Origin of the sequence: Oxalicibacterium flavum, assembly GCF_014635065.1 — a bacterium.
GTDB lineage: Bacteria > Pseudomonadota > Gammaproteobacteria > Burkholderiales > Burkholderiaceae_D > Oxalicibacterium > Oxalicibacterium flavum.
Genome location: NZ_BMCG01000001.1, coordinates 112,624 through 343,309 on the forward strand (window position 1 = coordinate 112,624; position 230,686 = coordinate 343,309).

A 230,686-nucleotide genomic window follows, 5' to 3' on the forward strand; every position below is an offset into this window, starting at 1 on the left:
GTGACGTTCCGTGCGTGGACCGGTCTTGAGGGGATAACCGACATCGATGCGCCCGCTCACGTGTTCACCGAGGCGGAAGCTGGTACCGAGACCGAGCGATGCCAGCGAAAATGTATGCTCCTGATCCGGCAACGGGTCGCGCAATTTCAGCCTGCCCGCGTCGGCAAAGGCATAGACACGCCAGTTGTCCACCCATGGCGCCAGAATGGTCAACGGTTTGCTGCGCATCTCGATCGAACCGACCGTACCGTAGTCTCCGGTGGCTTCGGCCGACAGGTAACCGCGCACCGAATTCATCCCGCCGGCGGCAATCTGCTCGCCCGAGACCAACGGCGAATCCGTCATCTGCACCGACAGACGGAAACCGAACTGAGCATCGTTGGCAAAGTTATAGGCGCCGTTCAGGTCGCCCTTGACGAGCGTAAAACTGGGTTTGGCGAAGGCGCGCTTGTAGTGGAAATCGGCCTCGTCGCTGCTGTAGCCAAACAGGCTGCGGGTGCCGGTTGTCACCGAAAGACCAACGCTGTAGTAGCTCTTTTCGTTCTGCACGAAGCCGGCATAGCCCAGCGTAATAGGCGCATAACGCAATGGCACCTCATCGCTGCTCCCACCAAGCTGCAGGGCTTCGTCGTTCTGTTTGAAGTCCACGCCCAAACTGATCGCATGCCACCAATTGCCGGTGTCGGGAACCGTATAGGTTGCCTTTACGCCAACCGCATGGCCCTTACCCAGCACAGTCGTGCCGCCTACCGTGGACACCGTGCTGTCGGACTTGTAACCCGAGCCTTCAATGCTCCAGTTGGTACCGCGCAGAGGGGCAGTGTAGGAAGCCGACCAGACCTTGGTCTGGTCCAGATCCTGGGGCGTGCCGAAGAAACTGAGCGACGCGCTATGGCCGAGCTGCCACAGGTTGTCGTGTCCGATCGACAGCGTGGCGCGCAAACGTTCGGTATCGGCGCTGTAATCGTTGTTCAGGCCAGCGCTGGCACGCCACGGACTGCTGTCCTCCACCTTGAGATCGACGTCCATGGTGCCCGGCAGCGCACCTTGCTTGACCAGCGGCAGCACCTGTCGCTTGCCGGTGCGATTGAGCGCGGTCAGTTCGGCCTGAGCCTTCGTGAAGTCCGGTACCGATCCTTCCTTCAGCGAAGGTACCTGATCACGCACCTCGACCGGCGAGTTGTACCGGGAACCGACTACACGCACACGGCCGACACGTGTTTCATTTACCGCCAGATAGACCACCCCGCCCGTTACCTGTTGCTCGGGCAGATCGACATAGACGGATTGGTAGCCGCGTGCCGCATAAGCCGACAGCAAGGCCTCGCGCGCACTCTCTACATCCTTGAGCGTGCGGTCGGGTCCAAGGTAGGGCTCCAATGCCAGCTCGATGGTTTTCGCATCGAGCACTGTATTACCGCGAACGATGTATTCGTTGATCTCTACCCGCTTCTCGACTACCGCCTCTCCGCTCGGAGCGTCAGTCGGTGATTCCTGGGCATTCGCCGTCACCACCGCACAGAGGGCCAATGCCGCCATCGAAATCGCCTTCAGTTTGAACCGCCGGTTGTCAAACCCATTTTTTACTTCGCGCATGAATTGAACTCATCTCAAGGAATCAAAATCCGTCTTCGCAACTCGAACTTCACCTGCTTGGCCAGTTGATCGTTCAATGTTGCGTACAGATTCCTAGACGTTTTGAATGGGCAACAACCGTCATTTGTCATCAAACTTTCATATTTCTTTTTTCTGCATATGGCCCGCGTCATGTTCAATAAAAAAACCGGACTCGGCTTTCACCAGAGTCCGGTCCATTGGCATGAGCTTTTTGCATTCGTGACAAGTCGCCACCTGCAGCGTCCCAAGCTCCCTTTGTCAGCGTAACAATCGTTCACGTTCCGCTGGTGTCAGGGCCTGTACGTCCGACGGCTTTAGCGCACCGGCACCGATCACCTGCACCACGCCGCGTCGTTCATGGGCAGGCGCACTCGAGCTCGGTTCTCGGCTCGAGGAATCCTCGCCAAATCCAAGCACGCGCACCGTGAAGACAGACGGCAGGTTCTGACGCGCCGCATCGCGACCACGCTGCAGCATGTCTTGCGCCGCCATCGCCGCGGAACCGGCTGCTGCACTTGCATCCGTTAGTGCGCCGATATTGACCGACGCCACCATCGGAATGCCCTTGCTTTCACCCTGCACCTTGATGTTCTCGGCATTGACCACCCGCAACGCTGCCAGGTTGACGTTGCCGGAAACCCGGATACCGGCCTCGCCCGCATCGATCGTTCCCAGCGGCGCGATCAGGTCGATGTCGCCCGGCAGAATCTCTGGAATCGGGTTCAGCGTGGCGATGCCGGCGCCGGTGTTGGGCGTGTTGGGAGACAGCGTCACGTTGCCGATGTCGTCGTAGACGCGCCGCTGCGGCGTGTACACCACGGTGGTCTTGCTGCCGCGGCCGGCGTTGATGTCGCCTGCCGCCGACCAGCCGAGGATATTGCCGCCGAAGGTGGTGAAGATGCGGCTCTGGCCCATCAGGATGTCGCCGCGGGCATAGATGTTGATGTCGCCTTCGCCCTGGGTCATCACGCCCGAACCGCCGCCCGGATTGAAGCCGCCGTCGATGCCGACCAGCGTGCGCCCGCCCGGCGTGAGGATGCTGATGTCGCCGCCGAAGTTGGTGTGGATGCCGGCATCCAGCACGTCGTAGAACGACACGTTGTAACCGGGCGAACCCAGCGCTTCCCACTCGGCCTTGGTGATGTACTCCACGCCCGGCTTCGGACGTGCCTGACCGACAGTGTTGTTCACGTAGTCGGCGTTGTAGTACAGCGCGCTGCTGAACATGGTCAGGTCGCCTTCGTAGCTCAGCTTGTTGCCCTGTGCATCCTGCTCGGGGAACAAGGTGGCGATCGCCTCGCGGCCGCGCAGGTAGCTGCCGAACCGCTTGCCGTCCGCATCGTTGTACTCGCGGCCGGATGCCTTGAGTTCGGCATGATAGACATTGCGCAGGTAGGCGCGCTGCTGTTCCTGCGGCAGCGCGTCGAAGAAGGCGCGCGCGTCCATCGCTGCCGCATCGAAATGCAGTCCCAGACCATTGCGGGCACCGAAGCGCTCGCTCAGCCAGTTGACCAGATGCAGCTGGCTTTCCAGCCGGTACTCGCGCGCCAGCGAACGGTTGGAGGCGTTACGGCCTTCGGCCAGCGCGGCACTGCGCGCCGCATCCAGTTCCGCCTGCTTCCGCGCGAGGAAGGTTTCAGCCGCGGCCTCGTCGCCTTCGTAGCCGAACTCGCGCTGCAGCCATTGCGCCATCGTCAGCGCGCCGCTGTAGATGGTCAAGGCCTTGCCCGGCTGGTCGGCGAACGGCAGCGCCGCATCGGCCTGATTGTCCGGGTCCAGGTAGCGCTCGGCGAACGCATCCCAATGCGCACCCTTGCCCATGCCGGCCGACACCGAGATGCCGGCACCGCCGTTGCGATCGCCCGACGCCGCGTTGGCGCCGATCGGGCCCAGGCTCTTGATCTCGCCCTTGTTGCCCAGATAGACGTGACGGCCGGCAGAGACGTCGAGCAGCCCCGGTCCAAGGACGTAGAAGCTGCTGTTGCGCAGATCACGGCCGGCTTCCACCACCGAGATGTCGTCGGCATAGGCATGCGCGATCAGATTGCCGCGGGTCGAAGCGGTCGAGGACAGGGCTCCCGCCGTCGGGTCCTTCTGGCCCAGCGGCGTGCCGGAATCGGTGATGTCGCGGCCGGCGCGTATCGCCACCGGCCCCGATGCCTCGTAGCGCGACCCTGCCGAACCGGCCGGATAGCCGAGCAGTACTTCCTGCCCGACGCGCAGGCCGACGATATCGCCTTCCACCGCGTAGTAACGCGACGGTTCCCGTCCGACCACCGCATCGGCGACGCTCGCCGTACTGCCGAAGGTGAACAACGCGGCGGTATTCGAGCGCCCGATGATGTCGTACTCCGTCAGCCAGCCGTGATAGCGCACTGCTTCGGATGCCGTGTTATGCACCAGCAACGGACTGTTGCCATACTGACCGCCGCCGGTATCGGCCACCCTGCCGACAAAGCCGGGACGGAACGGACTGGCCATCGCCAGCGGGTCGGCGGTGGAAGTCGAGAACACATAACCTGCGCCGAGAATCGAATCCTGCGCCAGCAACTGCAACTCGCCCTTGCCGGTGACGTTGACGAACTGCTCGCCGACCGGCGAAGGCGCCAGCACCGTGCCATGCGCATAGCGCGTGATGCCGACGCCGCTGATACTTGCATTGCTGGCGCTGGCACCATAGTACAGGCTGCCATTGGCGGCCGCCGCACGCAGAACGGACGGATAGAAGTAGCCGTCGCCGCCGGCCGACTGGTTGCGGCCCCTGCCGCCGCCGCGCACGGTCTCGTTGGCATCTCGTTCGTCCCAGGTCGTGGTCGGCGTCAGGTTGCCGCCCGCGCTGAGCAGGTCGATGGCGGTTGCCGGCGTCCACAGCGAGAACCAGGTCCAGCCGTTGCCGTCGTAATGCGTGCCCTGGTAGGTAAAGGGCGTCGCATTGAGCAGCAGCGTGCGGCCCGGATCGGCGGTGCCGCCCAGCACCAGATCGCCGCGCGTCTCGATGCGGACGGCGGAATCGCCCAGCACCAGGATCGGCCCGCCGGTAGCGGTGCCGCCGCCGGCTACATAGACGTCGCCACGGCGCGAATCCATCTGGTCCAGGCCGCCATAACCCTGCCTGATGCCGCCGATGGCGCCGGCGTCGATGGCGGTGGCGCCGCGCAGGTTGACGAAGGTGCTGTTGAGGTCGTGCTCGTTGACCCGCAGCTGCGGATTCGGATTCAGGGCGCCGCCCAGGCGCAGATCGAGATCGCCGCCGCCGGTCTGCACCAGCTTGCCATCCGACGTGATGCGGCCGGTGCCGGCCACGGCCAGATGCAGGCCCTGACTGCGCGGCGTATGGATGGTCTGGTTCCAGCTCGCCTGCATGCCGCGCGCATCGATCATGCCGGCATCGCCGCCGGCTTCCACCGTCAGGTTGCCGCCGCCCAGGGTGCCGATGCCGGTGAAGCCGACCAGGAAGGGATCGTTGCTGAACAAGCGCTGCCCGTAAGGATCGAGAGTGCCGGTGGCATCGCCGGCGACATAGGTGCCGAAGTTGATCCACCATGCCGTCGGCACCGCGTCCGCGCCGCTCTCGACACTGCCGGTGCCCTGCCGCCACAGCCAGTTGCCGACCGCGGCGGTCGCGATCTGCTGGCGCGTGTTGTAGAAGGTATAGCCGCTGCTATCGCTGCGATTCTCGTTGTTGCCGACCAGATCGCCCTTCAGGTCGCCGCCCGCGCGCAGCAGCACGTTGCCGCCCTGCTCGGGGTACCAGGCCGCATACAGGCTGTCGGCGCCGCCATCGACCAGCTTTTCGAAGGCCGCACCTTCCGGCCGCAGCACCGTGCCGTCGGTCAGGCGGCCGCGCGCCTGATCGTAACCGGTGCCCAACGACGCCGAAGACGTGCCGGCGGTGTAGACGCCGTAAAGCGAGGTCATCTCGAAATCGCCGCCGGAGATCAGGTCCAGATCGCCGGTACCGGTACGCAGGACGCTGAACAGTTGCTGACGCGCCGGGTGCCAGGTCGTGACCATCTCGGGCGGCCCGCCGGCCGAATCGACCATGTCTCCCATGCCGAAGCCGTTGAGCTCGTCGGGGCTCACCCCGATCATTCCCCACATCATCAACTCGTCGATCTGCGTCTGTGTCACGGGTTCGCCGGACACCGGCGTGAAAGTGAGGAGATCGGTCAATCCCATCATGTCCATCAAGGTCGTGTACTGGCTCAGGTCGCCCCACACGAAACCTGCCTTGGCGACATTGACCATGTCTCCCATGCCAAAGCCGTTGAGTTCATCCGGACTCGCCCCGATCATCCCCCACATCATCAACTCGTCGATTTGCGCCTGCGTCACGGGCTCGCCGGACACCGGCGTGAAGCTGAGGAGATCGGTCAATCCCATCATGTCCATCAAGGCCTTGTACTGGCTCAGGTCGCCCCACACGAAACCCGTACCGGAACCCGGTGCGGCGGCGATCTTGGCGCCCATGCCGAAGTGCGTATCGGACAGGCGCAGGCGCGCCGTACTGTGCACTTGCGTCAGGCGCGGGTCTGCCGCCTCGAGATCCGCGCCGGCCACCAAACGAATGTCCCATGACTGCGCCCCCGGTGCCAGCATCGGCGCCAGCGCCAGAGTGCGGCCCTGGGTGCCGTCGGTTCCGACCGGCCGCAGATCGACCATCTCGGCGCCGCCCGGCAACACCACGTCGGTTTCCGACGGCACGATGGCGCCCTTGGCCAGCGTCAGCGGCTGCGACAGCGTCATCACCACCGGCAGCGCGGCCCCCCTGGGCCACGAGGTGGCCGCGATCTGCGCCTGCTGCATCAGACGGAAACCGGCGCCGAGCTGCATGCCGGCATCGAGCGTCAGCGGTGCCTGCAACACGGTGCCGGCCGCATGTATCACGTTGCCGCCGGCATCGAGTACCGCGGCACCCAGCACGCTGCCGGCAGGCAGCGTCAGGCTCTGCGCCAGCGGCATGGCAGCAGGCAGTACCGTACCGGCAGGCAACGTCAGCCCCGCGACCGGCAGGTCGTAGTTCAAGGTGCGGCCGATGGCGAATCTGGTGCCGGCATCCAGCGTCGCCACGCCGCCGTGCGGAATGACGAGGTCGCCGCCGAATGGCATGCGGCCGGCGGGCAGTACCCAACCCGTGTCGTCGACGGTCACGCCGAGCTTCGAGGTATCGAAACCGTCCGTGATGCTGCCGAAGATCGTCAGATCGCCCTGTGCGCGCAACACCAGCGCGCCGGCTTCGCCGGAACCGTATGCGCCGGTTTTCTGCGTATGCGGGTTGACGCTGGCGTAGCGATAGCCGGACAGGTCGATGTCGCCGTCCACATGCAGGTCGCCGTCGGGATTGATCGCCGCATTGCTGACGATCTCCACGCCCGGACGCAGATGGAACTGCTCGGCGTAGGCGCGCAAGCCCTTGAGCTTGCCGTTCATCAGCGTGCCGTTGGCGAGTGCATTGCCGATGAAGATTTCGCTGTCGTCGTGCTTCCGGTTCAGGTACTCCTGATCGATGGTCTGGTAGCTGCGGCCGTCGACCGTGGCGTCGGTGCCGGCAGCGGCATCGTCGTAGGTGTGGAAGGCATTGACGGCGATCGATTTGGCACCAGTGATCGTCACCTTGCCGCCGGCATCGATATCGACGTCGTTGCCGGTGGCGCCGCCCAGGCGCGGCGCATTGAGCGCCACCGTGCCGAAATTCCTGCCGGTTCCCGCCACCTCGAGCTTCATGGTGGCGCCATCGGCCAATGTCAGGCGGCTCTTGCCCGAATCGATCTCGATGACGGCGCGGTTGGGCGCATCGATGATCTGGCCGTAGCTGTCGCGGCGCAGCACGCTGGCGCTGGCGTCGAGCACGGCACCACTGCCGAGGATGACGCCGGCATTGGCGGCAAGGCGGATGCTGCCGGCCTGTTCGCCGCCGGCATCGATGGTGCCGTTGACGGTCAGGCTGCCCTTGTCCACCGAGACGTTGATTTCGCGCGCCTTCAATTCGTCGCCGATGACGAGATCGCCTTCCTTCAACTGGAAGCTGCGACCGCCGAACACTTCGCCCTCGGTCAGGCGCGCGTTCAGGCCGGCGAAGTCGGCGATGCGCCGACCGCGCACGTCGAAGTAACCGGAAGCGAACGGCACCTGCGTGCCGCCTGCATCGTAGTGTCCGCTGCTGCCGCCCTCGATGCCGCCGCGCAGGTCCGCCGTGCCTGCCAGTGCCAGCACCGTCAGCTTGCCGCCGCGATTGTTGGCAGCGGAGAGATCGATCGACGATGCCGCATGCTGCACGACATTTCCCTGCCGGCTGTCGAGCGTCACGTTGCCGCCCCAGCTGTATTTGCTGACGTCGAAGAAGGTGATCCTGCGGCCGGCCAGATCGAGTTGCGCGCCGTCCTCCAGCGTGACGTCGTTCTGCGCCGACAGCGTCAGCTTGCCGCTGGGCAGCAGCACCGCGGTATCCAGCGTCAGGCTTCGGCCGGCGTCGAGCGACAGTTCCGCGCCGAGCGCATCGGCCAGCGTCGCATTGTCCGGCAGCGGCGAGCGCGCTCCTTGCGGTGCGATCACCGCAATGGTGCCGCCCGCCTTGATGCCGTTCACCGAACCGGCCTGCCCGGTCAGCAGCGGCGTGCTGATGTTCAGGTCGCCGCCGCTGTAGGTCCATGTTTTGGCGGCGGCATCCCAGCCGCCGCGCGACTCATACACCGCCAGCGAACCCTTGTGATTGGCAGTGATGCGTTCGCTCGCATGGAGATCGACGCCGGCAAACCCGAGTGCCAGGCGATCATGGGTACCGACGCTATCGGGCTGGCTCTTGGGCCCGTAGCCGAATTCGATCTGGCGCGCATCGATCTGCAGACGGCCGCTGCCGGTACCGGCGCCGTCGGCGATGACGCTGGCCGCCGGCGTGGTGGCGCCATTCCAGACCAGGACGTCGGTTTCGATACGGGCGACGTCGCCCGCATCGCCGTGACCGTAGATGGCCGGCGTGCCGAGCACCAGGCGTTCCAGCGGCGACTTGCCGGTGACCGGATCGAGCGTGCTCAGGTTGACGCTGCCGTAGAAGTTGACCGAATCGCTGGCGGTCAGCATCAGGTTCTCCAGCGCCGGCGCGCCGGTGCTGGTGTCGCCGCGCAGCAGGCGGTCGAGCACGGTCTGGTTCAGCGTCAGGCCGACGGGCAGGATGCCCGCGGCTTCGGCCTGCGCCAGTTCCGCGGCGCTGCCGACATTGATGCCGCCCACCGCCAGCACCAGATTGCGGGTGCCGTAACGCACCGACTGGCCCAGCTCGAACGACTTGTTGGTGGCGGCGGTGATCGTGCCTTCCGAATACAGCACGCTTTCGCCCGTGCAGCTCGCGCCGGCCGCGCAGGTGCCGATGTGCAGATAACCCGAACCGCGCTTGCCATCCGCGTCGTCGGCGGAAGGCGAGGTCACGTCGAGCCAGCCGTTGGTCACGGCCAGCACGCCGGCCTGCCCCGGCTGCAGCACATAGCCGTCGGTCGCATCCCAGGGCGCCTTGCCCTGCCCCAGGGTATCGATGCCCGCCCCGCGTTCTATCGTCACGCCGCGCGTCTTGTCGTTCGTCGACAGAAACACCGATGCCGCTTCCAGCACGGCGCCCTGACGCAGGACGATCTCGCTGGTCGTGCTGCCCAGACCGACCCGCCACGCATTCTGGGTCGACCAGCCGCCGCTGGCTTCCTGCACGAACGAAGACGTCGGCGCACCGCCGATGCTGATGCCGGCCGCACCGAGTCCGTTGAGCGTGCCGGCATGCACCGAAGTGCCGTCGAAGCCGACAGTCGGCGCCGCGCCGTCGGCAAGGATTTCGATGCGGTCGCCGTTCAGCACCACGATGCCGCCGCGGCCGCCTTCGGCAGGCGCGAAGTTCGCGGTGCCAGCCGCGATGTCGAGGCGGCTGCCTGGCGACAGGTTCAGTTGACGCGCGTCGCGCTCGAGCTGCGGCCTTGGCACGTTGTCGCGCAGCGCCCAGTCGAGACCGAACTGCGCATAACCGGTCTCGTTGTATTGCGAGTAGCGACGCAACGTGTCGGCCGAAGTCAGCACCGCCTGCATGGTCTGCACGTCGGCGATGCCGGTATTGGCGATACCGAGCCGCGCGGCGGTCGTCCAGGAACCGTTGCGCATGGCGGTACTGCTGCCGAAGGCGGCCGCGCTGGCAGCCAGCCCGTTGAGTTCCACGCGGAAGGCGCCCGGCAGCAGGGCATAAGAGGAAGGCAGCAGCGTATAGGTGCCCTGGGCCAGTCCCGGCACGCCGTCGCCGATCGTGATCTGGCGGCCGATCATCGGATCGCCGGCGCCCTTCTCGGCCGCAATCGGCGTCACGCCGGCCTGCACACCGGGAACGATGGCATAGACCGGATTGGTCGCCAGTTCCGGCAGCACGAAGCCGCTGTCGGCGGCCATCTGCACCAGCGGATGCAGGCGCGCATCGGTGGAGCCGCCGCGGCCGGTCAGAAAACCGGCGCCGGTCAGCTTGCCGCCGCCGGACAGGTCGATCAGCGCATCCTTCTGTACGTCGATGCTGTCCGCTGTCAATTGCACGCGACCCATGCCGCCGCCCAGCCCCTGAAACATCACTTCCGTTCCGGCATGGTTGTAGGTCAAGCCGTCGACGGTGCCGCCATACGGCATGACCAGGCCGGCTGCGCTGACGGAAGTGATGCTGCCCGGACGCAGCACGATCGCGCCCGGTTCCTGGGTGTTGGTGGCGGGCACGCCGAACTCCAGCGTGCCAAGCGGCGCACGGATCACGCCGCCCTGGTCGATGCTGGCCGACAGCAGGCGCAAGGTGCCGAACACGGAATACGGCAGTGGCGGCACGGCCCCCTCGCCGCTGCGCTCGATGCGCAGCACGCGCTCGGGGTCGTAGCTGACCAGATGGTTACCCCACTGGTCGGTTGTTTGCTTGCGGCCCGCGATCACTTCGGCCAGCGCGCCGGTAGCCGGATAGATCTGGCTGCCGGCCAGTAGCAGATCGCCTTCGGTAGTCAGGGAAGTGCGGTCGCCGACCGTATGCCCGAGGAAGCGCAGATCGTTGCGGCTGCGCAGTTCCACCTGCTCGAAACCATGGCGCGAAACCAGGACATTGCCGCTCTGCATCGAGCGCCCGTAGGCGCCGAACGCCACCTTGTTGAGCACGTCCAGCACGCCAGCCTCGACGCGCAGTTGCGCGTCTTCCTGCAAGGCGACCATGCCGCCTTCGGCGCTGCCGGGCACTTTCAGGGCCGGCGTGGTGTATCTGTCCTTGCCCACGCGGGACGTGCCCGCCAGCCGCACGTAAGGCGCAGCCAGGTTCACGTCGGCACCGACTGGCGCGCCTTCCGCAAGTGCGATGACAGGCGATGCCAGATGCAGGCTCTGACCCAACGCGAGATCGACGCCATCGCCAATCGACAGCACGCCGTTGACCAGCAGCGACAGGCTGTCGAACGCGCCGGCCTCGATGCGATCCACACCGATGCGCCCATGCCCGTAGACCAGTCCCGCATCGGCCTGCCCCGGACGCAGATCGTCCGCCAGGTTTTCCGGCGCCTGTTTCTGCAGCAACTGCAACTCGCGGTGCGCCAGTACCCGGTCGCCCGGCTTGCCTGCGTCGCGGTAGGCCGGCGACTCGAGCACCAGCGACAAGGTGCCGCCGGCAGCATTGACGCCACCGGCCGCCGCATGCATGTCGCCATCGAGATAGAGGCCATTGAAGCTGGCCAGATGAATCACGCCGCCATCGGAAGCCAGCGTGGTGGCGCCGAGTCCCGGCAGGTCCAGCGTCGCGGCGGTGCCCGATGCCTCGAGGCGCGCGCCGGGACGGATGACGATGAAGTTGTCGATCGCGCCGGCGATGGTGGCAAACGTCTTGTACTCGCCGCCGATCTCGATGCGGCCGCCGTCCAGCACCGTGCCGTAGCGACGGCCCTGCGCATCGAGCGCGGTGCGGGCCAGGCCCGACGCGTCGAGCACGGCCTTCTCGCCTATCCATACCGAACCGTCGTGGCCCTGCAGGCGACCGGCATCCTCGGTACCGAAACCCAGCCCGAATACGCCGATACGGCCGCCGGCCGCATGCAGTTCGCCGTCGATGTTGATCTGGCCATTGCCCTGCAACACGATGCGGCGTCCCGCATCCACCTCGATACGCGCGCCCTCGCCGATGGCAAGCGTCGGCGTTTCGCCGCCTTCGACCTTGCTGCGCTCGGTACCGGCCGTCAGAACTAGATCGGCGCCGCCGCGCTGCGTCAGCCTGCCCTTCTTCGCATCCTCGGCGAACAGCGGCAGCAGTTTTTCCGTCAGCACCTCCTGCGGATCGGCGCCGGTCGCCACGTCGCGCGCAACGGACAGGTCCGCCTGCAGGATCGGCATCGTCGCCTGCAATTGCGCGCCCTCGGCCACCGCCAGACCATTGCCGCCGATCACTTCATAGCGCGAGAAACCTTGCTGGAAGCGCGCCGTATCCAGATGCAGCATCGGCGCGACCGCCACCGTCTGCGGCAGGCTCGCACCGGCACGGACCAGGGTGCCGACGGCATAGGTCACGTCGCTGGGGGCGACCGCGCCGGCCTTGATCACGGCGGTCGTCGGTGCGATCGACATGCCGTTCGGGAGGATGGCGGCATCCACCACATAATTGGTGGGGAAGTTCGCCGGATTGACGATCGAGGTGATGACGGTACCGGCCGGCAGCGTCGGCGCCGTACTCCAGCTATAGCCGTCGACCGTCAGGTACTGGCCGTTGGACAGCGTCACGCTGTAGCTGAGGTATTCGCCGGACGCCTTCGGCAGCGTCCAGGATGCGCCCAGAGTCAGCCAGCTCGACGTATCGCCGGCAACCACGCGCGGCGCGCCGCCGACCGCCTCGCCCGGGTGGGCGTGCGTGCGCATGTACCGATAGTCGAGCGGCAGCACCGCGCCCTCGGCCACGGTAAACGCCTCGGCGGTCAGCAGATCGACGGCCGAGGTCTGGCCCTGATGCAATTGACCGTCGCTGCCCGCGACCTGGCCGCCGATGACCACCACGTCACCGGTCTGCAGATGCAGAGTGCCGCCGCCCTTGACGCCATGACCGCGCAACTCGCCTTCCAGCTTCAATGCTCCCTTGGTGCCTGCGCTGCCTGCAGCGGAAAAACCGTCGGCCACCAGCGTGATGCTGCCGCCCTTGCCGCCGCGCAGACTGTCGTCGGCCATCAGGGCTGCACCCGATGAAACGTCGAGCAGGGCGCCCTTGCCCACTGTCACGTCGCCGCTGCTGCGCACGGCAATGCTGCCGCCGTTGACATGCGGCAGCCCGCCGATCTCGGCACCGTCCAGGGTCAGATTGCTCCAGAGGCCGCGCGCATCCAGCGTCACGTTCTCGCCGATGGTCGTGGCGGCCTCGTAGCCGGCCGGTGCCGAAGCCGCGACCGGACTGCTCTGCCAGCCGGTGCTGGAACCGGTGTGCCTGTCGACCAGATTGCCGAGCGCGATGGCGCCGCCCCGTGCCGTCAGATCGGCATGCACGTCCACCTGCGTCGCATGCAGTGCGATGGTGCCGCCCGGCGCAACCGACAGCGCGCCGTCCACCGTGATGCCGCCGCTGGCGTAGGCACGCAACGCGCCCAGTTCGAGTCCGTTCAGCCAGGCCGCATCGAGCGCGATGCCGTTGACCGCGGTCGACGCATCGCCGATGGCGACCTGCTCCACCACCGCACCGGGGCTGTAGCGCAGATTCTTCGAGTCACTGTCGTACACCGGCGTCCAGGTACCGACGATCAGTTCGGCCTTGCTGGCCATCGCGGTCTGCGCCTGACGATATCCGTCCAGCGCGGTTTCGCGCGCCTTGGTCTGGCGCTGCCCCTGGAAAGTCGCCGTTTCCACCTCGCCCTGCAGAGAGGCGGCGCCGGTCGCAATCACCAGCCGGCCGGCATCGCGTCCGACCGTGTAGCCGTTCTCCAGCCGCTGACGCGGTGCGATCAGCGGATTGTAGTAATACTGCTTTGCCGCATCGCCCCAGCGCGACGGGTCGGTTTCGTACCCGCGATAGAGGCCGGTGTAGAGCAGGTCGCCCGGCGCGGTCGAGGCATTGTAGAGATTGCCGTCGCTCCCCTTGAGCCAGGTCTGGTAGACGCGGCCGATCTGCACGTCGAGCGTGCCGCCGGCGAGATTGATGAGCGAACCCTGCCGCGTCGCCACCGCGCCGCCGCTGAACTGCACGGCGCCACCCTGCGCCGCCCACTCGCCGATACCGTGACCTTGCGTGCCCAGATAGCCGCCCACCTCAAGCAGGCCGCCTGCGGTGTACCAGCGGTCTGTTTCGTAGCCGTTGGTACCGGCCGGGACCAGCACCAGATCGCGCCGGTCGACCCAGATGTCGCTGTTGCGCAACTTGTCGCCGTCACGGTTGACAGAGGCATCGCGCTGCTCATTGCCCTGAACGTTGATCAGGACATTGTTGGCTTCCATTGCCACACGCACGCCTACCGCACCGGAGACATCAATGCGTGCGCCATCCCGTACTTCGCTTTCTCCTGCTGCATGCACGAACACCTGGCCGCCGGTGGCCAGCGTGAGGCTGTCGCCTTCGAAGGCGACATCACCACCGCTGGAAATCCGTACCAGCGACTGGTCACGACGGTGCTGGATGCCGTCACCGGCCTTATCCGACTCCTTGATCAGCGCTTCGCGCTGCACGTCGAGCGCGGTGGTGGCAGTTTCGTCGAGCAAGATGGCTGTGACGCTTCCTGCTGCCAGAGTGACCTTGCCTTCGGCGTCGCTTGCATCGTTGCTCAGATGTACGGTACCGCGGGTATGCACAGATGTCGTTGCCACCAACGTGCCGCCTTGGCGTACATCGTGGCCGACGAGGCTGATGTCGCCGGTCTCGGCACGTATCAGGCCGGTGTTTCCGACCGCGCCGCCTTCACTTCCAGGCAGACGCAAGGTGCTGACCACGTTGCCTCGCGTGGTAGAGGCTTGGTTGCTGTCGGTGCTCATCCCTTTCTTGATCACGAAGGCGTCGCCTGCCGCCATGACGGTCTGCCCGTTCGTGGTAGTGATCTGGCCGGCGTTACGCGCCTCGGCGCCAAGCAACAGGACATAGCCGCCGCCTTCGGTCACCGTCTTGGGAGCATGAGTGGTGATCAGCGCGCCTTTTTCGACGATGACCGCACCGGTTGCTCCGCCGTGACTGAAGCTGCTGGCCGTTGTCGAGAGATCGTTGGCGAACGTGGGAATGGAACCGTTACCCTGCACCTCGCTGTACAACCCCTTGTTGAACTGGCTGTCGCTCATTCCGACTGCAGCAGCGACGAGGTTACGGGTGTCAATCTGGCTGCTGCCGCTGAACACGATGCCGTTACGGTTGACGATCATGACCGTGCCGTCGCCCTTGATCTGTCCCTGGATCTGGGTCGGCCTTGCCTGCAGATCGTTGACGCGGTTCAGTACCGACCAGCTCGCCTGCTGCTTGAAATCCACCGTCGTGTTCTTGCCGACGTTGAACGTTTCCCAATTGAGTATCGCCTTGTCGGCAGTCTGTTCAATGCCGACGGTGGTCTTGCCATCCTTAACGCTTTGCTTCGGCGCATTGGCATTGAGCCAGCCCGCCGTCAGCGAATTGCTGTCGATCTTGAGGCCGCCTTCGCCCAGACCGTCGGGAACCGACGTGCCGTTGGCCAATGCCGCTTCGCGTGCAGCTTTCTGCGCTGCCTGCTGTGCCGCGATCGCACGCGCTGCTGCATTAAGATTGCCCAGCGAATGGGCCAGCTTGGCATTCGCAGCCTGTTGCTGCGCTGCAGGATTGATGAGAGATGAAACAGGCGTACCGTTAGGCAGTTTGCCAGTAGCAGTCGCGCTCGCTTGCGCAACACCTTTGGATGCAAACCACGCTTGGCTGAAAGCCTGCTGAGCATGAACATTGCCTGCCAATGCCCCCGTTGCAATCATCAAACCAATCGCCTGCGACAATGGCCGCCGTACCAGCCATCGATTGCATACTGCCGTGCCGATCGCCTTTGACGACGAATTCATGGTTTGATGGCTAGGCTTATTGGTCTGATAGCGCTGCATAGTGGATTCCTTATCAAATTCCATATTCCGGCATCGATAAGGGGATGGCATTTCCCCTTCGACGTATGCAGGCTATGACGACAAGGAACGATGACGACTGCAGCAAGTCATCAAATTGTCATAAACGGAGAGTCATCCAGTTTGTATCAGCTCACGCCTGCTGGAAGATCACGATTCCGCCAGGCAGGGATGTGGTACGTGCGCCATACACATCACGGATCAATGCGACAACATCTTCCAGACGATCCAAGGAAAAACTTGCCTGCACCTTCTGTTTGGCAAGGCGTTCTCCTCGCAGAATCAGTTTCCCGCTCCGATATCGATTGACCTCCTGGACCACCTCTGCAAGGGAAGCCTGACTGAAGATCAACATGCGTCTCTTCCACGCGGTAACGGAAGACGTATCCGCCAGCGCTGGCGTGCCCAGCATATTGTCGTTGAAGGTGAGTTGCTGCCCAGCGTAGATTGCTGTGCCGAGTGCTCCGAGCCTGACTTCCACACTTCCGCGGGTACAGGTAACGCAGACATCGCGATCGGTGTAGCGTATCTGGAATCGAGCATGACGGGCGTAGACAGCACCGGACGACGCCTGCACTACCACTTTTTCTACCGTCAGCCTGTCTGCGTCGAATTCGGCTTCGCCGTTGAGTAACCGCACCGCGGCAATCTCAGGAGCGACATCGTTAACATTGATCCGGGTTTGCGTATTCATTTCCACGTTCAAGCCTCCGGCTACAAATACGCTACGCTGTTCGCCGGTACCGGTCCGATAATCCGCTGCAAGATTTTCCGTTAACTCGCTCACCGAAGGCCACAAGTCGAGCGGCGGTCTTATTGCAAGATATGCGACAGATGCCGCCACCGCGCTACCGAGAAATGCACGGCGTCCAGATCTCGTTTCGCTGCGCTGTCCGTATGAATGGCGATGAGCAACTTCCTGACTCAAAACACCTCGGGCCGCCGGCTCCATTGCTGTCCAAATGGCCCTTGCCTGCGAGAAGACGCGTGCATGATCCCGGCTTTGCCTGCACCAAGCCGTAAAGGCACGCGCATCTTCTTCCGTTACCGCGCCGGAATCCAAACGTATGACCCAAGCCCGTGCTTCTTGCTGAAGTTTCATGTCGGCGTCTTTTTTCTGATGATCAATCATTCTTTTTTATAGACTGTTTTCCTGCCCCGGGACCGAAGCGCTGCACAAAATCTCTTCCCAGACGAGCGCAGCAATGCTCCAGGCCGGCGCGTAACTCCTTCTCCACGGTTCTGACCGAAATGCCGAACCTTTCTGCAATTTTCTGATGCGGCAGATCATCCACCCGCGCCGCCATCACGATCGCGCGTCGCCGCTTGGGTAGCTCGGCAAGCGCACGCTCAAGCGCGGCAAGTTCTGCTTTAGCCTCGTGGGCGCGTTCCGGTCCGGCAAGTTCATCGACCATCTCGTAAAGATCTTCGATTTCCGCCACGCTCAACAGTCTCGCGTGTGTTTTGCGCTGATCTTCCGCAATGTTCAACGCCATCCGGTACAAGTACGCTGAAGGATATTCGATTGCCGATGGAGCAGACATGCTCTCCACTTTCAGATAAGTTTCCTGCAGAACGTCGTTAGCAAGATCTTCCGACCCAAGTCGCATGTGCAAGTGTCTTTTGAAGTAGCTGTATTTTTGCAAAAGCAGCTCGCGTAATACATTTTTTAGCGATTCGCTCATCAGCTACTTCCTTCTTCCGAACCGATGAGGGCAATCCATCAAAGGTTCGTGACGAGGGACTAACAGAATAGTCAACGGCTGAGGCATATCTACCGGGGGCGGCATACCTGCCGAGAACTGCGCGAGCAGTATCGACAAATCGACATCAGGCCGTGAAGCTGTAGCGGATTCCACAAATTCCACCTTCTCCACGCCGCCGTCTTTATCCAGCCACATCTGGAACAACACACGATATCGCCCAAACCGTTCCGGCTGAACCTTGCAGAGATAAGCCGTAAGCTCTGATTGAAATAATTCTTGGTACTGATTCCATGCCGCTTGGGTTCTACCTGCACTTCGCATGGCGTCTTCATTTTGCATGGTCAGGGAAAAGGCATATTCGGTGGAATATCTGACTGTCAATCCTGTTCCCGTCAGCAGCTTTTCAAGCGCCTCTCGTGGAGCAAACTTGCCATGTACGGGATGAGCGCGCCGGTCTTCCATGACTTTCTCATCGACAAGGATGGAGTATCCGGTTTTTTCGCTGAAACTCGACAAAGCCGTATTCAATGCTTGTTCAGGCAGATTAAACACCATTGCCTCTGCAGGAGCATTTGCATGGGCGCACGAATACGCCATCCACAATGCAAGGATGAAGAAACTGACTATTCCAGAGGGCGAAATAACCGGCTTTCTCGATCGTCTCATTCATGTATCAAGACGTCGGGTCAGCGTCTTTGGAGGTCCACAAGTTGTGTTGAGGCGGATGCTAGAGAACAAATATGACGCGTATGTGACATCGAGAATTGCGATGTACAAGAGACAGGAACGACGTCGGTCCTATTGGAAAAAAAGGCACAAACCAATATAGTGAAGTGCACGACGAACCATTTGGAGGATTAAATGCGTAAACCATTGATGGTATTGATAGCCTCAATCGTTACATGTTCGTCGTTCGCCGATGAGCTCGCCCCTGACGTTGAAGACTCTTGCATGGAGGTCGAAGTAAATGGTGTCAGGACTCCCTCCTATGCTTGCCTGACCCACAGGCTTCAACCATCTACGCCGTCGAACGATTCCCCCGGACAACGACAGCTTTCATCTGAAGCGATCGTCGGCAAACCGTCCAATCAGCTTGGCTTATTCAACCGTGCGTCGACCAGTCATCGGATGGGAAATACGTTTGGCGTTTCGGTATATCCGCAAAGACCTGAGCCATCCAACTTTGGCTCTCCCTTTGCGCCGAACCAGAAATAATCACGGGGCTTGGTACTCCGCATCGGCGAAGGTCGTATGTATATGCATTTTCTCTTGCCAGAGTCCGCGAGCCTTGATGGATTTCAGTCCCCGCCAACCGGGTCGACTGCACAAAGCACCGCGAACACTTTCTGTCACATCAAAATGATGTGTATGGAGCATCCATTGAAGTTTCAAAGTGTGAGTTAAATCGTTTGGTCATCAGGACGGCCTGGCAAAGAGAACATCTGTAAGCAGAAGATTTCATTGCGACCTTGTTTCAATACCCGTTTTGAATAACTGCAGCATTCGGAGCACCGCAGTTTTACGCTCTTCAAAAGTTTCTCTTTTCGTCACGCTGACAATGACATCCAGCAGGCAATCGAGGTCGTGAGCTGTAATTTCTTCTCTTACCAGATTGCTTTCCTTGGCACGCTGTAGAAGCGGTTCCATTAATTTATTAACGCGCATTCTCATGTCCATCAATTGCGGATGCAGAGAACTATCGTTGCTCAAGACGTCCGCCATCCCGGCGTTATGGCAATGAGCGATCGCCATTTCCTCCAATACCAGGAACAGGCCATCCGGTTCTTCGCTGACGTTTTCCACGAAGATTTCGAAGTCGTCCAGCTGACTTTCGTAGATGGCGATGCCAAGCGCTTGCCGATCTTTAAAATTCCGATACAGCGTGGTTCGACTGACATTGGCAGCCTCAGCAATCTCTTCTAGCGGGATATGAAAACCTTTTTCGGCGAACAAGCGCTCAGCAGCGCGCAACAGCGCCTCGCGATTGTTTATTCCGTCTATGCGCTTCATGTCTTAGTCGAGACGTATTGAGGGTCTGACCAGCTTGTTAAGTTGGTCAACCGTCCACAGCGCACTTCCACGCCAGAAGCCATGCAAATTTGATTGATGACTGCGATAGAGCATAGCGTGACTTAGCTGCGCCAACTTCCCGCGAATGTATCCATCCTTGAACAAACCAAACTGTCCGAGCGACGCATAGGCATCATATTCGCCAAGGGAAACGAGTGCGCCAAGATTGCGATACCTGAATTCAGATACACGCTTGCCATCGAGCATCCTGGGCAAGTTATGAATCAAGTAGGTCGCCTGCTGATGCGCCACCTGCGCCGTGGGCGGCAGCGGACGCACCGCGTCGCCTAACGTCAACGATGCGCAGTCTCCGATTGCATAAATGGAAGGGTCGCCTATGGTTTGGAGATGAGGATTGATAATCAACTGATTATTTCTGGTGCACGCCAATCCATCAATTTCGGAAAGCACTTGAGGCGCTTTGACACCAGCTGCCCATACAAGCATGGTCGCGGCAATGCGTTCGCCACCCTGAATGCTCAAACCGTGTTCGTCAGCTGCCGTCACGCGTGTGTTGGTAAGGACTTTGACACGTAACAATTCCAGCTTTTGTTGCACTGCTTCGGAAATGGCCGGAGGAAAGGCATCCAGTAATCGCGGCCCGCTTTGAATCAAGGTAATGCTGATTTTGCTTCCCAAGCCTTGAGCACCGTAGCTTTCTGCAATCTCGGTCAGGCGGACCAGTTCGGCAGCCAACTCAACGCCTGTCGCGCCGCCACCGACGATAGCAATCGACAACTGCTGATCGAGTCCAAGACACTGAAACATTCTCAGACGTACTTCTCGATTGAAAGCATCCGCCTGTATCCGCGAATCAATCATGTAGCAATGTTCTTTGACACCTGGCGTTCCGAAGTCATTTGCCTCGCTACCTAGCGCCAATACGAGAGTGTCGTACGCAATAGTCCTCTCAGGAACAAGCCGGCGTCCATCTGGCGCGTTCAATTCTTTGACAAACACCTGTTTTAGCTGCCGTTCGACACCGTTCAATTCTCCAGGTTGATAGGAGAAGCCGCAGTCGCGGGCATGAGCAACATAGGTCGTCTGCTGCTGAGAAATATCACTGGTTCCTGCTGCGATGGTGTGCAGCATCGGTTTCCAGACATGCGCCGAGTCTCTATCTAGAACGGTAATGTCTAGAGGATTTTTCTTGTTGTATTTCCCTTGACGGCCTAACGCACTGGCCAGCCCCAATCCAGCGACGCCACCCCCTACGATTACTATCTTTTTTCGTGCCATTTTCTATCTCATGTATTGCCATTGAGATAAATAGTAACGTAAACGTACATTTATGTACGGATACTACGCACTGAAAAGCTTGTGCCTGCCATCAACATCCAGAAACACCCTTCCCTCTCGCGAAGCCCTGACATAAAAACCACCTGCAAGAGGTGGCCAGGATTTCCATGGGAAATGCGATTTCCCATCCATTGCGGCAGAAAATCCGGCGGAATCCTGAGCATTCCGGCTTCGATCGAAAAGATGACTTTCGACTGCCACGCCCGGCAATTGTCACCGAGGAACACGGATTGTCACATAGTATTTCACGCCTCCAAATACTGCCGTCGGTGCGGATAGCATAAGGCCCGCCACATGCCCGTGGATACGCATCCGGGCATCCAGCTGCACGTGGCAATCGATGAGGAACGCACTTCGTTCCTGCCCCGGAAACAAGCAATCAGGAACGTGGAACCGGCCTTGTGACATTCAAACGCCAAGGGTTGGTACGCCATGACCGCATAACCAGGAAAGCACGTATGAGCACAAGTCCAGCAATGGGTATTGAGGCAGGCGGGGAGTTTCTGTCGTTCAGGATCGGCCGCGAAGAATATGGCATCGACATTCTGAAGGTGCAGGAAATCCGTGGCTACGAAACGGTCACGAAGGTCGCCAATGCGCCCAAACATGTGCTGGGCGTCATCAATCTGCGCGGCGCCATCGTGCCCATCGTCGATTTGCGCATCAAGCTGCGCCAGACACTGGTGGATTACGCCTCCGCCACGGTCGTCATCATCGTGGAACTTGGCGATGCCAAGACCGGCATGGTCGTCGATGGCGTATCCGACGTGCTGACGCTGCCGCCGGCGAACATCAAGCCCGTGCCCGAGCTGTCCTTCGGCCCGCATACCGATTTCATCTGCGGGCTCGGCATGATCGACGAACGCATGCTGATTCTGATCGACATCGAAAAATTGCTGCAGGCGGAAACATCGACCGTGCTCGAAACGCAGGAACGCGTTTCGTCCCGGATCGCGGACGACGGACACGAAGCCACGCCCTGACTTCCCGCCCGATGCCGGACGTGCATCGCCCATCGTCCTGATCGTGCGTCGGCGGCCGGCCCTGGCCGTCGATACGCAACGCCGCGCTTCCTGCGCACGCCCCCATGACCCGATAGCTGCGCCCGCCACAAGCACCGTGTTGCCGGGCAGGCACACTGTTGCTTATCGTCACGCAGGCTTGCCGGATGGCAAGCCATTGCACCAGGAGATGCGGTAAACTACCGCTACCGTCCGACAAGCTGTCACTTCCCCGCCATGTCCCTTAGCCAGCGAACATGCTGCCCCGCATCGGTTCGCTGCCGCAGTTCGTCAGGCGCCTGTCTTCCGGCGAGGATTCGCAGCGGTTCGCGACGGCGATGTGCACCATCCATATATAAAAACGATTGATCTGTTCCACAACAAGACGTGTCGGGAGCGCTTGTAATGCATGCCGGGAAATCCATATTAATCGTCGATGACGATCCGCAGGCCCGCAAACTGCTGCAGACTTATCTGAGCAATGTCGGCTTCCTGGTCCGGGCCGCCGTCAACGGCAGCGATTTCCGTCGAATCCTGGAAGAAACGGGAGCGGACTTGGTGATTCTGGACGTCACGCTTCCCGACGAAAGCGGATTCAAGCTCTGCCAGTGGATGCACGAACACCCGGATTTTCTTCAGATCCCCATCATCATGCTGACCGGCCGGGTCGAGGAAGTGAACCGCGTCCTGGGACTCGAACTCGGCGCCGACGACTACCTGTGCAAGCCGTTCAGCCTGCGCGAACTGCTGGCGCGCATCAATGCGCTTCTGCGCCGCACGAGCATCAGTCCGAAATCGACGGCTATCGGCGGTCAGGTGCTGGCCTTCGACGAATGGCAGCTCGATACGGTGAGCCGCCGTCTGGTTCACCTCGACGGCGAGGAAGTGATTCTGACCGGCACCGATTTCACCCTGTTGAAACTCTTCCTCGATCATCCACAGCAGGTTCTCGACCGCGACACCATCGGCAATGCCACGCGCGGACGCGAGATGATGCCGCAGGAGCGCGGCGTCGATACCGCCGTATATCGCCTGCGCCAGCGTCTGCGCGACACTGCCAAGCCGCCGCGGCTGATTCTCACCGTGCGGGGTGGCGGCTATCTTCTGGCGGCGGAAGTGACCTTGCGCAACCGCGCCTAGGCGGCCTTCAACCCGTCCGGTTCCCGGTAGCGCTCTGCGATGCGCAGGATGTCGTCCAGGCTGGACAGGAACACATCGACGATCTCCGGATCGAAGTGTTTTCCCGATTGCTGCCGCATGAACGAGACGGCCTGTTCGATGCTCCATGCCGGCTTGTAGGGACGCACCGAAATCAGCGCATCGAACACGTCCGCCACTGTGGCGATCCTGGCCGATTGCGGGATGTCGGCGCCGGCCAGGCCGGACGGATAACCGCTGCCGTCCCATTTCTCGTGGTGGTGCAAGGCGATTTCCCGCGCCAGGCGCAACAAGGGAAAATCGTCGCCGGCCAGAAGTTCGGCGCCGATTGCCACGTGTCCTTTCATGATCCGCCACTCCTCGTCGTCCAGTTTTCCCGGCTTGAGCAGGATGGCATCGGGGATGCCGATCTTGCCGATGTCGTGCATCGGACTGGCGTGCAGCATCAGCTCGACATCGGCCGCGTCCCAGCCCAATCGCTCGGCAAGCAGCGCGGCCGTATGCGCCATGCGCAGGACGTGCAGGCCGGTTTCGTTGTCCCGGTATTCGGCGGCCCGGCCCAGGCGCTGGATGATCTGCAGGCGGGTCGCGACCACTTCCTCGGTGCGACGGCGGACCATCTCCTCGAGGACGACATTCTGTTCGTGGGTGATGCGATGCGCGCGGCGGCCATCGAGCAGATTGCGCACGCGCATCAACAATTCTGTGCGCTCGAAAGGCTTGCTCAGATAGTCGCGCGCGCCCAGGGCGAGCGCCTTGAGCAGGCTGCCGTGTCCGTACTCGGCCGTCAGGACCAGGATAGGCGGCAGCAGCGGATCGCCGAGCGCGCGCAACTGTTCCATGATCTGGTAGCCGTCGAGGTGCGGCATGTTGAGGTCGAGCAGGATCAGGTCGGGGCGCAGGCGCGCATACTCTGGCAGAACCTGACGCGGGTCGTCGAGACAGATGCGCCGGGTGTAACCCTGACCGTCCAGTATCTTGTCCAGCAACTTGAGGTTGGCCGGCTCGTCGTCGACGATCATGATCGTCGAATCGTCGTGCGTCGTCATGTGGATGCTCCTTGGAGACGGTGTGTGTCGATGCTTTCCAGAAAACGGCCAACGTCGATCGGCTTGGTCAGATAATCGGCAAAGCCGGCCGCGATGCCGCGCTCGATGTCCTTCGGCATGGCATTGGCCGAGACGGCAATGACCGGCACATGCCGCAGTCGAAGGTCGGCCTTGAGTACCTGCAGCACTTCGTAGCCGTCCATGCCCGGCATGTTGATGTCGAGCAGGATCAAACTCGGCTTGCGGCTGCGCGCCAATTCGATACCCAGTTCAGGCGTGTGCGCCGTCACCAGCAGGGTGTTGCGCAGCTTGCCGAGCATCTGCGTGACGAGTTTCAGATTGACGGGATTGTCATCGATATAGAGGATTTGTTCCTGATCGTATCCCTCGCTTTTCGCTCCGTGCCGCAGTACCTGTTCCTGAAGTCCTGCCATTTCCGGCTCCGCCTGCGGCAGCTCGATCCAGAAACGGCTTCCCGTGCCGGGCGTGCTGTCGACGGCGATCGTTCCGCCCATCGCCTCGATCAGGCGACGCGAAATCACCAGGCCGATGCCGGTGCCTTCGATCTTGCCGTGTTCCTCACCCAGGCGGTTGAAGGGCTGGAACAACCGTGCCAGATTCTCGGGCGCGATGCCATTGCCCGTATCGGCGACCGCAATGCGGAAGCGCGGGCCATCCGCCTCCACCGTCAGCCTGACCTCGCCCTGCTGACGGTTGTACTTGATGGCATTAGACAGCAGGTTGAGCAGGACCTGCTTGAGCCGCACCCTGTCGGCCAGCACCGCTGCCATCGGAGCGGTCGGCATGTGCAGGGAGATCTGGCGCTCGCTCGCCAGCGGCCGCAGCAGGTGATCGCATTCGTCGATCACCTGGTCCAGCAGAACGGTTTCGATGGACAGGCTCATGTGGCCGGACTCGATCTTGGAGAGGTCGAGCACCCCGTTGATCAATCCCAGCAGATGGCGTCCCGCCTTGAGGATTTCCTGCACGCTATCCTGCTGGTCCGCGTTCAGCCTTTCGTCGAATTCGAGTATCTGGGCAAAGCCGAAGATGGCATTCATCGGCGTGCGCAATTCATGGCTCATGCTCGACAGGAATTCGGTTTTCGCCCGATTGGCGCGTTCGGCTTCCTGCTTCGCGGCCTGCACGGCGAGTTCGATCTCCTTCTGACGCGAAATATCGAGCACCGTCGTCAGGCGCAGTTCGCGGCCGCCGAACAGCAGATTGCGTCCGCGCACAATGGCCGGGAAAGTCGTGCCGTCGTGACGCAGCATCATCGACTCATACGGCTCTGCCCATTTCGACTCGATCAGTTGCAATGCCATCGGCACCACGCTGGCGGCAGTGAAAGACATCACCGGCCGACCGACGGCATCTTCGCGCCGGCAGCGGAACAGTTCGAACCAGCGGTCGCTGGCGTCGACGATGATGCCCCGGTCGCACACCACGATCCCCTCCTCGACGTTATCGACGAAGAACTTGTAGCGTTGCGTGCTCTCCTGCAATTCGAGTTCGATGGCCTTGAGGTCCGTGATATCCAGATGCGCGCCAACGATGCCGACGACCCGGCCTTCGGCATCGAGCTGAGGCATGATTCCGATCCGCAGCCAGCACTCGCCGCGCGACAGTTCCACGCGCGCCTCGAACGGCGGCAGCGGGCGGCCGCTTTCCAGCACCGCGCGGCTGGGTTCGCGGTAGATCGCGGCGATCTCCGGCGCAAGCAGTTCGGCGTCTTCCCTGCCCTCGAGCTGCGTCAGGCTCCCGATGCCGAAATCGTTGAGGAAGCGCCGATTGGCGCCCTGATAGCGCAGTTCGCGGTCTTTCCAGAAAATACCGGCCGGCAGCTTGTCGAAGACGCCGCGGACCTGCCGCGCATCATCCCTTGCCTTCTGCCTGCTGAGGAACAGTTCGTCCTGCGTCTGCTTGAGCAATGTGATATCGGTGCGGATAGAAACGTAGCGAAGCGGCTTTCCGGCCTCGTCCACGACCGGCATGATGGTCGCGCTGACCCAGTAGAGTTCGCCGTTCTTCTTGCGGTTGCAGAACTCGCCGCGCCATGTTCCGCCATGCGTGATGGTGCGCCACAGATCGGTATAGAACTCGTCGGAATGGCGGCCTGACCTGAGCTTACCGTGGGTCGCTCCGAGCAGTTCTTCGCGGCCGTATCCGCTCAATGCGCAAAACCTGTCGTTGGCATAGATGATGCGGCCGGCCGTGTCTGTCATGCTGATGATGGCGTGCTGGTCGGCTGCGCCATGCAGCGTATCCATTTTCTGGCGCTGCATCTCCAGTTGCCGACTATGCAGTTCCTCGCACCGCCTGCGTGCACGCGCCGCGCGCACGATGGGACGCAGCAACGCCGCAAGCTGGCCGGCGGCGGCCGGGCTGTCCAGCCAGAACTCGTCGTCCACGCCCGTTTCCGACGACGCTTGCCTGGACTCGGCCGATGCCAGGAAGAACAGCGGCAATCGCAGGCGGACGGCTGCCTTGCGCGCCGCGGCGACGAGGTCCGCATCGCGCGGCGCGATCTCAACGATCAATGCCGCACAGTCGGCCGCTTGCCGCAGATGCGACAGCTCGCCTGCATTCAGGATCAGCGGCGTGCAGCGCGCGGCTTCCACTTCCCGCGTACGCGCCGCCACTGCCTCCGGCGGACTGGCGACGAGTGCCACCGGCAACGGCCGGCCAAGCAGGTCGTCGCCTATCGCCGCCAGCAATTGCGCCAATGCCATGTCTTCCGCCGGTGCCCGCAGGACGCGACCGCATGGCAGCGGTTCGTCCTGCGTATCGGCATCTCCCAGCATCACCACCGCAGCCGCATGGGCGACACACCGGGAAAAGGCATGCCGCGCCGCGAGCGGTTGCCGTGCCAGCCAGGCGGAATCGGTCAGGACGACATCCAGAGCACCCACAGCATCGGGCATCGCGGCCAGCGACAGCACTTCCGAGAACAGGAAACGCTCACTGCCGAGCAGTTGTCGCAGCGCGGGCCACGGGGCGCATGCGAGACCGACCAGCAATACTCTTATCTTTTCCGAGGCCCCGTTGCCTGACATGTCGTGTTCCTTTTTTACCTGTAAATGAAGCGGTGCAGCAACCACGTTCACGCGAGCGCGGTTGCGCACGCGCGTTACGGATAACCGGCATCGATTCAGCGTCGTCGCTCCCGCCTCATCCTGTGCGGGAACGACGGAAAATGAAAAATGCCCGGCGTTCCGGGATAGAATTTTCCCTTGCAGCAACAGAATAACCGACGCAGAAAGAGTACCGTGCAAACCCATCGCCCTTTTCCCGAAGACCGTTTTTCCACCCTGCGCATCGGCAATGCGCGCATTCGCACGACGCGGTCTCTGCCGGTCGTCAATCCGGCCTTCGGCACGGCGTTCACCAGCGTCCCGCACGCCGCGCCGGAACATCTGGAAGGCGCTGTCGCGGCGGCGCAGGACGCCTTCGCGCAGTGGCGCGCCCTTCCGTGGGCGGAACGCCAGTCCCGCATCGAAGCCCTCGCCGATCGCATGGCGCAGGCGCGCGAAGAACTGGCCGAACTCATGACCCTGGAACAGGGCAAACCGCGCCATTCGGCGGCGATCGGCGAAGTCGATTACGCCGTGGACTGGCTCAGGGGAATCGCCAGGCAACGCCTGAACGCCAAGGTCCTCGAAGACAAACCGCATCATCATGTCGAACAATCCTATGTTCCGCTGGGCGTGGTCGGCCTGATCGTGCCCTGGAACTTCCCGCTGTGCCTGGCCATCTGGAAACTCGCGCCGGCCCTGATCACGGGCAATACCGTCATTCTCAAACCGTCGCCGTACACGCCACTGACCGCGCTGCGCCTGGCCGAGCTGGCCGAGGATGTCCTGCCGCCCGGCGTGTTCACGGTGCTGACCGGAGACGACATGCTGGGCCAATGGATGGTGGACCATCCGGGCATCGCCAAGATCAGTTTCACCGGTTCGAGCGCCACCGGCCGCAAGGTCATGGCCGGCGCCGCCGCGCATCTCAAGCGCGTGACGCTGGAACTGGGCGGCAACGACCCCGCCATCGTGCTGCCCGACGCCGATCTCGACGCCTGCGTTCCGCCATTGTTCTGGGGCGCCTTCGGCAATTCCGGCCAATGGTGCGTCGGCATCAAGCGGCTCTACGTGCACGACGACATCTACCCGCAACTGCGCGACGCGCTGATCGCCTATGCACGCAGCATACCGATGGGCGACGGCATGGACCCGGCCAACCTGCTCGGACCGCTGCAAAATGCCCGGCAGTACGCCAAGGTGCTGGACCTGCTCGACGATTGCAACCGGCAGGGCTTGCGCATCGCGCACGGCGGCGCGCATCCCGCGCCCGATCGGCAAGGCTACTTCGTGCCGGTCACGCTCGTCGACAATCCGCCCGACGACAGCCGCGTGGTCACCGAGGAAGCGTTCGGCCCCATCCTTCCCATCTTGCGCTACCGCGATATCGACGACGTGGTGCGGCGCGCCAACGACACCGGCTACGGTCTCGGCGCTTCGATCTGGAGCCGCGACACGGCATTGGCCCAGACCCTGGCCGATCGCCTCGAAGCCGGCACGGTCTGGATCAACGAGGTCTATGTCCACGGCGTGGATTTTCCCTTCGGCGGACACAAGCTGTCGGGCTTGGGCCTCGAGCACGGCGCCGAAGGACTGGCGGCTTACACCAACCTGAAAATTCGCATGACGGCACGCTAGGCTCCCCTTGCGTGCCCTTGTGCGCGAGCGTGGCGCTCGATGCCGGGCATCCACCGCCACCGGATCGCGCCATCCGGTCACGCACGGCTGAACTGCGGCAGTCGCGGACGCGCGCTTTCGCCGCCGATCAGGCCTCGACTCGGAGCACGCTCCTGCCGGAAGGCATTTTCGTCGGCAGAACGCTGCTGCTTGAACACCGCCACCGCCTGCGACAACCGTTCCGTCTTGTGCTGCAGACTGTCGGCAGCGGTCTGCGACTGTTCCGCCAACGCAGCGTTCTGCTGCGTCATGCTGTCGAGCTGGCCGATCGCCTGGTTCACGTCCTGAATACCCGCCGCCTGCTCTTCGGTTGCCGAGCTGATTTCGTTGATCAGCTTGGCCACGCGCTCGACCTGCTCGCGGATATCGGTCATGGCTTCGCCGCCGCGCTGCACGAGTTCGCCGCCAACCTCGACCTTCTCCATGCTGGCGCCGATCAGTCCCTTTACCTCCTGCGCGGCCTGCGCGCATCGCTGCGCCAGATTGCGGACTTCTCCCGCCACCACCGCAAAGCCCCGGCCCTGCTCGCCGGCGCGCGCGGCCTCGACTGCGGCATTCAGCGCCAGAATATTGATCTGGAAGGCGATGGAATCGATAACGCCGATGATGTCGCCGATCTTCTTGCTGGCAGCGGAAATGTCGGACATGGTATTGACCACGTCGTTGATCACCGAAGCGCCACGGAAGGCGGCGGCCGTCGCCGCGCCCGCCAGACCGGTCGCTTCGCGGGCGGCGTCGGCGTTGTGCGAGATGCTGGACGTCATCTGCTCCATCGCCGAGGCCGTTTGCTGCAGCCGACCGGTCGATTGCTCGGTGCGCGCATTCAGGTCGCGATTGCCCTGCGCGATCTCGGTGCTCGCCAGCCATACGCCGGAAGTCTGTTCGCTCACGTCGTCGACCAGCGAACGCAGGTTCAGCCCGGCCTGATTCACGCTGCGCAGCAGCATGCCGATGTCGTCCACGCGATTCAGCATCTCGCTCTCCGCAGGCTGGCCGGCCGCGACGTTCTGCGCCTGACGCAGCACGTAGGCGATGGGCCGCGTGATCTGATGCCGCAGCCACAACTGCGCGACGATGGTGCAGAAGAGTGTCCAGCCAGCGAACCCGGCCAGCATCGCTCCTTCCAGACCCAGCGCCCATGCTCCGCCGACCACCAGCGCGCCCAGTCCGTAGACGCCGCAACGCAACCGCCAGGCGGTGCTCATGGTTTGCAGCGTGGACATCCAGCGCCGCCAGCCGCTGCGCACGATCAGCCCCTGATGGAAGCGCAGGCCCTTGGCTCGGCCCTCGCGGAATTTGCGGTAGAGCGTTTCCGCTTGCGCGACTTCCTCGCGCGCCGGCCGCGTGCGCACCGACATGTAGCCGGTCAACTGGCCGTTGCGCACCACGGGCGTGGCATTGGCGCGCACCCAATAATGGTCGCCATTCTTGCGGCGGTTCTTGACGAGCGCCGACCACGACTTGCCTTCCTTGAGCGTTGCCCACATGTCGGCAAAGGCTTCGCGCGGCATGTCGGGGTGGCGCACGAGGTTGTGGGGCTGGCCTTCCAGGTCTTCGGCATCGAAGCCGCTGGCCTGCATGAAGGCCGCGTTGGTATAGGTAATGTGGCTCTGCGTGTCCGTGGTGGACATCAGGGTCGCATCCTGCGGAAATTCGAATTCACGCTGGGTGACGGGCAGATTGGTGCGCATGGGGACTTTCCTCTTTATCGGTTCGATCGCGACAAAATGCCCTCGTCCCGTTACCCGGCTGCATGGTGAAACGTGCAGACGCTCGAGAACGGCAATTGCCGAAAATGTTGTGACGCGAGCGATTTTCTCGCCGAGAGGAAGTGCGCCGAATACGGCGTGACACTACGTGACAATCCGTGTGCATGGGTGACAATACCGATACTTGACTGAACACGGCGGCATGACGCGCATTACAGTCCCCGCAGGAAATTCCGCCTGAACCGATACCGTTCAGGCGGGCGAAATTGCCGCCGTCACTGCGGGCATGTCCCGCTCTTCACCTGCATGCCGATCAGGGAATGGCCGTGGTCCGCGAACGATAGATGACGACCAGCGCGCGCGATTCGCCCTCGAGGCTGCGGCCGCGGTGCGGGGTGCGCGAATCGAAATAGACGCTGTCGCCGGGCGACAGCACCCAGGTCTTGTTGCGGCCGTCGATGACGGCCTCGAACTCCACTTCGCCATCGAGGATGAACATGAATTCCTCGCCGTCGTGCTCGAAGCGCACGTCGCGGTCCACCTGCGACGGGAAGATCATGATGAAGGGTTCCATCTGCTTGTGATGGCGCTTGTGCGCCAGCGCCGTGTAGTCGTAGCCGAACGATGATCCGCCGCGGATCACCGATTCGCGCTGCCATGAGCGCACCACGCAGACGGCGGACAGGTCTTCGGCCGCTTCCGGTTCCAGCAGGTCGGCAACGTCGGTATCGAGCACCTGCGCGATCTTGACGAGTGTGCCGATGGGCGGGATGACCTTGGAATTCTCTATCTTGGACAGATAGCCCTTGGTGAAGCCGGTGGTGGCGGCAAGCTGGTCCTGCGTGAATCCGCGCGCCGCGCGCAGCTTGGAGATGCGCTTTCCGAGATGCAGCTCGATGGCCGTCGCGGCGTCTTCCTTCTTATCTGCTTTCTTGCCTGCCATTCTGTCCATCTGAAATGATTGGGGGAAATGCGCGCCGGTTGGCGTCGCGCGCGACGGCGTATTCCATGATGCGCGCGGTCTCTGCCGCCGTCTCGGCGTCGAACAGCTTCTCGAGCAGGAACAGCGTGGTGTCGATGCACAGCGAGACGCCGCCGCCCGTCACCACCGCCCCGTTGTCCACCAGGACGCCCTCGCGCACATCGATCTCCGCGTAGCGCTCGCGCAGGATTCGAATGGGCGGATACTCGGGATCAACCACCTCGCGCTTGGTCGTGGCCGACTTGCCGTCCAGCACACCGCTGGCAGCGAGAATCATACCACCCGTGCATACCGAGGCCAGCACGCCATGCGCGGCACGCGCACGCAAGAAGGCCAGGAGCGCTTCGTTTTCCGCCTGCCTGCACCATCCGGGACCACCGGTAACGATCAGCGCGTCCGTTTGCGGTGCATCGTCGAGTCCGTAATCGGCCTGCACCACCAGTCCGTTCGACAACCGTACCGGACCGCGTTGCGGCGCGATGGTGCAGATCGCGATCTCCGGCCGGATCCTTCTGGCCATCGACAGCACGCCTACCGTCGCCAGATCGATGGGCTCCACGTCTTCGTAAATCAGCACGCCAAACAGCATTTTTCTTCCTTTCAGCAAAACCTCTGTCTATGAAACTTTTCAACATTTTGTTTCATGGCACGAAACATGCATCAACGAGCATGCCGACCGATATGACGTAGTTTCCATGCAAATATAGCGGTTATACGTGATTTTGCCATGTTTGGCGAGTTCAACGTAATTACCAAAAGTTTCCTGATATGATCATATTGCATGTCGGCTCGACTTCCTCCTCCTTCACCAGCTTTCAAGGAAATGAGCATGACATTCAGCGCAACCGCGACCGTCGCGGACAGCAAGACGGAAAAAAAGGGCATTCGATCCGTGGTATTCGCCAGCGCCATCGGCACCATCATCGAATGGTATGACTTTCTGATTTACGGAATGGCCGCTGCCTTGGTCTTCAACAAGCTCTTCTTCCCCAGCGTCGATCCGCTGCTGGGCACGCTGGCGGCGCTCGGCAGCTATGCCGTGGGCTTTCTGGCGCGTCCGCTGGGCGGCGCGATCTTCGGCCATTACGGCGACCGCATCGGACGCAAGTCGATCCTGATGATCACGCTGGCCATGATGGGCCTCGGCACCTTCCTGATCGGCCTGCTGCCGACCTACGAGCAGATCGGCATCTGGGCACCCATCCTGCTGGTGACACTGCGCTTTGTGCAGGGCATCGGCCTCGGCGGCGAATGGGGTGGCGCGGCGGTGATGGTGCTCGAACATTCGCCCAGGAATCGCCGCGGCTTCTACGGCAGCCTGGTGCAGGTCGGCTTTCCTCTGGGCCTGGTGATCGCGACGCTGGTGTTCTCGTTCGTTTCCAAGATGCCGGAAGAGGACATCATGAGCTGGGGTTGGCGCGTGCCGTTCCTGATCAGCGCGGTACTGATCGTGGTTGGCATGTTCATCCGCAAGAACGTGCATGAATCGCCCGTGTTCGAGGACATGAAGGCGCGCCGCGAGATCGTCAAGAGTCCGGTGATTGACGTCATCCTCAAGCATCCACGCACCTTCTTCGTGGCCATCGGCCTCAAGATTTCGGAAGTGTCGTGGGTCTATATGCTGACCGTCTTCATGGTGGTCTACGCGACCGGCACGCTGGGGCTGCCGAAGACGCTGATCCTCGACGCGATCCTGATCGCTGCCATCGTCGAGATCGTCACGATTCCGCTGTTCGGCTTCCTGTCCGACGTGATCGGCCGCCGCCCGCTCTACTTCATCGGCGCGCTGTTCACGATCGCATTCGCCTTTCCGCTGTTCTGGATCATGGAAATGCGCACCGCCGAAGCGGTGATCCTGACCATCGTGTTCGCCATGAGCATGGGCCACGGCCTGATGTTCGCACCGGAAGCGACCTACTTCCCCGAACTGTTCGGCGCCAATGTGCGCTACAGCGGCGCCTCCTTCGGCTTCCAGGTGGCGGCAGCCATCGGCGGCGGCCTGAGCCCGATCATCGCGACCGCGCTGGCCGGCTACCTGGGCGGCACCGCGGGTGTGTCCATCATGCTGATCCTGCTGGCATCGATCACGCTGTTCGCCGCCTTCTTCGCGCGCGAAACCAAACACGAGGCGCTTCTCAAATGATCCAGAGGGGCCGTGCCGTCACGCACGGAGCGGCCCTGTCCCCTTCCTCTTTTTTCACCCGACCTTCAGGAAAGAACATGAGCATCAAGAAAACCATCTCCACCCAGTCCGCACCACCGGCGGTCGGCCCCTATGCCCAAGGCACGCAGGCGCTTGGCCTGGCCTTCTGCTCCGGCCAGCTGCCGATCGATCCCGCCACCGGCGAAGTGCCGGCCGGCATCGAGGCGCAGACGCACCAGTCGCTTGCCAACGTGGCAGCCGTGCTGGCGGCTGCCGGCGCCAGCATGGGCAGCGTGCTGAAGACCACGGTATTCCTCAAGGACATGAAGGACTTTCCGGTCATGAACGGCATCTACGCAAGCTACTTTCCGGGCGAGCCGCCGGCGCGCTCCACCATCGAAGTGGCGCGCCTGCCGCGCGACGTGCTGGTTGAAGTCGAGGCCATCGCCCTGACCTGCGCCGACGGAGTCGCATCATGATCCAGTGGTCCGGAGGAAAACTGCTGCACATCCACATTGCGCCTTCGGCATCGTACGAGATGGAGGAATTGCAGCAGGCGGAACTGATCGCCGGCAAGGGCATCGTCGGCGACCGCTACTACAACGGTACCGGCACCTATTCGCCCAAGCCCGACGTGCGCGAGGTCACGCTGTTCGACATCGACGTGCTCGACGCCCTGGCGCGCAACGATCCGCCGCTGCAGAAGGAAGCCATCGTGCTGACGCCGGCCGACCACCGGCGCAACCTGACCGTGCAGGGCGTGCCGCTCAACCACCTGGTCGGCAAGCGCTTTCGCGTGGGCGAAGTCGTCCTGCGTGGCGGACGGCTCAACTTCCCGTGCAAATACCTCGAGGAACTGCTCGGCATGCCGCTCTACCTGCCGCTCTACAACCGCTCCGGCCTGAACTGCTGGATCGAGAGCGGCGGCATCATCCGTCCCGGCGACGCCGTCGAACCGCTGGACGACGCATAGGCAACACGCATAAAGGCTTCAAGAAATGACTGCACGCATCATCATGAAACTCGTCGTGGCCGACGTGACCATCGACACGCCCGGCACCCGCATCTATACGCTGCGCCACCCGATGCGCCCCACGCTGCCGCCACAGACACCGGGCGCGCACGTCGATGTGCGCCTGCCGGACGGCAAGGTGCGCCAATACTCGCTGTGCGGCGATCCGGGCGACAACACCAGCTACCGCATCGCGGTGCGTCGCGAAGACCAGGGACGCGGCGGCTCGCGCTGGCTGCACGAGAACGTGGCTGTCGGCACCGTGCTGCACGTCTCGGCACCGCGCAACAACTTCCCGCTGGCGGACAACGCCGAGCGACACATCTTCATCGCCGGCGGCATCGGCATCACGCCGTTTGCTTCCATGGTCATGACGGCACGGCGGACCGGTACGCCCTTCTCGCTCGAATACTGCGTGCGATCTGCAGCGGAAGCGCCGCTGCTTTCCACCTTGCGCCAGCTCTGCAACCCGGATGAACTGCGACTCTGGAGCAGCGAGGAAGGCTGCCGCTTCAGTGCCGCCGAACTCGGCCCGCCGATCGCCGGCAAGCACATCTACTGCTGCGGTCCCGGCCGGCTGGTTGACGCAGTGCGCGAGGCGACGGCATCGTGGCCCGAAGAACAGATCCACTTCGAAGTCTTTGCCGCCACGCTCGACGAGAACTTCAAGCCCGAACCGTTCGACATCCGCATCGCCTCCACCGGCGAAACCATCCGCGTGGCCGCCGACCAGTCGGCACTCGACGCGCTGCAGACGCATGGCTACAACATTGCCTCGTCCTGCCATCTGGGCGTATGCGGCTCCTGCGAATGCGGCTACAGCGACGGCCAGGTCATTCATCGCGACGCCGTGCTCGGCATCTCGGCGCGGCAGGACCGCATGATGCCGTGCGTTTCGCGCGCACGCGTTTCCGTCACGCTGGAACTGTAGGTCCCACGTCCGCCCGGCCTCGTCATCCTACGCCGGGCGGCGCACTTTCCTGGACGCCGGCATCGGCCCGTCGCATGACCGTCGAGGCATGCGACGGCGCCGCCGCCATCCACGCCCTCCATGCGGCGGCAATACAATCTCAATATGCAACAAAGTTGCGATTACGGTATAAGATAATGGTCCGCGCCGGCGGAATGCATGCCGGATTTGCACGGAACTCGGCACGCACATGCGGATCGGATACCTCGCAAGGATCGACGCTGCCGGATCGCCCGCGAGTCCTGTGCCATCCGGCGCATGCATGGCCCGCGCCGGCGGTTTCTTCCCCATACCAACGGACCAACGATGAACGCAGATTTCTTCTCTCCTTCCTTGCGCCGCCTGTCCCTTTCCATGGCACTGCTGTTTTCCGCTTCCTTCGCCGGCGCGCACGAGCAGCATACGCATACCCACGGACAGCTGACCATGGACGTGGCGATCGATGCAGGCACGATTGCGATTGCGGTGGAGTCGCCGCTCGACAACCTGCTCGGCTTCGAGCATGCGCCGCGCACGGCGGAAGAAAAGAAGAAGGTCGAGGAAGCACGCGCGGCGCTGAAGGCGGCCGATGCATTGTGGCTGCCGGACCCTGCCGCGCGCTGCACACTGCAGACCGTCGAGTTGCATTCGGACATCCTGGCGCCTGCCGCGCCATCGGACAAGGGCAAGAAAGCGGCACATCGTCATGCGCATGACCATGACGATGCACATGACCACGGTGCGCAGGACGGCCACGCCGACCTCGACGCCTCCATCGTCTTTGCGTGCGAGAAGCCGGAACTGGCGAAGTTCATCGACGTGAAGCTGTTCGAACGCTTCCCCAACATCCGCACGGTCCATGCGCAGATCGCGTCGCCGAGCGGCCAGTTCAAACGCGTGCTCGATCCGAAGTCCACGCGGCTGCGCTGGGGACGTTGAGCCATGTCCGGCGCCATCGTCCGTCTCGATCAGGTCCGCTTCGCATGGAGCAGGCAGGCCGAACCCCTGCTCGACATCGCCACGCTGCAGATCGATGCCGGCGAGTCGCTGTTCCTGCACGGCCCCAGCGGCTGCGGCAAGAGCACGCTGCTGTCGCTGATGGCGGGTGTGCTGACGGCAAGCTCGGGCAGCGTCACGGTCTGCGGCAAGGACTGGAAAGCCCTGGGTGAAGCCGCACGCGACCGTCACCGCGCAGACCATGTGGGTTACATCTTCCAGCAGTTCAACCTGTTGCCTTACCTGAGCGTGCTCGACAACGTGCTGCTGCCATGCCGGTTTTCCAAGCTGCGCCGCGCGCATGCGGAACGCGACAGCGGCGATATCCGTCACGATGCCGGACGCTGGCTGCGCGGCATGGGCCTGCCGGAGCCAATGTGGCAGCGCGCCGCGCGTGAATTATCGGTCGGCCAGCAGCAGCGCGTGGCCGCGGCACGCGCGCTGATCGGCAAACCCGCGCTGGTGATCGCGGACGAACCGACCTCGGCGCTCGACGAAGGCCGGCAGAACAGTTTTCTCGATCTGCTGCAGCAGGCCTGCCACGCCGCCGACAGCGCGCTGATCCTGGTCAGTCACGACCAGCGCATCGCCAGCCGCTTCGACCGCAACGCAAGCCTGCCGGAGCTCAATCACGCATACGTGCCGGCCGCGGATACCGCGCAGGCATGAGCGCCGTCGCGCCGCGATCTTCCATGAACCTTCTCTCTTTCTTGCACGCCGCCCCTTGAAAACCTTCCTGCTTTCCCTGGCCTGGCAGAGCGCGTGGAACCGCCGCTTCACGCTCGCGCTGACGATCTGCGCGATTGCCCTGTCGTCCTTCATGCTGCTCGGCGTGGAGCGCATACGCACCGATCTGCGCGACAGCTTCACCTCGGCCGTCTCGGGCGCGGACCTGGTGGTCGGCGCGCGCACCGGCTCGGTCCAGCTGCTGCTGTACTCGGTGTTCCACGTTGGCGCCGCCACCAACAACATCCGCTGGAGCAGCGTGCAGGAGATCGAACGCCAGCGCGGCGTGGCATGGGTGATCCCGCTGTCGCTGGGCGATTCGCATCGTGGCTTTCCGGTGCTCGGCACCTCGTCCGCCTACTTCGAGCATTTCCGCCACGGCGAACGCCAGGCCTTGAAGATCGCGCAGGGCAAGCCGTTCGACGATCTGTTCGATGCCGTCATCGGCGCCGACGTCGCGCAGCGCCTCGGCTACCGGCCCGGCGACCGCATCACGCTCGCGCACGGCAGCGGCGAGCTGAACCTGACCGAGCATGCGGACAAGCCGTTCACCATCAGCGGCGTACTGGCGCGTACCGGCACGCCGGTGGACCGCACCGTGCACATCAGCCTGGAAGCGATGGAAGCGCTGCACATCGACTGGCTCGGCGGCCTGCCGGTGCCCAACATGGGCGTCGATGCCGAGAAAGCGCGCCAGATGCAACTCGTGCCGCGCAACGTGACGGCGGCGCTGGTCGGCCTGGAAAATCGCGCTGCCGTGTTTTCGGTGCAGCGCGCAGTCAACCGCTTTTCCCAGGAACCGCTGATGGCGATCCTGCCGGGCGTCGCGCTCGACGAGCTGTGGGAAGTGATCGGTACCGGCGAGCGCGGCATGCTGTTGATGGCAGTGCTGACCAGCCTGGTCAGCATCGGCGGCCTGGTGTCCGTGATCCTGGCCGGCCTCAACGAGCGGCGGCGCGAATTGGCCGTGCTGCGCGCCATCGGCGCCACGCCGCGCCACATCGTCATGCTGCTGGCGTGGGAGGGATTCCTGATCGCGGCCGGCGGCGTGCTGCTCGGCGCGCTGGCGCTGGTCGCCGGCGGCCTGCTGCTGGGACCGTGGCTGCAGGCGACCTACGGCCTGACGCTGCACGTGCTGCAGCCGACCGCACTGCAGGCGATAATGGCGGCTGCCCTGCTGGCGACCGGCTGGCTGGCGAGCCTGCTGCCGGGCTGGCGCGCCTACCGGCTGTCGCTGGCGGACGGGCTTTCACCAAGGATCTGAACGATGTCGAACAACGATGTGAAATTTCCGCTGCGGCGGCGCCTGATGCTGGCCGGCCTGCTGGCGGCCGGCTCCGGCCTGGTCCATGCGCAGGAATACCCGGAAATCGACTGGGACGATCTGGTGCCCAAGGACTGGGATCCGTCCAAGCCGTTCAAGGGCATGGAGAAGGTCATGGAATTGCCGGACAGCGATCCCAAAGTGGCCGAGTTCTACGAGCGCATGCGCGAAGTCTGGGACAACGCACCGACGGTGGCCGCCATGAACGGCCGCCGCGTCAAGCTGCCGGGTTACCTGGTGCCGCTGGACCAGATCAAGGGCGGCGTGGTCGAATTCCTGCTGGTGCCGTACTTCGGCGCCTGCGTCCATCTGCCGCCGCCGCCTGCCAACCAGATCATCCAGGTCAAGACCCCCAAGCCAGTACCGCTGAACACCATGTCGGCGGTCTGGGTCAGCGGCACGCTGCAGGTGAAGCGCTCGGATTCGTCGATGGGCATCAGTGGCTACAGCATGGATGCGAAGAAGGTCGTCGAATACAAGATGCCCGCGGCTCGCTGACGCCCTTCCTTCACCCCCTTTCTCCCCTTCCTCCGGTGGCGGTCTGCCATGACCGCCTCGCCACCAATCCGCGCAATCGTTTCCTCATGGCAGCAGCCGGAGATGCCCTGCATCAATTCCGCTGCCGCATGCCTAGCTCGGCACCGCGCCTCTATCTGCTCCTCTCCTGCATTACCGGCGTCCTCCACACGAGGAAGCTGCCGGTTATGTACGCCGCCGAACTTAGCATTTCGCACCGACGCCTTAGCATCGATCCTCATCAAACCATTTTCAGGAGACGACCATGTATCCGATTCGCATGCACACCAAGATCGCCGTACTGGCCCTGCTGGCCGTCGGCACCATCGGCTTTGCCTGCGCCGCCGACAAGGCTGCCAAGGCATCGGCAACGTCCGCGGTCCACAACAACGACCGCAATCTCATGGAACAACTCGCCCAGGCCAACATCGCGGAGATCGAAGTCGCCAAGCTCGCACAAGACAAATCCACCGACCAGGACGTGAAGAACTTTGCACGCCAAATGCAGACCGACCATTCCAAGGCATTGCAGGAAGTCAATGCGCTCGCAAAGGCCAGGCAGGTCAAGCTACCCGTCACCGCCGATGACAAGCACAAGGCTGCGCTGACCAGACTCAAGGCGCTCGACGGCGCGCAGTTCGACAAGGAGTACATCGCGCAAGCGGGCGTGAGCGATCACAAGGAAGCCAAGGCGCTGGTCGGCAAGATCAGCAGCGAAGCCAGGGACCCGGACCTGAAGGCGCTGGCCGACAAGCTGGCTCCGACCATCCAGCACCATCTCGAGATGGCCGAGAAGCTGCACGCGCAGCGCTGATCTCCCTGCAGCCGGCCGGCTGCATCATTCAACACGGACAGGACAGGCATGACTGAACAGGAAGACATCATCACCCGGCTCGGCACGCAGAAGAACATTGACGTGGAGGCCGAGCGCGAACGCAGGATCCGTTTCCTGTGCGATCTGCTGATCGCGAACGGGCGCAGGAGTCTAGTACTGGGCATCAGCGGCGGCGTCGATTCGCTGGCCGCCGGCTATCTGTGCCAGCAGGCCGCACAGCGCGCGCGCAGCCAGGGCCACGACGCGCGCTTCATCGCCATGCGCCTGCCCTACGGCGTGCAGCGCGACGAAGCGGACGCGCAGCAGGCGCTCGCCTTCATCCGTCCCGACACCACGATGATGGTGGACATCCAACCCGCCAGCGACGGCATGCTGGCAGCGCTCAAGGCCGGCGGCACAAGCTTCCTCGACGCCGGCCACGAAGACTTCACCCTCGGCAACATCAAGGCGCGCCAGCGCATGATCGCGCAATACGCGGTCGCCGGCGCGACCTACGGACTGGTGATCGGCACCGATCAGGCGGCCGAAGCGCTGATGGGCTTCTTCACCAAGCATGGCGACGGCGCCTGCGATGCCGCGCCGCTGACCGGCCTCAACAAGCGCCAGGTGCGCGCCCTGGTCGCGGCCGCCGGCGCGCCGGACTCCCTCGTCTTCAAGGTGCCGACCGCCGACCTCGAAAGCCTGGTGCCGCTCAAGCCGGACGAACTGGCCTTTGGCGTGCGCTACGACGAGATCGACGATTTCCTGGAAGGCAAGCCGATCGATGTGGCGTCGCGCGACCGCATCCTCGCGCAGTACCGGCTGACGGCGCACAAGCGCGCACTGCCGGTGACGCCGCCACTGGTACCGGCGCCGATCGAAGTCCCTTCGTAACGCGTCATACGCTTTGCGATGATGCAGCAACGAACAACAGGAGTTACCGCAGGCGTCCGTTCGTAAAACGGCGCCGAAGACAATTGCACAGGAGGCCGGCATGAATCGGGACAGTCTGGACGGCGTAGTCAGCTATCTGGCGGAAGAAGGATTGAAGGTGGTGACGGCGGAATCCTGCACGGCGGGGCTGATCGCCTCCACTCTGGCCGAACCGCCGGGCTGCGGCGCGTGGCTGGACGCCGCCTTCGTCACCTATTCGGAAGAAGCGAAGATCGACTGCCTGGAAGTCGATGAAGCCATCATCGACACCTATGGACTGACCAGCGAAGAAGTCGCACGCGACATGGCGGAAGGCGCGCTGGCGCTCGCGCATGCCAACCTCGGCATCGCCACCACCGGCGTCGCCGGCCCCTCTGCCGGCAACGGCGAGGAGCCGGTCGGCACCGTGTGCATCGCCTGGTCCTTCAAGACCGCGGACGGCATCCACACCTTCACCGAAAAACTGAAATTCGATGGCTCGCGCAACGAAATCCGCGAGGAAGCCACGGTCTATGCGCTCGAAAACATCGAGCGCCAGCATCACAAGCTGCGTACCGTCGCCGGCCAGGAAGTGACGGAAGAATAAGGAGGCCATCATGCAGGATCTGTTTCGCCGCATTTCCACCGCGGCTGCCGATATGGTCGGTTCTTCGTGGACCTTCATCGTCGCCGTCGTCATCGTGCTCGCGTGGGCCGTCAGCGGTCCACTGTTCCATTTCTCCGACACCTGGCAACTGCTGATCAATACCGGCACCACCATCATCACCTTCCTCATGGTGTTCCTGATCCAGCATGCGCAGAACCGCGATGCCGAATGCACGCAACTGAAACTCGACGAGCTGATCCGCGCCGTCAAGGGTGCGCGCACCATGATGATCCGGCTCGAAGACCTGTCGGACGAAGACCTGAAGCGCCTGCGGCAGGAGTTCTCCGAATTGCACAAAGGGAATGACCTGATCGAAAAATCCTGAGCACAAGCCCACGCTTCTTGCGCGCTGTGCCATGGCTTACAGCGTGTGCGCTCCAATTTCGCCTGCCTTCCTTCGTTGTCTGACATGCATGCGCTCTGTTGTCCGATAGCGTGACCGAGCGCCCATCTCTAAAGTCGGTATCAGACAAAAAACCGACAAGGAGAAAGCATGCGCGCCCTCACCTATCAAGGCAGCAAGGATGTCCGTGTAGAAACCGTTCCCGATCCCGTCATCGAGCAGCCGGACGACATCATCCTGCGCGTCACCGCCACCGCGATCTGCGGCTCGGACCTGCACCTGTATCGCGGCAAGGTACCGACTGTCGAGGACGGCGACATCTTCGGACATGAATTCATGGGCATCGTTGAGGATGCGGGCAGCGCGGTGACGGCAGTCGCCAAGGGCGACCGCGTGGTCGTGCCTTTCGTCATCGCCTGCGGCAGTTGCTTCTTCTGTGCACTCGAGCAATATTCGGCATGCGAGACCACCAATCCCGGCCCCGGCGGCGCGCTCAACAAGAAAAAGATCAAACCGCCCGCCGCGCTGTTCGGCTTCAGCCGGCTTTACGGCGGCGTTCCCGGTGGACAGGCCGAATACGTGCGCGTGCCCAAGGCCAACGTCGGCCCGTTCAAGGTACCGACCTCGCTGGCCGACGAAAAGGTATTGTTCCTCAGCGACATCCTGCCGACCGGCTATCAGGCCGTGGTCAACGCCGGCGTCACGCGCGGCTCCACGGTGGCGATCTTCGGCGCCGGTCCGGTCGGCCTGATGAGTGCCGCCTGCGCACGCATGCTCGGTGCCGAAACCATCTTCATGGTTGACCACCATCCGTACCGTCTCGAGTTCGCGCGGCAGGCATACGGCGTGCACACCATCGACTTCGACGACGAAGACCCGGCCGAGATCATCATCGCCAACACCGGTTATCGCGGCGTGGATGCGGTGATCGACGCAGTCGGCTTCGAGGCCAAGGGCAGCGCGCTGGAAACGGTGCTGACCGACATCAAGCTCGAAGGCAGCAGCGGCGCAGCCCTGCGCCAATGCATCGCGGCCGTGCGGCGCGGCGGCGTCATCAGCGTGCCCGGCGTCTATACCGGCTTCATCCACGGCTTCCTGTTCGGCGACGCGTTCGACAAGGGCCTGACGATTCGCATGGGACAAACACACGTGCAGAAATTCATGCCCGAACTGCTGCAACTGATCGAGGAAGGCCGGCTGCATCCGGACGTCATCATCAGCCATCGCCTCAAGCTCGAGGATGCGGCCGAGGGCTATCGCATCTTCGACAAGAAGGAAGAGGATTGCCGCAAGGTAGTACTGACGCCCTGACACTTGACGCCTCATAGCGCACGAAAGCCCGCGCCGCGACACGGCCGCGGGCCATGGCATGAACCAGTGAAGCGGGTGAGGCGCACGGCCGCCGGTTTGACCTGCGCGCCACAATCGCCTACACTTCGGGCCATGCCAACGTTTGTTCCTTCCTTTGTCACGTCTGCCATCAAGCTGTCGCCTGCGACCGGCCTGTGCGCGCACGTGCGCAAATCGATGGGCATCCGCCATGCCCTCCAACCGGCAGCAGATTCCTGAGCCCGGCGATACTCCTCCCCTTTTTCATAGCGCACCACATCCATCGCCGGGCTTAAGCCAGGCGCGATAGCGGCCGGCCGTTCGCGGTTCCGGCTGCGCTTCGGGATACTTTCATGTTTTCGACCATCACTCGCGGCAGGCTTGCGCCTGTCCGGAGCGGGCACGTCCATCGGCCCGGCTCCACCGCCTTCTCCTATCGTCGTCTCTTCGATGCGCATGCCGCGTGCGCGGAGCGTGGCGAATCGCGCCACCCGTCCTCTACCGCGCACGCGGGCCTGCTTCCGGAACGCAGTGGCAAGGCCCTGGACATGATCTTCCCGACGGGAGCATCGCCATGGACCTGACCCGTAACTTCATCAAGAACAAGCGGCCGTGCGCCGAAGGCTTTCGCTGGTTCCTGCGCCATCACGCGCAGGGCAGCGACTACCAGCCGCTGCTCGACGCATTGGTCGAGGATGGTCGCATCGACGATGCCTGCTGGCTGCTCGACCAGTTCGGCCCGACCGATGCGGTGCTGCAGGTGGATGCCATCGATGCCGAGGCCATCGTCTTCGCCGGCACGCTGGAAGTGCGCGGCAGCATCGAGGTCGGCAGCGTGCTGCGCGCCGGACGTGCGATCCGCAGCGGCGGCGGCATACGCGCGGGCCGAGCGATCACGGCCGGCGAGGACATTCGCGCCGGCGACGGCATTCGTTCCGAAGGCACACTGACGGCCGGCGGCGACATCCGCTCCGGCTGGAGCATCGAGGTGCAGGACAAGCTGCGCTGCGACGGCGAATTGCGCGTCGAACGCGCGCTGTTCTGCGGCGATGCGCTGACCGTCGGCAACGGCATCACTGTCGGCCAGGACGTGATCGTCACCGGCGAACTGCGCTGCGAGCGCAGCCTGCGCGCGGGCGGCAGTGTGACCGGTCACGACAGCATCCGCATAGGCCAGGGTCTCGACACCGGTGCCGGGATCGCATGCGCGCGCCATCTGGAGGCCGGCTGGGGCATACGCTGTGGCGAATCGATAGATGCCGGCGGCAGCATCAAGGCCGGGGAAAGCCTGCTGGCGCACGAGGACATCGTGGCCGGAGAAGGCTATGGCATCTATGCAGGATTGATCGTTCAGTTCGAGGCCTGGGAAGCGAGCGCGCGAGTGTGCGCCCGTTCCAAACCCGCGCGCCTGATGAGCGGCTGGTGGGCCGGCAGCACGCCGGTCTGATGCGCACGCACGCATTCACACCCGTCTCTTCATCATCCGCCGAGGAATTCCCATGCACGCCCTGTCCGCCCCTTTTCCGTTTTTCTCCTTCGCGTTGCGCCCGCTCGCGCTGCGCATCGACGTCCTGCTGCCGCCGGCCGAAGTCGAGCGGGAGCTCGAGATGCTCTACCGCCGCCTCAAGCGTCCCGGCGACCTGCTGTACGATCTGCCGACTATCGAGATCGACGCGCCGTTTCCCGGACTCGTGTTCCGCTACCGCGAATCCGATGGCGAGTATTACGTCTATGCCGAAGACACACTGCGCGGCCGCCTGGCCGGCTACACCGTCTTCAAGCGCATGGTCGAACTCAACCGGCGCCAGGACCGCTACCTGCGTTCCACGCACTCGAAATACGCCACGGCCTACCAGCGCCGCGGCATCGCCAGTGCCGTCTATCGCTGGTGGCTGGATGCCGGGCGCTGCCTGATCTCGGGCGCGCGGCAATCGGCCGGTGCGCATGCGCTGTGGCGCAAGCTGGGCAACAGCTACGGCCTGATCTTCGTGGATTTGCGCGAAAAACGCCTGCGCCATCTTGGCAACGACGTCAGCGAGCGCGTATTCGGGGAACTGCAGACGCGCATGATCCTGACCGGCGCCACCTGGGACGTGGCGCGCCTGTGCAAGATGGTGGAGATGGAAACGGGACCGATGGAAGAACTCGTTGAAGCGCGCGCGATGCGCCGGCTCGGCTAGAACTTCCGGCGCTTACGCCGCCAGCCAAGGTCCTATCCACGCGCGCCATACGGCCACGATGATCGCGATCCAGATCGCCACGATCACCGCACCGCCGACCCAGCTGACGACCTTGTGCTTCTTGTCGCGTATCCACTGTTCGGCGCGCGTCCTGCATTCGTCGAGCACGCGCGACGGAATCAGCTTCAGCACGACCCAGATCAGCGCAGGCAGGATCACCAGGTCGTCCAGCATGCCCAGTATCGGGATGAAATCGGGAATCAGGTCGATCGGGCTCAGAGCATAGGCGACCGCCACGAAGCCGAGCGCCTTGGCATACCACGGCACGCCCGGATGACGTACCGCGAACCACAGCGTCAGGCCGTCGCGCCTGACGATCCTGGCCCAGCCGCCGATGCGTGCGAGTAATGCCATGGCTTTCCTTTCCGCTGCGGGAATGGCGCGTTGACGATGAAACGCGCGTTGAAAACCGCAGTATGCAGGAGCCGCGACAGAAACGCATCGCTTTCGCCACGCATAAAAAACGCCATGCACAGGCATGGCGTTCATGAGAGGAAAAACGAGACTACCGCGCCGACAAGGCACGCTGCCCGGCCAGCCGCTGCACCACCGCCACCAGCCGGTCGATCTCGTCGAAGGTGTTGTAGAACGCCAGTGAAGGCCGCACCGTGGTTTCGACGCCGAAGCGGCGCAGGATCGGCTGCGCGCAATGGTGGCCGGTACGTACCGCGATGCCTTCCTCGTTGAGCGCCTTGCCGACTTCTTCCGTCGAATAGCCGTCGAGCACGAAGGACATCACGCTGGCCTTGTCGGCGGCGGTGCCGATCAGGCGCACGCCCTTGATCGCGGCCAGGTGCTGCATGCCGTAAACCAACAGCTCGTGCTCGTAGCGCGCGATGTTCTCGATGCCGATGCGGTTGACGTAATCGATCGCGGCACCGAGGCCGACCGCGTCCGCAATATTGCCGGTACCGGCCTCGAACTTGTTCGGAATCGGCTGGAACACGGTTTTCTCGAAAGTCACGTCGGCGATCATGTTGCCGCCTCCCTGCCACGGAGGCATGTCTTCCAGCACCTCGCGCCTGCCCCACAACGCGCCGATGCCGGTCGGGCCGAACACCTTGTGGCCCGAGAACACGAAGAAGTCGGCGCCGATATCCTGCACATCGACGCGCATGTGCGAAACCGACTGCGCGCCATCGACCAATGCCTTTGCGCCTGCACGATGCGCAAGCTCGACGATCTCCTTGACCGGCACCACGGTGCCGAGCGCGTTCGACACCTGCGTGACGGACACGATCTTCGTACGGTCGTTGAGCAGCTTGCGGTATTCGTCGAGCAATACCTGCCCCGAATCGTCCACCGGGATCACGCGCAGCTTCGCGCCCTTGGCGGCCACGAGTTGCTGCCACGGCACGATGTTGGCGTGATGCTCGAGGTTGGAGACGATGATCTCGTCGCCCTCGCCCACGTGCTGCGCGCCCCAGCTTTTTGCGACCAGGTTGATCGCCTCGGTTGTGCCGCGCACGAAGATGACCTCGTTGACGTCCGGCGCATTGATGAAGTTCTTCACGCGCTGCCGCGCACCTTCGTAGGCATCGGTCGCGCGCGCTGCCAGTTCATGAGCGGCGCGGTGAATGTTCGAATTCTCGTGCTCGTAGAAAGCGCTGATGCGGTCGATCACCGCCTTCGGCTTGTGCGTGGTCGCGGCATTGTCGAACCAGACGAGCTGGCGGCCGTTGACGCGCTCGGCCAGCACCGGAAAGTCGCGCCGCACCGCATGTACATCGAATGCCGGATGGCGGCTGTGATCGGCCGGCGGCACCGCACCATGCGGATGCGGCTTGGCCGGCGTGACGGTGCCGCTGGGCAGCACCACCGAATCGACGAAGTAATACCTGGGCTCGCTCGATGGTGTCGCCGATGCCCTGGCAGCGGCCGTATCCGGCGAAGCACCCAGCAGTTCGCGCACGTCGCTGCCACCTGCCTGCGCAAACGGCTGACTCGCGAGCTGGTCGAGAATATCGCCGCCGGCCAGCGCACTGCCCGTGTCGTGGCGCGAGGGCGAGGATTGCGCATGCTGCAAAAAGTAGTACGGCGATGCGGCATGGGTGGCAGCGGAATCGGGTACCGCGACGGCCGACGGGCTTGGCACATGTGCCTGCGGCACGCCCTGTACCGCACTGCCGAAGCGCGGCTCGTAAGCCGGCAAGGCGGTGAGTACGGTATCCGGCACGCCATTGGGTGCCAGCGCGTGCGGCAGCAGCGACGGTGCGCTGTTGGCAAGCGATGGCAGCGGCGTCGGCGAAGCCGGTATCAGGTTGGTGCCGGGCAGCACGCCTTGCGGGATCGCCGTGCCGGGTACGGACGGGCCGAAGCCGGCCGGACTCGCAAGCGGCGAACCCGGCGGCGCGATGTTGACCGGCGACTGCACGCCGGGCAGCGGCGACACCTGGCCGATGCCGGGCACCGACGCCGGCGGCGTGTGCGGTACGCCGGCCGGGCTGGCCGCAGCTACCGCGCCGCCATCGCCGGGCAGGGCCGCGAACAGCGCATTGACCATCTGCGACAGCAGCTCCGGAGCGATGGGCGCGCCCTGCACCGGCGGCAGGTCGCCGTGCGAAGGATGAGGTGTGCTCATGGGCGCGGCCTATCGGTAGGTGTCCGGATAGTCGTGGTACTTGTTGACTTCGACATCGTCGAGCACGGCCAGCGCGTCGGGCGTCAGCACCGCGAGCGAGCAATACAGCGAGATCAGGTAGGAGGCGATCGCCTGGTTGTTGATGCCCATGAAGCGCACCGACAGGCCCGGACTCTGCTCGCCTGCCAGGCCCGGCTGGTAGAGGCCGACCACGCCCTGGCGCTTGTCGCCCACGCGCAGCAGGATGATCTTGCTCTTGCCGTCGGCCACCGGAACCTTGTTGGACGGGATCAGCGGAATGCCGCGCCAGGTGATGAACTGCGAACCGAACAGGCTGACCGTCGGCGGCGGCGTGCCGCGGCGCGTCGCTTCACGGCCGAAGGCGGCGATCGCGAGCGGATGCGCGAGGAAGAAGGCCGGCTCCTTCCAGACGCGAGTCAGCAGTTCGTCGAGATCGTCGGGTGTCGGCGCGCCGGTCAGCGGGAAGATGCGCTGCTCTTCGTCCACCTGCGCCAGCAGGCCGTAGTCCGGGTTGTTGATGAGTTCGCTTTCCTGGTTTTCCTTGATGGTCTCGATCGTCAGGCGCAGCTGTTCCTTGATCTGGTCGTGCGGGCTGCTGTAGAGATCGGAAATGCGCGTGTGCACGTCGAGCACGGTGGAGACCGCGTTCAGGTAGTGCTCGCGCGGATTTTCCTCGTAGTCTACGAAGGTGCGCGGCAGTTGATTCTCTTCTTCGCGCGATGTGCAGGTGACCTTGATCGACTCCGGATTGCGCACCTGGTTGACGCGATAAATGCCGGCTTCGACCGGCACCCATTGCAGCAGATGCGTAAGCCAGCGCGGCGTGATGATCGACAGCTGCGGGACGGTCTTGGTTGCGTTGGCTAGCTGGCGCGCTGCGTTGTCGCCGAGCGCCGATTGCGTGGGAGCGGTCTTTGCCATGGAATTTCCGTATCAATAAAGAAAATGAAAAGGACAACGAATCGGGTGGAGTGTGGTCGCCCGCGCCAGCGCTTTCAACAGGCTATAGCCGCCAAGTTGAGGTTATAGACAGCCTGCAGGCCGCGCAGCTTTTCGCAATGCACGAGCAGGTCGGATATCTTCAGTCCCATCGCCACCGCGATCTTTTCCAGCGTGACCAGCGACGGCACCGCATTGCCGCGCTCGACGTCGCCGACGTACGAGCGATTCAGATGCGCCTTTTCCGCCAGCACCTCCTGCGACCAGCCGCGCGCCTCGCGCAGCTGACGCACGGTCAGCCCGAAACTCGTGCACAGTTTCTCCATGGCCGACCTCAGAGCGAAGCGGCCGCAGGATCGCCGCGTCCCTGCTGCGAGGTTGCCTGCGTGACGTTGCTGCCGGGCGGCACGTCGGCCGTGATCCATGTGTTGCCGCCGATGACCGCACCGCGGCCGATGGTGACGCGGCCCAGCACCGTGGCGCCGGCATAGATGACGACGTCGTCCTCCACCAGCGGATGACGCGGCAAGCCCTTCTGCAAGGTGCCGTCGGCTTCGCGCGGGAAGCGCTTGGCACCGAGCGTGACGGCCTGGTAGATGCGCACGCGCTGGCCGATCACGCAGGTCTCGCCGATCACCGCGCCGGTGCCGTGGTCGATGAAGAAACCGGCGCCGATGGTGGCACCCGGATGGATGTCGATGCCGGTCTCGCCATGCGCGAGCTCGGCCACGATGCGCGCCAGCAGCGGCACGCCGAGCAGATAGAGGCGATGGGCGACGCGATGATGGATCATCGCCAGGATGCCCGGATAGCAGAGCAGCACTTCATCGACGCTGCGCGCGGCCGGATCGCCCTGGTAGGCAGCGGTGACGTCGCTGTCGAGCAGGCTGCGTATCGTCGGCAGCGAACGCGAGAAGTCGCGCACGATGCGCACCGCCAGTTCATCGACGCCGGTCAGCGCTGCGCGCTGCTGGCGCGCCGCGTAGTTCAGTTCGAGCCGCACCTGCGCCAGCAGCGAATGCAGCACCGAATCCAGCGTGTGGCCAACGTAGAAGTCCTCGCTTTCCTGGCGCAGCTCGAGCGGCCCGAGCCGCATCGGAAACAGCGCGCCACGCAGGTCGGCCATGATTGCCGACAGCGCCGCATGCGACGGCAGCTCGCGTCCGCCGGGTTCGGTGGAGCGATGCTGCGCCTCGCGCCAGCGTTGCCGCACTTCGGCCAGTTCGCGCACGACACGGTCGATCTCGAACAGACCGCCGGTGCGTGATTCGATGTCGATGGAGGGAGATGTTTCTGCGGGATGCGGCAAGACCTGGCTCATGCTGTTCTATCGTGGAAGCGGAGGGAGAAGTACAACGCGATGCGCGCTGCAATGTGCGCTGCGTCGTGCGATGTCGTTCAGTCCTGCACCCACGGCAGGTCGTGGTAGCGCCAGCCGTCGCGGCGGCCGCGATGCTGGCTGTCGTCGAGTTCGCCCTCGAAGCCTTCGAGCACATTGAACACTTCGGTGAAGCCAGCCTTGATCGCGGCTTCGGCAGCCAGCGTTGAGCGCTTGCCGCTGCGGCACAGCAGCAGGATGGTCTTGTCGCGGCCGACCTTGTTCTCGAGCTCGCGCACGAAGCGCGGGTTGCGCGTCAGGCTGGTGCCGGTTGCCCATGGCACGTGCACGCTGTCCGGCACGTAGCCGACGAAGGCACGTTCTTCCGCCGTGCGCACATCCACCAGTACCGCCTGACCGCTGGAGAAAAGAGACCACGCTTGCGACGGCGTCACGCCATCCTTGGACGGCGGCGGCAGCGTCGCTTCTGCCGAAACGGCCGGGCCGGGATTGCGAAATGGTGCGTTCATGTGCTGCTCCTTGATGTCGATAGCCGACGACGATGCGCCGTGGAATGAAAAAAAGAATATAAGAAAGCCCAAGCGCAAGAAACGAATAAAAACGAAGTTGAATATGCGAAAAACATTCTTCACGAGCAGATCGGGAAGATGCGAATGCGCCCCCCTGTCGCGCGAAAATCCGACGGACAAGAGCGAAACGTCGCGATATGGACCAACTGCAACATGCACGCGGGCATTGAGAACCGGCGATATGCCTGGGTACGTTAGCGCACCGAGCATGCGCATTTTTGCTCCTACCCTTGAGGCAACCTCACTACGGAAGGAGTCATCATGAAGACAAACAGAAACATGGCTGCAGCCGTCATCGCATCGGTCGCCGTTCTGGCGGGTTGCGCCTCTTCTCCCAGCTACAACGATCCGGGCGCGGCCCGCTATCCGGCGTCGCAACAACCGGCGTATAACGCGGCTTATGGCGTGATCGATTCGATCCAGATCGTGCAGCAGGAAGTCGATAGCCGCGGTGTCGGCGGCGCCATCATCGGCGGCGTGGTCGGCGGCGTGCTGGGCAACCAGGTCGGCAAGGGCAGCGGCCGCGCCGTCGCCACGACTGCCGGTGCAGTCGGCGGTGCCGTGGTGGGCAACAACATCCAGAAAAGCCGTCAGGGTGTGCGCGAGGCCTATCAGATCAACATTCGCGGCGACAATGGCGGTTACTTCAGTGTCGTGCAGGAAAGCGTAGCCGACCTGCGCGTGGGCGACCGCGTGCGTGTCGAGAACAATCGCGTCTATCGCTACTGATCGCCACCGGCAGGCACGTTCCGGGTGCCGGCCCATTAAAAAAGACCCCTCGGTCAAGCCCTACAGTCTTGCCCGGCCCCCCGAGGGAACGCTTTTATCTTGGGACGGCCCGGCGATAAAAAAGCCCGCATCGCTGCGGGCTTTTTTTGCATCTCGTTTCTTCCTACACGATCGCGATGTTCAGGGTACCAAGGCCCTCGATGCTGCATTCCATGCGATCGCCCTTTTGCACCGCGGAGACACCGGCCGGCGTACCGGTCAGGATCAGGTCACCAGGCTGCAGCGTGAAATACTCCGACAGATATTCGATCATTTCCTCGATGTTCCAGATCATCTTGTCGACCGTGCTGTGCTGCCGCGTTTCATTGTTGACGCGCAGCGTAATGCTGCGTGCGCCGGCTGCCCCGACTTCCGCCGCCGGATGCACCGGACCGACCGGTGCAGACTGTTCGAATGCCTTGCCGGTATCCCACGGACGACGCAGGTTCTTGGCCTCGCCCTGCAGGTCGCGGCGCGTCATGTCGAGACCGATCGCATAACCCCACACGTGGTCGAGCGCATCGGCGGCCTTGATGTTGCGTCCGCCCTTGCCGATCGCCACCACCAGTTCAAGTTCGAACTGGTAATCCTCCGTCTTGTCCGGATACGGCAGCTGTGCTTCCTCTCCATACTGGACGGGGAACACGGCATCGCCCGGCTTCATGAAAAAGAACGGCGGCTCGCGGCCGGTGGCGCCCATTTCGATGGCGTGATCGACATAATTGCGGCCCACGCAATAGATGCGATGGACGGGAAACTGCGCCTCGCTGCCGGCCACGGGGAGCGTTGGCTGCGGCACGGCTGGAATGACGAAAGACATGAAAGCTCCTCAGATGATCGTGACGGCCATTATGCCATTGCGGTACGCGTCGCAACTTTGCCGCGCGTGATTGGCATTTGAACAGGGAGCAACCGTATAATCCTTGCATACCGGCATGCAAAATGCTTGTCCTCGTCCCAGCACCCGTTGCATCACGATGACAGGCATATAAAACAGGTTGAGACAATGATCACGGAAGAACAAATCAAGGCGCTGCAGTCGGAAATGGCAGGCAATGGCGAGAATCAGGCGCAGATGGCCTATCGCATCCTGGAAGAAATGATCGTGACCCTGAAGCTGCCGCCCGGCAGCAAGATTTCGGAGAAGGCGCTGAACCGCTCGCTCGGCTTCGGCCGCACGCCGCTGCGCGAAGCGCTGCAGCGGCTGGCGATCGAGGGCAACGTCAAGATTCTGCCGCGCTCGGGCGTGATCGTTTCCGAGATCGATCTTGCCGATCAGCTCAACATGATCGAAGTGCGCCGCGAACTGGAAAAGATCATCGCCGGCCGCGCCGCCCGGCTCGCGATGGAAGATCAGCGCAAGGTGTTCCTGCAACTGGCCGACGGCTTCGAACGTGCCGCGCGCGAGAACGACGGCAACATCTTCATCGAAACCGATCGCGACTTCAACAGTCTGTGCATCGAAACCGCGCAGAACAAATACGTCTCATACGCCATCGGCCCGATCGAGGCGCAGACACGGCGTTTCTGGTACCTGCACTTCAAGCGCTTCGGCGACCTGACGCGCGTGTCGCAACTGCATGCGGCCATTGCGCGCGCGATTGCCGCCAACGACGAACCCGGCGCGCGCGAGGCGTCGGACAGTCTGATCGATTACGTCGAGGAATACACGCGCAAGACCTTGCAGTTCATGGGCGGTCTGTAGAATTGCGCAGCAGGCAGACGGCCATGCGGTCGCCTGCCCTGCCGCTGCACTATTGCCGGATCAGTATCCGGCCACCACGCCGTTGCTGCGCGGATCGGCACCGCCTTCGAACAGGCCGTCGGCAGAACGCACGATGGCGCCCGCGTGTCCGACCATTTCGTCGTAGGCTCCGATCACATCGACCTCATGGCCAAGCGCCTGCAGACCGGCCACGATCTCCGGCGAGAAGCGACTTTCGAGCTTGAGCGAATCCGAGCTCTGCCCCCAGGTGCGTCCCAGCAGCCAGCGCGGCGCGGTGACGGCCTGCTGCACCGGTTGCCCGAACACCGCATAACGTGTGAACACGGCCGCCTGCGTTTGCGGCTGACCGTCGCCCCCCATCGTGCCATAGACCATGGTGCGGCCATCCTTGAAGCGCGCCAGCGCCGGATTGAGCGTGTGGAACGGTTTCTTGCCCGGCAGCAGTGCATTGATGTGCGAGGCATCGAGCGAGAACGAGCAACCGCGGTTCTGCCAGTTGATGCCGGTGCGCGGCAGCACCACGCCGCTGCCGAACTCGTGATAGATGCTCTGGATGAAGGACACCGCGCGTCCTTCGTCGTCGATCACGCCCATCCAGATCGTGTCGCCCGGCCCCTTGCCCTGCCCCCATGGCAGCGCCTTGTCGAGACGAATGGCTTCCACATACGGCTTGAGGAAGGCATCCGTCAGGCATTCCTGCGGATCGATGGTCATGTGATCGGGATCGGTCACATAACGATCGCGCACGGCGAAGGCCTGCTTGGTCGCCTCCACCACCAGATGTACGTATTCGAGGCTGTCTTCCTCGTACTTGCCGATCTCCAGCCGGTCGAGAATGCCGAGGATGATCAGCGAGATCAGTCCCTGCGTCGGCGGCGCCATGTTGTAGAGGTCGCCGAGGCTGTGTTGCAGATGCACGGGCTGCACTGTGCGTGCGCGGTAATCGTTCAGATCCTGCAGCGTGATCAGGCTGCCGACATCCGCCAGATCGCGTGCGATCTCCTGTGCCAGTTCGCCGCGATAGAAGCTGTCGAGCCCCTGTTCGACCAGTGCGCGCAGAGTCTGCCCCATGCGTTTCTGGATGAAGCGGCTGCCAGCCTGCGGCGGCTTGCCGTCGACCAGGAAGGTATCGGCAAAACCGGGCTGTCCGACCAGTTCCGGCAGCTTGACCGAGGTGCTCGCGAACTGCGACGGCGTGACCGGAATACCGGCTTCGGCATAGTGAATCGCGTCACCGAGCAGACGCGACAAGGGTAGCGAACCGCCCCACGTCGCACTGATGTCCAGCGCCTGCTGCCAGCCGCCGACGGTCCCGGCCAGCGTGTTGGCTGCCAGCGGGCCGCGCATCGGAATCGCGTCGAGCTTGCGCTGTGCATAGAAATCGATGGACGCTGCCGCAGCCGCCACACCACACGCCTCGATCGCCTGCACCGGCTTGCCGGGCTCCGACACCACCCAGAAGCCGTCGCCGCCGATGCCGTTCATGTGCGGATAGACCACCGCGATGGTCGAAGCCGCTGCCAGCATGGCCTCGATCGCATTGCCGCCTTCACGCAGCACGGACAGTGCCGCCTGGGCAGCGAGGGAATGCGGCGCCACAGCCATGCCGCGCGTGGAGTAAATCGTATTGAGCATAAAACTTCTTTCCGGTTGTTGATCGAATGGGAAGGGCAGGCCTGCACTTCCCGTCATTTCAGGAGCGCGCGCCTCTTACGCTTGCGCCGCGGGCATTGCCGCCGTGCCCGACGCCAGAGCCTTGGTGTCCGACAGGAAGCGACGGCGCATCGGCTTGAGGATGATGATGGCGAGGAACGCGGTCAGGAAATCCATGCAGATGACGGTGACGAACACCGGTGTCCAGGAACCGGTCGCATCATGCATCATGGCTGCCAGCGGGCCACCGAGCACCGAACCGACACCCTGTGCCATGTACAGGAAACCGTAGTTGGTGGTGGCATGGCCGGTGCCGAAGGTATCGGTCAGGATCGACGGGAACAGCGAGAAGATCTCGCCCCAGCCGAAGAACACCACGCCCGACAGCAGCACGAACAGCACCGGGTTGTCCGAGGTCATCAGCCACAGCGTCATCGCCACGCCTTCCATGCCGAAGGCGATGAACATCGTGTTCTCGCGGCCGATGCGGTCGGACACCCAGCCGAAGAACGGACGTGTCAGGCCATTGGCGAAACGGTCGATGGTCAGCGCCAGCGGCAGCGCCGCCATGCCGAACACCATTGCGTCGTGCACGCCGAAGTCCTTGGCGAAGGCACCCATCTGCGAGATCACCATCAGGCCCGAGGTCGACATCATCGTCATCATGATGAACATCAGCCAGAACACCGGTTTCTTCAGCATCTGCTGCGGACGATAGCTGTAGGCCGACTCCGTGTTGGCACCCGACGATTTGTATTTTTCGACCAGTGTCGCCACCTCGTTCGACTTCGGACGGCGCATGCCCTGTGCAGCGAGGAAGCCGACCACGCCAAGAATCAGGCCGAAGGTCATCAACGTGCTCGGCACGCCCGAAGACTTGATGCTGGCCGAGATGGCAAACGTCGTCAGGATCGCGCCAAAGCCATAGCCCGCCGCCACCATGCCGACCGCGAAGCCGCGCTTGTCCGGAAACCACTGCACCATCAGGCCGACCACGCCGACATAGATGATGCCGGTGCCGACGCCGCCTAGCAGGCCGTAGGTCAGATACAGTCCCCACACGCCGGACACCTGCGCCGCAAGAATCCAGCTCAGCGCAGTCAGGATCGCACCGAGCGACAGCAGCAGGCGCGGCCCGAACTTATCGACGAGGAAACCCTGGAAGGGAGAAAGAAAGGTCTGCGCCACGATCAGGATCGCAAAAGTGACCTGCACTTCCGGCAAGGTAGCACTGAGAGAAGCGGTCAGTTCGGTGGTAAACAGGGCCCATACATATTGCGGGCTGGAGATGGCCATCATGGCGATCACCCCGAACAGGAGTTGCCACCATCTGGTCTTGCCGGACAGGCCGGGCGTTGCAGTATTGATCGTATTCATAGTTGTCTCCGGAATAATTATGGAATCCGCCTCCTCAAAACCGCATGCCTATCACTGACATGTCAGTTTTGAGCAAGTTAGACCTCATAACCGGGATTGTCAAGGTGCTTGCATCCTGCTGCTTGCGTTACTGCACGACAGCCAAGATCGGGATGAAAACCATATCTGACATGTCACACATCAACAACAGATCAGCAAATGGCGTGCCTGCTACTTTTTGCAGCGAGCTCCCACTCAGCGCTGCCAATGCACCATTAACGGGCAATCACGCACCACGATTGCACCCTCTTCCGGCGCATCTTCGTCCACGCATAAAAAATCCTCTCCGAAGAGAGGATTCTTGCTGGCTGATGGATACCGCGCAGACTAATTGCGCTGCTCGCCCAGCAGACGATAAATACCTGCCCCCAGCACCGCACCGACGATCGGCGCAAGCCAGAACAGCCACAGTTGCGCGACCGCCCAGTCGCCGACGAAGAGCGCCACGCCCGTGCTGCGCGCCGGATTGACCGAGGTGTTGGTAACGGGAATGGAAATCAGATGAATCAGCGTCAGCGCCAGACCGATGGCAATCGGCGCAAACCCGGCCGGCGCCCGCTTGTCGGTGGCACCAAGGATGATCAGCAGGAAGAAGGCCGTCATCACGATTTCGCACACCCATGCCGCCAGCAGCGAATAACCGCCGGGTGAATGTTCGCCGTAACCATTGGAGGCAAAACCGGCGCTGACATCGAAGCCGGGTGCACCGCTGGCAATCACATACAGCACGCCGCCGGCCGCGATACCGCCCAGCACTTGCGCCACGATATAAGACAGCAGATGCGCCGCCGGGAATCTGCCGCCGGCCCACAGGCCGATGGACACCGCCGGGTTCAGATGGCAGCCCGAAATGTGGCCGATGGCGAAGGCCATCGTCAGCACCGTCAAGCCAAAGGCGGCCGACACGCCGAGCAGGCCGATGCCCACTTCCGGAAAGGCTGCCGCCAGCACCGCGCTGCCGCAGCCACCGAGCACCAGCCAGAAGGTTCCAAAGAATTCCGCGCCTACTTGTTTCATTGTTCCATGCTCCCTGAAGATGAAAAATCGGAAAGCGCGGTCCTCCCCGCGCCATGGCGGCCGATTGAATCATATTCAGAAGAATGAAATTGCAATCAATTGAAAACACTTAGGCAGAAATAGCCGGCATGTAGGTGAATTCATTGTTAAACACATGAAAGATAGTTTGGCGCAATTTGGCGTGATGGCGGCGCGTTTCCGATAGCCCCGTCCTGCAGAGCGCAAGAAGAGCATGCCGCATCGTCAACGCGATGCTCGGGAATGAAACGCCAGAAAATGGAAGCTACGCAGCGGCGGTTTCGCCGCTCTACCCTTCGCCGAGATAAGCCTGCCGCACGCGCGGATCGTCGAGCATCGTATGCGCCTCGCCGCTCATGGTGACCAGGCCGGATTCCATCACGTAGCCGCGGTGCGCGGCCTGCAGCGCGAGGCGCGCATTCTGTTCGACCAGCAGGATGGTGATGCCCTGTGCCGAAACGCTGCGGATCACCTCGAAGATCTTCTCGACCATGATGGGCGCCAGGCCCATCGACGGCTCGTCGAGCAACAACAGCCTGGGATGGCTCATCAGCGCGCGCGCCATCGCCAGCATCTGCTGTTCGCCGCCCGACAGGGTGCCGGCCATCTGCGCCGACCTCTCCTTCAGGCGCGGAAAGACGCCGAACCACTTCTCGATGTCGTCCGCGATGCCGGCCTTGTCGTTACGCGTATAGGCGCCCATCAGCAGGTTCTCGTGGATGGACATGCGCGTGAAGACGCCGCGTCCTTCCGGCACCATCGCCAGGCCGCGCTGCACGAGTTCGAACGAATGCAGACCCTTGAGCGGCTTGCCGTCGTATTCGATATGCCCGTCAACGCGGCAGTTCGGCAGCGTGCCGGTAATCGCCTTGAGCGTGGTGGTCTTGCCGGCGCCGTTGGCGCCGATCAGGGTGATCAGTTCGCCTTCCCTGACTTCGAGCGTGATGCCCTTGACGGCCTGGATGCCGCCGTAGGCCACGCGCAGGTCATCGACCTTGAGTACGGTGCGGTTCGTCATCAGTGGCCGCTCCCCAGATAGGCTTCGATCACGGCCGGGTTGCTCTGCACCTCGGCCGGAATGCCTTCGGCGATCGGCTTGCCGTAATCGAGCACGGTGATGCGGTCGCACAAGCCCATCATGAGCTTGACGTCGTGCTCGATCAGCAGAATGGTCTTGCCGTCTTCCTTGATGCGCACCAGCAGTTCGCGCAGCGCGAGTTTCTCGGTCGCGTTCATGCCGGCTGCCGGTTCGTCGAGCGCGAGCAGCAGCGGATCGGTCGCCAGCGCGCGCGCAATCTCCAATCGCCGCTGATCGCCGTACGAGAGGTTGCGCGCGGTACGCGCGGCGAACGATGCAATGCCGACGAACTCGAGCAATTCCATTGCACGCTGGCGGATCGCCGCCTCTTCCTCGCGCGCCGCCTTGTGATGGAACACCGCGCCGAACAGTCCCTGATGCGTGCGCACATGACGCCCGACCATCACGTTCTCGAGCGCGGTCATGTCGCCGAACAGGCGGATGTTCTGGAAGGTGCGCGCGATGCCGGCCTTGGCAACCTCGTGCGGCGCCGACGGCGAATACGGCTTGCCGTCCAGGTGGAAGCTGCCGCTGTCCGGCTGGTACAAGCCGGTGATGACATTGAAGAAGGTGGTCTTGCCGGCGCCGTTCGGGCCGATCAGGCCGTAGATCTGTCCGCGCCGGATGCGTACGTTGACGTCCGACAGCGCCTGCAGTCCGCCGAAGCGTTTGCTGACGCCGGCGATCTCGAGCAGGATGTCGTCGCTGGCTGTTTGCATCATGCCCATGTCTATACCGCCACCACGTCGGTGGATTTCTTGCCGGCCTCGCCGTCGGCGGTCGGCCGGTCTTCGCTGCGCGGCGCCGGCCACAGGCCGGACGGACGCGTCAGCATGATCAATACCATCGCCAGGCCGTAGAGCAGTTGCCGCAACACCTCGGCATCAACGATCACGTGGCCGAACAGCGTGCGCTGCAGCGGCTCCACGCCGTGCCGCAGCACTTCTGGCAGCGCCGCCAGCAGCAGGCCGCCGAGCACCACGCCCGGAATGTGGCCCATGCCGCCCAGCACCACCATCGCCAGCACCGCGATCGATTCCGTCAGCGAGAACGATTCGGGCGAGACGAAGCCCTGGAAGGACGCGAACATCGATCCCGCCACGCCGCCGAAGGACGCGCCCATCGCGAACGCCAGCAGCTTGACGTTGCGCGTGTTGATGCCCATCGCCTTGGCCGCGATCTCGTCCTCGCGAATCGCGACGAAGGCACGCCCAAGGCGCGAGTTCTGCAACCGCACCGAGATGAAAATGATGGCAATGCACAGCAGCAGGAACAGGAAGTAATGCGCGTTGACCGACGGCATCGCATAGCTGCCGATCATCACGTGGCCGCCCGATTCGCCCGCCAGCGAGACGCCGAACACGCGGATCGGATCGATCATGTTGATGCCCTGCGGACCGTTGGTGATGTTGACCGGGCCGTTGAGGTTGTTCATGAAGATGCGGATGATCTCGCCGAAGCCGAGCGTGACGATCGCCAGATAATCGCCGCGCAGCTTCAACGTCGGCGCGCCGAGCAGCGCACCGAAGATGCCGGCCACCAGCGCCGCGATCGGCACGATGATCCAAAGCGACAGGTGGATGCCGTCCTGCGCGATCTCCGGCCCGAACAATGCGATCAATGATTCGCCAATCACCGGATACTGGTTGACGAAGGATTCGAGCACCACCGCGAACTGCGGCGAAGCCAGCAACGCCGTCAGGTAGGCGCCGATCGCATAGAAGGCGATGTAGCCGAGATCGAGCAGCCCGGCAAAGCCGACCACCACGTTCAGGCCGAGCGCCAGCATGATGTAGAGCAGCGCCAGGTCGAGGATGCGCACCCACGAATTGCCGAAGTGCTGGGCCACGAACGGGAACACGAGCGCGACGACCAGCAGCGCGATCAGGCTGCCGTAGGCCTTGCGCGGATTGGCGGCGGTGTCGAAGTAGTTGGCCATGCGCGTTCCTCCTGTGCCCCTATGCCCGATCCGGCACGCGTTCGCCCATGATGCCGGACGGCCGCAGCGTCAGCACGATGATCAGCACCACGAAGGCGAAGATGTCCTGGTAGTGGCTGCCGAGGAAGCCGCCGGTCAGGTCGCCGATGTAGCCGGCGCCCAGGCTTTCGATGATGCCGAGCAGGATGCCGCCGAGCATGGCGCCATAGATGTTGCCGATGCCGCCCAGCACCGCGGCCGAGAACGCCTTCAGGCCCGGCACGAAGCCCATCGCGAACTGCGCCGACGAATAGTTGGCGGCCCACATGACGCCGGCGATCGCGGCCAGCGTGGCACCGATGGCAAACGTCATGACGATCACGCGGTTCGAATCGACCCCCATCAGCCCCGCCACGCGCGGATTCTCGGCAGTGGCGCGCATCGCGCGGCCGAGCTTGGTCTTCTCGATCAGCAGCGCCAGCAGTCCCATCGCCGCGGCCGCCAGCACCAGCAGCATGATCTGCGTCGGCGAGATCAGCGCACCCGCCACCTCGACCGGCTCGGACGGCATCACCTGCGGAAACGGAATCGGGCTGCGGCCCCAGATCATCATCGCGATGGTCTGCAGCAGGATGGACACACCGATGGCCGTGATCAGCGGTGCCAGGCGCGGCGCATTGCGCAGGCGGCGATAGGCGACGCGCTCGATGAAGACGTTGACGATCACGCAGACCGGGATCGCGCCGAGGATGGCGATCACGAGCTTGACGATGCCCGGCAAGCCTGGCGCCACCGATTCCACCATGTTGAGAATCGTCAGGCCGGCCATGGCGCCGATCATCAGCACGTCGCCATGCGCGAAGTTGATCAGGTTCAGCACGCCATAGACCATGGTGTAGCCGAGCGCGACCAGCGCATACATGCTGCCGAGCACGAGGCCGTTGATGAGCTGCTGGACGAAGATATCCATGGTTCGTTTTCCTCAGGGATCGTTCCCGATGCGGAACCGGACCTGCGTTCTCGCAATATCCGTTCCACCCAACAAAAACGGCACCCTGACGTTGATCAAGGTGCCGCTGGCAATGAAACCGCTACACGCCGAAACCCGTGACGGCAACGGTGGTCGCGTCGATCCCGATTGCGATTCGGATTGTCCTCATGCCGGGTCTCTTCATTCTTGTCGTCTGGCGGTGATGGCGGTTGAAAGTGGCCCGGATTATACCCAGGCATCCCATGGGCGTCGCTAACTTGTCCGCATATGCTTATGCGCAGCGGATCGTGGAGTTCGACGATGCGCCCGCCTGAACGTTCCCGTCAGGTTCACGCTTCCTTCGCGCGCGTGCCCAGTCCCTTGGGCAGCGGGAACACCACGTTCTCTTCCACGCCTTCGAGCGGACGCACGCTCTTGGCGCCGCATTCCTTGAGGCGGTCGATCACCGCCTGCACCAGCACCTCGGGCGCCGAGGCACCGGCGGTCACGCCGATGCGCTGCTTACCTTCCAGCCATGCCGGATCGATCAGCGAGGCGTTGTCGACCATGTAGGCCGGCACCCCCTTCTTGCGTGCGACCTCGCGCAGGCGATTGGAGTTGGAGCTGTTGGGGCTGCCGACCACGATGACCACATCCACCTGCGGCGCCATGAACTTGACCGCTTCCTGGCGGTTGGTGGTGGCGTAGCAGATGTCGGCCTTCTTCGGCTCGGAGATGTTGGGGAATTTCGCCTTCAGCGCGGCGATCACGTCGGCCGTGTCGTCGATCGACAGCGTGGTCTGCGTCACGTAGGACACCAGGTCGGGGTTGGCGACCTGCAGGCGCTCGACGTCCTCGACCGTCTCGACCAGGTGCATGCCATCCTCGGTCTGCCCCATCGTGCCCTCGACCTCGGGATGTCCCTCATGGCCGATCATGATGATCTCGCGGCCATCGCGCCGCATCTTTTCGACCTCGATATGTACCTTGGTCACCAGCGGACAGGTGGCATCGAAGATGCGCAGGCCGCGCATCTTCGCTTCTTCCTGCACCGCCTTGGACACGCCGTGCGCGGAGAACACGACGGTGTTGCCGGCCGGCACGTCGGCCAGTTCCTCAATGAAGATCGCGCCCTTGTTGCGCAGGTCCGAGACCACGTAGGCGTTGTGCACGATCTCGTGACGCACGTAGATCGGCGCGCCGAACTCGACCAGCGCGCGCTCCACGATCTCGATCGCGCGGTCAACGCCGGCGCAGAAGCCGCGCGGCTGGGCCAGCAGAATTTCACTATCCATCAGTTTCCGTCCTTGTACGGCGCGCGTCGGCGCAGCCGGGTATTCCATGATCATGACCTTACAGTATGCCGATGATCTTCACTTCGAACTGCAGCGACTGTCCGGCCAGCGGATGATTGAAATCGAACAATGCACTGTCTTCGTCGATCTCGCGCAGCACGCCGGCAAACTGCCCGCCGCCGGGCGCGGCAAATTCGACCAGATCGCCAATCGCGTAATTCTCGCCCTGATTCGAATTCCGATCCAGCGTGTCGCGCGACAGGCGCCGCAGCAGCTCCGGATTGCGCGCGCCGAACGCCTGCTCCGGTGCCAACGCAAACGTGCGGTGCGTGCCTTCGTCCAGTCCCAGCAGGCATGCCTCCAGGAACGGCGCCAGCTGGCCGGTTCCCAGTTGCAGCGTGGCAGGGTTGTCGTCAAAGGTGCTGACGATGTCCTCGCCCTGCTCCGACGCCAACCGGTAATGCAGCGTCAGATGGGCGGATTCGGTGACAACGGGGTGTGGTAAATTCGACATTCGCTTTCCGGATGGCACGACAGGCCGTATTTTAAGCTACCTTGCCACCCCGGGCCTGCTGTGCATCGCGAAAGACAACGGCAATAAAAAGAATCAGCCGAAGGGAGGAAGATGGCAATCACCGACTGGCCCGAAGCGCAACGGCCACGCGAACGCCTGATCAGGCACGGCGCGGCCGCATTGTCGGACGCGGAACTGCTGGCTGTATTCCTGCGCGTGGGCGTGGCCGGCAAGAGCGCGGTCGATCTCGGACGCGACATGATGTCGCATTTCGGCTCGCTTCATGGCATGTTCTCCGCCTCGCTCGAGGAATTTTCCCGGATCAACGGCCTGGGATCGGCCAAATACGCGCAGTTGCAGGCGGTGCTGGAGCTCGCACGCCGTGCCCTTTCGGAAGAAATGCAACAAGGCATCACCCTGAGTTCGCCGCAGACGGTCAGACAGTATCTGCAACTGCTGCTCGGCGGCCACGCGCATGAATCGTTCGCCGTCTTGTTTCTCGACGTGAAGAATCGGCTGATCGCCTGCGAGGAACTGTTTCGCGGCACGCTGACCTCGGCCAGCGTCTATCCGCGCGAAGTCGTGAAAGCCGCGCTCACGCGCAACGCGGCCAGCGTCATCCTCGCGCACAACCATCCCTCCGGCACCCCCGAACCCAGCGCCGCCGATCACGCCCTGACGCAGGCGCTGAAGCAGGCGCTGGGCCTGATTGATGTACGCGTCCTCGATCATTTCGTGGTCGCCGGCTCGCGCGTGCATTCGTTTGCCGAACACGGTCATTTATAAGAGGAATGTCAGTGCCGCATGAGGCGGGGGATCGGCATATCCACCTTGTTACAGGACATCGGCCAAATTGTTAAATAAATTAAATACAACAAGACACAATTATTTTTCGCAAGTCATTGAATAATCGTATTTTTTTGGATATACTCTCGTTTTTCCAATTCTGGAATCTTTGAGGAGCGCAACATGGCACGTGTATGCCAAGTCACCGGGAAGGGGCCGATGGTCGGCAACAACGTTTCCCATGCAAACAACAAGACGAAACGTCGTTTCCTGCCCAACCTGCAGAACCGTCGCATCTTCGTTGAATCCGAAAATCGCTGGGTTTCCCTGCGTCTGTCCAACGCCGGCCTGCGCGTGATCGACAAGATCGGCATCGATGCCGTTCTGGCTGACATGCGCGCTCGCGGCGAAAAAGTCTAACTAGCAGAATAAAGAGGAACCATCATGGCGAAATCTGGCCGCGACAAAATCAAGCTGGAGTCGACCGCAGGTACGGGTCACTTCTACACCACCACCAAGAACAAGCGTACGACGCCGGAAAAAATGTCGATCATCAAGTTCGACCCTAAAGTCCGCAAGCACGTCGAGTACAAGGAAACCAAGATCAAGTAATCGATCTGATTCTGCTAAAAAGCCGCTCAATCGAGCGGCTTTTTTATCGCCGGGCCGTCCCAAGATAAAAAGCGTCCCCTTGGGGGAGCAGGCAAGACCGCAGGACTTGACCGAAGGGTCTTGTTTATTTGCAGCGGAAAGAAAATTCCTCCCTCCAAAAGAAAATGCCGTCCCGACAGGACGGCATGGGAAGACCGGCGCTGGCGCGCAGCCAAGCCTTATTCCTTGATGAAGTGCTCGCGGTAATAGCGCAGTTCCTCGATCGATTCGAGGATGTCGGCCAGCGCCGTGTGCTTCTGGTGCTTCTTGAAGCCGGCCGCCAGTTCGGGCTTCCAGCGCTTGCAGAGTTCCTTGAGCGTGGAGACATCGAGATTGCGGTAATGAAAGAAGGCTTCGAGCCTGGGCATGCCGCGCGCCATGAAGCGGCGATCCTGGCAGATGGTGTTGCCGCACATCGGCGATTTGCCGGCCGGCACGTACTTTTTCAGGAACGCGATCAGCGCCTCCTCGGCATCGGCCTCGGTCACGGTTGACGCCTTGACGCGCTCGATCAGGCCCGAACGGCCATGCGTGCCCTTGTTCCACGCATCCATCGCATCCAGCACTTCGTCGGGCTGATGGATCGCGAACACCGGGCCTTCGCCGATGATGTTGAGTTCGGAATCGGTGACGACCACGGCCACCTCGATGATGCGTTCCTTGTCGGGATCGAGGCCGGTCATTTCCATGTCCACCCACACCAGATTGAATTCGTTGGGGCGCAGCGGAGTGATGGATGCCGATTCGTTCGCTTGTGACATAATTGATTTCCGTAAGTCAGTATTTCGACCCATATCAGGGTCTGATCAGGTCGTTCCAAGCCGCCATTTTCTCACAGGAAAAGCATGTCATCACTTGCGTTTACCGTTTTGTTCGTCGGCTTCCTCGTTCTCAGCATCGTGATCCGCTTCTGGCTCGCCTCGCGTCACGTGCGTCACATCCTTGCGCATCGCAACGCCGTACCTGCCCAGTTCGCCGGCCGCATTCCACTCGAGGCACACCGGCGCGCGGCCGATTACACGATCGCCAAGACCAAGTTCGCGCTGTTCGTGATCCTGCTCAACAGCGCGGTGCTGATCGGTTTCACGCTGATGGGCGGTCTGCAATGGCTGGCCTCGACCTCGCTCGACATCTTCGGCCCCGGTATACGCTATCAACTGGCGCTGGTGCTGGCCTTCGCGCTGATCTCGGGCCTGATCGAACTGCCGTTCGATTACTTCCGCCAGTTCCGGCTCGAAGCCGCCTTCGGCTTCAACCGTATGACGCCGGCGCTGTTCTTCGTCGATCTGGTCAAGAGCACCGTCATCTCGCTCGCGCTCGGCCTGGGCCTGGTGTGGATCACGCTGCTGCTGATGGAACAGGCCGGCAACCTCTGGTGGCTCTATGCATGGTTCGTGTGGTGCGGCTTCCAGCTGCTGATGCTGGTGCTGGTGCCGCTGTTCATCGCGCCGCTGTTCAACAAGTTCGAACCGCTGCAGGACGAAAGCCTGAAGACGCGCATCGAGAACCTGATGAAGCGCACCGGCTTTTCCGCCAGCGGCCTGTTCGTGATGGATGGCTCGCGCCGCAGCGCGCATGGCAACGCCTATTTCTCCGGCTTCGGCGCGGCCAAGCGCATCGTCTTCTTCGACACCCTGCTCGAACGCCTCGCACCGCAGGAGATCGAAGCCGTGCTGGCGCACGAACTCGGCCACTTCAAGCTTAAGCACATCGTCAAGCGCATCGCCGTCATGTTCGCCGCCTCACTGGCCTTCCTGGCGCTGCTCGGCTACCTGAAGACGCAGACCTGGTTCTATACCGGCCTTGGCGTGGAGCCGATGATGGGCGCCAGCAACGACGCCATGGCGCTGCTGCTGTTCGTACTGGTTCTGCCGGTGTTCTCCTTCCTGCTGTCGCCGCTGACCTCGCTCGGCTCGCGCAAGCATGAATTCGAGGCCGATGCCTTCGCCGCGAAGTACACCAATTCACAGGACCTTGTGTCGGCGCTGGTCAAACTCTACGAGGACAATGCCTCGACGCTGACACCCGATCCGCTGCATTCGGCCTTCTACGATTCGCACCCGCCGGCCAGCGTGCGCATCAACCGCCTGCTGTCGGGCGGAGCCGCATGACCACTGCGGACGAACTGCGCGCGCGGCACTGCACGCCGCAGACGCAGGCGCTGCCGGAAGCACGCGTCGCCGCGCTGCTGGCGCTGCTCGACGGCTGGCAGCGCGAGGGCAAGGCCATCGTCCGCACCTTTTCCTTTCCCTACTACGCCGCCACGCTGGGCTTCGTCAATCGCATCGCACCCATGATCCACGAGCAGGACCACCATCCCGAACTGACCGTCACCTACAACCGCTGCACGGTGCGTTACTGGACGCACTCGGTTGACGGTGGTCAGGGCGGCCTGTCGGAAAACGATTTCATCTGCGCCGCCCGCATCGATGCGCTGTACCGCGAAGCACTCTGAACCATGAGCATGCAGGGAACCGTCATCGCGGCGCACGGCCGCCATTACCTGGTGCAGGTCGGCGCCGAAAAATTGCAGTGTGTCACGCGTGGCAAGAAGAGCGATGTCGCGGTCGGCGACCTGGTTGACCTGAAGCGCACCTCCGCCAATCAGGGAGTCATCGAGTCCATCGCGGAGCGGCGCACCCTGCTCTACCGCTCCGACCAGTACCGCTCCAAACTGCTGGCGGCCAACGTCGATCAGCTCTTCATCGTGGTGGCGACCGAACCCGGCTTTTCCGACGACCTGGTGTCGCGCGCGCTGGTGGCGGGCGAGGCCGCCGGCGTCGAGGTGCACCTGATCCTGAACAAGATCGACGTCGTCGCTTCGCTGGAAAAGACGCGCTCGCGCGTGGCCCTGTATGCAAACCTGGGCTACCCGGTACATGAAGTATCGGCGCAGGAACAACCGGAACAGACGCGCGCCGCCTTGCTGCCGCTGCTGCAGGGAAAATCAACGATCCTGATCGGCCAGTCCGGCATGGGCAAGTCGTCCATCATCAACCTGATCGTGCCGCACGCCGATATCGCGGTGCGCGAGATCTCGGCCGCGCTCGATACCGGCAAGCACACCACGACCTTCACGCGCCTGTACGCGATCGACGACCACACGTCGATCATCGATTCGCCGGGCTTCCAGGAATTCGGCCTTTACCATCTGACCGAAGGCATGCTGGAACGCGCCTTTCCGGAATTCCGCCCGCGCCTGGGCGGCTGCAAGTTCTACAACTGCCACCACGTCAGCGAACCCGATTGCGCGATCCGCCAGGGCGTGCAGGCCGGCGACATCCATCCGCAGCGCCATGCGCTGTACCTGCAGCTGTTGCACGAATCGTCACAGAAACTCTATTGACGCCGGGCTCCGCAAACCGGCCCGGCGGTGCGAAAAGTCCGCCTGCTGTCCGGTTTCGGGTGGCTTTCGATGCAAAATCCCTTATAATTTAAGCAGTTATCACAACCGGCGGCAGGCGCCAACCTAGCCGCCGTTTTTAATTATGGCAATCAAACACTTTCTGCAATTCTCCGACCTGACACTGGAGGAATTCGATTACCTGATCGAACGCACCCGTCTCATCAAGCGGAAATTCAAGAACTACGAACCCCATCACACGCTGGCCGACCGCACCCTGGTCATGGTCTTCGAAAAGAATTCCACGCGTACCCGCCTCTCGTTCGAGGCCGGCATGCACCAGATGGGCGGCGCCGCCATTTACCTGAACACGCGCGACAGCCAGCTCGGCCGCGGCGAACCGGTGGAAGACGCGGCGCAGGTCATGTCACGCATGTGCGACGTCATCATGATCCGCACCTTCGGCCAGGACATCATCGACCGCTTTGCCGCCAATTCACGGGTGCCGGTCATCAACGGCCTGACCAACGAACACCATCCGTGCCAGGTGCTGGCAGACGTCTTCACCTACATCGAGCATCGCGGCTCGATCAAGGGCAAGACCGTGGCCTGGGTCGGCGACGCCAACAACATGCTGTATTCGTGGCTGCAGGCGGCCGAGGTGCTCGACTTCCACGTCAAGGTCTCGACGCCGCGCGGCTACGACATCGATCCGTCGCTGGTCGCACCCGGCAACACGCACTACACCGTGCATGCAACGCCGACCGACGCCTGCACCGATGCCGACCTGGTCACCACCGACGTCTGGACCAGCATGGGCTTCGAGGAAGAAAATGCCGCGCGCCTGCAAGCCTTCGACGGCTGGATCGTCGATGCCGCCAAGATGCAGCGCGCCAAGCCGGATGCCGTCTTCATGCACTGCCTGCCGGCGCATCGCGGCGAGGAAGTTTCGGCCGAAGTCATCGACGGTCCGCAATCGGTCGTCTGGGACGAAGCCGAAAACCGCCTGCACGTGCAAAAGGCCCTGCTCGAATACCTGGTGCTCGGCAAGCTCGACTGAGCGCCGGCCCGACCCGATTCAATACACCCAAAATCACTCAGCTCACCCAGCCAGAAACCATGTCCACCATTCTTCAATCCGTTCCCGTCAACCAAAAAGTAGGCATCGCCTTTTCCGGCGGCCTGGACACCAGCGCCGCGCTGCACTGGATGCGCCAGAAAGGCGCGATCCCGTACGCCTACACGGCCAACCTCGGCCAGCCCGACGAATCGGATTACGATGCAATTCCGAAGAAAGCCAAGCAGTACGGTGCCGAGGACGCGCGCCTGATCGACTGCCGCGAACAGCTGGCGGCCGAAGGCATTGCCGCCCTGCAGAGCGGCGCCTTCCACGTGACCACCGCCGGCCAGACCTATTTCAACACCACGCCGCTGGGCCGCGCCGTGACCGGCACCATGCTGGTCGCCGCGATGAAGGAAGACAACGTCGATATCTGGGGCGACGGCTCGACCTACAAGGGCAACGACATCGAGCGCTTCTATCGCTACGGTCTCCTGATCAACCCGGCGCTGCGCATCTACAAGCCGTGGCTGGACGACGCCTTCATCAACGAACTCGGCGGCCGCAAGGAAATGTCCGAGTTCCTGATCAAGTCCGGCTTCGACTACAAGATGTCGGTCGAGAAAGCCTATTCGACCGACTCCAACATGCTGGGCGCGACGCACGAAGCCAAGGATCTGGAATTCCTGAACACCGGCATCAAGATCGTGCAGCCGATCATGGGCGTGGCCTTCTGGCGCGATGATGTCGAAATCAAGCGCGAGGAAGTCACCATCCGTTTTGAAGAAGGCCGTCCGGTCGCCCTCAACGGCGTGACCTTCGCCAGCCCGGTCGAACTGATCCTCGAAGCCAACCGCATCGGCGGCCGCCACGGCCTCGGCATGAGCGACCAGATCGAGAACCGCATCATCGAAGCCAAGAGCCGCGGCATTTACGAGGCGCCGGGCCTGGCGCTGCTGTTCATCGCCTACGAGCGCCTGATCACCGGCATCCACAACGAGGACACCATCGAGCAGTACCGCGAAAGCGGCCGCAAGCTGGGCCGCCTGCTGTACCAGGGCCGCTGGTTCGACCCGCAGGCCATCATGCTGCGCGAAGCCGCACAACGCTGGGTGGCGCGTGCCGTCACCGGCGAAGTCACGCTCGAGCTGCGCCGCGGCAACGACTACTCGATCCTCAATACCGAGTCGCCCAACCTGACCTACGCGCCGGAACGCCTGTCGATGGAAAAGGTCGAGGACGCGCCGTTCTCGCCGGCCGACCGCATCGGCCAGCTGACCATGCGCAACCTCGACATCGCCGACACGCGCCACAAGCTCGGCATCTACAGCGACGTCGGCCTGCTGACCGGCAATACTTCGGTCGCCCTGCCGCGCCTGGGCAAGGACAACAAATAACCAACCATTCCGGGATACCCATGAGCACCCAATTCGACAACGTTTCGGCCATCAAGAAAGCCAACATCTACTTCGACGGCAAGTGCGTCTCGCACAGCATCGTGTTCGCCGACGGCAGCAAGAAGACGCTCGGCGTGATCTTTCCATCCACGCTGAAGTTCAACACCGGCGCCGCCGAGATCATGGAACTCAACGCCGGCAAGTGCCGCATCCGCCTCGACGGCGAAAGCGACTGGAAAACCTACGAAGGCGGCCAGCAGTTCAACGTGCCGGCCAACTCGAGCTTCGACATCGAAACCATCGAGACGCTGGACTACGTCTGCCACTTCGTTTGATCGGTTTCCGTCCGGTTCCTCACAAAGCCCGGCCCCGTGCCGGGCTTTTTGCATGGACGCGCGTCTGCGCGCGGGCGGCGGATGCTATACTGCGCGCCATGCAAAGCGGAATCCCCTTCACTGCCGATCGTCATTGGTGGCGCGCCTGAAGCGCGCGGCCCGTTTTTGACACCAGTTTCACACCAGTTCCAAAACGTGATGCCGCCACTCCTGGCGGCATTGTTTTTGGATAGCGGACAGGACGGGCGGCGTTCCGAACCACACGGAGTAACCATGTCCCTGAATGCTTCATCGTCGAACCCAACGTCTCCTCCCATCGTCCTGACCGGCGACCGCCCGACCGGCCCGCTGCATCTGGGCCACTACATCGGCTCACTGAAGGCGCGCGTCGAACTGCAGAACACCGCGCGGCAGTTCATCCTGCTGGCCGACACCCAGGCCATGACCGACAACGTCGGCCGCCACCAGCGCGTGACCGAGAACGTGATGGAAGTCGCGCTCGACTATCTGGCCGTCGGCATCGACCCCGAGAAATCCACCATCTTCATCCAGTCGCAGATCCGCGAACTGTACGAACTGTCGATGGTGCTACTGAACCTGGTCACGGTATCGCGCCTCGAGCGCAACCCCACCATCAAGGAAGAAATCCGCCTGCGCGGCTTCGAGCGCGACATCCCGGCCGGCTTCCTGACCTATCCGGTCAGCCAGGCCGCCGACATCACCGCCTTCAAGGCGACGCTGGTGCCGGTCGGTCACGACCAATTGCCGATGATCGAGCAGACCAACGAACTGGTGCGCCGCTTCAACAACGTGGTCGGCCAGGACATCCTGGTCGAATGCAAGGAAATGCTGTCGGCCACCAGCCGCCTGCCCGGCATCGACGGCAAGGCCAAGATGAGCAAATCGCTCGGCAACTCGATCCAGCTCGGCGCCACGCCGGCCGAGATCAAGAAGGCCGTCAATGCCATGTACACCGACCCCAACCACCTGCGTGTCGAGGACCCGGGCCAGGTCGAGGGCAACGTGGTGTTCACCTTCCTCGATGCCTTCGATCCGAACAAGGAAGAAGTCGAGGAACTCAAGGCGCATTACCGCCGTGGCGGCCTTGGCGACAGCGTGGTCAAGCGCCGTCTCGAAGCGCAGTTGCAGGCCATGATCGAACCGATCCGCACGCGCCGCGAAGAGTTCGCAAAGGACAAGGGCGAAGTGCTGGCCATGCTCAAGCGCGGCACCGAACGCGCGCGCGCGGTTGCCGCGCAAACCCTGTCCGAGGTCAATGCGGCAATGGGACTCAACTACTTCGATTGAGTGCTGGCGGATCGAACGCAGGAGAAAAACGGCGGGTGATATTCACCCGCCGTTTTTCATTGGCCAACCGCTCGAATGCGTTCAACCTGCCGCGAACAGCGCGGCACGCACCGATGCGCCGTAGGAAGAGAACAGCCAGATCACGGCCGTCAGGTGCAGCAGCACGGTCACGCGATAGGCGATCTGGAACGACTGCTTGCCAGTCTTGTGGCGCAGGCGTTTTTGCGCCAGCAGACCGCCCGGCCAGCCGCCGAGCAGATCGATGAAATGCAGGCGCGCTTCCGGCGTGCGCCATCCATCGTTGCGCGCGGCGCGCTTGTCGAGCGCATAGGCGACGTAGCTCAGCGCATTCATCGCCGCCATGTATCCCAGCACGGTCCACGGCAGGCTGCCCATGACGACCGCCACCGTCAGCAAGGTGATGTAGAGCGAGGCGAGCCAGGCCCACAGCGAGCCGCTGCGTCCGGCCGCCAGCGACATGCGCGCCGCGCCGCCTACGCTGGCCGCATACTGGACATCGAGCGCGCATTCGCGGCCGTTCTGCATGCCGAGACGATAGGTGACGGCATCGCCCTCGACCGGACGACGACCACGCCTGGCAAAGTTGCGGACGTGCACGAACACCCGCCGGCCGTCGCCGTTCTGCGTGACGAAGCCGTAGCCCTGCTCGTCGCGCCACTCGGTGATCGTTCCCTGGAAGCGCATGGTCAGAGGAAAACGGGTTCGGGTTCCAGCGTGACGCCGAAACGATCGTGCACGTCGGATTGGATTGCCTGCGCCAGCGCCATGATGTCGGCACCGCTGGCACCGCCGCGATTGACCAGCACCAGCGCCTGATTCGCATGCACGCCGGCGGTACCGATCTGCCTGCCCTTCCAGCCGCAGCGGTCGATCAGCCAACCGGCCGCCAGCTTGTAGCTGCCGTCGGGTTGCGGATAGTTGACGAGGTCCGGATGACTTTCCAGCAGGGCCCGGCGTTCGTGCGAGGACACCACCGGGTTCTTGAAGAAGCTGCCGGCATTGCCGATCTGGCGCGGGTCCGGCAGCTTGCGCGAACGGATCGCGATGACGGCATCCGCCACCTGCTGCGGCGTGGCCGTCGCGGCCGGCGCATCGAGCAGCCTCTGCAGCTCGTCGGCCAGTTCGCGGTAGGCGACACTGGCATGCCATTGCTGCGGATGCGGAAGGCGGAAGGTGACCGACAGCACCAGCCAGCGGCCCGGATTGCGCTTGAACACGCTTTCGCGATAGGCAAACTGGCAGGCCTGCGCATCCAGCTGCTCCACCGTCCCCGCCTGCCAGTCCAGCACTTCCACCGATTCGATGCGTTCGCTGACCTCGAGACCGTAGGCGCCGATGTTCTGGATCGGCGCCGCACCCACGGTGCCCGGAATCAGGGCCAGGTTCTCCAGCCCCGGCACGCCCTGTTCCAGCAGCGACATGACGCTGGCGTGCCAGTTCTCGCCCGATGCCACCGTCACACGGATCGCGTCGGCCGCGCTGCGGTCGATCTCCATGCCGCGCAGATCGACCTTGACCGTCAGTCCCGGCAGGTCGCGCGTCAGCAGGATGTTGCTGCCGCCGCCTAGAAAGAAGGCACCGCCGTGCACGCGGCACTGTTCGATCAGGTCTGGAAGCTGGTCACGGGAATGCAGGACGGCGAAGCGCTCGGCCTGGACGGCGATGCCGAAGGTGTTGAGCGACGCCAGTGGCCTGGCGGCTTCGAGGGAAAGTTTCATAGCCCGTCATTATATGCCCGCGCCGCTCCCCCGGTCTGCCGCCGCGATACGATCCGCGCCATGGCAAGACTAGCCTCCATCCCCGCAATTCCTGCGGTTTTCCGGCCCATCGTCGCCGATGACAGGCTAAAATGCGCGCTGAACAAGACATCCGGGAGAACAAGCATGCCTTCATTTGATACCGTATCCGAAGCCAACATGGTCGAAGTCAAGAATGCCGTTGACCAGGCCGGCAAGGAAATCTCCACACGTTTCGACTTCAAGGGCAGCGACGCCCGCGTCGAACAGAAAGAACGCGAACTGACCGCCTATGCCGATTCCGAATTCCAGCTCGGCCAGGTGCGCGACGTGCTGACCGCCAAGCTGGTCAAGCGCAACGTCGATGTGCGTTTTCTCGACCAGGGCAAGATCGAGAAGATCGGCGGCGACAAGGTCAAGCAGGTCATCAAGATCAAGAACGGCATCGAAAGCGAAGCCGCCAAGAAGATCGTACGCATCATCAAGGACAGCAAAATGAAGGTACAGGCCAGCATCCAGGGCGATGCGGTGCGCGTGACCGGCGCCAAGCGCGATGACCTCCAGGCCACGATGGCGATGCTGCGCAAGGAAGTGTCGGACCTGCCGCTGGAATTCAACAACTTCCGCGACTGATCCACGCCCATCCATTCTTCCACGGCCGCCTGCTGCAACCTGCACACGCGGCCGTTTTCCTGAGTCGATCCTTGCCGGAGCCCATGATGAGACTGCCGCTTTCGACCGCAATCCTGCTTCTGTGCACTTCGTTGGCCCACGCCTCGGAGATCAGTGTAGTTGGCCTGTTTCCCGGCAAGGCCGTGCTCGTCATCGACGGCAAGGCGCCGCGCACCTATTCGGTCGGCAACACCGTCGCACCGGAAATCCGCCTGCTCGAGGTCGATCAGGGCAGCGCGACCTTCGATGCAGGCGGCAGACGCCAGCGCATCGACCTCGGCCATCACGTCAATCGCATCGCGCCGTCGGGCAATGCCAGCGTCACGCTGAAGGCCGACCATCGCGGTCATTTCATGGTGCAGGGGCAGATCAACGGCGGCATGACCCGCATGCTGGTCGACACCGGCGCCTCCGCGATCGCGCTGCCTGCGGGCGACGCGCGCCGGCTCGGCATCGACTACCGGCGCGGCCAGCCGATCCAGATCAATACCGCCAACGGCGTGACGACCGGCTGGATGGTCATGCTCAACAGCGTGCGCATCGGCGACATCACCGTCAACCAGATCGAGGGCGTAGTGCAGGAAAACGGCCTGCCCTTCGCCCTGCTCGGCATGTCCTTCCTCAAGCGCATGGAAATGCGCCGCGATGGCGACGAGATGACGCTGACCAAGCGTTACTGATCCGTTCGGCGGCAATCCCCACCAGAAGCACCGTCACGCACAGAAATCGGCAATCCGGCGCCGCATGAAAAAACGGCAGGTACGTTTCCGTACCTGCCGTTTTTGATCGGAGACGCGCTCCGTCAGTCTTATGCGTAGCTGCGCAGGCGCAGCGAGAAATCGCGCAGGGCGGCAATGCCCGACGATTCGGCGCGTGCGCACCAGTCCTGCAGTTGCTGCAGCAGCTGGTCGCGGCTCGCGTGCGAACGCTCCCACAGGCTGCCCAGTTCGACGCGCATCTCGTGCATGGTCTTGAGCTGCGTGCTGTGCTGGAACAGCGTGGTCAGCTGTTCCTTGTGCGGTTCCTGCAACTGGCTCGGCTCGCGGTGCAGCAGTTTGCGCGTGGAGCGCAGGAAGCGCGATTCGAGCTTGGCCTTTTCCTTCAGGTGTTCCAGCTCTTCGGCCCAGATGCGGCGCAGCGACTTGGCGTAGGTTGCCGTCACGTCATAGCGGTTGGCGATGACGGATTGCAGCGTATCGAAATCCAGGTGCAGCTTGCTGTTGTCGAACTTGGGCTTGGGCGCGACCTTCTTGATCTTGGCCAGACCGACCATGGACATCATGCGGATGTACATCCAGCCGATGTCGAATTCGTACCACTTCGACGACAGCTTGGCCGAGGTACCGTAGGTGTGGTGGTTGTTGTGCAGTTCCTCGCCGCCGATGATGATGCCGATCGGGAAGATGTTGGTCGCCGCGTCGTTGCACTCGTAGTTGCGGTAGCCCCAGTAGTGGCCGATACCGTTGACGATGCCGGCCGCGGTCAGCGGAATCCAGATCATCTGCACCGCCCACACGGTCAGGCCGATCACGCCGAACAGCGCGACGTCGATGATCAGCATCAGCGATACGCCCAGCGCGCTGTGCCTGGTATAGACGTTGCGCTCGATCCAGTCGTCGGGCGTGCCGTAGCCGTACTTCTGCATGGTTTCCTTGTTCTTGGATTCCATACGGTACAGTTCGGCGCCTTCGAAGAAGACCTTCTTGATGCCCTTGACCACCGGGCTGTGCGGATCGTCCTCGGTTTCGCACTTGGCGTGGTGCTTGCGGTGGATGGCAACCCATTCCTTGGTCACCATGCCGGTGGTCATCCACAACCAGAAGCGGAAGAAGTGGGCAGCGATCGGATGCAGATCGAGACCGCGGTGCGTGGCGCTGCGGTGCAGATAGATCGTCACGCCGGCGATCGTGATGTGCGTCATGATCGCGGTGAAAATGAAGATTTCCCAACCGCTTGCGCGCGTCAGGCCGTTCGAGAGGAAGTCGAGTACTGCGTCCAGGGTCATCATGTCTCCGTGCGACCGCCCGGGATGGGCGTGGTCCTTAAATGGTGCCGATATCGCGTAATACGAGAGGCACTAGTCCAAAAAATACAGTGGGATTGTATCGCGTTTTAACGCTGCAAGTCCTTGTTTGGCAAGGATTTTTGCTCGATCAGCCCTTGTTGCAACTGATTGTATTGCTCATCCGTCAATCTTACTTCGCGCCGCCCCGCCGGCACCTGGATGCCGTGCTCGGCAAACAACCGCCACACCGCGCGGTTGACGTCCGACAATGCGCCGCCCCGGTGATCCGGTGAATTGACAAAGAAACCGAGCTGCAGTTCGATGCCATCCGCATTGAAAGCCACCAGCGTGGCGCCCGGCACGCGATCCGGACCCTTGCGCACGCGCTCGACACTGGTCGCAGCCTGCTCCAGCAGACGCAATGCCAGATCGACATCGGTGCGGTAATCGACCGTGATGCGGGTTGTCGCCTGTACCACATTGTCCGTCAGCGTCACGTTCTGCACCGCCGCCGATACCAGCATGTCGTTCGGCAATACCGTATCGGTACCGTCGCCACCGTGCAACACCGTGTAGCGCGTATTGATCTGCGCCACCTTGCCGCTGAATTTGTCGATGGTCACGCTGTCGCCGATGGCGAGGCTGCGCTCGAGCAGGATCACGAAGCCCGAGACGTAGCTGCTCGCCAGCCGCTGCAACCCCAGGCCGAGACCGACGCCGAGCGCCCCGCCGAACACCGACAGCACCGTCAGGTCGATGCCGACCATCGACAGGCTGAACAGCAGCGCCAGCAGGATTAGCAGGCCGCGGCTCATGCGCGACAGCACCGCGCGCATCGACGAATGCATGCTGCCGAGCTTCATCAGGCGCTCTTCCAGCAGCGCCGACAGCCACAGCGCAAGCAGCATGGTCACGCTGACCGAGACCACCGCCTGCAGGATCGTCATCAGCGTCAAACCATTGCGGCCCAAGGGCAGCGTCACCGATTCGAGCACGTGCACGAGCTCGGGCAGCAACCCGGTCACGTGCAGCGCCATCACACCCCACACCAGCGCCGCGAAGCCTCGTTCGAACAGCACCACCGTGCCACCGACGCGACCGCCGCGCGCGAAGGTGCGATGCATCAGATAGAACCCCATGCGCACCAGCGCGAACGAACCGAACAGGAAGGCTGCCAGCCGCAGCAGATCGACGCTGTACCAGTAGCGCAGGATCAGCGCGCCCAGCACGAGCGGCAGCAGCGTCAGCAGCGGCCACAGGATGCGGCCCAGCGTTTCTGCCGCCAGCTTGCGATGCGCCGAACCGTCGCCCGTCTCGCGCGCGGCCATGGTCTGGCGAATGCTGCGCGCGAGCCACCAGCCGAATGCCATGCTGGCGAGCAGCACGCCAAGCTGCCATTGCAGGCCCGGATGCGCGAGATCGGTGGTCAGGTCGAGCCAGAGCGCGGAAAGCAGGCTGTTGTCCATGACGATCGCCTCGTTACTTCTTGCGTTCGAGCACGGCGGCGAAGAAGCCGTCGGTCTGGTGCCGGTGCGGCAGCAGCTTAAGATAGTTGTCCATCTCGAGCGCGATCTTCTGTTCGGCCAGCACATCCTTCATCGGCACGAGTACAAAATCGTCGCGCGAGGCCAGGAACTGTTCGACGATGGCGTCGTTCTCTTCCTCGAGAATGCTGCAGGTCGCATAGACGAGACGACCGCCCGGCTTGACCAGGCGCGCCGCGCCGGCCAGGATGGATTGCTGCTTTTCGTTGAGTTCGGTGACGGCCTGCGGCGTCTGGCGCCACTTGACGTCCGGGTTGCGGCGCAGCGTGCCGAGTCCGCTGCATGGCGCGTCAACCAGCACGCGGTCGATCTTGCCAGCCAGGCGCTTGACCTTGGCGTCGTTCTCGTGCGCGATCACGACCGGGTGCACGTTCGACAGGCCGCTGCGCGCCAGGCGCGGCTTCAGTTTCGCCAGCCGCTTTTCCGAAACGTCGAATGCATACAGGCGACCGGTGTTGCGCATGGTCGCACCCAGCGACAGCGTCTTGCCGCCGGCACCGGCACAGAAGTCCACCACCATCTCGCCGCGCCGCGCGCCGACGATCTGCGACAGCAGTTGACTGCCTTCGTCCTGCACCTCGATGGAACCGTTCTTGAACAGCGGCAGGTTCTGCAGCGCCGGCTTCTTGATCACGCGGATGCCGAGCGGTGCATATGGCATGGCTTCGCACAGGATGGGTGCCTGCGCCAGCTCCGCCACCACCTCCTCGCGGTCGGCCTTGATCGCGTTGACGCGCAGGTCGAGCGGCGCCGGACGGTTCATCGCCTGCGCCAGTTCCAGCGTGGCCTGCTCGCCGTCGCGCGCGACCAGCTTGTCGAACAGCCAGTCCGGCAGGTTGGCGCGCAGCGATGCCGGCAGGTTGCCGCGGTCGATCTGCATCACGCGCTGCAGCCAGGCGTGCTCGTCTTCGGACAAACCTCCCAGCGCCTCGACACCCGCGGCGTCCGCCAGCCCGAGCAGCGCCATGCGACGCATCGCCGGTCCGCTGCCGGATTCGGCGAAATGCGTATAGACAGACTTGTTGCGCAGCAAGCCATAGACCGCTTCGGCGATCACGCCGCGCTCACGGCCGCCAAGACGCGGATGCTCGCGGAAATAGCGCGACAACGTGCCGTCGGCCGGTGCGGTGAAGCGCAGCACTTCGCGCAGCACTTCTTCGGTATTGCCAATGATCGCTGGGGGCAATCTCATGAACATTCCTTCAATTTCAATTCAGACGAGGTAAACAAGCCGCTCTACATGCAGTGTAGCGGCGAAATAGGCGCATCAGCCATCCTGCGCGACGATGCGCACGATGCCATCCCGCACACTCAGACGGTCTTCGATGAACCAGCGCACGGCAGCCGGATAGATCACGTGTTCCTGCTCCAGCACGCGTGCGGCCAGCGACTCCTCGGTGTCGTCCGGCAGCACCGGCACCACGGCCTGCGACACGATGGGACCGTGGTCGAGCTGCGGCGTGACGAAATGCACGGTGGCGCCATGGAAGCGCACACCGGCGGTCAATGCCTGCCGGTGCGTGGCGAGGCCGACGAAACTCGGCAGCAGCGAGGGATGAATGTTGAGCATGCGGCCGCTGTAATGCAGCACGAAGGCATCGGTCAGGATGCGCATGAAGCCGGCCAGCACCACCAGATCCGGCGCATGGGCATCGATGCGTTCGCGCAGCGCGGCGTCGAAGGCGGCGCGATCCGGATAATCGGCGCTGGGCACGATCTCGGTCGGAATGCCGTATTCGGCTGCGCAGGCCAGCCCCGCCGCGTCGGCGCGATTGCTGATCACGGCCGCAACCCGGGCCGGCCATCGTTCACTTTGAGCCGCACGGAGGATCGCCTGCATGTTGCTGCCCCGTCCCGAGATCAAAATGACGATTTTTTTCATGGCGCGCATTGTACCGCAGCGCCATCGGCGATGGCCGGCAAACCTGCGATGCAGCGTGCGGATGCGGGAAGGAAGGGCCGTGCGGACGACGGCCGGAGAATTACTGGAAGGAGTAGAAGACGCGGAAGGCGATTTTCTTGTCGGCCCAGAAATCGGCCGCGTCGCGGAACACGTCGAGCAGGGTCTCGCGCGCTTCCTTGTCGAACTTGGGCGTATTGGGCAACTGCTCGAGCACGATCAGGAAGCCCGGCTGCGGACCGGCCTTGTGGGCGAGGCTGGTCAGGCAGTCGGACAGGGCATCGAAGTTCTTGCCGAAATGGCGCGGGAAGTGAAAGGCCTCGGCGATGGTGGTCAGCACCTGCTGCTTGGTCGTCGCGTGCGCGCAATGCGCATAGAGAAAATGCTGCCCGAGCGTCGCCGCTTCCGCCTGCAGGTCTGCGACGCGAAACGCACGTATCGATTGCACGACATTCGGCGGGACGGTTTTCAACAAACTCATGTAATCCTATCTCCAGCAAATAAACTCAACGGCGGTATTCCTGCTCGATCACGCGGCGAAAACTGCGGTAATGATCGGCCGTGTAATAAATCTCTGCCGTACTGCGCGGCGCACCTCCGGTCACCAGGCGCCGCGCGCCGCGATTGCGGGCACGCGGCGTTTTTACGGTGAATTCGCGATAATACCCGCGCTTTTGCTGTGGCAAAACCCTTTCGTAGTTTCCGAACACCGATCCGTCCTTCTCGTACGGAAACGGCCCGCCCTGCCGGATCAATCGCAAGGTTTCCCGCGCCTCCACCGGCAATTCACTGGTGGAAATCGTGCCGGAAACCCCGCTTTCGAACGAAAAAGCGTTAAAAGAAAGTAATAATGTAGCGAAAAACAATAAAAATCGCGAAATTAATTTATTGCTCATTTTTTATTTTCCCCAAAGAAATGACTGACGCAGGCGGCCGCCTCTACCGGCGAGCTCAGGAAGCCGCACGGTTTTCGCCCTCGACCCAGCGCGTGCCCTCTTCCGCCTGCTGCCGACATCCGAAGAAGGCAAGAATCTCGTTGCGGTGCGCCAATGCATCCTTGCGTCCCAGCGCCATCAACTCCCCCGTGTAGCTGCGTTCGAACAGCAGGTACGACGCCAGCGCCGCACCGCGCGCCTCGGTCGCGCCGATGCCGCCCAGCAACATGCGCACCGGGCGCGGCAGGCTGCCGACGTGGCGACTGGCGATGCTGTCGAGCCGCTCGGACGGGGCGATCGCCAGCATCTCGAGCGGACGCAGCGACGTCTTTGCACGCTGTTCGGGCGTCAGCACCGAGAGCGTCTGGTTGACGCGATTCAGGCGCTCCATGTCGCTGGCGATGCTGTCGAGGAAGATGCTCGACAGCGCATGACCGGCAATCTGCGCCAGGCTCGGATAGCGCGCATGCTCGGCCAGATCCATGGCCGGCTCGAGCAGGCGGCCGGCGCCGATCACGAGGATCTTGTCGGCGCCCAGATGGATCGCCGGCGAGATCGGCGCCACCTGCCGCATCGAACCATCGCCGAAGTATTCGCGGCGGCCTTCGCAGAAAATCGGCACCGCCGGAAAGATCAGCGGAATCGCCGCCGATGCCAGCAGGTGCTCGACCCCGATCTGGCCATGGATGGACACGCGCTGCGTGCGTACCCACGGCTTGATGTCGGCTTCGGTCTGGTAAAAGGTGATGTGGCGGCCGGCGGTATAGGAAGACGTCGTCACCGCCAGCGCATGCAGCTTGCCGCCCGCCAGCGCGGCGTCCAGCCGCGGCAGGTTCAGCATGCGGTTGAGCAGGCTGACCAGCGGCGTGTTGTCGAGCAGGGACACCGGCGGATTGGCCTTCCATGAACGCATCAGCCAGCCGAAGGACAGCACCGACAGCCAGCGCGCGCCCGAACCCAGCACGCCGAACAGATCGGCACGATAGACCTGCTCCGCCGTGAAATGCTCCCATACACCGGCCACGCGTTCGAGGCCATTGCCGAAATCGTCTGCATGACAGGCCAGCGCGGTGGCATTGATGGCGCCGGCCGACGTGCCGGTGATGATGTCGTATGGATTGCGGTCGGACTGCCAGCCGGCCTCGCACAGGATGCCGGAGATCGCCTGCAGTACGCCTACCTGATAGGCAGCGCGTGCGCCGCCTCCGGTCAGTACCAGACCGATTTTCTTGCTGTCTCCCATACGTTCCATTATTCCGGCGTTTGTGCCATGGAGCAAGCTCGGAGCGAAAGCCGACGGGAAAGACCGGCCGTCATTCGCCTGCGGCAATCCCCTCACGGCGCGGATCGGCGCCGCCGAACCACATGTCCTCGCCGTGGATGTTCATGCGCATGATGCCGTGCAGTCCCGAGGTCTGTTCCTCCACTGTGACCTCATGCCCTTTCGCGCGCAGGGCATCGGCCAGAGCCGGCGAGGTGCGGCCGAGTTCGAGTTCGGTCGGTCCGTTGCGGCTGCCAAAGTTGGGCAGGCTGATCGCCTGCTGCACGTTCAGGCCCCACTCCATGGTGCCCACCAGCGTCTTCGCCACGTAGTTGATGATGGCCGAGCCGCCGGGCGAGCCGATCGCCATCACGAACTTGCCGCTGTCCTTTTCGAACACCAGCGTCGGCGCCATCGAACTGCGCGGGCGCTTGCCCGGCTGCACGCGGTTGGCGATCGGTCCGTGTTCGTCGGCCGGCAGCATCGAAAAATCGGTCAACTGGTTGTTGAGCAGGAAGCCCGCCACCATCTGCCGCGCGCCGAAGGCATTCTCGATGGTGGTGGTCATGGCGAGCGCATTGCCGCGCGCATCGACGACGGACATGTGCGAGGTTGATGGCAATTCCGGCGAACGATCGCTGCCCCACGCCAGTTGCATGCCGGGCGGCGTGCCTGCCGTGGCAGTGCCCATCGAACGCTCGCCGATCAGCGCTGCGCGCTGCGCCAGATAGCGTTGATCGAGCAGCGGCATGCCGCCGCCCGGCAAGGGGGCGAAGTCGGGATCGGCCAGGTAGCGGTTGCGGTCGGCATAGGCGAGCCGCCCCGCTTCGGCAAACAGGTGCACGGCCTGCGGCTGCACGCCGTTGTCATCGGGCGCCAGCGCGCGCAGGTCGAAATGCGCGAGCATGCCCAGCATCTGCGCCACCGTGATCGCACCAGACGATGGCGGCGGCATGCCACACAGGCGCCACAGCTTGTAGTCGCTGCACAGCGGCGCGCGCTCTTTTGCGCGATAGCCGGCCAGGTCCTGCTCGCTCATGGCGCCCGGATTGCTCGCGTGACCCCGCACCTTGGCGACGATGGCGCGCGCGATGTCGCCGTTGTAGAAGGCCTGCGCGCCTTGCGCGGCGACCGTGCGCAACGTAACCGCCAGTTCAGGATTTCGCAACAGAAAACCGACAGGACGCGGCTGACCGGACGCGTCATAGAAATAGGCGGCCGCCACCGGGTCCTGCTTGAGCGCCTGTTCGCGCATCAGCAGCGTATGCAGGCGCGCACTGACGGGAAAGCCCTCTTCCGCCAGCCGGATCGCCGGTTCGAACAGCGCGGCCCACGGCAGCCTGCCATGCTGGCGATGCACGTCTTCCAGCATGCGCAGCACGCCCGGCACGCCAACCGCGCGGCCGCCGATCACCGCATCGTAGAACGACATCGGCGATCCATCCGCCTGCAGGAACAGTTTTTCATCGACCGCGGCCGGCGCGGTTTCTCGGCCGTCGAAAGCCTGCACCGTGCGTCCGTCAAAATGCATGAAGAAGGCGCCGCCGCCGATACCCGACGATTGCGGCTCGACCAGCGTCAGCACCATCTGCGTCGCAATCGCCGCATCCACCGCCGAACCGCCGCGCTTGAGCATCAGCGCACCGGCCTCCGCCGCCAGCGGGTTGGCGGCCACCACCATTTCCTTCTTGGTGAACCAGCCATCCTTTTCCTGGTAGCCGCTGGCGCCTTCGGGTTCCAGCGTGGCAACCGGTCCGGCCGGCGGAAGGTGGCTGCAGGCGGACAGCGATGCGGCAAACAGCAAGGCGATCAGCGGACGAGGCGACATTGGACGGGATGACATGAGCACTCCTGCAAGACGGATACAGCCAGCAGTGTAGCGTGCAAGGATGCCAATCAGGCAAGAATGCGTGAGCGCGTACCCATAAAAAAAGCGGACCCGAAGGTCCGCTTTTATCGATGGCTGGCCCGCTCAGTCCTGCAAGGCAGCGAAGGCGCTGTCGCGAATCTGCTCGACCGGGCCGACGCCGGCGATCTTGCGGTATTTGGGCGCGCCCGGCTGGCCGGAAGCCGCCCACTTGTTGTAGTAGTCAACCAGCACTTCGGTCTGGTCGTGATAGACCGACAGGCGCTTCCTGACGGTTTCTTCCTTGTCGTCGTCGCGCTGGATCAGTTCCTCGCCGGTGACGTCGTCCTTTCCTTCCGTCTTCGGCGGATTGAACTTGACGTGGTAGGTGCGGCCCGAGGCCGGATGCACGCGACGGCCGCTCATGCGTTCGATGATGGCGCTGTCCGGCACGTCGATCTCGAGCACGTAGTCGATGGCGACGCCGGCTTCCTTCATGGCGTCGGCTTGCGGAATGGTGCGCGGGAAGCCGTCGAACAGGTAGCCGTTGGCGCAGTCCGGCTGCTTGAGGCGATCCTTGACGAGGCCGATGATGATGTCGTCCGACACCAGGCCGCCTTCGTCCATGATCTTCTTGGCGGCCAGGCCGAGCTGCGTGCCTTCCTTGACGGCGGCGCGCAGCATGTCGCCGGTCGAGATTTGCGGGATGTTGAATTTGTCCTTGATGAAACCAGCTTGCGTGCCCTTACCGGCACCAGGCGCTCCTAGAAGGATGAGGCGCATGAAATCTTCCTAAATGAACTTGAATCGATAACCGCAGTGGCCGCGATTGGCCAGGGGAAAAGTCTGAATCACGATTCGACTTGTCGGCAGAGCACGGAATTTAACACAAAAAGGGGCAAAAACCCGGTTTTGATGACAGGCAGACAAGCATGCGGGTCAGGAAAAATGCCGGCGCACGCGCTCCAGATCGTCCGGCGTATCGACGCCGGCGGCCGGCGCCTCGTCGGTCACGTGCACCGCGATCGGCACGCCGTGCCACAGCACGCGCAGCTGCTCGAGCGCCTCGATGCGTTCGAGCGGCGAGACTTCGAGCCGCGGATAGGCCTGCAGGAAATCGTTGCGGAAGGCGTACAGCCCGATGTGGCGCAGCGGCGCGTAACCATCCGGCAATTCATCTTGCGCACGGGCGAAGCCGTCGCGATGCCAAGGGATCGTCGCACGCGAGAAATACAGCGCGCGGCCGGCGCGGTCGAGCACGACCTTGACCACGTTCGGGTTGAAGGTCTCGGCCACGGCGTCGATCGCGTGCGCGGCGGTCGCCATCGACACTTCGGCACTGATCAGTTGCGCGGTGGCCGCGATCAGCGCGGGAGCGATCAGCGGTTCGTCGCCCTGCACGTTGACCACCACCGCATCGTCCGGCAGTCCGATGGCGGCCGCCACTTCGGCGATGCGGTCGGTGCCCGAAGGATGGTCGTCGCGCGTCATGCGTGCATCCACGCCATGCGCCTGGCAGGCAGCGACAATGTCGGCATGGTCGGTGGCGACGATCACCTGCGCCGCGCCGGCCTGCGCCGCGCGCTCGGCCACGCGCACGATCATCGGCTTGCCACCGAGATCGGCGAGCGGCTTGTTCGGCAGGCGGGTGGAAGCGAGACGGGCGGGAATGATGACGGTAAAGGACATGCTGACTGGCGCTGCGCTCAGTTCGCCGTCGGCGCGGCAGCCTGCAGGTCGCGTGCCTGATCGGCCCACATGATCGGAATGCCGTCGCGGATCGGATAGGCAAGGCGGTCGGCCTTGCAGATCAGTTCCTGCGCCTTGCGGTCATGGTCGAGCGGACCCTTGCAGATCGGGCAAACCAGGATGTCAAGCAGTCGAGTGTCCACGGAGTTTCTCCACAATTCGTTCGGCGAAGGCGCGGTCGAGCTGCGCCGTCACGGGCACGACCCAGATGCGCGGGTCGTTTTTCAAGGCTTCATGTTGCCGACATTTTACTGCATCCTTCTCCGTGATCAGGATGGTATCGGCTTGCACGGCGGCAAACGGATCGTCGGCAAAATCGTGATGGTCGGGCAGCGCGAGGCAGTCGAATTGCAGGCCCGCATCGCGCAGCAACTGGAAGAAGCGCGCCGGGTTGCCGATGCCGGCGGCAGCCAGCATGGACGATGAAGTCCCCTGCTGCGCAAACGATGCAAGCGCGCGCGTTTGCTGCGGATCGCACAGCCGTTCGGCCACCGTTCCCTGCAGCGTCATCGCGACCGCATCGTCCGGCACGCCGGGCACCGGCAATGCGCCGTTGACGACTGTAAAGTCGCGCGGCCTGTCGGCCGGCTCGCGCAAGGGACCGGCCGGCAGCAGCCAGCCGTTGCCGACACCGCGTCCGTCGAACAGCACGATCTCGATGTCACGCGCGAGACGGTAATGCTGAAGACCGTCGTCGGAAACGATGACATCGACCTGCGGATGCGCGGCCAGCAGGGCCGATGCCGTCGCCACGCGGTCGCGCCCGACCATGACCGGGCATTGCGCACGCTGCGCGATCAGCAGCGGTTCGTCGCCGACGTCGTGCGCCGATGCTTGCGCGTGCACCTCGCGCACCACCGTGTTATCTACGCCGTAGCCGCGCGAGATCACGCCCGGGTGGAAGCCGACTTCACGCAGCGCCTGCACCAGCCAGATTGTCAGCGGCGTCTTGCCGGTGCCGCCGACGAAGATGTTGCCGACCACGATCACCGGCACCGGCATGCGCTGCATCTTTTCCGGATGATCGAGATAGGAACGCCGGCGCGCCGCGGCCACGCGGCCGAACAGGCAGGACAGCGGCAGCAGCGCATGCGCTGCCACGCCGCGCCGCAGCCAGGCGCGCGTCAGGAATTGTTCGAGTCGGGAACGGCTCACGACGGCAGGCGCGTCACTTCTGTCCGCGCGTTTGCGCGACGAACACGACCTTGGGATAGCCGGCAATGCGCGCCGCGTCGAGCACGTTGATGACGGTCTGATGCGCAGCGGTGGCATCGGCCGCGATCGCGATGACCGGATCGGCATTCTTGCGGCCCGAGGCGTTGACCACCGACGTCAGTTCCGCCGCCAGCGCTTCGGCATTCTGCACCGCGACGCGGTTGTTGTTGATGGTGTAGCGGTTCTGCGCATCGATGCCGATGTTGATCTGCAGCGGCTGCTCCTGCGCCTTTTCGGCGTCGGCGGTCGGCAGTGTGATCTGCAGCGCGGTGAAACGGCTGAAGGTGGTCGTGACCATCAGGAAGATCAGGATCACGAGCAGCACGTCGATGAACGGGATCAGGTTGATCTCCGGGTCCTCGCGGCCATGGCGTTTGCGGAAGTTCATGCGCGCCGTCCGGCCTTATTTGCGGTTGCCGTGGACGATATCGACGAACTTCACGGCCTGCTGCTCCATCTCGACCACGAAGGTATCGACCAGCGCGCGGAAGTGGCGGTAGAACACCAGCGCCGGCATCGCGATCGCGATGCCGAAGCCGGTGTTGTAGAGCGCGATGGAAATGCCATGCGCCAGCTGGCCCGGATTGGAGCCGGTGCCGGCTGCGTTCTGCGAACCGAAGATTTCGATCATGCCGACGATGGTGCCGAACAGGCCCATCAGCGGCGCCAGCGAGGCGATGGTGCCGAGCGTGGTCAGGAAGCGTTCGAGTTCGTGCGCGGTCGCCTGCCCTGCTTCCTCGATCGATTCCTTCATGATCTCGCGCGGCGAATCGACGTTGCGCAGGCCGGCCGCCAGCACGCGGCCCAGCGGCGAATTCTGCTCCAGCGTGGTCACCACCTTGTCGTCGATGCGGCCGTTCTGATAGACGCGGATCACTTCCTGCAGCAGCGTCGGCGGCAGGATGCGCGCGCGCCGCAGGTAGAGCAGGCGTTCGACGATCAGCGCGAGCGCGATGACGGAAGCCAGCAGCAGAAAGTAGATCGGCCAGCCTGCTGCGTGAATGATGGCGAGCAAGATAAGCTCCTTCGTTGGATCGATGGATGATGCGGAATGAGGGGAAATCGGCGTGAAGCGATTCCCGAGAATGTAACGGTTTGACGGCGGGCAGGCAAGCGCCGCCTCGTTCTGCCGCGCCTGCGACAGTTGTCCACGGTTATGCAGGATTTCTGTGGACAAGATTGTGAGCAACCCTGACCGACGCGCGAGAAGTGACTGATTTCAAATGAGATTTTTCCGCTGCCGAAAAAAGTGGCGGTACTTCAACCGCCGATGTGCAGCACCTTGATCCGGTAATTGAGCTGCCGCAGCGTGAGGCCCAGGCGCTGCGCGGCGCGCGACTTGTTGCCGCCGCATTCCTCGAGCGCGGCGACGATGCGGCCCTTCTCTTCCTGCCGCACCGGCTGCATCATGCGCGGCGCGGGCTGTTCGGGCAGCGTGCTGCCGACCAGGGTTTCCACCGCGCGCTCGGTCTGCAGCACCTCGCGCACGTCGTCGGCATCGATCTCCTGCCGCTCGGCCAGCAGCACCAGCCGCTCGACGATGTTCTGCAACTGGCGGATGTTGCCGGGCCACGGAAACCGCAGCAATTGTTCGAGCCCGCCATGCGACAGCGTCGCCTGCCGCTGGAACCTGCCGTTGGCCAGCGCCAGGAAATGCCGCACCAGCAGCGGAATGTCCTCGGGCCGCTCGCGCAGCGCCGGCAGGTGCACGGGCACCACGTTGAGCCGGTAGAACAGGTCGAGCCGGAAACGGCCGGCCGCCACCAGTTTCTGCAGATCGCGATTGGTGGCCGCCACGATGCGCACGTTGACCGGAATCTCGCGCCGCCCGCCGACGCGCTGGATCTGCTGCTCCTGCAGCGCGCGCAGCAGCTTGACCTGCATCAGCAGCGGCAGGTCGCCGACCTCGTCGAGGAACAGCGTGCCGCCGTTGGCATCCTCGAAGCGGCCGGGCCGCGCCGCGTGCGCACCGGTGAAGGCACCCTTCTCGTGACCGAACAATTCCGACTCGAACAGGTTCTCGGGAATCGCGCCGCAGTTGACCTTGACGAAGGGGCCGTCGCGCCGGTCGCTCGCTTCATGCAGCGCACGCGCGAACAATTCCTTGCCGGTGCCCGATTCGCCGAGCAGCAGCACGGTCGCTACCGTGCGCGCCACCTGCATCACCTGATGCAGGGCGGTGCGCGAGGCGACTGATTCGCCGATGATGCCGCCGGCCTGCGCCTGCTGGCCGAGCGCCTTCTTGAGTTCGATGTTCTCGACCGTCAGCGCCGCGGTGCGCCGCTCCACCTGTTCGTCAACCAGCTGCTCGATGCGCATCAACTGCGCGATCTGCGCCGCTACCAGCCGCACCGTCGCAAGGTCGTCGCTCAACGGCCGGTGCAGGCCGCGAAAGCGGTTGACCGCCAGCACGCCGCGCACCTTGCCGTCAACGATGATGGGCAGCGCGAACATGGAGATCACGCCTTTGGGCAGGCGGTCGCGGTCAACCGTGCGCGCGAGGTAGTTGGGCTCGGCATCGATGTCCTGGATGATCGCCATCTCGCCCGACTGGAACACCTTGCCGGTGATGCCCTCGCCGGGACGGAACACGCCGCGCCGGATTTCCTCCTGGTTCAGGCCGTAGGAATAATGAATCAGCAGGCGCTGCCGTCCCGCGTCGAACAGGAACACGCGCCCGCGATTGAGGCCGAGGAACTCGGACAGCAGTTGCAGCATGCTGCCGATCACGTAGGCCGGGTCCAGGCTGCGGCCGATCAGCTTGGAAATCTCACGCGTGACGAACAGCTGCGCCTGCGACCAATCGACGATGCCGTGCACGTTCTTCTGCAGGGCCGCCTTCGCGGTCGAGGGTTCGGCCTCGTGGAGGTCCGTCTTCTTGATGTGCGCATGCATGGCATCGTTCTCCTTGTCCATGCAGCGTTCCTAGCAATGTCCCTGCCATGCAGGAAAAACGGCGCCATCACCGCGAAGAACATCGCCGCGCTCGATCAAGGCAGCGGAAAGTCTTGCCCGCCACACATGTTTTCGCCCCATCGGCGTGCATTCCTGTCGCCCATGCACCGCCATGTTGTTAACAACATGGTTAACAAGTGTTGACACAAGCAAGGCTGTGGCACACCCGAAAATTTGGCATTCGGACAAGCAAATCACCTCCTTGAACGGGCGAAAAATGCCATGCAGGCCGGCATGCCGCATCGGCCGCAATCGCTTGTCCGGCAAGGCTTTTCGGCCGATCGAACGGATCGTGCCGACACTCCCTTTGCAATCCCAAACGGCCTTGCCGCACGCGCTTGGCACATCAATTGCACTACAGGTTCATGTCAAGCGGATGCAACCGGCCAGACGCGACAAGCCCGAAGCAATGTCAACAGGATGCGAACCATGAACTCAGTCGTCGATTTTTCCCACGTTCAGCACGAACCGCCCGCCGTGCCGGCAGCGGAACGCGCCCACATCACGGTACGCGGCCTGCACAAGGCCTTTGGCGGCGTGCCCGTCTATTCCGATTTCAACCTCGATCTGCCCAAGGGGCGCGTGACCTGCGTGTTCGGTCCCAACGGCTGCGGCAAATCGACACTGATCAACATGATCGCGGGCCTGATCCCGCACGATGCCGGCGACATCCTGTTCGACGGCAAGACGCTGCAGCAGACCACCATCGGCTACGTGTTCCAGAACTATCGCGAAGCGCTGTTCCCGTGGATGCGCGCGATCGACAACATCCGCTATCCGCTCAAGCTCAAGGGCATGAGCGAGGCCGACTGCGATGCGCGCGTGCAGGAACTGATCGAATCCTTCGACGTGCGCTTCGACCTCAACCGCTATCCCTATGAATTCTCGGGCGGACAGCAGCAGTTGATCTCCATCATGCGCGCGCTGGCGCCGCACCCGGAAGTGCTGTTCCTCGACGAGCCGTTCTCGGCGCTCGACTACGAGATGACGCTCTTCATCCGCGAGAAGCTGCAGGAAATCTTCCAGGCCACTGGCGTCACCATGATCGTGGTCTCGCACGATCTGGAAGAAGCGGTCTATCTGGCCAATCACATCCTGCTGCTGACCAAGCGCCCGACGCGCGTGGCCGACAACGTGTTCTTCGACGCCGCCCGGCCGCGCGACCTGCGCACGCTGTCGAGCGATGCCTTCGTGCGCACCAAGGCACGCTGCCTGGATATCTTTCAGAACGAGGTACGCAAATGAAAACCGCCGCCAACCCTTTCCTTTCGCCGCACGTGCTGCGCATCGCGCGCGCCCTGATCGGCCCGGCCGCGCTGGTCGCCGTCTGGTGGGTCGCCAACGATTCGGCATGGGTCAGCAACAAGCTGCTGCCCAATCCCTTCGACACCTTCGCCACGCTCGGCAGCAGCCTGTGGTCGGGTTCGATGACGGCCGACCTCGGCGCCACGCTGTTCCGCACGCTGTATGCGTTCGCGATGGCGGCCGCGGCCGGGATTCCGGTCGGCATCGCGCTCGGCTCCAACGACCGCATCTATCGCACGGTGGAATTCCTCGTCGATTTCTTCCGCTCGACGCCGGCCACCGCGATGTTTCCGCTGTTCCTGCTGATCTTCGGCATCGGCGACTTCGCCAAGATCGCGGTCGCGGCCTTCTCGGCCTGGCTGGTGGTGGTGTTCAACGTCGCCTACGGCGTCATGAACTCGCGCAAGACTCGCATCCTGGCCGCGCGCGTGATGGGTGCGTCCAGATGGCGCGTGTTCCGCGACGTGCTGTTCTGGGAATCGCTGCCGCAGACCTTCGTCGGCCTGCGCATGGCGGTCTCGCTGGCGCTGGTGGTCATCATCGTGGCCGAGATGTTCATCGGTTCCACCAACGGCATGGGCCACCGCATCATCGATGCGCAACAGGTATTCGACCTGCAGCAGATGTACGCCTCGATCCTGATCACGGGCGCCATCGGCTACGGATTCAACGTCCTTTTCATCGCGCTGGAGAAATGGATCGTGCACTGGGCCGGTCGCTGACCGCCCGCCTTCAACCTGGAGAATGAAATGAAAAAGCTCGTTTTGGCATCGCTCATCACCGGTCTGCTGTGCAGCGCAGGCACGGCCTCGGCCCAGAAGATGGAAAAGGTCACCGCGTCATGGCTGCCCATCATGCAGACCATGGCCTACTACGTCGCGCTCGAGGAAAAGCTGTTCGAGAAGGCCGGCATCGAGATCAACTCGGTCAAGTTCCAGAACCCGAACCAGATCATCGACTCGCTGGTGTCGGGCCAGGCCGACTTCGGTCCGCCGGGTGCGGCGGCCGGCATCACCGCGCTGGCCGAAGCGCGTTATCCCGGCACTTTCAAGGTCTTCGGCTTGCAGGGCGGTGGCATCAAGGTCAACATGATCAACGACGGCCTGATCGTCTCGAACGCCTCGACGATCTCCTCGTTCAAGGACCTCAAGGGCAAGCGCATCGGCACCCTGCCCGGCATCCAGTGGAAGACCATCACGCGCTACGTGATCCGCCAGAACGGGCTCGATCCCGACAAGGATGTGACCATCAACGAGATCGCGGTGCCTATGCACATCCCGTCGCTGCTGGCAGGCTCGGTTGACGCCACGCTGTCGCTGGAACCGGTCGGCTCGATCGCCGTCGCATCCGGCGAAGCCAAGCGCGCGATGACCAATCCGGTCGCGACCTTCATCGCCGATCCGTTCTATTCGGGCGTGTCGGTACTGTCCACCAAGTTCATGCAGGAACGGCCGGAAGTGGCGAAGAAGGTGGTCGAAGTGCTCGATCAGGCGACCAGGATGACCAACGAGAACTTCGACAAGTACCGTCCCATCATCGCCAAGTACACGGCCATCCAGCCGGCCCAGGTCAACCTGGTGGCGCAACCCTATCTGCGCGCCAACAGCGAGCTGAACGCGACCGACATCCAGTCCTACCAGGCGCTGGTCAACGTGTTCGAGAAGGAAGGCGTGCTCAAGCAGCACATCGACGTCAAGACGCTGATGCTGAAACCGGGCGACTTCCGCTGACCATGAACCGCCGGGCGCCCCCCGATCCCGCCGCCCGGCCCTGACAATCCGATTACCCAGCAGACAAGGCGACGGCCGCGGCCCTCGCAAGGCCGCCGCATTGCCTGCGCAAACCCAAGGAGCAAGAACATGACACCCCAACCCTTCCGCGCCGCCGTGGTCCAGACCCTGGCCGCACTCGGCGATCTCGATATCAACATCGGCCTGCTGCGTCAATACACGCGGGAAGCGGTGCGCCAGGGCGCGCGCCTGATCGTCTTCCCCGAATGCATGAACACCGGCTACCTGTTCGACTCCGCCGAGCATTGCGGCGAACTGGCCGAGACCGTCCACGGCCGCTTCGTGCAGGCGATGGCCGACCTGTGCCGCGAACACAACGTCTTCATCGCCAGCGGCTTCACCGAAAAGGACGAGGCCAAGGGCAAGATCTTCAACACCGGCCTGCTGCTCGACCCCAAGGGCGAGATCATCGTCCACTATCACAAGCAGTTCCTCGCCACGCATGACCAGAACTGGTTCGAGCTTGGCGAGAACGGCTGCCCGGTGGTGGATACCGAACTCGGCCGCATCGGCCTCTTGATCTGCTTCGACGGCCGCATCCCGGAGATCACGCGCAACCTCGCGCTGCAGGGTGCCGAGATCATCGTCGATATGGCCAACTTCTTCGCGATGGATCAGGCCGACATGTGGGTGCCGGCGCGCGCCTACGAGAACGGACTGTGGTTCGTGGCGGCCACCAAGGCCGGCGTCGAGCGCAGCATCTACTATCCGGGCGGCAGCATGATCGTCGCGCCTGGCGGCGAGGTGGTCGCCAAGGTTCCGTACGACACGCACGGCGTGGTCAGCGCCGAGATCGATGTCGCCGCCGCACGCGCCAAGCGCTGGCACCACGCCGGCGACCGCTTCCTCGATCGCCGCCCCGCGCTGTACGGCCTGATCGGCAAGCCGGTGGCCGACACGCCGCTGGCCGCGATCCTCGAGCAACCGCTGGTCCCGGAACAGAGCATCGCCAAGGCCGCCGCCGTACAGGCGCATGCAACGACGGAAGCCGGCAGCCTGGAAGCCGCCTACGAGATGATCGACCACACCGCCAAGCTCGGCGTCAAGGTCATCGTCGTGCCGCAGCACTTCGGCAGCGCGCACTGGCTGCCGGGACTGGCCGAAGCCCTGGCCGAGGCGAAGAACACGCCGGCGCACATCGCGCGCGTATCGGGCATCGCGCGCCAGTACGGCTGCGTGATCGTGCTGCCGGTACTCGAGGAAAAGAACGAGAAGATCCTGCCAACCGCGATCGTCATCGGCACCGATGGCGACATCATCGGCCGCTATCGGCAAAGCCACCTGGAACCGGAAATGACGGCATGGGCGATTGCCGGCGACAGTCTGCCGGTATTCGACACGCCGTTCGGCCGGCTCGGCGTGCTGCTCGGCTACGACGGCATGTTCCCGGAAACCAGCCGCGTGCTCGCGCTGCAGGGGGCAGACATGATCGCGTGGTGCAGCGCCTGGCGTCATCCGCTCGACCGCAAGCTGCTGACGGTACCCAAGGCCGAGGACAACCGCGTCTTCCTGATCGCCGCCAACCGCAGCGACAGCCCCTATCCCGGTGGCTCCTTCGTGGTCCCGCCCAACGGTTTCCCGCAATGGGATCTCGACGTCGCGGCGCCGCCCGTCAAGCGGCACGGCGCGGTCATGCCGACCTTCATGAACCTCGCGCTGAGCCGCCAGAAGTTCATGATTCCGAAGGTGAACATGCTGCGCAACCGCATCGTCGCGAGCTACACGCCGATCACGGCAGTCGATGAGGAAGAAAGCGCGCTGCCGGTAGCCTGATCGCAGCAGCTCAGCGCTCAAACCGAAAGCGGACGGGTCGGCATGCAGCCGGCGCCGTCCGCTTTTTCTTCAGCGGCTTGCCGCTGCCATGTTCACGCCGCCATGCGTTCGTAATCGCGCCGCGCGGCGCAGATGTGCGCGTGATTGGCGTCGGCCCACGCGACCAATGACTTCATCGGCACCAGAAACGAACGGCCGAGCGGCGTCAACTCGTACTCGACGCGCGGCGGCACTTCCGGATACAGCGTGCGCGCGATGAAGCCATCCTGCTCGAGCCGCTTCAGGGTACGCGACAGCATCTGCTTGGAGACATCGCCGATCTCGCGATGCAGAGCATTGAAGCGCATCAGCCGCGTGCCGAGCGCGTCCAGGATCAGCAGGCTCCACTGGTCGCCGATGCGGTCGAGCACGTCCCGGATCGGGCAGGTTTGTTCCGCCGTCGCGGGCGACGGCAGCGATGATGACGATGGCGATGACAGGCTCAATGCAATACTCCTCGATGGCGGGGACGGTCACGTGGCAGTGACCTGATCACGCCGCGCTGACTTCTTGTTGGACGGCGTGCGATGCGATAGGATTTTCCAACCAGGTCTATTTTATAGACCTGCATCGTCTCCAACAATCGCCGCGGCATCACGCGCCTGCTCCGCCCGTCGGTCCGGCGCACAATGCGGCACAACACGAAAGACCATCCATGACACACATCGCACTCATCGGCGCCTCCGGTCAGGCCGGCTCGCGCATCCTCAAGGAACTCTCGGACCGCGGTCACCGCGTGACCGCCATCGCGCGCCACCCGGAAAAGATCGCCGCCCTGCCCGGCGTCACTGCGGTCAAGGCGGACGTATTCGACAGTGCCGGGCTGGCCGCCATCCTCAAGGGACACGATGCGGTCGTCAGTTCCGTGCATTTCACCGCCAGCGATCCGACAAAACTGCTCGACGCCGTGCGCGCTGCCGGCGTCAAGCGCTATCTCGTCGTCGGCGGCGCCGGCAGTCTCGAAGTGGCGCCGGGCCAGCGCCTGATCGACCAGCCCGATTTTCCCGATGCCTATCGTGCCGAAGCGGCAGGCGGCGCAGCCTTTCTCGACCTGCTCCGGCAGGAAAAGGAACTCGACTGGACCTTCCTGTCGCCGTCCGCCGAATTCTTTGCCGGCGAGCGCACCGGCAAGTTCAGGCTCGGCAAGGACGCGCTGCTTGCGAACGAAGACGGTTCGCGCATCTCGTTCGAGGACTATGCGATCGCGCTGGTGGACGAGATCGAAAAACCCGCGCACTCGCGCCAGCGTTTCACGGTCGGTTACTGAAGCGTCCTCGCAGCGCACGCCCGAAAACAAAAAGCCCGGCTTAGAAGGCCGGGCTTTTTTGCGCGTAGCTGATCAGCGTATGCCGCGGAACACCGCGCACTGCGCGAACGCTTCTTCCGACAGCGGAATCTGCTTGCTCTTGCAGTACTTGGAAGTCAGCTTCAGCAGTTCCTTGACGTCGCGGCCGCTGCACTTGGCATAGGTGTCGCTCAGGCGGTCGATCTGCTCGTCGGACAGCTTGGCATTGAACTGGTCCGACAGCGAACGCCACAGGCGCATCGCATCATCCTTGGGCGGAATCTCGTACTGGATGGTGGCGATGCAGCGCGACAGGATCGCATCGTCAACGTCGCCGATGCGGTTGGTCGTCATGAACAGCAGGCCCTTGAAGTATTCGAGCGTACGCAGGAATTCGGCGACGATCGCATTGTGCTGCAGGTCGTTGTCGCGGCAGCGGATATAGACGTCGGCCTCGTCGAGCAGCAGGATCGCATCCCAGCGCGCAGCGCGGCGCAGGATCTCCGACAGGTTGGCCTCCACCGATTCGGCCGTGATGCCGAGCTGGCCCGAATGCACGCGATACAGCGGCTTGCGCACCACCTCCGAATACACCTCGGCCGTCAGCGTCTTGCCGAGACCCGGCGCGCCCTGGCACAGGATCGTGGTGCCGCCCGACTTGCCTTCGACGATGTCTTCCATCAGCACGTTCATGTCGGCCGTCAGGATGTCGATCAGGTCGCGGTGCTGCTCGGGCAGGATCAGCTTTTCGCGCAGCTCCGGCTTGTACCGGTATTCGCTGACGTTCTGCACGTGTACCCAGATGTTCTGATGCAGTTCCAGATGGAACAGATTCAGATAGCAGTGCATCGGAATCTTCTCGAAACCAGTCTCGAAGCCTGCATCACGCCAGAATTCGGCATCGGTCATCATCTCGAAGCGGCGGTCGAGGATTTCCTCGTCGTTGACGCACCTGGCGGCCATGCCCTCCTTGAGGGCCATCATCGTCACCTTTTCCTTGTGATCGATGGTGAAGGCAGCGTTGCGTGCCGTGAATTGCTGGCCGAAGCGGCGCTGGTAATCGAGGAAACGCTTGGCGTGCGTCTCGTATTCCTGCTTGAATTCCGGGCACTCCTTGAAGTAGCCCATCTCGCCGAGCAGTTCGGGAATCGTGCGGTTGACGATGTCGTGGCGGTTGATGACGATCGCATTGGTCATGCCGGCGCGGCGCATGCGCATGTCGTTCGATTCTTCCTTGGAAGCCGACTGCATGGTGTTGGCCAACAGATCGACGACGACGTAGGGCGCGCCCTGGTCCGGCACCATGTAGCGCAGGCGATGCACGAGCCATGGCAGCAGCACGCCGTCCTTGTTGCGCTTGTAGATCCAGCCGTCGATGACATCGCGCGCGAAATACGCGGCCAGCCCCGGCACCACCTGTTCGAGATCGGGAATCTTGCGTGCCTGCGGCGCGTTGCGGATGTTGTCGAGCGCCAGCATCTGGAACATCAGCGCGCGATCCTCGTGCGTCTTGGCCAGGCCGTACAGGGTGTTGAGCGACTTGCCGTCGAACAGCTTGCTGGCGACGATCATGCGGCCGTGACACACGCCATGCTCCTCGAGCCGCTTGGCGAGCGGCGATTGCGGCTCGATCATGCCGAGCAACACGTGTATCAGCGATTCGGGTATTTCAAAATCCATCACAGCTCCTGCTCATGTCGTGCTCCGGCACGATTCGAATGGCATTCCTCGTACAGCGCAGAATGCGATTATCCGCATCGGGAAGACGCGCCCGCGCGGCGCATCCCCTTGCAAAGCAAAACGGCCTCCATCGCTGGAAGCCGCCGCAAGACAAGTCCCGGCCGCATTGTCGCTTTCGACGAAGGGTCTTCGGCACCTGTCCGCAATGCGGCCATCATAATGCAAAGCCGTGCCGCTGTGAAGCCGCGCCCCGGAACCGGCCGGACGGCATCGTGCACAAATCCGGCCATGACAACCGGCAATTCCGGCCACGGCCATGCCCTACGTCGCATGCGCACGCCTTTTCGCCGACAGGCCGGCGGAAGGATTGACCGCATGGCCTATACTGCGTGCCTTGTCATTCCAACTATGATTCCCGGATACCTCGTGGCCAAAGGCGTTCTGTTCTCCATCATCGGATCGGTACTGTTTGCCGTCCTCTACTATTACGCGACCCTGCTCGCGCCGCTCGATGGCGAGCAGATCTTCGGCTGGCGCACGCTGCTGACCTTTCCGTTCCTGACCGCCTTCATCTGGCTCAGCCGCCAGCAGCACATGGTGCTCACTCTGGCGGCGCGCATGCGCGCGCAGCCGCTGCTGATCGCGGGTGCGCTCGCCACCTCGGCCCTGCTCGGTGTTCAATTGTGGCTGTTCATGTGGGCGCCGCTGCATGGCCGCGCGCTGCATGTGTCGCTTGGCTACTTCCTGCTGCCGCTGACCATGCTGCTGACCGGCCGCCTGGTCTATGGCGAACGCCTGACGCGCCTGCAGAATCTGGCAGCGCTGTTCGCCGCCGTCGGCGTGCTCAACGAGCTCGTGCAGCTCGGCAGCCTGTCGTGGGAAACCCTGCTGGTGGCATTCGGCTACCCCGGCTACTTCGTGCTGCGGCGGAAGATGGCGGCCGCCAACCTCGGCGGCCTGTGGTTCGACATGGCCCTGCTGCTGCCAGCCGGCCTGTGGTTCATCGCAGCCGGACCGGTCGGCTTCGAGTCATTGACCGACCACCGCGCCCTGTTCGGCCTGATCCCGCTCCTGGGGGTATTGAGCTCGACCGCGCTGGTCTTCTACATGCTGGCCAGCCAGAACCTGCCGCTCAGCCTGTTTGGCCTGCTGGGCTACGTGGAGCCTGTACTACTGGTGCTGGTGGCGCTGCTGCTCGGGGAGACCATCAGCGGCGCGCAATGGCTGACCTACATTCCGGTGTGGATTGCGGTGCTGCTATTGATCGTGGAAGGAACGCAGGCCACTCTGCGCAGCCGCATGGCCACGCGCTGAATTGCAGACTCATGCCGTCAGCAAGGGTTGCGACGCCATGGAAATCCCCTGCGCCGGCTGCAACTCGTTTGCCGGCGCCATCGACACCTCGGACAGGTGTTGCGACTTCACGGTATCCGCTGCACCAAGCCGGAAGGTGCTGACCACCTGCACCAGATGACCCGACTGGCTTTGCAGCGCATCGGCCGCCGCAGCAGCCTGTTCCACCAGCGCCGCATTCTGCTGCGTGACCTGATCCATCTGCATGACGGCCTGGTTGATCTGTTCGATGCCATCCGTCTGCTCCTGGCTGGCGGCACTGATCTCGCCCATGATGTCGGTCACGCGGCGCACACCCTCGACCACTTCCTGCATGGTCGTACCGGCGTCGTTGACCAGCTTCGATCCCGCATCGATACGCTCGACCGAATCGCCGATCAGGCTCTTGATTTCCTTGGCGGCGCTGGCCGAACGCTGCGCCAGCGTGCGCACCTCGGCCGCCACCACCGCAAAACCCCTGCCCTGCTCGCCGGCACGCGCTGCCTCGACCGCCGCGTTCAATGCCAGGATGTTGGTCTGGAAGGCGATGCCATCGATGACGCCGATGATATCGACGATCCTGCCGGCAGACTGGTTGATCGCGCCCATGGTATCGACGACCTCGGACACCACGGCGCCGCCGCGCGCGGCGATTTGCGACGCATGCAGCGCAAGCTGGTTGGCCTGACGCGCGTTGTCGGCGTTCTGCCGCACCGTCGAAGTCAGTTCTTCCATCGAGGAAGCGGTTTCCTCGAGCGAGCTGGCCTGCTCCTCGGTGCGCGACGACAGGTCCATGTTGCCGGTCGCGATCTCGCCCGAAGCCAGCGCAATCGCCTCCGTGCTGGCGCGCACTTCGCCGACGAGCCTTGCCAGTCCGTCGTTCATCGACTTGAGCGCCTTCAGCAATTGCGCCGTCTCGTCCTTGCCGCGCACCTCGATCATGCTGCTCAGATCGCCGCTGGCGACCGTCTGCGCGATGCGTACCGCCTCGTTCATCGGCTGCGTGACCGAGCGCGTGATCAGCCATGCGCAGGCCAGGCCGATCAGCACCGCCGCGACGCCGAGCCCGATCATCCAGTTCAGCGCCGAGGCAATGTGCGCGCCTGCCGCCTGTCCGCTCTGGCTCACGTATTCCTTCTGCAGACTGCCAAGCTCGGCCACCACCTTCTGCACCGCATCCAGTGTCGGCAGCGTTTCGCGTTGCATCAACTGTCGCGCCGCGTCCGTCTGCTGGTCGTGAATCAGCGCGCCGACACGGCCGAACGACGCCACGTACTTGCCTCGTACCTCCTTGAACTGCGCCAGCAGGACCTTGGCGTCGTCATTCACGACCAGGCGGTCCAGTACCGCAACCGCATCGTCGATGGTCTTCTTGTTGCGCGCAATGTCGGCAAACAGGAAGTCGATGCGCGACGGGTCGGTCTCGATGAAGAATTCCAGGTTGCGGCGCGCGTTGGCGCGCGTGGTCGCATCGATGGTCGCGACCGCCTCCGCCTTGATCCAGTCTTCCTCGACCATGCGTTTGTTGATGCCGCCCAGTTCGCCGAAGTGATGGACCGCCACCGCGATCAGCACGACCATCAACAACGACACCAATCCGAAGCCCAAGCCCAGCCGGGCACCGATTCTCAAATTCGACATGCGCACTTTTTCTCCCTGTGATCCTGCTTTATCGAGGCAATCGCTGATGGATGCCCGCGATTCCTTTACCATGCATGCTGCCGGCCGCGAAAAATGTGCATCGCTCATGCACTTATGAAGTGCGCGCCCGGCGGCATTCCTTCCTTCATGCACCACGACGACCTGCCTTATGAACAACCCGTCCAGCCCCGCCGTCCTCAGCGTTTCCGCCCTCAACCAGGCGGTCGCCCGCATGCTGGAACGGCAGTTCCCCTTGTCATGGATCGCCGGCGAGATTTCCAACTTCACGCGCGCGGCGTCCGGCCACTGGTACTTCACGCTCAAGGACGATGGCGCGCAGGTACGAGCCGTCATGTTCCGTGGTCGTGCCCAATATGCAGATTTCATGCCACGCGAAGGCGACAAGGTGGAGGTGCGTGCGCTCGTCACGCTCTACGCGCCGCGCGGCGACTATCAGTTGAATGTGGAAGCGATCCGCCGTTCGGGCGTCGGCAATCTCTACGAAGCCTTCCTGCAGTTGAAGGACAAGCTCAATGCGGAAGGCCTGTTCGATCCGGCGCGCAAGCGTCGTCCGCCACTGTTCGTCAAGACCATCGGCATCGTCACCAGCCCGCAGGCAGCCGCGCTGCGCGACGTGCTGACAACACTGGCGCGCCGTGCGCCGCACGTCAATGTGATCCTCTATCCGACGCCGGTGCAGGGAGAAGGCGCGGCCATGAAGATCGCACAGGCGATCGCCACTGCCTCCGCGCGTCATGAATGCGATGTGCTGCTGATCTGCCGCGGCGGCGGCAGCATCGAGGATCTGTGGTCATTCAATCATGAAGTGGTGGCGCGCACGATTGCCGGTTCGGAAATTCCCGTAATCACCGGCATCGGCCACGAGACCGATTTCACGATTGCCGATTTCGCCGCCGACGTGCGCGCGCCGACGCCAACCGCCGCCGCCGAACTCGCCACCATGGCGCGCGCCGACTGGATCGCGCGCGTCGATGCACATGCCTACGACCTGCGCTTTGCGATGAAGCGCCAGCTCGGCGAGGCGGCGCAGACGCTGGACTGGATGTCACGCCGCCTGGTCAATCCATCGTCCACTATCGGACAGGAACGCGCGCGGCTGGCCGCGCTGCAAAACCGGCTGCACCATGCCACCCGCATTCCACTCGACCGCGCGCGCCTGTCATTGACACGCCTCACGCACCGCTGGCAAACCCACAAACCCGACACGCGCAACGCGCGCCTGCACATCGCGCGCGATGCGCGCAGCCTGGTCAACTGCATGCAGGCGCAATTGCGCCAGCGCCACCAGCACCTGCGCGCGCTATCGGCCCAGCTCGAGATGCTGAACCCGCAACGCACGCTGGAACGCGGCTACGCCATCGTCAGCAATGAAAAGGGAGAAATCCTGCGCTCGCCGCACGCCCTGCAGCCACGCAGCAATGTGACGGTACGGCTGGCGGAAGGAACGGCGCAGGTGGGGATTGCGAGCGTGCAGCAGCAGATCGACTGAAACGCTCGCGGGATCGATGGGATTACTTGAAGGTGCCGCGCAGCGTGAGCATGGCATTGCGCGGCTCGCCCACATAATTGTTCATGTAGTTGCTTGCGATCGACGAGTAATAATGTTTATCGAACAGATTCTCGACGTTCATGGCAGCAGACCAGGTTTTATTGATCTGATACGCCACGCGCGCATTCCAGACTGCATAGCCGCCCTGCACGGGATTCAACATCGTCGTACGTCGGTTTTCTGCTTGCTCCGGTAATTCACGCCCATTCCGACGCGCCAGTTGCCCGTCGCCACCGGTGCATGCACATCGTTCTGCGTTCCGGTTTTGACGATACTCATCGGGTCTCCTCGCAGGCGCTTTTCGCCATAACAATAATGAGAATAATTCGCATTATAAATCAGCACCATCCCCTTGGAACGCCGCATCGTTGCTTGCTCTCCGAAGGGCTGCCTATTTTTTAATCATTCGCCGAAATTGACCTGCGTCGTGTGCAAGCAATCAATAACCGCTTTACAATGAATGCCTTTCCAAAAGATGTTTTTACTTTAATTTTCACAAAGGACGACCATGGAACATACCCTGCCGGCACTGCCCTATGCGTTGGATGCGCTTGCCCCCCACATCTCGAAAGAGACGCTTGAATTCCACTATGGCAAGCATCATCAGACCTATGTGACCAATCTGAACAACCTGATCAAAGGTACCGAATTCGAAAACCTGTCGCTCGAGGAAATCATCAAGAAATCTTCCGGCGGCATCTTCAACAACTCGGCCCAGGTGTGGAACCACACCTTCTACTGGAACGGCTTCAAGCCGAACGGCGGCGGCGCACCGACCGGCGCCCTGGCCGACGCGATCAACGCCAAGTGGGGTTCGTTCGACAAGTTCAAGGAAGAATTCACCAAGTCGGGCCTCGGTAACTTCGGTTCCGGCTGGACCTGGCTGGTCAAGAAGCCGGACGGCTCGCTCGACATCGTCAACACCTCGAACGCCGCCACCCCGCTGACGACCGAGAACAAGCCGCTGCTGACCTGCGACGTCTGGGAGCACGCCTACTACATCGACTACCGCAACGCGCGTCCGAAGTACATCGAGTCGTTCTGGGCGATCGTCAACTGGGACTTCGTGGCGCAGAACTTCGCCTGATCGTTCCAGACCGCCAGCGCGCGGCACATGCAAAAAACGCCTCCTTCCGGAGGCGTTTTTGTTTGTCGGACAACTTGGGTATCATGCTGACCTTCATGCGCATTTCGCATAAGGACATGCAAAATCGATAGTTTGAACGCATAAGCGAACTTGATATATTTGTCGCTCGGCAAATTTGTCGGCTATCAACGGCAATGTGCAGCGTCGCGGTCCTGTCGGTGGCGCCCGGAACCCTCACTATATAAAACAACGGAGTTACAACCATGTTCAAGAAAACGCTCTTGCTCTCCGCCACGGCAGCCGTGCTGCTGTCCGGCGCCGCCCAGGCCCAGGAGAAGCCGCTGCTCAACGCGTCCTACGACATCGCGCGCGAACTGTTCGCAAGCATCAACCCGAAATTCCAGGCGCACTGGAAGAAGCAGACCGGCGAAGATCTGAAGATCGACCAGTCGTTCGCTGGCACCTCGCGCCAGGCACAGGACATCATCCAGGGCAAGAAGGTCGATACCGTGACCTTCAACCAGGTACCGGACATCGACATCCTCGCCAAGCGCGGCCTGGTACGCAAGGACTGGCAGAAGGCTTTCCCGAACAACGCCTCGCCCTACTACAGCACGATCGCCTTCCTGGTCCGCAAGGGCAATCCGAAGAACATCAAATCCTGGGACGATCTGGTGCGCGACGACGTGAAGGTCGTCTTCCCGAATCCGAAAACCTCGGGCAACGCGCGCTACAGCTACCTCGGCGCATGGCTGTACGCCAATGAGAAGTTCAAGGGCGATGAAGCCAAGACCAAGGAATTCGTCGGCAAGCTGCTGCGCAACGTGGTCAACTTCCCGACCGGCGGCCGTGGCGCCACCGTGGCATTCGCACAGAACAACCAGGGCGATGCACTGCTGACCTTCGAATCGGAAGTCATCAACATCGCCAAGAGCGACGAGTTCAAGGCCGGTGGCTATGAAATCGTGGTGCCGCCGGTTTCCGTGCTGGCCGAGTTCCCGGTTGCCGTGGTTGACAAGGTGGTCGATGAAAAAGGCACCCGCAAGGTCGCGACCGAATACCTGAACTACCAGTATTCGCGTGAAATCCAGCTGCTGCTGACGACCTTCAACTACCGCGTCCATCACCCGGATCTGGTCAAGGTCATCACCGACCGCTACGCCAAGGTGCGCCTGATCAACCCGAACGACGTGCTCGGCACCTGGGATGCGATCCAGGACAAGCACTTCGGCAGCGGCGGCGTGCTGGACCAGCTGCTCTCGCAGCGCCGCTGATGCGGCAGCCGGTGGCACCGCGTGCGACCGGCTTTGGCAAGTCCACAGGCGTGGTTTACAATGCCACTCTTTCAAACGACCATCCTCGTGATGGTCGTTTGCTTTCCGGCCGCAGCCTTGCGCGGCCTTGCCCAGCCATGACATCGTTCCTATCGTGACCCAGTCCCTTCGCTTTTTCCGCAGCACGCCGGTCCTGCCGGGCTTCTCGATCAGCTTCGGCATTTCGACGCTGTACATCAGCCTGGTGATCCTGCTGCCGATTTCCGCGCTGCTGATCTACGTCAGCGGCATGACGTGGTCGCAGTACTGGTTCGCGATCACCGACGTGCGCGTGCTGCAGAGCTACAAGGTCACGCTGACGGGTGCGTTCTATTCGACGGTGGCGGTGACCGCCATCGGCTTCGTCTGGGCGTGGATCATCACGCGCTACAACTTCCCGGGCCGCCGCCTGCTCGACTCTCTCGTCGATCTGCCGTTCGCGCTACCGACCTCGGTGGCCGGCCTGACGCTATCGACGCTGTTCATCCCGAGCGGCTGGCTCGGCCAGTTCTTCGACATGGTCGGCATCAAGATTTCCTACGCCTTCCCCGGCATCGTGGTCGCCATGATCTTCACCAGCATTCCGTTCATCGTGCGCTCGGTGCAGCCGGTGCTGGAAGACATGGAGAAGGAACTCGAGGAAGCCGCACTGATGCTGGGTGCGAACAAGTGGCAGATCTTCTGGCGCGTGATCCTGCCGACGCTGGTGCCGGCATTGATCGCCGGTTCCTCGCAGGCCTTCATCCGCAGCCTCGGCGAGTTCGGCGCCGTCATCATGATCGCCGGGAACATCCCGTTCGAGACCGAGGTGACCTCACTGATGCTGTTCGTGCGTCTGCAGGAATTCAACTACCCGGCCGCCGCCGCCATCGCCTCGGTGGTGCTGCTGGCGTCGCTGACGCTGCTGTTCATCCTGCAGCTGATCCAGGGCCGGCTGTTCAACAAATCGATGGGCGCATAAGGACGGAACGACATGGCAAAGGCAATCAAACGTCCGACCGAAGCGCACCAGTGGCTGCTGATCGCGCTCGGTCTCTTCCTGGCGGTGGTGTTCCTCGTGCTGCCGCTGACGCTGATCTTCGCGCAGGCGCTGAGCGGCGGCGTCGGCCTGCTGTGGCAGAACCTCAATGAAAGCTACATGACGCACGCGATCAAGCTGACGCTGCTGGCGGCGGTCATGACGGTACCGATCAACCTCGTGTTCGGCATCCTGCTCGCATGGTGCGTCACGCATTACGATTTCATCGGCCGCCGCCTGCTGGTCACGCTGACCGAGATTCCGTATGCGACCTCGCCGGTGGTCGCCGGCTTCTGCTATCTCGTCGTCTATGGACTCGAAGGCATCATCGGGCAGTGGCTGTACGCCAAGGACATCCAGCTCATGTTCGCCTGGCCCGGCATCATCATGGTCACGGTATTCGTCACCGCGCCCTATATCGCGCGCATCCTGATGCCGCTGATGCAGAAGCAGGGAACGGAAGAAGAGATCGCCGCGCTGTCGCTGGGCGCCAGCGGCTGGCAGATCTTCAGCAAGGTCACGCTGCCCAACATCAAGTGGGCGCTGCTCTATGGCTGCGTCATCACCAATGCGCGCGCGGTCGGCGAGTTCGGCGCGGTGGCGGTGGTCTCCGGCACCATCATGAACCAGACGCTCACGCTGCCGCTCCTGGTCGAACAGCTCAACAACGACTACAAGACCGCCGCCGCCTTCACCGCTGCCGGCCTGCTCGCCTGCATGGCGATGCTGACGCTGCTGCTGAAGACCTTCATGGAATGGCGCCAGGAACGGCGCGAAGCGGAGCCGGTAGAAGATATCCGCGGCGCCTGATGCCTGCCGCCGTCATCAGACGGCTTGCGTGTTTTGCGCACCGGAACATTCATGATCGATTCTCATTTACGATCGTCAGGCACGCCGGGATGTAAAGTTCGCATTCCCGCGACGGGGATGTTAGACTCTGTGCACTGCAGGTCAGACGCCAGTCTGGTGACACCGCAGTCGAATAGCATGATCACATGACATTCGCACTACAAGAAAGTCAGTGCATTCCTACCGAAACATGGGACAAGCGCTGATCGCCATCGAATGAAGGCTCCTCTATTCTCGCAACGCAGTCGAGAAGATTTGTTTGCCGGATTGGAGAAACGATTCCTCCCGGGAATTTCGCTTCACCGATCGCTACGATAAGGAATCGATCATGTACAAGACGCCCGATGAGATCACTACCCGCATTCTTTCCATGAGCGCGGAGCAGGCCGAAGAACAGAACGAAGTCTGCAACGAACAGGACAATGCCGTCGACGGTGAAGAAGACCTCGACAAGCGCGGCCACATCACGGTCGTTCCCTTCAACCCGGTACAGACGGGTTCGTTCCAGTAAGCTGCCCTTCCTTTCGCATTCGGCCTAGCGGATCAGGCTTTCGCGCGCAGCGGAACTGATCGCCACCACGGCCGGATGCGTCAGTTGTCTTTCCACCGAAATCGCATAGAACTGCTCGGTCACCAGATTGGTACGGCCGAGTTCGGTCACGCCTGACTGCTTGCAGATCTGGTCGGCCACCGCCGACGGCGCGGCAAAGATGCCCTTGCCGGCTTCGCCGAACGCCTGCAGCAAAGCGCCATCGTCGAACTCGCCGACGATGCGCGGATGCACGCGCTCCTTCTCGAACCAGCGCAGCAGGCGCGGCCGTACCGCGGCTTCCTCGCCGGCCATCAAAAAAGGTGCGCCGTCCATGCTTGCCGGAAAATCCTTCTTGTACTTTCTTGCCAGCGGTTCCGCTGCAAAGAAGCTCACGCTGCATTCGCCCAGCAAGTGGTTGTAGCCGCGCACGTCGATGTTGGCCGGCATCGGGCTGTCGGCGATCACGATATCGAGGCGATGGATCGCCAGATCGGCGAGCAGATCGGTCAGCTTGCCCTCGCGGCAGACGATGCGCAGCGAATCGGGCAACTCCATGGATGGCTCCAGCAGCAGATAGGCGATCGCCTTGGGTACCGCGTCCGCCACGCCGACACGGAACTGCATGGGCAGGCCGTCAGGGCGCGAGCGCAGCACTTCCTGCAATTCCTCGCCGATGGTGAAGATCTCGTCGGCATAGCTGAGTACCACGCGGCCGGCGTCGTTGAGCTCGAGCCGGCGGCCGACGCGATTGAAGAGCGGATAGCCAAGCATGTCTTCGAACAGCGATATCTGGCCGCTGATGGTCTGCGGCGTCAGATGCAGGCGTTCGCTGGCGCGGCCGATACCGCCCGACTTGGCGACCACCCAGAAATAATGCAGATGCTTGTAATTGATCGCGTTCATGCACGTCTCCCTATCTGGTTTTTACGAACCAAATGCTGAGTATATTCGAATTTTAATGAAAGGAAACTCGGCTTACAGTACTCGGATCGGCACAGAGTTGTCGAATATAAAGAGAAGCGCCCCCGCTTCCGATTCCAATAATCGAGACAGCAGCTCACCGAGGATACGACTCATGAAGTGCCCTATCTGCAAGGACATGCAACTGATCATGTCGGATCGCCATGGCATCGAAATCGATTACTGCCCCAATTGCCGCGGCGTCTGGCTGGATCGCGGCGAACTCGACAAACTGATTGAACGTTCAATTCCGCACCTGCCGCCGGAACCGCATCCGTCGGTACGTCCGCAAGCCAGCGCATCGCGCGGCCTGCGCCCGCTGTCGTATCAGGATCCACGTTACGGCTACATCAAGGAAGGTTACGGCCAGAAGCAGCGCAAGAACCTGCTGGCCGAACTCTTCGATTTCTGAATCCTTCCATTCCGGAAGGCTCCGCGTGAGCAGGCGGGCAGTTTGCCGCCTGCTTTTTTTGCGCCTGCCACCAGGACACGCCTTGTTCGCAAGCGCACATTTCCTCGCTGTTTTTTCCCGGCAGCACGAGCACAGCCGGCCCGAATGCTTTAAAGTAGCGGGCCAGCAGCGGCGTGCCCGGTCGGGCGCTGCTCTCACGATGCCGACATGACGGCCATCGCCGCCGTACCCCAACAAGCTCTACAGGAAAAATCAGCATGCCAATGCAAACAGCCAAACAAGCGCTCGAGCGCCTGCGCGAGGGCAATCGCCGCTTCGTCGCGGATATCCGCAACCCGGAAGGCACTTCGGTGCTGACCCGCCGCCAGGAAGTGGCAGACGGTCAGGAACCGTTCGCCATCATCCTCGGCTGCTCCGATTCGCGCGTGCCGGCCGAGATGGTGTTCGACCAGGGTCTCGGCGACCTGTTCGTGATCCGCGTCGCCGGCAACATCGTGGCCCCGTCGCAGATCGGCAGCGTCGAATTCGCGGCGGAACGCTACCGCACCAAGCTGGTGGTGGTGCTCGGCCATTCGCAGTGCGGCGCGATCCTGGCCACGCTCGAAGAACTCAAGCGCCCCAACGAAAACCAGTCGCGCCACCTGAAATCCATCGTTGACCGCATCCGCCCGTCAGTGGCGACGCTGCTCGATACCGACCTCAAGCACGATCACGATGCGCTCGTGCATCAATCGGTGCGTGCCAATATCCGCGCCTCGGTCAACCAGTTGCGTCACGGTTCCGAATTGCTGGAAAACCTGATCCTGAACGAAGGCCTGCTGGTGGTCGGCGCCGAGTATTCGCTCGAAACCGGCGCGGTCGAGTTCTTCGACGGCCTGCCCGCATAACGAGGCAGAAATAAAAAGGCGGGCGCGATGCCCGCCTTTTTCGAATCATCCTTCAGTCCGCCTGCGCCTGCCGCTCGGCATCGCGCAACGGCACCCTCAATTCCGGCGGTACACCGCCGCGCATGCTTTCTATATCGCGTAGAGGCGACTGGCCGTAGAGTCGCGCATACTCGCGACTGAATTGCGAAGGACTTTCATAGCCGACACGATGCCCGGCCGTGCCGACATCGAGCCGGTCAACCAGCATCAGCCGTCGCGCCTCGTGCAGACGCAAGCGCTTCTGGTACTGCATGGGCGTCATTGCCGTGACCTGCTTGAACTGATGATGCAGCGACGACACGCTCATGTTCAACCGCTCCGCCAGCTCGTTGATGCGCAAGGGCTGGTCGAAGTTGTCGCGCAGCCAGGCTGCCGCCCGCGCAATGCGGTTGCCCTGGCTGTCCTTCATCGCCACATTCAGCAGTTTGGCGCCGTAAGGCCCGATCAGCAGACGATAGAGGATTTCCTGTTCGATCAGCGGCGCCATCGCGGGAATGTCTTCCGGACGATCGAGCAGGCGCAGCAGACGCAATACCGCATCGATCAGCTCCATCGATGCCGCATGCACCGAAATGCCGCGCAGACCGGTACCGCTCATCGCCGAACGCGGAATGTGGATGCGTTTCAACAGCTCGCCCAGACGTTCGTTGTCGATCGCCATGCCGAGTCCGAGATGCGGTTCGGCTTCGCTGGCCACGCTGATGCAGGACTCGACCGGCAAGTCCATGGACACCATCAGATAATCGCCGACGCCATAGGCGAACACTTCCGATCCCAGCGTGACGCGCTTTTCTCCCTGCACGATGAGTGCAAAGCACGGCCATTGGGCGCTGTGCACCACCCGCGTCGGCTGTGAGCTGCGCTTGAAGAAGAGACTGCCGATGGCGGTTGCACATTCACCATCCTCGTTGGCATAACGGGCAATGATGTCTGCCATTTCCTGATACGCGGAATGCATGGAGATTCCTTTTATTTCATGAGCTTATGACGAGCGCGATGCTAACAGAGGCAAGCGCCCGCATTGACGGTCCATCCCGCGATTTGCAGGATCGTGCATGAAGTTCGCAGAATAAGGATAACGATAGGCGCGGCCTGCATGCGAAAGTCTGCTGCTCCGGGCATTGCCAATCTCATCAGGAAAAAACCATGACGCATCGCATGCACCCGCTTCATGACAGGATCGCCATCGTCATCGACGCCAGTCATGGCATCGGCGCCGAAATCGCACGCCATCTCGCGCGTACCGGTGCGCGGGTGGTGCTGAATTACCGGCCAGCGCAGCGGCGGGCGGCACAACAGCTCGAAGAGGAAATATTCGGCAGCGGCGGCCGCGCCTGGGCGGTACCTGCCGACCCGCGCAACGAGAACGAGGTTCGCTTTCTGCTGGAACAGACCGCCAGCGGCTTTGGCGAACCCGACATCATCATTGCCGCCGACAAGGCAGCGGACGCTGCGCTGCCGCATCGCTTCGGCATGCATGCGGACAAGGTCTGGACGCTGCAGGCGCCCTGGTTCCTGCCTCCGTCCTGTCCTTCCGCAGGCAGTCTTGCCGCCGACGCCGCATGTGCGTTGCGCCGCACGATCGATGCGGCAGTCACGCACTCGCTGCAACAAAACGCCAGAAACATGGAACAACCGGACCCGCCGGCCCGCCGTGCAGAAGCAGCCTTCGATGACATGACGGAACTGCGCCCGCGGCGCACGTCATGCACCAGCCATGCGCCGGATGATACGACGCAGACCGTGCTGGCCGCAGCGCGTATTGGCAGCGGCAGACGCAGACGACGCCTCAGTATTCGAAGCTGATCGTAATCGAACCGTAGCTCTGCGGCTTGTCCTGTCCGCGGAACTCCTTACTGCGCAGGTACTGCGCGTAGGTGATCTTGCCGCCGCTCCATTGCCATGCAATGCCGGCTGCCACGTCGCCGACGAAATAGCGCTTGGACACGCTGTGGCTGTCGGCAAAGGTATTGCCGTCGAGGAAGATGTTGTGCGCCACCGCGCGCGCATCGAGCGAGACGAAGGCGTGCAGGCCCCCATCTTCCAGCCGGCGCATCGCACCGGCCGGCAGCGGCGCATTGCTGTCGCTGGCGGGGCGGATCGGCGACGTACCGAAGTCATTGGGCAAATGGCTGCCGATACGGAACTCCATGCCGGCATTCAGATAGGTCTTGACGTTGCCGACTGCATAGCCGTAGTGCGTGATCGCATCCATCTTCGGCATGCCGTGTTCGGCCACCTGCAGCACACGGCGCTTCTTCTCGTGCACCAGCATGATGCCGAGTTCGTTGTGCAACTGGTTGTCCCAGCCTTCGAAGCGGTCGATGCCGCGCAGATCGTGGATGAAATTCTGTGCCTGCCGCGCCAGCGAGGCCGGGCCAACCACGCCGACATTGATCTCGACCGTGTCCATCTCCTTCTCGTTGCGCGCGTTGTAGGCCATGCCGAGATAGAGCCAGCCGGCGTAGGGGCGATCGTCGGCGATCAGATCGCGCCGCGTGTGATCGGTCGGCGTGTACATTTCCTGGCCGCCGCTGACGACCATGTTGCGCGAGGCATAGGAACCGGGCTGCACGCGCTTGGAAAGGTAGTTCAGGCGCCGCACCCACTTCGGCAGGCAGGGATCGCTGGTGTAGTCCTGCAGGTTGGCCGACACCCATGACAGCTTGATGCCGTTGGTGTAGTTGTTGTCGGTGCCGGCGAACAGGTCATTCTCGTAATAGAAGTTATAGACGCCCGGATAATTCCTCAACTCGCCGACACCCGGCTTTTCACCGCACCGCGTGTATTCGTACTCCTCGGCGGCCGCCAGGCCCGGCGCGGCGGAAAGAAGAAGGCACAGGGCCAGCGTGGCTTGCCCGTGGCCGGCAAAGCGGAAGAATGGCATCGACATCGGTAAGGACAGTTGAAAACAGGGAAAATGACGCTTGCCAGTCACGACCGCGGCACGATAAAGCCGGCGCTCGATGCGCTGGCGCACATAAGACTAGCGAATAATATGCGAGGATGCCAGTATGCAGCCACGCAAGTAATCGCAACATCGCCTCGTCAACGTTTCCCTGGATGACCAAATCGCCATGACCATGACATTTTCGCGTGCCATTGCCCTCCTGCTCGCCACCGCCCTGCTGGCCGGCTGCGGCAGCTTCTTCAAGAAAAAACCGGAGATCGCTCTGTCCGGCCATCTGACCGGCAGCGTGACCTACCGCGAGCGCGTGGCGCTGCCGCCGGACGCCAAGGTGATCGTGAGCCTCGAGGACGAAACCCGGCCCGAGAGCAGCGGCGAATTCATCGCGCAGCAGGTCATCGAACCCAAGGAACAGGTGCCGGTCGCCTTCGACCTGCGCTATGTGCCGGCAGCCATCGACCTTGGCCATCGCTACGCGGTCAGCGCCGCCATCATCGACGGCAACGAACAGTTGCTGTGGTCCACCGACGAGTCGATTCCCGTCGATTTCGCGCAGCAGGACAAGCCCATTCCGGTTACCGTCAACCGCATGCTGACCCCGGTAGCGGCACCGGTGCCGGCACCCAAGGCGCCCGTCCCCTTCAAATGCGACGAGATCGGCCTCATCGCGCGCTTCTCGGAAGGCGTGGTCGAACTCTCGCTGCCGGGCGACCGCAAGGTCAACCTGCCGCAGGTAGTGTCGGCCTCCGGCGCGCGCTATACCGACGGCAGCACGCTGTTCTGGAACAAGGGAGACGAGGCGCAGTTCGAGATGAACGGCAGGAAATACACCGGGTGCCGCATCGACCGTGAACCTGCACCCGAAAAGCCGGCAGCGTCCTTCAAGTAGGCGCTCAGGCGCGATGCCAGACCAGCAGACGATTGTTGGCCGGCATCGCGTGATCGGCAATGGCGGTCAGGCCGCATGAGCGCGCCAGCTGCTGCATCGCCTCCAGATCGCGCAAACCCATGTGCGCGCCCTGCGCACGCAACGCTTCGTCGAAGCGCGCATTGCCTTCGCTCGTGTATTGACCGCCGACGTTGAACGGTCCATAGACACACAGCACGCCGCCGGCCGGCAGCAGCCTGCCCACTCCCTCGAACATGGTCTCCACCCTGTCCCACGACATGATGTGGCAGGTGTTGGCCGTGAACACGGCATCGATATCGCCGGCCGGCCATTGCGGCTGCGTCATGTCGAGCGTGATCGGCGGCAGCACGTTGGACAATGACGCCTCCTCGATCCAGGCGCGTATGCCCGGATGATGTTCGGACAGATCGCTGGGCTGCCAGCGCAGGTGCGGCAGGTGTTCGGCCATGAAGACCGCATGCTGGCCGGTGCCGCTGCCGATCTCGAGCACGTGCTTCACATGAGCGAACTCGTGCCGCAACACCTCGAGGATGGGACCGGCGTTGCGTTCGCACGCGCTGGAAAACCGTTTGTTCATCGCACTTCCCCGTTCAATCCTGATTGCACAGGGTACACGATGACGAAGGTGCGTGATTCATGAGCATGACTCATGAGCGTGATGCGTGAGCACGATCGATGCGCACCGTCATGCCGCCATCTCGCGCGCAAGCCGCCACAGCTGATCGCGCTGCAGGCAGAAGCGGCGCTTGTCGCGCGCGCTCAAACGCTTCATCGCATGTTCGGCACGCAATGCCGAGGAACGGTCCGGATAGGCGACCACCGCCAGCACGCGGCGCGGCGGCCGCGAACGCGTGTAGCGCGCGCCCTTGCCGCTCGCATGGAGCCGGAAGCGGGCCTGCACGTCGAGCGCGATGCCGGTATAGATGCTGCCGTCATGGCATTCGAGCAGATAAAGAAACCAGGCAGTGCCGGTCGCTTCGCTATACTGCGATTCAATCGTCCCCGGATGCCTGCTCATGCGTTTTCCCCTTCACCCCTGCGCCGTCCTTTTTCTGTCGTTGCTGATGTGCCTGCTGTCGAGCATGCCGGCGCATGCCGCCGACGATGCGGTGCTGACGCTCGCCCTGCCCGGCCAGCAGCAGAAGCTGGCGCGCGCCAACCTGCTGCGCCATCCCGAAACCAAAGTCATCACGATACCCGACGATCCCTCCTATCGCCGCACGATGAGCTACCAGGCGATTCCGCTGTCGGCCATCGTGCGCGACCTGCGCGGCATCGATACGCTGCAATTCCGTTCGGCCGACGGCTTCGTCGCCAACATTCCGGGCGAGCTGTTCCGCTCGGCGGCGCAGGCATGGATCGCGATCGAGCCGGCCACGCGGCCATGGCCGCCGCTGAAGGAAGACGGACCGAGCGCCGGCGCATTCTATCTGGTCTGGCTGCAGCCCGAACAGGGCGGCGTCTCGCCCGAGCAATGGCCGTTCCAGATCGTTGCCATCAGCAACGTCGCGGCGCTGACGGTACGCTATCCGCAACTGCTGCCCGACGCGCTCGAGGACGATCCGCAGCAGCAGGCGGTGCAGCGCGGCCTGCGGCAGTTTCTCGCGCAATGCGCGAGCTGCCACCGGCTCAATGGCGGCGGCGATGCCGCGCTCGGACCGGACCTGAACCTGCCCTTCAATCCGACCGAGTATTTTCACGAGGATTTCCTGCGGCGCCTGATCCGCGAACCGGCCGCGGTGCGCGCCTGGCCGCAGTCAGCGATGCCGGGCTTCGGCGAAGCGGTATTGAGCGAGACGGACCTCGATGACCTGCTCGCCTACCTGCGCCAGATGGCAAGGCAAAGAAAGTAGCCGCTCACGCGTCCTGACCGTGCGCCGGCGTGAAGAAGCGCGACGACATCTCTTCAAGCCCCAGCGTCTGCAGCACTTCGTGCAGGCGTTCGGTCGGACGACGGCGCGGCAGGTCCTTGTAGCTGGCGATGATGAGTTCGTTCTTCATCGAATGCTCCCAGCCGACCAGTTCGGTCACGTTGACCTGATAGCCGTGCGCCTCGAGCTGCAGGCAGCGCAGCACGTTGGTGACCTGGCTGCCGAATTCGCGCGTGTGCAGCGGATGGCGCCAGATCTCGGTCAGCGGATTGGCGAGCGCCTTGCCCTTGTTCTTTCGCAGCATCGAAGCCACCTCGGCCTGGCAGCACGGCACCAGCACGATGAACTGCGCCTGCTTCTCGAGCGCAAAGCGGATCGCGTCGTCGGTCGCGGTATTGCAGGCATGCAGCGCGGTGACGACGTCGATCTTCTGCGGCAGGCGATCCGAAACGATGGAATCCGCCACCGACAGGTTCAGAAACGACATGCCGGGAAAGCCGAGCTTGTGCGCCAGTTCGGTCGAGCGCTGCACGAGTTCGTCGCGCGTCTCGATGCCGTAGATGTGCGCTTTGTTCTCGTGCTGGCGCTGCCTGAAGTACAAGTCGTACAGGATGAAGCCGAGATAGGATTTGCCGGCGCCATGATCGACCAGCGTGATGTCGGCATGATCGGCGGCGACCTGTTCAAGCAGCGGCTCGATGAACTGGTAGAGGTGATAGACCTGCTTGAGCTTGCGCCGGCTGTCCTGGTTGATCTTGCCGTCGCGCGTCAGGATGTGCAGTTCCTTCAGCAGTTCGAGCGACTGCCCGGGACGGAGTTCGAGCAAGGTTTGCACATCCTGGTTGTTGCGGCTCATGGCGGGAGATGGGACAAAAAGCGGGAGAGCCGCCACTATAGGCACTTTGGCGCGCATCGGCAACCGCCGTCCCATCCCGAGCGCCGGGAACTACGCTCCCGCCCCACAGTCCGACCCTGCACATCCCGCGCGCCTGCCGCCACGCCCGTGGAAATGCTGATAAGCTGGCGCCGTCCGCCGCACGCACCGTTCTGGCATCGCGAAACGGCGGACCTTGCCGGTTCGCGACCATCTTGCCGAGATTCGCCACGCTTTCGATCAACAACATAGTGCCGAAAAGAATCGTTTCCTTTTTCCATCGCGCATGGTCGCTGCCCCGGCACTCGCATACCTGCCCGCCTGCCCGCCTGTTTCCCGTGTTTTTCCTGGCCGCGTGCCTGTCGCAGGGCGCGCATGCGCAGAACGACGACGCCGCCATTCAGGCCGCAAACGACAGCGTGGCGGCGAACGTCCAGAACGAAGCGGAAGAACGCGTCACGCCCTACCGCGTGGAAATCGAGGGTGCAGGCGGGCTCACTCCTTTCCTGATCGACAACCTCGAACTCGCCAAGCGGCAATCGCAGTCCCTGCACGAAGACGAGGTACAGCGCCTGGCCGGCGTGGCGCCGGTGCAGATCCGTTCGCTGCTGGCGACCGAAGGCTATTTCTCCGCCGCCGTCACCCACATGCTCGACCGCAACGTCACACCTTGGGTGGCGCGCTACACGGTCACGCTCAACGAGCGCACGCTGGTGCGCGCGGTCGATCTGCGCTTCAAGGGCCAGCTGGTCGAAGCCGATCCGCGCCGCGTCGAGCGCCTGCGCCGGCAATGGGGTCTGAAGGCCGGCGGCATCTTCCAGCAGAAGGCATGGGACGATGCCAAGAGCGAAATGCTGAAGTCCCTGCTGGTACGCGACTATCCGGCAGCCGCCATCACCGCCAGCGAGGCGCGCATCGAACCGCTGACGGCGAGCGCCACGCTCAGCGTCGAGGTGGACTCCGGCCCCGCCTTCACCTTCGGCGAACTCGAGATCGAAGGCCTGCAGCGCTATTCGAGCCGCATCGTCACCGACCTCAATCCGATCAAGCCCGGCGATCCCTATTCGCAGGAAAAGCTCAACGAGTTGCAGGCACGCGTGCAGGATACCGGCTACTTTCGTTCCGCTTTCGCCACCGTCGATATCGATCCGACCAAACCGCACAACGTGCCGGTGCGGCTCGATCTGAACGAGAATGAACGCAAGCGGCTGTCGCTGGGTATCGGCTTTTCGACCGACTCGGGCGCACGGCTGCAGGTCAAATGGCTGAACCGCAATTTCCTGCAGCGCGACTGGCGGCTCGAATCCAATCTCAAGATCGATCGCGACAACCGCCTGATCGGCTCCGACGTCTATCTGCCGCCGCTGGAAAACGGCTGGATTCCGAGCTTCGGCGCGCACTACGAATACACCAACAGCGCTGGCGAAACGGTCGACAAGGTACAGACCGGTGCGCGCCTGACCAGTCCCGACAAGAACAACGAAAAGGTCTGGGCGCTGACCTTCTATGCCGACCGCCAGCGCATCGGCGACACCTATTCGGCCAACCGCGAGGCGCTGCTGGCCTCCTTCAGCTATACGCGCCGCCGTGTCGATAACCTGATTTCGCCGACGCGCGGCTACGTCGCATCGATCGACCTCGGTGCCGGTCCCAGCGGCGTCGTCAACGAGGACAACATTGCCCGCGTGGTGGCACGCGCAACTTATCTGTCGCCGACCTGGCATCGGCGCTGGCAGGCCGTGCTGCGCGGCCAGGTCGGACAGGTGTTCGGCAGCAGCCGCCAGACCGTGCCGGGCGACCTGCTGTTCCGCACCGGCGGCGATCAGAGCGTGCGCGGCTACGGCTACAACCGGCTCGGCGTGGAACAGGACGGCGCCATCGTCGGCGGCACCGTGACGGCGGTGGTCAGCGCCGAGCTCGTCTATCGCATCACGCCGGCCTGGGGCGCCGCCATCTTCACCGATGCCGGCAATGCGGCCGACTCGTGGGGCGACTTCAAATTCCGGCATGGCAGCGGCGTCGGCGCGCGCTGGCGCAGTCCGATCGGCCCGGTGAACCTGGACCTCGCCTACGGACACGAAACCAGGGAACCGCGCCTGCACTTCTCGATCGGCTATGGATTCTGACCGCACACCCGCCCCGCAACCCGCACCGCCGCCACGCAAGCGGCGGCGCTGGCTGGCGGTCGTCATCGTCCTGCCGCTCGTGCTGCTGGCCGTGCTAGTCGCTGCCGGCGGCTGGATTCTCAACACCGAGCGCGGTGCGCAGAGCGCGCTGTCGCTGGCGACGCGCCTGACGGCCGGCATGGTCGAGGCGCAGGACGTGCGCGGCAGCTTCGGCGACACGCTGCGCATCGCGCAGTTGCGCATCCATCTCGAAAACCAGGAGATCGTCATCGACGATCTCGCGCTGTCGCTGCGCCCGGCCCAACTGCTGCAGCGCCGCCTGCACGTGACGGCGCTGACCATGGGCAAGCTCGGTATCGTCAGCAAGATCGACCAGAAGAAGGACGAGGAGCCGGGCAAGCTGCCGAACAGCATTTCCCTGCCGCTGCACGTGCGCATCGACAGCGTGGAAGTGGCCGGCGGCGAACTGGCGTGGGGACCGCTGAACGTGATCACGCTCGGCGCCTTCGCCTTCCATCTCGATTACGACGGCAAGCGCTACCTGCTCGACCTCGACGAATTCAGCGCGCGCTCGGCTGCCGGCGCCAACGCCTTCGCTGGCGACCTCAAGGGCCGGCTCGAACTGTCAACCGCCAAGCCCTACCCGCTTGCTGCCGCACTCGCGATCGACAGCGAATCCATGCTCGGCGAACGCACCATCGCCGCCAAGGGCACGGTCAAGGCCGACGGCTCGCTGGCCGACATCGCCGCCAGCGCCGACCTGCGCATCGATCAGGCCAGCATCGCCGGCAACGCCAGCATCCGTCCGTTCGGCGAGCAGCCGCTGGGCAAGGCCGATCTCGCGGTGCGCCGGCTCGACCTCGCCCTGCTGGCACCCGGCCTGCCGACCACCGCGCTCGACATCGACCTGCAGGCCGGCGAGGACGGCAAGGGTTCGCTCAACGCGCGCAACGCGGCGGTCGGTCTCTACGACGAAGGACGCGCGCCGCTGTACCGGCTGGTGGTGGACTTTGCGCAGCAGGATGGACGCGTCGACTTCACGCGTGTACTGGCCGCGCTCGGCAGCGCGCAGCGGCCGGCCGGCAACATCGAGGGCAGCGGCCGCCTGCGCGATGGCGCGCTCGGCATGACGCTGAAGACCGCCCAACTCGACCTGCGCAAGCTCGACGGCCGCATGCGCGCCACACGCCTTGGCGGCAGCCTGGCGATCCGCCATGCCGACGGCCGCCAGGAATTCACGCTGGCACTACGCGAGCCGCTGCAGAAGAATCCGCTGACGCTGGATGCGCACGCCGTCATCGCCGACGACCTTGCCGTCATCGACAAGGCCGAACTGCGCGCCGGCAGCAGCGCCATCGACCTGACCGCGCGCGTGGGCCTGGCCGATGCGCAGGCGTTCGAGGCGAAGGCGACGATCCGTTCGCTCGACCCGCGCAACTTCGGCAACTTTGCCGAACTGCCGGGCATCAACCTGAATGCCGAACTGTCGGCCAAGGGCAAACGCCATCCCGCGCTGGAAGCCGATGCCGCGTTCCGCATCATCGACAGCCGGCTCGAAGGCCATCCGCTGACCGGTCAGGGCCAGCTCACGCTGCGCGCCGACACGCTGCACATCCCGAACCTGGTGCTCAATGCCGGCGACAACCGCCTGTCGGCACAAGGCCGCCTCGCGGAACGCGATGCGCGCATCGCCTTTGACGTCGATGCCCCCAAACTCAACCAGCTCGGCAGCGGCTTCGGCGGCGCGCTCAAGCTCGACGGCGACGTGCGCGGCAGCGTGCAGCAGCCGCGCATCGCCGCCAGCTGGAGCGGCACTGCACTGCGGCTGCCCGGACAGTTCCAGATCGACGGCACGCACGGCAAGCTCGAAGTGGCGTTGAACCGCAATGCCAACGCCGCCCTGCTCGCCAGCATCGCGCTCGAGGCCGAGGCACAGGGCACGCGCAACACGACGCAGCAGGTCAAGCAGCTCAACGCGCGCCTGCAATACGCGTCGGCCGCCAGCGCACCGCTGCTGCTCGCGATTCGCGGCGAGGGCATCAACGGCCAGCAGCTCGATGCCGAACATTTCGAAATCGGCGCCACCGGCACCACCGCGCAGCACACGCTCAATGCCAGCCTCGTCGAGCGCGACCAGGACTGGAAGATGACGGCCAACGGCGGCCTGCGCGATCTGGCGCGCGATCCGGGCTGGCAGGGAACGATCGCCGCGCTGCAGGCACAGGGCCGGCTCGACCTGCTCCTGACCGAACCGGCCGCACTGCAGGTGTCGCAGCGGCAGGTGCAGCTCGAACGCTTCCGCATCGCGCTCGGCCAGGGCACGATCGCGATCGAACGATTCCTGCGCAACGAACGCGGCATCGTCACCCAGGGCCGCATCGCCCGGCTGCCGGTCGGCGAACTGCTGCGCTACGCGGCGCCCGGTGCCGGCGTCAGCACCGATTTGCTGGTCGGTGGCGAATGGGACCTCAGCATGAACAAGCGCATCGACGGCAGCTTTGCGCTGCGCCGCGAGGCCGGCGACGTCGCCGTGCTCGGCAACGATTCGGGCCTGCTCGGACTGACCGCGCTCGACCTCACCGGCACCGTGCGCGACGGCCGCGCCGCGCTGCGCCTGCTGGCACAGGGCAGCAAGCCGGGCCGCATCGAGGTCAGCCTCGATACCGTCATCGGCGGCGGCGACAGCCGCTTCTCGATCGCGCCCAATGCGCCCTTCGTCGGCAATGCGCGCGTCGATGCGCCGACGCTGGGCTGGCTCGGCCCCATGCTGTCGCCGACATTGGTGACGGAAGGCGCACTGCACGCCGACGTCGCGCTCGACGGCACCTTCGGCAGCCCGCGCTTCAGCGGCGGCATCAATGCCGACCGGCTGCGCGTGCTGATGACCGACACCGGCGTCGATCTGCGGCACGGCACACTGCGCAGCCGCTTCCAGGGCGACCAGCTCGTCATCGACAACCTGACCTTCCGCAACGGCGAGGGCAGCCTGAACATCAGCGGGCCGCTGTCCATGGTGCGCGAACAGCTCGCGCTCGAAATGACGATCACGGCGCAACGCTATCTGCTGCTCGACCGCTCCGACCGCAAGCTCGTCGTCAGCGGCAACGGCACGGTCGGCTGGCGCGAAGGCCGCGCCAAGGCCAATGGCTCGTTCAGGGCCGACTCCGGCATGATCGACATCGGCTCGTCGGAAGCGCCGCAGCTGTCGGACGACGTCGTCATCGTCGGCCAGAACGACAAACCGGGCACCAAGACCGTCATCGCGCTCGATCTCGCGCTGAGCCTGGGCGATGGCATTCGCCTGACCGGCCGCGGACTCGACGGCACCATCGTCGGCGAGATCCGCCTGCTGGCCGACGCCGGCGAGGCATTGCGTGCGGAAGGCACGCTGCGCGTCGCATCCGGCACCTTCAAGGCCTATGGCCGCGAACTGGCGATCGAACAGGGACTGCTGCGCTTCAACGGCCCGCTCGGCAATCCGAACCTCGACATCCTCGCGATGCGGCGCGGGCAGGAAGTCGAGGCCGGCGTCTCGGTGCGCGGCAACGTGCTGGCGCCGCGCATCACGCTGGTGTCCGATCCGGTGGTGGCCGATGCCGAGAAACTGTCGTGGCTGGTGCTCGGGCGCAGCCTGTCGGGCGCCGGCGCGGGCGACGTCAGCGCCCTGCAGGCGGCCGCCAGTTCGCTGCTGACGCAGGGTGCGGCGGCGGGTGTGTCGTCGCAGATCGCGACCGCCTTCGGGCTCGACGACTTCAGCATCGGCACCAGCGACACCGGTCTGCAGGAACGCATCGTCACGCTCGGCAAGCGCATTTCCTCGCGGCTCTACGTCAGCTACAAGCAAGGACTCGAAAGCGCCAGCAGCGTCCTGCTGCTGCGCTACACGCTGACGCCGCGCATCACGGTCGAGGGCGAGGCCGGCACCAGCAGTGCCTTGTCGCTGTTCTACAACTTCGCCTTCGACTGATGCGCAAGCCGACACGGAACGAAGTCGGCCGCTCCCCTCTCTAAAAGCCGGACGGCCATTCGCGGCGCCACTGTCGCACAGGGCCACCCAATCATCGAGGGAACACTATGTCGCCGGACAACAAACCGCATCAAACCCGTGGCGCTGCCAGCACGCTTCATCGCATCGTGATCGTCGGCGGCGGCGCTGGCGGGCTCGAACTGGCTACCGCGCTCGGCAATCGCCTGGGTACGCGCAAGGATGCAAGCGGCGGCGTGCACGTGACGCTGGTCGACCGCAATTCGATCCATATCTGGAAACCGCTGCTGCACGAAGTCGCGGCCGGCAGCATGGATGCCAATACCCATCAGCTCGAATATGCGGCACAGGCGCGCTGGCACCGCTTCGTGTTCCAGCAGGGAGAACTGCTCGGGCTCGACCGCGTGCGCAAGAGCATCACGGTCGGCCCCATGATCGACGAGAACGGCGAGGAACTGATCCCGCAGCGCGAGATCGGCTACGACACGCTGGTGCTGGCGATTGGCAGCGTCACCAATTTCTTCAACGTGCCGGGCGCGACACAGCACGCGATCGCGCTCGATGCGCTGGACCAGGCCGAACATTTCCGGCGCCGCATGATCAGCCTGTGCATGCGCGCCGACCGCGGCATGACGAGCAATTCGGAGCGCAGCGATCCCAAGCTCCACATCGCCATCATCGGCGGCGGTGCCACCGGCGTCGAACTGGCGGCCGAACTGCGCAACACGGCCGAGGTGCTGGGCGCCTACGGCCTGCATCACCTCGATCCGCATCACGACATCCGCATCTCGGTCATCGAGGCCGCGCCGCGCATCCTGTCGGCGCTGCCGGAGCCGGTTTCGGCCAAGACCACTGCCCTGCTGCGCAAGCTCGATATCGATGTGCATACGGACGCCAAGGTGGCCGAGGTGCGCGCCGACGCGGTGGTGTTCGACAACGGCGACAGCATGCCGGCCGACCTCACGGTATGGGCGGCCGGCATCCGCGCGCCGCAGGTGCTGAGCGAACTGGGCCTGCCGGTCAACCGGCTGGGGCAGCTGGTGGTACGACAGACCCTGCAGACCGAAATCGATCCGGACATCTTCGCCTTCGGCGACTGCGCCTCGTGTCCGTGGCCGGAGAAGAACAGCACCGTGCCGCCGCGTGCGCAGGCCGCGCATCAGCAAGCCGATTTTCTGTTCGATGCGATCCGGCGGCGGCTGGCGGGACAGGAGCTGAAGACGTATTCCTATCGCGATCTCGGCTCGCTGGTCTCGCTGGGCCGCTTCGATGCGGTCGGCAACCTGATGGGGCCGCTGATCGGCAGCACGCTGTTCATCGAAGGCATCCTGGCGCGCCTGCTGTACATCTCGCTGTACCGCATGCACGTGATCGCGCTGCACGGCTGGCTGCGTACCGCTGCCGATTCGCTCGGCCAGTGGCTGCAGCGCAAGACCTCGCCGCGTGTGAAGTTGCATTGACGGCATCAAGCCGCCAATGCAGGGAGAACCGGAATTTTCCTCTATAATCGGCACCCCGGCTGTTCACCGCCGGATTCAGAAGAACTGCTGCACCGATTCGCCGGCTGCAGCCGACTTGCCGGAACGGACTTGTTACCGGACCGTTTTTCGCGTCGTTGAACACGATGCATATCTGCACCGCCGGCCACGGACACGGTGGATTGCAACAAGGCAAGCAGTCAGACCAGCATGACGGGCAACCAAGACCATCGTGGCGGCAAGAACCGCCCGACTCGCAGCGTGTCGAAAAAGCAGAACAATCCGCCTGCGTAGCGTGCCCTTGCCGGCCTGACCGCTTTTATCAATTGCCGGGATATTTATGACGCCACACAGTTTTTTTCCGGCGCTGCCAGAAGCGCTGAACGTGCTGACCGCGACCGGGTTGATCCTGATTGCGGGCCTGCTGGGCGCGCATCTGATGCGCCGCGTGTTTCCGCAGGTGCCGGCCATCACCGGCTATGTGCTGACGGGCCTGCTGATCGGGCCGTCGGTACTGAACCTGATCGATGCCTCGCTGCTGGCCGAGATGGACCTGTTCGTCGATCTGGCGCTGGGACTGGTGCTGTTCGAACTGGGCCGGCGCATCGACTACCAGTGGCTGCTGCGCGAGCGCGGCCTGCTGATCACCGGCCTTGCGCTCGGCACCGCGACCTTCTTCGCGCTGTTTTTCCTGCTGACCTGGTTCGGCGTGAGCAAACTGGTTGCCACCATGGTCGCTGCGCTCGGCATGGCGACCTCGCCGGCCGTCATTCTCAACGTGGTGCGCGAGGTCAGGGCAGAAGGCCAGCTGACCGAACGCATGCTGCACATCGTGGTGATCGGCAATGCAATGGGCTTCGTCGCCTTCACGGTCGGCCTGATCGCGGTGCACGTGGAATACCAGGCCGGCTGGCAAAGCTATCTGCTGCATCCGCTCTACCTGCTGCTGGGCTCGGCCCTGCTCGGCTGGGTCATGAGCCGGCTGCTGGTGTGGATCGGCCATTACCTCGGACGCGACGTGCAGGCGCGCACCATCCTCGCGCTGGCACTGATCGCGGCCACGGTCGGCATTGCCTTCATGCTGAATCTGTCGGCGCTGATCGCGCTACTGCTGTTCGGCATCGCCAGCCGCCGCACCGATGCGCGCCATACGGTGGTCGAGACCGATCTGAGCCCGTTCAGCGGCGTGCTCTACGTCGCCCTGTTCGTGTTCGCCGGCGCACGCCTCGAACTGTCGCACCTGCTGATGCTGTGGCCGGCAGCACTGGCCTTCATCGCGCTGCGCGTGGCCATCATGCTCGGCATCACGACCGGCATGGCGCGCATCAACGGCATGAGCGCGCGCAAGGGTGCGCTGCTCGGCGTGAGCCTGATTCCGCTGTCCGGCTTCAACATCATCATGGTGCAGCATGCGGTCGGCTACTATCCGCAGTTCGGCGCGCAGCTGAGCGCGCTGGTGGTCTCGATTCTCGTGATCCTCGAACTGCTGGGACCGATCTGCACACGCTACGCGCTGGTAGCCTCCGGCGAAGCCAGGAACTGACCCAAGGACCCTCCATGCTGGAATTCAACAACTCGACGCCGCTCACCATGGGCATCGAACTCGAACTGCAGATCGTCAACCGGCGCGACTACAACCTGACGCGCGGCTCCGACGACCTGCTCGAGATCATCAACAAGGTGGACCACGGCTACGACATCAAGCCCGAGATCACCGAGAGCATGATCGAGATCGCGACCTCGGTGCACACCGATCACCACGCGATGCTGGCCGAGCTGGTCGAGATGCGCAAGCTGCTGGTGGCGGCCGCCGACAAGCTCAATCTCGGCCTGGCCGGCGGCGGCGCGCATCCGTTCCAGCACTGGGAAGACCAGCGCATCTACCCGACCGACCGCTACCGCCTGGTGTCCGACCTGTACGGCTACCTGGCCAAGCAGTTCACGGTCTATGGCCAGCACATCCATATCGGTTGTCCGAGCGGCGACGAGGCAATGCGCCTGTCGCACCTGCTGGCGCGCACGATCCCGCACTTCATCACGCTGTCGGCCTCGTCGCCGTTCTATCAGGGCGTCGATACCACCTTCCAGTCGTCGCGGCTGACCAGCATCAACGCTTTTCCACTCAGTGGCACGATGCCGTTCCTGACGGACTGGGAAAGCTTCAATACCTATTTCGACAAGATGTCGCGGCTGGGCATCGTCGCCAGCATGAAGGACTTCTACTGGGACCTGCGCCCCAAGCCCGAATACGGCACGGTCGAGATCCGCGTCTGCGACACGCCGCTGACGATCGAAACCGCGGTCGCGCTCGGCGCCTACGCGCAGACGCTGGCCAAGCACTTCCTCGACCACCGCGAACTGCAGCCGGTGCAGGATACCTATCTGACCTATTCCTACAACCGTTTCCAGGCCTGCCGCTTCGGTCTCAACGGCGCCCTGATCAATCCGATCGCCGGCACCCAATCGTCGATCCAGGAAGACATCCTGCAGACCTTCGACCTGATTGCCGATTCCGCCGAGGCGCTCGGCACGGCCGATGCCATCACCCTGCTGCGCAACCGCATCCGCGATCTGCAGAGCGATGCGACCTGGTTGCGCGCCAGCTACGAAAAGAGCGGTTCGCTGTCGGACGTAGTGCGCCAGCAAAGCACGATCTGGATGGGACGCTAGCCTGCCAGTGCGCGTGTTGACATCGGCCAATCACTGCGGCTGGCATCTTGCCTTGACACATCCATCGATCACTTGATCCGGCCATTACCGGCACGGCTCACCAACGCCTGACACATACCGTCGAAGCATCCATGTCGGCGTAATCCCACAAAAGAATCGGAAAAGCGCCGATTCTTCTCCGTCGCCAAAGTGCGGACAATGGCCCCTGTAAAAAATGCACGCTGTATTAACACAGGAGATACCCATGTCGAACGGATTGAATGCCTGCAGCAAGGTCATCGGCCTGCCGATGCCGGACAGGCAGCCGCTGCACGATGCAGCCGCGAACGACATGCCGGAGAAAAGACTGCTTCGCTGCGGCAACCTGTATGGCGCTTCCTCGCCCATGCAGCACCTGTTCAGCATGATCGGCAAGGTCGCTCCCACGCATGCCAATGTCCTCATCGTCGGCGAAAGCGGCACCGGCAAGGAGCTGGTTGCCAGCGTGATTCACCAGATGAGTCGGGACAAGGATCAGCCTTTCGTCGCCCTCAACTGCGGCGCCATCTCGCCGCAGTTGATCGAAGCCGAACTGTTCGGTCACGAGCGCGGCAGCTTTACCGGCGCCGTGCGCATGCAGAAGGGCTGCTTCGAACGCGCCAACGGCGGCACCCTGTTTCTCGATGAAGTGACCGAGATGTCGCTCGACATGCAGGTCAAACTGCTGCGCGTGCTGGAAACCAACCGGTTTTACCGCATCGGCGCCGACGAGGAAACCGAGGTCAAGGTACGCGTGGTGGCCGCCACCAACCGCGATCCGGCCGAGGCGGTCGCGGCCGGCGTATTGCGCAGCGATCTCTATTACCGGCTCGCGGTTTTCCCGATCGGCATGCCCGCCTTGCGCGAACGCGGCGAGGATATCGGCCTGCTGGCCCATCTGTTCCTGCGCCAGCTCAACGAGGAAGAAGGCAGCCACAAGACCTTCTCGCGTGCCTCGCTGCGCCTGATCAATGCCTATCCGTGGCCGGGCAATGTGCGCGAACTCAAGAATGCGGTGCATCGCGCCTTCATCATGGCGGATCGCGAACTCGATATCGCACCCGCCATCGGCCCGCTCAAGCCGGTACCGCCGGTGGTCGAACAGAATGCCGACAGCGTGACCGTGCCGCTCGGCTGCAAGCTGGCCGACGCCGAGCAGCAGCTGATCTGCGCCACTCTCGACCACTGCGGCGGCAACAAGACACTGACCGCCGAGGTATTGGGTGTCAGTCTGAAAACCCTATACAATCGATTGAACGAATACCAATCGAAGCTGTTCCTGCAGAATGCCATCGTGCCGGCGCGCTCGTATGGCGTGCAGGCACGCAATTAGCCTCTGCATGAATTCATACCCTTGCCAAGACAATGATAAAAATTCTGGTAGTCGATGATCACGCCGTAGTACGGGCTGGCGTGCAGCATTTCATTTCCCAGGTCCCCGACATGAAAATCGAGGGGGAAGCCGGGACCGCCCAGGAAGCCATTCGCATGATCCGCTCGCAGGACTACGACATCGTCCTGCTCGACATCAACATGCCCGACAAGAGCGGAGTCGAGGTGCTCAAGCAGATCAAGCGCGAGAAACCCGACCTGCCGGTGCTGATCCTGAGCATGCATCCGGAAAGCCGCTACGCGGTGCAGATCCTGCGCAGCGGCGCCAGCGGCTACGTGCAGAAGGAGGCGCTGGCCGACGAACTGGTCAACGCGATCCAGACCATCCTGCGCGGCCACAAGTACATCAGTCACGCGGTGGCCGAACTGCTGACGACCGAGCTCGACACCAATACCGAAAAGCCGCTGCACGAAACCCTGTCCAAGCGCGAGTACGAGATCTTCTACAAGCTCTGCCAGGGCCACGGCGTGACCAAGATTGCCGAAGACCTCTGCCTCAGCGTCAAGACGGTGAGCACCTACCGCGCGCGCGTGCTGCAGAAGATGAACATGGAAAACAATGCCGGCATCATCTATTACGCGATCAAACAGAATCTGATCGACTGAGGCGATCAAGGAACTACACCAGGAACAGACGCCTTTCGGCATACAGCTATGAACGACACGATCAACAACGACAAGACGCACTGCGACCTGCCTCTGCGCGTCTTTCTGGTGGAAGACTCCGAAGAAATCCGCGAGTTGATGGTGGAGAACATGGAAATGATCGAGGGCCTGAAGGTGACCGGCGTCGCCGAGTCCGAGGAAGAGGCGCTGGCGCAGATTCAGGCGATGCCGTTCGACATCCTGATCGTCGACATCCAGCTCAAGAAGGGCAACGGCATCAATCTGCTGCGCAACATCGCCGACGACAAGAAGTTTTCGGACACCCTGAAGATCATCTGCAGCAACAACGCCAGCGAAGTGTTCCGCCGCGTCGGCCGCCAGTACGGCGTCAACCACTTCTACGACAAGACATCCGAATTTCCGCAGCTGTTCGCGCTGCTGCAGGAGACCGTCTCGCGCCAGGAGTGCCGCGGCCGCGCCTGAGGCCATTGGCCATGCACGACATGGCCCTCTCCCTTCATCTTCCTGCCTCTCGATATTTCCCGACCTAGGTTTCCGCCGATACCGGGCCGGTGGCGCTGTCCGCATCGCCATTCGCAGTCACCGCTTCTTCCCCTTCCCCGCGCAAGTTGAGCGGCGTCTTCGGGATCGTCGCGCTGATCACGGTGCCGCCTCCCTTCGCATTGACGATGCGGACCGAACCGCCAAGATAGGTGGCGCGCTCGCGCATGCCGCGCAGGCCGTGCGTCATCACATCCGTCAGGCGATCCGGTGCGATGCCGATGCCGTCGTCGCGGATGGTCAGCACGATCTCATCGTCGGTATCGTCCAGGATCACATCCACGTGCGATGCCTGTGCATGCTTGGCGATATTGTTGAGCGACTCCTGCACCATGCGGAACAGCGCGATATCGACGCGCGGCGCGTAGGCCAGCGCATCGTCCGGCAGGCTTGCATTGCAGTGGATGCCCGAATACTTCTCGAACTCCAGCGCCTGCTCCGCGATCGCCACCTTGATGCCGAACACGTCGAGCTTGTCGGGCCGCAGGCCATTCTGGATGCGCCGCGTGGCGCCCGTGATCGAGGTCAGCAGCGTGCGGATCTTGGCCGCGCGATCGGTAAACTTCGGTTCTTCCGGCAACTGCTGGAACAGCAGCGACAGATGCATGTTGAGTGCGGTCAGCGCCGAGCCCAGGTCGTCGTGCAGTTCGCGCGCGATCGCCTTCTTCTCTTCCTCGCGCGTGGTTTCGAGGTGGCCGATCAGTTCGCTGACCTCGGCGGTGCGCGAGGCCACCAGCGCCTCGAGCTGCGTTTCGTGCGCCTTCAGCGTATCTTCCATGCGCTTGCGTTCGGTAATGTCGGTGCTGATGCCGACCAGCCCCATGATCTCGCCGCGCGCATTGAGCCACGGCGCCTTGGTCGAATGCAGCGTGCGCACACCGCGCGGGAAATGCGTGGTGGTCTCGAATACCTTGGCCTCGCCGCTCGCGATCACAAGCTGGTCTTCCCTTGCCACGCGCTCGGCATCGAGCGGATCGATATACAAGTCCTGGCTGCGGAAACCGAGCACCTCTTCGCTGCTCTTGTCGAGCAGGCGCAGCTTGGCCGGATTGGCGAAGATGATGCGCCCCGTGACATCCTTGACGAAGATCGCGTCGGGCGTGCTGTCGCTCACCGCGCGCAGCAGCGCATTGCTCTCGGCCAGCGCTGCCTCGCCCTGCTGACGGCCTTCGTACTCGCGGTTGAGCAGGCTGGCGGTGCGGCAGAACATGATGAACAGCAGCGAACTGGCGAGCAGGATCAGCAGCGGCGAGGTCTTGTCGGCCTGGTAGAAACCGTACTCAACGCCCCACTTGACGGCAAAGTCCAGGATCACCAGCAGCAGCAGGCTGTTGGGCAGCAGGCGGCGCAGCAACGGACCGCCCGGCGACTTGCTGTTCCACAGGCTCATGATGCGGTGCGTGGGCCGCGCCGCGAGGATGCCGAGCGCCAGGATCACGAAGGAAATCGAGGTGATCGGCGTCACTTCTTGCGGGCCGTTGCTGGTGGCGAACGAAATGACGTGATAGAAGTGCCCGATCAGCGGTACGCCCATGATGCCGCCGAGAACGATGGCACTGTATTCGGCCGGATAGTGATTGCCCGGCGTACGGTAATCGATGAACAGCAGGCAACTGCCCGCCAGCACGAAGCCCGCGGCCGACAGCGGCATGATGTCGTAGGCGTGCAGCGACGCCTGCATGCCCGCCATCACGTAGTCGTCACCGAGCTCGATATTGAAGAGTTGGCGCAGCAGCGCCAGCACGCCCGCCGCAATCACCGCCACCGAGAAAATGGATGCCAGCATCGCTGCCGCCGTTTTCATGATGCGGCTGGGGAAGCGCAAGGACCGCAGCGCCAGCGCCATGCTGACAAACACGAACACCAGCCCGGTATGCGCCGGCATGGGCACGAAGTCGGCTACCCGAAAATCGAGTATCCAGTAATTCTGCTGGCCGTTGACGATGGCGATCAACCCCACCAGTGCGAGAAAGCAGGCCGACAGCAGGGGCGCGGGCAACGCGCGATATCCGATGAATCGGAACATGAAAAACTCCGGGTTGAGCTCAATCGCCGTGCCTGTTCAATGCAGTGCGCGACGACTTCTGGTACGCACATGCAGCGGTGGCAGGGCGGCATTCAGGGGAACGGTCCGATCGGCCCTATTCTGCACTTTTTGGCACGGCGATGCATCTGATTCTGCCGTCATTTTTCCACGCCAGAACCGGATACGACCGCACATTCGCAACGACACTTCCACTCAGAAAAAGAATCGTCCGCATGGTTCCATCCGCCCCAAACGAAAAGCCCGCATCAGCGGGCTTTTCTTCATGCGACTTCGGTGAATCAGAAAATAAGATAGATGAGCACCAGGACAAAGGCGGGAACGCCGAGCAGCCACGCAATAAAGTATTTACCCATCTGGATTCTCCTTGAAATTTCACTGATCGCCCCGCGTGCGGAACGACGGCAGAACGCCTGTGCACCCGCATGATCGTAACAGCGGCAAAACGTCCGCTCGTATAGGCCGACTACTGATCAGGATGTAGGAAAGCAAGTAAATGCCGGCGGGAAAACATGGCAGGCCGACACCGCTTTTTCGAGCGGCATCGAATCCGGAAACCCACCGCCGGAACCTTCCACTGCACCGACCGGCGCCCTCTCCTTGTCTTTCATCGGCTCTCCGCTTTTCTCACATGTAGCGTTTGCAATCCTTGCTGGAATATTTACACAAAAACAAGAACAAAAATATAAGTCATTGATTTTTAAAAGAAAAAAATCTGGCACAGGGATTGCCTAGAAGGATGCAGGCACTTTGCCGCATTCAAAAAACGCTTGAAGGAGAATCGTATGAACTGGGACGTTATCGAAGGCAACTGGAAGCAACTCAAAGGCAACGTCAAGGAACAATGGGGCAAACTCACCGACGACCATCTGGACGTCATTGCCGGCAAACGCGATCAGCTCGCCGGCAAGATCCAGGAAGCTTACGGCGTCAGCAAGGACGAAGCCGAAAAGCAGATCAAGGACTTCGAAGACCGCAATCGCGACGATCCGCGTTATCGCTAATCCCTGTTCACCAACACACGTTCATTCACATCAAAAAAAGGAAAACCATCATGAAAAAAACGCTCTCCATGCTCATCATCGCTTCCGCCAGCTTCGGCTTCATGGCTTCGTCGCACGCAGACACCGCCACCAAGACCACCAAGGCCGAATACGACGCCGTGAAGGATCGCGCGGATGCCGATCACAAGGCAGCCAAGAAAGCCTGCGACAGCCACAGCGGCAACGCCAAGGATATCTGCGAAGCCGAAGCCAAGGTCGCGCACACCAAGACCGTAGCCGAGGCTGAAGCCGCCTACAAAGGCACGCCCAAGGCCACCGAAAAAGCACACAAGGATGTGGCCGATGCCGAATACAAGCTGGCCAAGGAAAAATGCGATGACCTGAGCGGCAACGCCAAGGACGTCTGCGAGAAGGAAGCCAAGGCTACCCATGAAGCAGCCGTAGCCGACGCCAAGGCCGGCAAGAAAATCACCGATGCCAAGCAGGATGCCGCCAAGGACAAGCGCGACGCCGAAGTGAAGGCTGAAAAGGAAAAATGCGACGCGCTCTCCGGTGAAGAGAAATCGCGCTGCATCGGCGCCGCCAACGCCAAGCGCTGATCGGACCTGACGCATGAGAAAGCCCTGGCTGCGCGCCGGGGCTTTTTTCGAAATGCAACCAATGACCACATGAAGAGGCTGCCATGACCCTGCTCTTCTGTATTGCCACCGGCCTGATCGTCAGCGGCCTGCTGGCCTTCCTGACCGCCAGCGACGGCACCGCGCTGATCCTCGACCTGACTGCCGGCATTTCCGGTGCCGTGCTCGGCGGCTGGCTGCTCGGCCCCGTGTTCGAAGCCGCGCCTGCCGCGGTACGCCTGTTCGACGAAGGCGATGTGTTCTGCGCCGTCGGCGGCGCGTTGATGCTGCTGGCCGTGACCCACCTGCTGCAGGCGCGCGACCGCGCAGGCTGAAACTTCCTGCCGCGCCGCCCGACGGGCTTCAGCCCGGATGGATCATGTCGCGCGGCTGCACCCAGCGGTCGAAGTCCTCGGCGCTGACCCAGCCCGAGGCGATCGCGGTTTCCTTCAGATTGCCCCCTTCCTTGTGCGCGGTCTTCGCGATCTGCGCCGCCTTGTCGTAGCCGATGTGCGGCGCCAGCGCCGTCACCAGCATCAGCGAACGCTCCATCAGATCGGCAATGCGCGCGCGATTGGCGACGATGCCGCGCGCGCAATGCTCGTCGAAACTGCGGATGCCATCCGTCAGCAGCCGTGCGCTCTGCAGGAAGTTGTGCGCCAGCAGCGGCTTGAAGACGTTGAGCTCGAAGTTGCCCGAGGCGCCGCCGAGATTCAGCGCCACGTCGTTGCCGAACACTTGGCAGCACAGCATGGTGACGGCCTCGCTCTGGGTCGGATTGACCTTGCCCGGCATGATCGAGCTGCCCGGTTCGTTTTCCGGAATCGACAGTTCGCCCAGCCCGGAACGCGGGCCTGACGCCAGCCAGCGCACGTCGTTGGCGATCTTCATCATGGCCGCTGCCAGCGTCTTCAGGCCACCGTGCACGGCCACCAGCCCGTCATGCGCGGCCAGTGCCGCGAACTTGTTGTCGGCGCTGCGGAACGGCACGCCGGTACGGCCTTCCAGTTCCTGCGCCACGCGCGCACCGAATTCCGGATGCGTGTTCAGACCGGTGCCCACAGCGGTGCCGCCAACCGCGAGCTCGTGCAGCGACGGCAGCAGCGCGACGATGACCTTCTCCGCGTGATCGAGCTGGGCCACGTGGCCCGAGAACTCCTGCCCCAGCGTCAGCGGCGTGGCGTCCTGCAGATGGGTGCGGCCGATCTTGACGATGTCGGCGAACTCTGCGGCCTTGGCATCCAGCGTCGCGCGCAGGCCGCGCAATGCCGGCAGCAGTTTTTCGACCGCCAGTGCAGCCGCCACGTAGATCGCGGTCGGGAAGATATCGTTGGATGACTGCCCGAGGTTGACCTGGTCGTTCGGATGGATCAGGCGCTGCTCGCCGCGCTCGCCGCCCAGCAGCTCGGAGCCGCGATTGGCGAGCACCTCGTTCATGTTCATGTTGCTCTGCGTGCCCGAACCGGTCTGCCAGATCGCCAGCGGGAATTCGTCCGGGTGGCGGCCGACGATCACCTCATCGGCCGCCTGCACGATGGCGTCGGCCTTCTTCGCGTCGAGCTTGCCGAGTTCCTTGTTGACCAGCGCCGCGGCGCGCTTGACCTCTGCCAGCGCGGTGATCAGCTCGGGCGGCATGCGCTCGGTGGAGATGTGGAAGTGATGCAGCGAGCGCTGCGTCTGCGCGCCCCACAGGCGCGCGGCATCGACGTCGATGGGGCCGAAGGTATCGCGTTCGATACGGGTGGTCATCATGGGTCTCCTTGGAATGAAGTGGAAGCATGAAACATCCGGGGCTCCTTCCGCAATGAAGCCCCTGCCGCAGCCGTGGTTATTGCCGTGCCGCGATCTGCGTTTTTCACATGAGCATATACCGCAAACGACTTATGCGAAAAACGCACAAGCATGCGCGAAGAGATTCGTTCCTTTGCACAAGGCGAATCGCTACCCTTTCCTCCTCGCGTCGCAATGACGTCTCCAGCCGCTTTTTCATGACAGGCGGGCTCGCGCAAAAACAAGCAAAGGCACAGAACAAAAATGGATCGCAGAACATTCGTCAAGCACTCTTCCTTCCTGACCATCGCCGGCCTCGCCGGCACGCTGCCGCTGCGCGGCCATGCGGCCGCCGCGCCGCAGGAAGTCCGGCTCGACTACGCCTACTATTCGCCGACCAGCCTGGTGCTGAAGAAGTTCGGCTGGCTCGAGGAAGCGCTGAAGCCGTCCGGTATCGGCGTCAAATGGACGCTGTCGCAAGGCAGCAATCGCGCACTCGAATACCTGAGCGCCAACAGCATCGACTTCGGCAGCACCGCCGGCCTGGCCGCCGTGCTGTCGCGCGCCAACGGCAATCCGATCAAGAGCGTCTATGTCTATTCGCGTCCCGAGTGGACCGCGCTGCTGGTCGGCAAGGATTCGCCGATCAAGTCGGTCAGGGAACTCAAGGGCAAGAAGGTCGCCGCCACCAAGGGCACCGATCCCTACCTGTTCCTGCTGCGCGCATTGCAGGTGCATGGTCTGCGCAAGAACGACGTCGAGATCGTCCATCTCCAGCATCCGGACGGCCGCGCGGCGCTAGAAAGCGGCCGCGTTGACGCCTGGGCCGGACTCGATCCGCACATGGCTGCCAGCGAACTGCAGGCCAATTCGCGCCTGCTGTACCGCAACGTGAACTTCAATACCTACGGCTTCCTCAACGTGACGGAAAGCTTTGCCAATAAATATCCGGAACAGGTCCGACAGGTGATTGCCGCCTACGAGCGCGCGCGCCTGTGGGTACTCGCCAATCCGAAGGAAGCCTCGCAGATTCAGGCCGAGGAAGCCAAGATTTCGCTGGCGGTCGCCAAGGTGCAGCTCAATCGCACCGACTTCTCCAACCCGGTCATCGGCCGCGAGCATCGCGATGCGCTGCAGGCAGCCGCGCCGATTCTGCTGCAGGAAGACCTCGTCAAGCGCGGCACCGACGTCAACAAGGTGGTGGCCGATCTTATCGATACGCGCTTCGTGCAGGGCATCGCCGTCAAGGCTGCCTGACGCAACCCCATCCTTCCCGCAGGAGTGTCCATGACCCGCAGCCAGTCCGCCTCGCTTTCTCCGTTTGCCGATGCACACGCGGCCGAGCCAGCCAGTCGCACGCCCGCCGTTTCTGCTGCAGCAAAACCGCTGCCGGCCAGGGCCGGCAGGCAACGCCTCGGCTTGCTGGGCTGGATACTGCCGCTCGCCGCACTCGGCTTTGTCGAGGTCGCCGCGCGCCTGGGCTGGATAGAGGCGCGCCTGCTGCCGCCACCTTCGGAGATCGTGCAGACGCTGTCGGCACTGGCCGACCAGGGCCTGTGGAGTCACGTCGGCGCCAGCAGCGCGCGCGTGCTGGCCGGCTACGGCATCGGTGCCGCGCTGGCCGTGCTGTTCGGCCTCGTGGTCGGTCTGAGCCGCCATGCCGAAGCCTTCTTCGAACCGACCTTCCAGGCCCTGCGCGCGATCCCGAGCCTGGCCTGGGTGCCGCTGCTGCTGCTCTGGTTCGGCATCGACGAGACGCCCAAGGTGATCCTGATCGCCATCGGCGCCTTCTTCCCGATCTATCTGGGACTGGTCTCCGGCATCCGCAACGTGGACCGCAAGCTGGTCGAGCTCGGCGAGATGTACGGCCTGTCGGCGCTCGCGCTGGCGCGCCGCATCGTGCTGCCGGCCGCGCTGCCGAGCCTGTTCACCGGCTTGCGCAACGGCCTGTCGCTGGCATGGATGTTCCTGGTCGCGGCCGAACTGATCGCCGCCACGCGCGGCATCGGCTACCTGCTGACCGACGGTCGCGAGACCAGCCGTCCCGACGTGGTGCTGGCCGCGATCCTGCTGCTGGCCGTGCTCGGCAAGCTCAGCGACAGCCTGCTCAAGTGGCTCGAAGTGCGCAAACTCGCCTGGTCCGATTCGCTCGCCACGCGCGCCGCCTGAGGAACACATGACCGCCCTGCTCGATCTCCATATCCGCGACAAGCGCTTCGACCAGCGCGTCGTGCTGCATGACGTCTCGCTGTCGCTGAACGCCGGCGAAGTGGTGAGCCTGGTCGGCAAGTCCGGCTGCGGCAAGAGCACGCTGCTGCGCCTGATCGCCGGACTCGACCGCCGCTTCGACGGCCGCATCGCGCTCGACGGCCAGCCGCTGGCGGGCGTATCGCCGCACATCGGCCTGATCTTTCAGGAACCGCGCCTGCTGCCATGGCTGACGGTGGCCGACAACGTCGGCTTCAATCGCGACAGCCACGGCGCGGCCAATGCCGATCCGCGCATTCGCAGCCTGCTGCAGGAAGTCGGCCTGCTCGATGCCATCGACGCGCTGCCCAAGCAGCTGTCGGGCGGCATGGCGCAGCGTGCGGCGATCGCGCGCGGCCTGTTCAACCAGCCGCGCCTGCTGCTGCTCGACGAACCGTTCTCGGCGGTTGACGCCTTCACCCGCATGCGGCTGCAGAACCTGCTGCTGGCGCTGGCGGCGCAGCACGGCTTCGCGGTGCTGCTGGTCACGCACGACATCGACGAGGCCGCCTATCTGAGCGACCGCGTGCTGGTCATGGGCCAGGGCGAGATCACCGACGACCTGCACGTAGCGACCGCGCGCCCGCGCAGCCGTCACGACGATGCACTGGCGCGCACACGCGACCGCATTCTCGACGCGCTCGAAGCGATACACGCGATCTGAACCGCCGAGCCACACACGACATCCATCATTTTCACAAGGGAGAACACATGAAGACCAAGCTCAACCTGCGCCGCACCCTGCTGTCGCTGCTGGCCCTCGCACCGCTCGCACTGAGCACCAGCGCGCATGCGCAGAAGGCACCGGACACCGTGCGCATCGGCTATCAGAAATCATCGACGCTGATCACCGTGCTCAAGACGCGCGCCACGCTGGAACAGAAACTCGGCGCGCTCGGCGTCAAGGTGACCTGGCATGAATTCGCAAGCGGCCTGCCGCTGCTCGAGGCGCTCAATGTCGGCGCGGTCGATGTCTCGGCCGACGTCGCCGACACGGTCCCGATCTTCGCCCAGGCCGCCGGTGCGCAGCTGACCTTCATCGCGCAGGAAGCGCCGTCGCCGACCGCGCAGGCGATCGTGGTGAAGGCCGATTCGCCGATCAAGACCGTGGCCGATCTGCGCGGCAAGCGCATCGGCTTCGCCAAGGCAGCCGGCGCGCACTACCTCTTGATCGCCGCGCTCGAGAAAGCCGGTCTTTCGCTCAAGGACGTGCAGCAGGCCTATCTGGCACCGGCCGACGGCCGCGCCGCCTTCGAGCGCAATTCGATCGATGCCTGGGTGATCTGGGACCCGTTCCTGTCGGCCGTCGAGCGCCAGTCCAAGGTGCGCGTGCTGGCTGACGGCACTGATCTGGCGAGCTACCAGCGCTACTACCTGGCCTCCACGCCGTTCGCCAAGGCGCGTCCTGACGTGATCAAGACCATCGTCGATTCGCTGCAGGAAACCGGCAAATGGGTCAAGCAGTCGCCACAGGAAGCCGCCGCCCTGCTGGCACCGGTCTGGGGTCTGGACGCCGCCACCGTCGAACAGGCCAATGGCCGCCGCAGCTATGCGGTGCGCAGCGCGCAACCCGACAATATCCTCGAACAGCAGAAGATCGCCGATGCCTTCTTCGCTGCCGGCCTGCTGCCGAAGAAAGTCGATGCCACCAACGTGCCGTTGTTCTGACGCTGCTCTGAACACTGCCGCCGCAACACCTGATTCAACGCAGAAAGGATTGAAGCCGTCATGGGCCAACTACTGAAACTCGGCGAGCCGCCACAAGCGGACGCCGTCATCACACCGGCACACCTGGTGCAACGCGACTTCGGCCCATGGACCGAGGCGGTGGAAAAGACTGCCGCCGCACTCGCGGCCACCACCGTCGAACGCGACCGCCAGGGCGGCACCGCATGGACTGAGCGCCAGGTGCTGCGCGACAGCGGCCTGCTCAAGCTGGCCGTGCCCGCCGCCTTCGGCGGTCCCGAAGTGCCATGGCCGACGATCTATCGGATCATCCGCCGCTTCGCCGAAGCAGACAGCTCGCTCGCACATCTGTTCGGCTTCCAGCATCTGCAGGTCGCCAGCGTCAACCTGTTCGGCAATCCCGAGCAGAAGGCGCTCTATCTGGGCAAGACCGTCAGCGAAAATTGGTTCTGGGGCAATGCCACCAACGGTCTCGACAATCGCACCACGCTGACCTGGCGCGAAGCCGACGGCGACGATCCCGCGCATTTCGAACTCAACGGCATCAAGTCCTTCTGCTCGGGCGCGACGGGTTCCGACATGCTCAACGTGACGGCGCCGCGCTCGGCCGATCCGGCGGATCGCGTGTTCATCTCGATCCCGACCGACCGTGCCGGCGTTGCCGTGCTCAACGACTGGGACAACCTCGGCCAGCGCCAGACCGACAGCGGTTCGGTCACCTTCGACAAGGTGCACGTCGAACCGAACGAAGTGCTGGGTCCGCCGGGCACCGCCGGCACACCGCGCGCCACGTTGCGCACGCTGGTGTCGCAACTGATCCTGATCGAAATCTATATCGGCAACGCGCAAAGTGCGCTGCTCAACGCCTGGCACTACACGCACGAGCAAGGCCGCCCATGGTTCACCTCGGGCGTCAAGCGCGCCATCGACGATCCATTCACGCAACAGCACTACGGCGACCTGCGCATTGCGCTGCGCGGCGCGATCGCGCTGGCCGAAGCGGCGGCGCGCGATCTGCAGCAGGCATGGGAACGTGGCGATGCATTGACGGCGGAAGAGCGCGGGGTATTGGCCGTCTCCATCTACGAAGCCAAGATCGCGGCGGCGCGTGCGGCGCTCGACATCACCGCCAGGATCTTCGAGGTCATGGGCGCGCGCGCCACGGCCGCCAGGTATGGCTTCGACCGCTTCTGGCGCAACGTGCGCGTGCATACGCTGCACGACTCGCTCGACTACAAGCTCAAGGATGTAGGTCAGTGGGTATTGAGCGGCGAAGTGCCGACGCCATCCATCTATTCGTGAACGGCGGCAGCGTTAGCGGCGCTTGACGCCAAGCGCCACGCGCGCCGACAGATAGAGCGCATACAGCCCACCCGCCAGCAGCAGCATGTCCTGCCAGTCAGGACGGTCGTCGAGGTTCTCGCCGAGGATCGCCAGCGTCAGCAGCACCAGGATCAGGTGCACGCAGAACACCGGCAGCGAGGCCGCGCCCATCGATTCGAACATCTTCAGGCGCGGCAGCGCGGCACGGATGCGTTCGCCGTAATGCATGACGACGATCAGCATCGCGAAGAAATTCAGCAGCCGCATCGGCCCCAGGAACCATTTGTCCTGCAGCGAATTGATGAATTCGTTGCCGGGAACGGGCACCTGGCCGACGATGTGGCGCCATGCAAAGAACGCCAGCACCAGCGCCAGCGACGACAGCACCAGCGGCTGCGGGAACGGCTTGCGGTCGCGCAATGCGCCCTTGGCATCCATGCTGCCCAGCCACAGGCCGAATACCCACAGGAATTGCCAGGCATAGGTTTCGAACGCGCCGGTTTCCTTGAACGGTACGCTCAGGCCGGTCGCCGCCACCAGCAGCGTATAGAGTCCTTCCGACAGGTGGAACTGCGCCGCCAGCCACAACAGCCCGCTGACGATGAAGATGCCGCGCCAGCCGTGCTGCAACCCGTGCGACAGGATGAAGGGACTGACCAGCAGCAGCACCACGTACAGCGGCAGGATGTCGAGCAGCGGCGGGTTGTAGATCAGGGCCATTCCCGACAGCAGGCCGGTCAGCGGATTATTGAGATAGAAGCCGATCAGGTTGGTCAGGCCCGGCTGGCCGAACTTGAGGCCAAGCGCGGCGATCAGCGTGAACAGCAGCAGCAGGCAGGCGACGTGGCAGCCATAGACCTTCAGCGCACGGATCAGGAAGGCCTGGCGCATGGCCGGAATGCCGTTGCGATCGGCCTTGCGCGTGTTGATCATGCCGGCCATGAAGGCCGACAGCATGACGAAGCCTTCGGCTGCGGAAACGAAACCGAAGGGTTGTCCCAGACCAATGCTGTAACGGGTGGGAAGATGGGTCGCAAACATCAGGACCAGCATCAGGCCGCGCAGAGCGTCGAGCTCCCAGCGGCGACGGACTATATCGTTCATCGTGAAAATGGACTGCGCCGACCATGCCGACAGGGTGAAACGGAAACGCGCATTCAAACGGGGAGAACAGGCGATGACCAAAGTGGACTGCTCGATTCCCCGGAAGTTCCCCGCTATGTCAACCCCCTGTCCTGCCCAGGCAATGGTCGTACCACAACGCAAGTCCCGTCAGCAATGCCAGCACCACGCCCGTCACGCAGATGGCGGCCCAGCCGCCCAGGTTCCATGCCAGCGAACCCATGGCCGACCCCAGCGCGGCGCCGATGAAATACACGGTCATATAGACCGCATTGATGCGGGCGCGCGCCTCCGGCATCAACGCATAGACGATCTGCTGATTGCTGAGGTGCAAACCCTGCAGTCCCAGATCGATGACCAGCAGCCCGATCAGAAACCATACCAGGCTGCTTTCTCCCAGCCACAGGCAACCCCAGCTGACGAACAGCAGCAACACGCATGCCACACTGGTCTCGTGCGCCCAGCCTCGGTCGCCCAGCCGCCCCGCCGCATTTGCCATCAACGCGCCGGCCACGCCGATCAGACCCACCAGCCCGATCTGCATGTCGTTCAAGCCGTACTGCGGACCGGACAGCAGCAGCGCCATTGTCGAAAACAGCGCACTGACCGAAGCGAACGCCAGCGCGCTGATCAGCGAGCGGCTGCGCAGACGCGGCAGGTCGCGGATCAGCGTGCCCATCGACAGCAGGATAGGCAAATAGCCGAGCTGCACCGGGTTGCGCGAACGCGGCAGGATGCGCCACAGTGCCAGCGCCACCAGCAGCATGATGACGCCGGATACGCGATAGACCGTATGCCATCCCGCAATCTCGGACAGCACACCCGCCACGCTGCGCGCAGCCAGGATGCCGATCAACAGTCCGCTCATCACGATACCCACGGCACGACCGCTGCGTGACGGTTCCGACAGCGTCGCCGCCATCGGCACCAGAATCTGCGCTGCCACCGAAAACAGGCCGGCGATCACGATGCCCGCAAACAGGAGACTGATATTGCTGGTGAAACCGCTGATGAAATGACCGATGGCAGCCAGCACCATCAGGCCCACCACCAGCCCGCGCCGCTCGAACTTGTCGCCCAGCGGCACCAGGAACAGCAGACCGCAGCCATAGGCAGCCTGCGCCACCGTCACGGTCAGTGCCGCCGTCGCGTCGCTGACCGAGAAGGCGGCCGCGATCGAATGCAGCAGCGGCTGGTTGAAGTAGTTGCCGCCCGCGCACAGGCCGCAGGCGATCGCCATCAGCAGCAGGGCCGAAGCCGGCAGTCCGGTGGCGGTTGGTTGGTTTGCAGAAGGGGAAGAAGACATGCTGTATCGCTCAATGACGGGGATGGAGATGACAGTCGGCCGGCGCGAAACGCTGCGCAATCGCAAAGATCGCCAGTGTTGCCACCGCCATGAAGATCCAGGCGCCGGTCAGGTCGGAAGAATGCTCGCGCACCAGTCCGGCGATAAACGGGAACAACGCAGCGATCACATAGCCGCCGCCCTGCGCGAAGGCGACGATCTCGCCGGCGCGCTGCGGCGTGTCGGCATGATCCATCGCCACGATCAGCGACAGCGGGAACAGCGCACCGATGCCGCAGCCGAGCAGCACCGCCATCGGCCACGCGGCGGACAACGGTACCGCGATCAGCAGCACCAGCGCGCACAGCAGCGAGGCGGCTGCCGCATGCAGCGCGATGCGGCGGTCGCGCAAGCGATCTATCCACGCCGATACCGCCAGCCCCACCGTGACCTCGGACAGCGTCACCAAACCGAGCAGCGTGCCGGCCTCGGCCGGCGACCAGCCCAGGCCCGTGTAATAAGGCGGCAGCCAGGCCAGCACCAGCGCATAGGCGCCGGTGCCCAGTCCGAAGAACACCATCAGCAGCCAGGCACGCGGCAGGCGCAGCAGCGAGGGCGAGACCTGCGCGGGACGGCACCGACACCGGTTCCGGCGGACAGATCACGCGCCACAGCAGCGCCGCCAGCACCGCCGGCACGCCCCAGATCGACAGCGCGACGGTCCAGTCGAAATGCTCGGCCAGCACCGGCGCGCTGATGCCGGCGATCAGCGCGCCACCCATGATGGCCGTGGTATAGATGCCCATCGCACGCCCCGCCTTGTTCGCATAGCGCAGGCGGATGAAGATCGGCAGCAGCGCCTGCACCACCGCGATACCGAGTCCGGCCGCAAACGCCGTCAGCAGCAGGCTCGTGCTGCCCGGTTCGATCGCGCGCGCCAGACAAGCCACCGCGATCACCAGCAGCCCGAGCAGGATGCCGCGCCCGGCGCCAAGCACGCGCCGCAACTGCGCGGCCAGCAGACCGCACACACCCATCAGCACCACCGGCATCGTCGTCAGCAGGCTGGCGGCGGTATCGCTGACACCGGTCTGTGCCTGGATCTGGTCCAGCAGCGGACCGATGGTGGCGAGCACCGGACGCAGGTTGAGGCCGATGGCGACGATCGCAATCGAAAACAGCGCCAGCGAGGAACGGGAAACGGACATGAATGATCTTGAAGAAGGAACGCGAAAAAGATAAAGTATCTTGACGTCGAGATAGTATAGCAAAAATATCTCTACATAGAGATACTTGAAGGATGATGCAATTGGACAGAGCAGAAAAAGCCGCCGGACAATGGCGCAAGGAACGCCCCGACATCGACACCGGCCCGATGATCCTGCTGGGACGCCTGCAGGAGACCGCGCTCGTCATCTCGCGCGACAAGCTCAATCCGCTGTTTGCGGAATACGGCCTGCAGCCTGGCGAATTCGATGTGCTTGCCACCCTGCGCCGCAGCGGCGCACCCTACGCGCTGACACCGACGGCGCTCTACAACACCGCCATGATTTCATCCGGCAGCATGACCAATCGCATCGAGCGGCTGGAAAAGGCCGGACTCGTCAGTCGCAGCGCGCACCCGACCGACGGCCGCGGTTCGCTGGTGTCCCTGACGGCAAGCGGCCTGGCATTGATTGAAGAAATGATAGGCGCGCATGTGCAGAACCAGAAAGGCATCGTGCGCGCGCTGAGCAAAAGCGAACAGAACCAGCTCGCCGCATTGCTGCAAAAGCTGCTGGCCGATCAATGTCCGCCGCTTGATTGATACGGCGTTGCCATCAGGCGCAGAACAAGACGGGGGCCGCAGGCAGTGCTGACGCACGGCAAGGTACCCAACGCACTCATGCGCTTGAAGGCGAATCCATATGATGCTGTGACTGATGCTGCGACTGCCGGCGCCACTTCGCCTCCATGAACAGATAGGCGATCGTCGCCAGGCCGAGCGGAACGAAGTAGTAAAAGGTCCGATACAGCAACAGCCCGGCCAGCAGTTCGCTGGCCGGCAGGCGATGCGCGAGCAAGGCAACGAATACCGCCTCGATCACACCCAGACCGGCCGGCACATGCGTGATCACGCCTGCGATCGCGGCCAGCAACAGCACGCTCAGCACATCGACATAGGCGATCTTCTGCTGCAGCAGCAGCCATACCGTTACCCCCATCAGCAGCCAGTTGGCGCACGACATGAGCAGTTGCAGCAGACCGAAGCGCAGCGACGGCAGGCTCACTTCATGTCCGCGTAGCGACAGGCTCCTGCCGCCGCGCGCGGCGCACAGCACCAGATAGCCGAGCACCGTGGCAATTAGCGGAATGCCGAGCAGATGCAGTTGCGCCATATCGATCTTCCAGCTCGGCGGCAAGGCCAGGGGATGAAACCAGAACAAGGCGCCGGCCAGCAGCAGATAACCCAGCCAGTTGGTCGCCATGCTGGTGGCGACCACGCGCGTGATGGTGCCCGCATCCAGCCCGAGGCGCGAATACAGCCGGTAGCGAAACGCCACCCCGCCGACCAGCGATCCCAGATTCAGATTGAAGGCATAGCTGACCATGGTCACCGCGATCACCTGCCGCACGCGCAGCGCATGGCCGACCAGATATCTTCCGAGAAGATCGAAGCATCCGTACAGCGCATGACTGGCCAGCGCCAGCACGATCGCCGGCCACAACGCCAGAAGCGAACGTTCCTTCAAGGTGCCGAACACCTCCTGCCAGTCGATGGTGCGCGCATGCGAGACGATCAGCCAGCTGACGCCGACGAAGAAGGCCAGCTTGAGTGCGCGCATGGCCCATGGCCACCATGCCCGCTCCCGCATGCGCATGCCCTGCCCCTTCTTCAGGGCTGCCGGTGCATGCGCAGATTTCGCCATCAGGCTTCCCGCTCCGTCTGCCCGACCGCGGTATCGGCCTGCATCTGCTGCGCCGCCTGCAACGACGGCGCATGCGCAGGCAGCCAGCCGGCCCACAACGGATAGCGGCGCAGGATGTGGAACACGACAAAGCTGCGCACCAGCCGCCACCATGTCGGCTCCTTGATGTCCTCGATCGCCACCTGCCGACAGCTTTCGCGCATCAGCCGCTCCAGGCTGCTGTTCAGTTCGGCATTGAATGACCGGTCGCGAATCATCACATTTGCCTCGAGGTTGAGGGAAAGGCTCAGTGGATCGAGATTGCTGGAGCCGACCGTGGCCCATTCATCGTCGATCAGCGCCACCTTGCCATGCAGGGGCCGGTCGCAATATTCATGGATCTTCACGCCCGCGCTCAGCAGATGGTGGTACAGCATGCTGGCTGCATACTGCACGATCGGCATGTCCGGATTGCCCTGCAGGATCAGGGAAACATCCACGCCGCGCCGCGCCGCCTTGCGCAGCGACTTGATGAAGGCGTAACCAGGGAAAAAATAGGCGTTGGCGATCACGATGCGCCGTTGCGCAAGCCGGATCGCCAGCCGGTAGTGACGTTCGATATCGTTGCTGTGATTCTGGTTGTCGCGCCAGACAAAGGCGGCCACCGCACCGCGCGTCGATTCGCCGGGCAGCGGCGCGGCCCGCCTGCGGAACCAGCGCCGCCGTTCGCGGCGCTTGCCGACGGCAGCCTGTGCAAACTGGTACATGTGTTCGACCACCGGCCCGTGCACCTCGACCGCATAGTCCTGCTTGGCCTCCGGCCCGAAGTCCGCCAGATGATCGGCCGAGAAATTGATGCCGCCGATAAAGGCAGTCTCGCCGTCGATCACGATCAGCTTGCGGTGCAGGCGGCGAAACAGATGGATGCGGCGCATGATGCCGGGCGCCGGGTCAAAGACATGCACGCGCACGCCGGCATCGGTCAGTTGCGCGATGAATTCCGGCGACAGGTCGGGCGAGCCCCAGCCATCGATGGTCATATCGACCTGCACGCCACGGCGCGCGGCATCGGCCAAAGCCTGCTGCAGATCGCGGCCCACCTTGTCGTCGAACAGGATGAAGGTTTCGAGCAGGATATCCTTGCGCGCGGCAGCGATCGCCTCATAAACACGAGGGAAGAACGCCTCGCCATTCTCGAGCAGCGCAAAGCGATTGCCATCGACCCACGGTTGTTTCAAGTTCGTCCCTTCCATCTGGAGCGTCCTGCGCCACAGCGCGCAGAAACCGCTCGCCCACTCTAGCGGGAGCACCGTGCGGAGTATGTGCGATGGGTAACAGTCTGCCGCCCCTGCCTTGCCGCAATGCACGATGTTCGTCAACGCACAGAAAAACCATGTTCCCAACATTACCATTCAGCGGTAGAGTCGCACATGGACGGCAACCTTTCGCGTCCGGTCCTCGCGCATCGCAACTTTCATAAAGGAAAACCGACATGCCCACAAAAATGAGCGGTGAAAGCGCATCCATGCACGCCATCCATCTGATCGAAGAACAACTGGAGGTGCTGCCCATCTCGATTGCGGCCATTCTCTACGCAGCCGATGTCGGCAAGATCGAAGCCAGCCTGCTGAGCGATCTGCTGCTGAGAAGAAAGCCCCGCCCGCCCAAAACGGGCTCCGGCGGCAACATCGTCGCCAAGGAAGCCACGCCGACCGATCCGATCGATTTCCGCGAAGCCAGCCAGCACCTGCGCTCGCATCCGCGCGAAAAGATGGATTACGTGCGCGTGGTCATCAACAACGCGATCCTGGCAGTCGGCATCTTCATGCGCGAGAACGACATGGCCTCGATGCGCACGCCCGAAATCCAGTTCCTCGGACATGTCGTCAACGCCATCATCAACAAGGGCCACTTCAAGATCAATGAAGGCTACATTCCGATGGCAACCTTCGACGGCCATGTGATCGACAGCAGCCTCAACGGCAAGCCGCTGTTCGATACCGAAAAGGACGAAGGCTTCCTCGAATTCGGCGATGCGGTCGCCCTGCTGCAGTGGCTGTCGCGCTATCTGCGCGGGGAAAAGAAGTTCGTCTCCGGCGGCGATGCCGGCTGACGTCTCGCTTCGCACGAAAAAATGCCGGCATGTGCCGGCATTTTTTATGCATGCAGGGAAAAGCAAACGTCGCGCATGCGACGAGGCTCCTGCTACTTGACCCGCTGCTTTTCGAGCTTGCGCGCCAGCGTGCGGCGATGCATGCCGAGGCGGCGCGCCGCTTCGGAGATATTGAAATCGGCCTCGACCAGCACCTGATGGATGCGCTCCCATTCGAGCGTCTTGATCGAGGTTGACCGGTTGGTCAGCTCGATCTCGGTCGCGCCCGCCACGTGGTTGAAGGCAGCTTCGATGTCGTCGGTATTGGACGGCTTGGCCAGATACTGGCAGGCGCCGAGCTTGATCGCCTCCACCGCCGTCGCCAGGCTGGCGAAACCCGTCAGCACCACGATCAGCATGTCGGGATTATGCTTGTGCAGCATCTGCACGCAGGCCAGTCCCGAGGCATTGCCCTCGAGCTTGAGGTCAACCACCGCATAGCCGGGATTGTGCTCGCGCAGCAGCACCGCAGCCTCGTCCTGCTGGGTCGCCAACAGCACGTCGTAGCCGCGCCGCTCGAAGGAGCGCGACAGCGTGCGCGCAAACGCCGTGTCGTCCTCGATAATCAATAGCTGTCTTTCAGCCGACATGTCATTCATCCTCTTCCAGACTGATCGATGCCAATGGCAGCGTCACCTCGACCAATGCTCCGCCTTGCTCGCGGTTGCGGGCACTGATCGCGCCACCGAGCTTGCGCGCCACGTTGACGACCAGGAACAGTCCCAATCCTCTGCCGTGACGCCCCTTGGTTGACTGATACGGCTTGCCGAGCTGCGTCAGCATCGCGGGCGGAAAGCCGGGGCCCTCGTCGGCGATCTGCAAATGCAGGATATCGCCTTCGCGCGCCACTTCGAACGTGACCTTGTGCGGCGATGCCTCGGCGGCGTTATCCAGCACATTGCAGATCATCTGCTTGAGCACCGAATCGAAGGCAACCGGAATGTCCTGTTCGATCAGGTTACGGTAATCGAAGTGATCGACACTGCGGCTGTCGCGCCACTCCGCCACCAGTTCGTCGAGAAAGGTGCGCAGCGTGGTCTTGACCGACGATTCGCCGCGCGCCTCGCCGGCCGACAGCAGAATGCTGCTGACGATGCCCTTGCAGCGCAGGATCTGCGTTTCCATCTCGGCGATCTCGGCCTGCAGGTCCTTGCTCTGGAATTCCGGCATGCGGCGCCAGTCGCCGAGAATCACCGACAGCGTCGCCAGCGGCGTACCGAGCTCGTGCGCTGCGCCCGATGCCAGCAGCCCCATGCGCACGATGTGTTCCTCCTCGATGGCGCGGTTGCGCAGCTCGGCCAGTTCGGCATCGCCGGCGCGCAGGTTGGCGTTGATGCGGATGATGAAGAACGCCAGCAGCGCGGCATTGAGCACGAAGCAGATCAGGATACCCTGCACATAGAGGCTGAAGAACAGCGATTCGTTGTCGCGCGGCAGCACCAGCGGATGCGAAAACGCCGACAGTCCGACCAGGCAGGTGCTGGTAATGCCGACGATCATCCAGGTTGACCACGCCTCCAGCAGCAATGCGCTCAGGATGATCTGCAGCAGATAGAGAAAGACGAAGGGATTGGTGGTGCCGCCGCTCAGGTACAACTGGGCCGTCAGGATCGCGACATCGACCAGCATCGCGAGAAACAGCTCCTTGTTGGAAACCATGGGCCGTTCGTGCCAGCGCAGATGGCTGGCGATGTTGAATGCCACCAGGCACACCAGCACTTCCAGCATCAGGCGCACCGGCAACTCGATGCCGAACACCACGGTGACCACGAAGATGGTCGAGAGCTGGCCGATCACCGCGATCCAGCGCAACTGGATCAGTTGCTGCATGTTCTTGTGGCCGCTCAGGTGACCACTTATATTGCCGCCGGACAGCCCGACCCATCGTTTCCTCGCGTCAGATACGTTCGTTACGGATTCGATTTTTCCTGACATGCCGGTTTCCGGATCGTTTCATCGCCCATCGTTCACCTCGGTGACGGGGTCGGCCGTCCGGCCTTCCCGCTCCGGCCACGCAGCATCCATGCCGCAGCCGCCACCACCATCAAGGCAAGAGCATACCAAGTCAGCGCATAGACGAGGTGATTATTGTGAAACGCGATCACGGTCAGGCCGCCGACCGGCGGCTCCGCATCCTGCAGCAAGGGATCGGCAGGCACCGGCGTTGCGGCCGCCGCATCGACAAAGTAAGGCGCCACACGGGTCAACCCGCGCGCCTGTGCGATCGCCGCAATGTCGCGCGAATGCCAGCGATCGGCAGCCGGATCGTTTTCCCGCAGGAAGCCGCCGCCAGGTTCACTGATACGCAGCAGGCCATCGATGGCAAGCGGTTCCGACAATACCGGCCCGGCTTCCTTGTCCGCCAGCGCCTCGCGCAGCCGCGCAGCCGTTTGCGCCGTCACGAAACCGCGATTGACGAATACATTGTTGCCGTCCTCGTCGCGTACCGGCGTCAGCAGCCAAAAACCCGCCCCCAGCTCGGTGGTCGCCTGTGTCAGGACCGAGGCGCGATAATCGAGCCGACCGCGCACGGTGACGTGCCGATACTCGTCCGACGCGGCCGTCACCTGCGGCCAGCGGTCCGACCCCGGCGCCTGAACCGGCGCCGCGTGCACACGCTGTTCGACGCGCTCGATCAGCGCCAGCTTCCATTGCAGCCGATAGACCTGCCAGGTGCCCAGCGCCAGGAAACCGGTCGTCAGGACCGCTGCCAGCACCAGCAGCACGACGCGTGCCGAGCGCGAACGTAAAAGCGGCTCGGCTTCTTTCGAAACCGAGCCGCCTTGCAGGCCGTGCCTGTCCGTCATGGCTGGTTGCCGTGACCCACATGCGGCGCGCCGGCCGGCAGTTGGTTATGCGGCGCGTCGTGCATCATGCCGGGCATCATGTTGTGGTTCAGGTGGTACATGACCCAGATCGAACCCGCCAGCATGATGACCACGATCAGGACCGTGAAGATCAGCGCCAGCATGCTCCAGCCGCCTTCGACCTTGCTGTTCATGTGCAGGAAATAGATCATGTGGACCACGATCTGCACGGCGGCAAAGCCGAGGATGACGAAGGCCGTGGTGTTCGAATTCTCGAACACGTTGCCCATGACCAGCCAGAACGGAATTGCCGTCAGGATGACCGAGAGAACGAAGCCGACGACGTAACCCTTGGTGCTGGCGTGATAGCCATCGTCGTGGTCGTGATGACCGTGGTCGCCGTGTGCGTGTGTGTGATCGCTCATGGCAGAACTCCCATCAGATAAACAAAGGTGAAAACACCGATCCAGACCACGTCCAGGAAGTGCCAGAACATCGACAGGCACATCAGGCGACGACGGTTTTCAGGAATCAGGCCATGCTTGTTCAGTTGAACCAGCAGCGTGATCAGCCAGATGATGCCGAAGGTCACGTGCAGACCGTGGGTGCCGACCAGCGTGAAGAACGCCGACAGGAACGCACTGGTTTGCGGCGTGGCGCCCATGTGCCACAGGTGATAGAACTCGTACAGTTCGACCGCCAGGAACGCCGCGCCGAACAGGCCGGTGATGGCGAGCCAGAGCTGGGTCTTCCTCAGGTCCTTGTTCTGCATGGCGATCATGGCCATGCCGTAGGTGATCGACGACAGCAGCAGGAAGGCCGTGTTGATGGCCACCAGATTCAGGTCGAACAGTTCGGCACCCGTCGGACCGCCTGCATAGTTGCGACCGACCACCGCATACACTGCGAACAGCGAGGCGAAGATCAGGCAGTCGCTCATCAGGTAGATCCAGAAGCCCAGCAGCGTGCTGTGCTCCGGATGATGCTCGTGCACGTAGTAACGTGCTTCGTCAGCGGCGCCGCTCAGGGCGCCATGCGAGGTTGCGGTAATGTCAGACATGGCTTTCCAGCAAACGTGTACGTGCTTCTTCGGTGCGGGCTACTTCTTCCGCAGGGATGTAGAAATCACGCTTGTAATTGAAGGTATGGATGATCGAGGCAACGATGACGGCAGCGAACGTGACGCCCGCCAGCAGCCACATCTGCCAGACCAGGAAGAAGCCCAGGGCACCGCACATGGCCGAAATGATGAAACCGGCCGCCGTGTTCTTCGGCATGTGGATCGGCGTGAAACCGCCCGCAGGACGCTGGTAGCCGTTGGCCTTCATGTCGGCCCAGGTATCGGTACCATAGACGCGCGGCGTGAATGCGAAGTTGTAGTCAGGCGGCGGCGACGAGGTCGACCATTCCAGCGTGCGGCCATTCCACGGATCGCCGGTGACGTCACGCAGCTTGTCGCGCTTGAGGAAGCTGACGCCGAACTGGATCAGCATCGAACCGATACCCAGCGCGATCAGGAACGCGCCGAAGGCAGCGATCTGGAACCAGATCTGCAGCGACGGATCGTCGAAGTGGCTCATGCGGCGGGTCACGCCCATCAGGCCCAGCACGTACAGCGGCATGAAGGCGAAGTAGAAGCCGGTGACCCAGAACCAGAACGAGCACTTGCCCCAGAACGGATCGAGCTTGAAGCCGAACGCCTTCGGGAACCAGTAGTAGATACCCGCGAACAGGCCGAACAGCACGCCGCCGATGATCACGTTGTGGAAGTGGGCGATCAGGAACAGCGAGTTGTGCAGCACGAAGTCGGCCGGCGGAACCGCCAGCAGCACGCCGGTCATGCCGCCGATCACGAAGGTCACCATGAAGGCGATGGTCCACATCATCGGCAGTTCGAACGAGATGCGGCCGCGATACATCGTGAACAGCCAGTTGAAGATCTTGGCGCCGGTCGGGATCGAGATGATCATCGTCGTGATGCCGAAGAACGAGTTCACGCTCGCACCCGAACCCATCGTGAAGAAGTGGTGCAGCCACACCAGGTACGACAGGATGGTGATGACGACCGTCGCATACACCATCGAGGTGTAGCCGAACAGGCGCTTGCCGCAGTAGGTCGAGACCACTTCCGAGAAGATGCCGAAGCACGGCAGGATCAGGATGTAGACCTCCGGGTGACCCCAGATCCAGATCAGGTTGACGTACATCATGGCGTTGCCGCCGAGGTCGTTCGTGAAGAAGTTGGTGCCGACGAAACGATCCAGCGCCAGCAGCGTGATGACCGCAGTCAGGATCGGGAACGAAGCGACGATCAGCACGTTGGTGCACAGCGAGGTCCAGGTGAAGACAGGCATCTTCATCATGGTCATGCCGGGCGCGCGCATCTTGACGATGGTGGCGATCAGGTTGATGCCGGACAGCGTGGTGCCGACACCGGCCACCTGCAATGCCCAGATGTAGTAGTCGACCCCGACGTCCGGACTCGCGAGCATGCCCGACAGCGGCGGATACGCGAGCCAGCCGGTCTTGGCGAATTCACCGACGAACAGCGACACCATGATCAGGACGGCACCGAAGGTCGTCATCCAGAAGCTGAAGTTGTTCAGGAACGGAAAGGCCACGTCGCGCGCGCCGATCTGCAGCGGCACCACGTAGTTCATGAAGCCCGTCACCAGCGGCATCGCCACGAAGAAGATCATGATCACGCCGTGGGCGGTGAAGATCTGGTCGTAGTGGTGCGCGTTCAGGTAGCCGAGGTTGTCGCCGAAGGCGATCGCCTGCTGGATACGCATCATGATGGCGTCGGCAAAGCCGCGCAGCAGCATGATCAGACCGAGGATCATGTACATGATGCCGATCTTCTTGTGGTCGATACTGGTAATCCAGTTGCGCCACAGCGGACCCCAAAGACGGAAATAGGACAATGCGCCGACCAGTGCGAGGCCGCCGAGGACGACCGCGCAGAAGGTGACGATGAGAATCGGCTCGTGGGTCGGGATGGCATCCCAACCCAGACGGCCAAAAATCAGGTGGTTAGTATGCTCTTGCATCTTCGTTCTTCATCAAATTGGGAGTGGAACTGCACACTTCGTCGTTGATCAGTGCCAGACGAGCCGCAGCTTCGTTCTTGGACATGTTCATGACGGCGGCATCGATACGGATACGATTGGCATCGGCGACCATCATGTCCTTCATGCAGACGGTGCCCGGCACGACGCAACGGTTGACGATGGCTTCGAACAGTTCCGGATCGAGCTTGCCATAACGACGGACCGGCTCGCGTTCGCTCGGCTTTTCGAGCTCCACGTAGCTGGTGCGGTCGAGCGAATCGGCGTTGTCGCGCGTCGACTTGACCCAGGCCTCGAATTCCTCGTCGCTGACGGCGTGATACTTGAAGCGCATGTGCGAGAAGCCGGCGCCGCTGTAGTTGGCCGAGAAGCCGTCGAACACGCCCTGCTTGTTGATGACCGCGTTGAGCTGGGTTTCCATGCCCGCCATGGTGTAGATCTGGCCGGCCAGCGCAGGAATGTAGAACGAGTTCATCACGTTCGACGAGGTCAGCTTGAAGCGGATCGGCGTGTCGACCGGCGTCACCAGTTCGTTGACGGTGGCGATGCCCTGCTCCGGATAGATGAACAGCCATTTCCAGTCGAGCGAGACGACCTGCACCGTCATCGGCTGGTGATCGGCTGCCAGCGGACGCTCGGCATCGATGCGTTCCAGCGGACGGTACGGATCGAGCTTGTGGGTGCTGACCCAGGTGATCACGCCCAGCACGATGATGATCAGCAGCGGTGCGCCCCAGATCAGCAATTCGAGCTTGGTCGAGTGATCCCAGTCCGGCTCGTAGCGCGCTTCGGTATTACCCTTGCGATAGCGCCATGCGAAGACGAATGTCAGTATGATGACAGGGACGATGATGAGCAACATCAGCAGCGTCGAGATGACGATGAGGTTGCCCTGCTGGGCTGCAATGTCGCCGGCCGGATTGAGGACCAGCAGGTCGCATCCGGTGAGCAGTACGAGCGGCAGCAGCCACAAACCGCGACGTGTTGTTAAATGAGTCATTCCGTACATACAGAGGTTGGAGAGCGTGCTACTCTAATTGCAAATGCTCAATCTGCCGATTGGACGTTTTGTCCCACCTGGTGACCGACCAGGACATATATATAAACCCGCACATCAACCATAGATATTAAAAAAGCAATGACAGAGTAATTCGACGCACTAAACCAAGAATGGAGGCGAGGACCATGGCTACCACCACCTACTCAAATGGATACCCGGCCGGCGGCGCTGCACATGCAAGCGAAAGTACCGCGGCGCGGGATGCTCGGAACCTCAACGCAAGGCACGATACGATCGAACCGGGAGAAATCGCGGTCGGCGTCGTGATCGGGCGAACCTCGGAATACTTCGACTTCTTCGTCTATGCCATCGCCTCGGTGCTGGTGTTCCCGGCAGTGTTCTTCCCCTTCGAGGAACGCCTGACCGGCACGCTCTACTCCTTCCTGATCTTTTCCTTCGCCTTCATCGCGCGCCCGTTCGGGACCGTGATCTTCATGGAAATCCAGAAACGCTTCAGTCGCGAGGCCAAGCTGACGCTGGCGCTGTTCCTGCTCGGCTTCTCGACCGCCGGCATTGCCTTCTTGCCAACATACTCGACGCTGGGCGCCGCCGCCATCGTGTTCCTGGCATTGCTGCGCATCGGTCAGGGTATCGCGCTCGGCGGCTCGTGGGACGGCCTGCCCTCGCTGCTGGCGCTGAATGCGCCGCCGGAACGCCGCGGCTGGTACGCCATGCTCGGCCAGCTCGGCGCGCCATTCGGCTTCATGATCGCAGCCGGCCTGTTCGCCTACCTGCTGCAAGCGCTGTCGCTGCCGGACTTCCTCGAATGGGGCTGGCGCTATCCGTTCTACGTCGCCTTCGCGATCAACGTGGTCGCCCTGTTCGCCCGCCTGCGCCTGGTTTCCACGCCGGAATACACGCGCCTGCTCGATGAACAGGAACTGGAACCGACCAGCGTCACCGAACTGGCACGCAGCCAGGGCCGCAACGTGCTGATCGGCGCGCTCGCCGCCCTCGCCAGCTATGCGCTGTTCCACGTCGTCACGGTGTTCCCGTTGTCGTGGATCAACCTGTACTCGGCCCGCTCGATCAGCAACTTCCTGATGATCCAGATGGCCGGTGCCGTGCTCGGCGTGGTCGGCGTGATCTTCTCGGGCCTGATCGCCGACCGCTTCGGCCGCCGCACCACGCTCGGCTCGCTGGCTGCCGCCATCGCCGTCTTCAGCGCGCTGGTACCGGCCATGATGGATGGCGGCATCGGCGGCCAGAACGCCTTCATCCTGGCGGGCTTCTTCCTGCTCGGCCTGTCGTACGGCCAGGCTGCCGGTGCCGTGTCGGCCAACTTCCAGCAAAAATATCGCTACACCGGTGCTGCGCTGACCTCGGATCTGGCATGGCTGACGGGTGCCGGCTTTGCACCGCTGGTCGCGCTGGGCCTGTCGGCGCACTTCGGCCTCGGCTACGTCAGCCTGTACCTGCTGTCGGGCGCGGTCGGCACGCTGGCGGCATTGAGCATCAACCGCGCGCTGGAAATCCGCAACTAGCATCGCGCCTGCGCAATTCGGAGAAAGCCTTGCGGCAGTTGTTGCCGCAAGGCTTTTTTTATCGCCGGGGCCGTCTCAAGATAAAAGCGCCCCTCGGTGGACCGGGCAAGACCGTAGGGCTTGACCGAGGGGTGTTTTATTGCTCCGGGAAGCACCGTCGTGTCTCGCCAAATCCTTGAACTATCGCCCTTTTCACGACTCCCTCCCTATCATATGGACAGGAGAATCATCATGACCACTTCTCTCAACGGAATGCGCGTGGCCATTCTGGTCACCGACGGATTCGAACAGATAGAAATGACTTCACCCAAGGCTGCCCTCGAGAAGGAAGGCGCCACCGTCGTACTGGCGTCCGAACAGGCGGGCCAGGTGCAGGGCTTCAACCACGACACCAAGGCCGATCATTTCCTGGTGGATCAGACTTTCGACACCATCGACGCCCACGATTTCGACGCCGTGCTGTTGCCGGGCGGTGTCCAGAATTCCGACCACATCCGCCTGTTGCCGGCCGCACAGAAGTTCGTGCAGGCAATCCAGCAGCAGAACAAGCCGCTGGCCGTGATCTGCCACGGTGCCTGGCTGCTGATATCGGCCGGACTGGTCAAGGGACGCACGCTGACGAGCTGGCCGTCGCTGCAGGACGACATCCGCAATGCCGGCGGCAAGTGGGTGGATCAGGAAGTGGTGAGCGACGGCAACTGGACCAGCAGCCGCAAGCCGGATGATCTGCCCGCCTTCAACAAGGCCGTGATCAAGGCGATTGCCACCTACAAGGACAGCAGCGTGCGCGGGACGGAAGACGAGAATGCAACCGGTCTGGCTGCAGGTTGAGCGAATCAGCCACGTCAATAAACAAGGCGATCATTCGATCGCCTGTTTTTTTATACAGATACCTTGACGCAGCAATACGCTGCATGCGTTAACCTTGAGTTCCGTATTGATTGTTCTAGGAGCATTTCTGGATGAGTATTGGCAACATCTCGCACCCCTCGTTTTCCTCGGTCCGCGTTCGCATCTTCCGTCTGCTGGCCATCCTCCTCGCCTTCACCTTCTCCGCAGCCCATGCCGCCACCGTCACGCTGAACAATGGTGACCGCATCTCGGGCACGCTGAAGGACATGAACGACAACACGCTGGTGTTCGAGTCGGCCGTCTTCGGCGAGATCAAGATTCCGTTCGACCAGGTCAGCACGCTCGTGTCCGACGATGAAGTGCGCATCAGCCTCAAGGATGGCGCCGCCATCAAGGGCCGCGTCGCGTTGCAGGAAGACGGTGCCGTCGCCATTACCGAAGCGCCCGCCGCCGCACCGCGCACGGTACCGCGCCAGCAGCTGGCGGCGCTGAATCCGCCGATCATCGATGAATCGATGCAGTACTCGGGCCGCATCGATCTCGGCGGCGCCTTCAACCGCGGCAACTCGACCGACGACAAGCTCAACGTCAACGGCGAACTCGTGGCGCGCGACCTGAAGAATCGCTACACGCTCGGCTGGGAATTCAACGAGGCGAGTTCGGCCGAGGTCACCACCACCTCGAACCGCCGCCTGCTCGCCAAGTACGACCGCTTCCTGACCGAGAAGGACTACATCTTCTTCAGCGCCAAGGCCGAGAACGACAAGATGGCCGACCTCGAACTGCGTACCTCGCTCGGCAGCGGTTACGGTCGCCAGTTCATCGATACCGAACGCACCAGGTTCTCGGGCGAGGTCGGTCTCAATTACGTGAAGGAACGCTACTACGTGGCGCCCGACGAATCCTTCCCGACCCTGAGCCTGGGCATGAAGTACGACCGCAAGTTCTGGGACGACAAGCTGGTGTTCTTCGAATACCTGTCGGTCGATGCGAGCCTGGAAGACGCGAGCGATACGCTGGTGCGCAACCGCGTCGGCTTCCGCGTGCCAATCGCCAAGGGCCTCAACCTGAGCACGCAGTTCAACGTCGATTACGACAACCAGCCGGCACCGGGCAAGCGCAACACGGATCGCGCACTGGTCGTCAGCATCGGCTACGGTTTCTGATTCGGCCCCTGCCGGCGTGACCGATTCCTGAAGGAGAAACGATGAAGGCCCATTCGGATGACCTGCGCATCTTCGTCACGGTGGTCGAGGCCGGCTCCATCACGGCGGCGGCCCAGCAGCTCGAGCTCGGCTCCTCGGCCGTCAGCCGCGTGCTGTCCAAGCTGGAAGACAAGCTCGGCGCCACGCTGCTCAACCGCACCACGCGGCGCATGCAGCTGACCGAGGAAGGTCGCTTCTTTCTCGAGAAGGCCAGAAGCATCCTGCAGCAGATGGAAGAACTCGAGGATCACCTGTCGGCGCGCCAGCAGCGCCCGGCCGGCCGCCTGCGCATCAATGCCGCCACGCCCTTCATGCTGCACGCGGTGATGCCGCACATCGGCGACTTCCGCGCGCAGTATCCGGAGATCGAACTGCAGCTCAACACCGACGAACTGAACATCGACCTGCTGGCCGAACGCACCGACATCGCGATCCGCATCGGCAAGCTCAACGATTCGACACTGCACGCGCGCACGCTCGGCAGCAGCCGGCTGTACCTGCTCGCAAGCCCCGCCTATCTGCAGGCGCGCGGCACGCCGGCCTCGTTCGAGGAACTGGCCGCGCATACGCTGCTCGGCTTCAGCGAACCGGAAGCGCTCAACAACTGGCCGATCCTGCACGACGGCGGCGACCACGTGGCGATCCGGCCCGACCTGTCCGCGTCCAGCGGCGAAACACTGCGCCAGCTCGCGCTGGCCGACCAGGGAATCGCCTGCCTGTCGGCCTTCATGACGACGGCCGACATAACGGCCGGCCGACTGGTCACCGTGCTGCCGGCGCTGACTGCCGAGCACCGCCAGCCTATTCATGCGGTCTATTACCGCAACTCCGCCCTCGCCCTGCGCATCCAGTGCTTCCTCGATTTTTTCCAGGAACGCCTCGCCTCGCAACAAGGCTTCGCATGAAGCGATTCTTGCCACGACGGCCATTTGCCGCCGCTCCGGTTTTTCGCACGCCGTGGCACCCGCATGGGATTGAACGCATGACACATCCGCCCTGCAATCGGGGCGGATGCAAGGTTCAGAGCAGTGCCATGAACGACTGCGCGGTCGTATCCGGATCGTTCTTCTGCTTGTTGGCCGCCACGTCGAGATCCGGCCGCTGCACGCCGTTCCTGGCGGCGATGACTTCCGCCATGATGCTGACGGCGATCTCGGCAGGCGTCTTGCTGCCGATATAGATGCCCACCGGCCCGTGCAATCGGGCCAGCCGGGCATCGCTCAATGCGAAGTGTTCGGCCAGCCTTGCACGGCGCGCCGCGTTGTTGCGCCGGCTGCCGATCGCTCCGACGTAAAAGGCCGGACTTTCCAGCGCCTCGATCAGCGCCAGATCGTCGAGCTTGGGATCGTGCGTGAGTGCGATGATGCAGGTGCGACGATCCGGCTTCATCTGCTGAACGGCGTCGTCGGGCATGCCGTCGGCAAAGGCCACATTCGGCACCGACCAGCCGCGTCGATACTCCTCGCGCGGATCGCAGACGGTCACCGCGAATCCGCTGAACACCGCCATGGTCGCCAGATATTCCGTCAGTTGTCCGGCACCGATCAGCAGCATGCGGTAACCGGGACCGAACACCGCTTTCAATTCATGCGGCGTGACGACGAGGGCGCAGGGACGCGTCACCGGTGTGAGCACGACGCGACCGCTGCCGAGATCGACGGTGCGCTGCACCAGGCGCCCGCTTTCCAGTTGAACGACCAGTTGATCGAGCACGTCGGCGTCCGCATCGAACTCCAGCAATAGTTCCAGCGTGCCGCCGCACGGCAGGCCGAAGCGATGCGCGTCGTCGGCCGACAGGCCGTAGCAATCCCACTGCGGCCGGCGCGGCATGCCTTCCGGCGTGACGAACATCGCGACATCTTGAAAGCGTGCGATCAGATCGTCCTCGATGCAACCGCCGGAGACCGAGCCGACCACGCTGCCATCCTCGCACAGGGCCATCAGCGATCCCACCGGACGCGGCGAGGCGCCCCAGGTACGCGTGACCGTCGCCAGTACCGCATGCCGACCTTGCCTGCGCCAGTGGCGCAGGGTACGCAGCACGATCAGGTCGAGATTTTCCATCGCGCTTCCTAGCCGCCCAGATAGGCGCGGCGGATTTCGGGATTGGCACGCATCTCCGCGGATGTGCCCTGCGAGACGATGTGTCCGTTCTCTAGCAGATAGCCGCGGTCGCACATCGCGAGCGCCGCGTAGGCGTTCTGCTCGACCATCAGCACCGTGGTGCCTTCGCGCCGGATTTCCTGGATCAGGCTGAAGATCTGCTCCACGATGTTCGGCGCCAGCCCCAGCGACGGTTCGTCGAACATCACCAGGCGCGGACGCGACATCAGGGCGCGCGCGATCGCCAGCATCTGCTGCTCGCCGCCCGACAGCGTGCCGGCCACCTGCTGCACGCGCTCGCGCAGGCGCGGGAACTTGTCGAACATGCGTTCCATGTCGTCGCGCACGCGCTGCCTGTCGATGCGACGGTAGGCGCCCATCTCCAGGTTCTCGCGCACCGTCAGCTGCGGAAACACGCGCCGCCCTTCCGGACAATGCGAGATGCCGCGGTCGATGATCTGCGCCGGCGAGGCGCCGGAGACGACGTGGCCGTCCATGCGGATGCAGCCATGCGCCAGCGGCTCGAGGCCGTTGATGGCGCGCAGCGTGGTCGATTTGCCGGCACCGTTGGCGCCGATCAGCGTGACCAGCTCGCCTTCGTGGACTTCCAGCGAGAGGCGATTGACGCCGGTGGTGGCACCGTAGCGTACGGTGACGTCTTCAAGCTTCAGCACGTTCAATCCCCGATCCAAGGTAAGCGCGAATGACTTCGGGGTCATTCTGGATTTCCGATGGCGAACCGGTCGCGATCAAGCGGCCGTAGTTCAGCACCACGATATGGTCCGAGATCGACATCACCATGTGCATGTCGTGCTCGACCAGCAGTACCGTCACGCCGCTCTGCCCGATGCGGCGCACCATTTCCTTGAACGACTCGGTCTCGGACGGATTCAACCCGGCGGCCGGCTCGTCGAGCAGCAGCACCTTGGGCTTGGCCGCCAGTGCCAGGCCGACGCCCAGCAGACGCTGCTCGCCGTACGAAAGATTGGAGGCGAGCTCGTCGGCGCGCGCGGACAGGCCGAGAAAGGCCATCAGCTCGTCCGCCTCGTGCCGCAGACTCGCCTCTTCGCGGCGAAACCTCGGCGTGCGCAACAGGGCCTGCAGCACGCCGCAGCTGCCTTTCAGATGCAGCGCGGTGCGGATGTTCTCGGCCACGGTACAGGCCGAGAAGATGCTGGTGCGCTGAAAGCTGCGCACCAGGCCAAGCTGCGAGATCTGCTCGGGGGCCATGCCCGTGATGTCGTGACCGAACAGGCGGATACGGCCCGCGGTCGGCTTCATGTAGCCGGAAATCACGTTATAGGTGGTGGTCTTGCCGGCGCCGTTTGGACCGATCAGGCTGACGATCTTGCCAGCCGGCACCGCGAAGCTGGCGTTATCGACCGCCGTCAGTCCGGCGATGCGCATGGTGACGCCGTCGAGTTCGAGCGCGGGCGTTGCGTTCAATGTGCTCATGCGGTTTTCCTCCTTGCCAGCGGTGCCGGCGTCTTGCCGGCGCGTGCCGAATAGCGGCGCAGCAGATTGCCGGCGGACGGCACCACGCCCTTGGGCATGAAGACCAGCACCGCGATCATCAGCACGCCGTAGATCATCCACTGGATCTCCGGCGACACCACGCCGCGCAGCACTTCAGGCAGCAGGCCGAACAGCAGGCCGCCGACGACCGGACCGGCCAGCGTGCCCTTGCCGCCGACGATGACCATGATGACCATCATGATCGTGAACATGAACATGAAGACGTCGGGATCGATGATGCGCACCGTGTGCGCATAGAGTCCGCCCGCCGCGCCCGCGATGCCGGCGGCGAAGATGGTGGCGATGCCGAGGTAATGCGTGACGCGGATGCCGACCGAGCGCGCCAGCACCTCGTTCTCGCGCAGCGCGATCATGGCGCGGCCGACACGGCTGTGGACGATGGCCGCTACCAGCAGGTAGGACAGCACGCCGACCGCCAGCACCAGCCAGTAGGTCGATGCCTTGGTGACGAGATCGATCACGCCCTCGCCCGGCACCCACAGCGTCAGCGCCGGAATGCCGTTGAGCGCCATCGGGCCTTCGGTCAGATCGACCCAGTTCAGTGCCACCATGCGCATGACCTGCGCAAAGCTGATCGTCACGATCACGAAGTAGGCGCCGCGCACGCGGAACGCGAGCTTGCCGAGCAGCCAGCCGGCGACTGCGGCGAACACGATGCCGCAGACGAAGGACAGCCACACCGGCTTGGGGTCAACCACCAGCGGCTCGCTCATGCCCCACAGCGTGACGTCGAAGCCCAGCGACAGCAGCGAGGTCGTATAGGCGCCGAGGCCGAAGAAGGCCACGTGCCCCAGGCTCAGCTGGCCGGTGAAGCCGAGCAGCAGGTTGAGACTGATGGCGGCGATGATGAAGATACCGGCCGAGGCCACCACCGACAGCATGTAGGGGTCCGGCCAGACCAGCGGCAGGATTGCCAGGCCAAGCACGCAGACCAGAAAGGTCATCTGTTTCTTCACGGATCAACCCACCCTTTCCTTGATGGTGAACAGGCCTTGCGGACGGAAGATCATGACGGCCAGGATCACGAGGAAACCCAGTGCGTCGCGATAGGCGGTCGAGATGTAGCCGGCGCCGAACTCCTCCACCAGCGCGAGGATGAAGCCACCCAACGCTGCGCCCTTGAGGTTGCCGAGCCCGCCCAGAATCACGATGGCGAAGGCCTTGAGACTGGCGAGGTCGCCCATGGTCGGCGTGACCACGAACACCGGCGCCAGCAGCGCGCCGGCTACCGACGCCAGGCACGAACCGAGCGCGAAGGTCAGCGTATAGACGTGCGACACGTTGACGCCGACGATCTTGGCCGCATCCTTGTCCTGGAAGGTGGCGCGCATCGCTAGACCGAGGCGCGAGCGCTCGATCAGCATGTAGAACACCACCAGCAGCACGGCCGCGGTGACGAGCACGAACAGGCGGATCGGCGACACCGAGATGGCGCCGAGCACGACCGGTTCCTGCCCGAACGGCGACGGCACCGACTTGGCGACGCCGCCCCACATCAGCAGTTCGGCGTTCTGCATGATGATCATCACGCCGATCATGATCAGCATGACCTCGTCCATCGCCTTCAGGTCGCGCCGCCGCAACAGCAGGTATTCGATGGCGGCGCCGACCACCATGCCGGCCACGGCCGCCACGATCAGCGAGCCGAAGAAGTTCATGCCGAACATGCCGACGACCGCATAGGCGACATACGCGCCCAGAGTATAGAGTTCGCCGTGCGCAAAGTTCACCACGCGCATGATGCCGAAGATCAGCGTCAGGCCGATGCCCAGCAGTGCATAGGTCGACCCGAGCACGAGCGCGTTCAGTGTGTGCTGCAATAATTGATCCACAGGATTCCCCCGACCGGCAGCGCGTCAGGAATGCGCCGCCGGCCCTTGCATGAATGACCGGATGGTCTTACTTGACCGAGACCTTGCCGTCCTTGAGTTCGACGACATAGACGTTCGGCGATGCCTGGCCGCTTTCCTTGCCGGCCGGGCCTTCCTTGGAGAAGGCGACGTCGCCGTTGGCACCCTTGACCTGCACCTTCCACAGCGCATCGCGGATGGCGGCGGAGTCGGCCTTGCCGGCGACGCGGATCGCTTCGGCAATCGTCAGGATGGCATCGAAGCCGCGGAAGCCTTCGGTCTGGCCGGCGAATTCAAGATTGCGTGCCTTCCAGCCGTCCATGAAAGCCTTCGCCACTTCCGGATGCTTGGCGCGTTCCGGTGCCCACGGTGCGAAGAACAGCAGGTGCTGACTCGCATAGCCCTTCGGTCCCGGGTTCTTCAGCAGCGGTTCCGGGAAGGAGCCGCCGGTGGTGATGATGCGTTGCGGCAGGCGCTGCTCGCCGGCCTGGCGGATCGCCAGCGTCAGCTGCTCGATGCCCGAGGTCACGATCAGCGTGTCCGAACCCGTGCCCTTGAGCGCGGCCAGCTGCGCCGACAGGTCGGTCATGTCGGGCGTCATGGTTTCGGTGCGGCCGATGGTGATGCCCTTGGCTTCCAGCATCTTCTTGAATTCAGCTGCGGCACCCAGGCCCCAGTCGTTGTTCACCGACAGGAAGTCGACCTTCTTGATGGCCGGGCTGAAGCCGTCGATCAGCTTGGCGAAAGCCTGCGCTTCCATGGCCGAGGTCGGGCTGGTACGGAACACCCACGGATTGCCGGCCGTCGTGATCTTGCTCGAGGATGCGGTTTCCACCACCAGCGGCACGCCGTATTCGGTCAGCTTGGGCATGATGGCGAGCGTGAAGGTCGAGCTCCATGCGCCCATCAGCACCGGCACCTTGTCCTTCAGAATCAGCTTCTCGACCGAGTTGACGGCTTCGCGCGGATTGGACTTGTTGTCCTCGATGACGAGCTGCAGCTTCTTGCCGAGCACGCCGCCGTTCTGGTTGATGTAATCGGCCGCGATGCGCGCACCGTTGGTGACGTAGGTGCCGGAAGCGGCGACCGGGCCGGTCAGCGGTTCGGTAACGCCGATCTTGATGGTTTCCTGCGCATGGGCGGAGCTTGCGGCAACCAGAGCAAAGCCAATGGCGGCGGTCAGGATTTTGGAAGTGCGCCAGATCATGGTGAATATCCTTTTGAGTGTGAGCGGGATGATGCGGGTGCTTGTTACGAATACTTGCTACGAGTTTCTTATTGCAATTTGCTATTGCGGACGGCGGCCGAACAGTCCGGCCAGCCATGCCTTGAACAGGGTCCAGAGGTCGATGGACGAGGTGTCCTTCTGTTTGCGGGGCGCCGGAGGCGGCACCGCGATGCCGGCGACAGCCGTCTCGCCGATCGCCGAGGCGGCTTCGGCGGCCGGCGCGGCGCTCGGCAGGCGCGCCTGCAGGTTTTCGGCAAACTGTTTCGTCAATTGCTCGGCCAGTGCGCGCACGATGCCTTCGCGGCTGAACTGCGCGAGCGAGCCGGTGATCGTGTGATCGACCTTGACCAGCACGTCGGTACCGTCGCCGGCTTCGGTGACGGCGAAGTGCGCCTCGCCCTTGACGCGGCTGTTGCTGCGCGCATCGACGGCGGTACCGGCGATGGCACCGCTACGTGCAGCCTCGTCGAGATCGAGCCGGCCCTGACCGGCAAAGCCGGCCGCGATCGGACCCAGCTTGACCTTGAACAGCAGCGGAATCGCGCCTTCCTCGGTGGCGCTGGCCGCGCCGTTGATGGACGCCCCCGGCAGGCAGTCAACCAGCAGTTCCACGTCGTGGAACGCCTGCCAGACGACATCTGCCGGTGCGGCGATGTGGAAGGATTGCTCAAGCTGCATGAATGTTCTCCTGTGGTGAAAGCGATGGCGCGCGCTCGCGCAGCACGCGCAGAATTGCGCGCACGATGCCGAAGTAGCCGGTGCAGCGGCAGAGGTTGCCGGACAGTTCCTCGCAGACGCGCTTCTCGTCGGCATCCGGAATGCGCAGCACGATGTCGCGAGCCGTCATCAGCATGCCGGGCGTGCAGTAGCCGCACTGCAGCGCGTGCTCCGCCGTGAAGGCGGCGCGCAGCTGCGCCATCAGCGCGTCGTCGGCGAAAGCTTCCAGCGTGCGGATGCGGCGGCCCTCGAAGCGCTTGGCCGATTGCAGGCAGCTGCGCTGCGGCGCGCCGTCGATCTCGATGGTGCAGGCGCCGCACACGCCCTGCTCGCAGCCGACGTGGGTGGCAGTCAGGCCGCAGTGATCGCGCAGCGCATCGGCGAGATTGGTGCGCGGCTCCAGCTTCAGCTGGTAGCAGCGATCGTTGACGTTCAGTTCCACCTCGGCGGTTTCCACCGGGGGAAAGTGGATAGGCAGTGCGCTCATCGTGTCTTGTCCATGTCCAGTGCGACCAGGCGCAGCATTTCCAGCAGCGACTGGCGGCGGTCGTTTTCGATTCCGGGAGCGGCTCGGTCGAGCAGCGCGACGCGCGCGTCTTCCATCAGCAATGCGCGCAACAGGCCCTGGCCTTCGGCCACGTGCGGCGCGCCGTCGAGCGCGCCGATCACGACACGCTCGATGCCGGCGGCGTCGTCACGCAGGCCGCAAGCCATCGCGTGCGACAGTTCGCCCGTCTTGCGGCACAGCTTGCGGTAGGACCAGCGCATGCCGGCGCCATGGCGCGGCACGCTAACCGCGGTCAGAATTTCGCCTTCGGCCAGTTGCGTTTCGTAGGCGGACGTCATGAAATCGCGCGCGGCGATCGTGCGTTGCCCGGCGGTTCCGACCACCTGCAGCGTCGCGCCCAGCAGCGGCATGCAGCTGATCCAGTCGGCCGACGGATCGGCGTGGCACAGGCTGCCGCCGAGGGTGCCTCGGTTGCGCACGGCACGGTAGGCGATGCCGCGTGCGACGAAAGGCATCAGCCCGCGACTTGGATCCGGCACGCGGCCATCCTCGATGGCGGCATGCGTGGTCATCGCGCCGAAGCGCACGGCCTGTTCTTCCTCCACCGTTTCGCGCAGGATGGCGAAGGCGTCGAGGTCGAGCAGCGTGTCGGGTTGCGCAAGGCGCAGGTTGAGCATCGCGCCCAGCGACTGGCCGCCGGCGACTGGCTTGCTGCCCCACCCGCCTTCGGCCAGCAGCGCCGCGCCCTGCTCGATGGTGTCTGCCTGCAACAGGCGATAGGCTGCGGGCTTCATGCGCGCACCTCCTTTCTTGCGGCAGCGAGCGCGGCGAGCACGCGGCGCGGATTGGCCGGGCATTCGGTCAGCTCGGCGCCGAGTTCGTGCAGCGCATCGTTGATGGCATTGATGATGGCGGCCGGCGGCGCGATCGCTCCGCCCTCGCCGATACCTTTCTGTCCGTACTTGCTGTTCGGGCTCGGCGTTTCCATGTGCAGCATGGTCAGCGGCGGCATCTCGCCGGCACCCGGCAGCAGGTAGTCCTGCAGCGTCGAGGCCAGCGGCTGGCCTTCGCTGTCGAACGGCATCTCTTCGTAGAGCGCGGTGCCGATGCCCTGCGCCAGGCCGCCATAGATCTGGCCCTCGACGATCAAGGGATTCAGCAACACGCCGCCGTCTTCGCAAATCGCGTAGTCGAGCAGTTCGACGTGGCCGGTCGCGGTATCGACTTCGACCGCGCATGCATGGCAGGCGTAGCTGAAGGTGCCGGCATCGGGAACCATCTTGTAGCCGGCGACGACCTCGAGTCCGCCCGGATCGACGGCGCCGACCGGCAGCTTCTGCGGCGCGCGATACCAGGTGTGGGCGATCTCGGCCAGCGTCAGGCGCTTGCCGTCGGCCGCACCGGACATACCGACCGTACCGTGCTCGAGCGTGAGTTCCGCGGCATCGGTACCCAGCAGGCAGGCTGCCATGGACTTGATGCGCTCGGCCAGTTGTTCGCATGCCGTGCCGACCGCGCCGCCGGCCATGACCGCGCAGCGCGAACCCCAGGTGCCGGTCGAATACGGCGTCATGCCGGTATCGCCGTGCACCACGCGCACTTTCGCGATGTCGATGCCGAGCACGGTATGCGCGACCTGCGCCATCGAGGTTTCCAGGCCCTGACCATGCGAATGCACGCCGATGCGCAGTTCGAGCACGCCGTCCGGCGTGAAGCGCGCCGTGCACTGCTCGTAGCCGGGCACCATCGGAATGCCCCAGCCGTGATAGACCGAGGTGCCGTGCGCGCCCTGCTCGCAGAACACGGCGAGGCCGAGGCCGATGCGCTTCTGCGCACCTTCTGCGCTCGGCGCCGAGTGGCGCTCGCGCTGGCGAGTACGCCATGCCTGCCAGTCCAGCGCTTCCACCGCTTTCGTCATGCAGGTCGTGTAGTCGCCCGAATCGAACAGCTTGTTGGTGATGTTGTTGTAGGGCATGGCGTCGGCCGGTACCAGGCTGCGTGCGCGCAGCGCATACGGTTCCATGCCGAGTTCGCGCGCGGCGATGTCGAGCATGACCTCGAGCGCGAAGCACACGCCGGTGCGCGCCACGCCGCGGTACGGCAGGATCGGCGGCTTGTTGGTCGCGGCCGAGCGCGTGCGGCAGACGAAGCTGTCCATCATGTACGGGCCGGGCAGGATGGAGCCGATCTGCGCCGCTTCCAGGCAGGCGCTGAACGGATAGGACGAGTACGCCCCCGAATCGACGACCGCGTCGCAGGTGATGCCGGCAAGCCGACCTTCGTGCGTGACCGCGACCGAGATGTCGTAGCCATGCTCGCGGCAGTTGGCGTTGGCGCTCAGCTGTTCGCGCCTGTCCTCGAGCCAGCGCACCGGGCGGCCGAGCTGCATGGCCAGCCACGCGCAGCAGATTTCCTCCGGCAGCAGGATGCCCTTGTAGCCGAAGCCACCGCCGACGTCGGGCGAGATCACGCGGATCTGGCCTTCGTCGAGTCCCAGGCATTCGGCCAGACCCGTGCGATTGATGTGCGGTACCTGCGCCGCCGAATACATGATCAGTTGGTCGGTACGCGTGTCCCACCAGCAGAGCACGGCGCGGCCTTCCATCGGCGCCATGCACTGGCGCGCCATGCGCAGCTTGCGGTCAACGTGGATGACGGCTTCCTCGGTCGCCTGCAGACGACGATCCACGTTGGTTTCGGCAAAGACGTTGTCGCTCCACGCGTCGTGCACGCGCGTGTCGCTATTCAGCGTGCCATACATGTCCGCCATCACCGGCAGTTCCTGGTAATCGACGAACACGCTGGCGGCGATGTCCTCGGCGCGCGCGCGATCGGGCGCGATGCAGGCGGCGACCGTCTCGCCGACGTGGCGCACCTTGTCGTTCGCCAGCGGGTATTGTTCGGAGCGCTTGAAGCCGGGCAGCGCGGATGCGGCCACGATCGGCCTGACGTTCTGCATGTCCTGCATCGTGAACACCAGATGCTCCATACCGGCCGGCTTCTCGATGCCGGCGATGCGCGCATGCGCGACCGGCGAACGCACGAAGGCGACTTCCACCATGTCCGGCATGCGCATGTCGCCGACGTATTGCCCCTGCCCCAGCAGCAGCCGCCTGTCTTCCTTGCGCAAGACTTCGCGCCCGATTCCCTGTTCGGTAGCGGCCTGCACGACCTGCTCGGGAGCGACGAGATCATTCATCGACGAATCCCGATCGGCGCAGAAAGCTGAATGTGAAGATCATGTTACTGCTTTCAAATATTATGTGGCATACCACGTTTACATCGCCGTATGCCACGCATTTTCTGTTCGAGCCATGAAATTATTTTCATGCCCGTGCCGCCGGCTCATGAGCGGGCGATCGTGACGCAGGTGTTCGCCTCATCTTCGATCACACGCATGCACGATGCCTTTCTTTTCAAAGAGACACGTGCATCGGAAGCACGTTCCTCCTTTAGCAACGACCATGCCAGCCGAACAGACATATCAGATACAGCGCCAATCAAGTCATTGATTTACATCAAAAAAACCTCTCTTAAATTTATGTGGTACAACACATTTATGAAAGACACGGAGCGCGTTCGCGATGGATATCGAAATCAACGAGTCGAATCCGCAAAAAAATGCGGCCATTGCATTCTATTGGGGCATCGCTGCCGCAAAACGGTGCAACGCATCGAAAAAAGCGAAGCATGCATTGCGTCGGCGTCCGGCTTGCGGGCAGGCGCAACCGTTCATGCGCACGACGGCGCGCAGCAGGAATAAAGGGAAATGGATGGAAGCCGCAGAACGCGGCATCGACAGGACGGTAGCGCTTAGCGCGCCTTGAGCAGCGGCACGCGATCGGTGGCTTCGGACTCCACCAGACGCACCATGAGCAGGATGAACAGCTTGCGCTCTTCTTCGGACAGGCCTTCGATGGTGCGGTCATGGGCACGCTGCACCGCCGGGCGCATCTTCTTGACGAGCGCGCGGCCCTTGCGCGAGAGCTTGACGTACTTGACGCGCTTGTCCTGCTCGGACTGGCGCCGCGCGATCAGTTCGCGCTGCTCCAGGCGCGGCAGCACTTCCGCCACGCTGGTACGTTCCAGGCCGATGTGGTGCGCCAGCGAATTCTGGTCGAGCTCGCCATATTCCTCGAGCGCCGTCAGCAGACTGTACTGCACCGGCGTGATGTTGTGCTCGAGCGTCTCTTCCATGAACAGCGCGCTGTGGATCTGGTGCAGCCGCCGGATCAGGAATCCGGGACGCGTGAACAGCAGCGAACGCGCTTGCACCGACGCCAGCTCATTGCTCAGATAGGGAAGTGCCGCTTCTTCGATCATGTTCATGGTGACGAAAATGGATGGACGCGGCCGATTCGGAGCGACCGCAGCGCAGAGTGTACGCGATCCGGCGCCGGCCCAGCAACAGAAAAGCACTCACCAATGTGGTGCACCACATTTATCGAAAGCTGGCATAGAATATGCGGTGCACCACATATTAATTCCGCCGAACAAGCGTCACGCAGGCATCACACATTCTTTTAACTCAGAAAGACTCGTCATGAATCAGGTTCTTCTCAAGGGCGGCCATGTCATCGATCCGGCTGCCGGTCGCGATGGCATTTTCGATGTATTGATCAACGGCACCACGATCGCCGCGGTGGACCGCGACCTCGCACCGGCCGATGCCGCCACCCAGGTGGTCGATTGCCGCGGCAAGCTGGTATTGCCGGGCCTCATCGATACCCATGGCCATATCTATCAGGGCGTGACCGGCCGTTTCGGCCTCAACGCCGACATGTGCGGCGTGCATTCCGGCGTCACCACCCTCGTCGATCAGGGCGGCGCCAGCTGCATCACCCTGCCCGGCTTCCGCCGCTACGTGGTCGAGCCGTCGAAGACGCGCGTACTGTCCTACCTGTCGGCCTATCTGGTCGGCGGCCTGGAAGGTCACTACTACCCGGAACTCTATCGTCCCGAATGCCTGGACGTGGAAGCCACCGTCAGCGCCGCGCGCAGCAATCCGGACCTGGTGCGCGGCCTGAAGGCGCATGCCGAGATCGGCGGCTTCGAGCGCTGGGGGTTGGAAGTCATGCGGCTGGCGGCGCAGATCGGCCGCGAGGCGGCGTTGCCCGTCTATATCCACTTCGGCCAGTTGTGGCCCAAGCCGGAAAGCGGCGGCCGCGGCGTCGATCCGGACAGCATCTTCAACCAGGTGGTCGATATGCTCAAACCCGGCGACATCCTCGCCCATCCGTTCAGCAAGCACCCGGGCGGATTCGTCGAGCTCGACGGCTCGGTGCATCCGATGGTCAAGGAAGCGATTGCCCGCGGCCTCAAGATCGACGTCGGCCACGGCTCGCACTTCAGCTTCCGGACCGCGCGCATCGTGCTCGACGCCGGCGTCCTGCCGGATACGCTGGGGGCCGACATGCACGGCTACAACACCATCGTCCCGCCCCCTCCGGGCACGCCGTCGTGGCATCCGGACGAAAGCACGCACATCTTCAAGGGCAACGAGCGCTTCAGCCTGGTATCGGCTATGAGCAGCATGCTGGCGCTCGGCATCCCGCTCGCTCACGTGGTGGCGATGGTCACCAGCAATGCCGCCCGGCTGGCACGCATGGAAGACGAGATCGGCAGCCTGCGGATCGGCGGCGTGGCCGACGTCAGCGTGCTGGACGACCTGCGCGGACGCTGGGCCTTGCACGACAACGAGGGCACGCAGGTCATCACCGACCGCATGCTGCGCCCGGCATTCTGCTACCGCAATGGCGAACGCTTCGACGCCGACGCCGCCATTCTTCCCACTGCAAAGGCCGCATGATGGACATCAATCTCCCCATTACCCTGCAGGAAGTCGAGCAGGCGTTCGATGCCTACGAAAAGGCGCTGGTCGGCAACGACGTGTCCCGGCTCGACCAGCTGTTCTGGAACGACGCCAACACGCTGCGCTACGGCGCCACCGAGAACCTGGTCGGCTATGACGAGATCCGCGCCTTCCGCCTGCAGCGGCCGGCCGCCAACCTCGTGCGCACCGTCACCAGCCGTCACGTCACGACCTTCGGCACCGACTTCGCGGTCGCCAACATCACGTTCACCAAGGCCGGCGAAACGCGCGTCGGCCGCCAGACCCAGACCTGGGTCAAGTTCGCGGACGGCTGGCACGTCGTCGCCGCGCACGTCAGCTGGATGGACGGCAAATGATCGCGCCGCTCAGCAGCCAGTTGCAGCCGGACACCGGCGGCGCCCTGCTGGCCGACGCCTTCGGCCTGCCGATCGCGGCACACCGCCCCGGCAACGCGACCCTGGAGGGTGTGCGCTTCGCGGTCAAGGACGTGTTCGACATCGCCGGCACCCGGACCGGCGCCGGCAATCCGGTCTGGCGCGCGGAGCGCGCGGTGGCGACGCGCCACGCCACCGCGGTCGAACGGCTGCTGGCGGCCGGCGCGGTGTTCGTCGGCAAGGCGCTGACCGATGAACTGACCTACAGCCTGGCCGGCATCAATGCGCACTACGGCATTCCGCGCAACCCGGCCAGCCCGGACCGTCTGCCCGGCGGTTCGTCCTCCGGCTCGGTCGCTGCGGTGGCGTCCGGCCTGGCCGAGATTGCGCTCGGCACCGATTGCGGCGGCTCGGTCAGGCTCCCCGCCAGCTACTGCGGCGTCTGGGGCATGCGCCCCACGCATGGGCGTCTTTCCGGCCAGGGCTGCGTGGTGCTGGCCCACAGCTTCGATACCGTCGGCCTGTTTGCCGATACGCTCGATCATCTCGAAGGCACATTCTGCGCGCTCGCGCATGTGGAAGCAGTTGCGAATTCGGCTGCGAGTTCCGCTGCAAATCACTCTAAATCCGCGCCCGCCTGCATCACGCTCGACGACGCCGGCATCGATGCCCTGCTCGATCCCGCCGTGCGCCAGGCATTCGCCGACCTGCGGCAGGCGGACACCGATTTGCAGCCGGTCGCGACGACGCTGGACCTGACGGCCTGGACTGCCGCCTTCCGCATCCTGCAGGCATCGGAAGCATGGATGGAACACGGTCTGTGGGTATCGCAGCATGGCGAACAGCTCGGCGCCGACGTGCGCCAGCGCTTCGATCTGGCGGCCGGGATCACCGCCGCCCAGGTCAGGCACGCGCAGGAAGTGCGCACCGCCGCCATCCGCAGCATGAACCGCATCCTCGACGAACGGAACAAGGTCATCGTGATCCCGACCGTGCCGACGCCGGCGCCACTGCTGGCGGCCGACGATGCGCAGGTCAACGACATCCGCATGCGGTCCCAGCACCTGCTCTGCATCGCCGGCCTGGTCGGTCTGCCTCAGATCAGCATGCCGTGGATCAGGGTCGACGGCGCGCCGGTCGGGCTGTCCATCATCGGTGGTCGCGGCTGCGACGAAATCGTCCTGCAGGCGGCACGCAGCATGCAGCCGCGGATCGTCGGTGCCTCCACCGCAAGGTGCGCATCATGAGTGCGTCGCAGGAGCAGGACGTCGCCGTCATCGCCGGCCGTTTCGAGGGCATCGCCTGGACGGATGTCGTGCTGCGCCATCAGGCCAAGCCCGACCTGCCCGACCACGTGCTGCTGCATGCCGGGCCGCCGCTGCAGGATGCGCCCCCGCTGCCGATCCGGCAGGCCGCGATCGAAGCGATTCTTTTCGAGAGACTGGCGGAAAACCATGCTGCCGCCGCCGGCCTGCTCGACGCCGGCGAAGTCCGCCTGCTGCCGGCGCAGGACCACGGCATCGTCACGCCGCTGGCGCAGGTAGTGTCGGCATCGATGCCGCTGTTCACGGTGAGCCGCAACGGCACGCATTTTCATGCACCGCTGGTCGAAAGCCCGGCGCCCGCGCTACGCTTCGGCAAACCCGGCCCGCACTGCCGTGCGCAGTTGCAACTGCTATCGCAGTTCGGCCTGCACGTCCTGAAGCCGGCGCTGGCGCGCCAGCCGGTCTCGATATCCGGCCCCATTCGCGACGCGTTGATGCACGGCGAGGAATGCCACGCGCTGACGGCGCAGGCCAATCTTTCGCTGGCAAGGCAGCTCGCTACCCTGCCGGCACGCGACCGTGAAGTCATCCATGCCAATCCGGGCTTCGTTCTGCCGCTGCTGATGGCAGCATGCGCTTTACGTCTCAGACAGGAGAGTCAAATCGCGGCGGTCGGCGGCAACGGCCGGCACTTCGGCTATCGCCTGCGCAATGCTGACCGCTGGCACCTCATGCCCGCCACACCACCGCAGGGAACACGGTTCCCGGGGCAGGAGCGGACGGTTGCGCTAGGCGCGATCGGCGACAGCGCCGTGATCGATTTCTGCGGCCTCGGTGCGCAGGCACTTGCCTTTGCACCGATGCTCGCGCGCGACTGGCATGCATTTCTGCCAGCCGATCTGCACGCGCATCGATCCGAGGTGCTAGACGATCGAAGCGGGATGGTCGATCCGCAGCGCCTGCATGGCGATCAGACACCAATGGTCAACCTCGCCATTCTCGATGAAGCAGCGGAGGTGGGGCTGATCGGGCGCGGTGTTTTCAGACTCGTCGGTTAGAAACTGGCCCGGGCTATGTCTGCCCATGAAGGCACGTCGCTACCGTTGCGCCGCCGACGTTCTATTCCTGCGGCGTGTTGACATCCCACGGCGCGGGCCACGTTACCTGCTGCGGCCACAGCCGTTGCGTCAATGCCGCCAGATCTTCCGGCGTGTCCAGATCGGCGATGTAGGCATGCGTACTTGTGACGAACGGCTTGACGATCTCGGGATGGCCGTTCAACCAGCCTCGTATTCCTGCAAATGCGGGATCGACTGCCAATTGCCGCACTACCTTCCATGACAGCAGCAGAGGATGCCCTCTGGTACCGTCAACCACCGGCATCTGCGCTTCGATGCCGGCCGGCCGCCGCTGCCAGGCATCCAGCAGCACGCGAATATGTTCATCGTCCAGCAAAGGCAGATCGGCCAGCAGCAGCATCAGGTCGCGGCCGGGCCGGCGCGCAACGTGAGTGCGCAAGGCGAGCGCCTGCGATTCGGCCAGTTGCGTGTCTTCCCTGTCATGCAGCAGTACATCGATGCCGCAGCGCCTTGCCAACGGTGCCAGTGTTTCCCGATAGGGGCCGATCACGATGCCGATGTCGTCGATACGCGCACCGTGCAGTGCGCGCGCCAGCCGCTCCAGCAGACTCAAGCCGCCGATATGCAGCGCTGCCTTGGGCCGCCCGCCAAGGCGACGGCCAAAGCCGGCCGCCAGGATGACCGCCGCCGGAGATTGTTCTTTCATCCCGGCGCCGCTCCCGGCAGGCAAATTTTCCATCTCGTCTTTCTCGCACATGCCTGGAGTATAAGACCCGATGCCTTGACCGTTCGATGAAGTGCTGCCGGATGATCTCTTCCGGCAGCCGTGGTTGGGGCGGCGCACCTGCCGCCCGTCGTCAGAAACGCTGGCGGATACCCACGCCGAAGCTGACGCCGCTGGAAGTGTCCGTCAACTTGTCATAACTGACTACGCTATAGACGTCGGTACGCTTGGAGAGAAAGTAGTCATAACCAAGCGATGCGGTGTTGCGCGTGATGGAAGACTGCACGTCCGCGCTGCCCAGCACTGCACTGAAATCGCCTTTGGCCTCGACCTTGGTTCGCGCCCACGAGAGCAGCACCAAACCCTTGCCGAGCGGCACGCTGGTGCCGAGCTGCACCGTGTTCGCTTTCAGGTCGTACTGGCTGTCATCGGCGGCACCGATCAGCTTGGTGGTCGAACGGTTGAACGTGCCGAACAGTTTCATGTACTGCAGGTCGTACGCGCCGCCGAGGAACCACGTGTCGTTCTTCGATGCGGCCAGCGTGTAAGTGGCGCCGGTCACGCGGTTGTAGGGCGTGAACGTAAAGACGCTCGATTCGCCGACGGTGGTGTCAACCGGGTTGTTGACCTTGACCGACTGGAAGTAGGCGCCGAAGGACAGCGGGCCCTTTGCATACATGGTGTTCACGCCGAAGTTGTTCTTGCCCGAATCGCCAGCCTGCTCGCCGAGCTGCAGGAAGAAGCTGGTGGTGAAGCCGCCGAGCTTGGGCGTGACGTACATGATCTCGTTGCTCCACGCGGTATCGCCGGAGACGACCGGCGACCACGCCTGGCCGCGATAGCGGCTCGACGACGTCTGCGAATGCAGGCCCAGCGGCGAGAAGGCGAAGGAAGCCGCGAACGGGTTGAAGGTCAGCATGGGCACGAAGTTGGGTGCCAGATCGCGGCCGAGGGATACGCGACCGAACGAACCGGACAGGCCGACGTTGGCATCCCGCGCGAACATGGTGTCGGAATTGTTGCGGCCGGTGCCACCGATATCCGGGCGGAAGAAGCCGGTCAGCGCAAAGTTGGCCTGCAGGCCATTGCCGAGATCTTCGGTGCCCTTGAAGCCCCACCACGAAGTTTGCATGCCGCTGCTGTTGACCACGCCGGTGCTGGCTGCATCGCCGCTGCGCTTGAGCGAACCGGCATAGACGTCGACCATTCCTCCGATCTGTACCGAACTCTGCGCCAGCGCAGAAACCGAAAATGCGGACACGACAAGGCCCAGCACGCTGCCGGCGGCAGCATGTTTGATTGACTTCATTGGAAAACTCCCTTTTTAAGATGGACAGCGCGACGGCTGCATGAGGACGATGGGCATGAAACTACTCTCCACGTTTTGCCCAGGACGTGGAACGGCGCTCGATGAAATCGGATATGCCGTACATCAGGATTCCCATGACACCCACCACGATCAGCGCGGCGAACACCAGGGGCACGCGGAACGAAGAGCTGGCATTGAGCAGCAGGTAGCCGATCCCCGCATTGCTGGCCACCATCTCCGAGACGACCGAGCCGACGAAGGCCAGCGTGATGGCCACCTTGAGCGAGGCGAACAGGTAAGGCAGCGCACGTGGCAAGGCCACTTTCTTCAGGATGATCGTCTTGGTCGCGCCCAGCGAACGCAGCACGTCGGCCAGTTCCGGCTCCAGGTGCGCAATGCCGGTCGCGACGTTGACCGCGATCGGAAAGAACGCCGTCAGGAACGCGCACAGCACCGCCGGCACGGTGCCGATGCCGAACCACATCACCAGCACTGGCACGACCGCCACCTTGGGAATCGAGTTGAAACCGATCAGCAGCGGATTGATGGCCCGATAAATCTCCGGACTGGCGCCCACCAGAACCCCGAGCAGAACGCCAAAGACGATCGCCATCACAAAGCCGACGAGCGTGGTAAACAAGGTCTGCATCGCTTCGGTCTGAATGACCGGCCAGTACTGGATCAGGGAACGCATGATCTGGCTCGGCGCCGGCAGGATCATCTCCGGCACGGCAAAGGCCCGGCATGCGAGCTCCCACAAAAGAAACAGACCTGCGGCGGTAAGCCAGGGGGCCAGCGCCTGCCGAATTCTTGTCCTGTCCATATCAGTGCTCCTCCTGGGCGTGGCCGACGAACTCGCGCAGACTCGCCACCTCTTCCGCAAACAGCGCGGTATAGCGGTCGTCGCGCGTGCGTCTGCATTCGGCAGGAATGCTGCGCGAGTGGATGATGCGGCCCGGCCGTTGCGAAAACACGTGGACCGTATCGGCGAGATAGGTCGCCTCCGCCAGATCGTGGGTGACGAGCACCACGGTGAAACCCTGCGCCTTCCACAGGGCCTTCAGGGTGTCCCACAGATCCTCGCGCGTGAAGGCATCCAGTGCGCCGAACGGTTCGTCGAGCAGCAGCAGTTTCGGTTCGTGGATCAGCGAGCGGCACAGCGAAGCGCGCTGCTGCATGCCGCCGGAGAGCTGCCATGGATAGCGCTTTTCCACTTCCTTCAGGCCGACCTGCCGGAACAGCGCGCGCGCACGTTCGACGTTCGCGGCCAGATCCTTCTTGAACGTGCGGCAATGCGGCTCCACGATCTCCAGCGGCAGCATCACATTGCTCAGAATGTTCCGCCACGGCAGCAGCGCCGGACTCTGGAACGCCATGCCGACGAACTTCAGCGGGCGGTCGACTTCGCGGCCAGCCACGACTACCGCGCCCGTCTTCGCCTGCCGCAGTCCGCTGACCAGCTTCAGCATCGTCGACTTGCCGCAGCCGGACGGCCCCACCAGCGCCACGAATTCGCCCTGGCGGATGTTCAGGTCGACGCCCTGCAATGCCAGCAGGCCGTCGCTTCCCTCGCCGTAAGTCAGGGAAACCCCGCTCATCTCGACCAGCGGCCGGCGCGTGCTCCCGTCGTCTTCCCGTTTCATCATCATTCAGGGAGCAATCATCAGTTTGGAACGCGCTGGAAGATAGGCGTCGGTATAGACATCCTTGGCATTCGGTGTCGGTATCTCGAGTGCCGTCGCCACTTCAAGCAGCGACTTGTTCATGCGCACGGGATCGATCTGGCTCATACCGTGCTTGCGTACCCATGGCGTGGCGATGGACCAGTCGAAGGACAGCCGCATGCGTTCCATTTCGATCTTTCTGTCGGTGAGCGGCTCGCGCTTGACCAGTGCATCGATGGCCGCTTCCGGATCCTGGATGCTTTTGGCCATGCCCTGCGCGATGCACTCGACCATGGAGGTCAGCGCCTTTACGTGCGCCTTGGCAAACGAGGGCTTGACCACCAGCGCCGTTCCGTAGAGGGAGACGCCGTATTCCGGATAGCGCAGCATGACGAGGTTGTCGTCCTTGAGGCCGCCCGCCTTGGCGCCCATGTACACCGTGAAGGCCGCGCCGCTGATGGCATCCGCACTGCCGCGTACCAGCATGCTTTCACGCAGTTCCGGCGCCACGTTGATCCATTTGACCGAAGCAGGATCGATATTGTTGGCCTTGGCCAGCGCCGAGAACAGCCGGCGCGAAGCATCCCCCGCAGGTGCCGCGATGGTTTTGCCAACCAGGTCGGCCGGCTTGGTGATGCCGGTATCCTTGCGCGTGGCAATCGACAACGCATTTCCGTCATAGATCATGAAGAAGGAAATCAGCTTTGCGTCCAGATGCTTGGCGTTGTATTCGATCATGGCGTTGATGTCCGCGAAGCCCACGTCGTAACCGCCGCTGGCGACCTTGATCACCGTATCTCCCGAGCCGAAGCCGCGATCGGTCACGACCTCAAGACCGGCATTCGCGTAGCAACCATTGGCATGGGGAATCAGGAACGGCGCCTGCGGACCCTGCATGGCCCAGTCGAGCGCAAAACGAATCTTCTGGCGCTCCTGCGCCGCTGCCGGATTGCCCATCACGAATGCGGTTGCGGCCAGTGCCAGAACCACGGAAATCTTCAGACTGCCGATCATGCTTTTGCTGCGTTTCATCGATTCGCCCCTTGTTCATCCCTGCGCCCCGTTTTCGAACTGGCCAACGGCTCGCGTGGGAATATCCATAAATGTGGTATACCACCTTTAATGCATTTGAAAAATGACCTGAAGTCACTTGCGAGCTGACATAGCAGTTATCGTGCCATGTCAGCGAGCGTGGACCAGAGACGATTCAGGCCCGCTTTTGGGGAAAGATCTGGCGCCGCATTATGTGGTACGCCACATTTCTGTGCGGCGTGCCCGCAAGCGGGGACACATGCCGGGGCATGGGTAGCGTCAGATGTTTACCCGATGGAATCGCTCCGGACGCTCGGGTTTCCCTTCGCTCTTGAATTATCAAGTGACCATCCCTATACTTAGCACTCGCCGGGGCAGAGTGCTAACAACTCCCCGTGTTCGACCAACTTTTCCAGTGCGGCATGCTTGCACGGCAAAGCCAGGCTTGCAGCAGTCATGCCGCAAATCAAAACCTAAACCATTGAAAAATAAGGAGTTTGTATGAACCTTCGTCCTTTGCACGATCGCGTCATCGTCAAACGTCTGGACCAGGAAACCAAAACCGCGTCCGGTCTGATCATCCCTGAAGCAGCGGCGGAAAAACCTGACCAGGGCGAAGTGCTGGCCATCGGCAACGGCAAGATTCTGGAAGACGGCAAGGTCCGTCCGCTCGACGTCAAGGTCGGCGACCGCGTCCTGTTCGGCAAATATGCCGGCCAGACCGTCAAGGTCGATGGCGAGGAAGTCCTCGTCATGCGCGAAGAAGACATCATGGCAATCGTACAAAAGTGATGCCGATGTCCGTTTGCGCGATGCGCGAACGGAACAGCGGCATCATCCCCGCGCAGGCCTCGCCGGCCGCACGGAGATCCAGTGATCCCATCACATAACGAATATCAGGAGTAATCAACATGGCAGCTAAAGAAGTTATTTTCGGCGACGCAGCGCGCGCCAAGATGGTCGAAGGCGTCAACGTGCTGGCAAACGCCGTCAAGGTCACGCTGGGCCCGAAAGGCCGTAACGTCATTCTGGAACGCTCGTTCGGCGCGCCGACCGTCACCAAGGATGGTGTCTCGGTCGCCAAGGAAATCGAACTGAAGGACAAGCTGCAGAACATGGGTGCGCAGCTCGTGAAGGAAGTCGCTTCGCGCACCAACGACAACGCCGGCGACGGCACCACCACCGCAACCGTGCTGGCACAAGCCATCGTGCGCGAAGGCATGAAGTACGTGGCCGCCGGCATGAACCCGATGGACCTCAAGCGCGGCATCGACAAGGCGGTTGCCGCCACCGTCGAGCAACTGGCCACCATCGCCAAGCCCTGCACCACCTCCAAGGAAATCGCGCAAGTCGGTTCGATCTCGGCCAACAGCGATTCCTCGATCGGCGAACGCATCGCCGAAGCCATGGAAAAAGTCGGCAAGGAAGGCGTCATCACGGTTGAAGACGGCAAGTCGCTGAACGACGAGCTCGACGTGGTCGAAGGCATGCAGTTCGACCGCGGCTACCTATCGCCGTACTTCATCAACAACACCGAGAAGCAGACCGCGATCCTCGAGAACCCGTTCATCCTGCTGTTCGACAAGAAGATCTCGAACATCCGCGACCTGCTGCCGGTGCTGGAACAAGTCGCCAAGGCTGGCCGTCCGCTGCTGATCATCGCCGAAGACGTCGAAGGCGAAGCGCTGGCGACCCTGGTCGTCAACAACATCCGCGGCATCCTGAAAACCACCGCCGTCAAGGCACCGGGCTTCGGCGACCGCCGCAAGGCCATGCTGGAAGACATCGCGATCCTGACCGGCGGTCAGGTCGTGGCGGAAGAAGTCGGCCTGACGCTGGAAAAAATCTCGCTCGAAGAGCTGGGCCAGGCCAAGCGCGTCGAGATCGGCAAGGAAAACACCACCATCATCGACGGCAACGGCCAGGCCGTGGCAATCGAGGCACGCGTCAAGCAGATCCGCGCCCAGATCGAGGAAGCCACCTCGGACTACGATCGTGAAAAACTGCAGGAACGCGTGGCCAAGCTGGCTGGCGGCGTTGCCGTGATCAAGGTCGGCGCTGCCACCGAAGTCGAGATGAAAGAGAAGAAGGCACGCGTCGAAGACGCCCTGCACGCTACCCGCGCTGCAGTGGAAGAAGGCATCGTTCCCGGCGGCGGCGTTGCGCTGCTGCGCGCCCGCGCCAACATCGAAGTCAAGGGCGACAACTCGGATCAGGAAGCCGGTATCCGCATCGTGCTGCGCGCGATCGAGGAACCGCTGCGCATGATCGTGCAGAACGCCGGTGACGAAGCATCGGTGGTCGTTGCCAAGGTTCTCGAAGGCAAGGGCAACTTCGGCTACAACGCCGCCAACGGCACCTACGGCGACCTCGTCGAAATGGGCGTGCTGGATCCGGCCAAGGTCACGCGTTCGGCACTGCAGAACGCTGCCTCGATCGCCGGCCTGCTGCTGACCACGGATTGCATGGTTGCCGAGATCGTCGAAGACAAGCCTGCAATGCCGGATATGGGTGGCATGGGCGGTATGGGTGGCATGGGCGGCATGATGTAATTGCCGCGTCATCCGGGATCGCCGTATCCCGCGAACGCAGAACACCCCGCAAGGCGCAAGCCCTGCGGGGTGTTTTTATTTGACCGCACGATCGGCGACAATAGACACGGATGCTGCCATGCACGTCGTCCATGCACATGTGCCATGAACCATGGCGGATGGCTTGGAGTCTGTCCATTGCCGCGCCTCCACCCGCCTCTTTTTCAGCGAAAGGTCTCCCCATCGTCATCCCGCGCCTCACCAGTCTCCTTTCCTCGCTGCTCACGCTGCTGCCCTGCTGCGCGTTCGCACAATCGAACGTGGTGATGTACGGCTATCTGGACCTCGGCCTGGTCAAGCGCAGCGGCGACAGCGCGGGCGTCGAGCGCGGCTACAACAACTGGCTGGGATTCCACGGCAAGGAAACACTTGGCAACGGCCTGCACGCAATATTCAGGCTGGAAACACGCTTCAATCCGGATACCGGCGAAACCGAACGTCCGCACACCTTCTGGCAGGGCGAATCCACCGTCGGCCTGCACAGCGACCGCTACGGCACCCTGCGCCTGGGCCGCGCGCTGACGCCGCTGTGGGACATGGCCTGGCAATACGAGCCGTGGGTCAACAGCGGCTTCAATGCCTCGCTCGCGGCCTACCAGACCGGCAGCTATGGCAGCGATGGCATTCACGATGTTTCGCTCGGCTATGCCGACGCCACTCGCATCAGCCAGGGCATCTATTACAGCAGCCCGGCGTGGGATGGCATCGCAGTCCATGCCGCGATCCGCGCCGGCAAGGACCCGGACGCCGTCAGCCGCGTGCGCAGCATCGCCATCAGCCATGCCGGCGAGCGCTGGTCGGCCGCGCTGGCCCACGAAGTCAATGCGCGCAGCGACGACATCACCTACGTGGCGGCCAAGTACCGGATGCAATCGTTGACCCTGATGGGCTCGTGGACGCGCCACCGGCCGACCGATGCGCCGCGCGAACGCACCTGGCTGGTGGCCGGCACGCATGAATTCGGCCGCCACATGTTGCGCACCGGCTACGGCAGGAACCAGGACAGCCGCCAGCACAAGCTCAGCACCGGCTACGTCCACAAGCTGTCCACGCGCACCAGCCTGTACGCGGACCTGTACCGCGAGCGGCAGGAACGCTACCGCAACGGCATCGCGTTCGGCATGACACATTCGTTCTGATGCGGCGACAATGTCCGTGCCCTGCCGCACCGAGGAACGCCGCCGCCGTCGCCGGGTCGAAGCACAGCGCGGCGCCTTTGCCGCTTCTTGAACCTTGAAGCCAGGATTTCCCATGCACGGACTGCTCTTGCCCCTTTCCTCCATCCTCAGCGGTACCGGGGTCATGGTGATCGGGGTCGGCCTGCTGTTCTCGGTGCTGGGCCTGCGCGCGGGGCTGGCGGAGTTTTCGAGCGCCGTCACCGGCCTCATCATGTCGGCCTATTTCGTCGGCTACATCCTCGGCACCATGCTGTGCCCGGCCCTCATCCATCGCGTCGGCCACATCCGCACCTTCGCCGCGATGGCGTCGATCGCCTCGACCATGCCGATCCTGCACGCACTATGGGTTGATCCGTGGTTCTGGGGCCTGCTGCGGCTGATCACGGGCATCTGCATCGTCGGCCTTTACATCGTGATCGAAAGCTGGCTCAACGCGCTCGCGCCGAGCCGGCAGCGCGGCCGCATCTTCTCGATCTACATGTCGGTCACCTTCATCGCCCTCGCCATCGGGCAATGGCTGATCCTGGTCGGCGACAAGCTCGGCTTCGTACCGTTCGCGCTGGTGTCCATCCTGCTGTCGTTCGCATTGCTGCCGATCACGCTGACGCCGATCTCGCAGCCGGCTGCCGTCGAACGGCCGCGGCTCGACCTGCGCGCGCTGTACCGTATCTCGCCGATGGGCCTGGCCGGTGCCGTGGTCTCGGGCCTGCTCAACGGCTCGTTCTACGGACTCGGTGCGGCGTATGCGCAGGGCGTGGGCTTCAGCGACGTCGGCGTCGCCACCTTCATGGCCGCCACCATCCTCGGCGGCGCCGCCTTCCAGTGGCCGGTCGGTCATTATTCGGACCGCCACGACCGGCGCTACGTGCTGCTGTGGATCTGCATCGTCAGCGCGGGGCTCGCCCTGCTCGGCTTCATGGCGTCGTTCTGGTCGGAGAACCTGTTGATTGCAATCGGCGCGCTGTACGGCGGCTTCGTCTTCACGCTATATGGCCTGAGCGTGGCGCACGTCAACGACCTGGTTGACAGTTCGCGCCTGCTCGAAGTGGCTGGCGGCCTGCTGCTGGTACACGGCATCGGCGCGGCGGTGGGACCGACCGTGGCCGGCGTGGTGATGGCGTGGCTGACGCCGCACAGCCTGATGCTGATGTTCTCGCTGGTGCTGGGCTTGATGGCGGTCTATGCGGTGCAACGGATTCGCGCAGCGCCGCCGGTGCCGGAGGAAGAAAAATCGAGCTACGTGGTCATGACCGGTACCGCGCCGGCCGTCATGCAGGTGGACGTGGGCGAGGCCGCGGAAGAAGCACAGGCCGCGAACGATACCGCAGCGCCGACCGGGACCTGACGCCGCCCGTTCCGGTTATTCGTCGACCGGTTCCTGCGGCTCGCCGAGTAGCACCGGCGGCACGTAGCTTGCCAGCAGCGCTTCGCGACTGGCCGGCGTTTCGAGGCTGATGCGGCCCAGCGCGCCGCTGCGGTAATCCTGCAGGAAGGTGTGCGCGGCCTTTTCCAGGTCGAAGTCGCCGCCCTTGATGCGATAGGCGCGGCGCTGCGCGATGCCTTCGATCACGCCGACGCCATCGACGCCCTCGGTCTGGAAGCCGTAGCGCGCCGTCAGCAGCTTCGGATAATGTTCCAGCAGCAAGTCGGCGAGGAAGGTCGCGACCTCCTCCTCGATCAGTGCATTGCTGCCGATCGCATGGCTGGCCGCCAGCATCAGGCCGTCGGTCGGATGCTCGATCTTGGGCCACATCATGCCCGGCGTATCGGTCAGCACCATGTTGTTGCCGAGATAAAGCCGCTGCTGGGTCTTGGTCACGGCCGGCTCGTCGCCGACCTTGGCCACGCGCTTCTTGAGCAGCGCATTCATCAGCGTCGATTTGCCGACGTTGGGAATGCCCATGATCATCATGCGCAGCGGCTTCAGCGCCGTGCCGCGATGCGGCGCGATCTTCATCGCCAGGCCCGGTACCTTCCCCACGTCGGCCGGCTTCTTGCACGACAGCGCCACCGCCGTCACGTCCTTCTGCGCATTGTAGAAGTCCAGCCACAGTTTGGTCGCGTGGGGATCGGCCAGATCGGCCTTGTTGAGGATCTTCAGGCAAGGGCGCTGACGCGCCTTGCGCAACTCCTCGATCATCGGATTGCGGCTGGCCTGCGGAATGCGCGCATCCAGCACCTCGATGATCATGTCGGTCTTTTCCATGGTTTCCGCCGCCTTCTTGCGGGCGGCGTTCATGTGACCGGGGAACCACTGTATGGACATGCGAGATTTCTTGAAGGGAAGCAGCCGCTATTCTACCCGCTCGCGCCCCTCCGCTTTCGCGGAAATGCCCGGAAATACCGGCCGCAGGCCAAAATCGGGCCTCATCCGACGTCAATGTCACACTCACGTCACATCTGCCGGGCATCATGCCGGGCATGCACAACGCCAACGGGGCCGGCGTGATCGAGGCCTCGACCAATTCCCTTGTGCGGCACATGCCTGCAACCATCGTCCCGCCGCGCAGCCGCATTCCCCTTCCGGACGGCGGCGCGCTCCGCACCGCCGCATGAATCCTCCACCCGTTGAATACGGCGCCGACCGCTCGGGCCTGATCTGGGGCTTCCTGTTCGGCCGCGGCGACGGCGCCATTCCCATCGACTCGAACCGCGCCATCGCCTGGCTGGCGGAACGCAGGAACGACGACGAATTCGTCTGGCTGCACCTGAACCTGGCCCACGCGGCGACCGAGAAATGGCTGCGCGAGCATGTTGGCGTGACCGACGAATTCCATGCCGCGCTGCACGACGGTTCGCGCTCGACGCGCATCGAACTGGCCGACGGCACGCTGGTGGCCGTACTCAACGACGTGCTGCACAGCTTTTCGCTCGATTCGGCCGAGACCGCCACGCTCTGGCTCAGCGTCTCGCGCCACGTGCTCATCACCGTGCGCCGCACGCCGCTGAAATCCATCGAACGGCTGCGGCAGGCGGTCGAGGCCGGTGCCGGCATTCCCTCCACCGTGGCCCTGCTGGTCCACCTGCTGCACGACCAGGGCGACGTACTGGTGCGTATCGTGCGCGATGCCGTCACGCGCGTCGACAGCGCCGAAGACAATCTGCTCGCCGGACAGCTCACGCACCAGCGCAGCAAACTCGGCCTGCTGCGGCGCGTGCTGGTGCGCCTGCAGCGCCTGCTGGCACCGGAGCCGGCTGCCCTGTTCCGCCTGCTGCAACGCCCGCCGGCGTGGATGGCGGAACGCGACGTGCAGGACCTGCGGCAGGCGACAGAGGAATTCACGGTGGTGCTCAACGACCTCAGTTCGCTGCAGGAACGCATCAAGCTGCTGCAGGAGGAGATCGCCGCACAGGTCAACGAAAAGAACAGCCGCAGCCTGTTCGTGCTGACCATCGTCACCGTGCTGGCGCTGCCGATCAATATCATCGCCGGCCTGCTCGGCATGAACGTCGGCGGCATCCCGCTCGCCGAGGACGATCATGGCTTCTGGCTGGTGGCCGGCATCGTCGCCACCTTTACCGTCATCGCATGCTGGATCGTGGTGCGTCGGCAGAACAGGGAATGAACCCACGCGACTTCGCGCCAGACCCGACGTTCCCTCGCAGCAACAAACTCGCATAGAATTCGGAAGGTCCGTCCTTGCCGGACCCGGCCGGCCGCATGGTGCCTCCCTTCCCTTTCTTACGGAATATCGCAATGTTCTCCAAAGTGCATGCAGTCGCCCGACAGGTCGGCGAGATCGTGGTCGGCAAGGAAACGCAGGTGCGCCAGGCACTGGCATGTCTGCTGGCCGGCGGCCATCTGCTGATCGAGGACGTGCCGGGCGTCGGCAAGACCACGCTCGCGCATGCGCTGGCAATTTCGCTCGGCCTGCAATTCAATCGCCAGCAGTTCACCAGCGACCTGCTGCCGGCCGACGTGATCGGCATCTCGATCTTCGACCGCGAGAAAAGCAGCTTCGTGTTCCATCCCGGTCCGGTCTTCACGCAAGTCCTGCTGGCCGACGAGATCAATCGCGCCACGCCCAAGGCGCAATCCGCGCTGCTCGAGGCAATGGAAGAACGGCAGGTGACCGCGGACGGCGTCACGCGTGCATTGCCGGAACCGTTCTTCGTCATCGCCACCCAGAATCCGACGCACCAGCTCGGTACCTTCCCGCTGCCGGAATCGCAGATGGATCGCTTCATGATGTGCATCTCGCTCGGCTATCCTGATGCCGCTGCAGAACGGGCGCTGCTGCTCGGAGAAGACCGGCGCCTGCTGATGAAATCGCTGCCGGTGGCCATGCGTCCGCACGACCTTCTCGACGCGCAGGCCGCGCTGCGCGAGATCCACGTCGCGCCCGCGCTGGTCGATTACCTGCAAGCGCTGGCGCAGGCATCGCGCGAAAACGGCATGTTTGCCGAAGGCCTGAGCCCGCGCGCCGCCATCGCCCTGCTGCAGGCCGCGCGCGCCTGGGCCGCGCTGGAAGGCCGCAACCACGTGCTTCCGGAAGATGTGCAGGCCGTACTGGTGCCAGTGGCCGCGCATCGCCTGCGCCCCGTCAAGTCGGCTTCCGGCAGCGCGCTCGGCAGCCGCGATCTGGTCGTGCAATTGATGAAGTCGGTCGCGGTCTGACGTCACCTTTCATCCCGTGCCCAGGTTCCCCACGTCCGCCGCACCGGTGACAGCCGTCAGACGCTGGCTGCGCGCACAGCTGTTTCGTAAGCGTACTACAGAAGCGGGAGAAGTCTTGCTGACCCGGCAACGCGTCTTCATCGTGCCGACCCGTGCCGGGCTGATCTATGGCGTCATGCTGATCGTGCTGTTCCTGTGTTCGATCAATTACAGTCTGAGTCTCGGCTTTGCGCTGACCTTTCTGCTGACGGCCTGCGCCGTGGTGGACATGGTCCTCACCTGGCGCAACCTCGTGCAACTGAGCCTGTCGGCCGGCCGCACCCAGTCCGTCTTTGCCAGCGAAGTCGCGCGGTTTCCGCTACATCTTCACAACCGGCGGCAACAGGATCGCCACGCGTTGCACATCGGTTTTACGGATGACGCTCTGCCCGAACTCGAACAGGCGGTCGACGTCACCGGTCACGCCAGCGCCACTGTCATGCTCGGCCTGCGCACGCAGACGCGCGGCTGGCGCGCCGCACCGCGCATCCGCTTGCGCACCAGTTTTCCGCTGGGGTTGTTCCGTGCCTGGAGCTACTGGCAGCCGGATGCCCGCGTGCTGGTCTATCCGATGCCCGAAGCCGGCGAACCGCCGCTGCCGCTGGATACGGGTGGCAGCGAAGCCGGACAGGGCATGGCCGGCAACGACGACTTTGCCGGCATTCGCGCATGGCAGGCCGGCGATTCGATGCGTCACATGGCATGGCGCCAGATCGCACGCAATGCAGATGGCGCATTGGTCACCAAGCAGTTCGAGGGCGGCACGACCGGCCTGCTGGTGCTGGATTATGCGCAACTGCCGGACCACCTGGATACCGAACAAAAGCTGTCGCGCATGACGCGCTGGGTTCTGATGGCCGAATCGCTGGGCGCGCCCTACGGCTTCGTGCTCGGCAATACGAGGCTGCCGGCGGATACAGGACCCGGTCATCTCGCCGCCTGCCTGCAGGCGCTTGCCCTGTACGGACACCGCGCATGAATGCCTTTACCAAGTTCTCGCAGGCGCTGCGCCCCGGTAGTCGTCTGCGCAGCTTCGTCATCTCGCGCGACAAGAGCGATACCCTGCTGCTCCTGTTTGCCTGCGTGCTGGTGCTGGCGCCGCACAGCCTGCAGCTGCCAGGCTGGATCGGCGCCACGGCCACCGTTCTGCTTGCATGGCGCGGCTGGATCACCTTTCGCGGCAACCGCATGCCGTCGCGCTGGCTGCTGTTGCCGCTCGCGCTCGCCGCCATGGGCGGCATCTATCTGGAATTCCGTACCTTTTTCGGACAGGAGGCCGGCGTCGCCACGCTGGTGCTGCTGCTGACCTTCAAGCTGCTCGAAATGCGCGCCAGACGCGATCTGTTCGCCGTCGTGTTTCTCGCCTTCTTCCTGCTGCTGGCGCGCTTCCTTGCATCGCAGACGATTGCCGATGCGGCGCTGACCATCGTCAGCGTCGTCGTACTGATGACGGCACAGTTGTCGTTCCAATATACGGGCGCGGTCCCGCCATTGCGCAAGCGCCTGCGTTTCAGCGCCACGATCGTCGCCCTGGCCGTACCGTTAACGATCGTCCTGTTCGTTCTCTTTCCGCGCGTGCAGGGTCCGCTGTGGGCCATGCCGGGCCAGACGCACAGCGCGCGCAGCGGCCTGTCGGACAGCATGTCGCCCGGCAACATCTCGCAACTCGCGCTGTCGGACGAGATCGCGTTCCGCGCAAAATTCGTCGGCGACGCACCGCCGCAGCACGCCTTGTACTGGCGCGGCATCATGCTCGACGCCTACGATGGCAAGACCTGGCGGCGCGATTCGCGTCCACATGGCCATGCCGATCACAGCGAACACCACGGCCCCGCCGTGCGCTACCAGATCACACAGGAAGCGAGTCGCCAGCCTTGGCTGTTCGCACTGGAACTGCCGGCCATGGCGCCGCAGCTTGACGGCAACCCCGTGCACCTGACGTCCGATCTTCAGCTCGCCACCGCGCGCCCCGTCAACGAACGCATCCGCTACGACATAGTGTCGTATCCGGCCGCCGTGCTGCAAGACCATGCCCGCGCCGAATCGATGGACGGCTGGCGGCAACTGCCGGCCAACCGTCATCCACGCACACTGGCACTCGCAGCATCCATCCGCGCGCAGCATGCCGACGACGCGGCAAGGATCACGGCCGTGCTGTCGATGTTCCGTACCCAACCCTTCCGTTACACGCTGCAACCGCCGCTGCTGGAAGGCGACGGCGTCGATGCGTTTCTGTTCGATACGCGTGCCGGTTTCTGCGAGCACTACGCCGGCGCCTTCGCGGTGCTGATGCGCGCCATGGGTATTCCGGCGCGCATCGTGACTGGCTACCAGGGCGGACAACTGAACCCGGCCGACGGCTTCATGACCATCCGCCAATCAGATGCGCATGCCTGGGCCGAGGCATGGCTGCCGGCACGCGGCTGGATACGCGTCGATCCCACCGCCGCGGTCGCGCCCGAGCGCATCGAACGCAGCGCCGCGAGCGTGCCGCGCTCAACGCCGGTACTGGGTGGACTCGTCAATCTGGAGGTCGGACCGGATTCCTGGTTGCACGGCCTGCGCTTCCGCTGGGAGGCGCTCAACAATGGCTGGAACCAGTGGGTGCTCGACTACACGCCGGCACGGCAAAAGAGTTTGCTCCGCGCACTGGGCTTCGATAACATCGACTGGAAGACGATGACCGTGCTGGCGGCGCTGATCGGCGGACTGACGGTGTTGCTGACAATCATGTTTGTGAGCAGCGGCAGGCAGCCGGCCGATCCGGTGGACAGACTGTACGCGGCGTTCTGCAAGCGCATCGCGCGTCGCGGTTATCCGCGGCACACGCATGAAGGACCGGACGCCTATGCCCGCCGCCTGCTTACGGACTCACGTCTCGACGAGAATGAACTTCTTGCCGCGCAAACCTTTCTGAACCTGTATGCGGAATATCGTTACGGTTACGACCGGCCGTCTTCCACCAGAACAACACTACAATCGCTGCTGAAACGAATTCGATGACATTTTCTCCGCTTGCCCGTCCCCTTCTTCCTCTCCTGAGCCTTTCCTCGATCCTGCTGCTGGCCGCCTGCGCTTCCACCACCGAAGCCAGCCGCAACAACGCCGTCGAACCGCCTACCGCCAAAGCGGCTCCGACGCCATCGCCTGCCGCGACGGTCACCCCGGTGCAGGGCGACGAGTTCGCCAACTTCGCGCAATGGAAAGAGGTCGATGTTTTCATCGACGAGATGGTCGCCAAGCACGGTTTTGAGCGCCGCCAGTTGCAGGCCACGCTCAACAAGACCCACTACGTTGACCGCGCCATCCAGTTGATGAAACCCGCGCCGCCCGGCAAGCCCAAGAACTGGGCCGCCTACCGCGCGCGCTTCGTCGAGCCGGTGCGCATCAAGGCCGGCACCGCCTTCTGGAGCAAATATGCAGGCGCGCTGCGCCGTGCCGAATCGCAATACGGCGTACCGGCCGAGATCATCGTCGCCATCATTGGCGTGGAAACGGTCTATGGCCGCAACACCGGCAACTTCCGCGTGATGGATGCGATCACGACGCTGGCCTTCTCGTACCCGGATACGCCGAACCGCACGGCGCGCATGGCCTATTTCCGTGGCGAACTGGAAAACACGCTGCTGTTCGCGCGCGACGAGAAGATCGATCCGTTCTCGCTGCTCGGCTCGTATGCAGGCGCGATCGGCTGGCCGCAGTTCATGCCGGGCAGCATTCGCAAGTACGCGGTGGATTTCGATGGCGACGGCCACATCGATCTGCGCAATTCGCCGGTCGATGCGATCGGCAGCGTCGCGCATTTCCTGGTCGAGCACGGCTGGCAGCGCGGCGAACCGATCGCCTTTCCCGCCAAGGCCGATTCCGCGCGTGGCGAATGGCAGCGTTTCCTCAATCAGGGGCTGGAAGCGAAATACAGCCTGCAGGAACTGCAGGCAGCCGGCGTGACGCCGACCGTGGCGGCACCGGCCAACATGCCGTATGGACTGGTGGATCTGCAGAATGGCGAGGCGCCGACCGAATACTGGCTGGGCGCCGCCAACTTCTTCGCCATCACGCAATACAACCGCAGCTTCTTCTACGCCATGTCGGTCAACGAACTCGGCAAGGCGCTGCGCACGGCACGCAACTTCTGATGGAATCTCAGCGCTGGGCGGTCGCCGGCGCCTTCAACGTATCGAGGGAAACCGGGACCGATTCAGCCGCGGCGGTAATCCACGCCTGGGCATCCTGAATCGTGCATTGCAGCTGCATCGTGCGTTGCGCCAGCCGTCCCAGCGCCTGGCTGGTCTCGGCAGGCACCTGATAAACCTCCAGATTCCGGGCGCGCTCCACGCGCGAGCCGATCTGCGACCACCAGATGTGACTGGTCGCGCTGTAGCTATAGATCACGACGCGCTCGGCGCGGCCGCACGCCTTCATGATGCGCTTGTCGTCGGGCTGGCCGACCTCTATCCACAGATCGATGGCACCGGTCAGATCCTTCTGCCACAGATCCGGTTCGTCATCCGCACTCAGCCCCTTGCCGAAGCTCAATGCCGGATCGGCATGCAGGGCAAATGCCAGCACGCGCATCATCATGCGTTCGTCGGTTTCGGATGGATGACGCGCGAGCGTCAATGCGTGCGTATCGTAGTAATGCCGGTCCATGTCGGCAATCTGCAGATCGGCTTTGAAGATGGTGGATTTGAGCGCCATATGCCAGAGAGAAAATGAATGCGCTCGCAAGGATAGCCTATCCGCCTTCGGCACACGAGGTTTTCACGCATTGCACGGGATCAAGGTGCACAGGACGCCGCATTACAATACGGACATGAAAACGGATTCATCTTCGCCGCAGCAAGCGGCTTCGCACGCAGAAATCATCGACGCCACCCGCATCTGGCTGGAGCGTGCCGTGATCGGCCTCAATCTCTGCCCGTTCGCCAAAGCGGTCCACGTCAAACAGCAGATACGCTATGTCGTCAGCGAGGCCGCCGATACGGACGGACTGCTCGCGGAACTCGATCGCGAACTGGCGCTGCTCCAGACGACCGATCCTGCCGGGACAGACACCACGCTGCTAATCCTGCCAACCCTGTTGCAGGACTTTCTCGACTACAACGATTTTCTCGATCTTGCAGACCTGCAAATAGATGCAGCCGGCTTGCGGGGCGAGCTTCAGATCGCCAGTTTCCACCCCGACTATCAGTTTGCGGGGACCAATCCGGATGCCATTGAAAACTTTACCAACCGCTCGCCCTATCCCATCCTGCATCTGCTGCGCGAAGCCAGCATCGATCGTGCCGTCGCAGCCTTTCCGGAAGCGGAAGATATTTTTGAAAGGAATATCGACACACTGCGCACACTGGGTCACGCAGGCTGGCATGCGCTGATGCAGGCGCCGCCAGGGGAAAATTAATCCTGCGCGACATCTTGCAATAACGCAAAACCCCCATAAATTAGGTAAGCGATAACACGTAAAATAGCGGGAGTAAAGTCAGTTGTTTATTTGCAACTTTTACATTGAAAAGTTTGCATCAAGGAACTTTGAAAGGTAAAAAGGGCTCAAAATAGTTACAAAAAAGCACATCGGCAGAATTGCTTTTCAGGAATGGGTTGCTATATTGGTTGCAGGGAGTTAATTTTTTGACCATGCTGAAAAAGTTTGCAACTTTACTATGTGACAAGACTCCAATTTCAGCTCACGATGAATCAAAGCAAGATTGCTTTCCATCCTTCCTTGAATTTTTAACCGAAAAGATATGACTACTATGGATACTCAGACCACAAGTAACCGATTAGCCGATCAAGTCAACTACGATCCGAACCATCTGCTTGATTCGCTGATTGAAAAACTGCACCTGAAAAACGATGCCGCACTGTCGCGCGCGCTGGAAGTCGCACCGCCGGTCATCAGCAAGATTCGCCATCGCCGCCTGCCGGTCGGCGCTTCGCTGCTGATCCGCATGCACGAAGTCAGCGATCTCAGCATCCGCGACCTGCGTATCCTGATGGGCGATCGCCGCGACAAATTCCGCATCAGCGACAAGCAGTTTAAACCCAAGGAACCGATCGCCTCTGCGCAACCATCCCAGGAACAGCAGCCGCAAAACAGCTAAGAGGCGCGCGCGGGCTTATGCCGGGAACACCCCGGTAGACAGATACCGATCGCCGCGATCGCAGACAATGAATGCGATCGTGGCGTTTTCCACTGTCTGCGAGATACGCATCGCCACTTCGCACGCACCAGCAGCGGAAATCCCGCAGAAAATCCCTTCCTCGATTGCCATCCGGCGCGCCATCTGCTCGGCTACGGCCTGGCTCACGTATTCCAGTTGATCGACGCGGTTCGCGTCATAGATTTTCGGCAGATAGGCTTCCGGCCACTTGCGAATGCCCGGGATCTGCGAGCCTTCATCGGGCTGCACGCCGATGATCTTGATGTCCGGGTTCTTTTCCTTCAGATATTGCGACACGCCGATAATGGTGCCGGTCGTCCCCATCGCGCTGATGAAATGCGTGATGGTGCCGCCGGTATCGCGCCACAGTTCGGGACCCGTGGTCTCGTAATGCGCGCGCGGATTATCGGGGTTGGCGAACTGGTCGAGGATGATGCCCTCGCCGTTCTGCTCCATCTGCTGCGCCAAATCGCGCGCATATTCCATGCCGCCGGTCTTGGGCGTCAGCACGATGCGCGCACCGTAGGCGGCCATCGCCTGGCGCCGTTCTTCGCTCAGATTTTCCGGCATCAGCAGGATCATCTTGTAGCCGCGCATGGCGGCGGCCATTGCCAGCGCAATGCCGGTATTGCCGCTGGTCGCCTCGATCAGCGTATCCCCGGGCTTGATCTCACCCCGCGCCTCGGCATGCTTGATCATCGACAGCGCCGGCCTGTCCTTGACCGACCCCGCAGGATTGTTGCCCTCGAGCTTGCCCAGGATGATGTTGTTGCGGCGCGCGTTCTCTTCGCCGTTGATGCGCTTGAGTTGCACCAGCGGCGTGTTGCCAATGGTGTCTTCGATCGTCAGATATTGCATGAGAGGACGTGATGTCTTGTTATACGTAAGACAGACATTTTAATCGACGTCGGCATTGTTCGTATCGTGCGTGTTTGCTCGCGCCGGACGCAAAAAAGGCCTCGACTGGCGAGGCCTTGTGCATCGGTCGCATGGCTGTCAGAAAGCCGATGGCGACATCATTGTTTCGCGACATCCTTCCCGGCCTGCGGCGCGACGCCCGGCTTCTTCTGCGCCACAGGCTTGGCCGCTGCCGGCTTGGAAGCGCCGTTGACCGTCAAGCCGGCCTCGGAGAACTTGTCCGAACTCTTGTCGCCGATTCCCTTGACCCGCGTCTGCAGATCGTTCCAGTCCTTGAACTGGCCTTTCTTGCGCTCTTCCAGAATCGCGCGCGACATGGTCGGGCCGATACCCTTGATACTATCCAGCGCCGCCTGATCGGCCTTGTTGACATCGACACTGGCAAATGCCAGATTCATGGCCGCCAGGGTACCCACTACCGCAAACAGAATTTTCTTGAACATGCTGACTCCCTTGGTTTGGTTGAAAACAGAAAGCTAGGCAACGGATCATGCCGGATAGGTGGGATCCGTGGTGCACTATAACCAAGGGATTGTCGGCCTTGCACTCCCTCATTCTTGGTATTTTGGGGAGGTGCGCATGTCTCAGTTCATGACGTTCAACTCTTCGGTACGCCGCGGCGGGTAAGTTTCCCACTTGCTGCAGCCCGGGCATTGCCAGTAGTACTGGCGCGCCTTGAAGCCGCAATGGCCGCACTGATAGCGCGCCAGCTTCTGCGTGTAGCCGTGCACGAGATTCTTGACCATCGAGAGTTCGGAACGCGTTTCGGGTGGCGCATCCATCAGGCGCGCCTCCAGCAGCTTGTCCAGTCCGAGCAAGGTCGGCGTGCGGCGCAGCTCGTCGCTGACCATCTGATTGGCGGCATCGACACCTTCCAGTTCGAGCACGGCCTTGAACACGACTTCCAGCAGATCGATCGAGGATGCCTCAGACAGATAAAACTTGAGAAGCTTGACGCCTTCCTGCGGACGACCGACGGCGCGATAGCCGTCCATCAGACGCTGCGCCACCAGCGCCACGTGCGGTACGCTCTGCTGCTCGACACGACGCCAGCTCAGCAAGGCCGCTTCGACATCGCCCTTGGCCAACAGCGCGTCGCCCATCATGATGGTGGCGCGCACATTGGTGCGGTCGGTCGCCAGCGCCTTGTCGAGCAGCGCAATCGCCGCATCGTTGTCGCTGCGTACCAGTTCATCCTGCGCCAGTTCGCAATAGAACTGCGCGATCTCGGTCTGGCGGCCGCCGGCACCCGATTCCTGCAGCGCCAATGCCGCCGTGATGGCGCGGTTCCATTCCTTTTCACGCTGGTAGATTTCGAGCAGCGCGCGGCGCGCCTGGGCGCCGTAGGAACTGTCGGCCAACTGATGAAAGGTTTCCTCGGCGCGGTCCAGCAGGCCGGCATTCAGGTAATCCTGGCCGAGTTCGTACTGCGCATGCACTTTCTGCTCGGGCGGCAAGTCGGGACGCGCCAGCAGATTGCTGTGGACCCGGATCGCTCGTTCTGTCTCGCCGCGGCGGCGGAACAGGTTGCCGAGCGCGAAATGCAGTTCGACGGTTTCCGGATCGAGCTTGACGATCTCGATGAAGGCGTCGATCGCCTTGTCAGGCTGTTCGTTGAGGAGAAAATTGAGGCCCTTGAAATAGCCGCGCGGCAGCGTGCGCGATTCGGACACCAGTTGCTTGATATCGACGCGCGCGGCAATCCAGCCCAGCGTGAAGAAGGCGGGAATGGCGAGCAGCCACCAGGTTTCAAATTCCATGCAATGTCATTCAGAGAAATAATCAGGAAAGCCGTGCGCATTCGCATCAGTAGCGCACGATGCCGTCGGGTTGCGGCGGCTGCGAACGCGCCAGCGCGTCGTTCTGTGCGGCCTCCTCCATCGTCACGATGGTCTTGCGATGGCGTGCCGCCTCATTGCGATAGCGGAACACGGTCGGGACCATGGCCAGCACGCCCAGCGCGGCACCACCTGCAAAAAACCCGAGCAGGAGCAGCACCAGCGGACCGCGCAGTTCATACCCCATGAAGAACTGCAGTGCGACCTCCTGCGTGTTCTTCAATGCAAAACCGAAAAACACCAGGAAAAGAATGGCAGCGAGAATACGGAAGACGATTTTCATGAGCGGCTTTCTTTCAGGGCGAAGACAAACGGCGTGCAATCGGCAGGCGGCGATAATGCCGAAATTGTACGTGAAAAAAAACGGCATCCGAAGATGCCGTTCATTATTTCATTGCAAACAACTCAGTCTTCGATGATCGGCTGCCCGACCATCGCGTCCACCCGCTCGCGCAACTGCTTGCCGGGCTTGAAGTGCGGCACCCGCTTTTCCGGGACCATCACCTTGTCGCCCGACTTCGGGTTGCGACCTATGCGCGGCGGACGGCTGTTCAGCGCAAAACTGCCGAACCCGCGGATCTCGATGCGCTGCCCGCTCGCCAGGGCGTCGGACATCGCGTCGAGGATCGTTTTGACCGCGTAATCCGCATCCTTGGCTACCAGTTGCGGATAACGCTCGGCCAGACGGGCAATCAGCTCCGACTTGGTCATTGACGATGAGCTTAGTTCTTGTTGTCGAGCTTGGCCTTGAGCAGTGCGCCGAGGCTGGTCGTGCCGGAAGCCGCATTGGCGTCAGCCGACATCTTCTGCATGGCTTCCTGCGTTTCGACATTGTCCTTGGCCTTGATCGACAACTGGATGCCGCGTGCCTTGCGATCGACGTTGATGACCATCGCTTCGACGGTATCGCCGACCTTCAGGTGCGTACCGGCATCTTCGACGCGATCGCGCGAGATTTCGGAAGCACGCAGATAGCCTTCGACTTCATCCGACAGTTGAATCACGGCGCCCTTCGGCTCGACCGACTTGACCGTGCCGGTAACCAGCGCGCCCTTGTCGTTCATTGCAGCGTAGTTGTTGAACGGATCGCCTTCGAGCTGCTTGACGCCCAGCGAAACGCGCTCGCGTTCGACGTCGATCGCCAGCACGATGGCTTCCAGTTCGTCGCCCTTCTTGAACTTGCGCACGGCTTCTTCGCCGGCTTCGGTCCACGACAGGTCGGACAGGTGAACCAGGCCGTCGATGTTGCCGGCCAGGCCGATGAACACGCCGAAGTCGGTGATCGACTTGATCGCGCCACGCACCTTGTCGCCCTTCTTGTGGTTGACCGCGAAGTCGTCCCAAGGGTTGGCCTTGCACTGCTTCATGCCGAGGCTGATGCGACGACGCTCTTCGTCGATTTCCAGAACCATGACTTCGACTTCGTCGCCCAGCTGGACAACCTTGTTCGGTGCCACGTTCTTGTTGGTCCAGTCCATTTCGGAGACGTGCACCAGACCTTCGATGCCTTGCTCGACTTCCACGAATGCACCGTAGTCGGTCAGGTTGGTGACCTTGCCGAACAGGCGGGTGCCTTGCGGGTAGCGACGCGACAGACCGGTCCACGGATCGTCGCCCAGTTGCTTGACGCCCAGCGAAACGCGGTTCTTCTCTTGATCGTACTTGAGGACCTTGGCGGTGATTTCCTGGCCGACCGACAGCACTTCCGAAGGATGACGCACACGACGCCATGCGAGGTCGGTGATGTGCAGCAGACCGTCGATGCCGCCCAGATCCACGAATGCACCGTAGTCGGTGATGTTCTTGACGACGCCGTTGACGATGGTGCCTTCCTTCAGCGTTTCCATCAGCTTGGCGCGTTCCTCGCCCATCGAAGCCTCGATGACGGCGCGGCGCGACAGCACGACGTTGTTGCGCTTGCGATCGAGCTTGATGACCTTGAATTCGAGCGTCTTGCCTTCGAACGGGGTGGTGTCCTTGACCGGACGAGTGTCAACCAGCGAACCCGGCAGGAAGGCACGGATGCCGTTGGTCAGAACGGTCAGGCCGCCCTTGACCTTGCCGTTGACGGTGCCAGTGACGATCTCGCCGGACTCCATCGCTTTTTCGAGCGAGAGCCACGATGCGAGGCGCTTGGCCTTGTCGCGCGACAGGATGGTGTCGCCAAAACCGTTTTCGAGCGATTCGATGGCGACCGAGACGTAGTCGCCGATGTTGACTTCGAGTTCGCCATTGTCGTTCTTGAATTCATCGATAGGGATGAAGGCTTCGGATTTCAGGCCGGCGTTCACGATCACGAAGTTGTGGTCGATGCGGACGACTTCGGCGGAAATCACTTCGCCCGAACGCATGTCCTGACGCGACAGCGATTCTTCGAACAGGGCGGCAAAACTTTCCATGCCAACAGGATTTTCTTGGGAGCTAACAGCAGTAGACATAAATGTGAAGAGATTGACCTGGACTCGCGTTTTTCGATCGACTCAAGCCACAAGTGCGATCGGTCGAATCTAGGGTTAGGTTTTTCAACATCCGCGAAGCTTTGCGCTTTCACGGACACCGGATACTTCAATAGATCAAGCGGACTTCCTTACAGCGGCATACCAGCCAAGCACCTGTTCCACCGCCTGATTCACGGTCAGATTGGAGGTATCCAGCAAATACGCGCCTTCGGCCGGCCTCAACGGGGCGACTGCCCGATTCGCATCGCGCGCGTCACGTTCGTTCAAATCCTTGAGAAGGTCGTTGATATTAGCAGAAAATCCCTTGTCTATCAATTGCTTATAGCGTCTTTCCGCCCTCGCCTCGGCACTTGCCGTCAAAAACACCTTGAGACAGGCGTCGGGGAAGATCACGGTGCCCATGTCGCGGCCGTCGGCGATCAGGCCCGGTGCCTGGCGGAAACGCAACTGCAGGTCAACCAGCGCGCGCCGCACGGCCGGCAAGGCGGCGATTTTCGATGCCGCATTGCCAACTTCCTCGGCGCGGATATCCGTCGATACGTCGACATCATCCAGCAGGACGTTGCCATCACGGAAACTCGGGCGCATGCCGGCCGCGGTCTGCGCCAGCGCCGGCTCGTCATCCAGCGCTACCCTGGCGCGCAGCGCGGACAGCGCCGTCAGACGGTACAGCGCGCCCGAATCCAGGTAATGGAAATGCAGGGCCTCGGCCACGCGTTGCGCGACCGTGCCCTTGCCGGAAGCGGTAGGCCCGTCGATCGTGATGACCGGAATCGAATCTGCAGAAGTCATGGCGAAGCAATCAGGAAAACGATGAAGTAAAGCGATGAATATACGCGTGCCGGCCGTCTTGCCGCCGGCACTGCGTTCAGAACAGGCTGTCTTCGGTCACCTTGGCGAAGGCGTCGAAATAGTCGGGGAAGGTCTTGGCCACGCACTGCGGATCGTTGATGCGGATGAGATTGCCGCGCCGCGCCGCGCCATCCAGCGTCGCCAGCGAAAAGCACATCGCCATGCGGTGGTCGTCATAGGTGTCGATGGCGGCCGTGCCGATTTCCGCCGGCGGCGTCACGCGCAGGTAGTCCTCCCCTTCTTCCACGATGGCGCCGAGCTTGCGCAGCTCCTTCGCCATCGCCGCGATGCGGTCGGTCTCCTTGACGCGCCAGCTGCCGATGTTGCGCAGCGTGCTCGGGCCGTCGGCATAGAGCGCGGCGACCGCGATCGTCATCGCCGCGTCCGGGATGTGGTTGAAGTCGGCATCGATCGCCTGCAGCACGCCGTTGGACTGCGCCTCTATCCAGTTGTCGCCGAGCGTGACGGTTGCGCCCATCTGCCGCAGCGAGTCAACGAAGCGCACGTCGCCCTGGATGCTGTCGCGGCCGACGCCTTCCACCCGCACCGGCCCACCGGCAATCGCACCTGCCGCCAGGAAATACGACGCAGACGACGCATCGCCCTCGACGTGGATGGTGCCGGGACTGCGGTAGCGCTGACCGGTGCGCACCGTAAAGGATTGCCAGCCGTCGCGCTCGACCGTCACACCGAAGCGCTGCATCAGATTCAGCGTGATCTCGATGTACGGCTTGGAAATCAGTTCGCCGATCACTTCGATCACCACGTCTTCCTCGCGCGCCATCAAGGGCGCAGCCATCAGCAGCGAGGTCAGGAACTGGCTCGACACATTGCCGCGCACCTTCAGACGTTCGGCGCGCAGCAGTCCGCGCTGGATATGCAAAGGTGGAAAGCCCGGCTCACCCGTGTATTCGATGCGCGCGCCGATCGCGTTGAGTGCGTCAACCAGATCGCCGATCGGCCGCTCGTGCATGCGCGACACGCCATGCAGCGTGTAGTCGCCGCCGAGTACCGCCAGCGCCGCCGTCAGCGGACGGATCGCGGTGCCGGCGTTGCCCATGAACAGATCGGCATGGTGCACCGGGATAACGCCGTCGATGCCGTGCACGATGTAGTCCTGCGACTCGCCGATCTGTTCCCACCGGATGCCGAGCTTCTGCAGCGCCATCAGCATCACGTGCGTATCGTCGGATGCCAGCAGGTCCTTGATGTGGGTCGTGCCTTCGGCCAGTGCGGCCAGCAGCAGCGTGCGATTGGAAATGCTCTTGGAGCCCGGCAGGCGCACCGTGCCCTTGGCGTGCATGGCCGGCTGCAGATCCAGATGATGCGGGTAACGTTTCATGCGTCGCGATCCTGTTCAGGCGGAGTTTCCGCTTTCTCGATATTCTGCAGCCAGGCATGGCGTGCGCGCTGTGCGTTAGCGAACATCGCCTCGAGCGTGGCGCCATCCCTTGCGGCCAGCGCATCGCGCATTGCCGCGATCTGGCGCATATAGGCATCCAGTTCGTCGAGGATTGCCGACTGGTTCGACAGCGCGATATCGCGCCACATCTCGGGCGACGAACCGGCAATCCGCGTGAAATCGCGGAAACCGCTGGCCGCATAGCGAAACAGTTGATCGGCGTTGTCGCGCCCGGCACATTCGTCAACCAGCGCGAATGCCAGCAGATGCGGCAGATGGCTGACCGCGGCAAACACCGCATCGTGCTCCTGCGCGCTCATGGCATGCACCACCGCGCCGCACTGCTGCCACGCGCGCTCGACCCGCGCCACATGCTCGGCGCGATTCTGCGGCAACGGCGTCAGCACGACCTTTTTCCCCACGTACAGATCGGCGCTCGCCGCATCCGGTCCGGTCGTCTCGCGTCCGGCGATCGGATGACCGGGAACGAACTGCGCAATCTTGTCGCCAAGCATGCGCTGCGCCACCGCAATCACTTCGCCCTTGATGCTGCCGGCATCGGTCACCACCGTTTGCGGCTGCAGCCACGGTTCGATGGCGGCAAGAATGGCTTCGGTCTGCGCGACCGGTGCCGCCAGCAATACCAGATCGGCATCGCGCAGCGCATCCTCGACGGATTCGGCCACCGTATCGATCAACCCGAGTTCTCTCGCACGCAGCAGGGAGGCGGCACCGCGCCCGACGCCGACCACGTCGCGTACCGCGCCGGCCTCGCGCAAGGCAGCGGCGAACGAACCGCCGATCAGGCCAACACCGAAAATGACGATCTTATTCAACACGGCAGGTCCGTAATCGCTTGGAAAAGATGAAGATGGAAAGCAGCGGCACGCGTCATGGCGGAATCAGGCGCGCGTCTCTGCGAGCGCCTTTTTCAGCGCCGCAATGCACAGGTCATTTTCTTCTTCGAGACCGATCGAAATGCGCAGCCATTGCGGCAACCCATAGTTGCCCACGGGCCGCACGATGATGCCCTGCTTCAACAGAGCCAGATTCACGCGGGCACCCGCACCGTCATCATCGCCGACCTTGACCAGCACGAAGTTGCCCGAGGAAAGCACATACGGCAAGCCCATCTCGTCGAATGCCATCGTCAGCTGGCAATAGCCATCGGCATTGATCTGCGCGCTGCGTTTGACGAAGTCGTCGTCCGCCAGCGCGGCAATGGCTGCCGCCTGCGCAAAGATGTTCACATTGAAGGGCTGGCGGATGCGGTTGAGCAGATCGGTGATGCCTGCCTGCGCAATGCCGTAACCGATGCGCAAACCCGCCAGGCCATAGACCTTGGACATGGAACGCGTCACCAGCAGGTTCGGATACTGCGCGACCCAGGCGATCGAATCGTAGCGCTGCTCTTCGCTCAGAAACTCGGTATAGGCTTCGTCGAGCACCACCACCACATGCGGCGGCACGCGCTTCAGAAACGCCTCGACCTCGGGCCCCGGAATGAAGGTGCCGGTCGGATTATTGGGATTGGCGATGAACACCAGGCGCGTGTCGTCCTCGATCGCATCGAGCATGGCCTCGAGGTCGTGGCCGTAATTCTTCGCCTTCACCACCAGCGAGCGCGCACCGACGGCCTGCGTTGCCAGCGGATAGACCGCGAACGAGTATTCGGCATACACCACGGATTGTCCGGGCTGCACAAAGGCACGCGCCGCCAGTTCAAGGATATCGTTGCTGCCATTGCCGAGCGTGATCCACTCGGCCGGCACGCCGTACTTGGCGGTCAGTGCAGCCTTCAGTTCGAAACCGTTGCCATCGGGATAGCGGCCGGCATCGGCCACCGCGGCCATCGCCTTGCGTGCCGACTCGGGCATGCCGAGCGGATTCTCATTGGAAGCGAGCTTGACGATCTTGCTCTCGTCAAGGCCGAACTCGCGCGCGACTTCGCTGATCGGCTTGCCGCCCTGATATGGCGCGATCGCGCGAATGTAATCGGGACCGAACGAATGGGACATAGGATATTTCCGCAAGAAGGCGCACCGGAGTGCGCCATTGAAATGGATGGTTCGTCGAGAAAGAAGCCAGGACCTTACGCGCCTACAGGCTGGCCGGATAGGAGCCCAGCACCTTGAAGAACGCGGCATTGTCCTTCAGCTCCGCCAGCGCATCCGCCACCTTGGCATCGCTCTGATGCCCCTCGACATCGACATAAAAATAGTATTCCCACTTGCCCATGCGCGCCGGTCTCGATTCGAAGCGCGTCATCGACACGCCATGGCGCGCCAGCGGCGCCAGCAGGTTGTGCACGGCACCCGCCTTGTTGGGTACCGACAGCACCAGCGAAGTCTGATCCCGGCCGCTGGCTGCCGTCTGCAGGCGACCGATCACGGCGAAGCGCGTACGGTTGTGCGGGTCGTCCTGCACGTGCGCCTTGACGATCTGGAGGTTGTAGTTGCGGCCGGCGATCTCGCTGGCGATGGCGGCGATCGAGGCATCCTCGCTGGCCAGGCGCGCGGCCTCGCCGTTGGAAGCCACCGCGCGGCGCTCGATGTTCGGATGATTCTGGTTCAGCCACAGCTGGCACTGCGCCAGCGCCTGCGAATGGGCGCAGATGGCGGTGATGCCGTCCATGCTGCCGCTACGCGTCATCAGGCTGTGATTGACAGCCAGCGACACTTCGCCGCTGATGACGAGCGTGGTCTGCAGCAGCAGGTCCAGCGTGCGGTTGATGACGCCTTCGGAGGAGTTCTCGATCGGCACCACGCCGAAATCGGCAGTGCCGGCCTCGGTGGCACGGAACACTTCGTCGATGGAGGCGCACGGCATGCCCTCGACGGCGCGGCCGAACTGTTGATAGACGGCCTGCTCGCTGAAAGTACCCACCGGCCCCAGGTAGGCGACCGTCACGCGCTTTTCGAGCGCGCGGCAGGCCGACATAATCTCGCGGAACACGGTCTGCACGTCGGGCGACAGCATCGGCCCCGGATTGCGCTCGGCCACGCTGCGCAATACCTGCGCCTCGCGTTCGGGGCGGAACACCGGCGCATCGGTCTCGGCCTTGACGTGCCCGACCTGCTGCGCCACGCGTGCGCGCTGGTTGAGCAGGTCGAGAATCTGCGTATCGATCGCATCGATCTGCTGGCGCAGCGGCTTGAGCTTGTCGTCCATCGTCATGGCTGTGCGAAAGCGTTGAATCGTTGAGGGAAACGTCGGGCGGCTGGCCTATCAGCCGTATCTTTTCTCGAAGTCCTTCATGAAGGCGACCAACTTCTGCACGCCTTCGATCGGCATCGCGTTGTAGATCGAGGCACGCATGCCGCCGACCGAGCTGTGGCCCTTCAGCTGCACCAGATCGTTCTTCTCCGCTTCGGCAAGGAAGGTCGCGTTCAGCGACTCGTCGCGCAGGCGGAACGGCACGTTCATGCGCGAGCGGTTGGCTGCCGGTACCGGGTTGCTGTAGAAGTCGGTCGAATCCAGATAATCATAGACCAGCGCGGCCTTCTGGATGTTGATCTTTTCCATCGCCGCCACACCGCCCTGGCGGCGCAGCCACTGGAAGGTCAGGCCGGCGATGTAGATCGGATAGGTCGGCGGCGTGTTGTACATGGAGTCATGGTCGGCGACCAGCTTCCAGTCGAAGGCCGACGGGCACGACGGCAGCGCGTGGCCCAACATGTCCTCGCGCACGATCACGATGGTGACGCCGGAAGGACCGATGTTCTTCTGCGCGCCAGCATAGATGACCGCATGCTTGGAAACGTCGATCTCGCGCGACAGGATGTTGGACGACATGTCCGCCACCAGCGGCACGTCGCCGACGTCCGGCGTGTAATCGAATTCGACGCCGCCGATGGTCTCGTTGGTGCAGATGTGGACGTAGGCCGCATCCGGCGTGAGCTTCCAGGTGTCGCGCGCGGGCACGTAGGTGAAACCGCGGTCTTCGGAAGATGCCGCGATATTGACCTTGGCGTACTTGTGCGCCTCCTCGATCGTCTGCACCGACCAGTGGCCGGTATTGATGAAATCGATGGTGGCGGGTTGCTGCGGCTTGCGGCCGACCAGGTTCATCGGAATGATCGCGTTCTCGGCGATCGCGCCGCCCTGCATGAAGAGAATCTTGTAGTTGTCGGGGACCGACATCAGTGCGCGCAAGTCGTTCTTGGCATTGGCCAGAATCTCGGTGAACTCCTTGCCGCGATGGCTCATTTCCATCACGGAGAGCCCGCTTCCCCGCCAGTCCGTCATTTCATCTGCTGCCTGCTGGATGACTTCTTTTGACAGGGCAGCCGGACCTGGCGAAAAGTTATACACCACGCGCTTCATTATTCTTCTTCCTCCGTACCGGATTGATCTTCTTCCACATCTGATTCAAGTATGCGTTGCAGGCCGCTGAGCTTGGTGCCGTCCTCGACGGCGATCAGCGTCACGCCCTGGGTCGCGCGGCCCATCTCGCGGATCTCCGCCACGCGCGTGCGGATCAGCACGCCGCCGGTGGTGATCAGCATGATCTCGTCGGTCGCGTCAACCAGCGTCGCCGCCACCACCTTGCCGTTGCGCTCGCTGGTCTGGATCGCGATCATGCCCTTGGTGCCGCGGCCGTGGCGCGTATATTCGGTGATCGGCGTACGCTTGCCGAAGCCGTTCTCGGTCGCCGTCAGCACCGACTGCTGTTCGTTCTCGGCCACCAGCAGCGCCATCACGAGCTGGCCGTCTTCGAGGTTCATGCCACGCACGCCGCGCGCGGTGCGGCCCATCGGACGCACGTCGTTCTCGTCGAAGCGCACCGCCTTGCCGGCGTCGGAGAACAGCATGACGTCGTGCTTGCCGTCGGTCAGCGCGGCACCGATCAGGAAGTCGCCCTCGTCGAGATCGACCGCGATGATGCCGGCCTTGCGCGGATTGCTGAAGTCGGACAGCGAGGTCTTCTTGACCGTGCCCAGGCTGGTCGCCATGAAGACGTAGCGATCTTCGGGGAAGGTACGGTTCTCGCCCGACAGCGGCAGCACCACCGTGATCTTCTCGCCATCCTGCAGCGGGAACATGTTGACGATCGGCTTGCCGCGCGAGTTGCGTGAACCCTGCGGCACTTCCCACACCTTGAGCCAGTACAGGCGGCCGCGGTTGGAGAAGCACAGGATGTAATCATGCGTGTTGGCGATGAAGAGCTGGTCGATCCAGTCGTCTTCCTTGGTCGCCATCGCCTGCTTGCCGCGTCCGCCGCGCTTCTGCGCGCGGTATTCGGTGATCGGCTGCGACTTCATGTAGCCGCTGTGCGACAGCGTGACCACCATGTCCTGCGGCGTGATCAGGTCTTCGGTCGCCAGGTCGGTGGCGTTGTGTTCGATGGTCGAACGGCGCTCGTCCTTGTTGCCGATGCCGTACTCGTTCTTCGCCAGCGTCAGTTCGTCGTGGATGATGACGGTCACGCGCTCGGGCTTGGCAAGGATGTCGAGCAGATCGGCGATCTGCGCCATGACGTCCTTGTATTCGTTGACGATCTTGTCCTGCTCGAGACCGGTCAGGCGCTGCAGACGCATCTGCAGGATTTCCTGCGCCTGGTCGTCCGACAGCTTGTAGAGTCCGTCGGACTGCAGACCGAACTGCTTGGGCAGGTTTTCCGGACGGAACGCCTCGACGCCGCCGACGCTGCCCTCACCGGTGCGTGCCAGCATTTCGCGCACCACCGACGAATCCCAGGCACGCGACATCAGTTCCATCTTCGCCACCGGCGGCGTCGGCGCCGCCTTGATGATGGCGATGAAGTCATCGATGTTGGCGAGCGCCACGGCCAGGCCTTCGAGCACGTGACCGCGTTCGCGCGCCTTGCGCAGTTCGAACACGGTGCGGCGCGTCACCACTTCGCGGCGATGCGAAAGGAAGCACTCGAGCATCTGCTTGAGGTTCAGCAGCTTGGGCTGGCCGTCAACCAGCGCCACCATGTTCATGCCGAAGGTGTCCTGCAGCTGGGTCTGCTTGTACAGGTTGTTGAGCACGACTTCCGGCACTTCGTTGCGCTTGAGCTCGATCACCACGCGCATGCCGGACTTGTCGGACTCGTCGCGGATATCGGAGATGCCGTCGAGCTTCTTGTCGCGCACCAGTTCGGCGATGCGTTCGAGCAGCGACTTCTTGTTAACCTGATACGGCAGCTCATCGACGATGATGGCCGCACGGCCTTCCTTGCCGAACTCCTCGAAGTGCGTCTTGGCACGCATGACCACGCGGCCGCGACCGGTGCGATAGCCGTCGCGCACGCCCGACACGCCATAGATGATGCCGCCGGTCGGGAAGTCCGGCGCCGGGATGATCTCGATCAGTTCGTCAACCGAGCATTGCTCGTTGCGCAGCACGTGCAGCGCGCCATCGATGATCTCGGTGATGTTGTGCGGCGGAATGTTGGTCGCCATACCGACCGCGATGCCGGAGGCACCGTTGATCAGCAGGTTCGGAACCCTGGTCGGCAATACCGACGGTTCCTTTTCCTTGCCGTCGTAGTTGGGAACGAAATCGACCGTTTCCTTGTCGATATCGGCAAGGATCTCGTTGGCAAGCTTGTCGAGTCGGCATTCGGTGTAACGCATGGCCGCGGCGTTGTCGCCGTCGACCGAACCGAAGTTGCCCTGGCCGTCAACCAGCGTGTAGCGAAGCGAGAAGTCCTGCGCCATGCGCACCAGCGTGTCATAGATCGACTGGTCGCCGTGCGGGTGGTATTTACCCATGACCTCGCCGACGACGCGCGCGCATTTGACGTAGGGACGATTCCATACGTTGTTCATCTCGTGCATCGCAAACAGCACGCGACGATGCACCGGCTTCAGCCCGTCACGCACGTCCGGCAATGCGCGGCCCACGATTACGCTCATCGCGTAGTCGAGGTAACTCTTGCGCATTTCTTCTTCGAGCGAAATCGGGATGGTTTCTTTTGCGAATTGATCCATTGGCGGTTCGTCTGGTCTTTGGCGGGATAAAGAATCGTCGGAATTACAGAGGGCGATCCGGCAAAGCTGAGAATTTTACCACGTCGGACGACTCTCTTCCCCGCTTTCAACACCCTGCTGCGGTTTGTCCGCATGCGGCCGGCTCAGCAAAATATGGTTAAATGCTGCCTTTCACACGGCAGCATCGGCGCCATTCCGGCGCCGGCATATCCATAGAGAACACCCCATGATCAAGAAACCGGCCTTCGCATTCGTGCTGGGCGCTCTTTCCGCTTGCGCCATTGCACAGGGTGGCGCCCCTTCCCAGATGTCCGGCAACGGCTATGCCCAGGATGGACAGGGCAGCATCCCGCGCAGCGATTTCGGCCTGTGCTGGCGCTCGGGCGCATGGACGCCGGGCGACGCCCTGCCCGGCTGCGATGGCGCCCTCAAGTCGCCCGTCCCCAATCCCATCGCGCCGGATGTCGTCAACAATCTTGAAGAGAATGCCACCCCCGTGGCGCGTTGCGATTTTTCCGTCACCCTGTCGAGTGACGAGACCTTCGCCTTTGGCCAGGCCACGCCAAACGACAAGGCCAGACAACGGATCACCACCGATGTCATGCCGCGGCTGGCAGCATGCAAGTCAGTTGAAAGCGTGGTCGTAACGGGCCACACCGATCGCCTCGGCAATGCGCGGGCCAACCAGATCCTGTCCGAAAAGCGTGCCGTCAACGTGGCCGCCCTGTTGCAAAAAGGACATGAAAACATTCCTATCAATACAACAGGCGTCGGCAGCAGCGAGTCGCAGACCGATTGCCCAGCCCAATCCAGCAAGGTGCGGCAGATTGCCTGTCTTGCACCAGATCGGCGCGTGGAAATCGTGGTACGCGGTCTTGGCAGGTGAGGAATTAAAAAATTTCCACCAAAACAGAACGTTTTTCATGTCCAAAGGTCAATGTTTTGCCAGTAGAAACATTTCCATGCCATGGCGTTGTGTATATACAACGGTTTCTGTACAAACGTTAATTAGCTCATTTGGCAACGTTCGCGAAGGTATATTGGCTGTGGCAAAATGAGGCGCAGAACACTATTGCATGCGAACAATTTTGTTTCATGTGGTTGTAAGAAGCACGTGATACTATCCACATCCGATGTCATTCACGTAATTTGGCGCAGTTTATCTGCGGATATCTCACTCGAGAGGAGAAAGAAATATGAATAAATTAGCAAAACTCGTCTTCGCGGCGTCCGCGGTTGTTGCAATGTCTGCGCACGCTCAGACGGACATCAAGGCAGCAACGCCACACAGCGCCTATGCTCAGGACGCAAGCGGCAACATCGTTCGTAACTCGACCGGCCTGTGCTGGCGTACCGGTTACTGGACGCCTGCCGACGCCGTTCCTGGCTGCGATGGCGCCCTGGTTGCTGCAGCACCTGCTCCAGCCGCTCCGGCACCTGCTCCGGCTCCTGTCCCGACCGCAGAAAAAGTCACCTTCGCTGCTGACGCTTTCTTCGATTTCGACAAAGCCACGCTGAAGCCTGAAGGCAAAGCCAAGCTCGACGACCTGTCGTCGAAACTGGGCGACCTGAACCTGGAAGTCATCATCGCTGTCGGCCACACCGACTCGATCGGCTCCGATACCTACAACCAGAAACTGTCGATCCGTCGTGCTGAAGCCGTCAAATCGTACCTGGTTGGCAAAGGCGTTGACGAAAAACGCGTCTACACCGAAGGTAAAGGCGAGAAACAACCGGTTGCTACCAACAAGACCGCTGCTGGCCGCGCACAAAACCGTCGCGTGGAAATCGAAGTGGTCGGTACCCGCAAGTAATTCGTTCCTGACGAATACCAACCCCGCTTCGGCGGGGTTTTTTTTCGTCTCTGAGCCGAGGGAATATGCACGGCTCTGCGCACCACCGCACATGGCCGTCCGAACCTTTTCCAGTTATCATGCAGAACATGAACGCAGACCCGTTGGAACTGAAAAAATTTAGCGATATCGCGCACCAATGGTGGGACCCGACCTCGGAATTCCGCCCGCTGCACGAGATCAATCCGCTCCGTCTCGAATGGATCAACAGCCGCGCCCCGCTGGCCGGCAAGACTGTGGTCGATGTCGGCTGCGGCGGCGGCATTCTGGCCGAATCCATGGCAAAAAAAGGCGCCAAGGTCACCGGCATCGATCTGTCGGAAAAGGCGCTGAAGGTCGCCGATCTGCACAGCCTGGAATCGGGCGTGCAGGTACGCTACGAACTGATTGCGGCCGAGGCGCTCGCCGCGCGCGAGGCCGGTCAGTTCGACATCGTGACGTGCATGGAAATGCTCGAACATGTTCCCGATCCGTCCGCCATCGTCCACGCGTGTGCGCAACTGGTCAAACCGGGCGGCCATGTCTTCTTTTCGACCATCAACCGCAATCCGAAGTCGTACCTGCATGCGGTGCTCGGTGCCGAATACATTCTGCGTCTGCTGCCGAAAGGCACGCACGATTACGCCAAGTTCATCACGCCGGCCGAGCTTTCGCAGTTCGCGCGTCTGGCCGGACTCGATGTGGAAGCGCTCAAGGGCATGGGCTTCAATCCTCTGACGAAGATCTATTCCCTCAACAGCGATACCAGCGTCAACTACCTGGTCGCCTGCAGGAAATCCGTCTGACAAAAAGCGCATGCCTGCCGCTGCGGCACGCTGCGCTTTTCCTTTGCTCTTCACCGCATGAATCCTCGCAAACCCAAGGCCATCCTCTTCGACCTCGACGGCACGCTGGCCGATACCGCCCCCGATCTAGCGGATGCCGTCAATCGGCTGCGCACGGCGCGAGGACTCGCACCTACCGACTACGCGCAATTGCGCCCGGTTGCCTCGGCTGGCGCTCGCGGTCTGATCGGCGCTGCGTTCGGCATCAATCCGCAGGACGAAGCCTATCCGCTTTTGCGCGACGGTTTCCTGCACAACTATGAGACCAATATCGCTGTGCATAGCACGCTGTTCGAAGGCGTTCCTGCATTGCTGCAGTCCCTCGAGCAGGAAGATATTGTCTGGGGAATCGTGACCAACAAGGTCACGCGTCTGACGGAGCAACTGGTCCCGAAGATCGGACTCGGACATGCCGCATGCGTAGTGTGCGGCGACACCACCGCACACCCGAAACCGCATCCCGCTCCGCTGCTGGAAGCCTCGACCCGCATCGGCGTCGCACCCGCAGACTGCTGGTACGTCGGCGACGATCTGCGCGATATCCAGGCCGGCAAGGCAGCCGGCATGCTCACCGTGGCGGCAGGCTGGGGGTATTGCGGCGAAACGCTTCCCGTATATTGGGGCGCCGATATCGCCATCGACTCGCCCGCGCAACTGCAGGAACTGATCCACGGCCGATGATTCGTGCCGCAGCATCGCTCTTCGTTCTGCAGCTCACGCGCAAGGGCTCTTGAAACCGCAGACAGACACCATATCTATTGCGGTACAATGGCAGTGCTTTGGGGACGACCTGGTTTCGACAGGGGTTGCAAAGCAGCGCAGGGCATACCGAGGACTGGTGACCTCGTAAATACAGCCGGAAATGCTTAAATGCAAACGATGAATCTTACGCTCTCGCAGCGTAAACCTCTAGGAACCTAAGAACTTTCTAGCTCTACACCGTCTCTTCCCTGGGGCGGGCCGGCAACGGCAGTAGAGTCATACACAGGGAATCGCGTCATGTCGGGTTACTTGGCAAGACGTTAAACAATAGGTGACTCGCCTGTACGCAGCGTGCGCGTCCGCGTCGTACGGGTCAAATCAAATGGCAGCGCTAAGTATGTAGAACTGTCTGTAGAGTGCTTCTGGACGCGGGTTCGATTCCCGCCGTCTCCACCAAACATCCCGTCAGACTGGCGGCAGAAACCCGGCGCAATGCCGGGTTTTTCTTTGGGCGCATGCAAACCCGCATGCGCATTTTTCCGCTTGCGGAATCCAGGTGGCATTGCGAAGGCCACTTCCTCATTGCCGAATGCGTTTCCCATTCCTGGAACCGCATTCTCATGCGATCCGAGCATTTCCCTCATTTCAGGCAGACATCGGAGTGTGCCGATGCGCCATCCGTCGCCACCGTATTGAGCCCCATCGTCTCCGCCATCAGGCGACGCAAGGTACGTGGATGTACCGCATAGATGGTAGCCACATCCTTCAGCGATACGTTGTTGGATATTGCCTTGCGTGCCTCATCGCACTGCTCGGGCGTCAGTGAGCGCTTGCGTCCCACATGCTTTCCATTCGCGCGGGCGGCCGCCATGCCAGCCTTGGTGCGTTCGCTGATCAATGCGCTTTCGAATTGCGCCATGGCCGCCATCATGTGGAACAGGAGGACGCCACCCGAACTGGTGGTATCGATGTTCTCCGTCAACGAAACGAAGTGCACATCCTTCTTCCCGAGGTGATCGATGGTATCGACCAGGTAACGCAGCGAACGGCCCAGCCGATCGAGCCGCCAGACCACCAGCGTGTTGCCCGGTTTGAGTTTGCGCAACAACGCATTCAGTCCGGGGCGCGAATCCAGCGTGCCGGAAAATCCTTTGTCGGTATAGATACGATCGCAGTTGGCTTTCTTCAGCGCAGCGATTTGAAGATCAAGATTCTGATCCTCGGTCGAAACACGAGCGTATCCATACTTAATTTCTGTGTTCATCGATACTTCGCTACTTCAAATTTGACGATTTGCGGTGGGTTCGATGGCGCCATGCGGAAATCCGCAACCAACCGAACCGGTCACATGGTGGATGAACGAAACCATGTACACACCATCACATGCCGCCTCGCACACGCCGCTACGCGGCAAACGGGGGCGCGCGGCGACCATCAGGCCGGGTTTCGCACGAAAAGTTCACTTGCGATTTCTGGGAATGCACTCGCACGCAACAGGCAGGACATCCGCTTGTGCATGAGCGTGGGAGTGTTCAGCGGGCGCACGAACGTCCGGAACAGGCGTCGTTGCTATCTCTAGGCGGGATGGAATCTGCATCCGCGCACAACCTGTTCGATGGCAGCCTCCACGGCACGCTGCATTTTGCGATAGCCATATGGCGTTTGCAAATTTTTTCAAAAATTTTATTGACTGAAGGCTCCCCTTCTGTTCTTTCAAATATCCGAACATGATGCATCATCGGCGCCTCCAGTGGCGGGGCATGAAACCATTTTTTACAGTGTGACGTAAGGGGAGCTTTTTGTTGATCGCGCCTCCCTGACCGGATGGACGCCCTTGCGTCGCGTTGCGTCATGACCGCACTGCGCCATGACGCGGATGCCGCCTGCCCGCCCTTTGCATCGCCGACGGACGAACATCTGTGCATACGCCTGCTCAATGCACAGGCGCTGCGTGACGCCTATGGCATCGAGTTCGACCAAGCGGTCGCTCATGCAGTCCATCAGCGCCTGCAGGAATGCGGTTTTCCGGCCCACGCGATCGTCCTCGACGGCGACCATGCACGCGTGTCGCTTGCCGATCTGCCCGACCTGACCGGCCTGCCGCGCGGCGCATGCGATCAGATCACCGAATCCATCGTGTCCGTTCTTTGCCGCGAAGCCGTCACGCAAGGAACGCAACGCGCCTATCTGAATGCAAACGCCACCTTCGTCCGGGAAGACAAGCCGGCATCCTTGCCTGCATGGCCCGGGCACAGCGCCGACAACGCACTATCACCAGGCAAGGTGCCGGCACTTGCGCACACCGGCCATCGCATCGCCTATCGCAGCGACATGGTTCTCGCGCACGACTTCCTGCAGGATCTGCGGCATGGCGTGCTGCTGCTCTACTTCCAGCCTGTCACGCTGTTCACCAATACCGATCACCATCTCTATCATGAAGCCCTGCTGCGCAGGACACCGTCGATGCGATCGCCCTATTCCTGTGTCGATGCGATCGGAGCGCTGAAACGTCTGGGACTCATCGCGCGTCTTGATCGCAGCGTCGTGTGGAGTACGGTCGAACTGCTGGAACTGCATCCGCACATGCATCTTGGCTGCAACGTCTCGGCGCTCTCCTTGCAGGACGATGCGTGGTGGAGACTGCTGCATACCAGACTTGCCATCGATCCCGACTTGAGCAGCCGACTGACGCTGGAGATCACCGAACCGGATGCAGTTGCCGACATCGAGCAGGCGTCCGCACTGCTGGCAAGACTGCGGCGTCTCGGCTGCCGCATCGCAATCGACGACATCGATGCGACACATGGCAGTCTGGAATTCATGCGACGCGTACAACCCGATGTCGTCAAGATCGATCGCTCCGTCCTGCTGCACGCGAGCATGCCGCAACAGACTCCTGAGCTGCTGCGCAAACTGACGCGCCTGTGTGCCGATTACTGTCCGGCAGTGATTGCCGAAGGCATAGAGACCCTGGATGAACTGGCACTCGCCATCCGTGCCGGCGTGCACGGCGTGCAAGGCTTTCTGATCGCAGAGCCATCCATGCGCCCGGCCTGGCTGAATCCCGCTCCGGCACGCGTCGAGGATGCATTCTGGCTGGGCCTTGTGCCCTGCTTCCAGGCCTCTCCACCGTGCTGGATGGGCGGCGCGCCACAGGACATGCCCCACCTCGATACCAAGCCGAATCCATGCTGAAGGCATTCACGACGCCACGTCACGCGAGCGACACAACCGATGGACGCATCCATCACCGGTTCGAAATCATCAGTCAACAATAACCAAGGGAGAGCAGGAATGAGCAAGACAGTCAGGCGCGGAAACATGCTGCGCAGAACAGCCATAACGGCAGCATTGTTGACGGCATACGGTTACGCTCCGCATGCCACCGCGGTCGATCTGGTCATCGATAATGAGTACGATCTCGGCACATCCAACATGAGCAACAGTACCGTCATCGTCAACAACGGCGGCATCGCAACCGGCGACGGCACACGCATCAGCGGCAGCGCCACCGAAGTGGTGTTGATCAACGCCGGCGGCCAGCTGACGCTGGACAATGCGCAACTGTCCAACAACCTCGATCATCCAACCGGCAGGAACGGCCGCGTGATCCATGCCAAGGGCACCGGCGCCAGCGCAACGCTGAACAACGCCACCATCGACATCAGCGCGCAGTCAACCAACAGCGGCGCGGATTACAACCATGCGTTCACGGCCGGCGTCGGCGCTTCGAATGGCGGCCAGGTCGAACTCAACGGCGGCAGCATCAATGCATCAGGCAGCAAGCGCACGGTCGGCATGCAGGCAATCGATGGCGGTTCCATTCATGCCAGCGACGTCACCATCACCACCAACAATCATTTCGGTCATGCCGTCAACGTCTTCCAAACACCATCCAGCAGCGTCACCGAAACCCGTATCGACCTCGAACGTGTCGTCATCACCACCAACGCCGACAGCTATGCAGTCGGCATCCAGTCAGCCAACAAGGGGGCAATCGTCACTGCCGTCGATACCGACATCATCACCCGCGGCGACATCAGCTTTGGCGTCGAATCGTTCAATGGCGCCGAGATCGCGTTGACCGACGGCTCCATCACCACCACCGGCCTAGGTGCCGCCGGCGTGCGTGTCTATGGCGGCGCGCTCGGCAACGGGAGCGTCAGCGTCGACGGCACGCGCGTCACGACCAGCGGCGATTACGCATCTGGCGTGCTGGCCGGCGATGCGGCGGAGCCAACCAGCGGCACGGCCCTCATCAACGGTGCGATCATCGACACGGCCGGCGCCAATGCTGCCGGCATCGAATCCGCCTACGGCAGCAACGTCGACAGCACCGCTTCCGACATTCACACCGCAGGCGATTCGGCACACGGCGTGCATGCGCACGATGGCGGCTCGGTCACGCTGGACGGCGATACGGTGACGACCGACGGCCTGCGCTCCTACGGCCTGTACGCGACCGACGCCGGCTCGCGCATCGATGCCAGCAACGCATCTGTCACCACCAACGGCCTGCACGGCTATGGCGCGCGTGCCGAGAATGGTGGCGCCATCACGCTCGACGGCGGCAGCATCACCACCAGCAATCCCAAGGGACGCGGCACGCAGGATGGCGACGGCTCGCGCGCCTATGCGCTGACGGCCGACGGCGCCGGCTCCAGCATTGCCGCCAACGGCACCACGATCGTCACCGAAGGACAGCGCGCCTACGGCGCCTATGCGACCAACGGCGGCCATGTCACGCTCGACGGCGGCAGCATCGCCACCAAGGGCTTCATGGCCTATGGCGTGTATGCGAGCGGCGCCGGATCGCAGATCGACGCGAATGACGTCGCCATCTCTACCTCGGGCAACGTCGGCGATGGCGCCTGGGCCTATCAGGGCGGCGTGCTCAACCTGAACGGCGGCAGCATCACGGTCGGCGGCGAACCCAATGCGAACACGCCGCACGAAACCGCCAATGGCCTAGTGGCCGTAGGCGGCGACGGCAGCCATGCCGATGGCACCATCAATGCGGACGGCGTCACCGTCGTGACCACCGGCTCCGACAGCAATGGCATCCTTGCAGGCGCTACCGTCGGCAGCGCTTACACGAGCGGCACCGTCAACCTCAAGAATTCCAGCGTCACCGTGCATGGTACCAATGCAGTGGCGGCAAACGTGAGCTACGGCAGCACGCTGTCGGCCGAGGGCTCGACACTGAAATCGGTGCAGGGCGACGGCATCGTCATGGAAGACAATGCAACCGTCACACTGAACGGCACCAGCGTGGAAGCAGCCGGTGCCTCGCTGGTCTCCAACCTGAACCGCGCCGGCCAGCAACAGGACATCACCGTCGGCGCCGGCTCCACCCTGCTCGTCAACAACGGCACGCTACTGCAGGTCAATCGCAGCGAGGACAGCATGGACGGCATCGTCAACCTCACGCTGCAGGCAGGCTCGGTCTCGCGCGGCGACGTGGTCGATCTCGACGGCCTGAGCGAGAGCAATCCAACGCGCAGCGCAGGCGGCAAGACCAACTTCACCGTCGGCGCCGGCGCGCAATGGAGCGGCATCGTGCGCGGCATCAACGACGCGGCAGTCGAGGATGGCGGCAGCTTCATCGACAATGGCGGTGCGCCAATCGCCGGCAACGTCAGCGGCGGCACCAACTCCACCATCGACTTCAACAACGGCGCGCAGATCGGCGGCGATGTCGCCACCTACAGCGGTTCCGAAGCCACCTTCCGCGGCACCACGTCCATAGGCGGCAGCGTGCGCTCGGAAGGCAGCGACTACCGTTTCGAAGGTACGACCACCATCGGCCAGTCGCTGCAGGCCAGCGACGGCTCACGCGTGGTGTTCGCAGGGCCGACCACGATTGCGGCGGACGTCAGCGCATCGGCTTCCTCGCTGTCGTTCAGCCAGACCGCGCCGACCACCATCGGCGGCGACCTCGTGCTCGAACAGGGCGCATCGCTGGGCGGCGGCAGCGTGGCGACGCCGATCACCATCGAAGGCGCGGCAGTCGCCAACAGCGGTGCCATCCTCGGCGGCAATCTGGTCGTGCAGGGTGCGCTGAGCGGCAACGGCGGCACCCTGAGCCCCGGCAACTCGATCGGAACCCAAAGCTATGCGAGCAGCGCCGGCTTTTCCGGCAGCTACAAGGCGGAAGTCAACGCGGCCGGACAGTCGGACCTGATCGTCTTCCAGAACGGCAACGTCGATCTGTCCGGCATCGCGCTGCAGGTCGCTCAGGAGAATGGCAACGGCGGCTACCGTCTCAACCACGACTACACCATCCTGCAAACCGTCAACGGCGAAGTGGAAAATACCTTTGCCTCGCAGGCGCTCGACGACAGCTTCGCCGGCACGCTGGTCACGCTGGACCCGGTCAAGTACGGCGACAAGGACGTCAAGATCAGCCTGTCGGTTGACGATGCCAAGGTCGATGCAGCGCGCGACGGCTTCTCGCGCAACCAGAATGCCACGCTGGATGGCGTGCTGTCGGTCGCAGGTCGCAACCGCGCGGCCGATGCCGCCCTGCTCTCCGCCGACAGCGGCAACGCGATGAACCAGCTCTCGGGCGAACTGCACGCAAGCACGTCGGCCGCGCTGTTCGGCGCGGGCGAAGCGCTGGCCAATGCGCTGTCGCACCGCCTGCGCGATAGCCTCGATACGCAGCCGGTACGTGGCGTGGCATTGGCGCAGGCATCCGGCAGCGTCTCGCCGGCGGCACTGCCTGCTTCCGGCACGCCGCCGATCTGGGCGCAGGTACTGGGCAACTGGCAAACCCTGGATGGCGACGGCAATGCTGCACGCGTCAAGAGCCGCCACGGCGGCCTGCTGCTGGGCGGCGACACCGCGTTCGCCAACCGCTGGCGCGTGGGCGCGGCGGTGGCGGTGACCGAAGGCCGCATCGATGTGGATTCCACTAGTTCCGGCTCGAACGTCCGCAGCTACTCGGCCGCGCTGTACGGCGGCACCAGCTGGAACGCCGCACACGGCGACATCAAACTGCTGGTCGGCGGCAGCTACACACGCCACGACCTCGACAGCCAGCGCAGCGTGACGCTCGGCGGCGACCAGACGCTGGAAGCGAGCTATCACAGCAACGCGCTGCAACTGTTCGGTGAACTCGCCTACGCACTGCCGACCGGCATCGACAGCACGGTCGAACCGTACGTGGGCATCGCCTGGAACAGGCTGCGCAGCAATGCCTACACCGAAACCGGCGGTCCCGCCGCACTGCAGGGGGAAAGCAGCACCGACGACGTCCACAGCGTCACGCTCGGCGTGCGCGGTCGCACCGCAATCGATTTCGGCGCACAGCGCGCCTGGCTCGGCGCCGGCCTCGGCTGGCGTCATGCAGGCGGCGACCTGATCGCGCAAAGGCGCATGGCCTTCATCGAGGGCAATGGCAGCACCTTCGACATCGCCGGCACGCCGATTGCCGAGGATGCCGCCATCGTCCACCTGAGCGCGGAAATCGCGGCCGGCATCAACACGGCGCTGGGCATCTCCTACAACGGCCAGTTCGGCGACGGCAACCGCGACCAGGGCGCATCGGTCTATTTCCGCAAGCGCTTCTGACCAACGGCGCGGTTTCGTGCCGCGCCGTCTTCGTAGCCAGCAGGGGCAGGAAACATGAATGGTTTCCTGCCCTTTCCGTTTCCATGATCGTCATCCCATGTGCACGGTTGTCCGACAGCAGAAACTCCATTTCTCCGACTGGCAAATCGAGCAGGCAGTCGATAGATTGAAATGACCATTTCAACTATTCAGGAGACGCGAATGAATACCGACAACAAGCGCCCACAAACCGATCTCGACGATTCCTCGACCGACACCGACAAGGATACGATCCGGCACGAAACCATCCCGGGTGAAAAACCTGCCAAGTCGCCCACCGACAAGGCATCGCGCAGCACCTCGGACGAAGACCTGAATTGATGGCGAAACCATCGCGCGCATAAAAAAGCCGGGCTAGCCCGGCTTTTGTTTTATCCATGTTCGTGCAGCACGGCGCATCTTCTCAACCGAACTCGCTCTTCTTCACATGCGACCAGCGCGCATGCGCAAAGCGTGCCGCGTAGTCGAGCAGGTAGCCAAGGATGCCGATCAGGATGATGGCGGCCATCAGTTCCGAATAGGCGAGCCTGTCGCGCGTATCGAGGATGAAATAGCCAAGACCTTCCGAAACACCAAGCATTTCCGCCGGCACCAGCACGATCCAGATGATGCCGATCGCGAGCCGCACGCCGGTCAGGATGTGCGAAGTAATCCCCGGCAGTACCACGCGGAAGATCATCTCGCTGCGCGTGGCCGACAGGCTGCGCGCCAACATCAACCAGTTGGGATCGAGATGCATGACGCCGGCGATCGTATTCAGCATGACCGGCCACACCGCCGCGAATGCGAGCAGGAAATACACGGGTGCATCGCCCACGCCCAGCACCATCACCGCCAGCGGCATCCACGACAACGGCGACACCATACGCAGCAATTGAAAAAGCGGCGTGCTGCTGCGCGAGAACACGCGCGAAGTCGCGACCAGGATGCCGAGCGGCACACCGATCGCGAACGCAAAGCCGAGTCCGACCACCACGCGCTTCATGCTCAATGCGACGTGCCACCAGATGTCGCTGCCACCGATCAGTTCGACGAAGGCCTGCGCAGTCGGCCATGGCGCGAACATGGCAGCGATCGGCGTTTCCCGTTCGAGCAGGGAGACGCCGAAACTCCACAACGCAATCGCGACGACCAGCCCGATCAGGGGCAGGCCGACGCGTTCCAGCAAAAGCTTCTTCATCAGGCAGCGATCGTTTCCGAACGTTTGAAAGTAGGCGTCAGGCCGAATGCCGCAGGACCGCCGGCCGCCGTGATCGCCTTGCGCACGAAGCGCTCGTCAACCAGATCGCCGGCGACGAACTTGGGATCGAGCGCCTGCAGGAAGCGGTTGTCGCCTTCGACCTGCGTCTGCGAAATGGCACGCACCAGTTCTTCCGTATAGGACGGGAACGGATACGGCTGGAAGTCGATGCGGCGCTGGTTCCAGTTCGGATGCGCGATCACGCCGCGCTTTTCGTAGCTGTTGAAATCACTGACGGCGAGCACCTTGGTCAGCGATTGCAGCGAGTGCGGCGTGTATTTGTCGGCGCCGGCCGACGACAGCAGCTTGGCGGTCTCGACCTGGTTGGAACGCGTCCACAGCTGCGCGTTGACGATGGCATTGGTCACGCGCTGCGACCACTCCGGCTTGTCGTTGAGGTCGCGCTCGGCGAGGAAGGTGACGCAGCAGGCATGATCCTTCCAGACGTCGCCCGAGAAGCGCAGGATCTTGCCGATGCCCGCGATCTCCGCGTTCGCATTGAACGGTTCGGCCACGATGTAGCCGGCGATCGACTTGGTCGCCAGCGCCGACACCATCTCGGACGGTGCCAGCACCACGAGGTTGACCTCGTTGGGCTTGATGGCCTCGCCGCGCGCACGCGTGACGATGGTCAGGTTGTTCTTACGCAGAAGCTGCTGCAGCAGGATGTTGTGGATCGAGTACCAGAACGGGATCGCGAAGGTACGGCCGCCAAGATCGGCGATGCTGTTGACGTCGTTCGCCACCGTCAGCGCCGAGCCGTTGATGTGGTTCCACGCGACCACCTTGGCCGGGAACTTGGAGCCGTAGCGCACCCACAGCGTGGCCGGCGACAACAGGTGGATCACGTTGACCTGGCCCGAGACGAAGGCTTCGATGATCTGCGCCCAGCTGCGGAACAGGCGCGGCTTTTCGGTCTTCAGTCCCTGCTGCTCGAACAGCTTGCGGCCGTGCGCCACCAGCAGCGGCGTGGCGTCGGTGATCGGCAGGTAGCCGATCTTGACCGGCTGGTCGTCACCCTTGAAGTTCTGTGCCTGCGCGTCGCCCGCGAACAGCATGGGCGCAGCCGCGCCGGCAGTCGCCATGGCGGACATCTGGAGGAAGTCGCGCCGCGTCATGCCGCAGTCGCAATCGGAGGATGCGCAGATATGGATTTTTCTGTTGTTCGAAAGCGTACTCATCGTTGTTCCCCTTTAGGTCAGTCGGCAGTGATCTGCAAATTGCGAAGCGCAGCAAGAATCTGCATGCGAAGTTCCACTACATCGGACGAATGCGCCTCGCGCGGGCGTGGAATGTCCAGCGCCCATTCCCGCACGATGCGTCCCGGGCCGTCCTGCCCGGCTTCCCTGCCCATCAGCAGGATACGGTCGGCCACCAAAATGGCTTCGTCGATATCGTGCGTGACTAGCAGCACCGCCGATTGCCAGCGATGCACGAGCTCCACCAGCAGGCTTTGCATGCCGGCGCGCGTGATGGCGTCCAGCGCAGAGAACGGTTCGTCGGCGAACAGCAGTTCCGGCTCGCGCGCCAGCGCACGCGCCAGGGCGACGCGCTGCGCCATGCCGCCGGACAACTGCGCCGGATACGCATGCTCGTGGCCCTTGAGGCCGACCGCCTCCAGCGCAACCGCGATGCGCTGCGCGCGCGTCGCCTTGTCGATGGCAGGCTGCCGCGCAAAGTCGAGGCCGAAACCGGCGTTTTCCGTCACGTTCAGCCACGGCAGCAGGCTCGCCTGCTGGAACACCAGCGCCGCGCGCGGATGCGGCGCATCCAGCGGCTTGCCGAGAAAGGACACCTCGCCCTGCTGCTGTTCGGCCAGCCCGGCCAGCACACGCAGCAGCGTCGATTTGCCGCAGCCGCTGCCGCCAAGCAGGCAGACGATCTCGCGCTTGCGCACCTGCAGCGAGACATCCTCGAATATCTTGCGCTGGCCGTAACCGAAATGCAGGTGACGGCCTTCCAGCGCGACATCGCCGATGCCGGACGCATGCGACGATGCCTGGGACGAGACCTGCGTCATCATGCGACCTGCGCGGCAGCCTGCTTCTGCAGTTCGATCTGCAGTTGCGTGAGGCTAGGCGTGACGATGGGAACGAAAGCCGATTCGCGCCAGCGGCGCGCAAAGTTGCGGTCCTTGTCCTGCAGATAGGCGCGGCCGCCGCTGGCCTGCAGTTCGAGCATGACCGCCTGCTGCACGATCTCGGCCAGCGTGATGCGGATGCGGAACAGCGGCGCAGCCTTGGTCTTGAAGCTGCCATCGAGGATGCCGTCGGTCATCTGCTTGACGGTATCCTCGAGCGCGCGCTGCAGTTCGGTCACGCGGTCGGCCAGCTGGCCACGCGTATTTCCGCACAGTTGCTGCGCCGCGCGCAGGCTGGCGCGCGCCAGGCCGACCGACATGCCGCATTGCATGCCGAGGAAACTCGGCCGCACGCCGGGCAAATATTGGCGGGCATCGGCATGGATCACCTCGTCGGCCGCGATCTGCACGCCTTTCAGTTTGACCGCCGCCGTATTGCTGGAACGCAGCGCCAGCAGGTCGAGGTCGGCACTGCGTTCGACGCCGGCGGTCTCGTTGCAGAAGGAGACGATGGCCGGCGGCGCATCGCCCGAACTGACGGCAGCCGCGGCGATGAAGCCTTCCTTGCGCAGATTGGTGACCCAGGCAAGGCCGCCGTCGAGCCGGAAGCCGGCATCGTTCGGCGTCGCCTCGATCTGCAGCGACTCGATCCCCGACAGGAACTTCATCGCGTTCGACAGGCCGGTCGCGCCGCCGCGCTCACCCTTGACCAGACGCGCCACCCAGCGCTCGGCCAGCACCTCGTTCGGGCTGTGCAGCAGGTATTCGATGAAGGTGCGGTGGCCCCAGAACACAAAGGCCGCGGTCAGCGACTGCTCGGCGGTAGCGGCGATCGCCTCGATCGCATCGCGCACGTCGCCGCCCGCACCGCCATGCGCCTGCGGCACGCCGGCCGCAAACACGCCGGCCTGCGTCAGGCGCGGCAGTACCTCGGATGCGAAGTCCTGGGTGGTATCGAGCGGTTCGGCGTGCTCCTGCAACCAGGCCTGCACTGCTTGCGCGGCGCTCATCAGATCGCTCCGGGCGCGAACGGCTGCAATTCCTTGTTGATCTCGTTGCCGGACAGCGTGTTGGCAAAGTTGCACAGCGTGGCGAGACTGATGCCGAGCACCACTTCGAGCGCCTGCTGCTCGTTGTAACCGGCCTTGAGGAAAGCCTGGTAAGCCGCGTCATCGACAGCGCCGCGGCGCGCGATCACGGCTTCGGCAAACTGTTCGACCGCATCCAGCTTCGCGTCGCCGGTGGCCTGCCCCTGTTGCAGCGCGCGCACCTGTTCGGTCGGCAGCTTGGCCTTCTTGAGGGCGACGGCGGTATGGCCGGCCACGCAGAAATCGCAGCCATGGATGCGCGCGGCCGTGATCTGCACCACTTCGCGCTCGGCCAGCGTCAGGCTGGTCTTGGCATTGATGCCGGAGACGGTCATGTAGGTTTCGAGCGCTTGCGGCGAATTGGCCAGCACGCCGATCAGGTTGGGCAGGAATCCATTGTTGGCGATGGCGCGCTCGACGAAGGGACGGCTGTCGGCAGGCGCGGTCTCCAGGGTGTGCAGGGTCAGACGGGACATGAGCTACCTCTCAGAATGATGACGGCCCATTATCGCATCGTCCGGGATTCGCGCTACCACCCTGCGTCGCTGTTTCTTGCTCGATCGTCTTCAGTTCAGCGAACGCGGCGAATCGCGTTCGCGCAGGCCGCGCCGATAAGCGCCCGGCTGCTCGCCGATCACCTTCTTGAAGGCGCGCGAAAAGGCTGCATGCGAGCGGTAACCCACGTGTTCGGCCGCGCGCTCGACCGATTCACCCGCGTGCAGGCGCTGCGCCGCGATCTTCATGCGCAGCGACAGCAGGAACTGCGCCGGCGGCTGGCCGCTGGCACCGACGAAATGCTTGTAGAAACTGGCGCGCGACATATGCGTCATGCGCGCCATATCGTCGGTAGACCACGGCTCGCCAGGCGCCGCCATCAGACTTTCCAGCAGCGGCTTGAATTCGGCGCGGCGCGCGATCGCCAGCAGGCCCGAGGCGATGGCATCCTCGCGCGCCACGTGGCGGATCACATAGAAGAACAGCACCTCGGCCAGCCGCGCCACCAGCGGCGACGGCTGCTCGGGATCACCGGCCGGCTCGGCCAGGATCAGATCGAACAACGTGCTGGCCGCCTTCAGTGCCGGGTCGTCGGCGCGCAGGATCAGGTAATCGGGAAAGGAATCGACGATCAGCCCGCTCAGGCCACCACGGAAATGGAAGAAACCGCAGGCCATGCCGGTACTGCCGTCGGCATCGGGCGCCAGCGGCTGCATCGTCACCTGCGGCGGCGCGGCGCCCAGTTCGCGCTCGGGACTCAGGAAATGCGGGATGTCGCGCAGCAGGAATACGCCGTCACGCGGCTGCAAGGCGACCGGCTCCTGCCCTTCGATATGCAAAAAGCAGCCGCCATGCAGCACCAGATGAAAGCTGCCGACCGCCCTGCCCGCCGTGGACGCGCGCCAGCGGCCGCAGTACTGGCCGACGTGAAAAACCGTCGTTTCCAGATCCACGCTGCCGAGCAGCCAGTGCACGAGTTGATCGGTATTGGTCGACAAGAGGCGCTTCCATGTTGAAGGGAACGAGGAATGGCCCTTCCTTCCCGAAGAGACCTGCCAGCCTACAAGACGCACCAAACCCGTGCAACGAAACTATTTGCATATGGATATAAGGAGCAGGCATAAGAAGCCCGCAATGAAAAAACCGCCTACTTGAGGCGGCTTCTTGCACGGGAGGAAATACGCCAATTGCTCAGTCTGCGTATGCTGATTGCAGAAAACAGTCCGACAGCTTGGCCAGCCGCACCTTCGCCTGATCGAGCATGCGCGCGCAGTCGTAGGAGCGCAGAAAATCGTATTCGACCACGCGCTGCGCGGCGATCTCGTCATGCGCATGCGGCGCAGTGGCAGGATGGCACATGATCAGCATGCCGGGGCGCGCTGCGGTCAGCCATTCGCGAAAGCATGCATCGTAATCGGGCCGGTCGAAACCATAGACACCGCCGAAGCCGTCGTTGGTCGGCACCTCCTCGTAACGCAGATGATCGGCCGTCACCTGTCCGCCCAACAGCTTCAGGATCTGCGGCTTGCCACGCCAGGCCGGATCGGCAGGAACCGTGTTGCGCACCCAGACCGCGCGCTCCGGATACCGCTTCTTCAGCACCTGCAGCATGACCTGCCGCACGCCCGGCAATTGGTGCACGTGCTGATGGCCGTCGATGAAATCCGGCCCGTGACCCATGGCATCCTCGAAGGCATCGAGCTGGCGTTCGAAGGCATGGCGCAGCTGCATCGGATTCATGCCGCGCAGCAGGCTGCGCAGGATGACGATACGCAAGCCCGGCACCTTTTCCTGTCCGAATCCTTCGGTCAGATTGAAATGCAGGCCGACGTCGGTCTGCGCTCCATACGGTTGCAGCGCATGCGCCGCATTCTTCCAGTTCGGAGCGGTCGAAAAGCAGCTGACCGCGGTCAGGCGCTTCTTTTCGAGCAGATCGAGGATACCGGCGTCGATGTGCGCGTTCTGCGCATAGTCGTCGGCGCACAGCACGATGGGAGTGAAAGCGTGATTCATGAGGAAGAAACCCTTCGAAAGGCCCACAGTTTGCTCAGCACGTAGGTCATGGCCGCTACCGTCAGCACCACGATTGCCAGCGCGACGTAGTACGGCATGTGCGTGGTGTGCAACAACACGAAGAACAGCAATTCGTTTACCAGGAAACCGAGCACGGCCACCGACAGAAAGCGCAGGAAGGATGCGGCCTGTCCACGGCCTTCCTCGCGCGTATCGGAAAACGTCCAGTGCCGATGGCCGAAGTAGCTGACCCAGAACGCCACCACGAAGCCGCCGACATTGGCGCGCAGCGGCGCGGCATCGAACAGTTCGACCAGCGCGATCACGGTCCAGTAGTGCACGGCGGCCGCCGTCAGGCCGACGATGCCGAAGCGCAGCACGCGCAGTATTTCCATCGGCTTCATGCGCGCGTATCGCGGTCGGATTCGCCGTGCGGTTCGTCGCCAGCCTTGCCGTTGGCCGGGCCATTGTCGATGTCGCGCGCGACGACATACAACGGACGTTTCTTGACCTCGTCATAGACGCGGCCCAGGTATTCACCAAGCACGCCGATCGAGATCAGCTGGATGCCCGAGAAGAACATCAGGCCGGCTGCCAGCGTGGCCCAGCCCGCCACGTCCGCTCCGAACAGCAGCGTATCGATCGCGATCCAGAATGCATAGAGCAGCGCGATGATGGAAATCGCCACGCCAATTGCGCTCCAGATGCGCAGCGGCAGCGTGGTGAACGCCGTCACGCCGGCCAGCGCCAGCCGGCTCAGGCCGCGATAGCTGAAACTCGATACGCCCGTGGCACGCTCGGCCGGCACGAAAGGCACGGCGATGCTGCTGAAGCCGACCCACGCATAGAGGCCTTTCATGAAACGATTGCGCTCGGGCAGCTGGCGCAGCGCATGCACCACCTTGCGATCCATCAGGCGGAAGTCGCCGGCATTGCGCGGAATCGTGATCGGTGCGCCTGATTCCATCAAGTGATAGAACATGTCGGTGCCCCAGCGCTTGAGGCGCGATTCGCCGCTGCGGTCGCTGATGACGCCATAGACCATGTCGATGCCGTTCTTCCACAAGTCAACCATCTGCGGCAGCAGCGCCAGCGGATGCTGGTAGTCGCCATCCATCAGGATCACGGCGTCGCCGCGCGCCTTGTCGATGCCGGCCGACAGCGCCGCTTCCTTGCCGAAATTGCGCGACAGGCTCAGGTAGCGCAGCCCCGGCTCATGCCGCAAGCCGGCCATCACTTCCTCGGTCCGGTCGGCACTGCCGTCGTTGACCACGATGATTTCGTAGTGGACGGCGAAGCTTTCCAGCATGGCGCGCAGATCGCGCAGAAAATCGGCCAGATGCGCCGCCTCGTTGTAGGCGGGGATGACGCAGGAAATCAATGCATCGTCCGGACGGCGAACAGGCAGGGCATGTGTCTGGGACATGAAGGGGATACCTCGGGGAAAAATCGCAGAACGGTAATGCAGCAGGGCAAAAATAAGCGCCACAGGCGATGGTCAAGATTATAATTCACCGCCATGTGCGACGAGCATCGAAAACGTCGCATTTCCCTTGTCATTCCTGACTGTCCCGCCATGGCCACCACCGTTTCCGACACCTCCACGCGCCGCCTGTTTTCGCTCAAGACCGACAACCTTGCCCCCGTCGTCATCACCCTGCTGCTCCTGCATCTGGCACTCTGGACCTTCTTCACCGGCATCAGCCACCGCGCGCCCGACTGGGACAACATGGAAGAACTGGTCTGGGCCGGCGGACTCGAGTGGGGCTACTACAAGCATCCGCCGATGCCGTCATGGATATTGCACGTGCTGACGCTGGTGTTCGGACGTCCGGTCTGGCTCACCTTCTTCACCGGCCAGATCAGTGTTGTCCTTGCGCTGTGGATGATCTGGAAGCTCGGCTGCGAGTTCACCACCCAGCGGCGCGCGCTGATCGCCACCCTGCTGGTGTCGCTGATCGCCTACTTCACCGTGCGCGGCGTGATGAACAACCACAACACCATGCAGCTGTGGGCACTGGCCGGCGCGATCTGGATGCTGTACCGCGCCAGCCACCGCGACAGCCTGTCTGCCTGGGCCGCGCTCGGCTTCTTCAGCGCCTGTGCCTTCCTGACCAAGTACAGCGCGCTGGTGCAGTTCGCCGCCTTCTTCCTCTACCTGCTGCTGGCCGGCCATCTCAAGCGCGCCGCGACCTGGAAAGGCATCGTGGTCGCCACCGCCGTGCTGGTGGCGATGGTGACGCCGCATCTGCTGTGGCTCAAGCAGCAGCCCGCGGGACCGGTCTCCTATGCCAGCAGCGAGATGGTGCCGCTGGCCAGCTACCTGGACGAGCTCAAGGACCTGACGAGCTTCCTCGTGACCAACTTCGGCCGCATCGCCGCCATGATCCTGGCACTGCTCATCGTGGCTGGCTGGGCAGCACGCGCCTGGAAGAAATCCGGTATGAGCGTCAAGCCGCCGCGCATCGCCACCGAACTGGCGAGCTCCGACCGGTTCTTCATCCTGCTAATCGGCCTGGCACCGCTGATCCTGACAATGCTGATTGCAGGCGCGATGAAGATTCCACTGGCGGCGCACTGGGCCACCACCTTCTTCCTGCTGTTCGGTTTCTTCTCGTTCTGGTTGCTGCGCAGCGGCGACGATGCGGCGCTGCTGCGCAAGACCATCATCGTGGTGGTGCTGTTCCAGCTCATCGGCGCCATCGGCTACGGGTACGCGCGCGGCCCTCTGGCGGACAAGGCCGGGCGTCCGAGTCGCGCCACCTTTCCCGGCGCGGAGATCTCGCGCCTGATCCATGCGGAATGGAACAGGCACTCGCAGCTGCCGCTGACCCTGGTCGCGTCCGACACCTGGACCGGCGGCAATATCGCCACCCACATCGGCCGCCAGGTACAGGTGCTGATCGATGGCGACTACGGCAAGGCGCCGTGGGTCGACGAGGAACGCGCGGAACAGTGCGGCATGCTGGTCGCCATCAATCGCAGCGCCGACAATGTCGACAGCATCGATCCGGGCGTCATCTCGCTGATGGCACAGGCCACCGAGCACGGCGTAGTCGACATTCCATGGACCCGGAAGCCAGACGGCCCGACGGTGTCGATCGAATGGGGCATCATCCCGCCGCTGGAAAGCTGCCCCTCGCTGTCACGCTAAAGCACTACCAGACACGCCACCAAGGCATGTCAACAAAAAGCCGCATGCGAACCATGCGGCTTTTTCATTTACGGCTGCAGACGCTTGCGCGTCCAGTTGCCGTCCGCTTCGCGCCGGTAGGCAATGCGGTCATGCAGGCGCGAGGCGCGGCCCTGCCAGAATTCGATGTAATCGGGCACCAGCCGATAACCGCCCCAATGCGCGGGACGCGGTGGTCGGTCGCCATATTGCGCTTCGGCCTGCGCATACTTGCGCTCGAGTTCGCCGCGATCGGCAACCGGGCGACTCTGTTCGGAAGCGATCGCACTCAGGCGGCTGCCGACCGGACGGCTGCCGAAATAGGCATCGCTTTCCTGCGCCGAGACACGCTCGACGCGACCTTCGATGCGCACCTGACGCTCCAGCTCCAGCCAGTGGAACAGCAGCGCTGCGTGCGGATTGGCCGCCAGCTGCTCGCCCTTGCGGCTCTCGTAATTCGTAAACCACGTAAAGCCGCGCTGGTCGAAATCCTTGATCAACAGGATGCGCGACGACGGCCGGCCGTCGGCCGACACCGTCGAAACGCCCATTGCATTCGGCTCGCGCACCTGCGCATTCAGCGCCTGCTCGAACCAGCGCGCGAACTGCGCGATGGGATCGGGATCGGTGTCCGCCTCCGACAGGCTGGCACGCGTGTAATCGGTTCTGATATCTGCAATCGACATGATTCCCCTTCCTTGAATGACTTCAATCATCGCCATGATAAATGCCCGACCGACGATTCGCCTTCGTTCTCCGTATTATCGGACGATCATGCACACCTGCGTTTGATCCACCGCAACGCCACGGCACAATGAACGGATTGGCAAGATCGTGCGGAAATCCCCACATCGGCGCGGCGTTGTGGCCGGAATGTTCGCAAGGAAGGCTTGCCGGCCGTTAAAATAGCGGGATGACCGATCTTTCCCTGATTCCCGCTCCCGCTCCCGCACCCGATTCCGCATCGACCGTCGCCGACATCGACTTCGACCGTCGCTTTGGCGGTATCGCACGCCTGTACGGCAAGGACGCGCTGGCGCGCTTTCGTGCCGCGCACGTCTGCGTGATCGGCGTCGGTGGCGTCGGTTCGTGGGTGGTGGAGGCGCTGGCACGCAGCGCGATCGGCAACATCACCATGATCGATCTCGACAACGTGGCCGAATCCAACATCAACCGCCAGCTGCATGCGCTCAGCGATACGCTCGGCATGGCCAAGGTGACGGCGCTGGCCGAACGCATCGCGCAGATCAACCCGACCTGCACGGTCACGCAGATCGAGGATTTCCTGACGGCCGACAATCTCGACGAGATGATCGGTGCGCATCGCTACGACTACGTCATCGACGCCATCGACAATGCGCGCGCCAAGACCGCATTGATCGCCTACTGCAGGCAACACGGCATCCCGCTGGTGACGATCGGCAGCGCCGGCGGCCAGACCGATCCGACCCGCATCGCCATTCGCGACCTGTGCCTCACGGAACAGGAACCGCTGCTTGCCAAGGTGCGCAGGCGTCTGCGCAACGACCACGGCTTTCCGCGCGGGACCAAGAACAAGTTCGGTATCGATGCCGTGTTCTCGACCGAACCGCTGCGCTTTCCGGATGCGCCGGAAGCCTGCGCCGTCGGCGACGGCGACAGCACGGCAGGCGTCACCGGACTGAACTGCGCCGGCTTCGGTTCATCCATGGTGGTGACGGCATCCTTCGGACTGATCGCCGCTTCGCACGTGCTGCGCAAGCTGGCCGACAGCGCAGTACAGGCAAGCGAGTCAGCCGACAAGAACGCAACGCTCGACCGCGCAGCCTGAAAACACGCCACGCAGAAAAGAAAAAGCGGCCGAGGCCGCTTTTTTCATGCCGACGCGTCGCGCCTTTATTTCTTCACCTTGTCCGCAAAGGTCTGGCGGAACTTCGAGACCTTGGGCGCGACGATGAAGGCGC

At 63.1% G+C, this 230,686-nt stretch carries 212 protein-coding genes, 1 other RNA gene and 1 pseudogene (2 of these 214 running past the window's edge); 99 read left to right on the plus strand and 115 right to left on the minus strand.

Annotated features, from left to right (window positions below; genetic code table 11):
- The 7 genes from IEV38_RS00535 to IEV38_RS00565 form a co-directional block, all read right to left on the minus strand.
- A protein-coding gene (locus IEV38_RS00535; protein WP_229728541.1) for a ShlB/FhaC/HecB family hemolysin secretion/activation protein crosses the window boundary here: on the minus strand, nt 1–1,539 show its 5' portion. It extends 39 nt beyond the left edge of the window; the window shows 1,539 of its 1,578 coding nt (coding positions 1–1,539); it begins with the start codon at nt 1,537–1,539; its stop codon lies off the left edge, out of view.
- A gap of 336 nt (nt 1,540–1,875) precedes the next feature.
- Nucleotides 1,876–15,273 carry a filamentous hemagglutinin family protein gene (locus IEV38_RS00540; protein ID WP_188394226.1) on the minus strand — a complete coding sequence of 4,466 codons (13,398 nt, stop codon included), beginning with the start codon at nt 15,271–15,273 and terminating at the stop codon, nt 1,876–1,878.
- Between the two features lie 541 nt (nt 15,274–15,814).
- Nucleotides 15,815–16,813 (minus strand): FecR family protein, encoded by a 999-nt coding sequence (locus tag IEV38_RS00545; protein ID WP_188394227.1) that lies wholly within the window; start codon nt 16,811–16,813, stop codon nt 15,815–15,817.
- Nucleotides 16,806–17,366 carry an RNA polymerase sigma factor gene (locus tag IEV38_RS00550; RefSeq protein WP_188394228.1) on the minus strand — a complete coding sequence of 187 codons (561 nt, stop codon included), beginning with the start codon at nt 17,364–17,366 and terminating at the stop codon, nt 16,806–16,808. The genes IEV38_RS00545 and IEV38_RS00550 overlap by 8 nt, the downstream gene beginning before the upstream one ends.
- A 3-nt stretch (nt 17,367–17,369) precedes the next feature.
- A complete protein-coding gene (locus IEV38_RS00555) occupies nt 17,370–18,053 on the minus strand; it encodes an STN domain-containing protein (protein ID WP_188394229.1) in 684 nt (227 codons plus the stop codon).
- 792 nt (nt 18,054–18,845) lie between these two features.
- Nucleotides 18,846–19,397 (minus strand): TetR/AcrR family transcriptional regulator, encoded by a 552-nt coding sequence (locus IEV38_RS00560; protein WP_188394230.1) that lies wholly within the window; start codon nt 19,395–19,397, stop codon nt 18,846–18,848.
- A gap of 3 nt (nt 19,398–19,400) precedes the next feature.
- Entirely contained in the window at nt 19,401–20,696 is a 1,296-nt protein-coding gene (locus IEV38_RS00565; RefSeq protein ID WP_188394231.1) for an NAD(P)/FAD-dependent oxidoreductase, read from the minus strand.
- A gap of 518 nt (nt 20,697–21,214) precedes the next feature.
- Here IEV38_RS00565 and IEV38_RS00570 point away from each other — a divergent pair.
- Together IEV38_RS00570 and IEV38_RS00575 are read left to right on the plus strand one after the other, a co-directional pair.
- A complete protein-coding gene (locus tag IEV38_RS00570) occupies nt 21,215–21,739 on the plus strand; it encodes a chemotaxis protein CheW (protein WP_188394232.1) in 525 nt (174 codons plus the stop codon).
- Nucleotides 21,740–22,162: 423 nt separating this feature from the next.
- Nucleotides 22,163–22,897, plus strand: coding sequence for a response regulator (locus IEV38_RS00575; RefSeq protein WP_188394233.1), 735 nt, complete (start codon nt 22,163–22,165; stop codon nt 22,895–22,897).
- On the opposite strand, the gene IEV38_RS00580 is transcribed toward IEV38_RS00575, so the two are convergent.
- Both IEV38_RS00580 and IEV38_RS00585 read right to left on the minus strand, forming a co-directional pair.
- Nucleotides 22,894–23,964 carry an HD domain-containing phosphohydrolase gene (locus tag IEV38_RS00580; protein ID WP_188394234.1) on the minus strand — a complete coding sequence of 357 codons (1,071 nt, stop codon included), beginning with the start codon at nt 23,962–23,964 and terminating at the stop codon, nt 22,894–22,896. The genes IEV38_RS00575 and IEV38_RS00580 overlap by 4 nt on opposite strands.
- Nucleotides 23,961–27,020: a PAS domain S-box protein gene (locus tag IEV38_RS00585; protein WP_188394235.1), complete on the minus strand. Its 3,060-nt coding sequence runs from the start codon at nt 27,018–27,020 to the stop codon at nt 23,961–23,963. The genes IEV38_RS00580 and IEV38_RS00585 overlap by 4 nt, the downstream gene beginning before the upstream one ends.
- Nucleotides 27,021–27,233: 213 nt before the next feature.
- Here IEV38_RS00585 and IEV38_RS00590 point away from each other — a divergent pair, with 213 nt between their 5' ends.
- Nucleotides 27,234–28,676, plus strand: a complete 1,443-nt coding sequence (locus IEV38_RS00590; RefSeq protein WP_188394236.1) for an aldehyde dehydrogenase family protein — start codon at nt 27,234–27,236, stop codon at nt 28,674–28,676.
- A 77-nt stretch (nt 28,677–28,753) separates the two neighbouring features.
- Here IEV38_RS00590 and IEV38_RS00595 read toward each other — a convergent pair whose 3' ends face one another.
- From IEV38_RS00595 to IEV38_RS00605, 3 genes are all read right to left on the minus strand, one after another.
- Complete coding sequence (locus IEV38_RS00595; RefSeq protein ID WP_188394237.1) at nt 28,754–30,406, minus strand: methyl-accepting chemotaxis protein; 1,653 nt, start codon at nt 30,404–30,406, stop codon at nt 28,754–28,756.
- Between the two features lie 331 nt (nt 30,407–30,737).
- Entirely contained in the window at nt 30,738–31,367 is a 630-nt protein-coding gene (locus tag IEV38_RS00600; RefSeq protein WP_188394238.1) for a helix-turn-helix domain-containing protein, read from the minus strand.
- On the minus strand, nt 31,345–31,995 hold the full coding sequence (locus IEV38_RS00605) for a DJ-1/PfpI family protein (protein ID WP_188394239.1): 651 nt from the start codon (nt 31,993–31,995) through the stop codon (nt 31,345–31,347). Before IEV38_RS00605 ends, IEV38_RS00600 begins: the two co-directional genes overlap by 23 nt.
- A gap of 240 nt (nt 31,996–32,235) precedes the next feature.
- On the opposite strand from IEV38_RS00605, the gene IEV38_RS00610 reads away from it, so the two are divergent.
- The 15 genes from IEV38_RS00610 (at nt 32,236) to IEV38_RS00680 (ending at nt 45,317) form a co-directional block, all read left to right on the plus strand.
- On the plus strand, nt 32,236–33,549 hold the full coding sequence (locus IEV38_RS00610) for an MFS transporter (RefSeq protein WP_229728480.1): 1,314 nt from the start codon (nt 32,236–32,238) through the stop codon (nt 33,547–33,549).
- A gap of 77 nt (nt 33,550–33,626) precedes the next feature.
- Nucleotides 33,627–34,028: a Rid family detoxifying hydrolase gene (locus tag IEV38_RS00615; RefSeq protein ID WP_308633497.1), complete on the plus strand. Its 402-nt coding sequence runs from the start codon at nt 33,627–33,629 to the stop codon at nt 34,026–34,028.
- A complete protein-coding gene (locus tag IEV38_RS00620; RefSeq protein ID WP_188394241.1) occupies nt 34,025–34,522 on the plus strand; it encodes an MOSC domain-containing protein in 498 nt (165 codons plus the stop codon). The genes IEV38_RS00615 and IEV38_RS00620 overlap by 4 nt, the downstream gene beginning before the upstream one ends.
- Nucleotides 34,523–34,547: 25 nt before the next feature.
- Nucleotides 34,548–35,492, plus strand: coding sequence for a PDR/VanB family oxidoreductase (locus tag IEV38_RS00625; protein WP_188394242.1), 945 nt, complete (start codon nt 34,548–34,550; stop codon nt 35,490–35,492).
- 345 nt (nt 35,493–35,837) lie between these two features.
- On the plus strand, nt 35,838–36,449 hold the full coding sequence (locus tag IEV38_RS00630; protein ID WP_188394243.1) for a DUF2796 domain-containing protein: 612 nt from the start codon (nt 35,838–35,840) through the stop codon (nt 36,447–36,449).
- A 3-nt stretch (nt 36,450–36,452) separates the two neighbouring features.
- A complete protein-coding gene (locus IEV38_RS00635; RefSeq protein ID WP_188394244.1) occupies nt 36,453–37,175 on the plus strand; it encodes an ABC transporter ATP-binding protein in 723 nt (240 codons plus the stop codon).
- Nucleotides 37,176–37,230: 55 nt separating this feature from the next.
- Complete coding sequence (locus tag IEV38_RS00640; protein WP_188394245.1) at nt 37,231–38,496, plus strand: ABC transporter permease; 1,266 nt, start codon at nt 37,231–37,233, stop codon at nt 38,494–38,496.
- 3 nt (nt 38,497–38,499) lie between these two features.
- Nucleotides 38,500–39,054, plus strand: a complete 555-nt coding sequence (locus IEV38_RS00645; protein ID WP_188394246.1) for a DUF3299 domain-containing protein — start codon at nt 38,500–38,502, stop codon at nt 39,052–39,054.
- A gap of 283 nt (nt 39,055–39,337) precedes the next feature.
- Nucleotides 39,338–39,886 (plus strand): DUF4142 domain-containing protein, encoded by a 549-nt coding sequence (locus IEV38_RS00650; protein ID WP_188394247.1) that lies wholly within the window; start codon nt 39,338–39,340, stop codon nt 39,884–39,886.
- 48 nt (nt 39,887–39,934) lie between these two features.
- The gene (gene nadE / locus IEV38_RS00655) at nt 39,935–40,780 is read left to right on the plus strand and encodes an NAD(+) synthase (RefSeq protein WP_188394248.1); all 846 of its coding nucleotides are present in this window, start codon (nt 39,935–39,937) and stop codon (nt 40,778–40,780) included.
- A 100-nt stretch (nt 40,781–40,880) separates the two neighbouring features.
- Nucleotides 40,881–41,405, plus strand: a complete 525-nt coding sequence (locus tag IEV38_RS00660; RefSeq protein WP_188394249.1) for a CinA family protein — start codon at nt 40,881–40,883, stop codon at nt 41,403–41,405.
- Nucleotides 41,406–41,415: 10 nt separating this feature from the next.
- Nucleotides 41,416–41,790: a low affinity iron permease family protein gene (locus IEV38_RS00665; RefSeq protein ID WP_188394250.1), complete on the plus strand. Its 375-nt coding sequence runs from the start codon at nt 41,416–41,418 to the stop codon at nt 41,788–41,790.
- 168 nt (nt 41,791–41,958) lie between these two features.
- A complete protein-coding gene (locus IEV38_RS00670) occupies nt 41,959–43,119 on the plus strand; it encodes a zinc-dependent alcohol dehydrogenase (protein ID WP_188394251.1) in 1,161 nt (386 codons plus the stop codon).
- Between the two features lie 592 nt (nt 43,120–43,711).
- Nucleotides 43,712–44,584: a FapA family protein gene (locus IEV38_RS00675; RefSeq protein ID WP_188394252.1), complete on the plus strand. Its 873-nt coding sequence runs from the start codon at nt 43,712–43,714 to the stop codon at nt 44,582–44,584.
- Between the two features lie 52 nt (nt 44,585–44,636).
- Nucleotides 44,637–45,317, plus strand: a complete 681-nt coding sequence (locus tag IEV38_RS00680) for an N-acetyltransferase (RefSeq protein WP_188394253.1) — start codon at nt 44,637–44,639, stop codon at nt 45,315–45,317.
- 12 nt (nt 45,318–45,329) lie between these two features.
- Here the strand turns inward: IEV38_RS00680 and IEV38_RS00685 are convergent, their stop codons facing one another.
- The 6 genes from IEV38_RS00685 to IEV38_RS00710 all read right to left on the minus strand — a co-directional run bounded on the left by IEV38_RS00685 (nt 45,330) and on the right by IEV38_RS00710 (nt 50,766).
- A complete protein-coding gene (locus IEV38_RS00685; RefSeq protein WP_188394254.1) occupies nt 45,330–45,731 on the minus strand; it encodes a YkvA family protein in 402 nt (133 codons plus the stop codon).
- Nucleotides 45,732–45,882: 151 nt separating this feature from the next.
- On the minus strand, nt 45,883–47,958 hold the full coding sequence (locus IEV38_RS00690; RefSeq protein ID WP_229728481.1) for a family 2A encapsulin nanocompartment cargo protein cysteine desulfurase: 2,076 nt from the start codon (nt 47,956–47,958) through the stop codon (nt 45,883–45,885).
- Nucleotides 47,959–47,967: 9 nt separating this feature from the next.
- Nucleotides 47,968–48,900 (minus strand): family 2A encapsulin nanocompartment shell protein, encoded by a 933-nt coding sequence (locus tag IEV38_RS00695; protein ID WP_188394255.1) that lies wholly within the window; start codon nt 48,898–48,900, stop codon nt 47,968–47,970.
- A gap of 74 nt (nt 48,901–48,974) precedes the next feature.
- Nucleotides 48,975–49,244 (minus strand): helix-turn-helix domain-containing protein, encoded by a 270-nt coding sequence (locus tag IEV38_RS00700; RefSeq protein WP_188394256.1) that lies wholly within the window; start codon nt 49,242–49,244, stop codon nt 48,975–48,977.
- Nucleotides 49,245–49,252: 8 nt separating this feature from the next.
- The gene (epsC, locus tag IEV38_RS00705; protein WP_188394257.1) at nt 49,253–50,239 is read right to left on the minus strand and encodes a serine O-acetyltransferase EpsC; all 987 of its coding nucleotides are present in this window, start codon (nt 50,237–50,239) and stop codon (nt 49,253–49,255) included.
- A 77-nt stretch (nt 50,240–50,316) separates the two neighbouring features.
- Entirely contained in the window at nt 50,317–50,766 is a 450-nt protein-coding gene (locus IEV38_RS00710) for a rhodanese-like domain-containing protein (RefSeq protein ID WP_188394258.1), read from the minus strand.
- Between the two features lie 321 nt (nt 50,767–51,087).
- Between IEV38_RS00710 and IEV38_RS00715 the strand changes: the two genes are divergently transcribed.
- Complete coding sequence (locus IEV38_RS00715; RefSeq protein ID WP_188394259.1) at nt 51,088–51,555, plus strand: glycine zipper 2TM domain-containing protein; 468 nt, start codon at nt 51,088–51,090, stop codon at nt 51,553–51,555.
- A gap of 163 nt (nt 51,556–51,718) precedes the next feature.
- Here IEV38_RS00715 and IEV38_RS00720 read toward each other — a convergent pair whose 3' ends face one another.
- Complete coding sequence (locus IEV38_RS00720; RefSeq protein ID WP_188394260.1) at nt 51,719–52,414, minus strand: fumarylacetoacetate hydrolase family protein; 696 nt, start codon at nt 52,412–52,414, stop codon at nt 51,719–51,721.
- 186 nt (nt 52,415–52,600) lie between these two features.
- Here IEV38_RS00720 and IEV38_RS00725 point away from each other — a divergent pair, with 186 nt between their 5' ends.
- Nucleotides 52,601–53,299, plus strand: a complete 699-nt coding sequence (locus IEV38_RS00725; RefSeq protein ID WP_188394261.1) for a GntR family transcriptional regulator — start codon at nt 52,601–52,603, stop codon at nt 53,297–53,299.
- A 60-nt stretch (nt 53,300–53,359) separates the two neighbouring features.
- Here IEV38_RS00725 and IEV38_RS00730 read toward each other — a convergent pair whose 3' ends face one another.
- From IEV38_RS00730 to IEV38_RS00770, 9 genes are all read right to left on the minus strand, one after another.
- On the minus strand, nt 53,360–54,955 hold the full coding sequence (locus tag IEV38_RS00730; RefSeq protein ID WP_188394262.1) for a gamma-glutamyltransferase family protein: 1,596 nt from the start codon (nt 54,953–54,955) through the stop codon (nt 53,360–53,362).
- Nucleotides 54,956–55,030: 75 nt separating this feature from the next.
- Complete coding sequence (gene oxlT, locus IEV38_RS00735) at nt 55,031–56,350, minus strand: oxalate/formate MFS antiporter (protein ID WP_188394263.1); 1,320 nt, start codon at nt 56,348–56,350, stop codon at nt 55,031–55,033.
- 366 nt (nt 56,351–56,716) lie between these two features.
- Entirely contained in the window at nt 56,717–57,406 is a 690-nt protein-coding gene (gene aqpZ / locus IEV38_RS00740; protein WP_188394264.1) for an aquaporin Z, read from the minus strand.
- Nucleotides 57,407–57,713: 307 nt separating this feature from the next.
- Entirely contained in the window at nt 57,714–58,442 is a 729-nt protein-coding gene (locus IEV38_RS00745) for an ABC transporter ATP-binding protein (RefSeq protein ID WP_371869812.1), read from the minus strand.
- Nucleotides 58,442–59,221, minus strand: coding sequence for an ABC transporter ATP-binding protein (locus tag IEV38_RS00750; RefSeq protein WP_188394767.1), 780 nt, complete (start codon nt 59,219–59,221; stop codon nt 58,442–58,444). The genes IEV38_RS00745 and IEV38_RS00750 overlap by 1 nt, the downstream gene beginning before the upstream one ends.
- Nucleotides 59,222–59,232: 11 nt before the next feature.
- Nucleotides 59,233–60,441 carry an ABC transporter permease subunit gene (locus IEV38_RS00755; protein WP_188394265.1) on the minus strand — a complete coding sequence of 403 codons (1,209 nt, stop codon included), beginning with the start codon at nt 60,439–60,441 and terminating at the stop codon, nt 59,233–59,235.
- A 19-nt stretch (nt 60,442–60,460) separates the two neighbouring features.
- Nucleotides 60,461–61,390, minus strand: coding sequence for a branched-chain amino acid ABC transporter permease (locus IEV38_RS00760; protein ID WP_188394266.1), 930 nt, complete (start codon nt 61,388–61,390; stop codon nt 60,461–60,463).
- A 350-nt stretch (nt 61,391–61,740) separates the two neighbouring features.
- Nucleotides 61,741–62,685, minus strand: a complete 945-nt coding sequence (gene ispH, locus IEV38_RS00765) for a 4-hydroxy-3-methylbut-2-enyl diphosphate reductase (RefSeq protein ID WP_188394267.1) — start codon at nt 62,683–62,685, stop codon at nt 61,741–61,743.
- A gap of 58 nt (nt 62,686–62,743) precedes the next feature.
- The gene (locus IEV38_RS00770; RefSeq protein WP_188394268.1) at nt 62,744–63,199 is read right to left on the minus strand and encodes an FKBP-type peptidyl-prolyl cis-trans isomerase; all 456 of its coding nucleotides are present in this window, start codon (nt 63,197–63,199) and stop codon (nt 62,744–62,746) included.
- 111 nt (nt 63,200–63,310) lie between these two features.
- On the opposite strand from IEV38_RS00770, the gene radC reads away from it, so the two are divergent.
- The 3 genes from radC (at nt 63,311) to rpmG (ending at nt 64,597) form a co-directional block, all read left to right on the plus strand.
- The gene (radC, locus tag IEV38_RS00775; RefSeq protein ID WP_188394269.1) at nt 63,311–63,985 is read left to right on the plus strand and encodes a RadC family protein; all 675 of its coding nucleotides are present in this window, start codon (nt 63,311–63,313) and stop codon (nt 63,983–63,985) included.
- A 183-nt stretch (nt 63,986–64,168) separates the two neighbouring features.
- Nucleotides 64,169–64,405: a 50S ribosomal protein L28 gene (rpmB, locus tag IEV38_RS00780; RefSeq protein WP_041296590.1), complete on the plus strand. Its 237-nt coding sequence runs from the start codon at nt 64,169–64,171 to the stop codon at nt 64,403–64,405.
- Between the two features lie 24 nt (nt 64,406–64,429).
- Nucleotides 64,430–64,597, plus strand: a complete 168-nt coding sequence (gene rpmG, locus IEV38_RS00785; RefSeq protein WP_011871858.1) for a 50S ribosomal protein L33 — start codon at nt 64,430–64,432, stop codon at nt 64,595–64,597.
- A 218-nt stretch (nt 64,598–64,815) separates the two neighbouring features.
- Here the strand turns inward: rpmG and orn are convergent, their stop codons facing one another.
- Nucleotides 64,816–65,397, minus strand: coding sequence for an oligoribonuclease (orn, locus tag IEV38_RS00790; RefSeq protein ID WP_188394270.1), 582 nt, complete (start codon nt 65,395–65,397; stop codon nt 64,816–64,818).
- An 84-nt stretch (nt 65,398–65,481) separates the two neighbouring features.
- On the opposite strand from orn, the gene IEV38_RS00795 reads away from it, so the two are divergent.
- From IEV38_RS00795 to trpS, 7 genes are all read left to right on the plus strand, one after another.
- Nucleotides 65,482–66,747, plus strand: coding sequence for a M48 family metallopeptidase (locus tag IEV38_RS00795; RefSeq protein WP_188394271.1), 1,266 nt, complete (start codon nt 65,482–65,484; stop codon nt 66,745–66,747).
- Nucleotides 66,744–67,091, plus strand: a complete 348-nt coding sequence (locus tag IEV38_RS00800; RefSeq protein WP_188394272.1) for a 4a-hydroxytetrahydrobiopterin dehydratase — start codon at nt 66,744–66,746, stop codon at nt 67,089–67,091. The genes IEV38_RS00795 and IEV38_RS00800 overlap by 4 nt, the downstream gene beginning before the upstream one ends.
- 3 nt (nt 67,092–67,094) lie before the next feature.
- Nucleotides 67,095–67,982, plus strand: coding sequence for a ribosome small subunit-dependent GTPase A (gene rsgA, locus IEV38_RS00805; RefSeq protein WP_188394273.1), 888 nt, complete (start codon nt 67,095–67,097; stop codon nt 67,980–67,982).
- 142 nt (nt 67,983–68,124) lie between these two features.
- Nucleotides 68,125–69,039 carry an ornithine carbamoyltransferase gene (argF, locus tag IEV38_RS00810; RefSeq protein WP_188394274.1) on the plus strand — a complete coding sequence of 305 codons (915 nt, stop codon included), beginning with the start codon at nt 68,125–68,127 and terminating at the stop codon, nt 69,037–69,039.
- A gap of 59 nt (nt 69,040–69,098) precedes the next feature.
- Complete coding sequence (gene argG / locus IEV38_RS00815) at nt 69,099–70,436, plus strand: argininosuccinate synthase (RefSeq protein ID WP_188394275.1); 1,338 nt, start codon at nt 69,099–69,101, stop codon at nt 70,434–70,436.
- Nucleotides 70,437–70,456: 20 nt separating this feature from the next.
- A complete protein-coding gene (gene ppnP / locus IEV38_RS00820; protein WP_188394276.1) occupies nt 70,457–70,771 on the plus strand; it encodes a pyrimidine/purine nucleoside phosphorylase in 315 nt (104 codons plus the stop codon).
- 273 nt (nt 70,772–71,044) lie between these two features.
- Nucleotides 71,045–72,079, plus strand: coding sequence for a tryptophan--tRNA ligase (gene trpS / locus IEV38_RS00825; RefSeq protein WP_188394277.1), 1,035 nt, complete (start codon nt 71,045–71,047; stop codon nt 72,077–72,079).
- Between the two features lie 81 nt (nt 72,080–72,160).
- Here the strand turns inward: trpS and IEV38_RS00830 are convergent, their stop codons facing one another.
- Entirely contained in the window at nt 72,161–72,784 is a 624-nt protein-coding gene (locus IEV38_RS00830) for a DUF1294 domain-containing protein (RefSeq protein WP_188394278.1), read from the minus strand.
- A 2-nt stretch (nt 72,785–72,786) separates the two neighbouring features.
- On the minus strand, nt 72,787–73,818 hold the full coding sequence (murB, locus tag IEV38_RS00835) for a UDP-N-acetylmuramate dehydrogenase (protein ID WP_188394279.1): 1,032 nt from the start codon (nt 73,816–73,818) through the stop codon (nt 72,787–72,789).
- Nucleotides 73,819–73,983: 165 nt separating this feature from the next.
- Between murB and IEV38_RS00840 the strand changes: the two genes are divergently transcribed.
- A complete protein-coding gene (locus IEV38_RS00840) occupies nt 73,984–74,469 on the plus strand; it encodes a YajQ family cyclic di-GMP-binding protein (protein WP_188394280.1) in 486 nt (161 codons plus the stop codon).
- Between the two features lie 83 nt (nt 74,470–74,552).
- Nucleotides 74,553–75,188, plus strand: a complete 636-nt coding sequence (locus IEV38_RS00845; protein WP_229728482.1) for a retropepsin-like aspartic protease family protein — start codon at nt 74,553–74,555, stop codon at nt 75,186–75,188.
- A gap of 128 nt (nt 75,189–75,316) precedes the next feature.
- On the opposite strand, the gene IEV38_RS00850 is transcribed toward IEV38_RS00845, so the two are convergent.
- From IEV38_RS00850 to IEV38_RS15330, 15 genes are all read right to left on the minus strand, one after another.
- Nucleotides 75,317–76,513 carry a DesA family fatty acid desaturase gene (locus tag IEV38_RS00850; protein WP_188394769.1) on the minus strand — a complete coding sequence of 399 codons (1,197 nt, stop codon included), beginning with the start codon at nt 76,511–76,513 and terminating at the stop codon, nt 75,317–75,319.
- 107 nt (nt 76,514–76,620) lie between these two features.
- On the minus strand, nt 76,621–77,979 hold the full coding sequence (locus IEV38_RS00855; RefSeq protein ID WP_188394281.1) for a mechanosensitive ion channel family protein: 1,359 nt from the start codon (nt 77,977–77,979) through the stop codon (nt 76,621–76,623).
- A gap of 13 nt (nt 77,980–77,992) precedes the next feature.
- Nucleotides 77,993–79,249, minus strand: a complete 1,257-nt coding sequence (locus tag IEV38_RS00860; protein WP_188394282.1) for an RsmB/NOP family class I SAM-dependent RNA methyltransferase — start codon at nt 79,247–79,249, stop codon at nt 77,993–77,995.
- Between the two features lie 75 nt (nt 79,250–79,324).
- Nucleotides 79,325–79,939: a phosphoribosylglycinamide formyltransferase gene (gene purN, locus IEV38_RS00865; protein ID WP_188394283.1), complete on the minus strand. Its 615-nt coding sequence runs from the start codon at nt 79,937–79,939 to the stop codon at nt 79,325–79,327.
- A gap of 100 nt (nt 79,940–80,039) precedes the next feature.
- Nucleotides 80,040–80,438, minus strand: coding sequence for a barstar family protein (locus IEV38_RS00870; protein ID WP_188394284.1), 399 nt, complete (start codon nt 80,436–80,438; stop codon nt 80,040–80,042).
- Nucleotides 80,439–80,463: 25 nt separating this feature from the next.
- Nucleotides 80,464–80,853, minus strand: coding sequence for a guanyl-specific ribonuclease (locus tag IEV38_RS00875; RefSeq protein WP_188394285.1), 390 nt, complete (start codon nt 80,851–80,853; stop codon nt 80,464–80,466).
- Nucleotides 80,854–80,908: 55 nt separating this feature from the next.
- On the minus strand, nt 80,909–82,135 hold the full coding sequence (locus IEV38_RS00880; RefSeq protein ID WP_188394770.1) for a patatin-like phospholipase family protein: 1,227 nt from the start codon (nt 82,133–82,135) through the stop codon (nt 80,909–80,911).
- A 70-nt stretch (nt 82,136–82,205) separates the two neighbouring features.
- The gene (gene ggt / locus IEV38_RS00885) at nt 82,206–83,996 is read right to left on the minus strand and encodes a gamma-glutamyltransferase (protein ID WP_229728483.1); all 1,791 of its coding nucleotides are present in this window, start codon (nt 83,994–83,996) and stop codon (nt 82,206–82,208) included.
- Between the two features lie 129 nt (nt 83,997–84,125).
- The gene (gene adk / locus IEV38_RS00890; RefSeq protein WP_188394286.1) at nt 84,126–84,782 is read right to left on the minus strand and encodes an adenylate kinase; all 657 of its coding nucleotides are present in this window, start codon (nt 84,780–84,782) and stop codon (nt 84,126–84,128) included.
- 156 nt (nt 84,783–84,938) lie between these two features.
- The gene (gene kdsB / locus IEV38_RS00895) at nt 84,939–85,688 is read right to left on the minus strand and encodes a 3-deoxy-manno-octulosonate cytidylyltransferase (protein WP_188394287.1); all 750 of its coding nucleotides are present in this window, start codon (nt 85,686–85,688) and stop codon (nt 84,939–84,941) included.
- A gap of 17 nt (nt 85,689–85,705) precedes the next feature.
- Nucleotides 85,706–85,891 (minus strand): Trm112 family protein, encoded by a 186-nt coding sequence (locus IEV38_RS00900; protein WP_188394288.1) that lies wholly within the window; start codon nt 85,889–85,891, stop codon nt 85,706–85,708.
- A complete protein-coding gene (gene lpxK / locus IEV38_RS00905; protein WP_188394289.1) occupies nt 85,872–87,020 on the minus strand; it encodes a tetraacyldisaccharide 4'-kinase in 1,149 nt (382 codons plus the stop codon). Before lpxK ends, IEV38_RS00900 begins: the two co-directional genes overlap by 20 nt.
- On the minus strand, nt 86,917–87,351 hold the full coding sequence (locus tag IEV38_RS00910) for an ExbD/TolR family protein (protein WP_188394290.1): 435 nt from the start codon (nt 87,349–87,351) through the stop codon (nt 86,917–86,919). Before IEV38_RS00910 ends, lpxK begins: the two co-directional genes overlap by 104 nt.
- A 15-nt stretch (nt 87,352–87,366) precedes the next feature.
- Entirely contained in the window at nt 87,367–87,978 is a 612-nt protein-coding gene (locus tag IEV38_RS00915) for a MotA/TolQ/ExbB proton channel family protein (RefSeq protein ID WP_188394291.1), read from the minus strand.
- Nucleotides 87,979–88,223: 245 nt separating this feature from the next.
- Entirely contained in the window at nt 88,224–89,879 is a 1,656-nt protein-coding gene (locus tag IEV38_RS15330) for a sigma-54-dependent Fis family transcriptional regulator (RefSeq protein WP_188394292.1), read from the minus strand.
- Between the two features lie 468 nt (nt 89,880–90,347).
- Between IEV38_RS15330 and IEV38_RS00925 the strand changes: the two genes are divergently transcribed.
- The 4 genes from IEV38_RS00925 (at nt 90,348) to IEV38_RS00940 (ending at nt 94,786) form a co-directional block, all read left to right on the plus strand.
- Nucleotides 90,348–91,163 carry an ABC transporter ATP-binding protein gene (locus IEV38_RS00925; protein WP_188394293.1) on the plus strand — a complete coding sequence of 272 codons (816 nt, stop codon included), beginning with the start codon at nt 90,348–90,350 and terminating at the stop codon, nt 91,161–91,163.
- Nucleotides 91,160–91,945, plus strand: coding sequence for an ABC transporter permease (locus IEV38_RS00930; RefSeq protein WP_188394294.1), 786 nt, complete (start codon nt 91,160–91,162; stop codon nt 91,943–91,945). The genes IEV38_RS00925 and IEV38_RS00930 overlap by 4 nt, the downstream gene beginning before the upstream one ends.
- Nucleotides 91,946–91,972: 27 nt before the next feature.
- A complete protein-coding gene (locus tag IEV38_RS00935; protein WP_188394295.1) occupies nt 91,973–92,953 on the plus strand; it encodes an ABC transporter substrate-binding protein in 981 nt (326 codons plus the stop codon).
- Nucleotides 92,954–93,082: 129 nt separating this feature from the next.
- A complete protein-coding gene (locus IEV38_RS00940) occupies nt 93,083–94,786 on the plus strand; it encodes a carbon-nitrogen hydrolase family protein (RefSeq protein WP_188394296.1) in 1,704 nt (567 codons plus the stop codon).
- A 92-nt stretch (nt 94,787–94,878) separates the two neighbouring features.
- Here the strand turns inward: IEV38_RS00940 and IEV38_RS00945 are convergent, their stop codons facing one another.
- Nucleotides 94,879–95,265 (minus strand): winged helix-turn-helix transcriptional regulator, encoded by a 387-nt coding sequence (locus IEV38_RS00945; protein ID WP_229728542.1) that lies wholly within the window; start codon nt 95,263–95,265, stop codon nt 94,879–94,881.
- 215 nt (nt 95,266–95,480) lie between these two features.
- Between IEV38_RS00945 and IEV38_RS00950 the strand changes: the two genes are divergently transcribed.
- Complete coding sequence (locus IEV38_RS00950) at nt 95,481–96,092, plus strand: NAD(P)-dependent oxidoreductase (RefSeq protein WP_188394298.1); 612 nt, start codon at nt 95,481–95,483, stop codon at nt 96,090–96,092.
- A gap of 72 nt (nt 96,093–96,164) precedes the next feature.
- On the opposite strand, the gene IEV38_RS00955 is transcribed toward IEV38_RS00950, so the two are convergent.
- Complete coding sequence (locus IEV38_RS00955) at nt 96,165–97,790, minus strand: ATP-binding protein (protein WP_188394299.1); 1,626 nt, start codon at nt 97,788–97,790, stop codon at nt 96,165–96,167.
- Between the two features lie 426 nt (nt 97,791–98,216).
- On the opposite strand from IEV38_RS00955, the gene rarD reads away from it, so the two are divergent.
- Complete coding sequence (rarD, locus tag IEV38_RS00960) at nt 98,217–99,104, plus strand: EamA family transporter RarD (RefSeq protein WP_188394300.1); 888 nt, start codon at nt 98,217–98,219, stop codon at nt 99,102–99,104.
- Nucleotides 99,105–99,113: 9 nt separating this feature from the next.
- Here the strand turns inward: rarD and IEV38_RS15430 are convergent, their stop codons facing one another.
- Nucleotides 99,114–100,763: a methyl-accepting chemotaxis protein gene (locus IEV38_RS15430; RefSeq protein WP_308633499.1), complete on the minus strand. Its 1,650-nt coding sequence runs from the start codon at nt 100,761–100,763 to the stop codon at nt 99,114–99,116.
- A gap of 169 nt (nt 100,764–100,932) precedes the next feature.
- Between IEV38_RS15430 and xseA the strand changes: the two genes are divergently transcribed.
- Nucleotides 100,933–102,273, plus strand: a complete 1,341-nt coding sequence (gene xseA / locus IEV38_RS00970; protein ID WP_188394302.1) for an exodeoxyribonuclease VII large subunit — start codon at nt 100,933–100,935, stop codon at nt 102,271–102,273.
- A 22-nt stretch (nt 102,274–102,295) separates the two neighbouring features.
- On the opposite strand, the gene IEV38_RS00975 is transcribed toward xseA, so the two are convergent.
- Complete coding sequence (locus IEV38_RS00975; protein ID WP_188394303.1) at nt 102,296–102,496, minus strand: TonB-dependent receptor; 201 nt, start codon at nt 102,494–102,496, stop codon at nt 102,296–102,298.
- A complete protein-coding gene (locus IEV38_RS00980) occupies nt 102,490–102,699 on the minus strand; it encodes a hypothetical protein (protein ID WP_188394304.1) in 210 nt (69 codons plus the stop codon). The genes IEV38_RS00975 and IEV38_RS00980 overlap by 7 nt, the downstream gene beginning before the upstream one ends.
- 142 nt (nt 102,700–102,841) lie before the next feature.
- On the opposite strand from IEV38_RS00980, the gene sodB reads away from it, so the two are divergent.
- The 5 genes from sodB (at nt 102,842) to IEV38_RS01005 (ending at nt 107,111) form a co-directional block, all read left to right on the plus strand.
- Nucleotides 102,842–103,420, plus strand: a complete 579-nt coding sequence (gene sodB, locus IEV38_RS00985) for a superoxide dismutase [Fe] (RefSeq protein WP_188394305.1) — start codon at nt 102,842–102,844, stop codon at nt 103,418–103,420.
- 263 nt (nt 103,421–103,683) lie between these two features.
- Nucleotides 103,684–104,694 (plus strand): thiosulfate ABC transporter substrate-binding protein CysP, encoded by a 1,011-nt coding sequence (gene cysP, locus IEV38_RS00990; RefSeq protein ID WP_188394306.1) that lies wholly within the window; start codon nt 103,684–103,686, stop codon nt 104,692–104,694.
- Between the two features lie 154 nt (nt 104,695–104,848).
- Nucleotides 104,849–105,694 (plus strand): sulfate ABC transporter permease subunit CysT, encoded by an 846-nt coding sequence (gene cysT, locus IEV38_RS00995; RefSeq protein WP_188394307.1) that lies wholly within the window; start codon nt 104,849–104,851, stop codon nt 105,692–105,694.
- 12 nt (nt 105,695–105,706) lie between these two features.
- Nucleotides 105,707–106,561 (plus strand): sulfate ABC transporter permease subunit CysW, encoded by an 855-nt coding sequence (cysW, locus tag IEV38_RS01000; protein ID WP_229728485.1) that lies wholly within the window; start codon nt 105,707–105,709, stop codon nt 106,559–106,561.
- A gap of 367 nt (nt 106,562–106,928) precedes the next feature.
- Complete coding sequence (locus tag IEV38_RS01005) at nt 106,929–107,111, plus strand: hypothetical protein (protein ID WP_188394308.1); 183 nt, start codon at nt 106,929–106,931, stop codon at nt 107,109–107,111.
- Nucleotides 107,112–107,135: 24 nt separating this feature from the next.
- Here IEV38_RS01005 and nhaR read toward each other — a convergent pair whose 3' ends face one another.
- Nucleotides 107,136–108,035 carry a transcriptional activator NhaR gene (nhaR, locus tag IEV38_RS01010; RefSeq protein ID WP_188394309.1) on the minus strand — a complete coding sequence of 300 codons (900 nt, stop codon included), beginning with the start codon at nt 108,033–108,035 and terminating at the stop codon, nt 107,136–107,138.
- A gap of 172 nt (nt 108,036–108,207) precedes the next feature.
- Here nhaR and IEV38_RS01015 point away from each other — a divergent pair, with 172 nt between their 5' ends.
- On the plus strand, nt 108,208–108,504 hold the full coding sequence (locus IEV38_RS01015; protein ID WP_188394310.1) for a TFIIB-type zinc ribbon-containing protein: 297 nt from the start codon (nt 108,208–108,210) through the stop codon (nt 108,502–108,504).
- Between the two features lie 257 nt (nt 108,505–108,761).
- Nucleotides 108,762–109,391, plus strand: coding sequence for a carbonic anhydrase (locus tag IEV38_RS01020; RefSeq protein WP_229728486.1), 630 nt, complete (start codon nt 108,762–108,764; stop codon nt 109,389–109,391).
- Nucleotides 109,392–109,443: 52 nt separating this feature from the next.
- On the opposite strand, the gene IEV38_RS01025 is transcribed toward IEV38_RS01020, so the two are convergent.
- Nucleotides 109,444–110,388 (minus strand): AraC family transcriptional regulator, encoded by a 945-nt coding sequence (locus IEV38_RS01025; RefSeq protein ID WP_188394311.1) that lies wholly within the window; start codon nt 110,386–110,388, stop codon nt 109,444–109,446.
- Between the two features lie 188 nt (nt 110,389–110,576).
- Here IEV38_RS01025 and IEV38_RS01030 point away from each other — a divergent pair, with 188 nt between their 5' ends.
- Nucleotides 110,577–111,236, plus strand: a complete 660-nt coding sequence (locus IEV38_RS01030; RefSeq protein WP_188394312.1) for an SDR family NAD(P)-dependent oxidoreductase — start codon at nt 110,577–110,579, stop codon at nt 111,234–111,236.
- On the opposite strand, the gene IEV38_RS01035 is transcribed toward IEV38_RS01030, so the two are convergent.
- Complete coding sequence (locus tag IEV38_RS01035; RefSeq protein ID WP_229728487.1) at nt 111,220–112,317, minus strand: lipid A deacylase LpxR family protein; 1,098 nt, start codon at nt 112,315–112,317, stop codon at nt 111,220–111,222. The two genes, IEV38_RS01030 and IEV38_RS01035, sit on opposite strands and share 17 nt — an antisense overlap.
- 190 nt (nt 112,318–112,507) lie before the next feature.
- On the opposite strand from IEV38_RS01035, the gene IEV38_RS01040 reads away from it, so the two are divergent.
- Complete coding sequence (locus tag IEV38_RS01040) at nt 112,508–113,227, plus strand: YbaY family lipoprotein (protein ID WP_188394313.1); 720 nt, start codon at nt 112,508–112,510, stop codon at nt 113,225–113,227.
- A gap of 4 nt (nt 113,228–113,231) precedes the next feature.
- Here the strand turns inward: IEV38_RS01040 and IEV38_RS01045 are convergent, their stop codons facing one another.
- Nucleotides 113,232–113,825 carry a DUF938 domain-containing protein gene (locus tag IEV38_RS01045; RefSeq protein ID WP_188394314.1) on the minus strand — a complete coding sequence of 198 codons (594 nt, stop codon included), beginning with the start codon at nt 113,823–113,825 and terminating at the stop codon, nt 113,232–113,234.
- A 108-nt stretch (nt 113,826–113,933) separates the two neighbouring features.
- A complete protein-coding gene (locus tag IEV38_RS01050; RefSeq protein ID WP_188394315.1) occupies nt 113,934–114,266 on the minus strand; it encodes a GIY-YIG nuclease family protein in 333 nt (110 codons plus the stop codon).
- Here IEV38_RS01050 and IEV38_RS01055 point away from each other — a divergent pair.
- Nucleotides 114,265–115,101: a cytochrome c gene (locus IEV38_RS01055; protein WP_188394316.1), complete on the plus strand. Its 837-nt coding sequence runs from the start codon at nt 114,265–114,267 to the stop codon at nt 115,099–115,101. The genes IEV38_RS01050 and IEV38_RS01055 overlap by 2 nt on opposite strands.
- Before the next feature lie 4 nt (nt 115,102–115,105).
- Here the strand turns inward: IEV38_RS01055 and IEV38_RS01060 are convergent, their stop codons facing one another.
- Nucleotides 115,106–115,975 carry a class I SAM-dependent methyltransferase gene (locus tag IEV38_RS01060; RefSeq protein ID WP_188394317.1) on the minus strand — a complete coding sequence of 290 codons (870 nt, stop codon included), beginning with the start codon at nt 115,973–115,975 and terminating at the stop codon, nt 115,106–115,108.
- A 356-nt stretch (nt 115,976–116,331) separates the two neighbouring features.
- On the opposite strand from IEV38_RS01060, the gene IEV38_RS01065 reads away from it, so the two are divergent.
- From IEV38_RS01065 to IEV38_RS01100, 8 genes are all read left to right on the plus strand, one after another.
- Nucleotides 116,332–118,119 (plus strand): autotransporter assembly complex protein TamA, encoded by a 1,788-nt coding sequence (locus tag IEV38_RS01065; protein ID WP_229728488.1) that lies wholly within the window; start codon nt 116,332–116,334, stop codon nt 118,117–118,119.
- Nucleotides 118,109–122,086 carry a translocation/assembly module TamB domain-containing protein gene (locus IEV38_RS01070; RefSeq protein WP_188394318.1) on the plus strand — a complete coding sequence of 1,326 codons (3,978 nt, stop codon included), beginning with the start codon at nt 118,109–118,111 and terminating at the stop codon, nt 122,084–122,086. The genes IEV38_RS01065 and IEV38_RS01070 overlap by 11 nt, the downstream gene beginning before the upstream one ends.
- Nucleotides 122,087–122,193: 107 nt before the next feature.
- Nucleotides 122,194–123,564, plus strand: a complete 1,371-nt coding sequence (locus tag IEV38_RS01075; protein ID WP_188394319.1) for an NAD(P)/FAD-dependent oxidoreductase — start codon at nt 122,194–122,196, stop codon at nt 123,562–123,564.
- A gap of 358 nt (nt 123,565–123,922) precedes the next feature.
- On the plus strand, nt 123,923–125,125 hold the full coding sequence (locus tag IEV38_RS01080; RefSeq protein WP_188394320.1) for a cation:proton antiporter: 1,203 nt from the start codon (nt 123,923–123,925) through the stop codon (nt 125,123–125,125).
- Nucleotides 125,126–125,139: 14 nt separating this feature from the next.
- Entirely contained in the window at nt 125,140–126,252 is a 1,113-nt protein-coding gene (locus IEV38_RS01085) for a YbdK family carboxylate-amine ligase (protein ID WP_188394321.1), read from the plus strand.
- Nucleotides 126,253–126,496: 244 nt separating this feature from the next.
- Nucleotides 126,497–127,603 (plus strand): sigma-54 interaction domain-containing protein, encoded by a 1,107-nt coding sequence (locus IEV38_RS01090; RefSeq protein WP_188394322.1) that lies wholly within the window; start codon nt 126,497–126,499, stop codon nt 127,601–127,603.
- A 32-nt stretch (nt 127,604–127,635) separates the two neighbouring features.
- Nucleotides 127,636–128,268 carry a response regulator gene (locus IEV38_RS01095; protein ID WP_188394323.1) on the plus strand — a complete coding sequence of 211 codons (633 nt, stop codon included), beginning with the start codon at nt 127,636–127,638 and terminating at the stop codon, nt 128,266–128,268.
- Nucleotides 128,269–128,316: 48 nt separating this feature from the next.
- On the plus strand, nt 128,317–128,751 hold the full coding sequence (locus tag IEV38_RS01100; protein ID WP_188394324.1) for a response regulator: 435 nt from the start codon (nt 128,317–128,319) through the stop codon (nt 128,749–128,751).
- A gap of 64 nt (nt 128,752–128,815) precedes the next feature.
- Here IEV38_RS01100 and IEV38_RS01105 read toward each other — a convergent pair whose 3' ends face one another.
- Nucleotides 128,816–130,855: a PAS domain-containing sensor histidine kinase gene (locus IEV38_RS01105; RefSeq protein WP_188394325.1), complete on the minus strand. Its 2,040-nt coding sequence runs from the start codon at nt 130,853–130,855 to the stop codon at nt 128,816–128,818.
- Nucleotides 130,856–130,995: 140 nt separating this feature from the next.
- Between IEV38_RS01105 and IEV38_RS01110 the strand changes: the two genes are divergently transcribed.
- The 4 genes from IEV38_RS01110 (at nt 130,996) to IEV38_RS01125 (ending at nt 132,829) form a co-directional block, all read left to right on the plus strand.
- On the plus strand, nt 130,996–131,244 hold the full coding sequence (locus IEV38_RS01110; protein WP_188394326.1) for a hypothetical protein: 249 nt from the start codon (nt 130,996–130,998) through the stop codon (nt 131,242–131,244).
- A 414-nt stretch (nt 131,245–131,658) separates the two neighbouring features.
- The gene (locus IEV38_RS01115; RefSeq protein WP_188394327.1) at nt 131,659–131,877 is read left to right on the plus strand and encodes a CsbD family protein; all 219 of its coding nucleotides are present in this window, start codon (nt 131,659–131,661) and stop codon (nt 131,875–131,877) included.
- 50 nt (nt 131,878–131,927) lie between these two features.
- A complete protein-coding gene (locus IEV38_RS01120; RefSeq protein WP_188394328.1) occupies nt 131,928–132,476 on the plus strand; it encodes a hypothetical protein in 549 nt (182 codons plus the stop codon).
- A gap of 83 nt (nt 132,477–132,559) precedes the next feature.
- The gene (locus IEV38_RS01125; RefSeq protein ID WP_188394329.1) at nt 132,560–132,829 is read left to right on the plus strand and encodes a GlsB/YeaQ/YmgE family stress response membrane protein; all 270 of its coding nucleotides are present in this window, start codon (nt 132,560–132,562) and stop codon (nt 132,827–132,829) included.
- Between the two features lie 28 nt (nt 132,830–132,857).
- Here the strand turns inward: IEV38_RS01125 and fumC are convergent, their stop codons facing one another.
- Complete coding sequence (gene fumC, locus IEV38_RS01130; protein WP_188394775.1) at nt 132,858–134,243, minus strand: class II fumarate hydratase; 1,386 nt, start codon at nt 134,241–134,243, stop codon at nt 132,858–132,860.
- 285 nt (nt 134,244–134,528) lie between these two features.
- On the opposite strand from fumC, the gene IEV38_RS01135 reads away from it, so the two are divergent.
- From IEV38_RS01135 to IEV38_RS01155, 5 genes are read left to right on the plus strand one after another with little or no spacing between them, the layout of a single operon-like run.
- Nucleotides 134,529–135,521, plus strand: a complete 993-nt coding sequence (locus IEV38_RS01135; protein ID WP_188394330.1) for an aliphatic sulfonate ABC transporter substrate-binding protein — start codon at nt 134,529–134,531, stop codon at nt 135,519–135,521.
- 30 nt (nt 135,522–135,551) lie between these two features.
- Complete coding sequence (locus IEV38_RS01140) at nt 135,552–136,433, plus strand: ABC transporter permease (RefSeq protein WP_188394331.1); 882 nt, start codon at nt 135,552–135,554, stop codon at nt 136,431–136,433.
- Between the two features lie 7 nt (nt 136,434–136,440).
- Nucleotides 136,441–137,175: an ABC transporter ATP-binding protein gene (locus IEV38_RS01145; RefSeq protein WP_188394332.1), complete on the plus strand. Its 735-nt coding sequence runs from the start codon at nt 136,441–136,443 to the stop codon at nt 137,173–137,175.
- A gap of 47 nt (nt 137,176–137,222) precedes the next feature.
- A complete protein-coding gene (locus IEV38_RS01150) occupies nt 137,223–138,179 on the plus strand; it encodes an aliphatic sulfonate ABC transporter substrate-binding protein (protein ID WP_188394333.1) in 957 nt (318 codons plus the stop codon).
- 60 nt (nt 138,180–138,239) lie between these two features.
- A complete protein-coding gene (locus IEV38_RS01155) occupies nt 138,240–139,499 on the plus strand; it encodes an acyl-CoA dehydrogenase family protein (protein ID WP_188394334.1) in 1,260 nt (419 codons plus the stop codon).
- 12 nt (nt 139,500–139,511) lie between these two features.
- Here the strand turns inward: IEV38_RS01155 and opgC are convergent, their stop codons facing one another.
- The 4 genes and pseudogenes from opgC to IEV38_RS15340 all read right to left on the minus strand — a co-directional run.
- Nucleotides 139,512–140,624 carry an OpgC domain-containing protein gene (gene opgC / locus IEV38_RS01160; RefSeq protein WP_188394335.1) on the minus strand — a complete coding sequence of 371 codons (1,113 nt, stop codon included), beginning with the start codon at nt 140,622–140,624 and terminating at the stop codon, nt 139,512–139,514.
- Between the two features lie 118 nt (nt 140,625–140,742).
- Complete coding sequence (locus tag IEV38_RS01165) at nt 140,743–141,948, minus strand: MFS transporter (RefSeq protein WP_188394336.1); 1,206 nt, start codon at nt 141,946–141,948, stop codon at nt 140,743–140,745.
- 10 nt (nt 141,949–141,958) lie between these two features.
- Nucleotides 141,959–142,507, minus strand: a complete 549-nt coding sequence (locus IEV38_RS15335; RefSeq protein WP_268234693.1) for an MFS transporter — start codon at nt 142,505–142,507, stop codon at nt 141,959–141,961.
- A gap of 94 nt (nt 142,508–142,601) precedes the next feature.
- A pseudogene (locus IEV38_RS15340) lies at nt 142,602–143,135 on the minus strand (MFS transporter); the annotation flags it as partial.
- A gap of 101 nt (nt 143,136–143,236) precedes the next feature.
- Here IEV38_RS15340 and IEV38_RS01175 point away from each other — a divergent pair.
- Nucleotides 143,237–143,734 (plus strand): MarR family winged helix-turn-helix transcriptional regulator, encoded by a 498-nt coding sequence (locus IEV38_RS01175; RefSeq protein WP_188394337.1) that lies wholly within the window; start codon nt 143,237–143,239, stop codon nt 143,732–143,734.
- A 76-nt stretch (nt 143,735–143,810) separates the two neighbouring features.
- On the opposite strand, the gene IEV38_RS01180 is transcribed toward IEV38_RS01175, so the two are convergent.
- Nucleotides 143,811–144,836 carry a lysylphosphatidylglycerol synthase domain-containing protein gene (locus tag IEV38_RS01180; RefSeq protein ID WP_229728489.1) on the minus strand — a complete coding sequence of 342 codons (1,026 nt, stop codon included), beginning with the start codon at nt 144,834–144,836 and terminating at the stop codon, nt 143,811–143,813.
- On the minus strand, nt 144,836–146,068 hold the full coding sequence (gene clsB, locus IEV38_RS01185) for a cardiolipin synthase ClsB (protein WP_188394338.1): 1,233 nt from the start codon (nt 146,066–146,068) through the stop codon (nt 144,836–144,838). The genes IEV38_RS01180 and clsB overlap by 1 nt, the downstream gene beginning before the upstream one ends.
- 239 nt (nt 146,069–146,307) lie before the next feature.
- Here clsB and IEV38_RS01190 point away from each other — a divergent pair, with 239 nt between their 5' ends.
- Nucleotides 146,308–146,928, plus strand: coding sequence for a hypothetical protein (locus IEV38_RS01190; RefSeq protein WP_229728491.1), 621 nt, complete (start codon nt 146,308–146,310; stop codon nt 146,926–146,928).
- Nucleotides 146,929–147,020: 92 nt separating this feature from the next.
- On the opposite strand, the gene IEV38_RS01195 is transcribed toward IEV38_RS01190, so the two are convergent.
- From IEV38_RS01195 to cyoA, 7 genes are read right to left on the minus strand one after another with little or no spacing between them, the layout of a single operon-like run.
- A complete protein-coding gene (locus IEV38_RS01195) occupies nt 147,021–147,557 on the minus strand; it encodes a response regulator transcription factor (protein WP_188394339.1) in 537 nt (178 codons plus the stop codon).
- A gap of 1 nt (nt 147,558) precedes the next feature.
- Nucleotides 147,559–148,902 carry an ATP-binding protein gene (locus IEV38_RS01200; RefSeq protein ID WP_188394340.1) on the minus strand — a complete coding sequence of 448 codons (1,344 nt, stop codon included), beginning with the start codon at nt 148,900–148,902 and terminating at the stop codon, nt 147,559–147,561.
- 32 nt (nt 148,903–148,934) lie between these two features.
- On the minus strand, nt 148,935–149,774 hold the full coding sequence (locus IEV38_RS01205) for an SURF1 family protein (protein WP_188394341.1): 840 nt from the start codon (nt 149,772–149,774) through the stop codon (nt 148,935–148,937).
- The gene (cyoD, locus tag IEV38_RS01210) at nt 149,771–150,199 is read right to left on the minus strand and encodes a cytochrome o ubiquinol oxidase subunit IV (RefSeq protein ID WP_188394342.1); all 429 of its coding nucleotides are present in this window, start codon (nt 150,197–150,199) and stop codon (nt 149,771–149,773) included. The genes IEV38_RS01205 and cyoD overlap by 4 nt, the downstream gene beginning before the upstream one ends.
- Entirely contained in the window at nt 150,196–150,834 is a 639-nt protein-coding gene (gene cyoC, locus IEV38_RS01215) for a cytochrome o ubiquinol oxidase subunit III (RefSeq protein WP_188394343.1), read from the minus strand. The genes cyoD and cyoC overlap by 4 nt, the downstream gene beginning before the upstream one ends.
- Nucleotides 150,827–152,824 carry a cytochrome o ubiquinol oxidase subunit I gene (gene cyoB / locus IEV38_RS01220; RefSeq protein ID WP_188394344.1) on the minus strand — a complete coding sequence of 666 codons (1,998 nt, stop codon included), beginning with the start codon at nt 152,822–152,824 and terminating at the stop codon, nt 150,827–150,829. The genes cyoC and cyoB overlap by 8 nt, the downstream gene beginning before the upstream one ends.
- Nucleotides 152,808–153,842: a ubiquinol oxidase subunit II gene (gene cyoA, locus IEV38_RS01225; protein WP_188394345.1), complete on the minus strand. Its 1,035-nt coding sequence runs from the start codon at nt 153,840–153,842 to the stop codon at nt 152,808–152,810. The genes cyoB and cyoA overlap by 17 nt, the downstream gene beginning before the upstream one ends.
- A gap of 185 nt (nt 153,843–154,027) precedes the next feature.
- Between cyoA and IEV38_RS01230 the strand changes: the two genes are divergently transcribed.
- The 4 genes from IEV38_RS01230 to IEV38_RS01245 all read left to right on the plus strand — a co-directional run bounded on the left by IEV38_RS01230 (nt 154,028) and on the right by IEV38_RS01245 (nt 158,348).
- Entirely contained in the window at nt 154,028–155,386 is a 1,359-nt protein-coding gene (locus tag IEV38_RS01230) for an MFS transporter (protein WP_188394346.1), read from the plus strand.
- Nucleotides 155,387–155,617: 231 nt separating this feature from the next.
- Entirely contained in the window at nt 155,618–156,217 is a 600-nt protein-coding gene (locus IEV38_RS01235) for a type 1 glutamine amidotransferase domain-containing protein (protein ID WP_188394347.1), read from the plus strand.
- Nucleotides 156,218–156,348: 131 nt separating this feature from the next.
- Nucleotides 156,349–157,404 carry a DUF481 domain-containing protein gene (locus IEV38_RS01240; protein ID WP_188394348.1) on the plus strand — a complete coding sequence of 352 codons (1,056 nt, stop codon included), beginning with the start codon at nt 156,349–156,351 and terminating at the stop codon, nt 157,402–157,404.
- 41 nt (nt 157,405–157,445) lie between these two features.
- A complete protein-coding gene (locus tag IEV38_RS01245) occupies nt 157,446–158,348 on the plus strand; it encodes a LysR family transcriptional regulator (protein WP_188394349.1) in 903 nt (300 codons plus the stop codon).
- Nucleotides 158,349–158,463: 115 nt separating this feature from the next.
- Here IEV38_RS01245 and IEV38_RS01250 read toward each other — a convergent pair whose 3' ends face one another.
- From IEV38_RS01250 to IEV38_RS01295, 10 genes are all read right to left on the minus strand, one after another.
- Nucleotides 158,464–159,507 carry an XdhC family protein gene (locus IEV38_RS01250; RefSeq protein ID WP_188394350.1) on the minus strand — a complete coding sequence of 348 codons (1,044 nt, stop codon included), beginning with the start codon at nt 159,505–159,507 and terminating at the stop codon, nt 158,464–158,466.
- Between the two features lie 8 nt (nt 159,508–159,515).
- A complete protein-coding gene (locus IEV38_RS01255) occupies nt 159,516–160,220 on the minus strand; it encodes an ABC transporter ATP-binding protein (protein ID WP_229728492.1) in 705 nt (234 codons plus the stop codon).
- Entirely contained in the window at nt 160,207–161,001 is a 795-nt protein-coding gene (locus IEV38_RS01260; protein WP_188394352.1) for an ABC transporter ATP-binding protein, read from the minus strand. Before IEV38_RS01260 ends, IEV38_RS01255 begins: the two co-directional genes overlap by 14 nt.
- A complete protein-coding gene (locus IEV38_RS01265; protein ID WP_188394353.1) occupies nt 160,998–162,026 on the minus strand; it encodes a branched-chain amino acid ABC transporter permease in 1,029 nt (342 codons plus the stop codon). Before IEV38_RS01265 ends, IEV38_RS01260 begins: the two co-directional genes overlap by 4 nt.
- 15 nt (nt 162,027–162,041) lie before the next feature.
- A complete protein-coding gene (locus tag IEV38_RS01270) occupies nt 162,042–162,914 on the minus strand; it encodes a branched-chain amino acid ABC transporter permease (protein ID WP_188394354.1) in 873 nt (290 codons plus the stop codon).
- Between the two features lie 67 nt (nt 162,915–162,981).
- A complete protein-coding gene (locus tag IEV38_RS01275; RefSeq protein WP_188394355.1) occupies nt 162,982–164,139 on the minus strand; it encodes an ABC transporter substrate-binding protein in 1,158 nt (385 codons plus the stop codon).
- Nucleotides 164,140–164,220: 81 nt separating this feature from the next.
- Nucleotides 164,221–164,838, minus strand: coding sequence for an SRPBCC family protein (locus IEV38_RS01280; RefSeq protein ID WP_188394356.1), 618 nt, complete (start codon nt 164,836–164,838; stop codon nt 164,221–164,223).
- Nucleotides 164,828–165,364, minus strand: a complete 537-nt coding sequence (locus IEV38_RS01285; RefSeq protein ID WP_188394357.1) for a (2Fe-2S)-binding protein — start codon at nt 165,362–165,364, stop codon at nt 164,828–164,830. The genes IEV38_RS01280 and IEV38_RS01285 overlap by 11 nt, the downstream gene beginning before the upstream one ends.
- Nucleotides 165,361–166,179, minus strand: a complete 819-nt coding sequence (locus tag IEV38_RS01290) for an FAD binding domain-containing protein (protein ID WP_188394358.1) — start codon at nt 166,177–166,179, stop codon at nt 165,361–165,363. The genes IEV38_RS01285 and IEV38_RS01290 overlap by 4 nt, the downstream gene beginning before the upstream one ends.
- The gene (locus tag IEV38_RS01295) at nt 166,176–168,584 is read right to left on the minus strand and encodes a xanthine dehydrogenase family protein molybdopterin-binding subunit (protein WP_188394359.1); all 2,409 of its coding nucleotides are present in this window, start codon (nt 168,582–168,584) and stop codon (nt 166,176–166,178) included. The genes IEV38_RS01290 and IEV38_RS01295 overlap by 4 nt, the downstream gene beginning before the upstream one ends.
- A gap of 385 nt (nt 168,585–168,969) precedes the next feature.
- On the opposite strand from IEV38_RS01295, the gene IEV38_RS01300 reads away from it, so the two are divergent.
- Entirely contained in the window at nt 168,970–169,212 is a 243-nt protein-coding gene (locus IEV38_RS01300; protein ID WP_188394360.1) for a hypothetical protein, read from the plus strand.
- Here the strand turns inward: IEV38_RS01300 and IEV38_RS01305 are convergent.
- On the minus strand, nt 169,199–169,714 hold the full coding sequence (locus IEV38_RS01305) for a MarR family winged helix-turn-helix transcriptional regulator (RefSeq protein ID WP_188394361.1): 516 nt from the start codon (nt 169,712–169,714) through the stop codon (nt 169,199–169,201). The two genes, IEV38_RS01300 and IEV38_RS01305, sit on opposite strands and share 14 nt — an antisense overlap.
- A 214-nt stretch (nt 169,715–169,928) precedes the next feature.
- Here IEV38_RS01305 and IEV38_RS01310 point away from each other — a divergent pair, with 214 nt between their 5' ends.
- From IEV38_RS01310 to IEV38_RS01325, 4 genes are read left to right on the plus strand one after another with little or no spacing between them, the layout of a single operon-like run.
- Nucleotides 169,929–171,194 (plus strand): amidohydrolase/deacetylase family metallohydrolase, encoded by a 1,266-nt coding sequence (locus IEV38_RS01310; protein ID WP_188394362.1) that lies wholly within the window; start codon nt 169,929–169,931, stop codon nt 171,192–171,194.
- Entirely contained in the window at nt 171,191–171,574 is a 384-nt protein-coding gene (hpxZ, locus tag IEV38_RS01315) for an oxalurate catabolism protein HpxZ (protein WP_188394363.1), read from the plus strand. The genes IEV38_RS01310 and hpxZ overlap by 4 nt, the downstream gene beginning before the upstream one ends.
- Nucleotides 171,571–172,839, plus strand: a complete 1,269-nt coding sequence (locus IEV38_RS01320) for an amidase (protein ID WP_188394364.1) — start codon at nt 171,571–171,573, stop codon at nt 172,837–172,839. The genes hpxZ and IEV38_RS01320 overlap by 4 nt, the downstream gene beginning before the upstream one ends.
- Nucleotides 172,836–173,915, plus strand: a complete 1,080-nt coding sequence (locus IEV38_RS01325; protein WP_188394365.1) for an oxamate carbamoyltransferase subunit AllG family protein — start codon at nt 172,836–172,838, stop codon at nt 173,913–173,915. The genes IEV38_RS01320 and IEV38_RS01325 overlap by 4 nt, the downstream gene beginning before the upstream one ends.
- Before the next feature lie 61 nt (nt 173,916–173,976).
- On the opposite strand, the gene IEV38_RS01330 is transcribed toward IEV38_RS01325, so the two are convergent.
- The 5 genes from IEV38_RS01330 to IEV38_RS01350 all read right to left on the minus strand — a co-directional run bounded on the left by IEV38_RS01330 (nt 173,977) and on the right by IEV38_RS01350 (nt 178,665).
- Nucleotides 173,977–174,642 (minus strand): nucleotidyltransferase family protein, encoded by a 666-nt coding sequence (locus tag IEV38_RS01330; RefSeq protein ID WP_188394366.1) that lies wholly within the window; start codon nt 174,640–174,642, stop codon nt 173,977–173,979.
- Nucleotides 174,643–174,793: 151 nt separating this feature from the next.
- The gene (locus tag IEV38_RS01335) at nt 174,794–175,969 is read right to left on the minus strand and encodes a porin (protein ID WP_188394367.1); all 1,176 of its coding nucleotides are present in this window, start codon (nt 175,967–175,969) and stop codon (nt 174,794–174,796) included.
- 61 nt (nt 175,970–176,030) lie between these two features.
- Nucleotides 176,031–176,792, minus strand: coding sequence for an ABC transporter permease (locus IEV38_RS01340; protein WP_188394368.1), 762 nt, complete (start codon nt 176,790–176,792; stop codon nt 176,031–176,033).
- A 1-nt stretch (nt 176,793) separates the two neighbouring features.
- Complete coding sequence (locus tag IEV38_RS01345) at nt 176,794–177,618, minus strand: ABC transporter ATP-binding protein (RefSeq protein WP_229728493.1); 825 nt, start codon at nt 177,616–177,618, stop codon at nt 176,794–176,796.
- Nucleotides 177,619–178,665, minus strand: coding sequence for an ABC transporter substrate-binding protein (locus tag IEV38_RS01350; protein ID WP_188394369.1), 1,047 nt, complete (start codon nt 178,663–178,665; stop codon nt 177,619–177,621).
- 501 nt (nt 178,666–179,166) lie between these two features.
- On the opposite strand from IEV38_RS01350, the gene groES reads away from it, so the two are divergent.
- The 4 genes from groES (at nt 179,167) to IEV38_RS01370 (ending at nt 183,779) form a co-directional block, all read left to right on the plus strand.
- A complete protein-coding gene (gene groES, locus IEV38_RS01355; RefSeq protein ID WP_188394370.1) occupies nt 179,167–179,457 on the plus strand; it encodes a co-chaperone GroES in 291 nt (96 codons plus the stop codon).
- A gap of 119 nt (nt 179,458–179,576) precedes the next feature.
- Nucleotides 179,577–181,217 carry a chaperonin GroEL gene (groL, locus tag IEV38_RS01360; RefSeq protein WP_188394371.1) on the plus strand — a complete coding sequence of 547 codons (1,641 nt, stop codon included), beginning with the start codon at nt 179,577–179,579 and terminating at the stop codon, nt 181,215–181,217.
- Nucleotides 181,218–181,375: 158 nt separating this feature from the next.
- Complete coding sequence (locus IEV38_RS01365; RefSeq protein ID WP_188394372.1) at nt 181,376–182,395, plus strand: porin; 1,020 nt, start codon at nt 181,376–181,378, stop codon at nt 182,393–182,395.
- A 112-nt stretch (nt 182,396–182,507) separates the two neighbouring features.
- Nucleotides 182,508–183,779, plus strand: coding sequence for an MFS transporter (locus IEV38_RS01370; protein WP_188394373.1), 1,272 nt, complete (start codon nt 182,508–182,510; stop codon nt 183,777–183,779).
- 15 nt (nt 183,780–183,794) lie between these two features.
- Here the strand turns inward: IEV38_RS01370 and ylqF are convergent, their stop codons facing one another.
- Nucleotides 183,795–184,700 (minus strand): ribosome biogenesis GTPase YlqF, encoded by a 906-nt coding sequence (gene ylqF / locus IEV38_RS01375; RefSeq protein WP_188394374.1) that lies wholly within the window; start codon nt 184,698–184,700, stop codon nt 183,795–183,797.
- Between the two features lie 155 nt (nt 184,701–184,855).
- On the opposite strand from ylqF, the gene IEV38_RS15345 reads away from it, so the two are divergent.
- The 6 genes from IEV38_RS15345 to mltB all read left to right on the plus strand — a co-directional run bounded on the left by IEV38_RS15345 (nt 184,856) and on the right by mltB (nt 191,227).
- Nucleotides 184,856–184,990, plus strand: a complete 135-nt coding sequence (locus tag IEV38_RS15345; RefSeq protein ID WP_268234694.1) for a hypothetical protein — start codon at nt 184,856–184,858, stop codon at nt 184,988–184,990.
- Complete coding sequence (locus tag IEV38_RS01380) at nt 184,987–186,000, plus strand: transporter (RefSeq protein WP_188394375.1); 1,014 nt, start codon at nt 184,987–184,989, stop codon at nt 185,998–186,000. Before IEV38_RS15345 ends, IEV38_RS01380 begins: the two co-directional genes overlap by 4 nt.
- A 131-nt stretch (nt 186,001–186,131) precedes the next feature.
- On the plus strand, nt 186,132–187,052 hold the full coding sequence (locus IEV38_RS01385; RefSeq protein WP_188394376.1) for an AAA family ATPase: 921 nt from the start codon (nt 186,132–186,134) through the stop codon (nt 187,050–187,052).
- A gap of 115 nt (nt 187,053–187,167) precedes the next feature.
- Complete coding sequence (locus tag IEV38_RS01390) at nt 187,168–188,070, plus strand: DUF58 domain-containing protein (protein ID WP_229728494.1); 903 nt, start codon at nt 187,168–187,170, stop codon at nt 188,068–188,070.
- Nucleotides 188,067–190,094, plus strand: coding sequence for a transglutaminase TgpA family protein (locus IEV38_RS01395; protein ID WP_188394378.1), 2,028 nt, complete (start codon nt 188,067–188,069; stop codon nt 190,092–190,094). Before IEV38_RS01390 ends, IEV38_RS01395 begins: the two co-directional genes overlap by 4 nt.
- Nucleotides 190,091–191,227 (plus strand): lytic murein transglycosylase B, encoded by a 1,137-nt coding sequence (gene mltB / locus IEV38_RS01400; RefSeq protein WP_188394379.1) that lies wholly within the window; start codon nt 190,091–190,093, stop codon nt 191,225–191,227. Before IEV38_RS01395 ends, mltB begins: the two co-directional genes overlap by 4 nt.
- Nucleotides 191,228–191,234: 7 nt before the next feature.
- On the opposite strand, the gene IEV38_RS01405 is transcribed toward mltB, so the two are convergent.
- Nucleotides 191,235–191,789, minus strand: a complete 555-nt coding sequence (locus tag IEV38_RS01405; protein ID WP_188394380.1) for a YaeQ family protein — start codon at nt 191,787–191,789, stop codon at nt 191,235–191,237.
- A gap of 115 nt (nt 191,790–191,904) precedes the next feature.
- On the opposite strand from IEV38_RS01405, the gene IEV38_RS01410 reads away from it, so the two are divergent.
- Nucleotides 191,905–192,492, plus strand: a complete 588-nt coding sequence (locus tag IEV38_RS01410) for a DUF1415 domain-containing protein (protein ID WP_188394381.1) — start codon at nt 191,905–191,907, stop codon at nt 192,490–192,492.
- A gap of 343 nt (nt 192,493–192,835) precedes the next feature.
- The gene (locus IEV38_RS01415; protein WP_188394382.1) at nt 192,836–193,192 is read left to right on the plus strand and encodes a hypothetical protein; all 357 of its coding nucleotides are present in this window, start codon (nt 192,836–192,838) and stop codon (nt 193,190–193,192) included.
- Nucleotides 193,193–193,207: 15 nt separating this feature from the next.
- Here IEV38_RS01415 and cysM read toward each other — a convergent pair whose 3' ends face one another.
- The 13 genes from cysM to gyrA all read right to left on the minus strand — a co-directional run bounded on the left by cysM (nt 193,208) and on the right by gyrA (nt 207,662).
- The gene (gene cysM, locus IEV38_RS01420) at nt 193,208–194,110 is read right to left on the minus strand and encodes a cysteine synthase CysM (protein ID WP_188394383.1); all 903 of its coding nucleotides are present in this window, start codon (nt 194,108–194,110) and stop codon (nt 193,208–193,210) included.
- A gap of 158 nt (nt 194,111–194,268) precedes the next feature.
- Nucleotides 194,269–194,613, minus strand: coding sequence for a ComEA family DNA-binding protein (locus IEV38_RS01425; RefSeq protein WP_188394384.1), 345 nt, complete (start codon nt 194,611–194,613; stop codon nt 194,269–194,271).
- A gap of 141 nt (nt 194,614–194,754) precedes the next feature.
- Entirely contained in the window at nt 194,755–195,930 is a 1,176-nt protein-coding gene (lapB, locus tag IEV38_RS01430) for a lipopolysaccharide assembly protein LapB (RefSeq protein ID WP_188394385.1), read from the minus strand.
- A gap of 46 nt (nt 195,931–195,976) precedes the next feature.
- Complete coding sequence (locus tag IEV38_RS01435) at nt 195,977–196,291, minus strand: LapA family protein (protein WP_188394386.1); 315 nt, start codon at nt 196,289–196,291, stop codon at nt 195,977–195,979.
- Between the two features lie 122 nt (nt 196,292–196,413).
- Nucleotides 196,414–196,719, minus strand: coding sequence for an integration host factor subunit beta (locus IEV38_RS01440; protein WP_188394387.1), 306 nt, complete (start codon nt 196,717–196,719; stop codon nt 196,414–196,416).
- An 11-nt stretch (nt 196,720–196,730) separates the two neighbouring features.
- On the minus strand, nt 196,731–198,446 hold the full coding sequence (gene rpsA / locus IEV38_RS01445; protein WP_188394388.1) for a 30S ribosomal protein S1: 1,716 nt from the start codon (nt 198,444–198,446) through the stop codon (nt 196,731–196,733).
- 135 nt (nt 198,447–198,581) lie between these two features.
- Nucleotides 198,582–199,259, minus strand: coding sequence for a (d)CMP kinase (gene cmk, locus IEV38_RS01450; RefSeq protein WP_188394389.1), 678 nt, complete (start codon nt 199,257–199,259; stop codon nt 198,582–198,584).
- A 76-nt stretch (nt 199,260–199,335) separates the two neighbouring features.
- A complete protein-coding gene (gene aroA / locus IEV38_RS01455) occupies nt 199,336–200,661 on the minus strand; it encodes a 3-phosphoshikimate 1-carboxyvinyltransferase (protein WP_188394390.1) in 1,326 nt (441 codons plus the stop codon).
- Nucleotides 200,658–201,557 carry a prephenate dehydrogenase gene (locus IEV38_RS01460; RefSeq protein WP_188394391.1) on the minus strand — a complete coding sequence of 300 codons (900 nt, stop codon included), beginning with the start codon at nt 201,555–201,557 and terminating at the stop codon, nt 200,658–200,660. Before IEV38_RS01460 ends, aroA begins: the two co-directional genes overlap by 4 nt.
- 66 nt (nt 201,558–201,623) lie before the next feature.
- Nucleotides 201,624–202,739: a histidinol-phosphate transaminase gene (gene hisC / locus IEV38_RS01465; protein WP_188394392.1), complete on the minus strand. Its 1,116-nt coding sequence runs from the start codon at nt 202,737–202,739 to the stop codon at nt 201,624–201,626.
- A gap of 82 nt (nt 202,740–202,821) precedes the next feature.
- Entirely contained in the window at nt 202,822–203,898 is a 1,077-nt protein-coding gene (gene pheA / locus IEV38_RS01470; RefSeq protein WP_188394393.1) for a prephenate dehydratase, read from the minus strand.
- 51 nt (nt 203,899–203,949) lie between these two features.
- Nucleotides 203,950–205,047: a 3-phosphoserine/phosphohydroxythreonine transaminase gene (gene serC / locus IEV38_RS01475; protein ID WP_188394394.1), complete on the minus strand. Its 1,098-nt coding sequence runs from the start codon at nt 205,045–205,047 to the stop codon at nt 203,950–203,952.
- Nucleotides 205,047–207,662, minus strand: a complete 2,616-nt coding sequence (gene gyrA / locus IEV38_RS01480) for a DNA gyrase subunit A (protein WP_188394395.1) — start codon at nt 207,660–207,662, stop codon at nt 205,047–205,049. Before gyrA ends, serC begins: the two co-directional genes overlap by 1 nt.
- A 226-nt stretch (nt 207,663–207,888) precedes the next feature.
- Between gyrA and IEV38_RS01485 the strand changes: the two genes are divergently transcribed.
- From IEV38_RS01485 to ssrA, 5 genes are all read left to right on the plus strand, one after another.
- Nucleotides 207,889–208,548, plus strand: a complete 660-nt coding sequence (locus tag IEV38_RS01485; RefSeq protein ID WP_188394396.1) for an OmpA family protein — start codon at nt 207,889–207,891, stop codon at nt 208,546–208,548.
- Between the two features lie 310 nt (nt 208,549–208,858).
- Entirely contained in the window at nt 208,859–209,476 is a 618-nt protein-coding gene (ompA, locus tag IEV38_RS01490) for an outer membrane protein OmpA (protein ID WP_188394397.1), read from the plus strand.
- Nucleotides 209,477–209,604: 128 nt separating this feature from the next.
- Nucleotides 209,605–210,300: a bifunctional 2-polyprenyl-6-hydroxyphenol methylase/3-demethylubiquinol 3-O-methyltransferase UbiG gene (ubiG, locus tag IEV38_RS01495; RefSeq protein WP_188394398.1), complete on the plus strand. Its 696-nt coding sequence runs from the start codon at nt 209,605–209,607 to the stop codon at nt 210,298–210,300.
- Nucleotides 210,301–210,357: 57 nt separating this feature from the next.
- Nucleotides 210,358–211,020, plus strand: a complete 663-nt coding sequence (locus tag IEV38_RS01500; protein ID WP_188394399.1) for an HAD family hydrolase — start codon at nt 210,358–210,360, stop codon at nt 211,018–211,020.
- Nucleotides 211,021–211,120: 100 nt separating this feature from the next.
- Nucleotides 211,121–211,497, plus strand: a transfer-messenger RNA (tmRNA) gene (gene ssrA / locus IEV38_RS01505).
- A gap of 184 nt (nt 211,498–211,681) precedes the next feature.
- Here the strand turns inward: ssrA and IEV38_RS01510 are convergent.
- The gene (locus IEV38_RS01510) at nt 211,682–212,305 is read right to left on the minus strand and encodes a recombinase family protein (RefSeq protein WP_308633509.1); all 624 of its coding nucleotides are present in this window, start codon (nt 212,303–212,305) and stop codon (nt 211,682–211,684) included.
- 587 nt (nt 212,306–212,892) lie between these two features.
- Between IEV38_RS01510 and IEV38_RS01515 the strand changes: the two genes are divergently transcribed.
- From IEV38_RS01515 to IEV38_RS01525, 3 genes are all read left to right on the plus strand, one after another.
- A complete protein-coding gene (locus tag IEV38_RS01515; RefSeq protein WP_188394400.1) occupies nt 212,893–214,236 on the plus strand; it encodes an EAL domain-containing protein in 1,344 nt (447 codons plus the stop codon).
- Between the two features lie 126 nt (nt 214,237–214,362).
- Nucleotides 214,363–218,616 (plus strand): autotransporter outer membrane beta-barrel domain-containing protein, encoded by a 4,254-nt coding sequence (locus tag IEV38_RS01520; protein ID WP_188394401.1) that lies wholly within the window; start codon nt 214,363–214,365, stop codon nt 218,614–218,616.
- A gap of 201 nt (nt 218,617–218,817) precedes the next feature.
- On the plus strand, nt 218,818–218,976 hold the full coding sequence (locus tag IEV38_RS01525; RefSeq protein WP_188394402.1) for a hypothetical protein: 159 nt from the start codon (nt 218,818–218,820) through the stop codon (nt 218,974–218,976).
- Nucleotides 218,977–219,058: 82 nt separating this feature from the next.
- Here IEV38_RS01525 and IEV38_RS01530 read toward each other — a convergent pair whose 3' ends face one another.
- The 9 genes from IEV38_RS01530 to IEV38_RS01570 all read right to left on the minus strand — a co-directional run bounded on the left by IEV38_RS01530 (nt 219,059) and on the right by IEV38_RS01570 (nt 226,997).
- Nucleotides 219,059–219,835, minus strand: coding sequence for an ABC transporter permease (locus tag IEV38_RS01530; RefSeq protein WP_188394403.1), 777 nt, complete (start codon nt 219,833–219,835; stop codon nt 219,059–219,061).
- Complete coding sequence (locus tag IEV38_RS01535; RefSeq protein WP_188394404.1) at nt 219,835–221,076, minus strand: ABC transporter substrate-binding protein; 1,242 nt, start codon at nt 221,074–221,076, stop codon at nt 219,835–219,837. The genes IEV38_RS01530 and IEV38_RS01535 overlap by 1 nt, the downstream gene beginning before the upstream one ends.
- Nucleotides 221,077–221,093: 17 nt before the next feature.
- The gene (locus IEV38_RS01540; RefSeq protein WP_229728496.1) at nt 221,094–221,918 is read right to left on the minus strand and encodes an ABC transporter ATP-binding protein; all 825 of its coding nucleotides are present in this window, start codon (nt 221,916–221,918) and stop codon (nt 221,094–221,096) included.
- Nucleotides 221,915–222,985, minus strand: a complete 1,071-nt coding sequence (locus IEV38_RS01545; protein ID WP_188394405.1) for an acyl-CoA dehydrogenase family protein — start codon at nt 222,983–222,985, stop codon at nt 221,915–221,917. The genes IEV38_RS01540 and IEV38_RS01545 overlap by 4 nt, the downstream gene beginning before the upstream one ends.
- Nucleotides 222,985–223,539, minus strand: coding sequence for a carboxymuconolactone decarboxylase family protein (locus IEV38_RS01550; RefSeq protein ID WP_188394406.1), 555 nt, complete (start codon nt 223,537–223,539; stop codon nt 222,985–222,987). The genes IEV38_RS01545 and IEV38_RS01550 overlap by 1 nt, the downstream gene beginning before the upstream one ends.
- A 90-nt stretch (nt 223,540–223,629) precedes the next feature.
- Nucleotides 223,630–224,556 (minus strand): AraC family transcriptional regulator, encoded by a 927-nt coding sequence (locus IEV38_RS01555; RefSeq protein WP_188394407.1) that lies wholly within the window; start codon nt 224,554–224,556, stop codon nt 223,630–223,632.
- 193 nt (nt 224,557–224,749) lie between these two features.
- Complete coding sequence (locus IEV38_RS01560) at nt 224,750–225,571, minus strand: ChbG/HpnK family deacetylase (protein WP_188394408.1); 822 nt, start codon at nt 225,569–225,571, stop codon at nt 224,750–224,752.
- The gene (locus tag IEV38_RS01565; RefSeq protein ID WP_229728497.1) at nt 225,568–225,966 is read right to left on the minus strand and encodes a GtrA family protein; all 399 of its coding nucleotides are present in this window, start codon (nt 225,964–225,966) and stop codon (nt 225,568–225,570) included. The genes IEV38_RS01560 and IEV38_RS01565 overlap by 4 nt, the downstream gene beginning before the upstream one ends.
- 5 nt (nt 225,967–225,971) lie before the next feature.
- Complete coding sequence (locus IEV38_RS01570; RefSeq protein ID WP_188394410.1) at nt 225,972–226,997, minus strand: glycosyltransferase family 2 protein; 1,026 nt, start codon at nt 226,995–226,997, stop codon at nt 225,972–225,974.
- A gap of 150 nt (nt 226,998–227,147) precedes the next feature.
- Between IEV38_RS01570 and IEV38_RS01575 the strand changes: the two genes are divergently transcribed.
- The gene (locus IEV38_RS01575; protein ID WP_188394411.1) at nt 227,148–228,725 is read left to right on the plus strand and encodes a glycosyltransferase family 39 protein; all 1,578 of its coding nucleotides are present in this window, start codon (nt 227,148–227,150) and stop codon (nt 228,723–228,725) included.
- A 68-nt stretch (nt 228,726–228,793) separates the two neighbouring features.
- Here IEV38_RS01575 and pdxH read toward each other — a convergent pair whose 3' ends face one another.
- A complete protein-coding gene (pdxH, locus tag IEV38_RS01580) occupies nt 228,794–229,429 on the minus strand; it encodes a pyridoxamine 5'-phosphate oxidase (RefSeq protein WP_188394412.1) in 636 nt (211 codons plus the stop codon).
- 227 nt (nt 229,430–229,656) lie between these two features.
- Between pdxH and tcdA the strand changes: the two genes are divergently transcribed.
- The gene (gene tcdA, locus IEV38_RS01585; protein ID WP_188394413.1) at nt 229,657–230,553 is read left to right on the plus strand and encodes a tRNA cyclic N6-threonylcarbamoyladenosine(37) synthase TcdA; all 897 of its coding nucleotides are present in this window, start codon (nt 229,657–229,659) and stop codon (nt 230,551–230,553) included.
- A 65-nt stretch (nt 230,554–230,618) separates the two neighbouring features.
- Here tcdA and msrA read toward each other — a convergent pair whose 3' ends face one another.
- On the minus strand, nt 230,619–230,686 hold the 3' end of the coding sequence (gene msrA / locus IEV38_RS01590; protein ID WP_188394414.1) for a peptide-methionine (S)-S-oxide reductase MsrA. Its footprint extends 463 nt past the window's final position; the window shows 68 of its 531 coding nt (coding positions 464–531); its start codon lies beyond the right edge, outside the window; its stop codon occupies nt 230,619–230,621.

Bases quoted from the DNA above. Each gene is read 5' to 3' on its own strand.
- IEV38_RS00545 (WP_188394227.1), bottom strand. From the start codon at position 16,813: ATGATTGATCATCAGAAAAAAGACGCCGACATGAAACTTCAGCAAGAA.
- IEV38_RS00550 (WP_188394228.1), bottom strand. From the start codon at position 17,366: ATGAGCGAATCGCTAAAAAATGTATTACGCGAGCTGCTTTTGCAAAAA.
- IEV38_RS00555 (WP_188394229.1), bottom strand. From the start codon at position 18,053: ATGAGACGATCGAGAAAGCCGGTTATTTCGCCCTCTGGAATAGTCAGT.
- IEV38_RS00560 (WP_188394230.1), bottom strand. From the start codon at position 19,397: ATGAAGCGCATAGACGGAATAAACAATCGCGAGGCGCTGTTGCGCGCT.
- IEV38_RS00565 (WP_188394231.1), bottom strand. From the start codon at position 20,696: ATGGCACGAAAAAAGATAGTAATCGTAGGGGGTGGCGTCGCTGGATTG.
- IEV38_RS00570 (WP_188394232.1), top strand. From the start codon at position 21,215: ATGAGCACAAGTCCAGCAATGGGTATTGAGGCAGGCGGGGAGTTTCTG.
- IEV38_RS00575 (WP_188394233.1), top strand. From the start codon at position 22,163: ATGCATGCCGGGAAATCCATATTAATCGTCGATGACGATCCGCAGGCC.
- IEV38_RS00580 (WP_188394234.1), bottom strand. From the start codon at position 23,964: ATGACGACGCACGACGATTCGACGATCATGATCGTCGACGACGAGCCG.
- IEV38_RS00585 (WP_188394235.1), bottom strand. From the start codon at position 27,020: ATGTCAGGCAACGGGGCCTCGGAAAAGATAAGAGTATTGCTGGTCGGT.
- IEV38_RS00595 (WP_188394237.1), bottom strand. From the start codon at position 30,406: ATGCGCACCAATCTGCCCGTCACCCAGCGTGAATTCGAATTTCCGCAG.
- IEV38_RS00600 (WP_188394238.1), bottom strand. From the start codon at position 31,367: ATGGCAGGCAAGAAAGCAGATAAGAAGGAAGACGCCGCGACGGCCATC.
- IEV38_RS00605 (WP_188394239.1), bottom strand. From the start codon at position 31,995: ATGCTGTTTGGCGTGCTGATTTACGAAGACGTGGAGCCCATCGATCTG.
- IEV38_RS00610 (WP_229728480.1), top strand. From the start codon at position 32,236: ATGACATTCAGCGCAACCGCGACCGTCGCGGACAGCAAGACGGAAAAA.
- IEV38_RS00615 (WP_308633497.1), top strand. From the start codon at position 33,627: ATGAGCATCAAGAAAACCATCTCCACCCAGTCCGCACCACCGGCGGTC.
- IEV38_RS00620 (WP_188394241.1), top strand. From the start codon at position 34,025: ATGATCCAGTGGTCCGGAGGAAAACTGCTGCACATCCACATTGCGCCT.
- IEV38_RS00625 (WP_188394242.1), top strand. From the start codon at position 34,548: ATGACTGCACGCATCATCATGAAACTCGTCGTGGCCGACGTGACCATC.
- IEV38_RS00630 (WP_188394243.1), top strand. From the start codon at position 35,838: ATGAACGCAGATTTCTTCTCTCCTTCCTTGCGCCGCCTGTCCCTTTCC.
- IEV38_RS00635 (WP_188394244.1), top strand. From the start codon at position 36,453: ATGTCCGGCGCCATCGTCCGTCTCGATCAGGTCCGCTTCGCATGGAGC.
- IEV38_RS00645 (WP_188394246.1), top strand. From the start codon at position 38,500: ATGTCGAACAACGATGTGAAATTTCCGCTGCGGCGGCGCCTGATGCTG.
- IEV38_RS00650 (WP_188394247.1), top strand. From the start codon at position 39,338: ATGTATCCGATTCGCATGCACACCAAGATCGCCGTACTGGCCCTGCTG.
- nadE (WP_188394248.1), top strand. From the start codon at position 39,935: ATGACTGAACAGGAAGACATCATCACCCGGCTCGGCACGCAGAAGAAC.
- IEV38_RS00660 (WP_188394249.1), top strand. From the start codon at position 40,881: ATGAATCGGGACAGTCTGGACGGCGTAGTCAGCTATCTGGCGGAAGAA.
- IEV38_RS00665 (WP_188394250.1), top strand. From the start codon at position 41,416: ATGCAGGATCTGTTTCGCCGCATTTCCACCGCGGCTGCCGATATGGTC.
- IEV38_RS00670 (WP_188394251.1), top strand. From the start codon at position 41,959: ATGCGCGCCCTCACCTATCAAGGCAGCAAGGATGTCCGTGTAGAAACC.
- IEV38_RS00675 (WP_188394252.1), top strand. From the start codon at position 43,712: ATGGACCTGACCCGTAACTTCATCAAGAACAAGCGGCCGTGCGCCGAA.
- IEV38_RS00680 (WP_188394253.1), top strand. From the start codon at position 44,637: ATGCACGCCCTGTCCGCCCCTTTTCCGTTTTTCTCCTTCGCGTTGCGC.
- IEV38_RS00685 (WP_188394254.1), bottom strand. From the start codon at position 45,731: ATGGCATTACTCGCACGCATCGGCGGCTGGGCCAGGATCGTCAGGCGC.
- IEV38_RS00690 (WP_229728481.1), bottom strand. From the start codon at position 47,958: ATGAGCACACCTCATCCTTCGCACGGCGACCTGCCGCCGGTGCAGGGC.
- IEV38_RS00695 (WP_188394255.1), bottom strand. From the start codon at position 48,900: ATGGCAAAGACCGCTCCCACGCAATCGGCGCTCGGCGACAACGCAGCG.
- IEV38_RS00700 (WP_188394256.1), bottom strand. From the start codon at position 49,244: ATGGAGAAACTGTGCACGAGTTTCGGGCTGACCGTGCGTCAGCTGCGC.
- epsC (WP_188394257.1), bottom strand. From the start codon at position 50,239: ATGAGCCAGGTCTTGCCGCATCCCGCAGAAACATCTCCCTCCATCGAC.
- IEV38_RS00710 (WP_188394258.1), bottom strand. From the start codon at position 50,766: ATGAACGCACCATTTCGCAATCCCGGCCCGGCCGTTTCGGCAGAAGCG.
- IEV38_RS00715 (WP_188394259.1), top strand. From the start codon at position 51,088: ATGAAGACAAACAGAAACATGGCTGCAGCCGTCATCGCATCGGTCGCC.
- IEV38_RS00720 (WP_188394260.1), bottom strand. From the start codon at position 52,414: ATGTCTTTCGTCATTCCAGCCGTGCCGCAGCCAACGCTCCCCGTGGCC.
- IEV38_RS00725 (WP_188394261.1), top strand. From the start codon at position 52,601: ATGATCACGGAAGAACAAATCAAGGCGCTGCAGTCGGAAATGGCAGGC.
- IEV38_RS00730 (WP_188394262.1), bottom strand. From the start codon at position 54,955: ATGCTCAATACGATTTACTCCACGCGCGGCATGGCTGTGGCGCCGCAT.
- oxlT (WP_188394263.1), bottom strand. From the start codon at position 56,350: ATGAATACGATCAATACTGCAACGCCCGGCCTGTCCGGCAAGACCAGA.
- aqpZ (WP_188394264.1), bottom strand. From the start codon at position 57,406: ATGAAACAAGTAGGCGCGGAATTCTTTGGAACCTTCTGGCTGGTGCTC.
- IEV38_RS00745 (WP_371869812.1), bottom strand. From the start codon at position 58,442: ATGACGAACCGCACCGTACTCAAGGTCGATGACCTGCGCGTGGCCTAC.
- IEV38_RS00750 (WP_188394767.1), bottom strand. From the start codon at position 59,221: ATGCAAACAGCCAGCGACGACATCCTGCTCGAGATCGCCGGCGTCAGC.
- IEV38_RS00755 (WP_188394265.1), bottom strand. From the start codon at position 60,441: ATGGCCAACTACTTCGACACCGCCGCCAATCCGCGCAAGGCCTACGGC.
- IEV38_RS00760 (WP_188394266.1), bottom strand. From the start codon at position 61,390: ATGGATATCTTCGTCCAGCAGCTCATCAACGGCCTCGTGCTCGGCAGC.
- ispH (WP_188394267.1), bottom strand. From the start codon at position 62,685: ATGGATAGTGAAATTCTGCTGGCCCAGCCGCGCGGCTTCTGCGCCGGC.
- IEV38_RS00770 (WP_188394268.1), bottom strand. From the start codon at position 63,199: ATGTCGAATTTACCACACCCCGTTGTCACCGAATCCGCCCATCTGACG.
- radC (WP_188394269.1), top strand. From the start codon at position 63,311: ATGGCAATCACCGACTGGCCCGAAGCGCAACGGCCACGCGAACGCCTG.
- rpmB (WP_041296590.1), top strand. From the start codon at position 64,169: ATGGCACGTGTATGCCAAGTCACCGGGAAGGGGCCGATGGTCGGCAAC.
- rpmG (WP_011871858.1), top strand. From the start codon at position 64,430: ATGGCGAAATCTGGCCGCGACAAAATCAAGCTGGAGTCGACCGCAGGT.
- orn (WP_188394270.1), bottom strand. From the start codon at position 65,397: ATGTCACAAGCGAACGAATCGGCATCCATCACTCCGCTGCGCCCCAAC.
- IEV38_RS00795 (WP_188394271.1), top strand. From the start codon at position 65,482: ATGTCATCACTTGCGTTTACCGTTTTGTTCGTCGGCTTCCTCGTTCTC.
- IEV38_RS00800 (WP_188394272.1), top strand. From the start codon at position 66,744: ATGACCACTGCGGACGAACTGCGCGCGCGGCACTGCACGCCGCAGACG.
- rsgA (WP_188394273.1), top strand. From the start codon at position 67,095: ATGAGCATGCAGGGAACCGTCATCGCGGCGCACGGCCGCCATTACCTG.
- argF (WP_188394274.1), top strand. From the start codon at position 68,125: ATGGCAATCAAACACTTTCTGCAATTCTCCGACCTGACACTGGAGGAA.
- argG (WP_188394275.1), top strand. From the start codon at position 69,099: ATGTCCACCATTCTTCAATCCGTTCCCGTCAACCAAAAAGTAGGCATC.
- ppnP (WP_188394276.1), top strand. From the start codon at position 70,457: ATGAGCACCCAATTCGACAACGTTTCGGCCATCAAGAAAGCCAACATC.
- trpS (WP_188394277.1), top strand. From the start codon at position 71,045: ATGTCCCTGAATGCTTCATCGTCGAACCCAACGTCTCCTCCCATCGTC.
- IEV38_RS00830 (WP_188394278.1), bottom strand. From the start codon at position 72,784: ATGCGCTTCCAGGGAACGATCACCGAGTGGCGCGACGAGCAGGGCTAC.
- murB (WP_188394279.1), bottom strand. From the start codon at position 73,818: ATGAAACTTTCCCTCGAAGCCGCCAGGCCACTGGCGTCGCTCAACACC.
- IEV38_RS00840 (WP_188394280.1), top strand. From the start codon at position 73,984: ATGCCTTCATTTGATACCGTATCCGAAGCCAACATGGTCGAAGTCAAG.
- IEV38_RS00845 (WP_229728482.1), top strand. From the start codon at position 74,553: ATGATGAGACTGCCGCTTTCGACCGCAATCCTGCTTCTGTGCACTTCG.
- IEV38_RS00850 (WP_188394769.1), bottom strand. From the start codon at position 76,513: ATGACCCTGGACGCAGTACTCGACTTCCTCTCGAACGGCCTGACGCGC.
- IEV38_RS00855 (WP_188394281.1), bottom strand. From the start codon at position 77,979: ATGGACAACAGCCTGCTTTCCGCGCTCTGGCTCGACCTGACCACCGAT.
- IEV38_RS00860 (WP_188394282.1), bottom strand. From the start codon at position 79,249: ATGAGATTGCCCCCAGCGATCATTGGCAATACCGAAGAAGTGCTGCGC.
- purN (WP_188394283.1), bottom strand. From the start codon at position 79,939: ATGAAAAAAATCGTCATTTTGATCTCGGGACGGGGCAGCAACATGCAG.
- IEV38_RS00870 (WP_188394284.1), bottom strand. From the start codon at position 80,438: ATGAGTTTGTTGAAAACCGTCCCGCCGAATGTCGTGCAATCGATACGT.
- IEV38_RS00875 (WP_188394285.1), bottom strand. From the start codon at position 80,853: ATGAGCAATAAATTAATTTCGCGATTTTTATTGTTTTTCGCTACATTA.
- IEV38_RS00880 (WP_188394770.1), bottom strand. From the start codon at position 82,135: ATGGGAGACAGCAAGAAAATCGGTCTGGTACTGACCGGAGGCGGCGCA.
- ggt (WP_229728483.1), bottom strand. From the start codon at position 83,996: ATGTCATCCCGTCCAATGTCGCCTCGTCCGCTGATCGCCTTGCTGTTT.
- adk (WP_188394286.1), bottom strand. From the start codon at position 84,782: ATGCGCCTCATCCTTCTAGGAGCGCCTGGTGCCGGTAAGGGCACGCAA.
- kdsB (WP_188394287.1), bottom strand. From the start codon at position 85,688: ATGTCCTTTACCGTCATCATTCCCGCCCGTCTCGCTTCCACCCGCCTG.
- lpxK (WP_188394289.1), bottom strand. From the start codon at position 87,020: ATGCCACCGCTGCGCATCAGACCGTCATCAACGTGCTCGACGCGGCGC.
- IEV38_RS00910 (WP_188394290.1), bottom strand. From the start codon at position 87,351: ATGAACTTCCGCAAACGCCATGGCCGCGAGGACCCGGAGATCAACCTG.
- IEV38_RS15330 (WP_188394292.1), bottom strand. From the start codon at position 89,879: ATGGACAAGGAGAACGATGCCATGCATGCGCACATCAAGAAGACGGAC.
- IEV38_RS00925 (WP_188394293.1), top strand. From the start codon at position 90,348: ATGAACTCAGTCGTCGATTTTTCCCACGTTCAGCACGAACCGCCCGCC.
- IEV38_RS00930 (WP_188394294.1), top strand. From the start codon at position 91,160: ATGAAAACCGCCGCCAACCCTTTCCTTTCGCCGCACGTGCTGCGCATC.
- IEV38_RS00935 (WP_188394295.1), top strand. From the start codon at position 91,973: ATGAAAAAGCTCGTTTTGGCATCGCTCATCACCGGTCTGCTGTGCAGC.
- IEV38_RS00940 (WP_188394296.1), top strand. From the start codon at position 93,083: ATGACACCCCAACCCTTCCGCGCCGCCGTGGTCCAGACCCTGGCCGCA.
- IEV38_RS00950 (WP_188394298.1), top strand. From the start codon at position 95,481: ATGACACACATCGCACTCATCGGCGCCTCCGGTCAGGCCGGCTCGCGC.
- IEV38_RS00955 (WP_188394299.1), bottom strand. From the start codon at position 97,790: ATGGATTTTGAAATACCCGAATCGCTGATACACGTGTTGCTCGGCATG.
- IEV38_RS15430 (WP_308633499.1), bottom strand. From the start codon at position 100,763: ATGTCGAATTTGAGAATCGGTGCCCGGCTGGGCTTGGGCTTCGGATTG.
- xseA (WP_188394302.1), top strand. From the start codon at position 100,933: ATGAACAACCCGTCCAGCCCCGCCGTCCTCAGCGTTTCCGCCCTCAAC.
- IEV38_RS00975 (WP_188394303.1), bottom strand. From the start codon at position 102,496: ATGTTGAATCCCGTGCAGGGCGGCTATGCAGTCTGGAATGCGCGCGTG.
- IEV38_RS00980 (WP_188394304.1), bottom strand. From the start codon at position 102,699: ATGCGGCGTTCCAAGGGGATGGTGCTGATTTATAATGCGAATTATTCT.
- sodB (WP_188394305.1), top strand. From the start codon at position 102,842: ATGGAACATACCCTGCCGGCACTGCCCTATGCGTTGGATGCGCTTGCC.
- cysP (WP_188394306.1), top strand. From the start codon at position 103,684: ATGTTCAAGAAAACGCTCTTGCTCTCCGCCACGGCAGCCGTGCTGCTG.
- cysW (WP_229728485.1), top strand. From the start codon at position 105,707: ATGGCAAAGGCAATCAAACGTCCGACCGAAGCGCACCAGTGGCTGCTG.
- IEV38_RS01005 (WP_188394308.1), top strand. From the start codon at position 106,929: ATGTACAAGACGCCCGATGAGATCACTACCCGCATTCTTTCCATGAGC.
- nhaR (WP_188394309.1), bottom strand. From the start codon at position 108,035: ATGAACGCGATCAATTACAAGCATCTGCATTATTTCTGGGTGGTCGCC.
- IEV38_RS01015 (WP_188394310.1), top strand. From the start codon at position 108,208: ATGAAGTGCCCTATCTGCAAGGACATGCAACTGATCATGTCGGATCGC.
- IEV38_RS01020 (WP_229728486.1), top strand. From the start codon at position 108,762: ATGCCAATGCAAACAGCCAAACAAGCGCTCGAGCGCCTGCGCGAGGGC.
- IEV38_RS01025 (WP_188394311.1), bottom strand. From the start codon at position 110,388: ATGCATTCCGCGTATCAGGAAATGGCAGACATCATTGCCCGTTATGCC.
- IEV38_RS01030 (WP_188394312.1), top strand. From the start codon at position 110,577: ATGACGCATCGCATGCACCCGCTTCATGACAGGATCGCCATCGTCATC.
- IEV38_RS01035 (WP_229728487.1), bottom strand. From the start codon at position 112,317: ATGCCATTCTTCCGCTTTGCCGGCCACGGGCAAGCCACGCTGGCCCTG.
- IEV38_RS01040 (WP_188394313.1), top strand. From the start codon at position 112,508: ATGACCATGACATTTTCGCGTGCCATTGCCCTCCTGCTCGCCACCGCC.
- IEV38_RS01045 (WP_188394314.1), bottom strand. From the start codon at position 113,825: ATGAACAAACGGTTTTCCAGCGCGTGCGAACGCAACGCCGGTCCCATC.
- IEV38_RS01055 (WP_188394316.1), top strand. From the start codon at position 114,265: ATGCGTTTTCCCCTTCACCCCTGCGCCGTCCTTTTTCTGTCGTTGCTG.
- IEV38_RS01050 (WP_188394315.1), bottom strand. From the start codon at position 114,266: ATGAGCAGGCATCCGGGGACGATTGAATCGCAGTATAGCGAAGCGACC.
- IEV38_RS01060 (WP_188394317.1), bottom strand. From the start codon at position 115,975: ATGAGCCGCAACAACCAGGATGTGCAAACCTTGCTCGAACTCCGTCCC.
- IEV38_RS01070 (WP_188394318.1), top strand. From the start codon at position 118,109: ATGGATTCTGACCGCACACCCGCCCCGCAACCCGCACCGCCGCCACGC.
- IEV38_RS01075 (WP_188394319.1), top strand. From the start codon at position 122,194: ATGTCGCCGGACAACAAACCGCATCAAACCCGTGGCGCTGCCAGCACG.
- IEV38_RS01080 (WP_188394320.1), top strand. From the start codon at position 123,923: ATGACGCCACACAGTTTTTTTCCGGCGCTGCCAGAAGCGCTGAACGTG.
- IEV38_RS01085 (WP_188394321.1), top strand. From the start codon at position 125,140: ATGCTGGAATTCAACAACTCGACGCCGCTCACCATGGGCATCGAACTC.
- IEV38_RS01090 (WP_188394322.1), top strand. From the start codon at position 126,497: ATGTCGAACGGATTGAATGCCTGCAGCAAGGTCATCGGCCTGCCGATG.
- IEV38_RS01095 (WP_188394323.1), top strand. From the start codon at position 127,636: ATGATAAAAATTCTGGTAGTCGATGATCACGCCGTAGTACGGGCTGGC.
- IEV38_RS01100 (WP_188394324.1), top strand. From the start codon at position 128,317: ATGAACGACACGATCAACAACGACAAGACGCACTGCGACCTGCCTCTG.
- IEV38_RS01105 (WP_188394325.1), bottom strand. From the start codon at position 130,855: ATGTTCCGATTCATCGGATATCGCGCGTTGCCCGCGCCCCTGCTGTCG.
- IEV38_RS01110 (WP_188394326.1), top strand. From the start codon at position 130,996: ATGCATCTGATTCTGCCGTCATTTTTCCACGCCAGAACCGGATACGAC.
- IEV38_RS01115 (WP_188394327.1), top strand. From the start codon at position 131,659: ATGAACTGGGACGTTATCGAAGGCAACTGGAAGCAACTCAAAGGCAAC.
- IEV38_RS01120 (WP_188394328.1), top strand. From the start codon at position 131,928: ATGAAAAAAACGCTCTCCATGCTCATCATCGCTTCCGCCAGCTTCGGC.
- IEV38_RS01125 (WP_188394329.1), top strand. From the start codon at position 132,560: ATGACCCTGCTCTTCTGTATTGCCACCGGCCTGATCGTCAGCGGCCTG.
- fumC (WP_188394775.1), bottom strand. From the start codon at position 134,243: ATGACCACCCGTATCGAACGCGATACCTTCGGCCCCATCGACGTCGAT.
- IEV38_RS01135 (WP_188394330.1), top strand. From the start codon at position 134,529: ATGGATCGCAGAACATTCGTCAAGCACTCTTCCTTCCTGACCATCGCC.
- IEV38_RS01140 (WP_188394331.1), top strand. From the start codon at position 135,552: ATGACCCGCAGCCAGTCCGCCTCGCTTTCTCCGTTTGCCGATGCACAC.
- IEV38_RS01145 (WP_188394332.1), top strand. From the start codon at position 136,441: ATGACCGCCCTGCTCGATCTCCATATCCGCGACAAGCGCTTCGACCAG.
- IEV38_RS01150 (WP_188394333.1), top strand. From the start codon at position 137,223: ATGAAGACCAAGCTCAACCTGCGCCGCACCCTGCTGTCGCTGCTGGCC.
- IEV38_RS01155 (WP_188394334.1), top strand. From the start codon at position 138,240: ATGGGCCAACTACTGAAACTCGGCGAGCCGCCACAAGCGGACGCCGTC.
- opgC (WP_188394335.1), bottom strand. From the start codon at position 140,624: ATGAACGATATAGTCCGTCGCCGCTGGGAGCTCGACGCTCTGCGCGGC.
- IEV38_RS01165 (WP_188394336.1), bottom strand. From the start codon at position 141,948: ATGTCTTCTTCCCCTTCTGCAAACCAACCAACCGCCACCGGACTGCCG.
- IEV38_RS15335 (WP_268234693.1), bottom strand. From the start codon at position 142,507: ATGGTGTTCTTCGGACTGGGCACCGGCGCCTATGCGCTGGTGCTGGCC.
- IEV38_RS01180 (WP_229728489.1), bottom strand. From the start codon at position 144,836: ATGGCGAAATCTGCGCATGCACCGGCAGCCCTGAAGAAGGGGCAGGGC.
- clsB (WP_188394338.1), bottom strand. From the start codon at position 146,068: ATGGAAGGGACGAACTTGAAACAACCGTGGGTCGATGGCAATCGCTTT.
- IEV38_RS01190 (WP_229728491.1), top strand. From the start codon at position 146,308: ATGCCCACAAAAATGAGCGGTGAAAGCGCATCCATGCACGCCATCCAT.
- IEV38_RS01195 (WP_188394339.1), bottom strand. From the start codon at position 147,557: ATGTCGGCTGAAAGACAGCTATTGATTATCGAGGACGACACGGCGTTT.
- IEV38_RS01200 (WP_188394340.1), bottom strand. From the start codon at position 148,902: ATGTCAGGAAAAATCGAATCCGTAACGAACGTATCTGACGCGAGGAAA.
- IEV38_RS01205 (WP_188394341.1), bottom strand. From the start codon at position 149,774: ATGACGGACAGGCACGGCCTGCAAGGCGGCTCGGTTTCGAAAGAAGCC.
- cyoD (WP_188394342.1), bottom strand. From the start codon at position 150,199: ATGAGCGATCACACACACGCACACGGCGACCACGGTCATCACGACCAC.
- cyoC (WP_188394343.1), bottom strand. From the start codon at position 150,834: ATGTCTGACATTACCGCAACCTCGCATGGCGCCCTGAGCGGCGCCGCT.
- cyoB (WP_188394344.1), bottom strand. From the start codon at position 152,824: ATGCAAGAGCATACTAACCACCTGATTTTTGGCCGTCTGGGTTGGGAT.
- cyoA (WP_188394345.1), bottom strand. From the start codon at position 153,842: ATGACTCATTTAACAACACGTCGCGGTTTGTGGCTGCTGCCGCTCGTA.
- IEV38_RS01230 (WP_188394346.1), top strand. From the start codon at position 154,028: ATGGCTACCACCACCTACTCAAATGGATACCCGGCCGGCGGCGCTGCA.
- IEV38_RS01235 (WP_188394347.1), top strand. From the start codon at position 155,618: ATGACCACTTCTCTCAACGGAATGCGCGTGGCCATTCTGGTCACCGAC.
- IEV38_RS01240 (WP_188394348.1), top strand. From the start codon at position 156,349: ATGAGTATTGGCAACATCTCGCACCCCTCGTTTTCCTCGGTCCGCGTT.
- IEV38_RS01245 (WP_188394349.1), top strand. From the start codon at position 157,446: ATGAAGGCCCATTCGGATGACCTGCGCATCTTCGTCACGGTGGTCGAG.
- IEV38_RS01250 (WP_188394350.1), bottom strand. From the start codon at position 159,507: ATGGAAAATCTCGACCTGATCGTGCTGCGTACCCTGCGCCACTGGCGC.
- IEV38_RS01260 (WP_188394352.1), bottom strand. From the start codon at position 161,001: ATGAGCACATTGAACGCAACGCCCGCGCTCGAACTCGACGGCGTCACC.
- IEV38_RS01265 (WP_188394353.1), bottom strand. From the start codon at position 162,026: ATGACCTTTCTGGTCTGCGTGCTTGGCCTGGCAATCCTGCCGCTGGTC.
- IEV38_RS01275 (WP_188394355.1), bottom strand. From the start codon at position 164,139: ATGATCTGGCGCACTTCCAAAATCCTGACCGCCGCCATTGGCTTTGCT.
- IEV38_RS01280 (WP_188394356.1), bottom strand. From the start codon at position 164,838: ATGCAGCTTGAGCAATCCTTCCACATCGCCGCACCGGCAGATGTCGTC.
- IEV38_RS01285 (WP_188394357.1), bottom strand. From the start codon at position 165,364: ATGAGCGCACTGCCTATCCACTTTCCCCCGGTGGAAACCGCCGAGGTG.
- IEV38_RS01290 (WP_188394358.1), bottom strand. From the start codon at position 166,179: ATGAAGCCCGCAGCCTATCGCCTGTTGCAGGCAGACACCATCGAGCAG.
- IEV38_RS01295 (WP_188394359.1), bottom strand. From the start codon at position 168,584: ATGAATGATCTCGTCGCTCCCGAGCAGGTCGTGCAGGCCGCTACCGAA.
- IEV38_RS01300 (WP_188394360.1), top strand. From the start codon at position 168,970: ATGGATATCGAAATCAACGAGTCGAATCCGCAAAAAAATGCGGCCATT.
- IEV38_RS01305 (WP_188394361.1), bottom strand. From the start codon at position 169,714: ATGAACATGATCGAAGAAGCGGCACTTCCCTATCTGAGCAATGAGCTG.
- IEV38_RS01310 (WP_188394362.1), top strand. From the start codon at position 169,929: ATGAATCAGGTTCTTCTCAAGGGCGGCCATGTCATCGATCCGGCTGCC.
- hpxZ (WP_188394363.1), top strand. From the start codon at position 171,191: ATGATGGACATCAATCTCCCCATTACCCTGCAGGAAGTCGAGCAGGCG.
- IEV38_RS01320 (WP_188394364.1), top strand. From the start codon at position 171,571: ATGATCGCGCCGCTCAGCAGCCAGTTGCAGCCGGACACCGGCGGCGCC.
- IEV38_RS01325 (WP_188394365.1), top strand. From the start codon at position 172,836: ATGAGTGCGTCGCAGGAGCAGGACGTCGCCGTCATCGCCGGCCGTTTC.
- IEV38_RS01330 (WP_188394366.1), bottom strand. From the start codon at position 174,642: ATGAAAGAACAATCTCCGGCGGCGGTCATCCTGGCGGCCGGCTTTGGC.
- IEV38_RS01335 (WP_188394367.1), bottom strand. From the start codon at position 175,969: ATGAAGTCAATCAAACATGCTGCCGCCGGCAGCGTGCTGGGCCTTGTC.
- IEV38_RS01340 (WP_188394368.1), bottom strand. From the start codon at position 176,792: ATGGACAGGACAAGAATTCGGCAGGCGCTGGCCCCCTGGCTTACCGCC.
- IEV38_RS01345 (WP_229728493.1), bottom strand. From the start codon at position 177,618: ATGATGATGAAACGGGAAGACGACGGGAGCACGCGCCGGCCGCTGGTC.
- IEV38_RS01350 (WP_188394369.1), bottom strand. From the start codon at position 178,665: ATGAAACGCAGCAAAAGCATGATCGGCAGTCTGAAGATTTCCGTGGTT.
- groES (WP_188394370.1), top strand. From the start codon at position 179,167: ATGAACCTTCGTCCTTTGCACGATCGCGTCATCGTCAAACGTCTGGAC.
- groL (WP_188394371.1), top strand. From the start codon at position 179,577: ATGGCAGCTAAAGAAGTTATTTTCGGCGACGCAGCGCGCGCCAAGATG.
- IEV38_RS01365 (WP_188394372.1), top strand. From the start codon at position 181,376: ATGGCTTGGAGTCTGTCCATTGCCGCGCCTCCACCCGCCTCTTTTTCA.
- IEV38_RS01370 (WP_188394373.1), top strand. From the start codon at position 182,508: ATGCACGGACTGCTCTTGCCCCTTTCCTCCATCCTCAGCGGTACCGGG.
- ylqF (WP_188394374.1), bottom strand. From the start codon at position 184,700: ATGTCCATACAGTGGTTCCCCGGTCACATGAACGCCGCCCGCAAGAAG.
- IEV38_RS15345 (WP_268234694.1), top strand. From the start codon at position 184,856: ATGCACAACGCCAACGGGGCCGGCGTGATCGAGGCCTCGACCAATTCC.
- IEV38_RS01380 (WP_188394375.1), top strand. From the start codon at position 184,987: ATGAATCCTCCACCCGTTGAATACGGCGCCGACCGCTCGGGCCTGATC.
- IEV38_RS01385 (WP_188394376.1), top strand. From the start codon at position 186,132: ATGTTCTCCAAAGTGCATGCAGTCGCCCGACAGGTCGGCGAGATCGTG.
- IEV38_RS01395 (WP_188394378.1), top strand. From the start codon at position 188,067: ATGAATGCCTTTACCAAGTTCTCGCAGGCGCTGCGCCCCGGTAGTCGT.
- mltB (WP_188394379.1), top strand. From the start codon at position 190,091: ATGACATTTTCTCCGCTTGCCCGTCCCCTTCTTCCTCTCCTGAGCCTT.
- IEV38_RS01405 (WP_188394380.1), bottom strand. From the start codon at position 191,789: ATGGCGCTCAAATCCACCATCTTCAAAGCCGATCTGCAGATTGCCGAC.
- IEV38_RS01410 (WP_188394381.1), top strand. From the start codon at position 191,905: ATGAAAACGGATTCATCTTCGCCGCAGCAAGCGGCTTCGCACGCAGAA.
- IEV38_RS01415 (WP_188394382.1), top strand. From the start codon at position 192,836: ATGACTACTATGGATACTCAGACCACAAGTAACCGATTAGCCGATCAA.
- cysM (WP_188394383.1), bottom strand. From the start codon at position 194,110: ATGCAATATCTGACGATCGAAGACACCATTGGCAACACGCCGCTGGTG.
- IEV38_RS01425 (WP_188394384.1), bottom strand. From the start codon at position 194,613: ATGTTCAAGAAAATTCTGTTTGCGGTAGTGGGTACCCTGGCGGCCATG.
- lapB (WP_188394385.1), bottom strand. From the start codon at position 195,930: ATGGAATTTGAAACCTGGTGGCTGCTCGCCATTCCCGCCTTCTTCACG.
- IEV38_RS01435 (WP_188394386.1), bottom strand. From the start codon at position 196,291: ATGAAAATCGTCTTCCGTATTCTCGCTGCCATTCTTTTCCTGGTGTTT.
- IEV38_RS01440 (WP_188394387.1), bottom strand. From the start codon at position 196,719: ATGACCAAGTCGGAGCTGATTGCCCGTCTGGCCGAGCGTTATCCGCAA.
- rpsA (WP_188394388.1), bottom strand. From the start codon at position 198,446: ATGTCTACTGCTGTTAGCTCCCAAGAAAATCCTGTTGGCATGGAAAGT.
- cmk (WP_188394389.1), bottom strand. From the start codon at position 199,259: ATGACTTCTGCAGATTCGATTCCGGTCATCACGATCGACGGGCCTACC.
- aroA (WP_188394390.1), bottom strand. From the start codon at position 200,661: ATGAAACGTTACCCGCATCATCTGGATCTGCAGCCGGCCATGCACGCC.
- hisC (WP_188394392.1), bottom strand. From the start codon at position 202,739: ATGTCCCATTCGTTCGGTCCCGATTACATTCGCGCGATCGCGCCATAT.
- pheA (WP_188394393.1), bottom strand. From the start codon at position 203,898: ATGACGATGGACGACAAGCTCAAGCCGCTGCGCCAGCAGATCGATGCG.
- serC (WP_188394394.1), bottom strand. From the start codon at position 205,047: ATGAAGCGCGTGGTGTATAACTTTTCGCCAGGTCCGGCTGCCCTGTCA.
- gyrA (WP_188394395.1), bottom strand. From the start codon at position 207,662: ATGGATCAATTCGCAAAAGAAACCATCCCGATTTCGCTCGAAGAAGAA.
- IEV38_RS01485 (WP_188394396.1), top strand. From the start codon at position 207,889: ATGATCAAGAAACCGGCCTTCGCATTCGTGCTGGGCGCTCTTTCCGCT.
- ompA (WP_188394397.1), top strand. From the start codon at position 208,859: ATGAATAAATTAGCAAAACTCGTCTTCGCGGCGTCCGCGGTTGTTGCA.
- ubiG (WP_188394398.1), top strand. From the start codon at position 209,605: ATGAACGCAGACCCGTTGGAACTGAAAAAATTTAGCGATATCGCGCAC.
- IEV38_RS01500 (WP_188394399.1), top strand. From the start codon at position 210,358: ATGAATCCTCGCAAACCCAAGGCCATCCTCTTCGACCTCGACGGCACG.
- IEV38_RS01510 (WP_308633509.1), bottom strand. From the start codon at position 212,305: ATGAACACAGAAATTAAGTATGGATACGCTCGTGTTTCGACCGAGGAT.
- IEV38_RS01515 (WP_188394400.1), top strand. From the start codon at position 212,893: ATGACCGCACTGCGCCATGACGCGGATGCCGCCTGCCCGCCCTTTGCA.
- IEV38_RS01520 (WP_188394401.1), top strand. From the start codon at position 214,363: ATGCTGCGCAGAACAGCCATAACGGCAGCATTGTTGACGGCATACGGT.
- IEV38_RS01525 (WP_188394402.1), top strand. From the start codon at position 218,818: ATGAATACCGACAACAAGCGCCCACAAACCGATCTCGACGATTCCTCG.
- IEV38_RS01530 (WP_188394403.1), bottom strand. From the start codon at position 219,835: ATGAAGAAGCTTTTGCTGGAACGCGTCGGCCTGCCCCTGATCGGGCTG.
- IEV38_RS01535 (WP_188394404.1), bottom strand. From the start codon at position 221,076: ATGAGTACGCTTTCGAACAACAGAAAAATCCATATCTGCGCATCCTCC.
- IEV38_RS01540 (WP_229728496.1), bottom strand. From the start codon at position 221,918: ATGATGACGCAGGTCTCGTCCCAGGCATCGTCGCATGCGTCCGGCATC.
- IEV38_RS01545 (WP_188394405.1), bottom strand. From the start codon at position 222,985: ATGAGCGCCGCGCAAGCAGTGCAGGCCTGGTTGCAGGAGCACGCCGAA.
- IEV38_RS01550 (WP_188394406.1), bottom strand. From the start codon at position 223,539: ATGTCCCGTCTGACCCTGCACACCCTGGAGACCGCGCCTGCCGACAGC.
- IEV38_RS01560 (WP_188394408.1), bottom strand. From the start codon at position 225,571: ATGAATCACGCTTTCACTCCCATCGTGCTGTGCGCCGACGACTATGCG.
- IEV38_RS01565 (WP_229728497.1), bottom strand. From the start codon at position 225,966: ATGGAAATACTGCGCGTGCTGCGCTTCGGCATCGTCGGCCTGACGGCG.
- IEV38_RS01570 (WP_188394410.1), bottom strand. From the start codon at position 226,997: ATGTCCCAGACACATGCCCTGCCTGTTCGCCGTCCGGACGATGCATTG.
- IEV38_RS01575 (WP_188394411.1), top strand. From the start codon at position 227,148: ATGGCCACCACCGTTTCCGACACCTCCACGCGCCGCCTGTTTTCGCTC.
- pdxH (WP_188394412.1), bottom strand. From the start codon at position 229,429: ATGTCGATTGCAGATATCAGAACCGATTACACGCGTGCCAGCCTGTCG.
- tcdA (WP_188394413.1), top strand. From the start codon at position 229,657: ATGACCGATCTTTCCCTGATTCCCGCTCCCGCTCCCGCACCCGATTCC.